The sequence below is a fragment of the Anaerospora hongkongensis genome (assembly GCF_004339805.1).
Classification (GTDB): domain Bacteria; phylum Bacillota; class Negativicutes; order Sporomusales; family DSM-15969; genus Anaerospora; species Anaerospora hongkongensis.
Genome location: NZ_SLUI01000004.1, coordinates 173,015 through 335,749, shown reverse-complemented (window position 1 = coordinate 335,749; position 162,735 = coordinate 173,015). Strand labels below are relative to the sequence as shown.

The following is a 162,735-nucleotide window of genomic DNA, read 5'->3' as shown; positions in this document are numbered from 1 at the left end:
CCCAATAATTCCGGACAACGCTCGCCACCTACGTATTACCGCGGCTGCTGGCACGTAGTTAGCCGTGGCTTCCTTCTCTAGTACCGTCATTATGACTCATTATTCACAAATCACACATTCGTCCTAGTTGACAGAGCTTTACAATCCGAAGACCTTCTTCACTCACGCGGCGTTGCTCCGTCAGACTTTCGTCCATTGCGGAAGATTCCCCACTGCTGCCTCCCGTAGGAGTCTGGGCCGTGTCTCAGTCCCAGTGTGGCCGTTCATCCTCTCAGACCGGCTACTGATCGTCGCCTTGGTGAGCTTTTACCTCTCCAACTAGCTAATCAGACGCAGACTCATCTCAAAGCGATAGCATATTCAGAGGCCATCTTTTTTATCTCATGTATGCACACAAGATACCACATTCGGTATTAGCACTCGTTTCCAAGTGTTGTCCCCATCTTTGAGGCAGATTATCTACGCGTTACTCACCCGTTCGCCACTAAGTATCCATTGCTGAATACTCCGTTCGACTTGCATGTGTTAGGCACGCCGCCAGCGTTCGTCCTGAGCCAGGATCAAACTCTCCATTAAAGTTTTATCTTTATGGAGCCTTGATGGCTCTTAAAGTTACTTGTTTTGTGTTTCGAAGCTTGCGCTTCAAAACGTTGTGGTGTTTCAGTGAAACACCTAACATCTGGCGTTTATTTCATCTTACATTGTTCAGTTTTCAAGGAACACTTTGTTTTCGTTGTCATCGCTTGTCGCGGTGACAGCTTATTTATGTTAACATAACCATTTTGTTTTGTCAACATATTTTTTCGGCATTTTCTGTTACTGTTTTCACAGCGACTTGTATATGTTATCATAGCAGTTAAGCTGTGTCAACATTATTTTTCATTGCCTTATCGCCCACAAGCGACTTTTACATAATACCACTATGACAAATAGATGTCAAGTAAACTAACCATATTTTTTACAATAGTAATCTATTGCATGAGTATCGTAGCATTTTTTCACCTTTACTGTCAAGCTCACCGCATCCCAATTTTCATAAAATTTGCATAATAACAATATAACACCGGGCTGTTTGACCAACCCGGTGTTATATGTGGTCCGTATTCTACTAACTTATTCTTTGTGCCGCATGTGAGGAAATAAAATAACATCGCGTATCGAAGCGGTATCGGTAAGAAACATCACTAATCTGTCTATACCAATTCCCAGTCCGCCTGTGGGTGGCAACCCATACTCCAATGCGTTAACATAGTCCTCATCCATCATGTGAGCTTCGTCGTCTCCAGAGTCACGCTGTGCAACCTGACCGAGGAATCTCTCCTTTTGATCAATCGGGTCATTCAATTCAGAAAAGCCGTTCGCAATTTCACGGCCAAAGATAAATGCCTCAAAGCGATCCGTAATAGCAGGGTTCTCTTTATTCTTTTTGGCTAACGGTGAAATTTCCAGCGGATGTCCGATGATAAAGGTTGGTTGAATTAAATGCTGCTCGGCAACACCTTCAAACACATGATTCAAGATATTGCCAATCCCGTCTTTCTTTTCATAATGTACGCCAACTCGGTCTGCAATCGCTCTCGCTTCTTCAACCGTTGTTACAGCAGAAAAATCCTCCCCCGAATACTTTTTAATCGCTTCGGGCATAGTTAACCGGTTCCACGGAGGCGTCAGGTCAATATCCTGCCCTTGATATGTTATCTGGGTAGTGCCTAATACTTCTAACGCAACATGAGAGACTAAATCTTCCGTCAATCTCATGACATCTTCATAATCAGCATAAGCCTGATACAACTCTACTAGAGTAAACTCCGGATTATGCCGAATCGAAATTCCTTCATTCCTGAAAACGCGGTTAACCTCGTATACTTTTTCAAAACCGCCTACGATCAGGCGTTTTAGATAAAGTTCAGGAGCAATACGCATATATAATTTCATGTCCAGAGCATTATGATGCGTAACAAACGGCCTCGCTGCCGCTCCACCTGCAATCGGATGCATCATAGGAGTCTCAACTTCCAGGAAATCACGATTGTCTAAATAGCTCCGCAGCGTCTTAATAATTTTACTGCGCAGCACAAATGTATTGCGAACTTCCGGATTAACAATAAGATCAAGATAACGTTGACGGTAACGGGTTTCGACATCTTTTAGTCCATGCCATTTTGCCGGTAGAGGACGCAGTGACTTAGCGAGTATTTCAAAGGAAGTTACTTTAACGCTGATTTCTCCCTTTTGTGTTCTAAATACTTCACCCTCAATGCCGATTATATCACCGATATCGAGCAGGCGAAAATTCTCATACAAATCATCGCCAAGCACATCTTGACGGAAATACAGCTGTATCCGGCCTGACATGTCCATTAAATGAGCAAAACTGGCCTTGCCATGTCCTCGTACAGCCATAAGACGACCGGCCAGACGGGCAGTTTGGCCGTCCAGCTCTTCAAATTGGTTCAAAATATCGTGGGCATGATAAGTAACGTGATATTTACGGCCAAAAGGTTCAATATCCTTTGCCGCAATAGCAGTCATTTTTTCACGCCTTACACGCATTAATTCATTTAAATCCTCTGTCGATTCCGGTAAATGTTCCTGGTCTTTCATGAAAGTCTCCCCCATAACGTAACGCTAGTTGTGGCGCTTAATATCCATTACTTCGTATTTTAACACACCTGCTGGAACATTAACCTCAATAACACTACCAACAGGCTGGCCGAGAATTGCTTCTCCAACCGGTGATTCATTCGAAATCTTCCATTCCATCGGATCCGCTTCCGCTGAACCTACAATTGTATATTCAAAAATTTCACTATCTTCGAGATCTTTTAACGTAACAGTAGAGCCCAGTGTCACGACATCAGTGCTAATTTCACCTTCATCGATAACTTTTGCGGTTCTGAGCATTTTTTCTAAGGTAATAATTTCGCCTTCAATAAATGCCTGTTCATTTTTTGCATCTTCATATTCCGAGTTCTCGCTGATATCGCCATATTCAATGGCTTGTTTGATCCGCTCAGCTACTTCCCGGCGACGTACGGATTTCAAAAAATCTAGTTTTTGTTCTATCTTCTTTAACCCGTCAGAAGTAAGAATTGTCTGCTTTTCCGCCATTATTTTGCTCCCCTTTATTGCTTAAAAGTAATCTTTACTATCTAATTCAGTACCTCTTTGTTTGTGTCAATTTAACGTAACAGGCAATATAAATAGTGTCAAGTAGAACTTGACACTTTTATCGGCATCTGACTCACGCCAGATATATGGCATTATTATAGGCGCTAAATAAGCGTTTGTCAATATTTTCTAGCCTACTTCTTCTTTTACTTCCCCCCTAGCTGTAGCATTGAGCTTTATCAATGTTATTTCCTCTACGGTAAGTGCCCGTTCAAAACTCCGGAACCCAGCTAACTTAAATCCGTGCTTTTTAGCTAATTGATCAATGGTCTCCACCTGCTTTACCGTCAAATCACGGCCTAATGTAAAATGTTCATAACGCTTTTCTAATGCTAGTATCATGGTTTCAGCCATGCAGGCATAAGCAGTTTTGGGAGGAAAACCAAAGTTAAGGCCAAAATTGACATCTCCGGGTATTTCAACGACACCGCCTTCAATCACCAATACGTCTTTACGCATTTCAGCAACGCGGCGTGATACATTGCGGGGACGGGCAACATCGCAGACAATTGCGCCGGGCTTTAAATCCTCAGGCTCAATAATGCTGTCTACCGCACTTGTAACGGCAATAACAATATCTGCCGCTCTTAGAGTGGCTTTAGTATTTGCTGTAATCCGCACGGCTAATCCTGTAGATTTTAAAATTTGTTCGGCAATTCTTTCCAATTTAGCTTCATTTCTGGCAACCAAGGTTAGATAACGTACTTCTCTGGCTAATATCTGTGCACAAGCAGCACCAATAGAACCTGTAGCCCCTAAAATAACAACATTGGTTCTGTCCATGCTTTTCCCCATGACTTTTGCAGCCTGCCGTACGCCCTCAAGGGCAGTAGCTACAGTATAGCTGTTACCAGTTGTCACAGCAATCTTTAAGTTTTGTGCTATCGTAATACCTGCATCACCGACTATTGAAGTAAAAGCTCCCAGGCCCACTACTTTAGCGCCCAGCTTCTCAGCTACTTTGCCTGCTTTAATAATCTTGTTGACAACATAAGCTTCCGGCATCTCCACCATTTGACGAGATGTCAGCGGGCAACCGACAAACCAGCCTTGCGCTGCAGCTTTGGGTGACTCTATTCCAGTAATATTGGATACTTTAAAGGGTGGTATATACTTCATGATGCCTTCAACAAAGCCGTCAGACCAATTCTTTGCAACCGGAAACTTCCGGCTGAAATCCTTGGCCGTAAGTGGGTGAACGATAAACGCAAACTTTTCCATGGAAATGCCTCCTTAAGAAAACCGTGTTATCCTTGGGTATATCTTTAACTGATCTAACAACGCTTCATAAGCCAATGGCGTTAACGGCCTGGACTCTGGTCCGGCAAGAGCAATTAATACCGCCTCTAAAACATTGGTTCCAAATGAACGGCCTCCCATATCAGGAGTAGTCGTTACTAATGCAGCAACCCCCCGCTCTTTCAACAACATCTGATCTTCCGCAGTGACGGTATTGGTAATTAGCGTCTTTCCGGCAAGCGACGGCGGCATATAACGGCGAATAAAATGAAAATCACCGGCAATTACCTCTGCCTGATGAAAGTAATTGCTAAAGCGGGGTGTATTGTTGACTTGCTTATCGCCTGTAGGATAGAAAAAACGAACAGGTAATTTTGTCACAACAGGTGCTACAATCTGTGCCAAACGGGCTAAGCCTGATAAGGTCCGAATCGGGAGCGGAACTCCCAGCCCAAACAACAAATCACCAAACACCACCTTGCTCTTAACTCCGACAAGAGCCTCGGCTAAACCGAACCGGTCAACAGCACACACCATTAGCACAGGCCTATTCTCAAACAGGAATCCCTGTTGTTTCACTAAATAGTCGACTACGCGCCTTTCAAGGGTATTTTTCAAACCGCTGCCGTCAACGATGGGAGTTGTACGGGCAGCCGCCACAATACGCTTAGATTCCAAAAATGTGTAGCGGTGTCCACCGGCATAAATATACAAATCGGTGCCACCCAGTCCAAAAGCGTCTACGTGCCCATCCAGCTCTTTAATAAGCCGGATTGCCTTCTCTTTATCACCATCTGTACCTAATCGCTCGATTGTAACAGGTTGACCACCAAAATCTTGAACGACTTTATGATTGCGCCTCGATGAGCCGAGACTTATGCTAACTACGTGCTTCATACTGCCTCCTAGAACTGGAGCTGGCGGATAATTGACTGTACTTCTTCGGCATTGACATACTTATCATCAGCAATCGGCGATTCGCCAATTTGAACACCAATTACTTCTTTATCAAGCAGGGTTTCTACTAATTTTATTCTCATATTCGAACCAATGATGATTACAATATCATATTGGCGCAGCTTTGCAACAATCTCCATGATCGTATTAAATAGCTCTACACCACTCTTACTTTGTACAAAATTCCATCGCTGCTGCTCTGATAGGATGAGACAATACTCCACTCCTTCTTGTCTGGCAACATTCTGCAGATCCTCATAATTTTTGATAGGAAAACCGATCAGCGCAATTCGCCCTCCCTTACGGATTTCACCAGCCGTTTCCAGCCGTGAGATAAAGGTTCGGTCTACGCCAATGGTGTTAGCTACTTCTTGCTGCGAAAAACCATGACTGCGCATTTCCAGGATCTGCTCGACAGTCTGGTGAATTTTTTGCTTGTTGACAATTTTTTCACCAATTCTTAGCAGCATACTATCAACTCCTATCTAGTATATGTGCACAAAGTTGTTCACATACACATTTTAACAAATTTTTCAATTACTCTCAATATATTATTGTCATTTTTTTCCAATCGCATACTAAGAAGGCTGTTTCTCCGCTGGTGTTAGCGTCGAAACAGCCTTCTTCTTATTCCCATGGACTTATCGGGAAACGTCGAATTACTTTTTTATAGATTTCCAAACGTAATCGTGTATCATCATGGCTCATCCCTTTTTTTAAACCTTGCAGGACCCGCAGGCCGCTTTGCATGGTTAGACCCAAATCCTGAGTGAGTTGAGACATTGTTGTTTTCCGTGCTTTCGCCAGTGAATCATTGAGGCTTTTTCCAGCTTCTAAATTCTGCACAAAATCATGCGCTAAATAAATCTGCGCCATATTCGTCATCGCATTGCCGCAGGCACCGCTGGCTGTCAGACCAAGCGTTTCAGGCATACTGTAACGGATACTGAAATCAAGACTTTTTTTCAGCTCATCCGTTTCCTGTACAATACTGTCTGCTAAAGTCCGCGGTGTACACAGGCAATAAGTCCGCAGAGAGCGAATCATTGCGTGTTCAATCGTATGGGCCTGTTCTTGCGTTACTAGCCCTCCCAAGTTAGCCGTAATGCTAACTTCTTGTCCTGTCTGCAAATCCTTGCCATATACAGTGACTGGAATGTCCATACTATCCCTGAATTCCGTATACCCGCCTTCCGGCATCCATCCTGCACCAGAAACCACCGGGTATTCTTTGCGCATAAACCGCCAATCCAGTTCTTCTAGCTCATCAGTATACACATTGTGACCTGCTTGTTTGAGATTATGCCAGCGTACATGTTCGCGCCCTTCCAGTACCGCGATCAATACGGGTATATCCGCACCTGCCGCATCGGTTATCCTGTTTTCAGCTAAATCTGCTATACGGCTTACTATTCCCACCGGGTAGAGCGCCTGCTCATCTACAACCCACGGGCAGGCTACAATATCATTGCCAACGCCGATATCAGCCAGCATCTGCCCGCCTTGCTCAACCACAAACATACCGGTAATACGGCCGCCCTGAGGACGAGGCAATACTCCATTAGCAACAGGGAAAACCAACATCCTATCACCGCCATCCAATTAGTCGCTTATCGAAATTCATTTAAAATCGCAGTAAAATCTTCCCTTGTTTCCGCTTGATTAAACCTCAGGCGCAGTTCTGCAGAATGAGGCAAGCCCTTCGTATACCATGCAGCATGGCGACGCATTTCCCGAATCCCAATATGTTCGCCTTTATAGGCAACCAGCATTTCTAAGTGACGCAGCGTCATTTCAAAACGCTCGGCCATAGTCGGGCCGGGCAGCAGCTTACCTGTGGACAAATAATGCGTGACTTGGCGAAAAAGCCAAGGATTGCCTTGTGCCGCCCGGCCTATCATAATACCGTCACAACCGGTCTCACTTCTCAGACGCACGGCATCTTCAGGAGTTCGGACATCACCGTTGCCATTAACCGGAATCGCAACATTTTCTTTAACCGCTTTAATAATGCTCCAGTCGGCTTCTCCGGAATAAAACTGTTCTCTGGTCCGCCCATGAACACTGACAGCGGCAGCGCCGGCTTTTTCCGCAAGCATTGCCATCTCTACGGCATTGACGGAGCTGTCATCCCAGCCTTTGCGTATTTTAACCGTTACCGGTATGTTTACAGCCTCAACAACACTGGCAATGATCGAATACGCCAGCTCAGGCGTGCGCATCAAAGCGGAGCCTTCGCCATTTTTAACAATTTTTAGAGTAGGACACCCCATGTTAATGTCAATAATATCTGCACCGGCTTTTTCGACTATTTTTGCAGCCTTTGCCATAGGATCCGGTTCCGATCCGAAAATCTGCAGCGCCACCGGCCGTTCACGCTCGTCAATTTTCAGCATTTCCAGCGTATGCTCGTTTTGATATATAAGACCTTTATCACTAACCATTTCCGTATAAACCAGCCCGCAGCCCATTTCTTTAACCAGCAAGCGAAACGGCAAATCAGTAACTCCCGCCATGGGAGCTAAAATAACGGGATTTGCCAGCTTAACCGTACCAATTTGCATCATGATCACCTCTGCCACTATTATATCCCGAACTATTCATTTCCCAGTATGCCGCAACAACTGACAAGCATTCGAATGAAAAATATGCCGATACACCGCTTCAGCTAAGCAAAGAGTATATCGACATATCTTTTCCGCTTTTCAGAGTTATTTATTGCGTTCGTATATCATGCGCAAGCCCTCTAAAGTTAGGAAGGACTCAACAACGTTAATCGTCTTTGACTCTTTGGCAATAAGGTTAGCCAATCCTCCGGTAGCAACTACATAAGCTTCCTGACCCAATTCGTCTTTCATCCGGCGCACGATTTCATCAACCTGGCCGACAAAGCCGAAAATAATCCCCGATTGCATACTGGTAATTGTATTGCGGCAAATAACTGACTTCGGTTTGATCAGCTCGATACGCGGCAATTTAGCAGCCCGCTGGAACAGCGCTTCGGTTGAAATACCAATTCCCGGAGCAATCGCTCCCCCCAGATAATCCCCGTTCTGACCAATTGCACAAAAGGTAGTTGCTGTGCCAAAATCTACAATAATTAGCGGACCACCGTACTTTTCGTAAGCTGAAATAGCATTGACAATCCGGTCCGCACCTACTTCGCGGGGATTCTCGTATTTTATGGCAATTCCCGTTTTAATTCCCGGGCCTACGATCAGCGGCTCCACGCCAAAATAGCGCTGAGCCATACGGGAAAGCGGTGCCATCAGCGGTGGTACAACAGAAGAAATAATAACAGCGTCGATATCTTGCGGATTAAGCTGATGATACGCAAAAAGATTATGAATCAGCATACCATACTCATCAGCTGTTTTTTGCCGATCCGTTGATACACGCCAATTGACCAGCAATTTTTCACCCTCATAAACACCGAGTACGATATTGGTATTCCCTACATCAAACACCAGAAGCATGAAAGAAATTCCTCCTAAATTAGAAATAAATGGAATGCCTTTACTGACCGATCCGTAAACCAGCTCGATCCAGCACGTTTCGTATACGGACACCTAAATAGGCGGCACAAACAGCCTTCACAATATCAAAAGGCATAAAAGGCAATACGGACAAAGCGGCAGCCTTTTCCCACGTCATGGGTTTGTGCAGGAAATAAGTAAAGCTTGCCATAAATCCGGCTAGCCCGATTAGATATACAAGCGCTAAGCTTCCCAGCATAATAAAAAGGGTACGAATATACCTTATTTGTTTCCCTTCCGTTAAGCGCCCCACTAACCAGGCACAAATCATAAATCCAACAAGAAATCCGCCAGTAGGACCAAAGAGCACCGCCGCTCCTGCTTTGCCCTGAGCAAAAACAGGCAGACCGAAAACGCCCAATGATATCCAGACAGCAACACTGGCACTCCCCCATCGGCTGCCGAGCATAATACCTGCCAGCAGCACGAAGATGAGTTGCAGCGTATGGGGTACCGGGCCTATGGGGATATAGATTTGCGAGCTGATCGATAACAAGGCAGCAAACAAACCTGTTAGCACCATATTGCGAATCGGCATGATTTTAACTCCTTATCCCTGTGCTTGTCAACTGTTATTTGCTGACTGCTGGTTACCGGCAGCTTGCGGGCGGATGGAAACATCACCGGCAATTACCTTGCGCAGCCCCATATCCGTCTCAACCAGTAAGGCACCGTCCTCGTCAATCGTTACGGCTGTTCCACTATATTGCTCATCCGGGCCAATTACATTAACAGCTTGTCCCAGCGTTACCGACAAAGTCTTCCATTCTTCCAGAACAGGAGCAAAGCCTTCCCGAATTACCTGCTGATAAATAAGTTCCAGTTCCGCCAATATCCGGCACAACAGCTGCAGGCGGGAAACAGGTTCATTTTTTACAGCTAAGATAGACGTTGCGATTTCAGCCAGTTCTGGCGGAAATTCTTCAGCAGAAGTATTAACATTAACTCCCATGCCAATAACGATATAATTAATTGCATCCATTTCAGCACTCATTTCTGTTAGAATGCCGACTAGCTTTTTCCCCTCATATAAAATATCATTGGGCCATTTGATACCGCAGGGCACATCACAAAAACTGCGAATTGCCTTGGTAACGGCAACTGCCGCCATTAAGGTACACTTGGGTGCTTGCTGCGGCTGAAAAGGCGGTCGCAACACCACTGAGAGCCATATACCTTTACCGTATGGGGAAAACCAGCCCCGGGATAATCTGCCCCGCCCTACCGTTTGCGCCTCAGCTACAACAATAGTTCCCTCTGGGCAGCCATCGGCTGCTATTTTTTTCGCTTCATTATTTGTAGAGCCAACATCTGAAAAATAGTGAATTTGCCTTCCTAAACTATGCGAATGCAGGCAAGATTCAATTTCTTTGGGGGATAGCAAATCGGGTGCCTGCCGCAACGTATATCCCAGGCGCGGATGGGCCTCAATTGCATATCCCTCATTTTTGAGTGACTGAATGTGCTTCCAAATAGCAGTGCGCGATACTGCAAGCATCCGGGATAAATCTTCGCCTGATATGTATTGACCGCTATGCGCTCTAAGCAACTGGAGGATCTGGGTACGCATAAGCTGCGTCCCTCCTTTCTCGGGATCAATTGTCATCATCATTTTAATAATAAGTTAACCATATGTCAATGTCCGACAGGAAACCTCACCCACAATAGCAAAAAACGGCAGGGTACTCCCTGCCGTTCTTTTTATATTTTTGGCACTTTAATTGTCGATACCATCAGCCCCGATAAGATAAGCACAACCAAGCTATGCACCGCTACCGGTATGCCCTGACCAATAACGGAAAAAATCGCTAGCAAGGATCCGGCACCGGTAATCGGCAATCCTACAAAGTAGCTGCGAATGGCAGCCAGATTAAACCGGGCTAATCGCAATGCTCCACATACCGGAAATAATGCGGCCAGCATATAACCGCTCCAGCCAAAATCGGTAAAATACATTAAATAGACAATCGTAGCAGGGGCAACCCCAAACGAAATCAAATCTGCCAGAGAATCCAATTCCCTGCCGAATTCGCTGGTTGCATTCATACGGCGCGCAATCCTGCCATCCAGACTATCAAACAGAGCCGCTCCCATAATTAACCCTGCGGCAATCAGCCATTTGCCTCCAAAAGCAAGCAAGATTGCTATAACTCCCGCAAAAAGATTAATAACAGTGAGCAAATTCGGAATCCACTTTTTTGTCATCGCTCTCCCTCCTTATCCGATGTCACATATCGTTTATGACAGGGCAGGCATCAGGACGACAAAGCTACTTACGGGAAATATAAACGATCTTAGGGCCCGATCCGTCATCAGTACCTGGCGGTATAACAGCGGACTCATCTGCAAGCTGCTCATCAGAAGGTGCTTTCGGAGAAATTTTCCCCTCTTTCAGCAGTTGTTCCAATTCATTTGCCTCAAGTGTTTCTTTTTCCATTAAAGCATTAGCAATAAGATGTAATTTATCCATATTGGTTTGCAGCATTTCTTCTGTTTTTGCGTAAGCATCTTCAATGAGCATTCGGACTTCCTTATCTATCGCGCAAGCAACTTCTTCACTGTAATTACGGTCTTGAGCAATATCTCGTCCTAAGAATACTTGCTCCTGCTTGCGGCCAAACGTAATTGGCCCCAAGTTTTCGCTCATACCCCATTGTGTAATCATTTTACGCACTAAATCAGTGGCCCGTTCCAGGTCATTTTGAGCACCGGTACTAATTTCTTTCAACACTAATGCTTCGGCAACACGGCCGCCTAAGAATGTCTTCAACTGATCACGCAGCTCGGAGCGGGTTGCGTAATAACGGTCTTCCTTAGGAAGCATCAGCGTATAACCACCGGCACGCCCCCTGGGAATAATCGAGACTTTATGCACAGGGTCCGCATCAGGAAGCAACATACCCACTAGAGCATGACCTGCTTCATGAAAGGCAGTCAGCCTGCGTTCTTTATCACTGATCACTTTACTCTTTCGCTCCGGCCCGGCAACGACGCGTTCGCTGGCCTCTTCCAATTCAGGCATTTCAATGCGCTTTTTACTCCGGCGAGCCGCCAGCAGTGCAGCCTCATTGACAAGATTACTTAAATCGGCACCGGTAAATCCGGGAGTACGACGGGCCAATATCTCCAGATCAACATCTTTCGCTACCGGTTTACCGCGCGTATGTACCTTTAAGATTTCCAGACGCCCTTTCACATCCGGCCGGTCTACCGTAATCTGCCGGTCAAAACGGCCTGGGCGCAATAATGCCGGGTCTAGAATATCCGGTCTGTTAGTAGCTGCAATAATGATGATGCCCTCGTTGACGCCAAAACCATCCATCTCAACCAACAGTTGATTTAATGTCTGCTCCCGCTCGTCATGACCGCCGCCCAAGCCTGCGCCCCGCTGGCGGCCGACTGCATCAATTTCATCAATAAATACGATACATGGTGCGCTCTTTTTAGCCTGTTCAAACAAATCCCGGACACGGGATGCACCTACACCCACGAACATTTCCACAAAATCAGAACCACTGATGCTGAAAAACGGTACTCCCGCTTCACCGGCTACAGCCCGGGCCAGCAAGGTTTTACCTGTACCAGGAGGTCCAAAAAGCAAAACGCCTTTCGGAATGCGTGCACCTAAATCATTAAACTTTTTCGGATGCTTCAGGAATTCAACGACTTCCTCTAATTCCTGCTTAGCTTCATCAGCACCGGCTACATCCTTGAAGGTGACTTTAATTTTGTCCTCACTATGTAACTTTGCCCGGCTTTTGCCGAAAGACATGACACGATTACCGCCGCCCTGAGTCTGTTGCATAATAAAGAACCATACACCAATCAGCAGCAGCATTGGCAGAATCGAGGAGAAAATCGTCGTCCACCATGGCGGTGTCGGCGGCTGTTCTGCCTTAATATCTACACCTTTTTCCCGCAGGGTGTTAATGAGCGTCGGGTCATTGGGGACAACAGTCGTAAATTCGGTACCATCCTTGAGCTTACCGCGAACGGTATTATCCACAATAGTAACCTTATCCACCTTTTGTTCTTCAACCTGATGCAGAAATTGCGTATAACTGATTTCTTGCTTATTCGTCGTGCGGGATGAGTAATAGTCGATTATCGATATAGCTATAATGATAATCAACAAATAGAAACTAACATTTCGGAAAAATTTGTTCAACCACTAGCCCTCCTCTCGCTGGAGCAACAAGGATATCTCGTGTACCCATAGGTTATTATCATACCATAAAAATGGAATTTTACCAACTAGTACCTATCCTGTGCATATCAATATATTCACCAATTTATGAAAGTAATTCCTACTTTATTATCGACCTTATTCTTATTTTTAATCTTTTTATTTTCCTTCATACGCTTCGGGCTTTAAAATACCGATAAATGGCAGGTTGCGGTATTTTTCCGCATAATCAAGCCCATAGCCAACAACAAAATGATCGGGAATGGTAAATCCGTTATAATCTACATGTACTTCTTTTTTGCGCCGCTCCGGCTTATTCAGCAAAGTAACCAGCCGGATGCTCGCCGGTTTGCGGGAATGTAGATTATCCAGCAAATAATTGAGGGTTAACCCGGAATCAATAATATCCTCGACCACTAGTATATGACGTCCGGCAACTTCTTCATCAAGGTCTTTTAAAATCCGGACAATCCCACTTGATGTAGTTGAAGCACCATAGCTGGAAACCGCCATAAAATCAATCGCAACCGGAATGCTGATGGAACGCGCCAGGTCGCTCATAAAAATAACAGCACCTCGCAGCACCCCGATCATGAGTATTTCTTCGCCTGCATAGTCGGCACTAATCTGCTCTCCAATTTCTTTCACCCGAGCAGCAATTTGGTCTGCTGATAATAATACTTCTTGAATGTCGTTAATCACTGTAATCCTCCTGTTTCCTTAAAGTAAGCTGCAAAAAACGGCTTGTTTTGGCTGTCACTTTTCCCCGCTCGGACTGACGATAACCGGCAGCCCATATTATACCGTGCCGGTCGCAGATCAATGGAATATGATCCCGTTGACATCGCGGAATTTTGCTGTCAATAAAAAAATCCTTCAATTTTTTACTGCCTTTAATTCCGAGAGGATTAAAACGGTCTCCCTCCCGGCGGGTACGTATAACTAGCGGCTCCTGTAATTCACTCCAGTCAAATACAGCCTTCCCTGGTACCGGAGCTCCAACAGAATCGCCACTTAGTTCAGCAATGACCGTAATACCTAACTGTGGTACTACCGTACTGCCAGGAATGTTCAGCATGAATTCAGGCAAAGCAGCATTTGGTTTTGATTCACACTCACGGCCAAAGGCCAGTTCGATACTGGAATAACCTTTTTGCGCTATCAAACCTCCTGGTAAAGGAAGGGTGCTTCCAACAGATCCTTTCATTGCCATTTCTATCAAATTTTCCACATGCAAGAAACTTATTCCTTTTAAATGCCCTTGTTTTTTTTCAATTGCCAAACGAAATATTTCCCGTTGAATGCTAATATGGCATTTTGCCAGTTCGTTATGTTTAAGGCAAACCTTTTCAGGCTGTTCCTCGCCAATTGACAAAAAGGCCGTTTGAGCGCATTGCAGAATAAAATCATGTTCATCGCCGACAATTTCTGCAGTACGGCATAAGCTGCTGCGTAAAGCAGGGTTATAGCGCTCTTCCAAGTGAGGAATAAGCTCCAAACGAACTCGGTTGCGCAGAAAATTCAAGTTCTGATTGGACTGATCCTCACAAGGCTGTAAATTAAGCAACCGGCAATAAGCCTCGATTTCCTGTCTGCTGACTGCCAGCAGCGGCCGGATCAGCATGCCGCTGACACGCTTCATAGCTCCAAGCCCTTTACCGCCGCTGCCTCTTAATAAATGTAAAAGCACGGTTTCCGCTTGATCGTCCCGGTGATGTCCGACAGCAATTTTATTTGCCTGCCACTCTTCAGCTACCTGATATAAAAACCGGTACCGGACAATCCGGGCCGCCTCCTCGGCAGATAAGCCGGTTTGCCGGATATATTCAGGAACATTAACTTCCGTTTGATAATACCCTGTTCCTAACCGGCGGGCAACCTCCCCGACAAAAAGAGCTTCTTCTTTTGATTCCTGTCTGAACATGTGATTAACATGCGCAACGGCTAATTCGATCTGATAATAAGAGCGCAATTCACTAAGAGCATAGAGCAACGCCAGCGAGTCCGGTCCACCCGAACAGGCCACAACGACTTTGTCGCCCTTGTTCAGTATTTTATAACGCTGAATATAGGCTTTAATTTTTTCCAGCATGGCTCACCCCGCCTTCCAGCCGGTAGTTTATCACCAACCGGTAAATGGTGGCGCTAAGAAAAATTCCAAAAGCTATTGCTCCGGCAATTAATAAAGTCTGCATGCCTAATGCCACACCTTCTATGTATTCGCCTCTTACCATATGCAGCATAGTCGTATAGGCTTCCCTTCCGGGAACCAGCGGGATAAAGCCCGGTGTTGTAAAGACTGTGGCAGGCTTTCTCAGTCGCCGGGCAAGCAGTTCCGCTATAAACCCGACGGTAAGGCTGGCTAGAAAGCTGCCGAAGATAATATTCATCTTGTTGGAGACAGCAAAGTAAAAAACCAGCCAGGCCGCTACCCCTACCAGACTGGCAGCAAATAACAGCTGCCGGGGAATTCGATACATAACCCCTACTGCCATCCCCATACCGAATACTGCCGCGATTTTGAGTAATACCATCCCGTCACCTCACCAAAGTTGCAGTGCCAGTACAATCACCACACCCATAGCTACGGCTACTGATGTCAGTGCTGCCTCCAGCCCGCGTGAAATACCACTCAATAAATCGCCGGCGATTGTGTCGCTAATGGCATTTGTTATCGCCACTCCCGGCACCAGCGGTAAAATACCGCCAACAATAATAATATCTCGGCTCAAATGAGGCCATATGTAGCAAGCGGCTACCCCAATGAGGCCTGCCGTTATGGAGCCAAGAAATTCATAGGTAAACCTGACACCATGCAGCCGGGAAACGACATGGGCAATATAGCGTACAACTGCTGCTGCAAAAAAGGCCAGCAGCAGTTCCGGCAGACTGCCGTTTTGCAGTACGGCAAAGCCTGCGCCTACCGTCCCTGAGGCGAGCATGGACGGCAATAAAGAAAACCCCGTTCTTTCTTTGGCAATGCGCTTTAATATGGCATAAGCATCCTGGTAGTTCATCCGGCTGTCTGCTAATCGTCTTGATAACTCATTGATTTTTGCTATGCGGTCCAGATTGATTGTCCTGTCCCGCACGCGCCGCATTGTTGTTAAAGAACGTCCATTCTTATCCGTTACAGTGACAAATACTCCTGTAGGAATAACAAAACTTTCTGCATAACGGGCGCCGCAGGCACGGGCTATGTGATCCATTGTTTGTTCCACTCGCGAAGTCTCTGCCCCGTTTTTCAGCATGGTTTCTCCTGCAAGTATAACAAGATCAACTATTTCTTCCGGTGAACTAGGGCTCATCGGCGAACGCCTCCTAAAACTGGCTTAATCGTTGACCGATTTGTATTCTCCTGCCAGCGGTCATTCTCCTGCTAGGGCCTTGCTTTTCCCCTTATTGTATCCTTATCCATTTTTTTTAATCTTTATCCAGGCATAAGAAAGGTCCGGCAAGTCTGCCGGACCTTTCTTACGTGTACTGTACCAGAGGCGGCTTGCCAACAAGCCGGGCTACCAATACCGTCATATCATCCCGCCGATTTGTTCCTGCCAGCTCGTGAGCCTGACTTAGGAGCTTATCCGCTATATCCTGCGGGTTTGTACTGTTTGTCCTCCTAAGGAAATTTGCCACCCAGTTTTCCTTTTCAAGCCCCCGGGAAAACGCATCGGCAATGCCGTCACTCACCATGACAATGATGTCGCCGTTTACCAAAGTGGCCCTTACTGGCTCAATTTCGATTTGATGCAAAATACCTATTGGCAGGGAAGCGGACTGGACAGTGGTTACTTCCCTGACGCGTTTAATAAAGCTGGGTGCTGAACCTATTTTCAAAAATTCAGCTTCACCCGAATACGTATCAATAATAGCCATATCCACCGTCGCAAACGTCTCATCCGGCGTACGCAGCATCAACATGGAATTGACTGTCTTAACTGCCACATCTACGTCATAGCCGGCCGACAGCAGCCGTTCAAGAAATTTGATCGTCATGGCACTTTCTTTAGCGGCCTGCTCGCCGCTGCCCATACCATCGCTCAGCATTAGGGCGACCTTTTCTTTATTTACCGGCGCTACCGAGCACGAATCCCCGCACTGTTCCTGGCCTTTAGCTGCATAAGCAATTCCTGTTTCAATGCGAAACCTTTGAATGGCCTGCATACTTAAACGGCACGGCTTATTCTTTACGCTATTTCCACACTGGGATTCCAGCGTTAATTTCTCTTGAACAAGATCGGCAACAAGCGGTAATACCGTATTGATACACTCCCGGGAATGATTGCAGGGCTTTTTCGTTAGCTCTACTGTCGTTGCCCCGCGTCTGCCGCTTACCTGTACATTACTGACATCACATTCTACCAGAGCGCAGCGCTTCTGAACCGACCTGGCAAGTTCGGTATCAGAGCGGGGTTCCTTGTTCATTTGATGAGTTAGGTTATGCAAAATAAGACCGGTTGCTTTTAACTGTTCCGTTACCATCTGCCTGGTATCGGTCAGCTTCTTTTGCCAGTATAGATTGCTTCTGCTTTTCTCCGCCATCCAATCCATGATTTCAACAAGATGCTCCTTATTTGAACACGATTCTTGCAGCACTTTTGCCAAACTGCGGACATTTAAGCTGCCCGCTTCGGCTAAGGCAAAACTGTCCAGCATTGCCTGATACGTTTTATAAAAATCGTTTTCCCAGCATTGGGTTCTGCGCTGGCATTCACCGCAAACCTGCTTCCCTACGGCAGCCATTAGATGATTAACCTGATCCTCTTTCATTTTTTCCCTGGCGCCTGTGGATATTTCACCAAAAGCATTTGCCAAATCATAAAACATATCAGAAAGATGCTTTAATTTATCTAACGCCGGTGCGATGAGCTGTTCGGCCGAAACAGGCGATTCTGCAGCTACTGCAGCAGCTTCCTGCCCTAAGAATAACCGGCGGGTCGGCAGCAGCATTGCTGCTACTGAGGCTAAAGCAGTTTCAGCAAGGACTCGGAGCAGTTCGGGCGACTGGCCCAGATACATAACCCCAATAGCATTTCCCAGTACAAAGCCAACAGCCACCGCATATTTGCCAAGCGGTTGAAAAACCCCTGCCAGTACGCCGGCAAGTGCATAAACAGCAATAGCCATCGTCGCATTGCCGTCACTTAAGCCGATGACAAGTCCCACGGCCACCCCGGCAGAAGCCCCCATCCCGGCGCCGCCGCTTAACGCTAATGTAATGATCAGCAGGCTGCCGGCCATATTACGTACACTGTAATCCCATACAGCAAAATCTCCGATACCTGCGATCGCCACCGCTAATATTACCATTACACAACTATATGCTTCGCTGGAAAGTTCTATTTGTTCCGTACTTTTCGCCAAAAGCGGGGTGCCATAAAGAAAAAGGCTGGCTAGAACGAAACACAATGTACTGTCAAACAAAACCAGCAGCAAATTATACAAGGCACCTTGCTGCCAGAGGGCGATCACCGTGCCGCTCAAGGTCACCACTCCGAACAAAAACAACGGCACGGCCATTACCTTACTATGAAAGCGGGAAAGCCGTTCACGATAACGAAAATAGAGCATAATGGCAACACTGTATAATAACGCCTCACTGTACCTGCCGGTTGATAATACACCGGCTATTGCCCAAAAAGCGGCAGGTATCGCTTTTCTGCCTGAAACTTGGGCTACAGCAGCAAAAAAAGCCAAGCCAAAAGGTGATAACTCACCCATTATCGACACCCGGCTCAGTAAAAAAGACAGTCCGTTCGTTAACAACATTTCGCGGCCAAACAAGGTAATCATACCGTCTCTTAGGAGATAAAGCAGCGGCCTGATATTGAAGGACCGCTTAACAGCCGGGCGTTGGATAGACTGTATACTTTCCGAAGCAGGCAACGCTTCTGCCGGCAGTGTCACTACTGAAACTTTTGGCATATTTTCCACCCCTAGCGCATATGTGTATTCCCATTTTACATATTTTGGTAATCAAATATTGTCCAATCAAGTCGGATCTGTCATAAAAAAAACCGACAAAAAGAGCTTGTAAAACAGTAAAAACCGCCTGACAATTGTTTTTGTCAGGCGGTTGCGCGCTTTCGTGTGCTGTTTTTTTGTCGAAAATCAGATAATCTGTTTCGCAGATAACTGCTCCAATATTCCTTCCAGGATATCCCGCTCGCTTACTGTTAACCCATTTGAGCCAAGTTCATCGAGCAGGGCAGCTAAAATTGCGATACCGTAAACAATGATATCGGCTCGTTCGGGCTGAAGCCCGGCAGTTTTTTTCCTCTCAGCAAGCGGCAAAGCCGCTAAAGCAGCTAATAGTCGGTTTACACATGCGGTATCAAGATAATAACCATGAACCTTCTCACTATCATAAGCAGTCAGCTGCTGGGCAATGGCGGCCAGTGACGTTATCGTACCGCCGACACCTGTTATCGCATCGGGCAGCACCAGTGGGGGCAGCGCCTTAATTGCTGCAGTGACATAACGCCGGATCTCTGGAATATTCGTTACCACTCCATCGGCATCAGCCGGAAAAATATCTTTTAACCGTACGGCACCAACATTCAGACTGTGAACATACAATAATTCTTTTTGTCCGCCAAAAGCCAGTTCCGTACTGCCGCCGCCAATATCAATAACCAATTGCCGGCTGCCCGCAATCCGCCCCTGAAGAGCACCATTAAAACTAAGCCGGGCTTCTTCTATACCGGACAAAATCTGAACAGTTACTCCGGTCCTGGCCCGGCATAACTGAATGAACTCGGGACCGTTGACCGCATCCCGGACGGCACTGGTCGCAACGGCAATTATTTCATCTGCCTGCCGTTGTTTAGCTATCGCTGCCAGTGCATCGATTGCCGCAAGCGTTCGCTCTACAGCGTCCGGCTGCAGGCGGCCCGAGTGATGAACTCCCTGACCAAGCCGGGTTGTCCTAAGTTCTTTCACCAGCGGCACAATCCGCCCTGCCTGACAGTCTGCAACCAGCAGCCGTACAGAATTTGTACCAATATCAATTGCCGCTTTTACACTCATATAAGCCTCCGAATAACAAAGAGCACTCCATTAGGAATGCTCTGTAGTAGCTACTATTATTCAGCACGTCTGGCGCCGCCACGGCCGCCACGTTTTGAATCAGTATTGCGCTTTAAGTCTGTCAGGCGTTCATCACTATCTTTAAGGAACTTGCTTAGCTTATCCTCAAATGACAAGCTATTGAAGCGATTGGGGCGCCGGTTGTCGTTGGTGTGAGGTTTTCTGGGTCCGGGGTTTACTGGAGCGGTCAGTTGCTTGATAGACAACCCGATTTTTCCGCGTTCATCAACCGATAAGACCTTCACCTTGACGCGATCTTGTTCTTTCAGGAAGTCCTTTACGTCACGAACATATACATCAGCAACCTCTGAAATATGAACGAGACCGACCTTTCCTCCCGGGAGTTCTACGAATGCACCGAAGTTTGTGATGCCAGTCACAACTCCCTCTACCACACTGCCAACTTCAATGGACATACTGCTCAAATTTCCTCCTTAAAAAACGCTTTTAGTTTCTGCAACCATATTATACTCCTGACAATGAAAAGGTGTCAAGGAATGTTGCCTGTAACAAAATTTTTAGCGGACGTACGGCACTTCTCCTGGCTTAACCAGCCCCAGTTCTTCACGGGCCAGCTTTTCAATATGGTTCGGGGTTGTTAACTTTTGCTTCTCCTGCAGCATAGCTTCATTCGTTTGCTGCAATTGTTCAAGCTGCGTCTTTGTCGCTTCCGTTTCACGGCTAATAGCAGCATATTGTAATTGCTGATTAACACAAACATAACCCGTGTATAAAATGATAGCGAACAAAAGCAGCCGGAACCAATTTAAGCGGTATTTGCGTTTAACCAACTTTTCTTCCACCACCGTATTAAGATTACATAAAAATTATTGGCTTTATTGCTAGTTAGTGTATTCTGCGATGGTGGAATAATTCCTCTTTGTGGAAATAAAATATATTGGCGCTTCCCCTTCATGCAGGAGGAGGCTGATCTTTCGGCTTCATAGCACTTATTTTGCGCCACACCCGTCCTAGCTGCCGCCGGGTAGAATGAAGCGGCCAGGCTAGGATCCGCAGAACAAAGCTCAATGGCACAATAACAATACATACAAAGGCTTTTTTTCCCCAGCGGAGAAGCCAGCCCACAAACCGCATCATGCGGATCATGAGATAAATGGCATAGCGGCTGAACAACCGGTAATAGCCGGCAGCGCCCCCCAGCAAACCAAGAAAGACATATAAGCGAAGTTCCAGCCAGTTGTACAGCAAAAGCGATACAAGGACAGTAGCAGTGGCAACAATCCAGTAGACCAAATCAGCCATGGTCGTCGCTATAAAACGCGGTCGGAAAACGCCTCTGAGAACGCGGTAAAAATCAAAAATAATGCCCAATAACGCCCCTGTTAGCAAGGTCCCCAAGAATATTTGTATCTGTCCGTACAACTCCATCCTTTCACCTCCATCGCCAGGAGCGATGTCGTTTATTCATTTGTCTCACCAGTAATGCCAGACAAATGACAATGCTTACAAAAGCCCACCAGGCTGCCTGATGCACAAATTCCCACTTTTTCGCCGGAACTGCGTATACGGGAACCAGCTTATTCTGACTCTGATACCAATAGCCCACTATTCGTTCCACATATTCCTGCGTTTCCTGATACGGAGGCACCCCCCCATACCGTTCAACCGCACCAGGACCGGCATTATATGCTGCTAACGCTAAGATCATATTTCCGTTAAAGCGCTGCACCAGCTCGCTTAAATATGCCGTACCGATGCCAATATTTAATTCCGGATTAAAGTAGCACTCCGTGGTGCATTCCCCGGCATGCCGTCCCTTACAAATATTCACCCGCTTATTCACCTGTTTCCAGGTATCGGGAATGATCTGCATTAAACCATTGGCGCCTGCCCGGGAAACTGCCCGGGGCTGAAAGGAGCTTTCAGCCTGGATTACCGCAGCTGTAACCTCCGGATTAAGCTGATAAACCTTACCATAATGGTTGATAAAATCTGCATACGGAACCTTCTTCACTTCCTGCCACTTACCCGCACTGGAGTTAAACTCATCGAATACAGCCTGACGATAGCCCTCCGCCAGGTAACGGGCAATGGTAATAACAGCTGCGTCAATCACCAACAGCACCAGCAAAGCATACCAAATAACCAGCAGGCGGCTTTTTCCTATCCTTCTCACAGTTCGGCCTTATTTCAGCAGCCTGTTTAGCAGCCCTTTTTTCTGCTTCGGTTCATCATCATATACGATTGCCTTAATCAAGCCTTCCACGACAATATTACCTTTATCCAGATTCAGCTGTTGAATATTAAGACCTTCCCCTTTAATGACCAGTGGTCCCCGTTCGGTATCCATCACCACTTCTTTTTCATCAGCACTTCCCAGAGAAATAACGCCTTCCACAGTCATTTCCTCACGATCTATCAAGGTAAACTGATGGCGCCATTTAGGACTTTTATCGTCGATGGGCATAAAAATCCCTCCTATATACTTACTCAATTTACTATATGTCGGCTTTCTTCACCTTAGTACACAATAGAAAAAAAGAACGGTAATAAGTCCGCTCTTTTTCGGTCATGATAAAGTTGGGTGATGCTATGAATGTTCACGTTGATCTGAACCAAACCTGGCAGACAGCCAAGTTTATTATCTTGCATATGATTCAGACGGAATTACTGGTTGCTTTTGTAATTGCCGCCATTTGTTCATGGCATTTGGCTAATCTGCTGGCTAAGCATAACAATCGTCTGAGCGATGCAATTTTTTCCCGGCGCATCAGCTACGCCTGCATGCTGCTTCTGGTTATCTGTATTGTATTGCGTCAGATTTTGAAATAATTATTTATGTTCACCGGTATTTTGTATTGATATTTTCACGTTTATGATCAGCGGGATTGTTGGAAAAACTTCATCCCACCGGTCTTTTACCTTATCCCAGGTTTTCGGTTCATAAGCCTTTAAACGCCGTGCAAAACCGGCATCATCCACCCCTGATTTTTGCATGACTTTCAGGGCATATTCAATATTGTGCTGTACCTCCTGGGCAAACAAAGCTTCCGCTTTATCCATAAAGGCTTTATCGGTCGCATCATGGTCGCTGCTGCAGCTGATTTCTCCAATATTGCCCCGCATAGCAATATCAATTTTAAAGCTGATTTGCTCTCCATCAATCTGCGGGGTTACAGTCGTTTCCTGCTGAAACATCTCAAAAACAACCGTTTCCTCCGGGTGAATCGGGCAGGAAAAAGCAATTAATGCCGCCTTCTCTATCCCTAATAAAAACTTTGCTCCCTTGATCGTATATTCATCCCAGTATTCAACAAATTTATCCTTTTTAAATACTGCCATGCCTTTAACCTTGACCTGCTTATCGCTCATTAGAATGGCTGGAAGCACAACATCCACTTTATTGTCCAGACGGACTGAAGTGGCGCCCAAATCAGTATTCGATCCCGCGATATGAAGATTTTTTATAGAGCGGCTGATATTACCGATAAATATACCGCCTGCTTCACCGGTGGGGGGTACAAAGTCAAGAAATGGTCTGGCATCTTGCGGAGTAATATATATTTTCGTCCGCCACCGTACTTCCGCATCACGACGGAAAAGATCAATCAGCGGCGTAAGGCCGAACTTACGGACGGCGGCCTCACTGATGATAATGCTTTGAATATGTTCAAACCAAAGCGGTTTACTGTTCTGACCATTTGCATCGCGCAGCATTTCGTGGATAGAACGGCCTGTATTGGAAATAACATAGGTTTTACTGGGACTGTTTTCGCCTCTTTTCTGAGGGGAGAGAGAGAGTACCTGCAGGCTTAAGCGCAAAGGTTTCTGACCGCTTCCCTCGGCAAAGGTTTCCAAAGGCGTGCTGTGCTCGTCACCCTGGTCAGCGAGATCAATGGCAACGGCTAAAACAAAGCTGCGGTCCTGAATTTCATGACGGTCCCAGCAGCCTGTCAGAAAAAGGGTACTAGTGATTACCAGCAGGAGGTAAACAACGGCAAGGCGCCTTTTGGACTTACCCATCGCTACACCTGCCTCTCCGCCACTTCACGACCACATAGACAATTGGTATAATGATCACAGAGAAACCAAACCCCAGTGTGCGGCTTACTAAGACCATATTTAAGTAGCGGCTGTAGTCATGCAGCGCCATACTGGCAATAAAAATAACCAGACTGAAAGCGATAGTAAAAGGACGATGGTCACGAAACCCAAAATATTGACTCCAGATAAGGCTTGCCATGTACAGCCAGATCACAATTGTGATATAGCCAAAGGGAATCCAGCTTAATAAGAGATAATTATCAAGGCGTTCGATAAAAGTTCCGGGAAGATTAATCCCCCGTACTGCAAGTAATGTGGGGTAAATAATATTGTTTACTCCCGCTACCGTCATGCTGCCTACAGTAGAAATAAAGGCCAGCAGCATTAGCACGATCTTAAAGACAAAGCTGCCGGCTACAGCAGTTAACAGACTGGTTTGCTGCCGGTCAATAGCCGGCAGCAGCATAAGCAGGACCTCGTACCCCCAATAATAAGGCCAGCTGAAAATGGCCCCCTTCAGTATTCCCATCCCATTAATTGGCCAAAGCGGATAAAAATTAATGGCCTGAACATTGATTAAACTGAGCAATAGTAAGCCCAGCAAGGGAAAAGCGCTGATAAAGAGCAGGGCTTGCGAGAGGCGGACAATTGTGCCCAAATCCTGTACCGCACCGTAAGCGCATACGATTAAAAAAGGCAGGATCACGATCTCAATTGGGGTCCGGTCAAACATAAAAAAGACAATTTCCCGGCCAAACGATTGGACTCTTACCGAGCTTTGAACAAGCAGTACCGCCGTAAAGAGTACAAATGTTGCCACTGCTAATACTGAACCACAGACACGGGGTAGATACTCAATAATTGACTCACCAGGAAAACAATCTCCGAGCTTAATCATGATTATGCTGACCAGAAAGTACAAACCGGCACCAAGCAGTACACTTACCCAGGTATGCTGAGCGGCAACCGGCACCAGTGTCGCCGGCATAACAAGTACAGCCGTGCCGGTACCGATTACGGCAAACATAAAGGCAAACTGCGTGGGTGTCATGGCTGTGCGTTTTTCCAGATTTCCCATATTAGCTGTCCTTCTTTCCCATCCGATTCTCATCCTGACTGCCCATTTGCTTCGGCCTATTCCTCAGTAAGGTATTGGGAAACCGGAAGAACGTGTCTTTCCAGTCCCGCAGCAACGTAATATTAAACAAGTTTCCTCCGTAAGACTCACCAAAACTGCGCAACGAACACAAATGCGTGACGATAACCATTAAACTGAGGGCGATCCCATACAACCCTAGCACAGAAGCCATAATAATAGTGGGGACGCGCAGAACGCGCAGGGAAGTGCTGAAGCTGTATGTGGGCATCGTAAAAGAAGCAATTGCAGTAAGGGATGTGATGACCACCAAAAGCGCATTTACCAGTCCTGCCTCAACAACGGTTGTGCCGATAACCAAAGCGCCGACCACCCCGGCGGCGCCGGAAATTTTCTGCGGCAGCCGGATAACAGCCTCCTGGAACAGCTCAATTAAAACCTCCATAAATAAGGCCTCCATAAAGGCGGGAAAGGGGGAGCGCAGCCGCTGTTCCGCTAATGAAATGGCTAAGGCAGTGGGAATCATGCCCGGATGGTAAGATACCAGCGCAATATAAAAGGCCGGCAGAAAAATGGCAACAGCAGTGGAAAAAAAGCGGGTAACCCTGGTTAAGCTTGTTACAAGTGCCGGTGTCGAATAATCTTCTGCTGCCTGCAGGATCTGCGCATAGGTAGTCGGCACCAGCAGCGCGTCACTAATATTATCCAGGAAAATGGCAACTCGCCCTTCATAGAGGGAAGCCACTACTTTGTCAGGCCGCTCTGTTGATTGCGTCTGCGGGAAAGGTGACCAGGGATGATCAATGATCTGTTCTTCCACATTAGAGGTAGATGTTATCCGATCGATTTTGATCCGCTTGAGTCGCTGTTCCACCTCTTCCAACAAGCCCGGCTTTACCAAATTAGCAGCATAAATAAGCGCCACAGCCGTTTTGCTTCTTTCACCGATTTGCAGCATGCGGACTTTAATGTTATTATCACGGCAGCGGCGGCGGATAAGCGCAATGCTATCAGATAAATCCTCATTAAAGGCCTCGTGGGAACCAAGAATAACCGTTTCGTTTTGGGTTATATTGATGGGACGCTTGCGGTACTGCCGTGCTTCAATTAACAGACAGTCTGCAATGCCGTCAATGAACAAGGCCGCAAATCCACTCATCACATCAGTAATGATTCCTGCGGCACTTGTACTGTTTTTTAATGAAACAACCGGCAAAAGTCCATGCAAGACCTGTAAGCTGGTAATGCTGTCGGTTTGGGGAAACTTGAGCAGCGGGGCCAGTACGAACTCATCCAGCCGCTCATTGCCAGCCATGCCATCGACATATACCAGTAAAGCGTTTTGCTCCCCAAGCATAAAATCACGATATTTTACGTCGCTGCAATCGCGAAAGACTACTTCCAGCAGCCGCTTGTTTTGCGATAGGTCTGGCATAAACATAAAAGGTTCATTTTGAGGAGCTGCCACTTGTCGCAAATGGCTGGCAAGCGCGCTCAAGGCTTCCCCTACTTCCGCACCGCCATTAATCAGCCTGCGCAAAACTCGCAGATTCTCACTGGTTGTTGCTGTTGCAGCTGGAGCAAAAACAGCAGAAAGTTTGTGTACCCGTTGTCTTTTCCCGTTCGCCATTTTGCACCCTCGCTCCACTGCTACGTTTTCTCGCTTGCCTTCCTCCATTATGTTATTTTTTTGTAAACAGCCCTATTTTATACATCCTTTCCATTACAAGGAAATGAAATAGTAGATAAAAAAACAAGAGCCGCATTCCGGCTCTTGTTTTTTATCTAATTCCAGCGCTTTTCAATAGTAACACCGGGGTAATAGTAGCCAATAATTTCTTCCGGCTTCTTGCCGTCCTTCGCCATCTTATTGGCTCCCCACTGCGACATGCCAACACCGTGCCCATAGCCTTTACCCGTAAAAGTTACTTTATTGCCTTCCACAGCCACTTTATCAAGTAACGTGGACTTTAGCTCCGTACTGCCGATTGCCACCCGGAATTCGGGTGCAGGAACTTGTACATTGCCGTTGACGACAAAAATCGTTGCCCGCTGGGATTGTCCTTTTTCCTGTATAGCGAACTTTTCAATCTTGTCTACTTTTTGTCCGGCCTTTTCTACAGCAGCCATAACTTTATCCATAGGGAAGCTCACGGTCCAGTTCTGAACATCCTTTGGAGCAAGCTCGTCGGGAGACTGAACAGGCTTGATATAGGGCGGTTCCGCTTCTTTATAGTGAAGGCCTTCCTTGGCAGAAGCCGTCATACCGCCGGCGGAAGCATGGAACCAGGTCTTAGCTAATTTCCCCTGGTACACAATCACTTGCCCCCGTGTCATTTCAACCGCTTTTCTTACATTATCATTCACATCTTTGGCATTATAGGCTTGAAACTCTTTAATATCCGTCGATGCCTGGGTACCCCGCTCCGGTACGCCGCCTTTGCTTTCCATCGCTTCGAGCGTAAACGTGCGGGCAATGATCGCTTGGGCAGCCAACGCTTCTACAGGCCAGTCGCTCTTCATCTCACCGGCTACCACACCGGCAATATACTCTTCCATCTTCATCGTCTTTTTCTCATTTGTTTCATGCATGAAAACCGTGATTTCCGGTTCACTGCCCTGAACGTTCTGTGACTGCGGAGCTGGTGAGGGTTGGGCCGGAGTAGGTTTTTTCTGTGGGCTGCAGCCCGACAATACAACTAAAAATGCCACTATTAATACAGGAAGGATCCATTTGCAATAAGGTCTGTTCATGTATAACCAAGCCTCCTTTGTCTTTAGTATGGCAGGAGGCAAAAAAAATCATGCAGGATGATCAATCAGGAAAGAACTGTGCCAGACTAATTTGCATTTTTTCTTCAATAGGGCAGCAGCCTCGGCAATATCGCCCGTATTACGACAGCAGCCGCTGCTGCTGGTTACGACGGCAATTGATATGGAAATAAGCGGAAAGGTTTCTTCCGTCCCATGACGGTTGCGCGAGATAATATAACCTTGGGTACGGTCTGCATCATTATAGAAATTCCGTATCCGGCAGTCAAAGCGGCTGATAAGCTCCTGACAAAGTACGGCAACATTGTCTGTACAGACGATCCCCACAAAATCATCACCGCCAATATGTCCCAAAAAAGATTCTTCATAGCCTAATTCGTAAAGAGTGTTTTGGATAACTTGCGCAGTCATAGCCAAAACCCGGTCGCCGTTCTCAAAGCCGTAAGCATCGTTATATGCTTTAAAATTATCCAGATCAAAATACAATACGGCAAAAGGCTGATCAGACTGGACGATCCGTTCCAGTTCCCGCTCGATAATGACATTTCCCGGCAGTCCGGTCAGCGGATTGGCATGCTTGGCTCTTGTTATTTCAATTTGCGTTGTCGCTTCCAGCAAATGCTTAACTGTTGTCATTCCATAATAGCGGTTGTCTTTGGTAATAATGATGTAATCATAAATACTATCGTCTTCTCGAGCAACTGCTGATTTGGCAACTTGTTCCAGAGAAGTATGGTAATCAACAATCAAGGGATGCTTATCCATTAATAACGAGATAGGCCGGTTCATGTAAACTGCAACTCCATATTGAGTTGCCAGCCGTCCCAGAAACTTGCTCTTCATCATCAGCCCCACCGGTCGGCCTTCTTGCACAATCGGTACAGCCAGTAAGCTTGGCTGGTTATTGAAATACTCCAGCAGCCTGCCACCATGGATAGTGGGGGCAAAAGGCTTATCATCACGGGCCAGCTCACCAATCGGTATGTTTAAGGTGGTTTGAAAATGCTGCCGCTTGCGCTGTTCATATTTCGCTTTTACGTGCTGCTGAACTTCCGTCGAAACTGTTGTAAAGTCCGGCGACGGCTCACCGAGAAAAAAGCCTTGCCCATAAGGAATTCCTAAACTGATAAGAGTCGTCAGCTCATTTACTGTTTCAATGCCTTCGGCAATAATCTGCGAATTGGTCACCAGCGAAAAATCATGCAGCGCCTTCAGCATGGCCTGCTTAACATTATCTTTATCAATATCGCGGATTAACTCCATATCGACCTTAATAAAATGCGGATAAGACTGGGCCAGCAACCGCAGCCCGGAATAGCCGGAGCCCGTATCGTCGATCGCAATCTTATACCCTTGACTCTTATAGTTTTCCAGAGCCTTCCGGAAATTTGTATAATCCTCTATCGCGGTTTTTTCCGTAATCTCAAAAATTACATTGCTTACATCGGCACTAAGCTGAGCAATTAATTCCTTCGTATAGCCTTTCTGAAAGCGGCTGTCATAAAAAATTTTCGGATCAACATTAATAAAAATTAGATTGCGGGAAATAACCTGCTGCGCTCTTTCTAACGCTTTTGTCCGGCAAAGGTACTCCAGCTCCCATACCAGATTGAATTCGGCAGCAGCCTGAAATAAACGGTCCGGCCGGTGCAGAGCAGAGGTTTTCGGTCCCCTGCTCAGTGCTTCATAGCCGAGCACCGACCCGTCGGTAAGGCTGACGATTGGCTGGAATACAGCCTCAATCTGCTTATGTTCAATAATATTCTGCAGTTCCAGTAGAAGGGGATTAGCCGGCTCTGTTGCCCCCTGTTCTGCATCATTTGCTAAAAATACATTTGTCATTTCTGCCCATAAGGAAAACATCGCGATTCCCCCTGTGATAGTTGCCAGGCCGCGGGCTAGGCTTTAAATTGCGTTACCAGTTCTTCCAAATTATGAGCCAGGGCCTTAAGCGTATCAATCGAATGGGTAATATCCTGCGAGGCGGCGGCCTGTTCCTGACTGACCGCCGCAATCTCCTGGATATTTTGCGTATTCGCTTCAGCCATTTCATGAATATTGGCTACAGCTGCCAGGGCACTTTGGCATAAATCCGTTTGCTTGGCAGCTTCGGTCGTAATGATCGTAGTCTGGGATTGAGCATGCCCTATTGCCTGCATAATATCTGCAAAAGAGATTCCCAGTGTTCCTGCAATAGCTACGCCTTTATCAACCTGCACAAAGCTGGCCCCTATTGCCTCAATTGCCTGATCAGTCTCAACCTGTATTTTCTTAACTAATGCCGCAATATTTTTAGTAGCCCCTGCCGATTGTTCTGCTAAGCGCCGGACCTCGCTGGCAACAACTGCAAATCCCCGTCCAGAATCACCAGCTCTTGCTGCCTCTATTGCCGCATTTAATGCCAAGAGATTGGTCTGCTGGGTAATAGCGGTAATAATTTCCGTAATTTGTCCTATTTCTCTCGCGCTCGAGCCTAATACCTGAACGGTCTGCGATGTCTGCTCTACGAGCTCTTTTAAGCTTTGAATAGCGGCTACCGTTTGCTCGACTACCTGCTGTCCCTGCACTGCTGTAGTTGAACAAGCATTAGTGGCCTGCGCAACAAGTGCAGCATTCCCGGAAACAGTTGAACTGATGGCTACCAGTTCCGTAATCAGCGTTTCGGTCTTGCCCGTCTCCTGGCTCTGACTGGTAACTTTCTGAGCAATATTTTGAATTGACTGCGTAACCTGCTGACTGGCAATATTCGATTGGCCAGAGGCAGCCACCACATAGTTGGAGGATTCCACGATCGACATGGAGGACTGCTGCACAGCCTGAACAATTTCGCGTAAATTTCCGGTCATTGTACAAAACGCCTGCGCCACATGCGCGATTTCATCCTTACCCTTAACGGTTAAATCGCACGTAAGATCGCCTTCTGCCACACGTTCAACCTGCTTCACAAGCGCCTTAAGCGGCCTGAGCGCTAAACGCGTCACAGCAACACCGCAGACGACGAACCCCAGAATAAGACCAATAGCAACTTTAGCGCTTAAATCGACCGTATCATATGCCGCCTGCAAAGCTTGCTGCTTAGGGTACGCACTTACCACTACCCAGTCGGTATTTTGTATCGGCCTGTAGGATACTAAATAATCCTGCCCCCGAAAGCTGCCTATGCTGTTGCCGCTTTTGTTGGCCACCGCTTGCACATAATACTCTTCATTCAGGCTTTTTCTTTCTGTTACGGCCGAGGAGTCAGCCTGATAAAACAGCGGGATTCTATTCCCGTCAATAACGGTTAATATGTACCCAGGATTTTGTGATAAAATATTTTCGATCATGGTTTGGATATTGGCAATCGAAATATTAGCACCTAACACGCCTGCCACACGGTTCCCTTCGGCATAAATGGGTGCAGAGCCGATAATTGTCAGTTGATTAGTGACTTTACTCACCACAGGATCGGAAAAAGAGCTGGTGCCTTGCAAAGCCCGCTGAAAATAATCCCGGTCCGCAACGCTGACAAGTGCCGCTCCATCCGTACGCGCCAGCTGGCCGCCTGTGGTATCAGCCACAAATAAGGCGTCACTGCCGCCATAAAAGGGTCGCACCTGCTGCAAATATTGCTGTGCCGTCTCTTTGTTTAATACCCTGAGCGCCTCACTGCCGCTTGCCACCGTAAGAAAGTTTTTCTTATTGATCATATAATAGCCGATATCACTGGCTACCCGTTCGGCAACCTTGCTGTTTTTATCGATAGCTGAATCCGTTAAATTATTCATAGTCTGGTGTGTGGTGAACCATCCAAAAATGAGCAATGGTATCGTACAGGTAATAATAATGAAAACCGTAGCCCGTGTGACCAGAGATACCAAACCGGCACCGGACTTAAGGCTTGCTAATTGCTTCGTAATGTCCGTGCTGCGCTTGGCAGCTGATTGAACAGAAAAACGATTGAAAAAACTTGTCCATTTTTGCCGCCGAGGCAAAAGACTGGAAACAGAAACAGTTCGTATTTTTTGTAATAAGCTCATTAGCAGGTTCATAGCAGCCTCCCACACTTAATGATGTCCTCATACTAGCATATATACTATTTTCGCGAAATATCATACGGCAATAATTAACATTTCCTTAACATAATATTAACATTTAAGCAATTAACTTTATTTTATATATCAGAAGAGACTTGGCATGCTGCCAAGTCTCTGTAAGGAATCAGTGACATCTGTTAATGAGATGAGCCCGTCATTTTTCTTTGCCATATTTTAGCCGGTATTGTAAACATCAGGTTGAAAATCAGAATAGTAATAATCAACAAGGCACCTATGCCGTTTGCTATATCCAGGCGGTCAGGCACAAGGCCTACTGCCATAACATACCACATATGAACTGCAAGCGTCTCACCGGCAGCCGTTACATCAAAATCAGGTACGGTACGGGAAACTGTCGTCCCTGCCGTAAAAATCAGAATGGCTGTTTCGCCCATAGCCCGGCCTGCAGTTAACGTTATTCCAGTGATAATACCCGGCAGTGCATTCGGTAAAATTACCCGCCAGATCGTTTGCCATTTTGTTGCACCTAACGCCAGGCTTGCTTCCCGGTATTGATTTGGCACGGTACGGAGCGCTTCTTCCGTTACCCGGACTAATACGGGAATATTGAGCAGCATCAGCGTTAATGCACCGCCAATAATACTAAACCCCATTCCAAGGGTATTGACAAAAATGATCATACCAAACAGCCCCAACACAATTGACGGAACAGTAGCCAGACTTTCTGTACTCAAGCGTATTAAATCCGTCAGCCGATTATTGCTCGCATATTCAGCAAGATAAATTCCTGCACCAAGAGCAAGTGGAATAGCAAAAGCCATCGACAGGGCCAGAATGTAAAAGGAATTGAAAAACTGCGGGCCTACACCGCCGCCAGCTCTAATATCGCTAGGCATGCCGGTTATAAAGTGATAGGATAAAGCCGGCAAGCCTTTTATCAGCATATAGGACAGGAACGTCACCAGAATTCCGAGTATGAGAATTCCCGCTGCCCACATAAGCAGTGTGGCAATCCGGTCACTTAGCCGGACTCCCCGTAATTGATAAAGCATCAAGTCGGTTCGGACAGGCTTCACCAGTCTTTTCCCCTGCTGCAGAACCTCTTTAGACAGCGCATCTTCCGTCATGTTAAGCACTCCTTCGTGCGGCAATTTGCCGGATAATCATAATCATGGCCATCGATAAGAGCAACAGGACTAGCGCCATTAAAAACAGCGAATTCCCCCACGTCGAACCAAAAGGAGTATTACCCATTTCAATGACGATTTCACTGGTTAAGGTTGCGGTTGGCATAAACAGGGAAGTGGCAAGCTGAGGAGTATTACCGATAACCATTTGCACTGCCATTGTTTCACCAACTGCCCGGGCCATCGCCAAAATAACTGCCGTCAAAATTCCCGGCAAAGCGGCTGGCAGCAGCACGCGCCAGATCGTTTGCCATCTGGTAGCGCCTAAAGCCAAAGATGCCTCTTCCAACGGCTTTGGCACAGCTCGTATCGCATCTTCGGAAATACTGATAATCGTTGGTAGAATCATTACAGCAAGAATAACACTTGCTGCCATTAGGCCAAATCCGTTGCTTGCGCCAAAATGAACACGAATAAACGGAACGAGTATTGTCATCCCGACAAAGCCGTATACAACAGAGGGAATCGCTACATACAAATCCGTTGCCGGCCTCATAAATTCTCTTAATCGGGGCGGGGCAATCTTTGCCATAAACACTGCACAGGCAAGCCCCAAAGGAGCTCCAATGGCAATGGCCAGCAATGTTGTTAAAATTGTTCCGGCAATAAAGCTGAATGCACCATACCGGCCTTCCATTGGGTCCCATTTATTGTTCAGAAAAAATTCGATTACACTAACATCCCGGAACGTTTGCAATCCCTGCTGACCGACAAATACAATGATTGACGCAATAATAATCGTCATCAGAAACGCACTGACAATAAACAGGTATCGCATATACCGGTCTGTCATAATTCGCAGTGCATGACTGCTCGTACCAGTACCCATTGACATAGCTGCACACTCCTACTCTCGCCGGCAGTATGATATGCCTGCATGTCTATTATACGATGCTGGGAAACGAGCTTTGTTAATATCATGTTAAATTTAAGTTAAGTTTTATTATGCAAAAAGAGCCGTGCAGAAGCACGGCTCTTTAGTTATTCAATTATTTTTTCACCTTGGTAATGGGCAGGAAACCATTCTTTTCTACATAGGATTCCTGGAACTCTTTGCTCATTACGTAGTCAATGAACGCTTTTACAGCACCGGTGGCTTCGCCTTTGGTATACATGTGTTCATAAGCATACACAGGATATTTGCCATCAATTAAAGCCTGGGGATTATACTGTACACCGTTGTAGGCCAGCTTCTTAACTGTATTGTCAGCATAAGGAGCATCTACATAGCCGATAGCACCGGGAGTGCTGGCAATAGCGGCACGCAAAGCACCATTGGAATCCTGAATAACTGCATTATCGGTAAATGGAGTATCCTTCATCACGATATCAGCAATAGTCGCGCGCGAACCGGAAGATTTAGCGCGATGAATCAACGTGATTTTTTGATCCTTGCCGCCAACTTCCTTCCAGTTTGTAATTTTGCCTGACATGACATCAACATATTGCTGCTGTGTCAGATTGTCAACTGTAACGTCGGTATTCGTAATGAATACGAATGGTGCAACTGCTACTTTATGATCAACCAATCCTTTGTCTTTATACTCAGCAGGCAAATCTACGTCGGAATTTCCGATATTTACAGCACCCGAAGCAACTTGGTTCATACCGGTAAACGATCCGCCGCCGGCAATGTTAACAGTAACTTTCGCATGTTTCTTTTGGAATTCTTCCTGGGCCGGTTTCAATAATGGAAGCAATGCAGTAGAACCGGAAGCAGTAACGGTACCTTGCAATTCAGCAGCGGCTTTTGGTGCTTCAGCATCTTTACCGGAACCACCACAGCCGGCAAACAGGCTTGCACCTACCATCAAGGCAACTGCAGTTGTAATTAATCTGGATTTACGGAAAAAACTCATTAGTCCAACCTCCTGTTTTTTACCTTTAGGATCAGATTGTCTTTCTAGTGCAATTATACGACTTATCCCATTCCGATTTGTTAAGGCCATGTTAACTTTTCGTTAACTTCCTCACAGTTTATCATGCTATGTGCACTATCCAGCACGATTTAATCAGCTTGACTCCGGCGTACCGATGCACCAGGTCTTATCCTGCTGAATATTATGTAAGAGGAGTCGCTTTGTTGTAAAGTACCTTCAGGAGGTGTATCTATGTCGGACTATTTCAGACCCTGGGAAGAGGATTATCCTGAGTTCGAAGACTGGGATGAAGATAATCGTGACGAATTTGACCGCCCAATAGTAGCTGTTGGCTGCAGTCCTAATAACTGCTCTCCCAAACAGAACTGTTTCCCCAGGCAGAACTGTTTCCCCAGGCAGAACTGCTTCCCCAGGCAGAACTGCTTCCCCAGACAGAACTGCTTCCCCAAACAGAACTGCTTCCCCAGGCAGAACTGCTTCCCCAGGCAGAACTGCTTCCCCAGGCAGAACTGTTTCCCCAGGCAGAACTGCTTCCCCAGACAAAACTGTAGCCCCAAACAAAACTGTAGCCCTCACAGCTGCAGTCCCCGTAATTGCTACCCAAGATAATATGCGGATAAAGGAAAGGCCACTTTTCAAAGTGGTCTTTCCTTTATCCGCAATAAAAAATTGCTCAGGCACTTATCGTAAGCGGCTGAGCAACTATCTGTGGATAAAGTTTAGCTAACAAAACTGCGGCGTGTTGAAGTAGTCCGGCGGTAGAGCGCTGCGCCAAAGGAAGCGTAATTTCGGTAGCGCGGTGATAAGCCTGCACAGAGCTGTCTGCTTTTACCCAGTCAAACAAATCAACTGCAACCAGGGCATTAGCGTGAAACAATTCCTGCAACGAACCATCGCTTACATAACAACCATTGCTTTCAACAGCATATTGAAAACGATGTTCCTGCGCCCATGCTTCATATTGCTTGTGACCATCCAAAACCTTACCGCAAACGTGATGAGGAACGCACATATCCTGTAGAAGGTGCGCTGCCGCCCCCAGATAAAAACAGGCTTTTCCTACATTACGTTTTTGAGCATGCTCCATCATCAAGCCATAATACTCTTGAAACTCTTCCCAGGCGTTTGTGAAGCGCCATAAGCCCTTCCGGCTGACCGGCTGGTAATAATGGTTCACGTTCTTCCAGCCCTGATCAGCCCAAAGTACGCCTGCATTGAGCTCAGGCAAATAGGTTTCCAGAAATACAGCAGTTCTTTCAAACCCGTCATTACGCAAAATAGTGATCGCCTGGCGGTTGCAGAATTCATGCGTTATACCAGGCCTGTCCAGCAGGCTCTGCAGCGGGCTGGTAGTAGCCAGCACCAGTTTTGCACCGGCAACTAAAGGCAAGGATTCAACAAACATCAGTATATTCATTGCCTTATCCCCTTCTTTTTCGAATTACCGTAGTTTTTCTGCCTCCCATGAGTTGTCTGACAATCTGCCGGGCCGCATCAGGACGTCCCATTCGCTGCGCCTGCTGCCGCATCGCTTGCAAAAGCGGAGGATTTGCCAGCAGCTGCTGAACAGTTCTATTCAGTTGAGTTTGCTCCTCTACCCAGACCGCTGCTCCGATTTGCTCTAAATACCGGGCATTCTCTTCTTCCTGGCCGGGAATGGCATTTACCAGCACCATCGGTAAACCAGCAGCCAGAGCCTCACTGCAGGTAAGCGCACCCGGTTTTGTAACAAGCAGATCGGCATCAGCCATTAGTTCCGGTATCCGCCGCGTATAACCAATGACCTGCACCGGATGAAGCAGTGACCGGCTAAGCAGCTGTAAATCTTTACGCAATCCGGCATTGCGGCCTGCCACAACCACAAAGCGATGCTGTCCTTCGATTTTGTCCAGCTCTGTTAAAACCTCCGCCACTGCCCCCAGTCCCTGGCCTCCGCCCATAATAAGGACTGTTGAGGGTCCGCCGTCTGTTTTAACCGTCCTGGGAGCTGTCCCTACTTCTCCGAAGCTGCTGCTGATGGGAATGCCGGTAACATGAATCTTATCTGCTGCAATTCCTTGCTGAATAAGATTTTCTTTCAGATTCGGCACCGCTACGAAATAAGAATCCACCTCATTATAAAGCCAGAGACGATGGATGGCATAATCGGTAATGACACCTGCCAGCGGTATAGTTAGCATATCCTTGCGCTTCAGGTGACACGCCGCACCGCACGGAAACGGATGGGTAAATACAATTAAATCCGGACGATACCGGTCAACCAAACGCAGCATGCGCTTTTTTAATACCCAGGACATCAGATTGCGCACTGTGGTTCCGTTCTGCGAAGCCTGGGACCAGCGGTATAACAAGTCATACATATCAGGAAAGACATCAATCATTTTCAGATACGTTTCTTTAATAAACGTATTGAGGGAAAAATTATCCCCTTCCAGGAAATCTACAACGGCGACTCTTACATCCGGGTGCTGCCGTTCCAGTTCGGCTTTTACAGCATTTGCGGCCTGTGTATGGCCGGAACCGATAGAAGCGGATACAATCAATACATGATTCACGCATGAAAGCATCTCGTCACCCTCTCCTTATTTTCAGCTCATCTTCATTGTAGCAAAAGCAAAACGAGCATTTGTTAAGTAGTTGTTAATCAGTTGTTAAAGTTTTTCAGCTTTCTTTTTTTGTACCATAGCTGTAAGATAGGAGCATATGAGGTATTAAAGGGGGTTGCCATGTTTAGTTCAGGTATACGCACAAGGCTGATTGCCTCATTCTTAGTATTAATTTTACTGACCTTGCTCACTTTCGGTTCTTATGTCTTATGGCACTTCTACCAGTATACCATAGAAAGCTTAACGGCACATCTTGTTCAGCAGGCGCTGGTAGTCGAAGAGCTGGTAGAAACACAGGTAAGCAACTCCAATACCACCGCAGCTATTGACAGTAAAATTAAAGCAGTAAGCGCCCAGATTGAATTGCGGATTACCATCATTAATACCAGCGGCACAGTTTTAGCCGACTCCTGGGAAAACCCAGCACTAATGGATAATCATTTTGACCGTCCGGAAGTACACGCAGCGTTATATGGCACAACCGGACAAGCCATGCGCTACAGTGCCACCTTAAGCAAAAATATGCTGTACATCGCGATTCCGATGAAACAGGATGGTGTCGCTACCGGCGTCGTGCGTGTCTCAACTACCCTAGCACCGATTGAAGAAGCCTTTAACCGTTTGCGCAATGTGCTGATCGCCGCATTTGTCCTGACATCGGCTATTGCCGTGCTTGTCAGCCTCCGCCTCGCCCGTAAATTTACCGCTCCTATTGAAGAAATTACTACCGTAGCCCATCAAATGAGTGAAGGACAGCTGGCGGCGCGGGTATATCTGAAAACAGGGGATGAAGTTGAAATCCTGGCACATACCCTCAATACCTTAGCAGCGAATCTGGATGATAAGGTCAAGGAAATCCTAACAGAAAAAACAAAATTTGAATTAATTCTGTCCCACATGGATAATGCCGTTATTCTTATGGACCGTTATGGGCGGGTAACAACGACTAATAAGCAAGCTAATGACTTTTTCGGCTTAACTGCCGTTATGCTAGGTCAGCATAACCTGCAAGTTATCGGCTCCAGTTTGCTGGATACGGCAGCAAAAGAAGCGGTAACTGCCGGTGAATCACGTTTGATTACGCTAAAAACCAGCCGGTATGGGAAAAAGCGAATTTTTCAGGTATTCCTGGCCCCGATTATTGCTTTAAATAGTGAGAACTCGGGAGTACTGGCAGTATTTCATGATATTACAGCCTTGCAGGAATTGCGCGAAAAACAGGCAGAGTTTGTCGCTAATGCCTCTCATGAATTAGGTACACCGTTAACCTCTATTAAGGGCTTTGCCGAAACACTCTTATGCGGTGCCCTCCAGGACCCGGTTACAAGCGAAAAGTTTGTCACCATTATTCTTACCGAAGCCGACCGCATGCATCGGCTGGTACAGGATCTATTGCAGTTAGCACGCTTAGAGTCGAGTGAAGACCGCCAGCTGCAATTAGAGCCGATTGACATCAAGCAGGTATTGGAGTCAGTGATCCGCCGCCTTACCCCTCAATTAGAAGAAAAACAGCACACTTTACAAATCAATCCGCCTGACACCGCTGCCATTGCTATCGCCAATGCCGATTACCTCCGCCAAGTGTGTATCAATCTTTTGGATAATGCGATTAAGTATACCCCGCCGGGTGGCCAAATTACGGTTAACTGGTGGTTGGAGGGAAAACAGGTGCTCATTGTCATCAAAGACAGCGGCCCCGGTATTCCTGATCAGGATTTACCCCGTATCTTTGAGCGTTTTTACCGTGTTGACCGCACCAGAGCACGGGCGGCAGGCGGAACCGGTCTAGGCTTGTCAATCGTTAAGCATTTGGTAAACAGCATGAACGGTTTGGTAAGTGTGAAAAGTGAAATTGATAAAGGGACTACTTTTATTGTGACGCTGCCTGCTGAATAAGTGTCAGTCAGCCTGCTTACAACTATTGCCCCAGCTTCCACGCAAGCCATATACAGGCAATATTAAGAATTCCCAGCACTGGAATGCCGATAACAAATGACAAATGTTTCGTCTTATGACGAAACATATACATACCGGCCAGCACTCCTGCTGCTCCCAGGCAAAGCGCCCACAGGAACAGCGTTCTCTCGCGGATGCGCCGTTCTTTTTTCCTGGCCCGTTTTTTATCAAGAGCTACCAGACAAAAGGCAGCTATATTCCAAATGAATAGTATGCTGAGACTGATCATGGCGATTCTCCTGCTCCAAATCAGATTAAAAGCCTCAGGCCGTTAGGCCTGAGGCTTAGCTTGTCCTAATATAAATTATTTGTTAACTGCGTCTTTGAAGCCTTTGCCGGCTTTAAAAACAGGGTTTTTAGAAGCGGGAATCGTGATTTCGTTGCCGGTTTGTGGGTTACGGCCTTTTCTTTCTTCACGTGTTTTCACTTCAAAGGTACCAAAGCCAATAATTTGTACTTTGTCATCATTCGACAAAGCATCCTCAATGCTGGCAAAAATGGCATTAACCGCTTTTTCAGCGTCTTTCTTAGTCATATCGGCTTTTTCAGCAACACTGGTCACCAGTTCAGTTTTATTCACAAATATATCCTCCTTGTCAGAAACATTACGAATAGCATATTCGCTATTCATAATTTTATTCCTTCTGCCTTTACCAAAAATTACTGTTTTTTTCTTTCCAAAGCCTTGGCTTCATCCCAGAATTCATCAAGCTTAGCAAGGTCCAGGTCTTTCCAGGCTAATCCAAGCTGCTTCACTTTGCCTTCAATATAGGAAAAACGATTGATAAATTTATTATTAGTTCGGTTAAGCGCTGTCTCAGGTTCAATTTGGAGAAAACGGGCCAAATTGACAGCAGCGAAAAGGAAATCACCAAATTCACCTTCTGTCGCTTCTTTATCACCTACCGTAACCGCTTCTTTTAATTCTTGCCACTCTTCTACTAGTTTGTCCCAAACCGGTCCGATATTATTCCAGTCAAAACCAACTTTAGCGGCTTTTGCCTGAATTTTAAAAGAGCGCATTAAACTGGGCAGTCCAGGCGAAACCCCATCAAGCACCGATTTGCGTGCTGCTCCTTTTTCCTTCTGTTTTATTTGATCCCAGTTGAGTACAACCTCCGCCGCATCCTGTACAGTTATACTGCCAAAAACATGCGGGTGCCGGCGAATCATCTTGCCGGTCACCTCATCAACTACATCCTGCATGGTAAAAGCGCCGCACTCTTCGGCGATCCGGGCATGAAAAACCAGCTGCAGCAATACGTCCCCCAGTTCTTCGCACAAGGCCTCTGCATCTTCGTTATCAATAGCCTCTAATACTTCATACACTTCTTCCACGATATAGCGCCTGAGCGAGGCATGGGTCTGCTTCAAATCCCACACGCAGCCATCAGGGCTGCGGAGTTGTGCCATAACCCCGATTAACGGGTCAAGGGAAAATTCAGCAGCCCGATGTTCCCGCGCCGGTACGTACAAACTGGTAAGATGGTCAATATCACTTTGCCGGTCCAGTTCGTATAAGGCAATCGGCCTTATTTCCTCATCTTCGAGACTCAGATTGCGAATCAGCAGCACCTCATAATCATCAGGCAGCAGTTCCATTAAAGCCAGCTTTGCCTCGGATGCCACCTGCCCGCTGTATACCTGCGTAACAATTAGCGCCGTGTTGATGCCTCGCGGCAGCTGATCAATATCGGCACTGTCCAGCACGGTGATACCGCTGATTGGATCGATTTCCAGCCTGGCGTACAATACCTCCAGAAAACTCATCCCGGGAATAATCCGCACTGGTACCTGCCGTACAGCAGCCATTTGCCGAACAAGACCTACCGTTCTTTCTGCTACCAGAGGGCTGCCCGGAACAGCATAAACCACTTGCTCGCCCTTTGCAGCCCGCTCGATAACGTCAACGGCTATTGAGTGATACACTTCCTCAAAATCAGCTTTTTCTTCATATAAATAATCATAACTGGAAAATAATACTTCCCGGCGGCGCAGTTCCTCTACGGTAGGATGCTTTGCTGTACGCAAAAAAACAGACTTGCTTGCACGCAGAATATCCCAGGTCTCGACAGTAAGCAGGTTGAAGGAGCCCGGTCCCAGACCAACAATGGTGACCGCTCCCGTTATTGCATTTGTTTGCAGCATTTCTGACATTTTACTTTCTCCTCAACAGACCGACTTTTTGCAGCACTGCAACCACTTTGCCGCCAATGCGAGGCATCCGTTCAATGTCCCGCTCGCTAATGCCGCCAACCATCAGCAATACAATACCGTAAACACTGCCGCCGACAACGATCGCGATCAGGGTGGACAGCGTATTGTGGAAAGTGTGGGTCATCACGGTATCATAAGTCAGCAATACGGCGGCCCCCATCGTTATAGTCGCAATAACAGTCTTCACCGTGTCTTTTATATTAATACTAAAACCGATATAGCGGTAAACAAAATACATATTTAAGAGTGCGGCCACGCCAAAGTCGGCATTGGTAGCCCATGCTGCGCCTTTTATGCCTAAGCTGGGGATAGCGGTCAGCCACCAGCTTAGTATTACTTTAACAACAGCAGATACTACCATATTAATCAATGGAATAGCCGTATGCCCAAGCCCTTGCAGAACGCCGGTAGTGACTTGGTGAATGCCAAGCAGCACAATCCCCACGGAAAGGATGGCAATCGATACACCGGCATTGGGTGTTCCATAGAGCATTTGCGAAATTGGTGTTGCCAATAGGCACATTCCGGCAAAAGCCGGGATGGTAATAAAGTTCGATATCCGCATAGCCGTAGCAGTCCGCTGAAAAATGCGCTGCCTGTCACCAAGGGTAAATGCTTCCGAAACTGCCGGCACCAGGCTGGCGGCAAGGGAGGCTGTTAAGATTGTCGGCAGGTTAATTAAAGCTACTGCCATCCCGGTAAGATAACCGAATAATTCCGTAGCCTGTTCTACCGTGTAGCCCGCCGCTTCCAGCCGGGCAGGAACAATCAGCAGGTCGATATTCGAAACAACAGGCAGCATAATATTGGCTAAGGAAACCGGCAGGGCCAGTTTCACAATACGCGAAACAATACTGTAACTGGATTCCTGCTTCAAATCAGGCTGCGTATCAATCTGGTACTGCCTTACGTGGCGCTGTTTCCAGTAGTAATACAAGAGCACCAGCAGTCCCGCGGCAGCACCCGGACCGGCACCAAAGCTCGCCCCGGCCGCAGCATATTCTAATCCGTACGGCAGCAGCATATACGCAAACACAATCATCGTAATAACGCGCAGCAATTGTTCAAAGATCTGCGAAACTGCTGTTGGCGTCATCATCTGCAGCCCCTGGAAATAGCCGCGGTAGCTCGACAGTACGGTCACGAAAAAAATCGCGGGGGAAAGAGCAGCAATCGCGTAATAGGCACGCGAATCGCGTACAAAGTGGTGTTCAATCAGCCACCCGGCACCGAAATAAAGAAGAAAAGTGAACAGAATACCGGTAATCGCCAGAACAAACAGGGAAATGCGAAATACGCGGTTCGCTCCCCGATAATCACTACGGGCAATTTTCTCGGCAACAATAATGGATATCGCGACAGGAATACCGGCGGAAGACACGCTAAGAGCCAGTAAATAGATAGGATAAGCCATTTGATACAGGCCTATTCCCTCACCGCCCAGCAGGCGGGATAATAAGATACGGTTAACCGAACCAATGACTTTGACGATGATCCCAGCCGCCGTCAGAATGAACGCACCTCTTAAAAATGTATCTTTACTCAAAGTCAGTCCTCTCCCTCTAAGTTCAACCCGCCTTAGATAAATGCTAAAAAAGGCATTTAATATTATAGCAAAAATTACCTGTTCGGTACAGTGAAATATAGCACGAACCATATCGGAAAAGATAAATAGAAAAGTAGCGAACGTTGTCCGCTACTTAACTAACCATTGTCTCGTGAATTATTGTGACATTTGCTTGGCTAAAAATCCTGCTGCAGTTTCGGCTAGTTTGACTTCCATATCAGCCATTTGAACACCAGACTGTTTTGAGCAAATAATAACTGCTCCGATGGCATCGCCTTCTACAATAATCGGAGATATTACTTCAGCGGTAAACTTGCAAACCTCGTCTTCTTCACACTCAGTTACACAAGCCTTACCGTGCTTGTATTCGCCCGGGTTGTTTATGAGCACTGACTTGCGGTCTTCCATTACCTTCTCAACAGCTGCACCAAGCGGCTTATTCAGGAATTCTTTTTTCGATGCACCAGCTACAGCAACCACATTATCACGATCAGCAATCATGACAATATGACCGATAGCTTCATAAAGTGAATCACAGTACTCTTTTGCAAAGTCTCCTAATTCGCCAACAGGCGAGTACTTCTTTAATATTACCTCACCTTCGCGGTCAACATATATTTCTAATGGATCACCTTCGCGAATCCGTAATGTTCTTCTAATTTCCTTTGGTATAACAACTCTGCCAAGATCATCAATTCTTCTGACTATCCCAGTCGCTTTCACCAGTATCCCCCCTTTTCTACAGTTTTTGACAATTGAGTTCAATGATAGTATATATCTCCATCCGTCAATTTATTCATTAACTGTAGCAGGGACAAATTATTGTTTCTCCGCCAAATTCGCGGGTTTTCCGGCAAGGCCGGAAAATATTTTTATTACCCACTCCAAAAGTGGAGTTGTTAATCTGGCTTTTTTCAGCCGCAAAGCAGGCGGTGGTCCCGGCAGGACAGATACTCTGCCAGCATACAGCAACGGCAGTTCCATCACCCGCTGGCCATCTACAGCCGGATTATCAGCAAACTGAACCTCAACATAATCAGAGCGCTCCAGTACCGTTCGCATCCCCAGCAGCCGGGCAAAATTCTTGATCCGGGCTACTGCCAGCAAGTTAAGGACAGGCTCAGGCGGCTCGCCAAAACGATCAATCAGTTCATCCGTCAAATCGGCCACATGCTCCTCTGTCCGCACTGCAGCGATACGTTGATAAATTTCAATTTTCTGCATAGCATCAGTAATGTACTCACCGCTAAGATAGGCATCAATATTAAATTCCAGTATCGGCTCCGGCTGCGGCACATATGCCTCGCCGGTCCGGGTTTCGTGGATTGCCTCATCCAGCAGGCGGCAGTACATTTCAAAACCAACACTGACAATATGTCCGCTCTGCTGGGCACCCAATATATTGCCTGCTCCCCGTATTTCCAAATCGCGCATAGCAATTTTGAAACCTGCACCCAGTTCGGTAAACTCTTTGATAGCATGGAGGCGCTTCTCAGCAACCTCTGTCAATACTTTATCCCGCCTATAGGTAAAATACGCGAAAGCCAGCCGGTGAGAACGTCCGACCCGGCCGCGCATTTGATATAGCTGCGACAAGCCGAAATGATCGGCATCATAGACAATCATTGTATTGGCGTTCGCTACATCCAGACCATTTTCAATCAAACTGGTACAAACCAAAATATCATAATGACCCTCATAAAAATCCAGCATTACCTGTTCCAGCAATTCGTCCGGCATTTGTCCATGCGCAACACCAATGCGGGCATCAGGCAGCATCTCACTGAGACGGGCGGAAATTTTATCAATCGATTGTACCCGGTTATAAACAAAATAAATTTGTCCTCCCCGCTTCATCTCGCGCCGAATAGCATCACGGATAATGGCTTCACTATATTCTACTACATAAGTTTGGACAGGAAATCTGTCTTCCGGCGGTGTTTCAATGATGCTCATATCCCGCGCCCCCACCAGCGACATGTGAAGCGTTCGGGGAATCGGGGTAGCGCTCAGGGTTAATACATCAATATTCGTGCGCCAGCGCTTTAATTTTTCTTTTTGGGCAACACCAAATCGCTGCTCTTCATCGACGATGAGCAGCCCCAAATCCTTAAACGTCACATCCTGATTCAGTAAGCGGTGCGTGCCAATTAAGACATCACATTGCCCCATGGCTACCTTGCTTAAGGTTGCTTTTTGCTCTTTGGTGCTGCGGAAGCGACTGACAACATCGACGGCAGGTCCAAAGCCGTTGAACCGGCTGCTGAAGGTCTGGTAATGCTGCTGAGCCAGTACCGTTGTCGGAACCAGAACCGCAACCTGTTTACCTCCCATAACAGCTTTAAATGCCGCCCGGATGGCAACCTCGGTTTTCCCGAAGCCAACATCGCCGCAAAGCAGCCGGTCCATAGGCCGGGCCTGTTCCATATCCTTTTTAATCTGACCTATAGCAGTCAGTTGATCCGGTGTCTCCTCAAACGGAAAAGCTTCTTCGAATTCACGCTGCCAGGGTGTATCCTGCTCAAATGCATAACCAGGCAGTACTTGCCGCTCGGCATAAAGCGCAATTAATTCCTTCGCCAAATCGGCAACAGCTGCTTTTGCTTTCGTCTTTGCTTTTATCCATTCAGTACCGCCCATTTTGTGCAGCCGCGGTACATCTCCCTCGGCCCCGATATATTTCTGCAGCAGATTCACCTGGTCGGTAGGTACATACAGCTTATCTTCACCGGCATAACGAATATGCAGGTAATCTTTATGAATACCTGCTACTTCCAACGTCTCAACGCCGACATACTTACCGATGCCATGGCTGACATGAACAACATAATCTCCTACGTTAAGATCACGAAAATAAGTGATTTGCTGATCTTTTGCCACACGCTGGCGCATGCGCTTTTTCTGGCGGCCAAAAATATCTTTTTCGGTAATCACAACTAATTTGGCTTGAGGCAATTCAAAGCCGCCCGAAAGGGTCCGAACCGTCAATACAGTCATCCCTGGAATGATCGTGTCCAGTTTTTCCGACACGGTAGCCGAAATGCCTTGCTGGATAAGATTTTGCTGCAGTGTCTGGGCTCGCTCCTGGCTGGACATCATAATGACGGTGGCAAAGTGATGGTCATGCCAGCTCTTCAGCTCATCCACTACTAATTCCATCTGCCGGTGAAAGGGCGCTATCCCTTTAGCCGTAATACTAATAACTTCTGCAGGTTCGGTATACGGAGTCTTTTGCAGAAGCAGCGAAAAATACAATACATTATAAGGGTACGAAGCAGTGATTAAGTTCTGCCAGTTATACACCTTATTTTTAATTTCCGGATTTTCTTTAATTACCTTGGTTATCGTTTCACGTAGGCGAGCCGGCTCGTCGAGCAGAACTGTTCCCTGCTCAGAAAGATAGGACAAAAATACTGCTAAACTGCCGCTATGTTCCGGTTCGGTTACCGGTAAAATATCCACTTGCTGTACGGTATCAACCGATCGCTGCGTAACCGTTTCAAATTCACGCATACTGTCAATTTCATCGCCAAACAATTCAATACGAACAGGCAGTGCACGGTTAACAGGGAAAACGTCGATTATGCCGCCGCGGACGCTGAACTGCCCCTTGCTGTCCACCTGGTCTACCCGCTCATAGCCGATTTTAACCAAAGACTCCAATATTTCCGTCCGGTCAATCTCTCCAGTGGCGGATAAGGTAACCTGGCTATTCAAGAATTCCTGTTTCGGCAATACTTTTTGCGCAGCACCTTCGGCCGTTGTTAAAACAATAATCCGTTCGCCGCGGGCCATCCTTCCCAGGACATCCATCCGCCGCGCCGTCAACTCCAGACTTTTCGCCGCTGCGGTAAATGTTACAATATCAGCTGCCGGCAGATCAACAACCGGCAAATCCGGTAACATGGTCGTCAAATCCGTACGCCATTGCTCAAGATTATCATTAGTTGCTGTAATAATTACCAGAGGCCGCTTGGACGCCCGCATACCGGCTGCGGCAATCACACTTTTTTGTGAACCTGTGATACCATAAACCAAGCTCTGTCTTCCTCGGGCTTGAAAGCAGGCCAAAGCCTGCTTAATCGTTTTATCTGTCTGTAAAGATTCGAATAAATGCTGCATATCGCACCTCTATATAAAATGCCTAAAAGGGCTTCAGCTTCGGCTAAAGCCCTGCAGGCATTGAAAGCCGGTACACAACTGCCCGCCGCTTTGCAATGCCTATATATCATGTGGTTATATTTTACCAACAAACCTTTTTTATTGTAGCACGTAACGACTGCTTCGTCTATCCTCAGCCGGTCCTGCTTTTGCCGTCAATCTGCCGGTAAAATGTTCCGGTAATGTATTGTTTACAAGAGGGAATTCTACTAGTAAATGTATATGGAGGTGATAGTATGGCAAAGGAAACTAAGACTTACAGCTTCTGGAACGGGAAAAATATTGAGGGAAAATCCTATGTCGGCAGCCCTGATTTATTAGAAGAAGCCCGGTCTGCAGAGCAAACGGAAATGAAGTACGAAGTAGGCAGCGAGACCGTATCAGCAGATGATCTGCAGCACGGCATTACGTATGAATAAAAACTCGAGGCAGGTTGAAAAACCTGCCTCTTGTTCTTTAAACGCTGCACTCACCTTAGTGAAGCACCGGTGTTGCCGGCACCAAGGCCCGAAAGCCCTCATCTGCTACCCCAAGCGACTCGATGCAGGCATCGCACAAGGACTGTACATACATAGCATTCATTAGAGGATCTACTGTTATCAGTTGACTTCGCTCTTCAGCGGTAAGGATATCAAAGCCAAACCGCACTTCATCAATTTTATCCACTTCAATGACATCAATGGCTTCCCCGCAATGCTCGCAGGTATAGTGAATCTTCATTCCTTTGCATCCCCTTTTGCACATAGCCGGATAATAACCGTATTCCAGACAACATGAGCTACAATAGCACCGGCAACTGCCAGCCAAACAGATCCGGTAAACCCGATCATCACTATTGTAATTACACCAAACAATGTATGTCCTGCTACGCTGCTTGCTGCTGCCTTCAGGCCGTTTCCACTAACGGTCAGCCAGTCATAAAAACCCTCAAGCAGTCCAAAAATAATATGAGTGGCCAGAATGTCCGCCCCTAAATACCAGGCCAGCAACGTCTTGGCTGCTTCTTCCACTGCCGGTCCATAGGTAAATATCACTTTAGGGCCAACATATTTAAGCAAGGTCTTGTTAATCAAAAAACTCAACGCCGCCATCAGACAAGCAATCGTATAGGTCATAGGCTCCTCATGTAGGGAATAATATCTTTATTGTTACCCGATGCCGGTCAGGCCTATACAGCTAAAATAAAAAAGCTCTCAGATACAGAAAAATGACTTTTCCTGTATCTGAGAGTCTTTGCATTCTCATCCCACTCTATTCTCATTCTGCCATATTTACATTGTTTACATGATCTTGGTAGTCACCGCCGCGAATTCCGGTAGCCTTCACGCTGAACTGACCAAGTGACCCTGCAGTATTCCCTGGCAGATCCGCAAGGGGAATGGAATAATATTTCCAGTATCCGCTAACAAATCCATCCGTGGTTATGTACGTGGTTTTGTAATTTACCAGCTTATTTTTATTAATTAATGATCCGTTCTGGTAAAAGAAAACCAGGTTCCAGTTAGGATAGCCAACAAACTGTACACACAAATACAGTGTGTCTCCGCTCAGCTTGTTGGGATAAATACTATGATTAACAGGTTTAATCCAATTTCCGGCGGAATCTGTCCCAATTCCGGCAATCTGAACACTAGACAGGTTAGGTGCCGGGCCGGCAGCAACGCTGGCGGCACAAGCAACTGCCAGAACCAGCATAACAAGTAAGATCACCGTTTTTTTCATGTAACCACCTCTGCTTAAGACGGTAAATTACGGATCTCTTCCTATTTTACCATAGTAACAGCGCAGCTGACAGCCCTATCGATTAGCATTCACCATTACTTCAAGTACAGCATCGGATTAACCGGTATACCTCCTAAGCGAACCTCAAAATGCAAATGGGGGCCGGTAGAATTGCCTGTATCACCCATATAGCCGATAGTTTGTCCGGCTTGCACATACTGCCCCTGGCTTACGGCAAAGCTGTCCAAATGGCCATAAAGTGTACTATATTCATTGCCATGCTCCATTACAATCGTGTAGCCATAGCCTCCCTGCCAGCCGGTAAATACCACACGCCCGCTTCTTGCTGCGCCAACGGGAGTCCCGACATCATTCGCAATATCAATGCCTGTGTGCGCCCTGCCCCAGCGATAGCCGAAGGGCGAAGAAAGCTCTCCTGCCGTCGGCCAGGCAAAGCGGGCAGCACCGGCTCTGGAGGCAGACTCTGCAGATCGGTAACGTCCGCCGGGAACAAAAATTTTCTCACCAAGTGACAGAATTTCACTCTTCTTGTTATTTGCCGCCATGATCTGCTCCACTGTCACACCATACAAATTGGCCAGTCTCCAAAATGTATCTTCAGCCTCGACAACATGCAATATGCCCCGTCCAGGCAATACAGTTAATTCCTCACCAGGGTAAATGGCATCTTCCATCTGTGGATTTGCGCTGATCAGCGTTTCTACATCAATATCGTATGTAGCAGCAATACCGCTTAAGGTCTCTCCTTCAGTCACAGTGTGAACACGGACCTCTTTAGCCGGAGCAGCCTGGGGCAAGGCAGGTTCGCGAACAGGCTGGGAAACCTCATTTTTTGTTTGCTCGCTAACCGGTGGTGCAGGCACTGTTAGTATAACGGCTGCTCCTGCAAACAGCCCCGCCGCTACCGCAACTATCATCAGCTGTGGCAGCGCACCGGAAACACCGGGTAAACCATAGCTCCATTTCAAGGTTAAACCACCTCGATTTTAAAAACTTAACTAGCTACTCTCTATAGCTTAATCGGGCTTGTCTCACTTTATGCATAAAGTGGCCAAATTTACCTGAATTGGAGTGTTCTTCCTATAACGTAAGAAACCGCCTGCAAAAATTTTGCAGGCGGCCGGGTTAGTGCTTCATTTAAATTTTATGAACGACTGTTCCCAAAACATGATTAAGCGGTATTGGGCCGATAATCCGGCTGTCACTGCTGTTATTGCGGTTATCTCCCATAACGTAAACATGATTGGCCGGTACGATCACTTTCTTTTCAGGGTAAAAACGCATATCTTCTTTTGTATACGTCTCATTCAGCACTTGTCCGTTGCGGACAACTTTACCATCCTGAAAAGTAATACTATCACCCGGTTTGCCGATAACACGTTTTACCCAGACATCATGGCTTAAAGAAGCCTGCCCTTTAAAAATACTCAGGTAATTGTTGACCGGCTCGGCAACATCGTCCTTCCAATCCCTGTCGCGGTTCACCCGGCTGTCAATAATGACAATATCACCGTACTCCGGCAGACGTTTGAACGTATGCGACAATTTGGAAACCACCAGATAATCAGCTTCCTGCAAGGTGGGCTCCATCGACTGCCCCACCACCTTGGTTGGTTGGAAAATAAAAATATGGACGAACAGCGCAATTGCCAGCGATATCGTTATTGAGTAAACCCACTCATATACTTCCTTAACAATCCTATTCATATAAATTGCCTCCCCTATAATCAGCAATTCCATTCTAGCAGAATATTTCTGGATAGGCAATTTGAAAGTCTTACCGTAACGCTGCATTCAGCTTGAGACAAAACCAGGTTGCCCGGAGAATGCGCCTGCCATTGCAGAAACTTTCTCCAGACTGCTTGATCAAACGGCTGGACAGCTTGTGATTTTGAACGACCATTTTGATGCTCGAACCCGGGCTGACAGCCGCAAAAAACCGAACCTTCTCCAATGCGGCCAAGCCCCACAGTTCTCTGCCCGTAATCCCCAGTTTGTTCACTCCTGCCCCGCCGCACTGTACCAATGCTTCAATCAACAGCGTTGGCGGGACAGTCTTCTTACCCGGCACATACTCCTGATAAAAAGGAAAAGCCGTATCATAGGTCATGACACCGGTAATTTCGCGGCTATCAGCCGAAATCAGCTCATCAACAAATAAAAAAGGGTCTCGCTGCGGCAGCAGCAGTTCCATTTCACGGCTGCGCATACAACCTCCTTATGCTTTCTATGGATAAGTCCATAACGATTTTTTAATCTGCCGTATATTCTTGCAAGCGCTTCCTGTCAACCTTACCGCTGGCCGTAAGCGGCATAGCATCAATAAAAATGATTTTCCGGGGACAGCAATGGGGAAACATTCTTTCCCGGCAAAAAGCGAGAACATCACGGTTTTTCAGTTCAGGCCGGTTCTTTACCAGCCAGGCGCATACCAGCTGCCCCCTAATCGGATCGTCAATTCCGCCCACTGCCGCTTCGGCAATCCCGGGACATTGCAGCAATACAGCTTCTACCTGTTCCGGTACTACCTTAACCCCGCCGCTGTTAATTATGCCTTGCATTCTGCCGTGCAACGATAAATATCCCTGGTCGTCCAGCTGTCCTAAATCACCAATCGATGCTTTAGGCCGGTACTGTGGCGCCAAATAAGGGCTCTCTACCCAGATAATCCCATCTTCAACGGTTATCGTTACACCCGGAAAAGCTTTGCCGACCGAACCGGGGTGCTCAATGAGCTCTGCCGCCGTTTGGTAAGTGATATGGCCCAGTTCACTTGCCCCGTAATATTCAATAATACGGGCCTTAGGAAATAACAGCAGCATTTGGCTTGCCGTATGGGGATCCAGTTTAGCACCTGCACTGCTAACTGCTGTAATATGAGAAAGCGGCCTATCCATTGCCTGCAGCAGCAGCCGGTAGTTGGCAGGCACCATGTAGATTGCGGTTGCCTGACAGCTAATCAGCTCATGCACCCAGCGGCGCGGCATGCGTCCGGCTGCAATTGTGACCGTACCGCCTGCTGCCAGCATTTGCAGGCAGATGTTGAGATTGCCCGTATAGACAAGCGAGCCGGTGATGTAAAGAGTATCCCTGCCGCTTAAGCCGAAGATTCTGTTCTGGGACGGAAATGCCCTGCACCAGCTCTGGTGGTCACGCCAAATCAACTTTGGACTGCCGGTGCTGCCTGAGCTGAAAGCACCAAGAAAAATATCCTCCTGATGAATCTCCGGCAAAGCGGAATCGTTAGCAGGAAGAGGAAATGCCTCATCAATAAAATGCGGTAACTGATGACGCTCCCTTACCGCCGCCGCCACATCAGCCCCTGCAGATGAATCGATAAGAACGCAGGCACCGCCTGCTTTGATTATTGCAAAAAAATACAGCAGCTGCTCCACCGGATCAGCCAGTTGGACCAATACGGCTTCGCCTTGTGCAATTCCCCCGGCTAGACGGCGGGCCAAGTGGTCGGTCCGATTTCTTAGTTCTCCATAAGTAAGCTGCCTTTCACCATGAATTAGACAGATCTTATCCCATTGGTCGCTATTGGCTGCGGTAAGAAAGTCATGAATAAGCACAATGTCAACACCTTTCAATCAAGCTGGCAACACCCATACCGCCGACTGCACCGATGGCGGCAATGCCCAGCTGCCCTTTGCCCTGCTGCAAAGCTTTAATCAGGTGCAGCAGGATAATGGCTCCGGAAGCACCATAGGGGTGCCCGTAAGCGAGGGCTCCCCCCAGCGTATTCGTCTGTTCCAGGCTATAGTCAAGCTCACGGCAGCAGGCCAGAATCTTCACCGCAAAAGCCTCATTGATCTCCAGCCGGTCAACTGCCGCCAGGGGCAAATCGGCCTGACGCAGCAGCTTGTGAATCGCCCCGACCGGACTTAGCGGAAACGTATTCGGATCCCGGCCGCAGGCTGCCGAGCCAAGCATAACCGCCAGGGGCTGCAGACCGTACTTTACCAGCGCCTTCTCGGAGGAGAGTAATACTACTGCCGCACCATCATGCTTCAGACAGGCATTGCCGGCTGTGATCCTGCCGCCACTCAAGAAAGCCGCCGGCATCCGTTCCAGTAATTTTAGCCGCATATTCTCACGAATACATTCATCAGCGTTAATCTGTTTTTCTTCAGTACCCAGCGGAAGAATCATATCATTTACTATACCTTGCTTTTTTGCCAGTGCAGCTCTCCGGTGGCTCTCCAGTGCCAGCTCGTCCATTTCCTGCCGGGAAATATCCAGTAGCCTGGCCAGATTTTCAGCAGCCTCACCGGTATCCGGATTGCCAATAGCAGCTGGCGAAAACGGTGCTTGTTCATAAAATACCGTTTCTCCCTGAAAGCGCGGATCAGCAGCGTGAAACTGCCGTCGTGGTGCCAGACTGGTACTTTCAACACCTCCGGCGATTACCAGATCCGCCTGACCGGACTGAATCAAAGCAGCTGCCAGATTAATCGCGCTTAAGCCCGAACCGCACTGTAAATCCACTGTCAAGGCAGGAATATGATAAGGCCACCCTGCTTCCAGCACAGAAACCCTGGCGATATTACCGCCAGGGCCCACGACATTCCCCAATATAACTTGATCCACCGCATTTGGGCTTAAGCCATTTCTGGTAATAACTGCATTCAGAACAGCAGCTGCCAGCTGTTCAGGCAAGAAATCCTTTAGAATGCCGCCAGTTTTACCGATAGGTGTTCTGACACCACCAGCAATATATACCTTACTCACAATGCCGCCTCCCGATTGCCTAACCGTTTATTCACCGCCGTACCAATAAAGGCTGTAGCAAAAACTTTAAGCAAATCACCAGGAATAAAAGGCAGTGCACCAGCCATAACCGCTTTTTCCAGTCCCATGCCGGTAACGGCACTAAGCCAAGTGACACCAAACAAATAAACAATCAGGATTCCGCCAACCAGATTAGCTGCAATTAGCCGCCAGAAACTGCTATTTTGCCTAACTAGCAGCGCAATGACTATGGCCCCCACTAAGTACCCCAGTAAATAGCCGCCTCTTGGCCCGAGCACAATCCCCAGTCCGCCGGTCATACCTGCAAATACCGGTACCCCAACCGCACCAAGCAGAATAAAGGTCAATACACTGGCGCCTGCCTGTCGGACAGTCAAGCTGCTTCCTGCCAGCATGACTCCCAAACTCTGCCCTGTAACGGGAACCGGACTGAAAGGCAGCGGTATCGAAATCAGCCCCAACACTGATATTAATGCGGCAAACATGGCCGGATAAACGAAATTGACGACTTTATTTTTTTCTCCCACTATAAACCCCTGCCGTTTCTTCTCAATATTCAGCACTACACTGTAAGCTGTAACTGAATTTGATTATAAAATGGCTCGTCCCTATTGTCAACCAAAAATTATTAAACGGTTAACGTCAGTTGTTAACGGATTTTCCTTCAAGGGAAACCACCCGGTTTATCGAGGTATTTCTTCATTTTGCTCTTCACAAAATAACCGAATAGCTTTCTGTTTTAAAATAACTGTGATAATCTAATAAGAGATAATCACCTGGAAATGCTAATCATATATAGAGAAAAGGAGCCGTCAAACACATGGAAACATTTAAAGATTTGCACAAGAAAATCCAGGAAGCATCTGCGTCAGCCAACGAAAGCGGCGCACCCGTAAAAGATCTATTCGATGATTTTGATAAAAGCCAGTTAAATTGTCTCTTCACTCCCGATATTCATCCGGTATTCTGGAATTTGGAAGCCTGCGTCACCAAAGCAACTGAGAATAGTGTAAAAATTTCCAAAGATGTACAGGCCTGTATGGAATCGCTGCATGGCAAAAAGAAATTGGCGTATGCATTAATTGCTCCAGCATTTATTGGTCAGTTCAGCGATGAAGTTACTCCTGGCATGCTGCGCAACGCCTTTAAGCAAATGGGATTTGACGGCATGGTGGAAGTTGCCGTTTTTGCCGATATTTTGACGTTGAAAGAAGCGCTGGAATTTGATCAGAACATTAATTCCGAAAGCGACTATCAGCTAACAAGCTGCTGCTGCCCCATGTGGATTGCCATGATTCGCAAAATTTACAGCGACCTCATGCCCCATGTACCGGCAACCGTATCACCGATGATCGCGGCAGGGCGTACGGTAAAAATCCTTCACCCTGATGCCCTCACCGTTTTTATTGGTCCCTGCGTCGCCAAAAAAGCGGAAGCCAAAGAGCCTGACATCAAAGGCGCCATCGACCATGTACTGACGTTTCAGGAGACCAAAGAGCTGTTTGATTTGCTGAACGTAGATTTAACCCTTTTTGCCGCCAATGAGAAAGAAAACTCCTCCAAAGCAGGACGAATCTACGCCCGCGTAGGCGGTGTCAGTGAAGCCGTAAAAAATACAGTCGAGCGCCTCAATCCTAACCGGAAGATTGCCATTAAAACGCGGCAGGCTGATGGTGTAGTAAACTGCAAAGCCATGGTCAACGAATTAGTATCCGGTCAGGTAAACGCCAACTTCTTTGAAGGCATGGGCTGCGTAGGTGGCTGCGTCGGCGGACCCAAATCAATTCTGGACAAAGATATTGCCAAAGATAACGTCAACACCTATGGCGAAAAAGCCATCTACCCAACTCCCATCGATAATCCCTACGTAATCGAACTGCTGCACCGGTTGGGCTTTGACACACCGGAAAGCCTGATCGAGGACAATAAATTCTTCACCCGAAAATTTTAAAGTTAGCGAACCATAAAGACCACTGCCAAAAGCAGTGGTCTTTATGATGATACAAGGGGACGGTTCTCCTGTATCATTATGCTCTTGCTACAATATTAACAGTCAACCCAGTTATTCTGGCAATCTGCCTTATGGATAACTGATTCTCTTGTTTTAGCTTTTTTAATATTTCATTCCGCCTACTCTTTTCTGCATTTCGTAATTCACTAAGCGACATATTACCAATTGCCTTCTCTATAATTTGTTTGACATCTTCATTCAGAAGCTTGCTTGATTCTGTAACATCTAATATGGAACCTTCACTCACTTCGGTATCTTCAGCTAAATAGTGCATTAGTCTTTGCTGGTCATTACAGAACATTCCTAATACAAAGTCACTATCGACAATCATAGGATTTCCCTTATATTCGTGATAACTACTCCAGCTATAGTCACCTACTTGAGAGACCAGCCCTGCTTTCAACGGATTCAGATGAATGTATTTCAATACCATCAATAAGTATCCATCATCCTCAACAGGCTCACTTTTGTAGCGATCTTGAAATAGATGCCCTGACCGCTTATATTTCAAGTTATACCAGTACACATAGCTAACTCCGATACGCTTCATTGCTACTTCCAGCACTTCTTTTCCTTCTTGGATCAGGAGATGAACATGATTATCCATCAAGCAATATCCCAATATCTTGTATCCGCTTTTTTCCTTGTACTGTTTGATTTTTTCGAAAAATTTCTGTTTATCTTCATCATCTTCAAATAAAATTTGTCGATTAATTCCTCGCAGCATTACATGGTAAATCCCGCTCTTACTCCTCTTACGTTCGTGACGTGGCATATTCACTCACCTCACTACCATTTTGTCTATTCCTTCTATTCCTTACGAATGATACAGCAGAACCGTCCCCTTGTATCACAGCAGAACCGTCCCCTTGTATCATTTCTTCTGTAAAAACAGCCTGCATCACAGGTTCTGTGATACAGGCTGGCTTATACTCTGTTACCGTTTAATCAGCATCGGTTTCTTTTCGTATTTGTGAATCGCGTCAACAAAACGGACCGTACCGGTTTTATAGCGCATGACGATGGAGTGCGTACGGGCGCCGCCGCCAAAGTAGCGCACACCATTAAGAAGATCACCCTGGGTAATGGCGGTTGCAGCGAAAATCGCATCATCACCGCTGACCAAATCATCAATCGTCAGTACTTTATTGATGTCCGTAATTCCCATGGAGCGGGCCCGTTCGATGTCGGCATCACTTTCCGGCACCAGTCTGCCCTGCATATCTCCACCAAGGCATTTCATTGCCGCAGCGGCAATTACGCCTTCCGGTGCGCCGCCTGTTCCCAGCAGCATGTGTACGCCTGTTCCTTCAATAGCCGCATTGATAGCCGGTGATACGTCACCGTCGGCGATCAGTTTGATACGGGCTCCGGCATCGCGGACTTGCTTAATGATGTCGGCATGACGGGGACGATCGAGAATAACTACCGTTAAATCCTCAATAGACCTCTCCAGAGCACCGGCAACAGCTGTCAGATTGTCAATAACAGGGGCATTAATGTTAATTTTTCCGGCAGCCTTGGGGCCAACCGCGATTTTATCCATATACATATCCGGGGCATGCAGCAAGCCGCCTCTGGGAGCGATAGCCAAAACGGCAATGGCTCCAGGCAGGCCTTTGGCAACCAGATTGGTGCCTTCCAGCGGGTCAACTGCTATATCCACTTTTACACCGCCGGCGCCAACCACTTCGCCAATGTACAGCATTGGGGCCTCGTCCATTTCCCCTTCGCCAATAACAACCTTGCCACTGATACATACATCATCAAAGGCTTGTCTCATTGCATCTACTGCCGCCTGATCGGCCGCAATCTTATCACCTTTACCCATCCAGCGTCCGCTGGCAATTGCAGCAGCCTCGGTAACCCGAACAAATTCCATCGCTAATTCGCGATCCATAACAATTCAGCTCCTCAACATTTGAAATAAATATATACAGCCTTGCGGCTTAAGCTAAAGAACAGCACTGGCAAAACAAGCAAAGGCGCAGCCCCCTGCATATTGGTGCAGAAAACTGCGATACTGCCTCCCTTACGGGATATGCCTGCCGAGCTTCCAGCAGCGGCTATAAATTAGCGTTTTTCCAATCTTCCAGGAATCGTTTAATTCCTGCGTCAGTCAGCGGATGATTCAGTGACTGGAGCAATACCTTGTAAGGCACCGTCGCAATATGCGATCCAGCCAGCGCAGCTTGGTGGATATGCATCGGATGACGGATGCTGGCTGCAATAATCTCGGTAGTAATACCATGTATCGCAAAAATATCGGCAATATCTTTGATCAAGGCTATTCCATCATAGCTGATATCATCGAGGCGTCCAACAAAGGGGCTGACATAAGTCGCTCCGGCCCGGGCGGCCAGCAGCGCCTGATTAGCTGAGAAAATCAGCGTCACATTCGTCTTGATGCCTTCAGCAGACAAGATATGAACCGTCTTTAAGCCTTCAGCATTAAGCGGAACCTTAATGACTACGTTTTCACCTAGTTTTACCAGTTCCCTGGCTTCGGGAACCATATCGGCAACGGTAGTGCTGATGACTTCCGCACTAACCGGACCGGGCACAGCTTCCGCAATTTCTTTGATAACCGCTTTAATCTCCAATTTTTCTTTCGCAATCAATGAAGGGTTGGTGGTAACCCCGGCTATAAAACCTAATGCGGCAGCTTCCTTGATTTCAGCTACATTGGCTGTGTCTATAAAAAATTTCATAACAAAAACCTCCTGCGGTTTATTTCCCACATGTTGTTTTGCGTAAGTCCAGTACTACTGTTTATGCCTTGACCGGCGCTGCGGGATCAATTGGATAAATTCCCACGATTTCACCTGTTCAAGATCAGAATCTGTCAATGCCGGAACAACACGCCTGCTGCCACATTGGCGGCAGGTCAATTCAATACAGTTAGGCAAAACTTCAGCATCAATTGCGAATTGTCCACACCGGCAGGAAATATCCCCTTGTTCAGCCATATCGTGAATGCGGTTAAAAATGCCGAACATCACTTGAGGATTGTCAATATGTTCGTCATCATATTCTGCTTCCCGCGGTAATTGATCCAATTCGTTTTTATGATCAGCAAATGTTTTTTCAATTATACGGCTGCGGCCAAACAGACCTAACTCAATATTTTCTTCCGCACAGTATAATTTATCAGCTTCAGCGCGCCAAAAACGCCGGGCATCTATACATACTTTATGAGTAGTTTCGCATAGTACACAGGGGATATCCAAGAGATATTGGCGACGACCCACACTGGAAATGGCAGCCTGAATCTGACCGCAGCTGCACACCAGTTCCCGTTTGGCCGCACCTGGCAGGTTAAACCGGTTAAAAGAGTGCATATGCAATTTGCCGCAATGAGGACAATACAAGGCCAGCGTTGCTTCTGTCCGGATAACCATCCATATCCCTCCTCGTAACAAAGACTTCGCCAGCGTTTTAGAAAATTCCTTCCTCTGCGCTCAATAAGAAACACCCAGCAAATGTGGGTGTTTCTAACGTACATGTACAGTTTGCAAAAAAAAGAAGCCTTTTATCCAATCATTAGTTGACGTATTTCAGTTTCATTCGACGCTTCATCAATCATATGACACAGAGAGATAATGTCGAAAGGCTTCGTAATGTAGCCATACGCCCCCATCTCACGAGCTTGATTCACCAAATCAAGTTCCCCATAAGCAGTCATCATGATGACCCGGTCACCCTGTCCTAACCGCTTAATTTCCCGCAGTGTTTCAATTCCATCCATACCAGGCATTTTCATATCCATCAGAATTAAAGCAGGTTTAACTTCCTTGGTCTTGGTAACACCGTCAATTCCGTTGATGGCCGTAACAACCGTGTACCCTTCCTCCGTTAGCACTTCGGTCAATAGCCTTCTAATACCTGGCTGATCATCAATAACCAGTACTGTCGACTTGGCTTTAGCCATGTGCGGTCCCTCGCTCTGTCTAATAATTTTGTATAATTGCTTATAACATGTCTATTCGCACATCTTGACAAATATCCTCCTAGAAGCTGGAAATTAAATTACTTTTTTTATAAAACTTCAGTTAATTCTTCGATATTTTGTTTTTTATTGCTGTAATGTATCGCGTAATAGTGGCAAGAACATTATTATGGTAAACTTTTAGGCTATATTTTGCTTCCTTGTTATCCACAATAAATTGCACATCATTATACGGTGTAGGCAAGCCCCAGGTAGAAAAAACGGGCTCCCCGTTTTTTAAGATAACTGCCCGGTATGCACTGTCCCGTAAATAGAGAGGGATTTTTACTGTAACCTGATGTGGATGAGCGAGATCAATAGGAATATCGCTGCCTAAAATTTCGACAGCATATTCGGTAATCCCCAGCCTGCTCTGCGATAATCGCTGGCCATACAAGGCAACCGGTTCGGGAGTATAATAATCGAGATAGGCTTTCACCATCTCACTTGCGGTAGCAAAAATAAGCTTGTTTTGATTCACATACCGGTCCTTCAGGTACGCCAAATGACTGTCAATAGCAGCGAACTGGCCCTGCTCCAGGCTTTTCCAGTCCGGCTCGCCCATCACAAACATGGCATGCGTAAAGCCGACAATGCCATGTATTCCCGGCTGAATTGCTCCTTGTCCGGAAGAAAAGTAGGCAATGCCTTGATCAACAGCTTCATTCATGACAGCAGCCGATTGGCTTTCATAGGCAATACTGCTGCGCGGAGTAGGTCGAAATTCAACCAGCCCTGTTTGCGTAATATCCACTGCTGCCGAATTAATGTCGTCCGGCTTGGCAAAATATATTTCTCGGCCATAAGGACCTGAGGTAATGCCACCTTCGTTGCCGTCGGCATCACTGGTGCCCCACAACCCGACCTTCCGGTAAGCCCGAGTACTGATTGCCTCGCTCTCCGGTCCGGCACCAAAGTCAAAAGATCCTACCCGTGTAGTTACCAGCTGCCCCTGAGGCGAAGACGAAGCCAGTTCGTCCATAATTCGCTGATAGGCATACAAGATACCGGTCCGGCTCGCGTAATCGTAAAAGCTGCCCTCGCTGGCGATGGAATGGGACCAGCCGTGTCTTAGGTGGTTTGCCCAGATTCCGTCAAGTTCTTTATTGTACGATAATACATTGCCCGGCAGGTACGGATCATAATCAGAGTGCATATGAATCCCGTATTCATGCCCCTTGTCCGCCTCAGCACGTACCGACTGCTCAATAGCAGCGGCAGCTTTTTTCCATTCACCGGTGCCGGATTGACGGTCAGCCCATTCGGCGGCTTTCACCAGAGGCCATGCGATATAATGCGTCCACTTCGCGCCATATGTATCGGCTATCGCGTTTAACCGCTCCGCTTTCTCAACCATCTGCACCGTCAGTTCCTTCGGTTCCAGCCAGCCATTTTGGTTACCCCAGGCTTTGGCGTAGCCGGCTCCGTCAATTGCTTCCAGGTCTTCCGTCATCACGTAAAAAATCTTGCCCGGCCGGTTATCCGCAATGGCCAATTCTATTGCCGCTGCTGCAGCCTGTCCGTTGACGGTAAATCCCACCTGCCAGGGCTTATTCATATTTACGCTGTGCGGGCGCAGTGCCTTGACTTCCCATACTAAGCGCTGCTGGGCGCCAGGAGCCAAATTGGCAATCGTTTTTGTCTTTTCTGCAACCGACAAACCATAACCGAAGGGTTCGGTCAACTCAACTTCTGCCTGTTCAATTACCCGCGATGTCCGGTTGACAATATCCGCCTCCAGGCGAACAGTATCGCCGACGATAACCGACTTTTGAGCGGCAACAGGTATGATTTGCAAGGCTTGTGCAAGATTATTGTCTAAAGAAAACTTCGTAATAATGACATGTTGGCCTTGCCCGGCTTCAGCCGTTAAACGGTAATAAGCCACTTTTTGCCCGCCCAGATAGGGCGCGAGCAATTCTGACGGACGGTACTCTCCTGCCAGCCAATCCCCTTTATAGTTAGCCATAGTGCGATTGTCCGTCCAATGACTATTGGCGGTGTTGGCAGGAAGCTGTCCGGTAGCTGCCCAGCCAACGACTGCTACCTGTTGTTTCGACTGATCCAACGCAGCTAATTGGATTCTTCCGGTGCCTTGTGTAGATAAAAATTGCAGACGAACCACAGCCGTCACATCGGGATCTGCCGGAATATCGACCGAATACCGCAGCCAGCCTTTACCGCCTGCTGCCAGCTCCAAGCCTTGCGGAGCATTCAGTGACCCACCGGTTATCAGCCGAAAAATATTGCCTTCGCCCTCTTGACTGATTGCTGCCGGCAGCTGCCAGCTTTGTTCGCTGCCTGCAGAATCAACCGTCAGTCCTGCCTGCGGCAGCAGGGGACGATTGCTGCCACAGCCCGCCCCTGCCACTAATAAACAAAACAGAATGACTAGCAGCATTCCTCTCTGTATCATATCTCATCACCTATCTTTTAACTCCATTGTGGCCACTGCATGAATTGAACACTGACAAAAGTGACAACAGCCACTACTAATAAGGCGGCAGCCAAAAAAGGCATAATGAGCACAAGCGTCGCCTTAATACCGCCTATGCCATACGCACCTTTCAGCGCGGACACATGAAGTGCCAGTACCCAGAACAGAATAGCCAAAACCGAAATTCCCATGACAAACGGGCGGATTCCTTCCGGAAGCAATGCGGCAATTACCCACAGCGGCACCATAAAGATACGGGGAAACTGGGCAAATCCCAGAGCAGCAAACAAGCCCATTGCACTGCCGCGGCCCCCCAGGAATTCAGCAATTAAATGCAGTAATGCCGCTCCGGAAAACCATAATAGCAAGCTGCCGAGCATGTGCATGACGATGATCCCGTTAATCGCATAACCAAGACTGGTTGATTTAAGACCAAACCACATCGCCCAGCTGGGCAGCAAAATGCTGACAATAAAAACTACCAGACTTTTTCCTACCAACTGCCGGGCAGCAATCTGGTTCATAGCAGTCGCAGGATGAAACAACACATCGTAGAGAATTTCCAGCAAATATCCCATATTCCACCTACCACCGTTCCGGCATCGCCAGTGGCGCTGTTAACGGCAAATCATTTTTTATCTGTTGTGTAAGGATTTGTTGTAAATTGATTTTGCCTTCAGCGCCAAACAGCACATCCCAAGGATTCATTTTGCCAAACTCTTTCAATTGAGGCTTGCCGCTAATACCGGCAATTTGTGCTGCACCGTCAATCGCGTCATAAAAATTTCCCAGTTCGTCTATCAAACCCAGTTCCTTAGCCTGTTTTCCTGTATAGATACGGCCATCGGCAATTTGACGAACCCTTTGCTGGTCCATTTTGCGACCTTCGGCAACTACCTCAACAAACTGGCTATACATATCATCAACCATTGTTTGAATAATCGCCCGTTCTTCAGCGGTAATCTGCCGCTCTGGCGATAAAATATCCTTATGGGGGCCACTCTTGATTTTTTCCTGCCGTACTCCGATTTTTTGATACAGCTCTTCCCAGTTCGTGTAGGGCATATATACCCCTATACTGCCGGTAAGCGTCGACGGATTGGCATAGACTTTGTCAGCCAGTGCAGCCAGCCAGTAGCCTCCCGATGCCGCAACATCTCCCATGGATACAATAACAGGCAGGCCGCCGGCACGTATTTTTTTGATTTCTTCTCCCAGTTCCTGCGTTGCCGGCACGCTGCCGCCAGGACTATTAATACGCAGCACAATCGCTTTAATGGATTGATCATCACGGGCCTCATGCAATTGACGGATAACCTGATCAATACCACCAATTTCACTAAACAGGCTGCTTTGTCCCCGACCGCCCATGATCACCCCTTCCACATGGATCACAGCCAGCCTGGCAGGAGCAGCTTTATCCTTCTTGCTGCTGAATGAAGGTGTGAAAAGCAGCATTATCCCGACAGATACTAACACAACACCGGCAATAACCAGCATAACCGAACGTTTAAACATACCACCACATCCTTTAGCAACTTTGTGTACTACCTACATAGTATTAAAAATAAAACTGTTGGATTATCCAACAGTTTTATTGTATCTACCTGTAATTTTATCACAGCTTCAATTTTATCGGGTTTTGTTTTGTAAGGAAGCCTTGACAAAATCCCTGAACAGGGGATGCGGATTCGTCGGACGGGATTTAAACTCAGGATGGAATTGCGTTGCCAAAAACCAGGGATGATCTTTCAGTTCCACAATTTCCACTAATCTGCCATTAGGCAGCGTTCCGCCGATTACCAATCCCGCATCAGTAAGCTGCTGGCGGTAGGCATTATTAAATTCATAGCGGTGACGATGACGTTCATAAATAATTTCATCTTGATAAGCGTTACAGGTCAGCGTGTTTTCCATAACCTTGCAGGGATATACGCCTAGGCGCATGGTGCCGCCTTTATCCTCTACCGCTACCTGCTCCGGCATTAAATCAATAACCGGATAAGAGGTTGCCCCATTGAACTCGGTAGAATGAGCGCCAGGCATACTGCACACATTGCGGGCAAATTCAATTACTGCACATTGCATTCCAAGGCATAATCCAAAGAAAGGAATCTTGTTTTCCCTGGCGTACTGAATCGTGCGGATTTTTCCTTCCACACCCCTGTCGCCAAAGCCGCCGGGAACCAGAATTCCGTCAACATCACTAAAGTGGCCTTTTAGATCAACAGCAGGATCTTCCAGTTCTTCTGCATTTACCCATTTAATATCGATATCCGCTTCATTGGCAATACCGGCATGTCTGAGTGATTCCGATACACTCATATAAGCATCATGCAAGGCAACATATTTGCCGACAATCGCAATTCGCACCGACTTAGAGGGCTTATAAATTTTATCTACCATGCGGGTCCACTCGGTCATATCGGCCATTCCCGCCTGGATATTTAATTTTTCCATGACAATTCGGTCAAGTCCCTCTTCCTGAAGCATCAGTGGAACCTGATAAATGCTGGAAGCAGTCTTATTCTGGATCACGGCATTCACATCGATATCGCAGAACAGTGCCAGCTTTTCTTTCATATCCTGGGAGATCTCTTGTTCCGTACGGCAAACGATGATATCGGGATGAATCCCGATACTGCGGAGTTCTTTAACGCTATGCTGTGTTGGTTTCGTTTTGAGTTCACCAGCTGCAGCAATATAAGGTACGAGAGTCACATGTAAATACAAGACATCGTGACGGCCAACTTCTTTTTTCACCTGGCGGATCGCTTCAAGGAAAGGCAGGCTTTCAATATCACCTACGGTACCGCCAATTTCCGTGATGACAATATCAGCATTATCCTCTTTAGCTACCCGGTAAATGCGGTCTTTAATTTCATTGGTAATATGAGGAATAACTTGGACGGTACTGCCCAGATAATCCCCTTTACGTTCCTTATTAATTACCGACCAGTAGATCTTACCGGCAGTTACGTTCGAGCTCTTACTCAAATTAATATCGATAAACCGTTCATAGTGACCTAAATCTAAATCCGTTTCGCCGCCATCTTCCGTTACAAATACTTCACCATGCTGGTAAGGGCTCATCGTTCCCGGATCTATGTTTATGTAAGGATCAAACTTTTGAATGGTAACATTCAGGCCACGGCTTTTTAATAGCCGGCCCAATGATGCCGCCGTGATACCCTTTCCGAGAGATGATACCACCCCGCCGGTTACAAAAATATATTTAGCCATGAAAAAAATCCTCCTGTAATATAAGCGCCTCTCGCAGTATTATCCCAAACACGCCCAATATTCTATACTTTTATTATAAGGGCTGTCAAGTGTTATTCGGTATCTTCCCGTCCCACAGGAACATTGTCGTAATCTTCCTGAATTTCTTCCAGAAGCCGTTCACGCCGCTGGCTCACACCGGAAACAGCCTTTGTTGTTTCCTCCGCCTGGCGGGCCTCTCTTTGCGGCGTCCACTCATTCAGTCCCCACATACCTTTGCCGACATGCTGGAAGCGGCTGTCAAGGTTGATTTGCGTGTGAATTTCCGACATTGCCTGTGCCGGTGAATGAACACGGCCAGCCTTAGTCTCTAATACCTTGCTGATCAGCTCGCGAAAATACATGGGCTGGTTTGCTTCCTGGAGAATTTGAAAAGCCACTTCAATATCAGGCATTTGTTTTTGATCTTTCATCTATTGAATCGACCTCCGCTCCGCTTTACATTCTTTCCGGTGCCGAAACACCTAATATGGTTAATCCGTGTTTTATGGTCCGCTGCACTGCCATTACTAAGCCAAGACGGGCAAGCTGCACTTCAGGTTCTACACCAATAATGCGGCATTGATTATAAAAAGTATGAAACAAGGCAGCCAAATCATGCGTATACCGTGCGATGCGATGTGGCGCCCGCTCCCGGGCAGCGGCAGCAATTTCTTCCGGGTATTGACCAATCTTTTTAATTAAATCAGTTTCTGCGTCTACCGTCAATACCGAAAAATTGGCAGTTGACCAGTCACCAAAACTTATACCCGCTTCGGCAGCCTGACGATAAATGCTGTTGATCCGGGCATGGGCATACTGAATGTAGTACACCGGGTTCTCGTTAGAACGTGATTTCGCAAGGTCAAGATCAAAATCAAGCTGACTGTCGATAGAACGCATGATGAAGAAATAGCGGGCAGCATCACTGCCAACTTCTTCGATCAGTTCGGTAAGCGTAACCCCTTGACCAGTCCGTTTGGACATTTTCACCGGCTGTCCATCCTGCAGTAAGTTAACCATTTGCAGAATCAGCACTTCCAGCTGCTCCTGCTGATAACCAAGCGATGCAATAGCTGCTTTAACCCGGCAGATATAGCCATGATGATCGGCGCCCCAGATATTAATCAGTTTCGCAAACCCGCGTTCCAGTTTGTTCTGATGGTAGGCGATATCAGCAGCCAAATAGGTCGGAACTCCATTATCACGAATAACGACCCTGTCCTTATCATCGCCGTAAGCTGTCGATTTCAACCAGAGAGCTCCGTCTTTTTCGTACATAAAGCCATTAGCCTTTAACGTCTCACAGGCTTTGGCAATAGCCCCGCCCCTGTGCAGCGTCCGCTCGCTGAACCATACGTCAAAGGTAACACCAAAGGACGCAAGGTCCTCCTTGAGGGCGTTTAACTTCTCCTGCAAAGCAAGCTCTTTAAATACGGCCAGACGCTCTTCCAAAGGGATCAGCAGGTAGCGGGAGCCTTCCTGCTCAACAATCCGCTTGGCCGTTTCGATAATATCTTTACCATGATAGCCGTCTTCCGGAAAATCAACTGCCTGATCAAGCAGCTCCAGATAACGGGCATTGACGGAAGCTGCCAGATTATCAATTTGATTACCGGCATCATTAATGTAAAACTCAGCCTGTACATCATACCCTGCGGCCCGCAAAAGGTTCACCAGCGCACTGCCAAAAGCCGCCCCCCGGCCATGACCGACGTGAAGCGGTCCGGTGGGATTGGCACTGACATATTCTACTTGTATGCGCTCACCTTTACCGGCATCCGAACACCCGTAGCTGTCACCTGCAGCCAGCACTTGTCCCAATAATTCATACATCCAGTCCGGCTTTAAATAAAAATTAATAAATCCCGGGCCGGCAATTTCGCATTTTTCCAGCCAGGACGCTTGCAGCCGCTCGACCAGCGCCTGAGCAATCATCCGCGGATTAGCTTTGGCAGCCCTCGCGGTCTGCATGGCAAAATTGGTGGCATAATCGCCAAATTCCTTTTGCGGAGGCACCTCCAGAACAATAGCTGGCAATTGAGCGGCTGAAATGACGCCATCTGCTATCGCCTGATTTGCTGCAGCTAAAATACTTTCTTGAAGCAGTTGTTTAATGTCCATTTGTCCTTTTTTCCTCCCGTATCGTGATGGCAAGCCGATTTGAACTCTGCCAACGTCCTTCTATTTCCAGCTCATAATCAATGGCAACCTGTCCGCTGCCATTGGAAAAAGCCACGGCAACATCGCTGGTGGCAACACTCATTTCCATTGCACCATAAGGTGTTATATACGTGCAAGCGCTGCGTTCTCCCTTGCGGAATTCCTGACGCTGTTCAATGTTTCCCATCCGAACAAGCACGACATAGCTGTCATAAAGCTTCAGTAATGTAGTCGTCCCTTCCAAACCGGTGAGCTTACTTTCATCGTATGTAATATAATCAACACCGTTTTTCTGATAGTGCCGGCCAGCGGTGACCAATTCAATACTCTGCTTATCACCTGATTCGTCACACTGAGTGCCGCTAACAGTGACAACCACATTCGTCATTTCTGCCACCCTCTGTCAATTAATAACTCAATATCATATTATAGCCTATTTACTAGCGCTTAATAAAGCTCATTTTAAACAAAAACCATAAAAAAAATCCAGACCCGTCCCATCAGCCTGAAATGAATAAGCAGCCCGTGAGTCATTCCCGCTCACGTGGCCGCTGGCACTTTATGTAAGACGACTGCTCAACTGCTACAAATACCGTAGCGCCGTCCCCTTTCGCCCGGGAAACGGCGCCTCTTTACGAGAAGCCCTGCCATTACATTGCCTCTCTGTATTACTATATGCATAGCATAGGAAAAACTGCACTCTCAATAGCCAATAAGTAATAAACTGTCTATCAAACTAAATACTTTTTCTATATGGCACAATCGTTTGATCGTGTTTTTATAAAATTCACTTTGCACCTGCTGCCCCTGACGAATAACAGGCACTAGTAACACCCCATGCCGAATAACCGGCGATTCGGCAAACTTACAGATGTTTTTCCAGATGTTGTTAATTTCTCCTTTTTCGACCTCAACCGCAATTTGATGCTGAGGATGAAAAAAATCTACCTCAAAATTCAGACCTGCTTTAAAAAGCGAGCTATGCTTCCGGTTGGTAACGGAATGCAGAAAGCCTAAGTCTTTCATATCTTTGGCAATTACTTTTTCTGCTTCCACACTTTTCCGAAAAGGAGTATTGCGGATATTAATCAGTTCCATTTGATGATTAACAACTACCTGCCGCAATAATTCTTCAGCCGGGTTGCCGCCGGTCTGATACAGATAATGGTGCGGCGGATAAAGCACCTGTTGGTTCATTGTCATCCAACCTCCCTGCGCCAGTAAAAAAGCATTCATTTCTGAATGCTTTTTTGTCTACCGGATGTAGTGCCCTTATTGCCATAGTTTGGTAATATCGGCACCCACATAATAATGCTTCAGGATTTCTTCGGCTTTAGCACCGTTTTTAGCATAGGCATAAGCACCCCACTGGGACATACCAACGCCATTTCCCCAGCCGAGACCTTTAAAGGTAAAGCTGGAACCGTCATAGGTCATTTCCGTAATTAAGGTCGACTTCAGCCGGTCGTAACCGACGGCCTTGCGAAAATCGGAACCATATACCTTTTTATTGCCGGCACCAATAAAGAGAATTCGTCCTGAAGGCCCTTTTTGAAGTATCGTTATGTCCCCCGGTTTGCCGCTGTAGCCGACGGCACGGGCAACCTCTGAGCCGGGAATTTTTACCGACCAGGAAGAAATATTCTGAGGGGCATATTGGTTACTATTATCGGTAACCGGTTGAAAATAAGGGGTTGCGTGTTCAATTTCCTTGGGAAAGCTCTCTTCCTTTGTAGCAGCAATTTGCCCATTATGAGAACTGTAAATGGAATTTACCAGACCGCCTGCATACAAGAGAATTTGCCCTCGTGTCGAGCGTACAGCTTCCCTGACCGTATCATTCACTTTCTGTGGTGCAAAGGCTTGCAATTCTTCTTTTGAAGTACTGACATCAGCATTATGCAGCCGGCGAATTGTCCCCGCTTCAATAGCACTCATCGTCAGTGTCCGTGAAGCCACCGCCTGGGCTCTAAGGGCCTCCAGCGGCCAGTCAGGCTGCATTTCCTGGGCAATTACCCCTTCTACGTAGGTTTCCAGTTTCATTGACTCAATGACACCTTTATCTGCCCGCCACACTTTAATCGTAGGTTCACTTGTGTACTTGCTTTTGTTAAACTGAGGTACACCGGCGATGGGTTCAGGCTGGGCCGGAGTCGGTGTCTGGGGCTCTGTCGGCGCCGGCACAGGTGCTGGCATTGGTTTTGGGGCGGGAGAACGCAGTAGTAAATAAGCTCCCGCTGCAATTGCTACGACTAGAACGACGATAATTGCGATTGTTGATTGTGATTTGTTGCGCATAATATTACCTCCCACCTTGATTATAGTATGAAGCCACTGTTTGCTATTTATGCACGCACGATCCCGGTTTAATCGGCAAAATTAATTAATTTACGTAAGATCTTTCCCCCTCCAAGCCATTCCACCTATTTTCAGATAAAAAAGCCGGTTTTCGACCTTATTTTGGCAGGAATAGCCTAACGTAAAGCGAATACACTCTACAATACATAGTGGAGGCTAAATATGCGCATTCTGCATCTCTCTTTATCGCTGCAAACCAAGCTGTTTTTGGCCTTTGTAAGTTTGGCAATTCTAACAGCTTTTCTCGCTGCCGCAAGTATCTACTTAGTCCCCCACTGGTCATTGCTACTGTTATTTGCACTCATACTGCTGCCTTCAGTAATTGCCTATTTTGCGGCAGCATACTTTCATAAACACATTGACCAATTAGCGAAAAATAGTATTGCCCAAAAGAGTACCGATGAAATGATCAATCGTTTGGCTTCTCCAGTACACAACTTCACTCTTACAGGAGATTACGAACGTGAATTTATGCTCATTCCGGCAATTGAAGCATTGACTAATGCGTTAGAGGCCAAAGACAATTATACCTTCGGCCATTCGTCGGAAGTGGCAACAATTAGTATGGATGTAGCCAGAGAGCTCAAGCTGCCTCAGGATGAATTATTCAAGCTAAATGTAGCTTCTATTTTGCACGATGTCGGAAAAATCGGCATTCCTGACCAAGTCCTGAACAAACCGGACAAATTAACATCCGATGAGTATGATCTCATTAAGCTTCATCCCTCAATAGGCGCAAAGATCATTGCCAGTATTCCTTCGCCTACGGAAATTGCCACCATTATCCGGCATCATCATGCCCGCTGGGACGGTGCCGGCTACCCGGATAACTTGGCCGGAACTGGGATTCCTTTAGGTTCCCGTATTATTGCAGTAGCTGACTGCTACCAGGCAATCATTTCGGACCGCCCTTACCGCAAGGGACGTTCGCACGAAGAAGCAGTTGAAGAAATCCGCCGCTGCTCAGGCAGCCAGTTTGATCCCTCCGTGGTTGAGGCATTTCTCAGAGTTTACAGTAAAGTTGCAGCAGAAAAACAAGCGGCCCCGGCTTAGAGTGTTAGCCGGGACCGCTTATTTTATTTAGAAGGCCTTCTTCTTTATCTATTTAACATAAGGTATGGTTAACGGACCTAATGGTAAAATTGCAATCCTTGTATTTTCTCCATATTGATTCATCAGCTGCTGAAGAGTACTCTCCACATCTTTTATCGGTGTAAGCTTCGCCTGGCGGATTGTTTCTTCATCAATGGAAGAATACAGGTAGCAGTCTGCCTTAAGCTGAATCATCGCCTGAACTTGCGCTTCCCATTGATCAAACATGGAAAAGCTCTCATCATTAATCATGTCCAGCAGTTCTTGCGGTGTCTCCCGCATTTTTAAAATTTTAGCGTAGTTGCCATGATTGGGAAGTCCGTCCGAACACTCGGAAACAGCAATAATTGCCCCTTTCGGTTTAACTACCTGAGCTGCCGCGCTCATTCCCTTTACCGTCTGGTATAAATTCTGATCTAAGGGATACCCCGAGTTGGTGGTGATAACAATATCAAAAGGAGCGTCCACCTCATACATGGCATGCTCTTTTACAAAGCTGCAGCCCTGGCGATGAGCGGCAATAACATCCCCTGCAAAAACCCCTGTAATAGCTTTATCGCCGTTAAGTGTCACGTTAAGCATAAAATCGGGCTTAGCCATCAGACAATTTTCAGTGGCCGCTCCCTGAAGAATATTACCGTCAATAATCCCCCAGGTACTCAGTGGATGTCCCACCATTTTCGCATTATGAAAGTCCAGAATTGTTTCAATGCCCGCCACTCCCGGGCAGATGCCTTTGGGCCCGCCTGAGAAGCCTGCAAAAAAGTGGGGTTCAATAAAACCGGTTACAATCTTAAAATCGGCATTGACATACTCTTTATGAAAGTACACATTCGATCCATGGCTGTTTACGCCGACTTTTACCAGCTGTTCTTTAGTAAAAGCATCATGATTAATTATCCGGATAGTATCAACTACTTTGCGCCCTAACATTTGAACCAGCTCATCCTGGGTATTGGCCCTGTGGCTTCCCAGACCATTTAGAATTGTAATGTTGTCTGACGGTACATGGGCCAATTCTTCCAACAGCCAGGGTACAAGCTTGTGATTAGGCGTTGGCCGGGTAATATCAGAAATAACAATAACAACCTTTTGATTCTGCTGCACCATTTCTTTTAACGGCAGTGTTCCCACAGGCTGCCTCAGAGCAGCGGTAACCGCTGCTTTTTCATCCGGCAGTGCAGCCAGATGCCGCGGCTCAATGACTACTGCCTGATCGGGCACCGTCACCTCTATGCCTGTTTTTCCATAAGCAAGTTTGACTTTTTTCATGTATCTTCCCTCCTGCCTTTCCTACTAATGTACCGGTTTTCCAGTCGATTATGCAGGCTTCGTTCTGCTACTATTACCTTCTCCTCTGATAACCGTTTCCCTGCAATTAGATTTTCAAATAAAACGAAGGTCAGTCTGCCCTTTCGGCAGCCTGACCTTCCGTTCTTTGTTGAATTAATATCAGTTTTTCCCGGCGGCTGAGAAGCTTAATACGCGCCTCCCTGCTTTGCGCCGCTATCTTGTCTTGCAGTTCTTCCCACCAGACCAGCTTGACTGGCAGGCGGCTGCGGGTATAACGGGCGCCTTTTCCGGCATTGTGTACCGCCACCCGCTGTTCGAGATTCGTTGTCCAGCCGGTATACAGGCTCCCGTCAGCACATTCTACGATATACGTGAAAGCCTGACTCATAAACTAGCGCTTTTCAATTGTAATCTTTTTAACAACCACATCTTCAACCGGTTTGTCATTCGCTCCGGTTTTTACTTTGCCAATTTTCTGCACAACATCAAGGCCCTCAATTACCTTGCCGAAAATAGCATGCTTATTATCCAGCCAGGGAGTTGGTGCAAGCGTAATAAAAAACTGAGATCCCCCTGTATTAGGCCCCCGGTTGGCCATTGACAGCAGTCCCGGACCGGTGTGCTTGAGAGAAGGATGAAACTCATCCGGTATCGTATAGCCTGGTCCGCCTGTGCCGTTACCTTGCGGATCGCCACCCTGAATCATAAAATTATCAATTACACGGTGAAAAAGCGTGCCGTTGTAAAAACCTTTATTAGCCAGATCAATGAAATTTTTGGCGGTAACCGGGGTTTTGTCTTCAAATAACTCCACCGTAAAGTTGCCTTTTGTGGTTTCAAATTTAGCAATACTGTTCGCCTGAGCGGGTGTTTGCTTGGCCGGCTCTGCTGCTGGCGCATTGTTTTGCACAGGCGGATTGGCCGCCGGTGGAGCAGACTGAGCGCCGCCACAGGCCGTTAATAATAGCGTGGCCGCTACGAATAGCATCATCATAATTGTACGTTTACCCATGAAAAAAGCCTCCTGTTTGTAAAAATGACGCATTAATAGTATTCGTTTATATAGTTATCGCATTTCGGAAAGAGCTGAGTGAGCAGGCTGACTTTACCTGAACAGCTGGCGGCCAAAGTGCCGCGGGCAATTAATTCCTGTACGCTCAAACGGCCGAATACCAATTGGGAGAGGGCGCCGATGGTACAGGAAAAATCCGCATCGCTGCTGTCTGCAACCTGAACATTTGCCTGCCCCTGCTTTACACTTACGGCAAATGTATGCTCATTCCACTCTGCTAATGGATCGGACACGGCAATTGTAAATTCTCCCTGGACATGGTCCGCATAGCCGAGAGACTGCAGTCCTGCGGCTACATCAACCACGCGTCCGGCCATAAACGGGTAAACCGCGACGCCTACTTTTGGATTGGCTAAGCTTAAATGCAGATGATCATGAAAAGGAGTATTAAATTCGACACTGCTCACCTGTGATCGATGATTATAGAAAAAGTTAAGCATACACCGCTGTGCCTGAACACTCCTATAGCTCATGTCCCCGACGATCATTTTGCCGTCCCGCAATTGATAAAAGGCATAAGCAGCCGGAACGCCATCCAGATTCAGAACACTGATATAGCCTTTTTCAGCTAAATGCGCTGCCACCAGTTTGCGCCACTGTGCTTCCTCCCGGACAGCGAAGCCATGCTGCCCGTCCGTAAATTTTTCGTATACAGGCTGCAGCAAGTCCCATTGGTCTTCACTTGTTACCATAATAAACCGGCCAGCGCCGGAGGTTATGCCTCTCAGATCATCCAGGTTCAAAGAGTATTTAAGCTGATGATAGCATAGTTCCCAGCCAAACGGATAATAAAAGCCTGCCCGCGAGGGCATGAGAATGTTAAAGTAGTGCTTACGCCGCCGCATTTCGTCAAGGGCAGCCGTCAGCAATTGTCCGGCAACGCCGCCCCGTCTTGCCTCGGGGCTGGTTGCCAGTCCGACAATGTACGAAACAGGTATTCTGCGTTCCCGCAAGTATAACTGATAGGGATTTAGATGAACACAGGCAGCCAAATTGTTATTATCATAGCCGACCAGCGTGTTTTCCGACCGAAAACAGTTGGCAAAATACCATTGAAAAAAGGGATGCTCTGCCGGCTCAAAACAATAGGCCCACAAATCCTCAATGTGGCTGCGGCCCCGCTCACTGGCAATATGAAAATCCATAACACCCTCCCTATTTAGCCAGAGTTACTTCATATTTAGCCATTAGTTTAATTGGATTATACGATTTCTTAGCCCGTCGCAAACCTTCTATTCCCATGTCCTCTTCCCTGTTGATGTAGGTCATCTGCGACCAGGCATGGCGGCAAAACTCACGGTTTATCATTTGATAAAGGCCGCGAATATCAGTATTGCCTTTTTCGATATGGATAACAGCCGTATCCTCGTTAAGCGCTTCCCCACAAGTAAATGCTTCAATCTTACCATAAACTTCAATAATTCCGCCCTGAAAGCCCAGCTGAGTAAAATTTCCCAGCGCCTCGGACAAAGCAAACTTCTCATGCTCCAACCCGGTATGGTCATCGGGCCGTTTGTCATACCATTCCTGCGCGCTTGCCAGACAGGCCGGGATTAATTCTTCCGTCATTGGCAGATAGCGGTAATCTGCATAGTGAGTTGTAAAATAATTGATGTGATTTTTCTTAGAGCTAAATTTTCGACCCGCCAGTTCGCTTAAATCCTGCTGTAAATAAACATAGTCAAAATTATTGCGGTCCTCTAGAAATTCATAAACGCCTGGACGGACCTTTTGCAGCATCTCCATCATTTCTGCCGATATACCCTTGAGCAAAAATGGTTTATTCTGCTGAGCAAACCATTCGGCCATTTTGTCCAAAGCACCCGGAAGGTGGCTTTCATCAGCGCCAAAAGGCTGCAGCATAAAAGGAGTCTCATCACTGCCGGCCTTGATAAATAAAATATCATCTTCATGTGCCCATTTGATGTTGTAACCTTTCCGCCAAATATACAAATTAGTAAATGTGCATTCTGATATATCATAGCGATGCTGCCGGAAATAGCGGTCAAATACCGGTTTATCGCCTAGTTCGATATCCCTGAAATTAATAAGAAAAACCCCCTTTAGAAGAAACAAGGCAACCTCGCTCCCACCTTGGGCGAGGTCGCCAGTTGCTACCATTACTTATTTTATTCTACTATAACTGACCAACTACGGGCAAGGATTTGCCCGTACAATTTTATAGCCTATTTTCACCGTATCGCTGCCGCCAACCGGCTATAGACTTCGCACAAATTGAAGCTCAATAGTCAATTGCAGCCTCTTGCACCATCTCTCTTCCTATATACACTGGCAAGCATTAAACACTACTTATTTAGTGCAGTATTCAATAGTCATTATATTTTCCCTTTATTTTTTTAAAATATTTTACTTATAGTTCAAAAATAAAAATATTTTCGGTGATTGGCTGTCAGACATACCTCACCACCTTGCAAGCAAACGTAAGACCCCCGCCTTTCGTGGCAGGGGCCCCGGTGTACACTATATCAAACCGCAGCAGTCTGCTCTATCGCCTTGCACAGCTGTGCACAAGCTTGCCGGAACAGTGATTCATCTGCAATAAAAAAAGAATCCTCCCGGCCAAACTCCCGGTAAATTACTTCGATAATGCCACCACCGCCCTCAGGCTTTTCTAGGATCTCGGCAATTTGAGAATAAGGAGTAATATTCCACCTGACCTTGCCCGCTTTAGCCTGAGTGGCAACAAAGCAAAGGTTCTTGCCGGTGATCACCAGCAGACCTCTCTCATTTTCTAATTCGACATCCGGAATTATTACCTTGAATTCCTCACCCAGCCATAAGGCTGACGGAGTAGCCTGGAGAAGAAGCTGTGTTTCCCGGTCCAGCTGATGAAAACCGGCTACCAGCTGGCTTACAGGCGTAGCAGGTTCAAGATCACCGGAGATAACGGTATATGCGCTGCCTTCTTCCTCAAAAATTGACACGGCAGTTTGAACATCTTCCGCCTTGCTTTTGTATAAAATCAGGCATGGAGCCAGCTCGACGGCCATCCGGGTAGCATTTGCCGTCCGTTTTAACACCTGACTTAGCCTATTGGCCAGCCGCTCTTTATTGCTGCTGGATTTTAATACAACACTAAACAGCTCCTGGTTAGGCAAAAAAGCAGGCTGTTCTACTGCTTCTCCCGGGAAGCTGGAGCATAGCGGGGGCGCCGGCTCAGGCTGCTGAGGAAGTGTGCCGTACTGCTCCAGCGCAGGTAAGCCTTGACCGCAATGGGGGCAAAACCTGCAAATACCATTTTGGGGTAACTTGCCGCCACAGGCAGGACAAAATTTAAACACTACAACGCTCTCCTTCACCTGGCATTAATAAAAGTTATTGAACTATTCCCCATAAATGGCAAAATTCCTCTTTTTAGGGATAATTATCCTTTTATTTCCAGAGGCTTGCCCTTAGCAAAGCGTACTGCAGAAAGGCCGCATTGCTCTGCGATTGCCATACCGACATCCAGCCGCCGCCCTACTTCACTTTCCCGGTGAGCATCAGAACCGATGGTTACCATTTTACCGCCTAATTCGGCATAACGCCGGTAAATCGGCAGGATGGTATCAATTCGCTCCCGGCTGTCCAACCGGCGTGTATTAATTTCCAGTGCAATATTTCGCCTAGCTGCCAAAGTCAATACTTCATCGATCCGCTCCTTAAACTCGTGGTAGTATATCTCAGTGTCCGGATACTTGGCATAGCGGCAAATATAGTCTATGTGTCCTAATGCATGAATAAAATCATACTCCCTGAGGCAGGCAATCATTGCGTCAAAGTATAGATTATACGTTTCCTGCTTACTGCGCTGATGATAAAATTCACTGCAATATATATCGACATTATCAACAACATGAATCGAGCCAATAATATAATCAAAGGTATTTTCCTGAGCTATTCTGCAGTTATCAGCTAAACAATCGCTGCGCATGCCTAATTCGATACCGAGTAATACCGAATCACTTCTGTAGCGGTCATAGGCAGAGAAATAGCTGTCTATATCAAACGTAAAGGCTTCGGCTTCGCCAGGATACGCTAGATCCATATGTTCCGTTACGGTAATGCCAATGCCAAGCTTTTGCGCTCTGGCAAGTGCATCTTCCAGCAGCATGTCAGAGTCAGTAGAGAAACGGGTATGCATATGTGTATCAAACAGCAAATTATCCATCCTCCTCATTTTTAGTACTATCTATATTCTTTCCCGGTTCACCTATTATCCTGCTTAGCTGACGGTATGATCATTTAAGATAAAAGCCCGGCAAACGATTTGCCGGGCCTTTTGTTAGAAATCAGTCTTCTTTCAGCTTATTGACGGCCAAAACCTGTAAGGTAAGCGGTGATTCTGCCAGTGCCGTACGAATATCCGGTACAGCCTGCGAAAAAGATTCCACTGCCTGGCAGTCGCCCAGCCCCACACGAACATCTACTTTTTCTCCGTCATAAAGGCGAAAACTGGCATCCACCATTCCTATATTTTGTGTATCAAGAGCAATCCGCAGCCAAGTTTCATATTCTCCCTGCTCCCGGTCAGTTTGTTCCCGCTGATGATAGATATGAATATAAGCCGGATAGGGATGAGGATTGTCTCCAAAATATAAGGGCATAGAATAGCTCAATACCGTATGGGTACTGACATTCTCACCCTGCGGGGCAGTTTCTTTGGCAAATAGCTGTGCCAGGCGTTTCAAGTCCGCTCCGGCTTTCGCCCGTTCACTGCGGTCGATATTCTTCCACTGATTAAGCTCAACTATTTTTAGTAAGGCCCACAGGGTAGGCAGATCAGCTAATCCGTGCTGTGCGGCCGCCTGTCTCAAGACCTGTGGTATTAAAGTTTCTACCGGTTTTGCTGCTGTCTGTAATTGATCCTTTGTTATATCTGTTGTCAAGTTCGCCAGCAATTGCTTAATGTCATGCAGGACCGTTCCACCGGCCTGCAGACCGGGCAGTGTCATACCGGACTGACCGGGTTGCACCATTCCCGGCTGACCTGGCTGTACCATTGCAGGCTGTCCAGGTTGTGCGAACCTCGGCTGACTAAGTTGGGCAGTCCCCTGTTGGCTTGGCGCTGCCGCACTCCCTTGACCGGGCTGTGCTGCAGCTGGCTGGCCAGGCTGTGTGGTTGGCTGGCCAGGCTGTGTGGTTGGCTGCCCGGGCAAAGACGCTCCTGGTTGACTGGACTGGACTGTACCGGGCTGCCCAGGTAATGCCAATCCCGGCCGTCCGGGCTGTATTACACCAGTCTGCCCGGTCACTGCCGTACCAGACTGTCCGGACTGTACTGCATCTGGCTGCCCGGCCACTGCCATCCCAGGCTGACTCGTCTGTGAGGTACCAGACTGTCCAGGTAATGCCCCGCCGGGCTGACCGGACTGTGCCGCTGCCGTCGGCCCGGGCTGTACTGTACCCGGCTGTGCCGTTTCCGGCTGACCAGGCTGTGCAGTACCGGACTGTATTGTACCAGACTGACTTGGCTGTGCTGCCTGCTGCTCAGGAAGTCCCATATTCAGCAGTCCTGGCAAATTCTTGCCTGCTTGGCCAGCCGGAGCGAAGCTGTTCTTATTCATTACATTGGGCTGACCTGTCTTCGCTAAATCCTGAGAATCGGCTGATCCCCCTGTTTCTGGCAGCACACTCTGCTGTTCGTTAAGATTGGCGGAATCACGGGAGATGGCCGGATCGACCAACTGGCGCGCCAGAGCAACCAATTGCTTAGCATGTTGACCGGCGTTACCTGCCCCCAGTTTTTGCGTGATGCTTCCCAATAAAGCCTCACAATCTCCCGCAGGCTCTGGAACACTTGCTGCCGTTTCCAGCGAAAAAGCCATATCCAGCAGATTCTGTGCTGACTGCTTTTGGAGACTGACAGCAGCAAATAAGCCCTGTGACAGTAGGTTTTGCGAAGCGGCTGCCTTTAGCAGCAGCGCCTGAACCTGCTCTTTTACATCAGCCGGCAGTGTGTTTAATATCTGACTGCGCTTATCTATCGACTGCGTCAATTCTTTGAGGGTCTTTTGTATAGCTTCGCCAATTCCACTTGTATCACTGGCGGCCGTCGGCGGCAGCTTCGTTGCACCAGATTGCTCGCCGCTGACCTCGGTTTTGCTTGTATTTACCGTCTCTTCAGCCTGCAAAGCAGCTGCAGGGGGAGTTGAAACACTATTGATAACAGTCATAACCTCCACCTATCCCATTCAATTTCTATTTGCAATTCGCTTAACAAGCAGGATTTCATTTCCCTTACGATTATAGCGTATCTGATCAAAAATAGCTTTCATCAGCATAATTCCCCGGCCCGATTCGTGCATACCGGCTTCACTGAATAGTTCTTCGCCCGTTTGTTCCATGTCCTTTAGGGCTTCGTTGCCGCCAAAGCCCGCGCCGCTGTCTTTGACTCGAATTAGTAATAACCGTCCAAAACAATTCAGGCTTACGTGAACAAAAAACTGTTCACTTTTCTCGGCTGAATAGATAGCATTATTTACTGCTTCATTAACCGCCACTTCCAAAAGTCCTGCTTTTTCACCACCAAGCTGCCCTAGCAGCAGCCGAATACGATTGCGGAAATGACAAATTTCTCCCCTGTCACGAATAGCAAAGCGCAGCGGCCAGCTCGATTTGGCTTTAATCTCAATCCCCAAAGCGGTTGCATCATCCCAGCGTCTACTGCTTGTTGCCTTATCGGAGAGTGCTTTCATTGTGCCGCTGAAGCTGCTCACATTAGCGATGACCTCATTATCCATCAAGTCAAATATGCCATCCGTAACAAAGTAATACGCATCGCCTTGTCTCATTGGAACGGTGTGGCTTTCGAATTCCGCAGTAGCGGTAATGCCCAGGAAAGACCCCGGAACTGTAACCACGCCTTGCAATACGCGGCTGCTGGCCAGAAAAAAATTAATCCCGGCCGCAACATAAGTTAGTGTCATACTGGTAAAATCCAGTTCAAAACAAATTGCCCCTGCAAACGAATCTTCCGCGAAATAGGCGATTGCCGCACGATTAATCCAATCCATTTTTTCCCTTAATGAAAGATCTTTCTCCGCAGCCTGGCGGAAGAGGACGCGCAAGGCACTTGTCTGCAGGGCCGTAGCCAGCCCATGTCCCATAACATCAATAACGTAGCCAAATAAATGACCTTCTTTTACCCAGATGTAATCACACAAATCACCACTGACATGATTATAAGGTTCATAGACAGGCTGGATTATTATCTGTTCATTGGCTACCGGCAGAGGAATAAATTCACGTTGAATTTTAGAACCCAGCAGGAAATCCTTGCGCATCGCTTCTTCCGCCCGCCGTCGTTCCGTCATATCCTTGAAGTTCTCTATAATGCCAATAAGCTTTCCTGCCGGGCGGTACGGAATCGCCGTAAACAGACAGGGAATTTTGCGATTTTGTCCATTTTTCAACTCAATGTCAGTCTCAATTCGTTCTTCCCCTGCCATAATGCGTCGCAAAGGACAACGTGGCGTATGGCACAGATCATTTTGAAAAAAATCATAGCACTTCCGGCCGAGAGCGGCTTCCTTATTCAACCCCAGCAGCCTGCCTAAGGTGTTATTTACCAGAATAATGGTATACTCGCTGTTAATAACACTCATGGCATCCGGTGCGGAATTAAATAATTCTATCATTTGCGCATGAGCAAATTTCAGTTCATCCTGTGCCTTTTTCCATTCGGTAATATCATCCTTGATTGCCAGGAAGCTGGTAATCGTACCAGCTGAATCACGAATGGGAGAGATCGCTGCCGATTCCCAAAACAGACTGCCGTCTTTGCGTTTATTATGAAATTCGCCGCGCCATTCCCGTCCGGCAGTTATCGTATCCCATAAGTCGCGATAGACTTCCGGTCCCTGCTCGCCTGACTTTAAGATGCGGGGATTCTGGCCTTTTGCTTCGGCACTGGAGTAGCCTGTCATTTCTACAAATTTGCGATTAACATATTCAATATTCCCTTTTGCATCGGTAATAACAACTCCTGAGGTACTCTGCTCAACAGCTATCATCAGCTTGTGCAGTTGTTCCTGTGCGGCTCTATGCTTATCACATTCAGCAGCTTGGTTAAGATTGGCCTGATGCTTCCTCTTTAACAGTTCCTCCAAGTCGGCTACCCGTTGCTGCAAAGCACTTATCCTGTCATCCATACCAATTTCACTCCTTGAACCGCCTACTATTGCTTCCATATTATCACTCTTTTGGCAAATACGGAATTGTCCGGGGAAATTTAATAGGACAAACAGGAAAAGCGCTGCCTGTCGGCAGCGCTTTTATTATTGAAAATAACGGACCCCGGCTTTAAACAACGCTTGTTCCTTGGTGCCGGGAACATTTTTCGCGATATAACTGCCAACCCGTTCGGAATGAGCCATTTTTCCTAAGACACGGCCATCCGGACTGGTCAATGCCTCCACTGCGTAGAAAGACTGGTTGGGATTGCTGTTATTGGTATACGTGGCATTGCCCTCAAAATCAACATATTGAGCGGCAACCTGCCCATGAGTAATCAGCTTTTCCATAATCTCCGGCGGTGCTGTAAAACGTCCTTCGCCATGCGAAACAGGAACGGTATGAATATCGCCGACTTCCATAGCGGCAAACCAGGGGGACAAAGTTGATACGATTTTCGTCTGAACCATCGTCGACACATGGCGCCCAATCGCATTATACGTCAAGGTGGGGCTGGTTTCTGTCATTTCGCAAATCCGGCCGTACGGCACAAGTCCCAGCTTAATCAGGGCCTGAAAACCGTTGCAAATCCCCAGCATTAACCCATCCCGCTGTTCCAGCAAGCTGGCAACGGCCTCTTTTATTTGAGGGTTGCGGAATACGGCAGCGATGAACTTCCCTGAGCCTTCAGGCTCATCTCCGGCACTAAAGCCGCCGGGAAGCATAACAATCTGGCTTTGCCCAATCTGCCGGGCTAATTCATTGATGGATTGCTGGACGGCACTGGCAGTTAAATTGCGAAAAACCAGCAACTCCGTCTCTGCTCCAGCTGCTGCAAAAGCCCTGGCTGAATCATATTCACAATTTGTTCCGGGGAATACCGGAATGAGCACCCGCGGTTTAGCCACGCGAGTAAGAGGCTTACGGGAGCTGCGCCCGGAATGCCCTGCTATGCAAGGGGAATGCAGTGTCGCCGGACAATTCACCGGAAACACTTCTTCCAGCGGCTGCTGCCATGCAGCGGTTGCTTCGTCCAGCGGTATTTCCCGGTCCGCAACGATAATAGCGGGCTGTGAAGTTGTTTTGCCTAGCAATTGGTAGTTTACGTCAACAAAGATTTCTGCTATATCAGTATCGCCCGCCAATTCCAGGATGATTGAGCCATGCTCCGGACAAAACAGCTCTTTGCCTGCATAATCAGCCTGAAATACAAAGCCAATCCGATTACCGAATGTCATTTTACTAATTGCAGCAGCAATTCCACCGGTCCGCACCGTCTGAACAGCCAACAGTTTCCCCTTCTCGGCTAACTGACTGACTTTTGCCAGATTTTTGTGCAGTGTAGCAAAACACGGCATTTCTTCACTGTCACGCGGTAAGGCCAACAGAACAACAAGACTGCCACTGTTCTTAAATTCCGGGGAAAGGATCTGCCCGGCCTTAGCGGGAGCAAGGGCAAAGGAAACCAGCGTCGGCGGCACGTTAAGCTCCATAAAAGTACCGGACATGCTGTCTTTACCGCCAATTGCAGCAACTCCCAGCTGCTGCCCCGCATATAAAGCTCCCAGCAACGCACTCAGTGGTTTTCCCCACTTAGTGCGGTCTGTGCCCAGCTTCTCAAAATACTCTTGCAGTGTTAACCGTATACGGCGGTAATCCGCCCCCATTGCCGCAGTTTTAACGACCGACTCTACCACAGCATAAAGTGCGCCATGAAAAGGACTCCATTTAGCGAGACGGGGACTATAACCATAAGCCATGGTGGTAACAGTTGTTGTTTCTCCACTTAAAACCGGTATTTTTGCTGCCATTCCTTCAGCAGGGGTTAGCTGATGCTTGCCGCCAAACGGCATTATGACAGTTCCCGCACCAATCGTGCTGTCAAAACGTTCCACCAATCCTTTTTGACTGCACACATTCAAATCCCGCAGATTAGCCAGCCAGGCCGCTTTCAGATCAGCCCGGTCAAATTCTGCCTGCAGGGCAAAGTAGTTTTCGGCCTCATTCGGAGCGGCAATTACCGCCTGAGCCGTCTGCTTTACGCCATTGGTGTTTAAGAAATCACGGCTGAGATTAACGATACTCGCTTCCCGCCACAGCATAACCAGCCGATTGGTGTCGGTTACAGTTGCGACATTAGTCACTTCCAAATTCTCTTTATCAGCCAGTGCACAAAAACGGTCAGCATCTGCCGCCGCTACGACAACAGCCATGCGCTCCTGTGATTCGGAAATAGCCAGTTCCGTTCCGTCAAGGCCCTCATATTTTTTAGGGACCGCATCAAGACATATTTCCAAACCGTCGGTTAGCTCACCAATTGCGACAGCCACTCCGCCTGCACCAAAATCATTGCAGCGCTTGATTAAGCGCGCTGCTTCCGGCTGGCGGAACAAGCGTTGAATTTTGCGTTCTGTCGGGGCATTGCCTTTTTGTACTTCGGCACCGCACGAAGCCAGTGAATCGACTGTGTGCTCTTTGGAAGAGCCGGTTGCTCCACCACAGCCATCCCGCCCGGTCCGCCCCCCTACCAATAACACAACGTCACCGGCGACAGGGCTTGTTCTTCTTACATTATTCCGTGGAGCGGCAGCAACAACGGCGCCAATCTCCATTCTCTTGGCAATAAAACCTTCATCATATATTTCAGCAACCTGGCCGGTAGCCAAACCAATTTGATTGCCGTACGAACTGTAACCCTGAGCGGCACCAACCGTAATTTTCCGCTGCGGCAGCTTGCCCGGCAATGTATCTTCAATTTTCGTCCGGGGATCTCCGCTGCCGGTTACCCGCATAGCTTGGTAAACATAGGACCTTCCGGATAAGGGATCACGGATTGCCCCGCCCAGACAGGTTGCCGCTCCGCCAAAAGGTTCAATTTCGGTAGGATGATTATGCGTTTCATTTTTAAACATAACCAGCCATTCCTCTGTGCGGCCATCTATATCTACAGGTACGACAATACTGGCAGCATTGACTTCTTCCGATTCATCAAGGTCTGCCAGCAGTCCTTGTTTCTTCAACTGTTTCATGCCGATGGTAGCAATATCCATCAGACTTATATCACGATCAGTTTTCCCGTAAACATACTCACGGGCTTCCTGATAATGGCGGTAGGCCTGTTCCACAGGTTTGGTATAACGCCCCTGCTGAATTTCCACGCCTGTCAGCTTCGTGTGAAAAGTAGTATGCCGGCAATGATCGGACCAATACGTATCGATGACCCGGATTTCTGTGATCGTAGGATCCCGCTTCTCATCACACTTAAAATACTGCTGACAAAAAGCTAAATCAGCTTCGCTCATGGCTAGACCCAGCTGCTCTTTCAGATCACTTAGTTCTGCTTCCGTAAGTGCAATAAAACCCGTCAGTGTTTTCACTGCAGCCGGTTTTTCCCATTCCAAATCAAGCGAAGCAGGAATGTCCATTGCCGCTTCCCGCGCTTCAACTGGGTTAATGCAGTATTCCTTAATTGCGGTAAAGTGCTTTTCCTCTAATCGTCCTTCAAGAACAATTACTTTGGCTGAGCGGATAACCGGCGGTTGTGCCTGCGTAAGCAGCTGAATGCACTGCATAGCAGAATCTGCCCGCTGATCATATTGGCCGGGTAAAAATTCAACAGCAAAACTCCTGTCACCCGGCTTAAGGTCAAACGTCTGATCATACACGAAATCAACCGGCGGCTCAGCAAATATGGTTTGTTTAGCCTGGTTGTACACAGCATCACTGATTCCCGCCATATCATAGCGGTGGATCAGGCGAACATTTTCCAGGGCAGTTATGCCAAGGTTATGTTGTAAATCACGACAAAGACTTTGAGCTTCCACATCAAATCCCGGTTTTTTTTCCACCAGAATCCGTCTCACCTGTTGCGGCATAAACTGGCATCCCCCTCTTGATTTTCCGTGGCTTTGCCACATTTTCTTTTTGACAAACCCATTATACCCAGAATATACTTATTAGTAAAGTTAATGTTACTTAAATTCCGATTAGGAGAGCTAATATGGAGACTAACTTTGAACTGTATAAGGTTTTCTATTATGTTGCAAAACATCTCAGCTTTTCAGAAGCTTCTATTGAGTTGCGCATATCCCAGTCAGCAGTCAGTCAATCGATTAAATCCCTGGAAGAAACATTGCACTGCCGTTTGTTTATTCGCAGTACTAAACAAGTTCGCCTTTCCCAGGAAGGGGAACTATTGTTTCAACATATTGAACAGGCTTTCAATCTGATCGGTTCCGGTGAGCGCAGTCTAAAAGAGCTTCAAGCGTTAAAGCAAGGTGAAATGCATATCGGAGCAAGTGATACGATTTGTAAATATCATTTATTACCTTATTTTCAGCAATTCAACCAGCTTTATCCTGAAATCAAAATTAAAGTATCCAATCGCACTTCACCGGTATGTATTGATCTGGTAAAAAAAGGAGCTGTCGATCTCAGTGTTGTTAACCTGCCCAGGGAAGGCCATGAATGGAATAAAAATCTGCAGGTAACCTCCCTGCAGACCATTCAGGATGTGTTTGTTGCCGGCCCGGCCTTTTCCGCCTTGTCAGGGCGTAAAGTATCGCTTACAGAATTAGAAGCCTATCCGCTGCTCCTATTGGAACGCAATTCCGTTACACGCGACTACTTCGAAGAGTTCGTACACAAAAACAAAGTAAAATTAAACCCGGAATTTGAAGTAGGAAGTATTGATTTATTAGTAGATTTAGTTAAAATCGGTTTAGGCATCTCTTTTATCGCCAAAGAATATGTAAGCAGCCAGCTGGCAACAGGACAACTTTTCATCGTTGATGTCTCAGCCGCAATTCCCAGCCGTGAATTAGGCATCGTAACTTCCGCCAATATTCCGGTTCCACGGGCAGCAAAAAAATTTATTGAACTACTACAACAATGAGCTATGGAGGACAACATTATGGAACTATTAAAACAGCGCATTGCCAAAGAAGGCATTGTATTAAATAACGCAGTTTTGAAGGTGGATTCTTTTTTAAACCACCAGCTTGATCCCCAACTGATGATGCAAATTGGCGAAGAGTTTGCCGGCCGCTTTAAGAATGAAGGCATTACCAAGGTGGTAACAATTGAATCTTCCGGTATTGCCGTGGCACTAACCACTGCCTTGTTTCTCAAAGTGCCTGTTGTTTTTGCCCGCAAGAAAAAATCGATTTTAATGACGGATGACGTCTTCCATACACAAGTCTTCTCTTATACAAAAAAAGAGAGCAATGATATCACCATTTCCAAAAAATTTCTTGGCAGCAAGGAAAAAATTCTGATCGTTGACGATTTCCTGGCCAGCGGTGAAGCGGCCTTAGGTATGGCTGCCCTTGTCCGGGAAGCAGGCAGCCAGGTTGCCGGAATCGGTATCGTTATCGAAAAGAGCTTTCAACAGGGGCGGCAGCGGTTGCTCGATGCCGGTTACCGGGTAGAGTCACTTGTACGGATTGAATCTTTCGTCAATAACCAGGTTGTCTTCTTATAAGCAGGATTATTCCTGCCTTCCAGCGAAATCGTGTGTTACGTCAGGGCAAATATATGAGGTGATACTTGTGTCTAATGAAACACACGCAAAAAACGTTCCCCATGTCGTCATCGTCGGCGCCGGCTTTGCCGGTCTGCAGGCCGCCCGTGATTTAGATAATGCCCCGGTCCAGGTAACTTTACTGGATAAGCAGAATTACCACTTATTCCAGCCCCTGTTGTATCAGGTGGCTACGGCCGGGCTGTCACCGGAGGATATTGCCCATCCCGTCCGGGCAATACTGCGCGGCCAGGATAACCTGAATTTCCGCAATACCGAGGTGCTTGACATCAATCTTACCACCCGGCGGCTTGTTACAAAAACAGGCGAGCTGCAATATGATTATTTGGTAGTAGCAGCCGGCGGCACCCATAACTTTTTTGGCCTCCAATCCGTAGCTGCTCACAGTTTTGGGTTAAAGACAATAGAAGAAGCTGTTTCTATTCGCAATCACGTTTTGGAAAGATTTGAACTCGCTAATCAGGAAACCGATGCCGACAAACGGCGCGCCTTGCTTACTTTTGTAGTCGTCGGCGGTGGTCCAACCGGAGTTGAATCTGCCGGAGCTTTATCGGAATTATTTTATAAAGTACTCATAAAAGACTATCCGCGCCTTAGTTTTAAAGAAGTTCGTATCCTGCTGCTCGAGGCTGGTCAAAGTCTGCTGCCCGCACTGCCATCGGACCTGCAGGACATTACTGCCGAAACACTATGGAAAAAGCATGTTGAGGTGCGCTTTGGCGCGATGGTTACAGACTTCGATGGTGAACGTGTTACCTTAAAAGGCGGCGAAGTCATTCCGGCCGAGACGCTCATCTGGGCTGCAGGAGTCCGTGCTGCCGGGCTGATTGACCGGCTCGGTGTAAGTCAGGGCAGTCTGTCGCGGGCCATTGTAACCCCTACGCTTCAATTGGCCGATCATCCGGAAGTATTTGTCGTTGGTGATGCTGCGCATTGTGAGGAAAACGGCAGACCGCTCCCGATGAATGCTCTCGTGGCATTACAGCAAGGCTCCACAGCAGCCTCCAATATCTGGCGGCTTCTGCATGATGATCAATGCGAGCCATTTGTGTTTCATGATCTGGGATCAATGGCCACCATTGGACGAAATTCAGCAGTTGCTAAGATTGGCAGCCTCAAAATCCAGGGGCTGTTGGCCTGGCTGCTCTGGACGGGTGTTCATATTGTCCGGCTGGCCGGCTTTCGCAACCGTCTTTTTGTTTTCTGGAAATGGTTTTGGGATTACCTGTTTTACGAAAGAGCTGTCCGGTTAATCACGAAAGAGTAAATCACCCCCTAGAATAAAAAAGGCAGATTGCAGTCTTAACGACATGCAATCTGCCTTTTTATCATGGTCTTATGCTTTCTTCTGAAAAGAATCATAAATCTCCTGATATTCAGGTGTAGCAGGAATCGATTTGTAAATATACAAGTGAACACCATTCGGGTCATCCACCACAAAACTGCGTTCGCCCCACGGCTTGTTCTGCATTTCCTGTAAGATAGGTACGCCTTCAGCCTTCAGGCGGGCATACTCAGCATCTACATCGGCAACTTCGAAAGAGAGAATTAAGCCTTTTCCATTAAAATATTCCCCTGCTTCCCGTTGAGGCAAGGTAAAGCTGATGCCGGCAGGAATCTCCGTACCAACCAATTCAATATACCAGTCGCTTTCATAAACTAACTGAAACCCAAAATGTTGCATATAAAACTCTTTGGATTCAATTAACTTATTTGTACTGATGGTAGCATCTAATCGCGTAAATTTCATGGTCAATATACCTCCGAAAGACTTACCTCTTTCTAGTTTCACCAAAAATTTCTAAAATCCTGCTGCTACAAACGGATATCAACACCAAGAACGCCAATGACGGTTTCCTGGAAATTGCGAATTGGTACAGCAAGCGTAATACAAGGCTGCCGGGAAATGGCCGAGACATAAACTTCTGAAATATAGTTTTTCCCTGTCAGTGCTTCCCTAAACCACTCCCGCGAAGAGGCATTTGCAATACCGGCTGGAGGCAGGGAAACAATAAACCGTCCATCCGTCTGATTGGTCCAGGCTGCTTCCAATCCATATCCTGCGCCCATTAATTCGCTGAGAAGCTGCTTATGTCCCGTTACAGTTAGCTCAATCATTTTTTTATCTTTGACTACCCGCTGTATTACAGCTTCCAGTTCGCTGATTTTTTCTTGCAAAGCCTGCTGTTCATTGTCCTGCATAGCAACAAGTGTGATTGCGCCGGTTGCTTTTACCAGATCATCGGCTACACCGGCCATAATTTTCCCCATGCTGCGCGTTTCATTGAAATGCTCAGCCTGGCGTCCCAGCGCTTCTGTCATACTGTCAACATGTCTGGCCGCCTTTGCGCAAAGCGCCGTCATACTTGCCAGCATTTGGCTTGCTTCACCCGTGGCGTGCAGTTGTTTGTGCCGGGCGGCACTTGCTTCAGCCAATTGAGCTTCTACATGGCTGGTGGCAGCAACAATATCCAGCAGACTTTTTTCGGCCTCAGACATCGCCTGCATGCCGCGTTCAACTGATCCTGCCCCCTGTTCTGCTGCAGAGGCAGCCTCCATAATGCCTTTATCAATTTGCACTAAAAGGCCATTAGCGGAGTTTGCGGCCTGATTACTAGCATCCGATAACTTCTGTATTTCCTGGGCAACTACGGCAAAACCGCGGCCGTGCTCACCTGCCCGGGCCGCTTCAATGCTGGCATTTAAGGCCAGCAGATTCGTTTGGGAAGAAATTCCTTGAATGGTACTCAAAAAGGCATCGATTTGACGCGCAACCTGCATTAGGGAACGAATCCTCTCTTCCAGTGCAGACGAGGCCTGTTGAATATCAGCCATTGCTTTTGCTACTTCCCCGACTTGGGCGAAGCCCTGCTCAGCGCTTAGCTTAGTTTTTCCGCTATCGTGATAAATACTACCGGCAATTGCAGAAATAGCCTGAGCAGCCTCCATAACTTCACTGATCTGCTGATTAGCATCCTCAGCCTCTTTAGTTAACACAGTCGATAAATCCCGCGTGCGGACAGCTTCATGACGAATATCCTCAGCCAGCAGTCCGGCATTGGTAATTGCTTCGTTCACTTGGTTAACTGCTGACGCTACTTGACCGGACGAAGCTTGTGTATCCTGGGTAAACCGGCGCAGCATCCCGGCCAGCTGCCCAATGTTCTTCACCACTGGCTGCAACTCTTGGGGATAGTCGCTTTCTTTTAGCTTCCCCGCCAGCCTGCCTGCGGCATATTCAGCCGTACTCACTGTCAGTTTCTGAATAGCTTTTTCCCTGCCAAACCAAAACATAATGTGCGCCCCCCAGTTATGCTTATGTCGTTCTTAATGCACGCAATCAGAAAGTTATACTTTCTGATAAGATAAAAAAAAGCCGCTTCATTTTCTGAAGCGACCTCATTGTCATCTCACGATCTATTATGATTGTAGGCAATAATGGTTATTTTTGTCAAGAGGCCGCACCTTAAAATTCTTTTAATTTCATATTAAGAACTTGTAATAGCTCGTTAAAATTCGCAACCTGTAAATTCTCTGCCGCTTTTATTGCCAGGAAAGCACAAACTTTAGCATCATGCAGGGCATGATGATGGGCGAAGGATACACCAAAGTTATCAGCTAATGCCGATAACCTGTAGCTAGACTGATCAGGCCAGACCCGTTTGGCCACGTCAACCGTACAGACGTGATGAAACCGGGGAACAGGCAAGTCATACGCCTTAATAACACTGCGCAGTACGCTCATATCAAAAGCTGCATTATGAGCAATAACAATCTTATCCTCCAAATGGGGTCTGATTTTTTCCCATAATTCAGCAAAGGTCGGTTTATCTGCCACATCCTCAGCCTTAATTCCATGAATTCTGGTATTCCAATAATCGAATTTCAGCTCCGGCGGCCGAATAAGAGAATAAGCACTTTTACTGATCTTTCCATTTTCTACTGTTACTGCTGCAATACTGCATGCACTGGTACGATAACGGTTAGCGGTTTCAAAGTCAATTGCAACGAAATTCATAGCTTCTGCCTCTTTCTTCGGATTGCCAAGTATTTCGACACAGTTGCTCTGAAATCCCGCTATGCATTCTATTTAATATTTTTGCTGCCCCGTTTTGTCATTGGTATCTGCTCCTGGCATAGGGGGCAGTCATCCTGCGAATAGGTTTGAACCTGTAATTGAAGTAAGGACTTGGCTGGTATGCCAAAATCTACTGTTCCACCACTCCGGTCTACCAAGAGACCAACACCAACCGCTATTCCTCCGTGCTCACGCACTACCTCGAGCACTTCTTTGACTGAGCCGCCTGTAGTAACAATATCTTCGACAATCAGCACACGTTCTCCCGGTTTAATTGTAAACCCGCGGCGCAATGTCATCCTGCCGTTTTCCCGCTCGGTAAATATAGCCCGTGTTTTTAAATTTTTACCTACTTCGTGCGCTAATAGAATGCCTCCGGTCACCGGGCCAATAACCAGTTCCACCTGGTCGCCAGCGAATTTTTCAGCTAAAGCTGCACACATGCTGGCCGTATGCTCCGGATATTGCAGAACCTGGAACTTTTCAACATACAATGGGCTATGCAAACCGGAAGTCAGCAGAAAATGGCCTTCCAAAATTGCTCCTGTATCAATTAATAGTTGTTTTACGTCGTTTTCCGTCATCATTCTTCCCCCCGTATTGCTTTTACAATTTGTTCAACAGCCTGTACTGGCGAAGGGGCTGCTGTAATCGGACGGCCTACAACCAAGCGACTTGCACCTGCTTTTATAGCATCGGCCGGCGTTGCAACCCGTTTTTGATCATTGGCAGCGGCTGACCGAGGCCTTATTCCCGGTGTAATTACCAGAAATTCAGGACCACATTTTTCCCGGATAAGCGGCGCTTCCTGGGGAGAGGCTACAACGCCATCGATACCTGCCGACTGAGCAAGACAGGCCAGTTTCACCACTTGCTCACTGATTGGCAGCTGACCGCCAATTTCCCGCCACTCCACTTCATCAAGGCTTGTCAGAGCTGTTATTGCCACTAATTGGGGGCGGGGAACACCATAGCTGGCGGAGGCCTCCGTAGCGGCTTGCGCCGCCGCCGCCAGCATGGAGCGGCCACCGGCCGCATGCAGACTGATAACAGAAGCGCCTAGACGGGTCAGCGCAGCTACGCTGCATGCTACCGTATTCGGTATATCGTGCAGCTTTAGGTCGAGAAAGACTTCTTTATCGCATGCACGTAAGAAGTCGACCGTTTGCTCGCCGGCACTATAGAACAATTCCATGCCCACTTTGTAAAAGTTTACACTTGGTCCCAGCTCATTCACCATTTGTTTCATTTTATCAAGTGAATTAACATCTAAAGCAACGATTAATCGTTTATCGGCTGTAATCATATTTTTGTCCTCCTAAACAAGTTCTGTATCTTTTGTTTCCGGTACCAGGAAGTATACATTAACTGCAGCCGCGATATAGATAAAGGCCAGCAGCGCCAATGCGCCGCTCAAACTGTATTGCGCAGCCAGAGCGCCAATTACCAGAGGCGCAAAGCCGCCTACCGCGCGTCCTGTATTAAAGATAAAATTCTCTGCCGTTGAACGGGCGTCAGTGCTGTAATTCTCAGAGAGCAGGGCCCCGTATCCAGCCATCATACCATTACAGAAAAATCCCAGAACGGCACCACCGACCAAGAGATGCATGGGGTCTGACAAATTGGCGTATCCCCACACTGCGGCTGCCGATGCCAGCTGAAAGGATATATACGCAGGCCGGCGTCCGATTTTATCGGCGATATAGCCGAACACCCCTATTCCAGCGATCATACCAATAACAGTTACAATCATCCATACACTTGTTTTGTTGAGTGACAAGCCATGCTTTTGCATTAAGATCGTCGGCAGCCAGATCATAATTCCATAATAACCGGTATTCTGTACACTGGTCATAACAGTGAGGCCGAATGTAGTTGTCGTGGTTTTCCGGTCTGCAAATAAGTGCCACAGTGGAAACGTCGTACTGCTCTTATACTCAGCCGCTTCTTCGGCTGTAAGAGTGTGACCGTTCTTCAGTTTCTCCTTGAGCATTTTTTTCTGTTGCTGCTTATCCTGCCAAATTTGCGGTTCCGCCAGGCCATAACGCGACCAGGCGGCAAACACTGCCGGTAAGGCTCCTACCAGGAAAACTGCCCGCCAGCCGTAATTAGGCAGCACATAGGCACTTACCACTGCCGCAAGCACAACCCCCAGCTGCCACCCCACAGCCACAGCACCGGTTGCGCGTGCCCGCTTGGCTTTAGGCCAGGTCTCTGTCACCAATGTCATGCCGATGCCAAACTCACCGCCTAAGCCTAGTCCGGCCAGAAAGCGGTAAATATTCAGTTCAGTAAAACTCGTGGCAAAAGCCGTCAAACCAGTGAAAACGGAGAAGATCAGAATCGTCCAGGAGAAGACTTTAACGCGCCCGCAGTAATCTGCCAGGATGCCAAATAGATATCCCCCCAAAACTGCACCAATCAGCGTAATGGTCGCCACCAGCCCCCCTTCTGCCAATGTTAGACCAAAAGCTCCCATTACTGCCGTCATGACAAAAGAGAGAATCAGCATGTCCAGCCCATCCATCGCATAACCTGCCACAGAAGCACCAAGTATTTTCCAGCGATACGCCTCTGTTTGCTGAATGCCGGTCAATTGCTGTGCTTGCTCTGTCACTTTAGTTGTTGTTTCCATGTTGCCTCTCTCCTTCTTATTGATATGCAGGCACCAGGGTAACAAAAAAAGGCTTTCTGCAGTTTCCTGGCAGAAAGCCTCCGGCGTTTGTTCAATAAGTATGCGCATGCGCATACCAGAGCCGTTCCCTTGCCAGCCTCGCAGGACTGTCTTAAAGGTACCTGTTTAATTGTATATTATTATGGCATGACCACCGCGTGGTGTCAATGCTGTTTTTCTATTTTATTGGTTTTGCTTGTTTGGCCGGTTTAGCCGGTACAGCAGAAAGTACCACTTTCGTTCCTTCGCGATTTACTTTTAAGTCAAAGTCAACAATGCCTTCTTTAAACAATTGCATTTTAATTTCTAAAAGTGCTTTGCCTACTTTTTCCTGTAAGTCCGGTGTAAAAAAAGAACTATGAAAGTCAGGTTGTTTTTTTGCAGCTGCTTTAACAGGTTTGACCGCTTCCTCTTCTACCGGATTATTCTCAAAAGTAATAACCTCTTTATGACCGACAAACATGTCGGAATCGCTGAGATTCTTTTTAATGGTAATCTTGGCCATTATTTGTCACCTGCTTCTTTATACTTTACCACTATTATAAACTTCACAGCAGTTTATCACAAGCGGCCGCGCTTTACATTACCCGTGCGCTATTCTCTGAACTGCCCGCCAGGCAGCTGCACTCATCACTACTGGTTTCGCCAAATAATGCTCCAATTAAGGCCAGCGTTGCAGCAACAGTCTGCTCTTCGCTGTCTAATAAAGGATTAAGTTCCACAAATTCAGCCGAAGTAATGCTCTGGGAGTCCAACAGCAACTTTACCGCCAGCAAGCTGTCAGCAAAACTCACGCCACCCCGGACTGGAGTGCCCACCCCCGGCGCTTCCCGTGGATCAATGCCGTCAAGATCAAAACTAAGATGAATCCCGTCACAACGTGTATTTAGATATTTCAGTGTCTCAGCGATAACCCGCTTCATGCCGAGCCGCTTTACATCATGAGCTGTGAACAACTTAATCCGCTGCTCGGCAATCAGCTGTTTTTCACCCTCATCCAAATCACGAACACCAATTAATACAAGATTCTCCGCTTTTATTTTTTCAGCATAGCCGCCCGCATTTACCAGTAAAGGATGCCCCAGACCCAGACTGGCAGCCAGAGGCATACCGTGTATATTGCCACTAGGCGTTGTATCGACTGTATTCAAGTCACCATGAGCGTCGTACCAGATAACGCCGAGATTGGCATAATGCCGTGCTAAACCAGCAATTGTACCAATTGCTATGCTATGGTCTCCTCCCAGGATAAGCGGCATTCGCTTACTGTCAACAATCTGAGACACCGCACTGGCAATTTTATCACTGGCGGCAGCAATTAACCGTCCATTCCGGAAAGAGCCGGATTGCTGGCCTTCGTGCCCATTTGTAATCATAGCCACATCACCGGCATCTTTTATGTCTATCGCTAAAGCCTGCAGACGATTGATTAGACCTGCCCGACGTAAAGCATCCGGTGCCAGGTTGGGGCCAAATCGAGTCTGACCAAGCCATTGTCCAATACCAAGCAAAGTTACAGGTACTGTCATTGCAATCATTCCTTCCTAAAGTACACTTGTGAATTCTGTCATCGCTTTATTTTATATTCTATCGGAAATAAGCGCAATAGCGATTTTAAGAGAGCTAATCTCTCCTAAATCGAGTTTATGCATGTTTATGCAGAAATTCAGATGTTTATCGTATTTTCAGGCAATTTAGACTAACCATAAACGGGTATTATACCTTGTATCCAGCAAATGGCCGCCCCTGTCGCCAATCGTTTTTCATGAGTAAAATCACATAAAAATTTTTAACTATAAATGCAAATAAAAAAATGCTTACCGCTTTTGTTAAGCGCTAAGCATTTTGGCAGTTATTGAATGATGGTCAGGATGTCTTCTACCGGTTTGCGCGGCGGATACGACCACTTGCCTTCGTCAGGGATACCCAAAGGCGACATGGCAGCAAGGAAATATCCTTCCTTGGCAAAACCAATATACTCGCTGATTTCCTTGGCAGCATATGTTGGCCCGGTCATCCAGCACGTTCCATAGCCAAGATTAGCAGCCGCTAATTGCAGGTTTTCCAATGCAGCTGCAATGTTTTGTATAGCCGGGTTCGGCTTGGCATACTCCAGTGCCTCACTTGCCGGCATTATGCCTGCAGCCAGCAGGTCATCTGCAATCGTTGGATAAGGGCCTGCATAAACGAGTATCAGTACAGGTGCGGCCTTAAAAACAGTGTGATAATGTACCATTGCCCGCACCGCCTTCGCTTTGGCCTCATCTTTTATATATCCTGCCAGATTCTCATTCTTTTTTGTCACTAATTCAGCAATACCAGCTATTTTTTCTTGATTTGTGATAACAACGAAATGCCAATTCTGCAGATTTTTCCCTGATGGCGCATAAGTTGCCGCTTTAATCATCTCCTGCAGGTGAGCAGGTTCCACCGGTTGTTCTTTAAATTTACGGACACTATGACGCTGATAGATAAACTCCAATGTTGACATACAAAAAACACTCCTTTTACTATCATAATCTACTTTTCATAAAAGCCAAACTGGTCCCGAATAAAGTCGGTAAACTGCCGGCATAATTCGGGATCAAACTGTCCTCCGGCACAAGCTGTTATCTCTGCCAAACGGGCTTTCAGACAAACCGGGCTCCGTTACGAAAATTCCCGGCAATGACCGGGAGTTTCAGTTGTTACAGTGAAGTATAGGTCCTAACACTAAGTCGTCTACATCAACATCAGGATAGCCTAAGCGCCGTTCAGGTAAAAATATCCCATGACAGTCAGAACCGCCGGTAATCAGCTTACTGTGGCGGCGGCTCCAGTCAGCAGCGGCCCGTACTGTTCCCGTGCTATGGCTGGGATGATAACATTCTACACCGGCAATATCCATTTTACCGAAATAATTTAACGTTTCTTCCAGGTCATTGCCATGAAAGGCACTTCCCGGATGGGCCAGGACCGGGATTCCGTCCGCCAGGCGAATTGCTTCAATCGCCCGCGCAGGCGACGGAAATTCAGGAAACGTAATACCCCTAAGAGGCGTAAAAAAATTAGTAAAAAAATCCGGTGCACCTGTACACAGACCTTTATCAATTAAAAAGCTTAGTGATTTCCAGCCTCCTCTGGCAGGATTATGCTGGTAATCGATATATTCCTGATAATCAAGCTTAAGGCCTGCAGCAATTAATTTCTTAATACTTTCATGGTCGGCTTCTTCCATTAAGTCAACATTATGTTTCAACAATTGCTGGAGCTCTACCGACTGCGGGTCAACATGATAACCTAAAATATGAAAGGATTGTCCTGCTAAGGTAGAAGATATCTCTACGCCTCTACAAAAAACAAGTCCTGCTTCCTTTGCCAGAACTTCTGCCTCCATCACATTAGCCGTCGAGTCGTGATCTGTCACTGCAAAAAAACCAACACCTGCCAGGCGGCTATTCTCGACTACTTGTCCTGGTGTCCATGAACCATCTGAGGCAGTAGTATGAATATGTAAATCGACTTTCACGAAAAACCTCCTGCTCTTATCAGTGCAAATAAGGCTCGAGAGCATGTAATACCTGTTGAGGCAGAACATCTTTCATGCAGCGCTGATGCTTAAAGCGGCACTTGGCTTTATGGCAGGTTCTGCAAGCAAGCTTAGCTTCTATCACCGCATGACCTGCCTCGAGCGGACCAAAACGCTTAGGATTTGTGGGCCCGAAGATGCTAACCGTCGGTATGCCCATAGCAATCGCCATATGCAAAGGGCCCGTATCACCTGTTACAACTACAGTGGCTTTTTTTAATAAGGCAGCTAACTGAGTCAGATTCGTCTCGCCTACAGCATTAAGAACAGCGGCATTTGTCTGCTGCAGTACCTGTTGTGCCAAATCACGATCTCCAGGAGCACCGCATAACATCACCGCAGCGTGCTGATCCAAAGCTGTAGCAAGCTCGGCAAAATATCCGGGCGGCCAGTTCTTCGCCGTCCACGTTGTCGCCGGTATAAGTGCAATAAGCTTTTGCCCAGGTTTAATACCTGACTTGGCAAGAAAACGATCGGCAAAGTCGGAATCGGCTTGCGTCAGTTCCAGTGTCATGTGATAACTGGCTGGCTTAATACCAAAAGGCTGTAAAATACTCAGATACCGCTGAATAACATGAGTCTCGCCTTTAACCCGGGATGCTGTTTCCGTCATGAATAAGCTGTTTAACTCTCGTGTATGGGCAAGGCCGATACGTCTTGGTGCTCCGCTGGCAAGTGCCACCATGCCGCTTAAAAAAAGTCCGTGCACATCAAGAGCGATGTCAAAATTGCGAGCCCGCAAATCGGAGCGGAGCTGCTGCCATAGTTTCCAGGCCTCGGCAAAGCGTCCCTTGCGCATATGCTCTTCCCACTTTTCGCGAGGCCATACGTAGACCTCATCAATATAAGGATTCGCCTCCAGCAAGCCTGCTGGTCCCCGGCCAACAACCCAGGTAATATGTGAATTCGGGCAGGCTCGCTTTAATTCCCGGACAACCGGTGTGCAATGCAATACGTCACCAATCGAGCTAAGCCGAATAACTAAAAAGCGCTTGGCAGTCACTATTATCTCCTTTAATTGGGACAGCGTATCTTCTGTTGTAATCAGTATTCTTTCTCATTCTGTCCTTCTTTATTTTTCACTATTCCAGTTTTTCTATCGACAAGTTTACTCTGTAGTTGCCAAAGCGCAGCAGCAAATTTAAGAAACGGGTTAAATCAGCATTTGCCGGAAAACAAGCCTTCAACCAATAACAGCCTTCCCCGCTGATGCGATGTACTTCCTCAACTTCCGTCCGGCTTTTCAGAAACTGCCGCAGTTCATCATGCAGGCTTGTCTTCATAAATATCGTAATCAAAGCAATAACCGGCTTCCCCAGCTTGCTTTCGTCCATTATAGCGGTATACCGTTCAATAATCCCCAAATCTTCCAGACGGTGAACCCGGTCTGCAACAGCCTGTCCGGTGAGATGAATTTGACGGCCAATCTCTTTCCATTGAGCCCTGCCGTTGCGTTTTAAGTATTCAATAATTTCGTAATCGATATAATCAAGCATATGTACTCATTTCCTTTCCTGACGTAAGCAACAGCCCGCTACAACTTACGCGTCTATTAGCAGATACGGTCAATATAGGCTATGCTTAAAAGAATACTATTAGTAGGAGGTAGATTTTTTGAAAATCCGTTTAATTCGTCATGCCACGCTGCTGCTCTCCCTGGGAACGAAAAAAATACTCATTGATCCGATGCTAAGTTCCGCAGGTACCATGACTGCCGTTGACAATGCTCCGAATCCTAAGCAAAATCCACTGGTTGAACTGCCGATTCCGCTCCCTCAGTTACTAACGGCGGATGCAGCCTGCATCACCCACTTACATCGGGATCATTTTGATGAAGCGGCTAAGACTCTACTGCAAAAAAATCTCCCGCTATTTTGTCAGCCTGATGATGAAACTACGCTGCGGGATTTGTGCTTTACCACGGTCTATCCCGTCATTACCCCTCTAGTTTGGGAGGAAATCACGATTCACCGGACGGGAGGACGACACGGGACCGGAATAATAGGCGATAAAATGGGGCCTGTTTCAGGCTTTGTGTTCAAGCAGCAGGACGAATCCCTGTATATAACCGGTGATACCATCTGGTGTCAGGAAACCATCAATGCTCTCGACTGCCACCAACCAAAGATTGTAGTCACTAATACCGGTGCAGCTCAATTTCTGACAGGCGATCCAATTGTGATGGATGGGAAAGATATCATAGCATTATGCCGTTATATGCCTGAAACGAAAGTAATTGCCGTCCATATGGAAGCATTTAATCATTGCCTGCTATCCCGCGCAGAGCTTAGAGCTATGGCTAAAGAACAGCAAATTGACAATCTCTTTATTCCTGAAGATGGGGAAGAGATTTGCTTTGCGTCTCTTTAGTATCTGACGGCATTACTGCTAAGTATACTCCCGAGATAATGATTAGGGCACTAATCAGTTTAACCAGTGTAACCGGCTCGTGAAGAAAATACCAGGCCTGCCCGATAGTGAAAACCGGCACCAGGTTAATAAAAATTGACGACCGGGATGCACCGATTTTCTGAATGGCAATCAGCTGAAACAGATAGCCAAGTACCGAGGCAAAGACCGCCATATACACTACTGCCAGCCAGCCTCCTGTGGTGGTGTAGGGAAGATATGACATTGGCTGCTCCCAGATAACAAACGGAATAGCTGCAATTGTGCACACTAAAAAAGTATACGCGGTAATCATCAAAGGTGACAAGTCATATTTTTGCATAATCTTTCGGCTGAGAATGGAATAGCCCGCCCAGCTCCAGACTGCGGCAAACATCAAAATATCGCCTGTATTCATGCTTAACTGCTGTATAACCTGCCAGTCTCCTCCGGTAATGACTAAAAAAACACCAAAAAAAGACAATAAAAAACCAGCCAGGCGTGTCCGGTTTACCTTATCACCTAAAAAAACTGCTGCCAGCAGCGCCGTCACCATTGGATTTGTTGAGCCAATCAGGGAAGAGTTAATAGCAGTTGTATACTGGAGGCAGGCAAAAAATAAGGCATGATATAGAAATGTCCCGGCGAACCCCAGGGCTAGCAGCGGCAGCCACTCCTTCTGCCTAGGCAGCCAGCGGCCTTGCCTTCGGGAATATAAAATCAGGAAAATGAACGGCAGCGCAAATAAAAAGCGAAAAAAAGTCAGTGCAAAAGGCGGGAACTCGCGGACAGCAAATTTCCCGGTAATAAAAGCGCCAGACCAAAACAGCGCTGTCAAGACCATCATACTATACACTCGCAGATTTGACATTCGGCACCTCCCCTGGATTGTTTACTAATCTTCACCACGAAAAGACGGATGTCCTGCCTAGCATTTATAAAAAGAAGACTTGGAACAAGCTGTTCCAAGTCTTCCGCTATTTCTTCGCTGGTGCTTCTACACCATCCATAGTCAAAAACCGTACATCAGTCGGCTTGGTTAATGTCCGGTCAAGCTCAAAGCCCACTTTCAGCTTACCTTTCAGGACGGTTTCCGCCAAGCCCTGGGTATTCACTTTTGCCAGATAAATATTATTCTTACCATCTACACCAACCAGATTATATTTGGCGCCATAAGGCGAGATTACACGCCAGCTTCCATCACCATTGCGTACATACACAATACCCTCTGCCAGATTATCATAAATGAGCGAATCGTGATCAAAGAGAACCCCGATCCGGCCAATTCGCGAGCCCGAAAGATAAACGCGGGTTAAATCCTGATTGGCATCCGTGCGGTAAACACGGTATTGGTCGGGACCACTAGCAACCAAAACCTGCATGTAAATAACATTAGTGGCCGTAGAATAAGCGACATCTGTAATTTTACTACCCGCAGGCAATTTGTCGACGGTAGTAGACAGCTGATGTCCATCGGCATGTGGATTAATCTGAGTAAGAACGACTTTGGCAGCATCTTTAGCTGTGTCATTGTAAACAGCCATAAGCGCCAAATCACGGTCTTCCAGCCATTTAAAGTAGGATACCTTTTGCTGATTAAGCGGGATAGAACGAAGCAGGGATTTGGGGGAAGTTGCATAAATCTCCACAGCCGCATCTTTAACAACAGCCATGTAGCGCTTATTGCGGGAATAATAAGTTTGCCCGTCGATAACGGCATGTGCTTCTGTAACTGCACTGACTTGAAAGGAGGTAGCAGGAGCAAAGAGTACCCGGTCCAGATAAAAATAGATGCCTGTCTGAAACAAAAGGCCTGCCAACAGCCATATTGCAAGTTTATAACTTGATTTCACCAGCTGCCCTCCTCATTATTTTACAATGAAAGCGGTGGGAATCATCCGCTCACCAAGCATATCGCAAGGTTTATTTACTACTTTTCCGTTAAAATACAGCGTGGTGCTTGATCCGCCATCTAAATTGGCTGCCACATAGGCGCCTTGTTCATAAAGAATATTTTGTACATCCAATAAGGTTGCTCCCAGCGAATAGCCCGGCTGTCTGCCATCTATGACCAGAAACAAGATAGTGCCGTCCTTGCGCTGTCCAATAGCTGTCCGCGGTGCAACACCCCATCCGCCGTCGCCATCTGTTATCAGTTTCTTGCCGTTGATAATCAGCGGTGGCCCGAAAGAAACCCCTTCGGCAACATTCATCTCCCTCATTTCCTTGGGAGAATAGTTACCGGCCACCAGACCACCGGCTTTAGTAACACCAATCAGTTGTACCTGTTCTTTTATATCGCCGCCGATGAGAAATTTGCCCTCATTAATGATCACACCGTAGGGAAGCCTGCCGGTGCCAGTTCCGTTTGGATCATAAAAGCCACCGGCATTGATGGCTGCTACCGCATTATTGGCAATCGCAATAGAGCTGGTAGTATCGCCTTTTTCCTGAATATCCTGTGCGGTAGCTGCTTTAATACGGGTAGGGTCAGGAATCTCCAGCATATAGCCGGTAAAGCGGGTGGCATTAATGTTCACTAATCGGAGTGAACTGGTCTCCCGCTTGGTAAATTGAAACAAATCCTGTTTAGGCTGATTTGTCGGATTGAAATCTCCTACAATCTCCTTAATTTCTTTTTCCGAAAAGATCCAGGTAACATACTGCGGATGACGGGAAGTCAAAACCGCTCCCACCACACTGCGCTTGATATTATCGAATGGTCCGAAAAGAACGATAAACGGTGCCGTGCATAATAAAAATACAAGATTAATGACAATAAAGCGAAAGTATATATTTGAGGCAATGGCCAGTTTCGTCATCGCTCGCCCTCTTCTTCGTTTTTTGGTAATAGCTAAAGCATCGAATAATCTTCTTTAGTCAGACGTTCTTCAAAATGCTTAAGATCAACAGAGTTTCCTATCCAGATACGGTTTAACACCAGGGGATTATCGCCTGTTTTTCCCCATCCGGGATTCATCGTCACAGCAAATTTCAGGCCTTTTTCCTGCAGCAGCTTTAGTGTTGCAGCATCATAACTGCCGTAGGGGTAACAAAACCAAAGTGTATCCTGGCTCAAGCTGCGGTCGAGAACTTCTTTGGACTTGGCAATTTCTTCAGCCTGCTCCGCAGGTGAAAGTTTGGTCAATTCCTTGTGGTGATAGCTATGAGAACCGATCTGCATCCCTGAGGATTTCATTTTCTTAAGCTGCTCCCAGCTAAGATTTGTGCCAACCTCACCGGCAGGAATAAAGACGATACTGGGAAATCCATACTGTTTTAATATAGGCATTGCTACATCATACGTATCGCGATAACCATCATCGAATGTAAGCAGGACTGGTTTCACCGGCAAAGGCTTACCCAGACTGATATAATCTGCCAGCATCTCCGGTGTAAGCGGGTTATAGTGGTTTTTATGCAAAAAATCCATTTGCTCGGCAAAACGTTCTTTAGAAATCACGGCATCATTATCTTTTTCATCACCGATGCTGTGATACATGAGGATCGGCACTCCCTTGGGTACGGCGTATGATACTGGAGAAGAAGCCTGCTGCGTCTTGTCAGCAGCCTGTTCTATTCGGGGTGTATCAGTAGGTGGCGCTGCTTGCCTGGTTATACCACCGCAGGCAGTAAGAGAAAAAACGACGAATAGCAGCAGTAACAACATTACGAAACGGAAATTTCTATTCATTATATCACCAAATCATGCTTTTTTACATCAAAATTCTACAAACATAAGAAAAGTCCTGCAATAAATGAACTGTGATTTTCCTGGAGCTGAAGAGGAGAGGGGGGCGCCTTGGCGCTTAAGCCTTACTTATTTTTGGCACTCAAATGCTATCGGCTTGTCCACATCTTCCTGATCCAGCAGTCGTACAGTATGATGCATCGTCATCAGTACAATTTCTGTTGCATCTCGGGTTGCAGCCTCCCGCTGACTGGGATTCATATATTTGGTCAATGTCAACGCTTCAATTGTGTTTTCCACTATTTGGGCTGTTAATTTAAACAACCCTGATTCCATTCTCCTGTCCACTGTCCTCTCATCTCCATTACGCCTTAGCCCTTGACGCCCCCCTTATCACTATAGTTGATTATCACTGCGAACCAAGACTAACGGTGTCATCATCCCTTGGATTTCTCTTACAAATAAACGCAAAAACCTTCGATACAGTATCGAAGGTTTTGCATAGACTATTCGGTTTTATTTTCGTCCCGCCTTGCACGCTGCTGCCGCTGCTTTGCTAGCTTTGCATTATTGACCGGTTCGATCTTTGTGCCAAATTTAGCAGAAAGCAGCTTTTCGATTTCTTCCGGCGTCATCTTGTAAGTCTTTACATCAGGTCTTTCCATACTCATTGTAACTCCTCCGTCGCTGCTAGTTTTAGATTGCCCAGGCTACGGGGAAAACGTACTTATCCTCATAAAACTAAAAAAAAGCTTCTGCCTTTATTTTAGAAGCCCTAGTTGCTATGATGGTGCGGTTGGTGAGATTTGAACTCACACGGATCTCTCCGCCACCCCCTCAAGATGGTGCGTCTGCCGTTCCGCCACAACCGCCTATGAAATTACTCTATTAATAGTATCATTTTATGTCCGCTTTGTCAATGCCTTAAGCCTGACAAAATAAGCTAGTACCTTGTCAGGTCTAAACCAGACGGGCAGTATTCACTGGAGTAGATCTGATGAGGTACCAGCTATGTTGCCAGGCCGTCTTCAGCATGAATAAAGCGGGTAACCTGCTGGATAACATCGGCATTACCAACCACTACCAGACGGTCATCCACTCGGATATCAGCGAGCGGCCCCGGAGATATAATCACTTCTGTTCCCCGCCGGATGGCAACCAGCGTAGCACCTGTCCGCTGCCACAGCTTCACATCTGCAATTGTTTTCCCCGGCAAATGGGAATGCTCGGGAACCCTGATTTCAACCGGATTGTAAGGCGTCAAGTTTCTGAGACGGTCAGAATAGCCAATGATGTTCGTAAAAATCTCTTCCAGCCGCTGATCAATCTCTTGCTTACGTTCTAAAAGCAATTCTAATTCCTGTTTAAGAGAGTATACGGATTCAACATTTTTATAATGTTCAATGAATCGCTGTGCCTGATCAACAGAAAGGACTACCACTTCTTTGCCTTGCGCCACCGTTACGACATTACCGTCTTTAAGCAGCGCTACCGCCTTGCGGATTGTCTCGGACGATACATTATAATGGCTTGCCAAAAGTGTCCTGCCGGATATTTTGGCACCAATAGGAAATTCTTCATTACTAATTCGCTGTGCCAGGTCCAAGGCAATAGAATGATACATCGACATTGGCGCTGTCAAAACTCCCACCCCGCATACATAAATACCTCTATTATATAGAAACTTCTGCCAAATTTCAAATAAAAGGCCTGTACAGCAGCTATTCCTGCCACACAGGCCTTTTGCCATTACTTAGACCATTTGACGATGCTTGCCGCCCATGTCAGCCCGCCGCCAAATCCAACCATAGCAATTGTATCGCCTTTTTTTATTTTGCCGGTTTTAACAGCCTCGTCCAGCACAATAGGAATAGACGCAGCCGAAGTATTGCCATATTTATCTACATTGACCACAACTTTATCCATCGGCATACCCACGCGTTTGGCAGCCGACTGTATGATCCGGATGTTGGCCTGATGAGGGACCAGATAGGTGATATCGTCAGAAGTCAGATTAGCCATTTCCAGTGCTTGCTTTACGGCTTCTCCCATAACTTTTACGGCAAATTTAAACACTTCGTTTCCATCCATACGGGTATAGTGAAGGCGCTGCGCTACGGTATCCGCTGATGCAGGCAGCCTGGATCCACCGGCAGGCATTTTGAGCAGATCACCGCCAGCACCTTCAGCTCCCAGATGCACACCTAGAACACCAAAGCCTTCCGGAACCTCTGCCAAAACCGCAGCACCGGCTCCATCACCAAACAAAATAGCCGTATTGCGATCTGTCCAATCGGTAATTGTCGACAATGCTTCAGCACCAATGATTAGTATTTTTTTATACATCCCCGTTTGAATAAAGGTAGTGCCTGTCACCAGTGCATACATAAATCCCGAACAAACCGCCGTTAGGTCAAAAGCAGCTGCATTTACAGCCTTCAAGTTATTTTGTACAAGACAGGCAACTGAAGGAAATACCATATCAGGAGTCACAGTGGCAACAATAATCAGGTCAAGCTCCTCAGCACTAACTCCGGCATCAGCCAATGCCCGTTCTGCCGCTATTGTAGCCAAGTCAGACGTCGCCTGCCCTTCGGCCACAACGCGCCTCTCGCGAATTCCGGTACGTTCCACTATCCAGCTGTCAGATGTATCTATTGTCTTTTCTAAATCAGCATTCGTAATTACTTTTTCCGGTACATAAGACCCAATACCAATAATACCTGCATATTTTTTTTCCAACTACGAACAATCCCCCTTGTCAGCACTTGTTATTTTAGCCATACCCTTTTTATTATAAACTACTAGGACCTACTAAAACTATTTGCTAAATAAAATATTTTTAGAAAAAGCAATATTATTGTATTATCATCAGTACCACTATTTTGTTATACAAAATAAATGAATATTACTTCTATAATTCAAAAAGGAACTAGCCTGGTAACCGGCTAATTCCTTTTCATTGTATTTTTTTGGTGCGGCCGAGTGGATTTGAACCACCACGAGATTGCTCCCACTAGTTCCTGAGACTAGCGCGTCTGCCGTTCCGCCACGGCCGCATAAACATATATTGGAGCGGGTGATGGGAATCGAACCCACGCAGCTAGCTTGGAAGGCTAGGACTCTACCATTGAGCTACACCCGCATAAAAACCTAAATAGAATGGTGGAGGGAGAAGGATTCGAACCTTCGAAGGTGAAAACCGGCAGATTTACAGTCTGCTCCCTTTAGCCACTCGGGAATCCCTCCAGAGTAACATGGTGCCTCAGGGCAGAATCGAACTGCCGACACGAGGATTTTCAGTCCTCTGCTCTACCGACTGAGCTACCGAGGCAAAAATGGCGACCCTGAACGGATTTGAACCGTCGATCTCCGCCGTGACAGGGCGGCATGTTAGACCGCTACACCACAGGGCCGCGTAAAAAGCGACTGTCTACAAACGCCCATCTGCGTTGTTATCCTTAGCATCTGAGCATTTCTAGCCAATCGCTAGCTGAATGGTGGGCGATGACGGGATCGAACCGCCGACATCCTGCTTGTAAGGCAGGCGCTCTCCCGGCTGAGCTAATCGCCCGAAAATGGTGACCCGTAAGGGAATCGAACCCTTGATACCGCCGTGAAAGGGCGGTGTCTTAACCGCTTGACCAACGGGCCAGAAAAATGGTGACCCACGATGGACTCGAACCATCGACACCCTGATTAAAAGTCAGGTGCTCTACCAACTGAGCTAGTAGGTCTGGCAGGGGCGGCTGGACTCGAACCAACGCATAACGGAGTCAAAGTCCGTTGCCTTACCAACTTGGCGACGCCCCTATGGCTCCTCGAGTAGGACTCGAACCTACGACCGATCGGTTAACAGCCGATTGCTCTACCAACTGAGCTATCGAGGAATAAAAACCAGGATTACCTGGTATAACCAGCGACTTCCTATCCTCCCAGGCCGTTTCCAGCCAAGTACTTTCGGCGTTTGTAGGCTTAACTACTGTGTTCGGGATGGGAACAGGTGGATCCCTACAGCTATCGCCACTGGATTATGGAGCGGAAAACGAGATTCGAACTCGCGACCCTCGCCTTGGCAAGGCGATGCTCTACCACTGAGCTACTTCCGCATCATACAAGACATTATGTTAACATACCTGCCCTGTTCTGTCAACTGCAACTTTCATAGTCAAGCGTCTTTTTTCCGACAGCTTGTCACACATTTCGTGCGGCGACTTATATAGATTAGCAGATTACACAAACTATGTCAACTGTAATTTTATAGAAAATATTTTTTTACAACACCAGCATTTTTAAACACCGTATCACAGGGGCTTTTTTCGCTATTTTCATTTCCTGTGTACATAAGTCAACAAAACCCCGGCCTTCACTTGGCCGGGGTTTTGCTCAGGGCTCTAGGATAATTTGAGCGATGGCAGACAGAACAATTTGTTCCGGTATATCATTTCGTACAACAACTGAGCCGATTCCGGTCAGCAGCACCCAGTTGATTTTACCGTTAATCGCTTTTTTATCGCGCAAAAGATACGCTGCCAGCTGTCCGGCTGTGCAGCCTCGGACTTGCAGCGGCAGCCGGTATTTCTGTAGTATGCCGCACACCTGCTCTACTGTTTGCTGCGAACATAACCCGACATCTCGGCTGATCAGTGCCGCCCCATACATGCCGATCGCTACCGCCTCTCCATGACTATAAGCAAAATTAGTTGCTTTTTCAACCGCATGACCAATTGTATGTCCGAAGTTCAGAATCATCCTTACATCCGTTTCCTTTTCATCCTGCTGTACTACATCCGCCTTAATGCGGCAGGATCGGCTGATAAGCCGGGTAAACAACGCCTTGTCTTTTTGCCAAACGGCAGCATAATCCTGCTCTAATTCAGCAAACAGCCGGCTATCTCTAATAAGGCCATGTTTAATTAACTCGGCAAGACCGGTAGCCAATTCACGCTCCGGCAGGCTGTCCAGCATCGCAGGGTCAATCAATACCATTTTGGGCTGATAAAAAGCACCAATCATGTTTTTGCCCAGCGGATGATTCACGGCAACCTTTCCGCCTACACTGGAATCTACCTGGGCCAATAAACTGGTAGGAATCTGAATAAAAGGCACTCCCCGCATATAGGTGGCAGCTACAAAACCAGCTAAATCACCTACTACGCCACCGCCTAAGGCCACAATCGGTGATAAGCGGTCAAGTCTCATCGCAATGGCTTTAGTATAAATTTCTTCCGCTGCTGATAAGGATTTGGACTCTTCCCCCGGAACAATCGTCTTTATTTGCACCTGAAAGCCAGCTTGCTCAAGCATTTGGACAACCTGCTCACCATATAAGGCCCCCACCGTTTCATCGGTTATCAGGAGGGCAGTAGAACTCAGCCGCATACTGGTTTTGAGTTCATTTAGCAGCAGCAAGCTGCCTGATCCAACATAAATTGTGTAACTATCGCATCCCAGTTCCACTTTAACCTGTACCATACAAAGCTCCTTACGCCTGAGATAAGCGGTTTTGATACTGTTCTATCGCTGCCAGTAAATCAGTCATGCAATCACTGCTAAACTTCTCCAGCAAAGCCTGCCCTAATACGATTGCGGTCATTGCTTCACCAACGACTGCAGCGGCCGGAACTGCACAAACATCACTGCGTTCCGTACTGGCTGAAATTGGCTGATGATTCGCAATGTCAACGGATTGAAGAGGCTTCATTAGAGTTGGAATAGGCTTCATAACAGCCCTTATTACAATAGTTTCACCATTGCTCATGCCACCTTCAATGCCGCCGGCAAGATTGGTAGACCGGCAGTAGCCGCTGCCCGGGTCATGGTATATTTCATCATGGGCCTTGCTGCCTGGCAGTGCCGCATAAGCAAAGCCTGCACCAAATTCAACACCTTTAATCGCTGGAATGGACATCATTGCTGCCGCAAGCCGGGTGTCCAGGCGCCGGTCCCAGTGAACATGGCTTCCTAGCCCCGGGATAACTGCATCAGCTAATACTTCTATTGTTCCACCCAGACTATCACCTTGCTCTTTCGCAGCATCAATGGCGGCTTTCATGTCTTGTTCCGCTTTCGCATCAATACATCCCACAACTGATTTTTCCCGGCGCTTAGCGATGCTGGCAAAATCGGGCCGGGTATTTTGAATCCCTACACCACCGATGTTAACCACATGGGACGTAACTTGACTGCCAATTGCTGCAAGCAATTGCTTGGCTACTGCACCAACTGCCACCCGGGCGGCAGTTTCCCGTGCGCTGGCCCTCTCCAAAATATCCCGCACATCTTCCCGGTCATATTTCAGCACTCCGGTTAGATCGGCATGACCCGGCCGGGGGGCAGTAACCGGTATTCCCCGGGGTGGTCCGCTGACAGCCATTCGTTCCGTCCAATTCTCCCAGTCGCGGTTTGTAATCGCAAGTGTAACCGGACTGCCGAGAGTCATCCCAAAACGAACACCTGATAGAATTTCTACTTTGTCTTTCTCAATCTGCATTCGTCCGCCACGGCCATATCCCTGTTGGCGCCGGGCCATTTCTTCATTAATCCGGTCAATATCAAGGATTAATCCAGCCGGCAGGCCTTCGATTATCGCCGTAAGACACTGACCATGCGATTCACCTGCTGTAAGAAAACGCACAACCGTCACTCTCCATCCATTTGCACATTTGCCCCTAGTTGCCTGAGTATCTCCGCAAACCCAGGAAATGATACCGGAATACAGTCTTCATTGCCAATATTGGTCTCACCACAGGCGGCCATGCCGGCAACTGCGAACGCCATGGCAATGCGATGATCGCCCCGGCTCTCTATGGCAGCTCCGTGCAAGGCTTTTCCTCCACGGATAACTAAGCCATCGTCCAGTTCACTGACATCGCCCCCCATAGCCATCAACCCCTGCACCATGGCAGCAATGCGATTTGACTCTTTTACCTTCAGTTCCGCAGCATCACGAATAATGGTTGTTCCTTTGGCAAAAGCCGCAGCAACAGCAATAGCCGGGATTTCATCAATCAACCGGGGAATAATGTCACCCTCAACTGTCACGCCTCGTAATTCGCTGGAACGCACCAGGATATCGGCTACCGGCTCAGCCAAATTGCTGGTAAGCTGCTGCACTTCGATATTGCCGCCCATCGCCCGCAGCACGTCAATGATCCCGGAACGGGTAGGGTTGATGCCTACCTGACGGATTACAACCTCTGAGTCTGGAATAATTAAAGCCGCCACCAGTAAAAATGCCGCTGATGAGATGTCTCCCGGTACGGCAATCTCTCTGCCTTGTAAAACAACAGGCCCTTCCACAGAAGCCGTTAATCCCTGCCGCTTGATAGCAACGCCAAATGACGCGAGCATAATTTCCGTATGATCCCGCGACGGCGCAGGCTCGGTTACACTCGTCACTCCCTTGGCATACATTCCCGCAAGGAGCAGGGCTGACTTCACTTGAGCACTGGCAACAGGCAGCAGGTAATCAATCCCTGTTAAAGTACCTGCAGGACTGATGGTAAGCGGTGCTAAATCACCTTCACCGGTAATACGGGCCCCCATTAAGCGCAAAGGGTTAGCTACTCTTGCCATTGGTCGCTTTTGGATAGAAGCATCGCCGTTAATAACAGAAGGAAATACCTGCCCTGACAGGATTCCTAGCAGCAAGCGTATGGTGGTTCCCGAATTCCCGACATACAAAGGCTGCTCAGGCTGCTGGAGTCCATGCAGCCCCGCTCCCTGAATTTGCACCCGATTATCTTGCCGCCGTATATCGACTCCCATATCGCGGAAGCAAGCAATAGTCGCCAGGCAGTCCTCACCCGCCAAAAAACCGGTTATTACTGTCTCGCCTTGTGCTAAAGCGCCCAGCATCACTGCCCGGTGCGATATTGATTTATCGCCGGGTACCTGTGTTGTACCTTGAAGCCCGGAGCTGACACCTCTAATTCTCATTGCTCGCACCTTCCATTCATTTACGATTTTGACAGGCATCCCTTAATTGCTTAGCCTGCTGAAAAAACTCCCTTAAACCTGCCCGATTTCCGTCAGCTAACTGAGTATCCACAGTGTCTAACAATTCTTTTAACCGTCCAATCGTCTGGCGGATTTGAGCGCTGTTCGTCAAACAAATATCTGCCCATAAATCCGGATTTGAAGAGGCAATCCGGGTCATATCACGGAAACCACCGGCAGCCAGAGCTAAGTGAAGCCCTCCGTATTCTCCCTGACCGGCTAATACCGTCAGAGCTGCAGCTGTCACGTAGGGCGTATGGCTAATATGAGCAACTGCCGGGTCATGCTGTTCTCCTTCCAGCACTACCGGCAATGCTCCCAGCTGACCCGCAATAGCGGTAAGAAACGCTACTGCTTCTTGTGCTATACCCGGGTGCCTGGTGATAATATAAGGCCGTCCGCAGAACAGCTGTGCATTTGCTGCGGCAAATCCGGTCCTTTCCGAGCCTGCCATTGGATGGCCGCCAACATAGTGGACACCTGGCGGCAGCAGCGGCGGTACTGCCAGTAGCAGTTCTCCTTTTGTGCTGGCCACATCAGTGACAACAGCACCTGTCTTTAGGTATGCGGCAGCTTGCTGAACACTCCGGACAACTGCCCCCGGCGGTACTGCAAAAAAAATGATATCCGCCGCAGTGACACAACCCTCCAGGCTATCAGCAACACGGTCTATTTCTCCGCTTTGCTCAACCAGCCGGCGAGTCTGGCAGCAGTCGTCATAGCCGATTACCGAAAACTCTGTGTACTGCTTGAGCGCCAATGCTAAGGACCCGCCGATCAGTCCGAGTCCGATTACTGCTGCTATCTGACTCATCCTTCTTCCCCCCGTCTGAGGAAAGCGGCCAACTCCTGAACTTCCTTCATCAACAAAGCATAATTCGCCGGATTTAGGGATTGCGGTCCATCACATTGTGCTTCAGCCGGGTTAGGATGAACTTCAATCATCAGTCCATCAGCACCTGCCGCTATACCGGCCATTGCCATCGGCTTAACCAGTCTCCATTTACCGGTACCATGACTGGGATCAACAATGATTGGCAGATGACTAAGATGCTTAATTGCTCCGACCGCACTTAGATCCAATGTATTGCGGGTGTAGTCCTCGAAAGTACGGATGCCGCGTTCGCATAAAATAACGTTAAAATTGCCTTCAGCCATAATATACTCGGCTGCCAATAACCATTCGGTGATGGTCGCAGCAATACCTCTCTTTAATAAGATAGGCTTTCCCGACCGTCCTACAGCCCGGAGCAAATGGAAATTCTGCATGTTTCGGGCACCAATTTGCAGAACATCAGCGTAACCAGCAACTAAATCAACACTCTCAACATCCATTACCTCTGTAACAATCTTAAGGCCGGTTCTAGCTCTTGCTTCGGCAAGATATTGGAGACCGATTTTCTCCAGACCCTGAAAGGCATACGGTGAACTGCGGGGTTTAAATGCACCTCCCCGTAAAAACTGTGCGCCCGCCGCTTTGACAATTTCTGCAGCCTCAAATAACTGTTCCCGGCTTTCCACCGCGCACGGTCCGGCCATAACCGTTATTGCCCTGCCGCCAATGGGCACCCCGTCAACATCAATAACAGTAGGCTCCGGATGAAATTCCCTGCTGACCAACTTATAACTGGCCGTAATCGGCACAGCCTGCTCCACCCCGGCAAAAGCTTCAATCGGCAAGGCGGCAATAATCTTCTTATCACCAATAATACCGATTATCGTCCGGAACTGTCCTTCTGAGAGATGCGTTTTTAAACCTGCTCCATGAATTTTCTCTACTACTACACGCACCTGCTCCTTTGTAGCTTCTGATGACATAACAATTACCATACTACCATCCTCCTCATTTTTGGGAAATTAAAAAACTCGCCCCTAATATAATAGGGGCGAGTTGATAACCCGCGGTACCACCCTGCTTGCAAAAGCCGCTTGTTTCAGATGCGGGACGAAAATGTCCGATATCTTAGCCTGGTAACGGTGGCAACCGGCTCAGCCTACACCGTTTACCCGGTTCAGCCTGCAACTCAGCGGCGTACTTCACTGCTTAACCCCACCGGTTCGCACCACCCACCGGCTCTCTGAACGGCATTATGACAGCTACTCTTCCTCATCATTGTTTTTACTGTATTGGCTTTATCATAACAATACTGTTAACTCTTGTCAATACCATAAACACAAAAGTGCACAATTGTTTTTTTGTACAAAAAAAGCTAACCGCAACAGTTAGCTCTTCAAATTCTTTATTCTGCTCCCAAACGTTAAGCGCCCCAGATAAAATGAACCACATAATAAATTGCGGCACCCGTTATAGCACTCAGCGGTATAGTCAAGACCCAGGCCATCAGCATACTTTGCGCCACTGACCAGCGAACAGCCGTTACCCGTTTTGCCGATCCAACCCCCATAATTGACCCTGATACGACGTGAGTGGTACTTACCGGCAAATGAAAATGAGTAGCGGCAAAAATAACTAAAGCGGAATTCAGATCGGCGGCAAAGCCATTGATCGGCTCCATCCGGAAAATCTTTGTCCCCATGGTCTTAATAATTTTCCAGCCGCCCACAGCCGTACCGAACCCCATAGCGGTCGCACAGGATAGTTTCACCCACGTAGGAACTTCCAACGCCTCAATCTGTCCTGCGCTTAAAAGCGCTAGAGTAATAATCCCCATTGCTTTTTGGGCGTCATTCGAACCATGAGAAAAAGACATTAGGCTGGCCGAAACAAGCTGCATTCTCCGAAAACCGGTATTCAGCACATTCGGAGCATTGCGTCCGAAAATCCACAGCAGTAGAATCATAATTAAATATCCAAAAATTAGTGCAACAAGCGGAGACAAAATCAGGGACAATACAATTTTCTGCAAGCCCGCCATTTTGAGAGCATAAAAGCCTTTGCTGGCTATTACCGCCCCCATAACTCCGCCAATAATAGCATGAGAAGAACTGCTGGGTATTCCGTACCACCAGGTTAACAGATTCCAGGCAATAGCCCCAATTAGTGCGGCCACAATAACCTGTTCATTAACCATTGCTGCGGATGTAACAATGTCGCCGCCAATTGTCTTAGCAACGCCGGTGCTGTATAATGCGCCTAAAAAGTTCAGTATTGCTGCCAGATAAACTGCCTGCTGAGGTTCGAGTGCCCGGGTTGAGACGGATGTCGCAATTGCATTAGCCGTATCATGAAAGCCGTTAATATAGTCAAAAGCCAAAGCCAGAAAAACAACTACCCACAACAATGTTAAATCAGGCATATTTTAGCACAACTCTCTTTAGAGATTCAGCCAAATCCTCACAGAGATCAAGCACTTCTTCCATATGAGTAAGGATCTCTTTCCATTTTATAATTTCCACCGGGTCTTTACATTCACGAAACAGCTTGGCCATTTCACGGCGGTATAATTCATCACCCTCGGCTTCCAGGGCTACTATCCGGTTACAGCGGGCTTCCAGTTTCAAGTGGTTTTTCTTAATATTACTTAAATACGATACTGCCTTGTCCAATTGTTTTACACACTTCACTACTACGACCGTCAATTCTTTTGTTCCTTCAGTTGCAGGACCGGCATTATACATATGCATTCTTTCAACAATGCCCTTGATACAGTCAACTACATCATCCTGTTTTTCAACCAGAATATGAATATCTTCCCGGTCAAGAGGCGTAATGAAGGTCTTGTGCAATTTGTGCATCGTCTCATCAACAATTTTATCAGCCTGTTTTTCCAGTTTATCGATTTCAAAAACTACATCAGCAAGATTATTGCCGTTTTGTATTGCCTGATCCATAAATTCAGCTGACTGTCGAGCGATTTTTGCATGGTCCGCCAAGAATTCAAAGAACTTTTCTTCTTTCGGCTTCAAGCGAAAGGCCATAGTGACACTCCCCCTATATGACTAAATCATACTGATTATAACATAGAACGACACAATGTTAAATTACCGTAAAATAATGTTATAATTCGGTTAAATTACAGTAGTATCACCTAAACCGTCAAAAACCGGCGTAAGCTGCCCATCTAGTATATCCTTTCCCTAAGCAGGCAAAAAAAATCGTAACCATCTGATCACGCTTTGTATAAACTATAGCAAAACTTTCCTGCCAGGGAGGTGCAGCAATGTCCATATTCGACAAAACCAACCTATCAGTAAATTTACGTCCAGGCATAACTGCCTGCCAGCCGATCATCCCCCGCCGTTACACCCTCACTCATTCTGACCAGACGGGTCAATTGTTCCTGTCGGTAGCCCTGCAATATGCCACAGATGAGATTACTCCGAGCCGGGACGAAGTGCTGGCCGAATGGCGCTGTCTGGGACCACGAAATTTTCAGCTTCATGCTTATGTCTGTGTAGACAATCATAGCGGTAAAAAAGAAGCGGCTTTGCGCAACAAGCATTTCATCCGCCGTCTCCCACTGGCTCTTGGTGCAATTTTTTGCGGTGACAGATATTTTTTTTACAACCGTCCTGAATTACATATGGCACCTGTCTGGATTCATTTTCAGTCCTGCTATCCAGAGTTTTGCCGCGATGAATACTGGGGTGTTATGGCTGAGTATGCGAATAGTTACAGCCGGAAAATCTGAACGGGTTTGTTCAGATTTTCCGGCTGCAACGTGCTTAACGATTATCAACTTTTTCCGGATTCATATCATGATAAAAAAGGCGCTTTTGAGCTGCCTCTTCCCAGCGGGTTCCCGGTTTGCCATAGTTGCAAAAAGGGTCAATAGAAATACCACCGCGCGGCGTAAATTTCCCCCACACTTCGATATACTTAGGATCTAGCAAAGCAATTAAATCTTTCATGATAATATTGACACAATCCTCGTGAAAATCGCCATGGTTGCGAAAACTAAACAAATAGAGCTTTAAGGATTTGCTTTCCACCAGGCGTTGATCAGGTACGAGAGAAATGTAAATAGTGGCAAAATCAGGCTGTCCTGTCATTGGACAAAGACTGGTGAATTCTGGACAGTTAAATTTTACAAAATAATCATTACCGGGATGCTTATTCACAAAAGACTCGAGGACACCCGGATCATACTGATAGGAATAGCCGGTCCCTTGATTGCCCAGTAAGGTAACACCCTGCAGTTCTTCTGCCTTTCTACCTGACATCATAGTCCTCCTCTAATGGTTAAGAATTTAATTTCGTATTCAACTGCTTAACCAGCAGTACTCCAACAACACCGGGGATAATCTGCCCGATCGTAATGCTCACAGCCAATATACTATAAGGCACATGAATCAAATAGGACAGCCATATTGGGACCAACAGTCCAGGACACAGGATAATTGGCAATGCAATCAGCCAGTCATTCCAGCGGTAACGGCGCACTAGATAAACCAGTGAAGAAGTTGTGATACCTACAATCGTCCCGCCGATAATATCAGGCAGCCCCAGCCCTCCCATGAGCAAATTGCTAAGCAAGTTGCTCAGTCCCATGGGTACGATAAGAAAGGGAAAAATAGCACTAAGCGCATATAAGGATGTAGCCAGACGAATTTGATATTGCCCAAAGGCAAAACTTTGCGTCATATACATGACAACAATGTACATGGCTATGACCAACCCTGATAAAGTAAGTTTTTGCAGCGAAGTTGAAATAACCGGACGCTTGGCAACTGCGTTTTTCATAAAAGCCTCCTAATTTTGGGCAAACAAAAAAGGGCATACGCGCCCTGTTTTAAACCACTGTTCAAGTAGTCCGGCCCGTAGTTTTGTTTTAAGACAGGATGGTTACGAACTGTCTGTTATATGTTTACGAGTTATTATACCATAATGCAGACCTTACCTGCAACTGTTCGGTGCCGTTTATTCAAGTCCGCTTTCCCGATACCAGGCTAAGGAGCTAACATGTAAAATAGGCAGCCTTGCTTTTTCTATATTGAGCTTAGCCGCACAGGCAAACACCATCTGCCAATTGCCTTGTTCATATGCCAGACTAAGCTGATAAATATCCTGAAACAAACCTGCCGATCCAAGCAAGGCGGCACGAACATCGGCTACAACCGGCAATTCTCTTAAAACCTCTGCCAATGGCCGGTCAAGCAAGGCATCAATCAAGGAAAGCAAACCCAATAAAAAGGCATCTGAACCGCGGTCCCTATAACCGGCTTCATTTGCCAGTAACTCACAAAATCGTGCCCGCATGACGGAAATGACCACTAACTCCTGCGGTTTATCCGCAGCAAGCCCCCGGGTCGCAATCAGCACTGCCCATTTGGCTGCTTCTTTGAGCCCCAGCAGTGCTAAAGCCTGGCGTATGGAACGTATAGAAGCCTGAAAGCCAAAACCAGCGGAATTAATGTATTTTAACAGCATATAGGTTAAAAAAACATCTTTTTCTACAATCTTTTCAAGCTTTTCCAAATCCAGCAAAGAACTGCTTACTTGCTGAAGCAGTCTAAAGTTAAGCGCTTTCGTATTGGGAATACCCTGCCCGGCTATAATAATCGGCTTACTGAAGAAATAACCCTGAAAATAACTGTAGCCAAGCTTCATCGCCTGCCGGAACTCTTCCGGCGTTTCTACTTTCTCGGCAAGAAAACGGACATTCTTCCCTTTGCACATTTCTATTAGTTTCATTTGTTCCGTAAGTCCGGTTAACTGAAAATCAACCTTAATAATATCTGCTAATTCCATCAATGGTTCGAAGCGCGGCTCAAAAACAAAATCATCCAGAACAATTAAAAAGCCCATTTTTCGAATTTTACGGCATGCTTCAATAATGTCAGCAGAGGGATTTACAGTCTCAAGAATTTCTACAGCAATTTGGTCTGCCGGCAGCATCGTGACAATTTCATTCTTTAGCAGATTGGCCGTAAAGTTAATAAAAGCGCGTTTTCCACCAGTCAGAGTTGGCAATCCAATCAGCCAGATACTGTTAATAATTACCTGCGAAGTTGCCTGATCACCATCAGCAGCACTATAATAATTATCCTGCCCTTGCCTGAAGAGCAGTTCATACGCGAAAATATGCTGACGTCTGTCAAAGATAGGCTGACGAGCTACAAAAACCTGCATGGTTACGCCTCCCGCTGCACATCCTACGCATACTTCATTATATGATATTATTCGGCCTGGAACCAGTTTATATCTCAAAACCGCACCAGACGCTTATACCGGTACGGAGCCGGTGTTATTCACAATATATGCGCACATTATTGCGCCCTGCCGCTTTTGCCTGATACAATGCGCGGTCCGCTTTTTTGAGCAATTCTGCTGAATTGTCGCCTTGCTGCGGAAGGCCTGCTGCCACTCCCAGACTAATACTCAGCAGTTGCGAAGATGAGCCGCAATGGGCCAATGCCAGTCTGTTGACCGCCGATCGCAGGGCCTCGGCAACAACAACCGCTCCCACACTATCTGTATTCGGCAGCAAAACTACAAATTCTTCGCCGCCGCAGCGAGCAACTAAGTCCCCGGCCCTGCTAATCGTTTCCGACAATACTTGCGCAACTTGCTTAAGACAGTTGTCACCAGCGATATGACCGTAAAAATCATTGTATTTCTTAAAATAATCAATATCAATCATAATCACTGCCAGCGGAATCCCATCCCGCACTGCACGGCGCCATTCTTCCTTATACCGTTCTTCGAAATGACGTCGGTTAGGAATTCCCGTCAAACCATCGATTGCCACCATCCGGTGGAGCTCCTGGTTGGCTTGAATCAATTCATCGGTGAGACAGGACAGGGTATATTGATACTCCAGCATCCGTCGGCCAACCTGCAGCCGGCTCTTCAGTTCCTCGGCATAAAAAGGTTTACTGATGTAATCATCCGCCCCCGAATTAAGCGCCAGAACAAGGCCTTCTTTATCACTGCGTACCGTGAGCATAATAACATAAATCAGGTTCCCTTGGGCACGGTCTCTAATGCGCCGGCACAATTCAATGCCATCCATACCAGGCATTACCCAGTCTACAACCGCCAATACAGGTTCCTGTTCATTTTCCAGCAATCCCCATGCCTGCCGGCCATCAGAAGCAGTGATTACTTCATATCCCCATGGCTTAACTACTTCCTTCAGATAGGCCATGCTAAGCTCTTCATCATCAACCAGCAAGAGTTTCATTGTTTTTGCTCCCTTTCTGTCCGCCAGACTTATCAACGACTGCCGTTATCTGATTTTTCGCTGAAAATAGCCAAAATCCTGTTTTCTTTACCAGTAAAAAAAGCTCCGTACCCGCGGTACGGAGCTTTTAGCTAGATAATATGCTTGTTCTTGAGTCCGGCAATGCGCTCGGCCGAATAGCCCAATTGCTGCAAAACTTCTTCCGAATGCTGGCCAAGCACCGGAGCAGGCCTTTGAACCTTGTCCACAGAATCACTGAGTTTTATCGGATTACCAGGAATGCGGATTTTACCGGCAACGGGATGATCCACTTCAATCAGCATATTACGCGCCAATATGTGCGGATCGACAGCCAAATCGGCGATCGTCAGAATCGGCGCTCCCGGAACGGCATGACGCTGAAGTACCTGCAAAATTTCCTGCATTGTAAATTGTCCTGTCCAGCCATTAATAATAGTACTTAATTCCGTAATATTTGTTGACCGGTTGTCATTTAACAAAAAGCGTGTATCTTCGATTAGTTCCGGTTTCCCCATCGCTTTACACAAGCGCTGCCATGTAGCTTCATTGGCACAGGCAATAATCACATAACCATCGCTAGCCTGAAATACATCATACGGCGCTACACTGGCATGACGGCTGCCAATCCTCACCGGATTTTGACCTGTCATCGTATAACGAACAACCGCGTTTTCCAAAATGGAGAAAATACAATCCTGCATAGAAATATCGATTCGCTGGCCCAAGCCGGTACGGCCCCGCTGGACAAGCGCTGCCAATATACCAATGCTCATGAAGTTGCCGGCATTAATATCGCCCAGCGAGGTACCTACACGAGTTGGAGTATCAGGAGTTCCGGTAATACTCATTAACCCGCCCATCGCCTGGGCAATCGCGTCAAAAGCTACACGCTCGGCATAAGGCCCGTATTGCCCGAATCCAGTTATAGAGGCATAAATAAGCCGGGAGTTGACTTTTCGCAATTCTTCATAACCGAGTCCCCACTTATCCATTGTGCCGATAGTGAAATTTTCCAGCACAACATCGGCATCTTTTATTAAATCCCGCAAGACTTCCTGGCCTTCGGCAGCACGTAAATCCAGTGTTATGCTCCGTTTATTGCGATTTAGGGTCATAAAGTAACCACTCTCACCATTAGAAAAAGGCCCAAACAGCCGGGCATCATCGCCACGGCCGGGCACCTCTACTTTAATTACATCTGCCCCTAGGTCAGCCAGCGTCATGGTGCAGTAAGGTCCGGTTAACAACCTGGATAAGTCAATAATCTTAATACCCGCCAGAGCTTTGTCCATTGCCATCCCCCTCTTTTTACTCCCCTTGCTGTTTATGCCAGGGGCGGTATAATCGCACTGCCCGGTCATCACCCATTTCCTGGCGGCATTGTTCGAGGCTTTTTCCATTCAGAGCCACGTCCGGTGCGATTTCCAGCAGCGGTATGAGCACAAAGAGCCGCTCCATTAGGCGCGGATGGGGAACGGTCAGATCCTGAGTACAGATATGACGATCACCATACAGCAGAATATCCAGATCAATCGTCCTCGGCCCCCAACGCAAATCCCGTTTTCGCGCCAGCGACTGCTCAACTTTCATGCATGCCGCAAGCAGCTGCTCTGCCGTCAAAGTTGTCCGAACAGCCGCAACCGCATTCAAAAAGGCAGGTTGCTCCGTATAACCAACAGGCTCTGTTACATAAATTGAGGAAACCTGGCTGATGCATATCCCGTCTAGCTCAGCAAGACGGGCGACGGCTTGCCGCAAATACCATTCCCGGTCTCCCATATTAGACCCTAAACCTATGTAGCAGTTGATCATTGTCTTTTTTCTCTCACAATAGAGATCTCCACATAATCAAAAATACCGGCTACCGGAGCTGAAGGCTTGCGAACCGTTATCTTGACTTTTTTTATAGAAAATTGCGTCAATATGGCTTGTGCAATTGCTTCTGCCAATCCTTCAAGCAAATTGTAGCGCCTTTTCTCTACGTGTTCTTTAATTATTGCATAAACTTCAGCATAATTTACTGTATCCCGTAAATCATCGGACTGTCCGGCAGGCTGGAGGTCACGGCATAAAACAGCATCCAGCATAAACCGCTGGCCAATGAGCTGCTCCGCCTCCAGCACACCATGATATCCAAAAAAAATCATATTATGCAAACGAATGCTGTCCAAATCTGCCATTATCCTAACTCCTCCCGGATCAAGGCATCGGTCATGCGTGCAACCCGTGCCATTTCCTTCACATCATGGACGCGAACGATGTCGGCACCGTTCGCAATTCCCACCGCTACCGTAGCCGCTGTTCCTTCCACACGTTCACCAGGCAAAAGTCCTCCCAGCGTCGTGCCAATAAAGGCTTTCCGGGAGGTGCCCAGTAAAATTGGGCACTCCAGAGCTTTCAACTGCTCCAGGTGGCGAATCAAGCGTAAATTATCAGTCCGGGTTTTACCAAAACCGATTCCCGGATCGATAATAATATTTTTTTTATCAATTCCGGCCTGACCGGCAATCTGAATACTCTTGAGTAAAAAGGCGCTTACTTCTGCGAGTAAATCCTGATAGCCAGGCTGAGCCTGATTATGCATAACAATGACTGGCACCTGATATTTAGCAACGATGGCTGCCATCGCCGGATCTTTTTGCAAGCCCCAGACATCATTGATCATATGAACACCCAGTTTAAGCGCCGCCTCTGCTGTTTCAGGCTTATAAGTATCGAGAGATATTGGTACAGCCACTTCCCGAAGAAGCCGCTCCAGCACAGGTAAAACCCGCTCCATTTCCTCTTCAGCAGAAACAGGTTGATTATTCCCATAAGGGCGGGTTGATTCACCGCCAATATCAAGTATATCCGCCCCATCAGCAATCAGCTGATGGGCATGACGGACAGCCGCCTCCACTTGCCGGAAGCAGCCTCCATCAGAAAAAGAATCGGGCGTAACGTTCACAATGCCCATAACCAGCGTACGTCGACCAACTTCCAGCTCACGGTCAGCCCAGTGATACGTTCTCGTACTTTTCATTTTCGTTTGTCACCTCTTAATCAGCGCCAGTACTTCAGCCCGGGCAGCCTGGTCGTCAGCAAATACACCCCGTACCGCCAGGGTAGTCGTAAGTGCTCCCGGCTTCAACACTCCCCGCATGGACATGCATAAATGCTCTGCTTCGACAACAACCATTACACCGGCAGGTTTCAGTTTGTTTTCCATTGCATCCGCTACTTGTGCCGTCAGGCGTTCCTGCAGCTGCGGCCGGTGGGCAAAAATATCCACAACTTTTGCCAGCCGGCCCAAGCCGGTAATCCTGCCAGCTTGAGGTATATAGGCAATATGTGCCTTGCCAAAGAAGGGTATTAAGTGATGCTCACACATCGAATAAAAGGAAATATCTTTTACCAATACCATGCCGTCATATTCATCAGAGGAAAAACACTCCAGTTCCTGTTCCGCATCCTGCTCCAAGCCGCTAAACAGCTCAGCATACATCTGAGCGACACGCCGGGGGGTATCCTCCAGACCTTCGCGAGCAGCCTTATCTCCTAGGGCTTCCAGCAGCAGTGCAATTGCCTGCCGGGCCTTTTGTTCATCGACCATCTATTATCCCTCACTTTACTTCGCAGACTGAAATACGCCGAACAGCAGCCCGCCTTTCAGCTGATTTGCCGAATCTGTTCCTCCAGTATGCTGCAAATTACCGTATTGGCCGCAATAATAGATACTCCCCGGTCCTGCCTGAAGTGAACCACTTGCCCGCCCGCTTCTTTTACGAGCAGAATACCGGCTGCCGCATCCCACGGAGCCAGTTGCATTTCCCAATAACCGTCAAAGAGTCCGGCTGCCACACAAGCCAGATCGTAGGCTGCAGCTCCCAGCCGCCGGACGGCCCGGGCCTGAACCACAATATGGCTGAAATACGGGATATTATTAGCCGGATGGGTAGCAATGTCGTACGGAAAGCCTGTAGCTAAAACGCAGTCGATCAATTCCGTTTTTGTGGAAACAGTAATTCTTCGGCCATTAAGATAAGCCCCCTGACCTTTAATTGCTGTAAACAGCTGATCAATTACCGGGGCATATACAAGTGCCAGTACTGTCTCCTGCCTGTATTGAAGGGCAACAGAAATTGCAAAAACAGGTAAACCCTGAGCATAGTTCGTAGTGCCGTCAAGCGGATCAATAATCCAGGTATAATCGGAAACGTGCGCAGTCAATCCCGACTCTTCCGCCAGAATGCTGTGATCCGGATAATGTTCCTGCAAAAAAGCAATAATCGTCTGTTCCGATTGCCGGTCAATTTCTGTCACTAAATCAATCCCCGTCGACTTAGTGGCTATCGTTAGATTTTGCCTCCCCAAATTTGCTTTTTGCATTGCCCCAACGGCCATAACAACTTGCTTTAGCCGCGCCAAAACCTGAGTCAAATCAAGTTTAGACTGCATGATAACCGCCTCCTGCATGCGCGCTTGCGGCACGCTTATACAATTTTGGTTGTCCAGTCCTCTACATTCCAGATGGCCGTAACCCAGTCTTCATAAAAATCAGGTTCATGCGACACCAAAAGTACGGTTCCTTTAAATTCCCGCAAAGCTCTTTTCAATTCCTCTTTGGCATCCACATCCAAGTGATTCGTCGGTTCGTCCAGTACCAGCCAGTTAAAGTCCTGCTGCATAAGCTTGCACAGGCGGACTTTGGCATTCTCACCGCCGCTTAACACCATCATTTGACTGGTAATATGCTCATTGGTTAAACCGCAGCGGGCTAATGCCGCCCGGACTTCAAAATTTGTCATACCGGGATATTCATTCCATACTTCTTCCAAGGCAGTATTGCTGTTGTTACGGCTGGATTCCTGCTCGAAATATCCGGGAGACAAATAATCCCCCAATATTACTTTCCCCGATAAAGGCGAAATTTTTCCTAATAAAGTTTTAAGCAAGGTTGACTTTCCTAACCCGTTGACACCCCGGATGGCAATCTTTTGTCCCCTTTCCAGTGTTACATTCACCGGTCGGGTCAGGGCCTCGTCATAGCCCAGCACCAAATCAATACCTTCGACAATAAAACGGCTTGGTGTCCGGGCCTCCCGGAACTGGAAGGTGGGCTTTAGTTTTTCACGCGGTTTTTCCAGCATCTCCATCTTCTCTAAGCGCTTTTGCCGGCTGTTAGCCATACCACGGGTTGCCACCCGCGCCTTATTGCGGGCAATAAAATCCTCCAGCCGCTCCACTTCCTGCTGCTGCCGTTCATATGCCCTCAGCTCCTGGCTTTTGCGGGTTGCATACATTTGCTGGAACTGCTCATAATCGCCGGTATAGCGGGTCAATATCGTATTCTCCACATGATAAATAACGTTAATGACCGCATTTAAGAAGCCTATGTCATGAGATACAAGAATAAAGCTGTTCTCATAGTTAATTAAATATCGTTTCAGCCATTCAATATGTTCAAAATCTAGATAATTCGTTGGTTCGTCCAGGATAAGAATGGTTGGGTTCTGCAGCAGCAGCTTGGTGAGCAGGACTTTCGTACGCTGACCACCGCTTAAGTCCGTAACATCTTTATCCAGCCCAATGTCGCCTAAGCCCAAACCATTGGCAACCTCTTCGATTTTAGCATCAAGTGTATAAAATCCGCTGGTTTCCAGCATGTCCTGGATCTCACCAACATCGGCCAGCATGCTTTCCATTGCCTCTGGGTCAGCATCCGCCATTTTATCGTAAATTCCCAGCATTTCCGCTTCTAAGTCAAACATGTGCTGAAAGGCTTCCCGCAGTACATCACGAATACTTTTCCCTTTTGTTAATATCGCATGCTGATCCAGATACCCTACCGTTACCCGGTTGGACCATTCTACTTTTCCCTCGTCCGGCGCCAGCTGCCCGGTGATAATATTTAAAAACGTTGATTTCCCCTCACCATTAGCGCCGATCAGCCCTACGTGCTCGCCTTTGAGCAGTCGGAAAGAAGCATTCTCTAATATCTGGCGGGCACCAAAGCCATGTGTAACATTTTCAACCGTTAATACACTCATATATCCTACTCCTGCTTTTCTTTTGATTAAAGATTTACTCTCATCCTAAACTCTTTTCATTCTAGCTTAGACTTGCCCTAACTGTCAAAAAGAACTTCCCCGCTATGGCCCGCTATCCGCTTTCCTGGCAAAAACTCCCTGAATTGACAGTGCGTATCCTGCCGACAATATAATAATCAACTGTGCGAAAGGAGAACAACAATGAGACAAAATACTCGCCGTAAGGCACTGAAAAAGAAATATAAACGCATTGTCGCGGCTATGGCAGGTGCTGCGGTTATGTCCAGCGCTATGCTTCCCATGGTATCTGCTGCTTCGGTCCAAAATGCCCTCACTCCAGCTGCGGGCGAAAATACGACTGCAACTACTGAGGCTCAGCAAACCACTGCCAAGGCACCTGTTACGGATACAAGCACTACCAAGAAACCGGATAGAGAGAAACGGCCTGATCCAAAAGAAGAAGCACCTAAGCCTAAACCTGCTACCTCACCTGTCAAAGCAGCCAGAGAACAGGCTGCCGCCCGTGGTTACGATACCCATGGTGCTGATTTTTCCTTACAGTCAAGTACTAAGACGGAAGCAACAGTCATTATGCGTACCGACGACGGTAAGGAATACCGCATTAAATTAAACGCCGATTCTTCCGGCGAATGGAAAGTCCAACAAATTACCAAGATCAGCGACAGAGGCGACCGGGATCACACAACGGCCAATCCGGTAACCATTGTAAAAGCTAACGCCGCCCGCTATGGTTTTGATGTCTACCGGGATTCCTTTACGTTGTTGTCAAAAACAACGAACAAAGCAACCGTTCAAGTCCATCATGCAGGCGGACAAACCTTTAAAGTAGATTTGGAACGGAATGGCTCCAGCTGGGTAATTACCACTATTCGCGGTATTGGCAATATGAATTATCCGGCTACCTATATTCCAGCCAGCATGTTTACTCAAAAGACGGTCATTGCCGCCCCGGTAGTCGACCCGTCTAATCAAAAAGTCCTTTTCCAGACCAAAGACTTCAGCGGCTGGAAGTGGAATGAAAGAGATTATCCTACCAATATGCACTTCGGAATTTTCACCCGCGACCCGCGCCTGGGTGATTCCGTAACATTGCCCGATGAAGTACTGCGTTCGCTATCCAGCATTAACTATAACCGCCAAATGGTATTTTACGCCAATCTCGGTACAGTAGCCTATAATGGTTACGGCATTGGAATTGAAAAAGTAAGCCAGTCAGGCAACTCCCTGTTTATTACGGTACGAACAAAAAGTCCCACCTTAACAGGAGCATCGCTTACCGCCAGCAAGCTGTATGATTATGTTCCGATTAACAAAAATGCCGTTGACTTTACGAAGCCTGTTCATGTCAGCTTTATCACGCCAGAAGGAACAGCACTCAGCTGGTATACGTTTATGCCGCAAAGCTAAACGTAAAAAGGGGGCCGCGTTGCGCCCCCCCTTTTTCTCACTGAATATGACTATATACAACTTGTGCCGTTTTTCCTTCAATCACTTGTGGCCGCAGGCGCTCTAAATCTTCCCGCCGCCAGCCGCTGTCTTTTAGCAGCAGCAAGTCAATTGCCGCTTGTTCCGATTCTGCAACAACGACTGCCGCCGCCCGGCTGTACATGGCTTCATGCAGAGACGGCTCATTCATCATACTCCAGCTGTGAAATGTACGGTCATGAACCCAGATAAAAAGTTTCACGTAATTCCCTCCGAATTCTCCCGCTGCTGATTATTCCAACGGCATATCGGGGTCTCTGCTTCGTTCAGGAGCCTCAGCAACTAATTTATCAATAATTAATATGCCATTCAGATGATCGTTTTCATGCTGAACAATAAATGCTTCCAGGTCCTCAAGATGCAAAGTTTGGCGCAGCCAGTCCTCATCATGATATTCAACTGCAACCGCAGAATTCCTTGTTACATACCGAAAAGTGCTGGGTATGCTGAGACATCCTTCCAAACTGGGTACTTCCTCACCGGTCAGCACAATAGTGGGATTGATCATGATAACCGCTTCATCATCAATCATTGCAACAAAACCGCGTTTCGCAACAGCTACCTGCGGCAAGGAAATACCGCCTTTCGGCAAAACACCGTCTTCCAAATATTCAGCCATTTCTTGCAGCAGCTGTAGCGTTTCTTCATCGTCGGCCCGAATCGGCACGGCCTGTTGACGCAATACTGGATGAGGGACGGTTACGATCCTGTCTTCAATGCTTGATTGGGATAAGCTGACAGCAGTCCAGAGCATTACCATCGCCACTGCACTAACCATGCCGAGGCCATATCGCCGCATTGTTTGTTTGTTCATCAAACTGTACTCCGTTTCAGGCATTCTTGCGTTTTGATCATTATACCATAGATCAGTATCTCGGGAATGCAAGTTTTTCCTAGTTAGTCACAAACTATTGTCAGGAGGTGAAAGATGAGCAAAAAAGGCAAACCAGCGTCCTATGCAAGCGAATATGCTATGAGTGCCGGTGATAATGCCGTTTCACGCGAACAAATCAACCAATCTATTGTCTCACCGGAAACAGCTAATGAGAGCACATATGCCAAAGCGCTTGAAAAAGGCCTGGATGAAATGCTATAACCGAACAAAACAGAGCTTAGTCCGGATCAGGTTGACACCGGCCTAAGCTCTGTTTTCTCTTATGCTTCGTAGCTGCAGCAATAATCGGCTGTTTGCTTTACTTTTAAGGCAAAGCGGGATTTTGCGGGAACAGCAAACGACTGTCCGCCTTGAAACGTTTGCCAGACTGTTGCGCCCGGCAGGAGGACATCCAGAACACCATCCAGGATTTCCATGATTTCAGCAGCATCAGTGCCAAACTCATAATCCCCCGGCAGCATAATCCCCAGCGTCTTTTTGCTGCCATCAGCAAAAAGCACCGTCCGGCTGGTAACCTTTCCATCGAAGTACACATTTGCTTTTTTGACAACAGCCACATTTTCAAAGATATCCATTGCTTCAGCCCCTTTTTTTCACGCTGCTACTAGTTTCTCTGCCTTCAGTCCAGTTCCTTCATCTAAAAAAGATTTTTATTTTCAAAACAGAATTCTCTGTGCGGCAGCATTTGCCAGTTCCTGATCTTCCTGTGAAGGCCGTCCGCTTATCCCGACAGAACCCACTAGCTTGCCGCTAGGCGCGTATATAGGAGCACCACCAGGCAATGCTGCCAGTTTAGGATCACAGAAGTATTGAATATCCAGTTGTTCCCGCTGCAGCCTGGCTAAAAAAGCATCTGTGGCAGTCTGCATCCGGGCAGCCGTATAGGCTTTATGCTGAGCAAAATGAACACTTTTGGTAGGAACCTCATCCATTTTAACTAAAGAAAGTAAAAATCCTTCACCGTCACAGATAGCAATGGCCACCGGCTGCCCGCCGTCCTTACCAGTCGTATCGATTATCCAGTCTGTGATTTCGCGGCATTGCTTCATTGTAAGGGCAGTCATGGTTTCTCCTCCTGCTTGTTTACCATATTGAATAACGCTTTGCGATTATGACTGTATTGGATTTCCAAATGAACAATCGCCGCTTCCGTACGGGCAAGTTTTGCAGACGTTCCGGATACTTCCTGCTGTGCCGCTGCAGTATACTGACAGGCCAGCTGCAGCAAGCGCACCATGCTTTTTAGTCCATATAAAAACCCTACCTTTTTGAAAACCAGGTTCACTAAAAAATGCTCCAGCAGAATATCGGCGGCAGTCTCTTCCGGCTTGCCTGATTGCTCAGCCTGCTGCAAAGCCGTTTTCTCATCCAGAAATTGATAGTTGCGGAAAAAGATTTGCTGCAGCAGCCGGTCAAGCTCATCCGACTTGGCAGCTTCGAGTATTTCGCCAACCACTGTTTGTAAAAAGAGTAACCGTTCTTGGATTGTCAAACAACGGCTTTGCAAAATGTCAATAACATGCTGCTCCAATTCAAAATAATACCGGAGCGGACTGCGCTTGGGCTGCTGACGAGGAAAAACCTGCGCCGCATACGTATCAAACGCCATATTCTTGGGAGGCTGTTCGGACCGGGTAATGGTGAGCGGTGCATTGTTTTGAACCATTAATTTCAAAACAGCCGGGCAGCTGTAGCTGAGAGTCAGTTCCATGCCGCGCGATGTATGAATAGGGTAGCGGGGATATATTTGGCAAACACTGTCTAAATGCTCATGGCCAGCTTCCCGGTGAAGCCGGCAATAATTGGTGCTGTCTAAAAACCAGCAGCCCCCTTCGCCTTGTTGTTTCGCAATAAAGGCATATTCATCCCGGCAGCCGTTGCTTAGCCGGATAAAGGCCTGCTCAAACTCTTGACTCCTGCCGCTAACAGTAAACAACTGTTTGTTGCGGTAATAGCTGTCTTCATTCAAAGTTACCAGCCATTCATTACGACAGCAGGTGCCGCACATTTCACAGGAAAATCGGTCATATAACGCTGGCTCAAGATATATGTACGTATGTACCACCTAATTCAATGAATTTTTCAGCTATCCTCTTCACTAAGTACATTATACCGTTTTTGCTGCTAATGGGCAGCACTATTTATTTCTCTGCCATTAATATATCGGGCCGCAATATTTCCACTGTCACCGGTATAAATGAACTGTTGCAGCCTTTCCAGGGAAGTCAAACCTGCTCCCGGAGCCATGCCGGTATGAATAACCAGCGCATCGCAGGCATATCCCGGTTCAAAGCTGCCTACTTTGCCAAAAAACTGTCCTCCCCCTTTAGTGGCCATATAAAAAACCTCTGCAAGCGTCAACGGCCTTGTATATGCCGGATTTTGGATTACTTTCGATAGTTGAATGGCTTTTACAATTGTTTGCGGCATCGACAGACTGTGCCCGGCCCCGATATCCGTCCCCAGGCCTACTTGCACACCGGCATCAAGCAATTTACGGGCAGACATTATGCCGCTTGCCAAATTTAAGTTCGAGTCCGGACAATGGACTGCGGTAACGTGATGCTTATGTATATCGTTGATGCAGCTATCAGTAACATGAACACAATGAGCCATCAACGTAGGAGTCTGCCCAAATAACTGGTAATGTGCATAAACCCGGTGATACTCGCGCTGCTCTGGAAACAATTCTGCGACCCACTCAATTTCATTTTTATTTTCCGACAGATGCGTCTGAACAGGCAGCATGTACTTTACAGCCAGCTTGCCTAGCTCTGCTAAGAGCCGCTTGCTGCTGGTAGGCGCAAAGCGGGGTGTAATAATTGGTTTAACCAGCGGATTATCACCCCAATTTTGAATCAGCTCCTCCGTATCTTTTATCGACTGCTCCGTATCTTCCTTCAAAACATCAGGACAATTACTGTCCATATTAACTTTGCCGACATAAGCACCAATCCCTTTTTGGGTAAGAATATCAATTAACAGCCGGCAGCTTTCCTTGTGAATGGTAGCGAATACTACCACCCTGGTAGTGCCCTGCCTTATCAACTCCTCGGCAAACGCCGCGTAAACGGCTGCAGCATAGCTAAGATCACAGAAGCGGCTTTCCTCTCTAAATGTATATTCCTCCAACCACTCCAGCAATTGTAAATCCAGCCCCAGCCCTCGCTGATTAAACTGCGAGGCATGAGTATGCAAGTCCACGAAACCAGGAATAATCAAGTCACTCCCATAATTTTTCACTTCACAGTTTTTATACTCGTCCGGTATGGTTGAGCTGATCTGCTCAATAACCCCATTACAACAAATGAGACAGCCATTTTCGTAAACATCAAACCGGTCCGGCTGCTGTGTAAATACTATATTGCCCTTCAGGATGAGAATTTCCCGTTTCATCACACTATGCCTCCCTTAACTGCCTTATGTGCCAAAATTGATCTGTTCTATAGTATGCCACTGAAAAACTCACAGTACAGATTTAAGCTGTCGTAGCAGCGTTTGTAGTGTTAATTCATTAGTACAGCTAATCAATGCCTATTTCTGTAAGTGGTTGTTTTTTCCTCTTGGCAGTAAATAAAAAAGTTGTATCCGACGTAAGCCGATTACAACTTTTTTAGCCAAAGTGCAAAAAGTTACTCCTTCAAGGTTGAATCCAGCTGCCATACAGCAGGATAACGCAGCAAATGAGAGAAAGAATAGTAACAAATTGATTTCATTTATTGGAGAGGCATATGGGATTCGAAGACAAAAATACCGTCGACCAAAACGACACAGCAAACATCCTGTCCACATCGTCAGATCCTGATCAAATCATCGAACTGATTCTCGCCGACATCGGTTTGCTGCTGACCGAAAAATATCAAACTAACTTGGAAAATACACGCTATTTTAATATAGGCCGGTTGCAATTTTTGCTGGGCGGCCAATTCCGGATTGCTAAAATGGCCCGCGATGCAGGTTACATTATCGAAGATTGTGAAATGTGCAGTTACTTTGACCGGGACTTATCTTACTGCCAGCACTATAACGTTATGTTAACTTACGAAAAGGAGCGCCATTATTATTATGCCGCCTTATGCCCGGCCTTATTGGCAGACTGCTGAAACTTACGCCTGAAAAGTCGGCGCTGATGTTTGCTGGGGATTATCTTTCAAGACATAAACTTTCACTCTTTTTATCCCGAATTTTTCCGCTTCCTTTACGGTCCACTTTGCCACATCGATCCGGTTTCCTTTTATAGCACCGCCTGTATCTTCCGCCACAGCATATTCTTTGGTACCATCGGGATATTTAATCATTACATTCGAGCCAATAGGAATGACATTCGGATCTACGGCAATGACTCCCGGACGGACTTGCGTTCCTAAAAATGTTTTATTTCCCCACTGATCATTATCGTGCGGTCCGGGTGCATAAGCTGTCGCCTTAACATCAAGTACTTGCTTGGCATTTGCCTCCGGCGAGGAATTTGCTGCTGCAATCGGGGAAAGCTGCGGCGATGAATTCAGATGTGCCACGTGCGGTGCCGCTGTATCCGGTGTTGGATTCGGATCTGCCGCTGCCTGGATGTGTCCGGTAAGACCGGGAATAGCAGCAGTCACCAAAACAGCTGCACTCGCCAAAGCAGCCGCCAATTTTTTGTAACGCCTTTTTGTATGCCTGTACAATTTATTTTTCATTGCCCACTCCTCCTTATCGTCTAGTATTTGCGAAAAAACTATTTGTATTGCAAAAATGATAAATTTATTACCAAAGCAGGCGAAATGCGAATGTACTACCTGGGACTAACATAGTATTAGTCTCAGGTACTGTTATTTTATGCACAAAAGGAGAAGTGGCCTGTTATGAAAGAGGAACGCAGCGACCATTCTCATGCCAAATCGCCCTATTCCCTCGCCGAGCCTTATCCGGAAGTTCGTGTGACCTGCGAAAACGCACGCTATGCAGCTTTGCTTTTGCAGGATTATGCCGGTTTTTCAGGTGAATTAACAGCCATCAATCAATATATTTATCATTACATTTCCCTGCAGCCCAGCTATCCTGCCATTGCTGATGCCGCCCGGCACATCGCCATAGTCGAAATGCATCATTTTGAAATGCTGGGAAAAACAATCCAGCTTCTGGGAAAGGCACCCGTCGTCCATTTCCCTGATTGTGGCGCCATGCACTTCTGGAGTTCTAAGTATGTCTATTATGGCGGTACTATTTATGATAAGCTGGCCTGTAATATTCAGCACGAAGCCGATGCTATCCGCAATTACCGCAGCCGCCTGCGCCAAATCAACGATCCCTGCATTCGTCCGGTGCTGGAGAGGATTATTCTCGATGAAGAGCACCACCTGCGTATCTACTCCCAGCTTAGAGAAGATTTGTAGTGAAACCAAAGAGGGTGTTGAAGACCGGTTTTAAACCGTCCTCAACACCCTCTTTGGTAGTTGGTTACTGGAGAAGCATTATATGTCAGTTTTTAATTTCCCGGCAATAATCTTATACAGCCGTTGGCTCCAAATAAAATTTTAAACCTGGCAGTGTTTCGGCGAGTATCCATACATTTTCTTAAATGCCCTGGCAAAATTAGCATAATCATGAAAACCGCTTTCCAGGCAGGCATTCATGACAGGTGTTCCCTTTTTCAGCAATTGATGTGCTGCCAACAGCCTTTTATATAATACATACCGATGTATGCTGTAGCCGGTGTAGTATTTAAATTTTCGCATTAGATAATATTTGCTCAGGTAAAACTGGGAAGCCAATTTTTCTATCGTTAATTCTTCGGTCAAGTTAGCATCAATATGTGCAATCACCCTGTCGATCATCTCATCATATTCCCTGTCAATATACGTCATACTGGCCGGCAGCTGCTCCGTTACGCGATTCAGATAAACAAGAATTTGCAGGAGTAGAGACGTACAGAGAACGGCATTACCAAAGTTCCATTTCTCACAGCTGTCAGCAAGCTCGCCAAAAAGTCCTTGTAATTTTTGCTGCAGCGGAAAAGAAAAGCGCAGCAAATTGCATTTATGCCGGGAAGCAAGCGCAAAGCATTGCAGCAGGTTGCAGTCCGGTTGGTTAAATTTATCGAGATATTCCGGACGAAACCACATAATCATCCGCTTATAAGGTACGTTGCCTTCAATAACCGTTTTATGAATTGCAAATTGGTTAATCAGCAGGATATCCCCCGGTTTTAAGGTATACCCTGTTCCCTCAATAAAATAAGTTACATTGCCGGAAAGAAATAAGACTATTTTACAGAAATCATGAAAATGAGGCTCAAATTTCATAGTCTGTGTATCTTGCAAGTTAAAAAAATGAAAATCACGGTTCAAACAGCCTCTTTGTTCTGCATCAATATTTTCTTGCTCCATTTCATCATTCCCCGTCAATAGCATCTTTTGCAATCTTTTGTGCAGATTATGCAATGAAAATCTGCCTCATAAGGCACATACTGAATGTATCCTTTTATGCGGGAGGCGGTATCCATGTATGCAGATTATTATAAATATCATGCTTTAGGCAATGATTATCTTGTCATTGATCCTAATAAAAGCAATATAACCTTAACAGAAAAAAACATCCGGCTCATTTGTCACCGGAACTTCGGCATTGGCTCGGATGGGATTTTATACGGACCTTTTTTTCAGAATGACTCCATGAGTCAGCGTATGAGTCTGCGTATTTTTAATCCCGATGGCAGCGAGGCCGAAAAAAGCGGCAATGGTCTTAGGATATTTGCTCGCTATCTCCTTGACCAGCGCTATATTTCTGAAAAAGAATTCACGTTAAAAACAGCGGGGGGCACTGTTCAAGTTGAACTGCTGGATAACAAAGGCCGACAGATAAAGATAGATATGGGCACGATAAGCTTTTTTGCCGTAAACGAACAGCTCGTGATCAATAACCAGCCACTGCAAATTACCAGTTTATCGATCGGCAACCCGCACTGCGTAGTCCTTTGCGATGCATTATCGACAGAAACAGTCTTAGAACTGGGTCCGGTCATTGAACAACACAGTCGATTCCCTAACCGGACAAATGTACAATTTTTAAACATCATTGACCGTCGTACCATTCAGATCGAAATCTGGGAACGCGGTGCCGGTTATACACTGGCCTCCGGCAGCAGCAGCTGCGCAGCTGCCGGTGCAGCCTATAGGCTTGGCTTAGTGGATCAGGAAGTCAATGTGCTCATGCCTGGTGGAGTTATCCAGGTAAAAATCAGGCACGATGGACATATCTTCATGACCGGTCCGGTTTGTGCAGTACAAAGCGGACTATTTGCTGCCGATCTCAAGGAAATACTGGATAGTTAATCCAGTATTTCCTGCACCCGCCCGACAATCCCGCTGTCAAGGCGAACCTTAATCCCCCGGTGATGAACAGCGCTATTGGTAAGCAGATCTTTTACAATCCCTTCGGTCAATTGTCCGGTTCGCTGGTGTTCTTTCCGGACAATCCTCACTCTGCTGCCGGGTCTTATATTTTTTCGTTCCGTCCCGTTCAAACCCTTCACTCCTTTTGCTGCCACTCTTGCCAGACAGCCGGACAATAGCCTATGGTAGCCTTAGCGCCGTTGCGCACGATCGGTGTTTTTAGCAGCGCAGGATATGCCAGCAGCTGTTCTTCTACGTTATGCACCAGATATTGCAGATTACGCTTGGCATATTCTTTCCCGGTTTTGTCCATCAGACTCTCTAAGCCTACTGCACTTTTTACTTTGTCCAGCTCACCTTTGCTTAAGCCGCGAAGCGTTAAATCAACAAACTGGTACGGAATTTTCCGTTCTTTAAAGTAACGTTCTGTTTTGCGGGTTTCCTGGCATTTTTTGGTTCCAATAACCTGTACATTCAAGGCTGCTCCCCACTCTCCTGCTGTTTGACAAACCATGCCGTCCTGTCATCACTCATGCTGCGGGCACTGTGCAGCAGTGCTTCCAGCGGCGTCAAATTATTCGTGCTTGCTGAAAAAGCAGCTAACCGCGCCAGCTCACCCGTAGAAAGATCGATCATTCTTTCACTTAAGGTCAGATAATACAGCCCTTGTGCATTCGGCACCTGATAGGCGCTTACTTCAGGAAAAATCAGCCATCTGGCACCGGAAGCAGCTGCTTGGGCCTGCAGCTGTGCTTCCTCCGGCTCAACCTCCGGCAGGCAGCCGGGCAGAATCCGCTCGTATTCATCCAATAAGGCCTGTTCCATATACCACTGCTCTTTGCCGAACTTCTCAGGCAAAAAGTATTTTACCGGGGCAATGTAGGCTTTAGGCAAGAAAGCCGGTATTCCCCTTTGCGGCTGATTAGCAGATTCCTTCCGGGCCAAGTGGCGCTTATCATAATAATTTTTCATTGCCAAATCCAAGTATTCGGTAACACCATGAGGGCCTTTATTTGTCCAGTCCGGCGATTCCCAGCAAATTTCACGGCCAAATTGAGCATAACCGCCAGCAACTGATTGCAAGAGCCCTGTGACAACATCACCAGAAATTACCACTCGCGTAAGATCAATAACCGGTTCAAATTGACGGTTAAACGCATCATTTCCGACAGCAGGCGCACCAAACGTAATCACCTCGATCTGCCCCGGCTTAACACCCATGCTGATTAATCTGGCAGCCGTTACAGTTGCCACTGCCCCGCCCAGACTGTGACCGGTCAAATACACTTTGTGGCTTGTATCCGCCAGCAGCCATTCACTTAATAACTGCGGCTGGGTACTGGTAGTTATTACTTTCGTCGTTAATGCTGCTTGAACATATTCATGAAAACCACGGTGAATTTTAGGCTCCGATGCTGCAATTTTCTTCTTGGCCGCATTTGCCGCAAATTCTTCAACAGTCTGCCCGGCAAAATAAACCCGATTAGCCAGTATATCGGTTTTAATATCCTTTACCGTCTCAGTTCCGGTAAAAGCAATTAAAAAGGATTCTTCCAACGAAGAAGTATTCATATTTTTGATAACTAAAAACCGGGCATCCGCATTTTTATTGCTTTGCTCATAGGGCTGAATTTGCCAGCCTTGCTGAGTAAGATACTGCTTAGCCAAGGCCCCTGGTCTGTCACTGTAAGCTGCCACGCAGGCACTTGCTGCCAGATAAATCGTATAGGCCTCATCGTCTTCCGATGCAGCCTGTGCAGCAACGGTACCGGCGTTTATGCTGCATACAATCAGCAGCAATATTACAATCCACCGTCTTATGTTTTTCATTATTCACCTCAATAGCTGGCCAAGGTTCTGCAAGCCAGCCGGGCACCCTGACTACACAGTCAGGGCATTAGGCGTTGGCGGCAGAAATCAGCCATTTTTTGGGAAGCCTGCAATAGTTTTGCAGCGTCAATTTTGCGCAGCCCCTCAACGAGCGAAGGATGAAGGGCATAATTACCAATTTCATGAGCCTCAATCCAACGGTAATCAATGTGTTCATGCGACAAACGGACTTGATCGTCCTGTGTCTCGCATAAACATATGAGTCCTGTGAGATAATCATTCGCTGTTTTTTGGTAGCGCCAGGTTTGCAACGGACAGATAAATTCCATCGTCAAACCAGTTTCTTCCTCTATCTCACGTGCCAATGCCACCTGAGGATCTTCGCCGAATTCCACGCCTCCCCCTGGCAATTCCCAGGGTTTTGCTCCCAGGCGGTCCTGCTTTTGGAGAATAAGCAGCTTATTTTGAAAAAAGAGCAGCGCCTTCATGGAGAAGTACATTCTCTTATCACTTTGCATTGTAGTAATTACCCCGTTTCGTGCTAAATACCTAATCCGTTTCTTACTACTTATTGTTATACACAGGCAGGGAAAAATCCTGTTGAACTTTCAAGACCGGCATAAAAACAATGCCGGTCTTGTTCTATGTTGGAAAATTATAGGAGTTCAGCAATACAGACCCCAATTGTCTCAGCAAGTACAGTAGGCGTAACGGGATCATCGGCAAGCGAAAAACAAAACTGGATCATGACAACAGCCGCAGGAACAGCAGTAAGTTCTGCAACCCGCAGCGGATAGATATTAATCTCGGTAACCCCGGGAAGCCCGGCAATCCGCTTGCAAATTTCCTGCCTTACCGCCGCGCCTTTCGCATTACTGGCCAGACGGCAAAAAAAACGCTTTTCCCCACCAGCTCCGTTGTGGTCAGGTGCGGCGTAAAGGCCGATAAAAAAATCCCCCTGTCTTGCCGCAACACAATCAGCGGTGTACAGTTCGCCAGTGTCCTTGGTTACTCTGCTGTGAGTCATCAGCACTTCATGCCCTCGGCGGTGCAGTTTATCATACAAATTCTCCGCAATAGAAAGCACAGTATCCTGTTTATTCCAAGTATCATTCCAAATGCCCGGATCAATTATAATTCTCACAGCATTATCCCTAATCCTTTCCGGATACGCCTATATTAAAAAGGAAAAAGCGCAAAACCGTTGAAGATATAACAGTTAAGTTCTGCATTTGAGAGCATAACAATACTTCTCTAACTACAAGCGTAAGAGATACTTAATGATACTATCCTTTATAGTATCATTATAGTCATCTATAGGTAACCAGTCAAGTGTTTTTAATTCCTTTTTCTTCCTTAGTCACCATATAGTAACGCAAGGAGTATCGATTATGGCATTGGATTATAAAGAAGTTGGAAAACGCCTGAAGCTTGTCCGAGGCCGCCTGACCCAGGAAGCTTTTGCCAGCACTCTCGGGGTTTCAGCTTCCTACGTGAAAAAGACAGAGCTTGGCGGCAAGCCAAGTCTGAAATATTTAACCAATATCGCGGCAGACTATGTTGTGTCCCTTGACTGGTTACTCCTTGGTAACGTCGCAATTGAAACAACTAATGCAGCAGCTATTCAGCCGAAAAGTATATTAGAAAACAGCGCAGCCTATCAGACTGAGGCCAAACAGCAAAGTCCAGTTACTGCAGAAGACTCCGAATTGGCGGAGATGGTGAAAACATTGACAGACATTATGAGCAGCGGTGATCCCAATTTGCGTGCCTGGGGAAAAATTCAATTTCGCCACGCCTTTGATGCTTATACAGCGAGAAAAAATGCACTTCCACCCCGCTAGAGCCGCTGCATGTACAATCCTAAATATAGAAAAGACCTGCGCTTTCGCACAGGTCTTTGAATGTTACTTGCTATATGCAGCTACAAAATTTGAGCCAAGCTGCTCGTATTTTTCCAAATGCGCTTTCACTCGTTTGAGTTGGGTGTAACTCATCTCATCCAGGCATTCGCTGCCTGCTGCATACCGAAAAATACTCTTAATCTCAAAAGAACCATAACCTAAAAAGGCCAGGCGATTAAGCAGTTTTTTAATCTGCTGCTCCATGTGTAAATCCTCCGTATTTCTAAAATTGGTAATCATAACATTATGCAATGTCATCAGCCGCAATTACCTTCGACTATACCAATAACGCATTAGAACTAAGAGATAATATGGGGCAGTATTTACTCTTACTAATGATAGGCTTATAAAGCTTAAATGGCATATGATCCTCCTTATTATAATTTTTTTCATAAAAAAAGTCAAGTTTTCGCCTTTTAATGAAAAAAATACCAAGAAATATATATTAAATTTTCATATAAGGTGATACTATATAATAGTTGTTATACAAGGAGGACAGAATCATTTGGAAAAGTTTAAAGCATTAGGAATTGGTGACGCCATTTTACGGTCGCTTAACGATATGGGTTTCGAAGAACCTACACCAATTCAAGAGCAAGCCATTCCCTCAGCACTGGCTGGAAAAGATTTAGTAGGACAGGCTCAAACAGGAACAGGTAAGACTGCAGCTTTTGGTATTCCGCTGCTGAATAAAGTACGGGTCTCTGCGGATGGTCCCCAGGGAATTGTATTGACGCCTACCCGTGAACTTGCCATTCAGGTAGCAGAAGAATTAAATAAAATTGCTCAATACACCAACCTACAGGCTCTGCCTATTTATGGCGGTCAGGACATTCAGCGTCAGATAAAAGGTCTGCGCAAAAATCCACAAATTATTGTGGCCACTCCAGGACGCTTGATGGATCATATGGAACGCCGCACCATTCGCTTGGCCGGTATCAAGATGGTTGTGCTGGATGAAGCCGATGAAATGCTGAATATGGGTTTTATTGAGGATATTGAAAAAATTCTCAGCACAACTCCGGAAAGCCGCCAAACGTTACTATTTTCAGCTACTATGCCAAAGCCAATTCAGAATCTCGCCCAGCGCTTTTTAAAGGACCCTGCCTTTATCAGCGTAAAATCAAAAGAAGTTACCGTTTCCTTAATTGAACAGCATTATATTGAGCTGCAAGACCGGCAAAAATTTGATGTATTATGCCGTCTGCTTGATATTCAGTCACCTGAGCTGGCAATTGTGTTCGTCCGGACAAAACGGCGCGTTGACGAAGTCTCGGAAGCGCTTAAAAAGCGCGGCTATTCAAGCGAAGGAATTCATGGCGATTTGTCACAAGCGAAACGCGATTCCGTAATCCGTCAATTCCGGGAGAATACCATCGACATTCTGGTCGCTACCGATGTGGCGGCTCGCGGGCTTGATGTCAGCGGTGTAACGCATGTCTATAACTATGATATGCCGCAAGATCCGGAAAGCTATGTTCACCGGGTGGGCCGTACCGGCCGTGCCGGCCAGAGCGGATTAGCGACAACATTTGTTATTCCCCGCGAAATTGAGCATCTGCGCATCATTGAACGGTTAACTAACCGTAAGATTCTCCGCATGTCGGTCCCTTCTGTCACAGAAGTAATCGAAGGCCAGCAACGCCTCGCCGTAGACAATCTGCTGATGGCCGTAGAGGAAGGCAACTTAGAGTATTACCGCGGCAGAGCAGAGGAATTATTAACAGACACTGATTCGGTTACCCTTTTGTCAGCAGCTTTAAAGCTGTTAACCAAAGAGCCTGACACTACACCGGTTAAGATTACCGAAGAAGCGCCGCTCCGAGTAAGACGCAACCATAACCGCCCCAACAACAATAACAGACCCTTTGACCAAAGACGTCCGCCTGGAACCAGACCGGCGTTTTCGAAAAGCAATAAACCGCCCCGCCGTCCGTAAACGGTAAAAAAAGGCAAGAACACTGCAACAGCAGGTTCTTGCCTTTTTTATAAAATAGTACCTGCTGATTACAAAATAAGTTCCTGACTGACAGGGTTCGCGGCTGCTCATCATGTATACTACACTCTATAAGGAATTTTTCAGCAAGGAGGAACGCCTATTCATGTCTGCTGTACAACAATGCCTGCGGCAATTGCAGGCGGATTTTGCCCTTTCTGCGGCCCAGCTTGCTGCTATTGTTGACGCCTTTCTTCACGACATGGAGGAGGGTATCAATGGCCGCCCCAGTTCCCTGGCCATGCTGCCGTCCTTTTTAACAAAACCAGACGGCAGCGAGAAAGGAGTTTTTTTAGCACTTGACTTTGGCGGTACCAACGTGCGGGTCTTGCTTGCCGAACTTACCGGAAAGGGAAAGTACACCATTCTGGCACGACACAACGTATTATTAGCCGATCGGCGTAAAGGCTACGATTATACCAGCAGCTCAGCGACTGCAGCAGATCTGTTCGGTTTTCTTGCCGATCAGCTTGCGCTGATTGCCAGCCCGGACAAAACCTATTTGTTAGGGCATACATTTTCTTTTCCTTGCCGGCAAACAGGCATCAATGAATCGTTCTTACTGTATTGGACAAAAGAAATACAGACAGCCGGTGTCGAGGGGCAAAACATTGCAGAACTATTGCGGCAGGCGTTATCCAGCCGCAGCTTATTCCATATCCATCCCGTCGCGATTGCCAATGATACCGTGAGCGCGCTTATGGCTGCTGCCTATCAGGATGTTTGTGCGGACATCGGCTCCATCTGCGGCACCGGGCACAACACCTGTTATCTCGATGCTTTTGCTCACACCCAGCCAATGTATATCAATATCGAGGCGGGCAACTTTGATAAGCTCCCCGGAAACCGCTACGATACTTTGCTTGATAAAGCCAGCTCCCGCCCCGGTGCAGCAATACTGGAAAAGTGTTGTTCAGGACGGTATATCGGGGAATTGCTGAGGCTTGTTTTAGTGGATATGATTCGGCAAGAAGTCTTGTTTAGCGGCAGCTGTCCCCTTTTTTTGCAAAACGAACATCGCTTAACCGGCAAGGATGTGGCCGTATTGCAGTATGCGGCTGATAAACCTGACCAAACGGCGGCATGGCTTGCCAGTCACAACTGCCAGCTTATCTCTACTGCTGCCGATCAGCAGCTTCTGCAATCGGCAGCGAAACTGATAGCCGGACGTTCGGCCCGCCTGGCGGCAGCAACTTATGCAGCTGTTCTCAAACGTATCGACCCGTCCTTAGACTATCGTCATACCATTGCCATCGACGGCTCGCTCTACGAAAAGCTGCCCGGCTATGCCGATGCGGTTGCCGCGACTTTACAGGAACTGCTTGGCAGTAAGTCGGAACAGGTAAAGTGCATCCTCGCCAAGGATGGTTCCGGTATCGGAGCCGCAATTGCCGCCGCTACCACACAAGCCATCACCCACTCCTGTGTCAGGAGCACGGTTCCAGTGGCACACATGTAATAGTAAAACCGCTATTCTCATCAAAGTACTTGAGAATAGCGGTTTACTTATTTCATTGACTTTTCGATTGCATGTAACATTGCCTGCAGATCTTCAATTGGAATTTGTCCAGGGGCGGAAGAGCTGCTGCCCACGGCAAAAGTCAGGGCTGAACCAAAAATTCCGCCCGCAATGCGGGTAATCACCCCATATTTGCCCATAGCAATGATAACAATCGGTATTCGAAGCTGCCGGTTAGCCTCTAAACTAACAGACAGTAAGGTTATGACGTCTTCCATACTACAAGGCATTACTGCTATTTTAGCGATATCCAGCCCCATTGCCTGCGCTTCAGCCAGCTTTTCCAGGAGAACCTCTTTCGCCGGCGTGTACTGATGCTGATGAAAGGAAGCAATAATCTTTTTCCCGTTTTGATGTGCTATATCGCGCAGATACTGTATTTGCTCCGGGTCATTGCTCAGTTCACAGTCCACATAGCGAATAGCCGTATGAACGCAGACAGCCGCACACAAGGAAATTGCTTCCCTATCGGACAAATGGATGGCTTGGCCGCCTTCCCGCTCGGAACGAATCGTAAAAATAACGGGCATATCCGGGGCTGCTCCGGTGATAAATGCGACCATGGCCAATACTGCTTGTTGATCACCAATGCCCCGGAAGAAGTCCGCCCGCCACTCAAGCATATCCGGCTTTTTGTTAAGAACCTCTGCCAGCTCATCAGCAATTTCTTCTTTGGTCGTACCCACCAAAGGAACACATATGGCTGGCGGAGCACCTTCACCTGCATTTTTTTGTCTCATTTTTCATAACCTCCTACCATCTTACTATCCTACACAATAGAATGAAAAAAACTCACCCCTAATTATCTTAGGGGCGAGTCAACTACCCGCGGTACCACCCTGCTTGCTTGCGCCTCTTATCAGATACAGGAACAACGTCCGATATCATAGCCGTATAACGACGGCAGCCGGCTCAGCCTACCCCGGACAGGCAACGTCCGGCTCAGCCTGCAATTCAAGAGTGTATTTCACTATCGGACTGACCGGTTCACACCCGCCACCGGCTCTCTGGATCAGTATCCAATACCTACTTATCTCCATCATCATTTTTACCTATATTAGCAATATCATAGCAATACTGTTAATCATTGTCAACATTATACACACAAAAGTACTCAAATCTTTATTGCACTTTAACTAAAATTTCAAAAAGACAAGGGCCGCCAGCCATTGAAAAACTCAATAGCAGGCGGCCTTACACTGTTGTACTTTTTAGTTAGAACGCTAAATTAGAACCACGATTGGTCATCAGTGCGTACGCTCCGTTTTTCGCCTGAGCATCCGATTTTGCCGCCTGAGTCTGTAAGTAGGTTTGGGCCCTTTGCAGGCAGCGCCAGGCATGCTCGGCATAGCCCAGCTCCTTCACCCTCGCCAAATGAGGCAACTCAATCGAATAGGGAACAGGAGGCAGTCGTTTCAAAATAGCGGCAATATCAATTCCTCCTTCGCCCGCATACAAGCGTTCTTCCCGCCCGGTATGAATCAGTTCTTCTTTCGTACCCGGTATGTCGGCCGGTGCATCGCAAAGATGGGCAAAATGAACCCATTCGCGCGGCAAGCTATCCAGTTCTTCCAGCTTCACGCGGGAACGATGAAAGTGCAAGGTATCTACTATCACTCCGCAATTATCGCTCTTAGCATCCCTGAGGACATTAATTGCCTCTTGCAGGGTTGCTACGCTTGCCCAGGTAACAAACTCCAGATCAACCGTCAATCCAAAGCCTTTGGCCAGTTCGCACAGCTGGGCAAATTGTTCTACAGCAAAGCCGCGATCTTCCGTCCAGATGCTGCTCAACACATGACGTCCGCCAAGTTCGGCGGCAGCTTCTAAGGCAGGCAGATATTTTTTGGGGTCAACGCCGTCATAAATCCTTGCCAGCTCAATATCCAGCAGCTTGATTCCCGTATCGGCAAGCGCGGTTTTGGTCTGCCTGAGAAGCTCCTTATTTTCTCCCAAGGCGTAATTCGGCTCACCTGGCAGACCGAAGAAGATTGGCCTAAAGCTGACAAAGTCATAGCCAGCCCGGGCTGCTATATAGGTCATCTCCGGCGGCGCACACCCCAATACCGTGAGATGAGCCAGTGAAAACTGGTGTGTCATGATTTTCCCCCTTCCCGGATTTTCTTTTTTTACTCCGGTACGGTCGGTTCAGCTGGTACTTACGTGATGCACTTTTTTGCCGGGTGAGTAAATGTCCATGATATTCCAGTGCCCGGCTGTCGGTACCGGATTGTTAATCATCGACACATCCAGTACATAAGGTTTGTTCGCTTCAATTGCTTTTTTAAGTGCGGGCTTGAACTCTTCGGCCGAGCTGATTTTTACGCCCTCAATGCCATAAGCCCGGGCGATTGCGGCATAATCCGGTGAGTAGGGTTCTCCATCCCGGAGGAAGAGCGTGCCAAACGTGGTGTCATAATGCGCTTTTTCCAGTCCGGCAATGGTCCCGAAGGCATAGTTATTCATAATCACGAAGATAGCCGGAATATTTTCAATTGCCGCAGTAGCCAGCACTGCAGGGTTTTGGCCGAAACCGCCATCACCGATCAGCGAGATAACAACTCGGTCAGGAGCGGCGACCTTAGCCCCCAAAGCTGCCGGTGAACCAAATCCCATGGTGGCCAGACCACCAGGCGTAAGAATGGAACCAGGCTCATAAATCGGGAATTGCTGGCCCACACCATTTTTATTCCAGCCCACATCAGTGGTAATGATACCGTTGCGCGGCAGGACTTCCCTCACATCCGCCAGAATACGCTGCGGACTCATCGGGAAGGCCGCACTTTCCTGCAGGTCTTTATTACCTGCCTGGAACTCACTGCGATAAGCACTGATTTGCGCTTTAAGAGCTTGATTTTCCCTGGCGGCAGGGTACAACTTTTTCGCTACACGGTTTAATACAGTCAGGGCTTGCTTCAGATCAGCAACAGCGCCAATTTCCACTGGATAGTTTCTGCCAATTTCGCTTGCGTCAATATCAATATGAATAAGGCGGGTAGTGGAGAAATCAAAGGTATATTCGGGATACCAGGAACTGCAGTCCGCTTCTTTAAAGCTGGTGCCCAGGCCCAGGATGTAGTCGGCCTCACGACATTTATCATTGATAAACTTTGTCCCCCAAAAACCGGTCATTCCCAGGGTAAGCGGATGATCGTCCGGCAGAACCCCCTTGCCCATAAGGCTGTGGGCAACAGGGATACCCAAATGATCAACGAACTCCTTGAGTTCTTGGGCAGCATCTGCCAGAATAACACCACCACCCGCATAAATCACCGGATTTTTTGCATCAGCCAAAGTTTTGACAATAGCACAGGCAGCGTCTTCATCCAGAGAGGGTTTTTGAATGATTTTGGCATTGCGATCCAGACAGGTAAACAGTGAAGTTTCAATTTCCATCGAGAAGATATCCATCGGCACATCAACAAGTACAGGACCAGGACGTCCGGACTCAGCCAGAGCAAAGGCCTTTTCCAGGATTTGCGGAAAAAGGTCCGGCCGTTCAACCCGCCAAGCCCGCTTAACGAAGGGACGGTAGATTTCCCATTGCGTTGCATCAGCATGAAGGTTGACTTCCTGGTGAGGATGCTTGCCGTAGTAATGCGAGGGAACATCGCCGGCAATGACTACCATGGGAATGGAATCAAGGGCGGCATTGGCAACTCCGGTAGCGGCATTAGTCAGGCCTGGCCCCAGATGACTGAGCACTACAGCAGCCTTTTTCGTCACCCGGGCATAGCCATCGGCTGCATGGGCAGCAATCTGTTCATGACGCACATTAATAAAACGGATAGTTTTACTTTGGGACAATGCTGCCAGGACAGCGATATTCGTATGGCCGCATAAGCCAAAGATATGTTTAATTCCTCTTCTCTCCAGATATTTGATCAACTGATTGGACACCAGATCTCTCATGTTGGTTCCTCCCCCATTCTATTTCCTGCTAAAGTACGCTGAATTACCTGTAAAAGCTTCATTAGATCGATCTAATTTTTGACTACTACATCGCTAAGTAACCAGTGTGCCATATACCGGCATTTTGCCCGAATACTAGATTCTATTACCCCAGCAGCCAGCGCATAGGTACAAGAACAAGCTCTGGGAATAAAATTGCCAGAATAAGAACGACTGTTTCAATAATCAGGAAAGGCATAATATCTTTCATTAAATCATCCATCAGCACTTTTCCTGCACCGCAGGCTGCATTCAATACCGTGCCAACCGGCGGCGTCAGTAGGCCAATTGCATTATTTAAAATAAAGATTACCCCGAAATACACCGGATCAATGCCCGCCTTCAGAACAATCGGCATTAACACCGGCGTAAGAATAAGCACGGTAGGCGTCAAATCCATCGCTGTGCCAACAACAAAAACCAGAATATTAATGGCAATCATTAATAGCAGCGGACTGTCCATGTAAGCGGAAAGCCAGCCGGTAATGGCTGCGGGAATATTGGCAATGGCAATAAGCCAGGATGATACCATCGCTGCGGCAATCAAAAACAGAATAACACTCGTCGTCTTTGCGGCAGAAATGAGAATATGGTACAGCTGGCTGACCGTTAAAGCCCGGTAAACGACAAAACAGAGAAACAATGTATAAAATACCGCCGCAACAGCTGCTTCCGTAGGAGTAACAACGCCGCCTTTAATGCCGACCATGATGAGAATAGGCAGGATCAGTGCCCAGATGGCATCCTTAAAAGCGATTACAATTTCTTTAAACGATTTGCGTTCAAATACTTTTACACTTTTCTTTCTTGCCATATACCACCAGGTAGCTGCCAGGCTTAAAGCAATCACCAAGCCGGGAAAAAGGCCGGCCATAAAAAGTTTCATGATGGACACACCACTAAGCGAGCCAAAAATAATAAACGGGATGCTGGGCGGCAAGATTGGAGCAACAATAGACCCTGCGCCAATCAAAGCAGCGGAACGGCTTTTATCATAGCCTGCGTCAGCCATCATGGGAACCATAATTGCCGCAAGGGCAGCCGTATCAGCCACTGCCGAACCCGACAAGCCGGCAAAGATAAACGCCGTCATGATCGCTACATAGCCTAAACCGCCGCGAATATGGCCAACAAGCGCCAAGCCAAAGCCGATAATTCGCTTGGATATCCCGCCTGCATTCATCAATTCACCAACAAGAATAAAGAAAGGTATTGCCATTAAAGCAAAGCTGTCTGCGCCTACTATTAGATTCTGGGCTAGAATCCGCGTATCAAACATGCCAAGATGAAGCATCAGCGCCCCACCACAAACCAGCAGCGCAAATGCAATAGGCATCCCCAGTGCCATAGCACCACACAGCGAGAAGACAAATACCGCTACCGTCATTGGGTGATTTCTCCTTTTATAGTATTCTCCATGCTGACTTCCTCTTCTGACTCTTTTAATACGACCAGCCGTTCAATAGCACCTTTCACAAAAATGGCCCGGTAGATATTACAGCAGACAACCAGGAACATCCCCACACTGGAAATAATGCCAATGACATACATATAGGACAAGGGTAACCCGGTAGCTGGTGAAAGCGTATGCGATGTCATCAGCGTCAGCTTCAGACTGCCTTGAAAAAGAACCCAGAGAGTGCCCAGTACAAGTACATTACTCACGATAAAACAGACTTTCTTACCAATTGGCGATAGTTTTTGCACCAGCGAAGTAAATCCTAAATGGTTGTTGTCCTTCAAAGCGCCAATAGCTCCCAGAAACACTGTCCAGACAAACAGGAATCGTGATAATTCTTCTGCCCAGGTCAAGCCGGAATTAAAAAGATAACGCAAAGCTACATTCGTAAAAATTAAAAGACCCATAAGTGCTAAAAACAGGGCCATTATTCCATTAAAGGTAGATTCCATTCTCGCTAATTTTTTCATTCGCATTTCCTCCATTGCTCTTGATTGATCCTAATTAGGAGGTGCTAATAAAGGAGAATTCTCCCAGAAAGAATGTCTTTGAAGAACCCTCCCATTTTCCCATTATTACTCCGGCTATTTTGCCGCTTTCACCAGCCTGTCAACCAAGTCCCCACCAATAGCCGTGCTCACTTGTTTATAAATAGGCTCAAGCATCTGCATAATTTTATCCTTTTCACCAGCATTCAGATCATTGATTTTCATACCTTTTTCCGTAAGGTATTTCACGCTCGACTGATCTTCTTCTTCATTCAGCTTTCTTTGATAAGTCTTTGATTCTTCTGCAGCCTTTTTCACTGCCTCTCTTTCCTTATCGGTGAGAGAATCCCAAAAAACCTTACTAACGATAAATACATTGGCATTATAAACATGACCGGTATTCGTCAGGTATTTTTGCACTTCATTGAATTTGCTCGTTACTACGTTGCCGTAAGGGTTTTCCTGACCGTCAACAACGCCTTGCTCCAAAGCAGTATAGAGTTGAGAAAAAGACATCGGAGTCGGATTAGCGCCAAGTGTTTTCCAGGTTTCCACATGAACTTTACTTTCCAGCGTCCGGATTTTAAGGCCCTTGATATCTTCTGCCGTTCTCACTTCACGCTTATTATTCGTCAAATGCCGAAAGCCGTTTTCCCAGTAAGCCAAGCCAATTAACCCTGATTTGGGCAGATCCTGCAGTACTTCCTGCCCGATTGGACCATCGAACACCTTATAGGCCGTCGCCTTATCCTTAAATAAGAAAGGCAGATCAAAAGCATCAAAGCGTGGCGCAAATGCAGCAACAACACCTGTGGAGACGGCAGTTCCGTGGACCGTTCCCATCTGCAAAGCCTCCAGAACCTGGCGGTCTCCGCCTAACACACCATCAGAAAATACTTCGCCTTTAATCGTTCCGCCCGATTCTTTTTCTACTAATTCGGCGAACTTTTGTAGTCCTTTGGTAAGCGACCGGTCTTTATTCGTTACAATTCCAAGCTTCATCACTTTGGTGCCGTCTTTTTTTTCCCCCGATTGCGTCTGCGAAGAACAACCGGTGACCAGCAGCAAACAGGCTATGATTGCTAAACTTATCAGTGTAAGATACTTTTTCATTCCTTATACGCCCCTCTTTTTATTAGTAACTTACTTCTCAACTGGTTGGCACCGTTATACGCTTATTAGGTAATCATGACCAGCCCCCCTTACGCCATTTTCAATCAAACTTTACTATGATCTTGGCATAATCGCCTGATAATGCGTCATCAAAAGCTTCCTGGTAACGATCACACGCCCAAATCTTAGAAATGATTGGTTCTACAAACAAAGCAGGATCTTGAAGATGCGCAATCGCATCTGCGAAGTCTTCAACAGTATAGATAATTGAGCCTAAAATTGATATCTCGTTGCGAACAATATGAATAGGAGATAAATGAACTGTATCCATGGTTATGCCTAACGGCACCATAACCCCGCCAGGCTTTACAACAGCCATAGCCTGCTGAATGGCATCTTTCACCCCCGCGGCTTCAATCACCACATCAAATACTTCATCCTTTACTTCTGCCGGCAGGCGGGTCTGTACATTCCCCAGCTTGCTGGCCAGTGCCAGTTTGACGGGGTTAATATCAACGACCGTAACATCCGCGCCCTGGTAAAGTGCCAGAGCAATCGACAGCAGACCTTCCGTACCACAGCCGATTACCGCCACGGTGGTTCCCTTAGTGATATTCGCCTTTTTCAAAGCGTGAACCGTTACGGCAAACGGCTCAATCAGGATTGCTCTTTCATCAGGCAGCTCCTCAGGTACTGGCATGATATATTTTGCGTCCAGAACAACTTCCTGCGCAAAAACACCGTCTACCGCTACTCCTAACGGTTTTTTATGAATACAGATATTTGTTTTGCCGCCTGCGCAAAATTCACATTCACCGCAATAGGTATTAGGGTAGACAACCACTTTAGTGCCAACTTTTAGCTGCACATTCTCACCGGCCTCAACAACAGTGCCAATCACTTCATGCCCTGGCCGGAGCGGATACTGGGCATAGCTGATCGTGCCCTTATAAACACGCACATCAGACCCGCATATGCCACCATAGCTAACCTTAATTCTCACATCATTTGCGGCAAGTGCATGCCGTTGTGCCGCTTCACGTATTTTGATCATCCCAGGTTTCTCTAAATATAATTCGAACGTGCTACTCACCTTCTTAGTCTATTATAGTTTGTCTGGCTTACGAAATGTATGGTATTTTGGCAATTCAGGCGAAGCAACTTTGTATAAAAAATAGGGTAAGATAACTTTCATTAGATCGATCTAATGAAAGTATAGTATCCGCCCTCGCCCATTGTCAATAACTATTTGCAGACTATTTTTAAAATATAGTATAATCAGACTATATGTGAATTACTTCACATTTTTACCTCAGAATATTATGGTACTCTGGATTAAAATCGCCTTCATTGACAGTCCCCTGTCCTTATCTTATACTGGATTTAGCGTTATTTAGGCTTACCCGTCCCCGTGATTTCATTATTTATGGTAACTTTGTAGTATCAGGTGATCATATGAAATTAGAGAAAAAAACACATATTACATTACAGGATGTCGCGAAACATGCCGGCGTATCCCGGGCTACCGCCTCACTGGTACTGCGCGGCAGCAAGCATATTACGGAATCTACCCGCGAAAAAGTTCTTACCTCTATGCAGCAATTAGGTTATGTATACGACCGCGTTGCTGCTAATTTGCGTTCCAAGGTTTCCACAACCGTGGGATTAATCATTATGGAGCTCGCCAATCCTTTTTACTCGGAATTACTTGTGGGCATTCATCAGGAGCTGGATAAATTCGGGCAAACGGTTATTTTAGGAACGACCTTCGATTCCGAGTCCATCCAGGAGCGTCTGCTCTCTACTATGCTGGAACACCGGGTAGGAGGCATCATCCTGTCCGCAGTACCCGGCAGTCCCAGCGAACCGATTAATCGCATTGAACAGCTAGGGATTCCTGTCGTTCTGGTGGGCCGCAGACTCCCTGAGGCCAAATGTGATTATGTCGGTGTAGATAACATAATGGGCGGCCGGATTGCGGTTGACTATCTCATTCACAAGGGGCATCGCCGTATTGCTTTCATCGGCGGTTATTCCCAGCTTTCATCGTGGCAGGGGCGTAAACAGGGTTATGACAAGGCTTTCGAACAAGCCGGGCTCCCCATTGATCCTGCCATGATTATTGAAAGCCCCGCTACCCGTCAGGGGGGTATTGATGCAATTGAGAAACTCCTCCGGCTGCCTAACCGTCCTACCGCTATTTTTTGTTATAACGATACAATTGCAATTGGAGCGATGATGAAGCTGCAGGATGCAGGTATTTGTCCAGGCCAGGACATGGCGATAGTAGGCTTTGATGATATTCCGGAGGCCGCAATCCTCAGTCCCAAGTTAACGACGGTCTCTTCCTTCCCCCGCATGATGGGCGCCCACGCCGCGCGTTTATTGTATTCACGAATTGAGGGTTCTACCCTTGATCCTACTGCAGTCATTCTTGAACCACAGCTCATTATTCGGGATTCCTGTAAGTTTTCCGGCAGCAGCTAAAAAACCGGTGTTCCAGCAATGTGGAACACCGGTTTTAACTTTTACCCCAGTTGATGCTGACGGATAACGTTTAAAAACTCTGCACCGTATTTTTTAAGTTTTACTTCACCAATTCCTTTGATCAGCCTTAATTGCGGTTCATCAACGGGGCACTGCTCGCTCAGCTCTTTAAGAGTACTATCGGCAAACACCACATAGGGGGGTACATTATCCCGTTCGGCTATTTGCCGCCTTAACTGGCGCAATGACTCGAATAAGCTATCGTCAGCCTGCCGCTGCTGCTGAACGACGACCTTCTGCCATACTTTAGACTGATTTTTGAGAACGGCGATAGCGGGCGGTGCCAGCTTCACCACCGGATATTCACTTTCCGTCAGCGCGAGATAATCTGTTGCAACCAGCCGCTGAATCAGGGTTTTAATATCCTGCAGGGTCCGTTCAGCGAACAGACCATACGTAGGCAGCTGATCAAACCCAAACTGCAGGACCTTTTTATTTTTCGACCCTTTTAGCACTTCAGCGACAAGCGCGATGCCAAAACGTTCCCTCATCCGGTAAACACAGGAAAAGACCTTCTGAGCATCAATCGTAATATCCACACGTTCACTGTCATCATTGCAATTGCCGCAGTTACCGCAGTCATCATCCGTTACCCGCTCGCCGAAATAACGCAGAATATAATAGCGCAGACACTCAGGAGTATGACAGTAATCAACCATATCCTGCAATTTTCCCAGTTCATGCTGTTTGCGCTGCGGTGCTTCGACCGACTTATCAATTAAAAACTTTTGCAGCATCACGTCCTGGGCACCATAAAGCAGGATGCATTCCCCCGGCAAGCCGTCACGGCCGCTGCGGCCCGCCTCCTGATAATACGACTCCATATTGCGCGGCATGTTATAATGCAGGACATACCGGACATTGGATTTATCGATCCCCATGCCGAAGGCGTTGGTAGCAACCATAACCTGAACATCATCATAAATGAACTTTTCCTGCTCGTTCTTGCGTTCATTATCGCTGAGACCTGCATGATATCTTCCGGCAGCAAACCCTTTTTTGCGGAGCAGATCATAAATGCTATCAACTTCACGCCGGGTAGCGGCGTAAATAATGCCAGTTTGTTTACTGTTAGCCTTGACATAATTAATAATAAAATCTTGTTTATTTTCACCTCGAAGCACTGCAAAAGACAAGTTTTTCCGATCAAAGCCGGTTACATGAACATCAGGCTGTTCCAGCGAAAGCAGCTGACAAATATCCGCCTTTACTTCCGGTGTTGCCGTTGCGGTAAAAGCACCAATCACAGGCCTGACAGGCAGGCCGGCAATAAAAGTGCTGACCGAACGATAGCTTGGCCGAAAATCATGTCCCCACTGGGAAACACAATGAGCTTCGTCAATGGCAACCATACTGATTGGCAGTTCCTGCAGCGCCGACTGAAAGAATTCCGTTTCCAGGCGCTCAGGGGCAACATAAATAAGCTTATACCTGCCTGCCCGTACATTATAGAGCCGCCGGTTCACTTCCGAGAGGGCCAGCGAGCTGTTAATAAATGTTGCCGGTATCTCCTGATTGTTAAGACTGTCAACCTGATCCTTCATCAAAGATATAAGCGGGGAGATAACAACCGTCACTCCCGGAAGCAGCAAGGCAGGCAGTTGAAAGCACAGCGATTTCCCTGCGCCCGTCGGCATGATCGCTACCGTATCTTTTTGTTCAAGCAAACTGGTAATCACTTTGGCCTGACCGGGCCGAAACTGATCATAACCATAATATTGCTTTAGTAATTGTTGCGCTCTTTCCATCATACCTTCGCTCTGCCTACTTTCTTCTTGCACTAGTTTTATATTACGTTGATATTCGGTTTTTACCGAAGTAAATCCTGCCGTAAAATGTCTACCGGCACCGAGTTTATCATTTGACAAAATACGGTGTTTTTACATAAACGATGTACAATTTAACATTTTTTCGTTTTTTGTTACATTTAGTCCTTGCCAAAAACATATTTTTTCTTTACAATGTGTACATACAAGTTAAAATTGATGAATGAGCAATGCCGCTCAAATACACTGTCTTGTGCAGTGCGTTTGAGCGGCATTGTGTATTATTCGGAAAGGAGATGATCAATTGATTCATCTGGAAGGCGTAAACAAGCATTTTGGCCACCTGCATGTCTTAAAAGACATTGATCTCACAGTAAAATCAGGTGAAAAACTGGTCATCATCGGTCCCAGCGGCTCCGGCAAGAGCACCATGATCCGCTGCATGAATTTATTGGAGCGTCCGAGCAGCGGTAAAGTGATTGTCGACGGCACCGATATTATGGCAGCCAATGCCGCCGTTAATGAAATCCGTCAATCTGCCGCTATGGTTTTCCAGCAGTTTAATCTGTATCCTCACAAAACGGTACTGGAAAATCTCACGCTGGCCCCCGTACTCGTTAAAGGAGTTGCCAAAAAAACGGCTGAAGAGACGGGAATGGCTTTTCTGGAACGGGTTGGTCTGAAAGAAAAAGCCAATGCCTATCCCTCGCAGCTATCCGGCGGTCAGCAGCAGCGGGTCGCGATTGCCAGAGCACTCAATATGCACCCGAAAATTATGCTGTTCGATGAACCCACTTCCGCCCTCGACCCCGAGATGATTAATGAAGTTCTGGACGTCATGGTTGATTTGGCAAATGAAGGTATCACCATGGTTGTTGTAACCCACGAAATGGGCTTTGCCCGCCGTGTGGCTGACCGGGTTATTTTTATGGACGGCGGCCAAATTATCGAACAAGGTACTCCCGAGCATTTCTTTGTAAATGCAGAACACGAGAGAACCAAGCTTTTCCTGAGTCGGATATTGCATTAATTAAAAACACGTATAACGGGGAGGATTTTACATGAAAAAGACTGGCCTATTGGCACTTATTGCGGTACTGGCATTTACCTTGATCACTGCCGGCTGCGGCGGCAGCACGCAGAAAGCGGAGGCACCCAAAGACGCGGTTGCCGCCGATATTAAGGCAATTAAAGACAGAGGTGTATTAAAAGCAGGCGTAAAAGTCGATGTTCCCAAATTCGGTTACAAAGATCCGCAAAGCGGCAAAGTAGAAGGCTTTGAAATTGATCTGACAAAAGTAATTGCCAAAAAAATTCTTGGCGATGAAACTAAAATTGATGTGCAAGGCGTAACTGCTAAAACCCGTGGTCCTTTGCTGGATAACGGTGAGGTCGATATGGTTATTGCTACATTTACCATTACGGAAGAGCGCAAGCAGACTTACAACTTCTCTGACCCCTATTTCATCGACGGTGTAGGCCTTCTTGTAAAAAAAGCTTCCGGCATAACAAATCTTAAAGGTTTAGATGGCAAAAAGATTGGTGTTGCCCAAAGCGCAACAAGTAAAAAAGCCGTTCAAGAAGAAGCGGATAAAGTAGGCGCTAAAGTTACTTTCCTGGAATTCGGCACTTATCCCGAGATTAAGGCTGCTCTCGATTCAGGCCGCGTTGATGCCTTCAGTGTTGATACTGCCATTCTCTTTGGCTATTTGGATGACTCTACTACCATCCTATCTGAACGCTTCAGCCCTCAGCAATACGGCGTGGCAACCAAAAAATCCAATACCGCTTTAGCGAAGCTGGTAAACGACACACTCAGCGACATGAAGAAATCCGGTGAACTCGACAAACTCATTCAAAAGTGGGGTCTGAAATAGTGTCCGGTCCTTTTGCCGGCTTTAAATGGCTGGCGTTAGCCCAAGACTGGTCGGTATTCGCTGAGGGATTTCTCACCACTATTATTGTGTCGATCCTCGGGCTGGCATTAGCGCTGGCCCTGGGGGTTATCTTTGGAGTTATCGGTTCGGCGCCCTCGAAAATATGCCAACTGGTTAACCGGTGCTATGTCGAATTTATTCAAAACACCCCCTTAGTTATTCAAGTTTTCTTCTTATATCACGGCTTACCTCATTTAGGCATTATGTTACCAGTTTTCTCAGTTGGTGTTCTAGGCGTGGGCTTTTATCACGGAGCTTACATTGCCGAAATTATTAGAGCAGGCATACAGGCAGTCCCGAGAGGGCAGATGGATGCCGCTCAATCACAGGGCTTTACCTTTTGGAGTTCTATGCGGTACGTTATTGTGCCACAGGCCAAACGGGTTGTCTTTCCACCTATGACCAACCAGGCAGTAAGTCTCATCAAAAATACTTCTGTTATGGCCATGGTTGCGGGTGGTGATCTGATGTATCACGCTGATTCATGGGCAAGCACCAATTTGCACTATGGTCCGGCTTATGTCGTTACCGGACTGCTGTATCTTGCTATATGTTATCCGCTGGCAGCTTATGCTAGGCGCTTGGAGCGCCGCATGGAGGTGTCGCTGTGATACAGGAACTTTTGAAGCCGGAGCTCGCCTTGTTCTTATTCGATGGCTTACTGGTAACGTTAGAAATTGCCTTCTTCTCTATCATTCTCAGCATCTTCTTCGGTACTATACTGGGAGTAGCCCGGTTTTCGAACCATGCTGTGTTCAGTAAAATAGCAGCGCTGTATATTGAAGTAGTCCGGAATATTCCAACCCTGCTATTTATACTGGCTGCGCGCTTTATGACCAACCTTCAGCCTTCTAACGCCGGGATACTGGCAATGACGGTATTCACCTCTGCTATTGTCGCGGAAATCGTCCGTGGTGGCTTGAATTCGGTTAATAAGGGACAATGGGAAGCCGCTCGTTCACAAGGGCTAACCTATATACAAACACTGCTTTACGTTATTCTGCCGCAGGCCTTTCGCAACATGATTCCCCCCTTAATGTCACAAACAACTACCGTTATTAAAGACACTTCCTTTGTCTGGGCTGTCGGTATTGAAGAACTTACCGGCAAAGGGATGATTATCATGGGCAAGTATGGTACCACCGCTCAGGTATTTGCCATCTTCGCTGCGATCGCTGCCACATACTTTGTGATTAATTATGTATTATCGGTCTTTGCCCGCGCCCAACAGCGGCGGCTGGCAGCTAGAAGCTATTAATATAAAAAACGGTATTCCCAGGCGCAGCCTGAGAATACCGTTTTTTATAGCGCACTATTTAAGAATGCCTGCGTTCTCGGATGCTGGGGGGAGTTGAATAATAATTGGGGCGCTCCTTCCTCAACGATCTCACCTTTATCCATAAAGATAACACGGTGAGCAACTTCACGAGCAAAGGCCATTTCATGAGTAACTACTACCATCGTCATATGCTCTTCAGCCAGCTGCCGCATGGCTTTTAACACTTCGCCCGTTAATTCAGGATCAAGTGCTGAGGTTGGCTCATCAAACAGCATAATATCCGGTTTCATAGCTAATGCCCGGGCTATCGCCACTCGCTGTTTCTGACCACCCGATAAACGCGACGGGTAAGCGTCTTTCTTTTCCAGCAAGCCCACTTTACGAAGCAGCAGCTCTGCTTCCGGTGTAATTGCTTCCCGGCTGAGACCTTGCACTACTTGCGGCGCTTCGATCACATTCTCCAAAACAGTTAAATGAGGAAATAAATTAAAATGCTGAAATACCATGCCCATTTTACGGCAAATCCGCCGTGCCTCATTCTCGGCTGCATACTGGCTCTTTCCCCCGGGACTATCGGCTGCCAGTACTTCTCCCCCGACGCTAATACTCCCACGGTCAATTACTTCCAAGCGGCTTAAGCAGCGCAGCAATGTACTTTTCCCGGAGCCGGAAGGTCCAATTACAGCAACAACCTCACCCTTTTGCACAGACAGAGAAACATTGTGTAAAACTTCTGTTTGTGCAAAACTTTTGTATATCTTCTTCATTTGTATCATCGTTATGATTCTCCTATTCATCATACACGGCATACCGGTTCTCCAGCCTTTGGAATATCCAGGTAAGCACGAACGTCATTGCCAGATAGAAAACGGCAGCCACCAGAAAGGGAGTTGTATCAAAGTCACGCTGCACAATAGACCGTGTAGTGCGCAGCAAATCATTCATTGCTAAAACGTAAATGAGCGATGTATCTTTTACCAGCGTAATTGTCTCATTGCTGATGGGCGGCAGGACCCGTTTAATCACCTGAGGCAGAATAATGCGCCGCATAGTCTGGACATACGACATCCCCAGCACTTTTGCACCTTCATATTGGCCTCTCTCAATAGATTGGATACCTGCCCGGAATATTTCGGCAAAATATGCGGCGTAATTTAAGGTAAAAGCCACTAATGCCGCCGGAAAATCAGGCAGTTTTATTCCGATATAAGGAATAAACGGCAAGCCATAGTACACAAATAATAGCTGCAGCATCAGCGGTGTACCACGCATGAGCCAAATATAAACACCTACAGTACCACTGACCGCTTTAAAGCGCGAAATCCGGGCTAATGCCAGCAATAAGCCGAGCGGCAGAGAAAGCACCAGCGTTATAAAAAACATTTGCAGGGTTACTACCGTTCCTTCCAGCATGGGACCTATAATTACTTGTATGTACTCCATTTTATACTCCCGTGATTCCTGGTTTTATTTTACAATATCGGCATCAAACCATTTCTTCGAAATGTTGGCAGATGTTCCGTCTTTTTTCATGTCGTCCAGCGCTTTCTGCAGTTTTGTCTGCAGCTCTTTATCTTCTTTTCTAAGTCCTACACCATATTCCTCTGAACCGAAATGCTCTGTGAGGATAGCATATTCCCCTGATTTTTTACTTGTATAATAGCGGCCGACAATTTCATCGACAACTACCGCATCTAACCGTCCTGTTTTTAAGTCCATCAATGCAGCTACATTGTCCGGAAATTTCTTAAATTCTTTAAATGACTTTAAAGTGTCAGCATCCTTTTCAACAGCTTCCACGCTGCTGCTGCCATCTTGAGCCCCCACTACCTTACCTGCCAGATCGGCTTTGGACTTAATGGCAGAACCGGCAGCTACAATAATAATTTGACGGTTTTCCATATAAGGACTGCTGAATAAAATATTTTGTTTCCGTTTTTCCGTAATCGTCAGTCCATTCCAGAGCATATCAATGCGCTTGCTGCTCAGTTCAGCCTCTTTGCTGTTCCAGTCAATCGGCTTAAATTCGACTTCCATACCCAGCCGTTTTGCCGCTTCTTTCGCCATATCAACATCAAAACCAACTATCGTATTTTTATCATCGCGAAAGCCCATTGGCGGAAAATTATCATCCAGACCAACAACCAGTTTCTTTTTTTCAGTCCCTCCGCAGCCTGCCAGCAACGTCATTGCCAACAACCCAATCAATATAAACGACATAACTTTTCTCATGTCTTTATCACTCCCACCGCAAAATATAACTTCATTTCCTATTTTACTTTAATATGTTAAAGTAAAGAACCTTTAAAACGGCAGATTATTAAAAAGCAGGCTTCATTTGGATTGGTTTTCGCTTATTTACACGCCTATTCGCAGTATTTTAGATTTCGTTAGTAAGAGTAGGTAGGTTGCTTATTCTTAGCAAGAATACACTTCATCGCTACATTGTATTTTACAAGCCTAAAACTTCCTTTCTTATACTCAAAGTATTCTATACAGCAGAAGGAGCACTATATATGCTTATTTCTTGCACTCATTCTATCCTGTCTGCAATAGGCAGAGAAATTATCCTATCAGGGTTGATCCCACGACAGATTTGACTTGGCAATAACGCTACGCCTAAACCCGCAGCTACAGTCTTTGTCATAAGCTCACGCTGCGAGGTTGCTGCTCTATAAAAACTTTTATACCTTGAACTTCTACGAATATTCTAGTTGTCCAATATCCATTATACTTTTAAGCTCTTTTCAATTGCGTACAAAAAGTATGTCACAGCCAGCAGGTCAGCTGAACCACCAGGGCTGATTCTACGCATAGCGTAGCTTTGATCTAATAGCGCAATTTCTCGCCTTCCTGCCTCGGTAACCATCCCGCCTAATTTCATCAAATGCTTTGCATCAAGCTGAACTGATTTTAGAACAGCGTAATCATGCCTATTCAATATTGTCGTATCTTCAGTTTCAGCCATTAATGAAAGTAACGTTTGGATGAGAGCATCATTTAAGGAGTGTCCTTTGCTTAGCGCATCATGTAAGGTCGGTAGTCCAACGGCTGCTACAGAAGGTAAGCCTTTTTCAACCTCTCCTCTTATCCCCAAAGTACCATAAGAGAGATAGAGTCTTTCGCCTGCCGATAACTGGCGGGAAGGCAACTGAATTTTCAAGATTTCCAGATCACTTGCTACGATTCCGCTGCATATACCCGCAACGTTTGCCAGAATATTCTCCACTGACAAATTGCCTCGATGTTCCTTAACTGCTAATGCAGCTGCCGCAACAACTATCCCTAGCAAGAACAAAAGTCCTTTTTGCGTGTTTATGCCTTCCGTTGCTACAAACATTGCCTTTTCCGCTCCTGTGCCTATATAGCGCAGGATAGGAAGCAATTCTTCCCTTGGGCCGCTGTGATTCCATGCAGCAATCGCACATCGCTCCATTGCAGGAACCAGCGCACGGCTGCTTCTGATAAACGTAAAAATATCCATATCATCATGCGCACCCGAATTAAAGCGATCCACCAATCCGGGAGCAGGCGCACAGGCTGCTTCAAACAGCATAGCCTCTAATGCAGCACCGGCAATGATCTCAACTTCTTTTGGCAAACTGCCTGCTTGTTCAGCCCGATGCTGCAATATCATTTCCCTTACGACTTTCAGTACTTCTTCCGGCGAATGCCTTTGTGCCCGCATGCAGTTCACGGCCGTCTCAGCGCAAACTAAACATCTACGGGACGGCAGGCCCTGATTCTTGCGATTAATCTGTTGACCGCTTTCATCAAAAACATCAATGTCCAGCAAACGGCTATATGCGTGTTCCTCTTCGATCGATACTGCAGCTGATTTTAATTTGCTTGCATCGCCGCTAACGGCTATAAGTGCAACAGGGCCGGTAAAGCAGTAATAAATCCGCTCCTCCAGCAATATAAATCCACTATTTTTAATACTAGTCCTCACAGCATCCAGTGCCTTATATACAAGAGTTACCGTATCATCATTATATTTTACATTTCCAGGCATATTTACTGTAATGCTGACAACGGAGGCTCTATAACAGGAACGTAATTCCGCTTGCATGTGAGCCCGTCTTTCTTTAGCATCGAGAATATGTTGAAGGCTCACACGCTGTGACTGTAGTTGTTGCATAGTCCTTGCTCCTAACTCTTTTAATGACGTGAATGGGAGTGGCGTATTTTTTCTAAAACTAATTTCGTTTCAGGTGCCACTAAATAGCTATACGTAGTATCAGGAACTATTTTTTTAATTTCCTCCCATTTATTCAACCTAATCAAATCACGTACTTTCGAGGCGCTAATTACTTCACCGTCGATTTCAATACGTTTTATCACACTAATCTCAATACCGTATTGAGGGAGGATATCGAGCATTGCTTTGTTATATGCATTGGTAACCGGACACTCAGGCTCTTCCCCGATATATCGCTTGGTAATGCCAATACGGCGGGCAATCTGAGTTGCAAACAGGTTCACATCCAGCCGTGTCTGCGCTATTACCTGCTCTTCTTCCCGTGTGAAATAGGTTGGGAAGGTCGCGGAAGATACCATATACTTTCCTGAAGGAACTACTACAACATTCGTTAAATCGGCAACCCCTTCCCGGACTAGCTTTATTCTATCTGCAAAGGGGAACAGCGACTGATCTTCACTCACAACGAACACAACCACTCCGTCGTTTTCTCCGGCGGCTTTTCGGATTAGGGCCTGATGCCCTTTGGTAAAGGGATTGCAATTGACGATGACTGCCGCCCGTTTGCCCCGAATAGAAGAAGCCTGCTGCACAACAGCTGAGCAGTACTTTTCAATTGAACCTAACCCTGTTTCCAGGAGAGAGGTATAAAGCTCATCCCGGGCTATTTCGGTAAAGCCAAGATTAGTAAATAAATGTGCTTTCGCTGGCTTAGTAAAAATAAAGTAATGCATTCGGCCCCGTCTTGCCTGCTCTTGCATCAGACTGGACAAAATTAACGAAGTAAGTCCTGCACCTTGTTCTTTCTCACTAACCGCAATATTGCGCAAAATCTCTCCGGAAAACGATCCGGTACCGACAATTTCTTCACTTCGGCGTACT

162 protein-coding genes, 12 tRNA genes, 2 rRNA genes and 2 other annotated features (1 of these 178 running past the window's edge) are annotated in these 162,735 nt (G+C 47.0%); of the genes, 23 read left to right on the top strand and 153 right to left on the bottom strand.

The window, feature by feature from the left end:
- The 24 genes from EV210_RS08105 to EV210_RS07990 form a co-directional block, all read right to left on the bottom strand.
- Positions 1-576, bottom strand: a 16S ribosomal RNA gene (locus EV210_RS08105); the annotation flags it as partial.
- Positions 577-1,113: 537 nt separating this feature from the next.
- Positions 1,114-2,604 (bottom strand): lysine--tRNA ligase, encoded by a 1,491-nt coding sequence (lysS, locus tag EV210_RS08100; RefSeq protein WP_165898834.1) that lies wholly within the window; start codon positions 2,602-2,604, stop codon positions 1,114-1,116.
- Between the two features lie 24 nt (positions 2,605-2,628).
- On the bottom strand, positions 2,629-3,111 hold the full coding sequence (greA, locus tag EV210_RS08095) for a transcription elongation factor GreA (RefSeq protein ID WP_132078247.1): 483 nt from the start codon (positions 3,109-3,111) through the stop codon (positions 2,629-2,631).
- A 189-nt stretch (positions 3,112-3,300) separates the two neighbouring features.
- Positions 3,301-4,392, bottom strand: a complete 1,092-nt coding sequence (locus EV210_RS08090; RefSeq protein ID WP_132078244.1) for a saccharopine dehydrogenase NADP-binding domain-containing protein — start codon at positions 4,390-4,392, stop codon at positions 3,301-3,303.
- 12 nt (positions 4,393-4,404) lie between these two features.
- Positions 4,405-5,307, bottom strand: coding sequence for a quinate 5-dehydrogenase (locus EV210_RS08085; protein ID WP_132078241.1), 903 nt, complete (start codon positions 5,305-5,307; stop codon positions 4,405-4,407).
- Positions 5,308-5,315: 8 nt separating this feature from the next.
- Positions 5,316-5,837: a transcriptional regulator gene (locus EV210_RS08080; RefSeq protein WP_132078238.1), complete on the bottom strand. Its 522-nt coding sequence runs from the start codon at positions 5,835-5,837 to the stop codon at positions 5,316-5,318.
- Positions 5,838-5,994: 157 nt separating this feature from the next.
- Entirely contained in the window at positions 5,995-6,951 is a 957-nt protein-coding gene (locus EV210_RS08075) for a hypothetical protein (protein WP_132078235.1), read from the bottom strand.
- A gap of 26 nt (positions 6,952-6,977) precedes the next feature.
- Entirely contained in the window at positions 6,978-7,931 is a 954-nt protein-coding gene (gene dusB, locus EV210_RS08070) for a tRNA dihydrouridine synthase DusB (protein ID WP_132078323.1), read from the bottom strand.
- 147 nt (positions 7,932-8,078) lie between these two features.
- Positions 8,079-8,843: a type III pantothenate kinase gene (locus EV210_RS08065; RefSeq protein WP_132078232.1), complete on the bottom strand. Its 765-nt coding sequence runs from the start codon at positions 8,841-8,843 to the stop codon at positions 8,079-8,081.
- A gap of 40 nt (positions 8,844-8,883) precedes the next feature.
- Positions 8,884-9,441: a biotin transporter BioY gene (locus EV210_RS08060; protein ID WP_132078229.1), complete on the bottom strand. Its 558-nt coding sequence runs from the start codon at positions 9,439-9,441 to the stop codon at positions 8,884-8,886.
- Positions 9,442-9,468: 27 nt separating this feature from the next.
- On the bottom strand, positions 9,469-10,473 hold the full coding sequence (locus EV210_RS08055; RefSeq protein WP_132078226.1) for a biotin--[acetyl-CoA-carboxylase] ligase: 1,005 nt from the start codon (positions 10,471-10,473) through the stop codon (positions 9,469-9,471).
- A gap of 131 nt (positions 10,474-10,604) precedes the next feature.
- On the bottom strand, positions 10,605-11,108 hold the full coding sequence (gene pssA, locus EV210_RS08050) for a CDP-diacylglycerol--serine O-phosphatidyltransferase (protein ID WP_132078223.1): 504 nt from the start codon (positions 11,106-11,108) through the stop codon (positions 10,605-10,607).
- A 64-nt stretch (positions 11,109-11,172) separates the two neighbouring features.
- Positions 11,173-13,071 (bottom strand): ATP-dependent zinc metalloprotease FtsH, encoded by a 1,899-nt coding sequence (gene ftsH / locus EV210_RS08045; protein ID WP_132078220.1) that lies wholly within the window; start codon positions 13,069-13,071, stop codon positions 11,173-11,175.
- A gap of 177 nt (positions 13,072-13,248) precedes the next feature.
- Positions 13,249-13,791: a hypoxanthine phosphoribosyltransferase gene (gene hpt / locus EV210_RS08040; RefSeq protein WP_132078217.1), complete on the bottom strand. Its 543-nt coding sequence runs from the start codon at positions 13,789-13,791 to the stop codon at positions 13,249-13,251.
- Entirely contained in the window at positions 13,784-15,181 is a 1,398-nt protein-coding gene (gene tilS / locus EV210_RS08035) for a tRNA lysidine(34) synthetase TilS (RefSeq protein WP_132078215.1), read from the bottom strand. The genes hpt and tilS overlap by 8 nt, the downstream gene beginning before the upstream one ends.
- Positions 15,165-15,623: a threonine/serine exporter family protein gene (locus EV210_RS08030; protein ID WP_132078212.1), complete on the bottom strand. Its 459-nt coding sequence runs from the start codon at positions 15,621-15,623 to the stop codon at positions 15,165-15,167. The genes tilS and EV210_RS08030 overlap by 17 nt, the downstream gene beginning before the upstream one ends.
- Positions 15,624-15,632: 9 nt before the next feature.
- Complete coding sequence (locus EV210_RS08025) at positions 15,633-16,397, bottom strand: threonine/serine exporter family protein (RefSeq protein ID WP_132078209.1); 765 nt, start codon at positions 16,395-16,397, stop codon at positions 15,633-15,635.
- Positions 16,398-16,563: 166 nt separating this feature from the next.
- Entirely contained in the window at positions 16,564-19,014 is a 2,451-nt protein-coding gene (gene spoIIE, locus EV210_RS08020) for a stage II sporulation protein E (RefSeq protein ID WP_132078206.1), read from the bottom strand.
- A 186-nt stretch (positions 19,015-19,200) separates the two neighbouring features.
- Positions 19,201-20,118, bottom strand: coding sequence for a Ppx/GppA phosphatase family protein (locus EV210_RS08015; RefSeq protein ID WP_132078203.1), 918 nt, complete (start codon positions 20,116-20,118; stop codon positions 19,201-19,203).
- A 56-nt stretch (positions 20,119-20,174) separates the two neighbouring features.
- A complete protein-coding gene (locus EV210_RS08010; protein ID WP_132078200.1) occupies positions 20,175-20,594 on the bottom strand; it encodes a S1 domain-containing RNA-binding protein in 420 nt (139 codons plus the stop codon).
- A 102-nt stretch (positions 20,595-20,696) separates the two neighbouring features.
- Positions 20,697-20,969, bottom strand: coding sequence for a cell division protein FtsL (gene ftsL, locus EV210_RS08005; protein WP_243650472.1), 273 nt, complete (start codon positions 20,967-20,969; stop codon positions 20,697-20,699).
- Positions 20,970-21,090: 121 nt separating this feature from the next.
- Positions 21,091-21,567, bottom strand: coding sequence for a spore cortex biosynthesis protein YabQ (yabQ, locus tag EV210_RS08000; protein WP_132078194.1), 477 nt, complete (start codon positions 21,565-21,567; stop codon positions 21,091-21,093).
- 4 nt (positions 21,568-21,571) lie between these two features.
- Positions 21,572-22,315, bottom strand: a complete 744-nt coding sequence (locus tag EV210_RS07995) for a lytic transglycosylase domain-containing protein (protein ID WP_132078191.1) — start codon at positions 22,313-22,315, stop codon at positions 21,572-21,574.
- Positions 22,316-22,324: 9 nt separating this feature from the next.
- Entirely contained in the window at positions 22,325-22,606 is a 282-nt protein-coding gene (locus EV210_RS07990) for a YabP/YqfC family sporulation protein (RefSeq protein WP_132078188.1), read from the bottom strand.
- A 125-nt stretch (positions 22,607-22,731) separates the two neighbouring features.
- On the opposite strand from EV210_RS07990, the gene EV210_RS07985 reads away from it, so the two are divergent.
- The gene (locus EV210_RS07985; RefSeq protein WP_132078185.1) at positions 22,732-22,971 is read left to right on the top strand and encodes a hypothetical protein; all 240 of its coding nucleotides are present in this window, start codon (positions 22,732-22,734) and stop codon (positions 22,969-22,971) included.
- Here the strand turns inward: EV210_RS07985 and EV210_RS07980 are convergent, their stop codons facing one another.
- From EV210_RS07980 to EV210_RS07925, 12 genes are all read right to left on the bottom strand, one after another.
- Positions 22,972-24,162 carry a Ger(x)C family spore germination protein gene (locus EV210_RS07980; protein ID WP_132078182.1) on the bottom strand — a complete coding sequence of 397 codons (1,191 nt, stop codon included), beginning with the start codon at positions 24,160-24,162 and terminating at the stop codon, positions 22,972-22,974.
- Complete coding sequence (locus EV210_RS07975; protein WP_165898833.1) at positions 24,155-25,261, bottom strand: GerAB/ArcD/ProY family transporter; 1,107 nt, start codon at positions 25,259-25,261, stop codon at positions 24,155-24,157. The genes EV210_RS07980 and EV210_RS07975 overlap by 8 nt, the downstream gene beginning before the upstream one ends.
- Position 25,262: 1 nt before the next feature.
- Positions 25,263-26,909 (bottom strand): spore germination protein, encoded by a 1,647-nt coding sequence (locus EV210_RS07970; RefSeq protein WP_132078176.1) that lies wholly within the window; start codon positions 26,907-26,909, stop codon positions 25,263-25,265.
- A 155-nt stretch (positions 26,910-27,064) separates the two neighbouring features.
- Positions 27,065-28,033, bottom strand: a complete 969-nt coding sequence (locus tag EV210_RS07965; protein ID WP_132078173.1) for a SpoIID/LytB domain-containing protein — start codon at positions 28,031-28,033, stop codon at positions 27,065-27,067.
- 48 nt (positions 28,034-28,081) lie between these two features.
- A complete protein-coding gene (locus EV210_RS07960; protein ID WP_243650471.1) occupies positions 28,082-29,914 on the bottom strand; it encodes a GGDEF domain-containing protein in 1,833 nt (610 codons plus the stop codon).
- 35 nt (positions 29,915-29,949) lie between these two features.
- Positions 29,950-32,082 (bottom strand): methyl-accepting chemotaxis protein, encoded by a 2,133-nt coding sequence (locus tag EV210_RS07955; RefSeq protein WP_132078170.1) that lies wholly within the window; start codon positions 32,080-32,082, stop codon positions 29,950-29,952.
- 182 nt (positions 32,083-32,264) lie between these two features.
- Positions 32,265-33,140 (bottom strand): phosphate ABC transporter permease PstA, encoded by an 876-nt coding sequence (pstA, locus tag EV210_RS07950; RefSeq protein ID WP_132078317.1) that lies wholly within the window; start codon positions 33,138-33,140, stop codon positions 32,265-32,267.
- Positions 33,141-33,216: 76 nt separating this feature from the next.
- On the bottom strand, positions 33,217-34,104 hold the full coding sequence (pstC, locus tag EV210_RS07945; protein WP_132078314.1) for a phosphate ABC transporter permease subunit PstC: 888 nt from the start codon (positions 34,102-34,104) through the stop codon (positions 33,217-33,219).
- 160 nt (positions 34,105-34,264) lie between these two features.
- A complete protein-coding gene (locus tag EV210_RS07940) occupies positions 34,265-35,134 on the bottom strand; it encodes a phosphate ABC transporter substrate-binding protein (protein ID WP_132078167.1) in 870 nt (289 codons plus the stop codon).
- A 284-nt stretch (positions 35,135-35,418) separates the two neighbouring features.
- Positions 35,419-35,712 carry a hypothetical protein gene (locus tag EV210_RS22575; protein ID WP_165898832.1) on the bottom strand — a complete coding sequence of 98 codons (294 nt, stop codon included), beginning with the start codon at positions 35,710-35,712 and terminating at the stop codon, positions 35,419-35,421.
- Between the two features lie 116 nt (positions 35,713-35,828).
- Positions 35,829-36,572: a zinc dependent phospholipase C family protein gene (locus EV210_RS07930; protein WP_132078161.1), complete on the bottom strand. Its 744-nt coding sequence runs from the start codon at positions 36,570-36,572 to the stop codon at positions 35,829-35,831.
- 4 nt (positions 36,573-36,576) lie between these two features.
- On the bottom strand, positions 36,577-37,722 hold the full coding sequence (locus EV210_RS07925) for an MGDG synthase family glycosyltransferase (protein ID WP_132078158.1): 1,146 nt from the start codon (positions 37,720-37,722) through the stop codon (positions 36,577-36,579).
- 159 nt (positions 37,723-37,881) lie between these two features.
- Here EV210_RS07925 and pnpS point away from each other — a divergent pair, with 159 nt between their 5' ends.
- The gene (gene pnpS, locus EV210_RS07920) at positions 37,882-39,657 is read left to right on the top strand and encodes a two-component system histidine kinase PnpS (protein ID WP_132078156.1); all 1,776 of its coding nucleotides are present in this window, start codon (positions 37,882-37,884) and stop codon (positions 39,655-39,657) included.
- A gap of 22 nt (positions 39,658-39,679) precedes the next feature.
- On the opposite strand, the gene EV210_RS07915 is transcribed toward pnpS, so the two are convergent.
- The 6 genes from EV210_RS07915 to mfd form a co-directional block, all read right to left on the bottom strand.
- Positions 39,680-39,946, bottom strand: coding sequence for a DUF1294 domain-containing protein (locus tag EV210_RS07915; RefSeq protein WP_132078153.1), 267 nt, complete (start codon positions 39,944-39,946; stop codon positions 39,680-39,682).
- A 75-nt stretch (positions 39,947-40,021) separates the two neighbouring features.
- Positions 40,022-40,297: an HU family DNA-binding protein gene (locus tag EV210_RS07910; RefSeq protein ID WP_165898831.1), complete on the bottom strand. Its 276-nt coding sequence runs from the start codon at positions 40,295-40,297 to the stop codon at positions 40,022-40,024.
- A gap of 80 nt (positions 40,298-40,377) precedes the next feature.
- Positions 40,378-41,874 (bottom strand): bifunctional methyltransferase/pyrophosphohydrolase YabN, encoded by a 1,497-nt coding sequence (gene yabN / locus EV210_RS07905; protein WP_243650470.1) that lies wholly within the window; start codon positions 41,872-41,874, stop codon positions 40,378-40,380.
- Between the two features lies 1 nt (position 41,875).
- Positions 41,876-43,480, bottom strand: a complete 1,605-nt coding sequence (locus EV210_RS07900; protein WP_132078147.1) for a putative polysaccharide biosynthesis protein — start codon at positions 43,478-43,480, stop codon at positions 41,876-41,878.
- Between the two features lie 177 nt (positions 43,481-43,657).
- Entirely contained in the window at positions 43,658-44,224 is a 567-nt protein-coding gene (gene spoVT / locus EV210_RS07895) for a stage V sporulation protein T (RefSeq protein ID WP_132078145.1), read from the bottom strand.
- Positions 44,225-44,320: 96 nt separating this feature from the next.
- Positions 44,321-47,623 carry a transcription-repair coupling factor gene (mfd, locus tag EV210_RS07890; RefSeq protein ID WP_132078142.1) on the bottom strand — a complete coding sequence of 1,101 codons (3,303 nt, stop codon included), beginning with the start codon at positions 47,621-47,623 and terminating at the stop codon, positions 44,321-44,323.
- Positions 47,624-47,898: 275 nt separating this feature from the next.
- On the opposite strand from mfd, the gene EV210_RS07885 reads away from it, so the two are divergent.
- Positions 47,899-48,081, top strand: a complete 183-nt coding sequence (locus EV210_RS07885) for a hypothetical protein (protein ID WP_132078139.1) — start codon at positions 47,899-47,901, stop codon at positions 48,079-48,081.
- Between the two features lie 55 nt (positions 48,082-48,136).
- Here the strand turns inward: EV210_RS07885 and EV210_RS07880 are convergent, their stop codons facing one another.
- From EV210_RS07880 to EV210_RS07840, 9 genes are all read right to left on the bottom strand, one after another.
- A complete protein-coding gene (locus EV210_RS07880; protein ID WP_132078136.1) occupies positions 48,137-48,382 on the bottom strand; it encodes an anti-sigma-F factor Fin in 246 nt (81 codons plus the stop codon).
- Positions 48,379-48,777, bottom strand: a complete 399-nt coding sequence (locus EV210_RS07875) for a hypothetical protein (RefSeq protein WP_132078134.1) — start codon at positions 48,775-48,777, stop codon at positions 48,379-48,381. The genes EV210_RS07880 and EV210_RS07875 overlap by 4 nt, the downstream gene beginning before the upstream one ends.
- 142 nt (positions 48,778-48,919) lie before the next feature.
- Entirely contained in the window at positions 48,920-49,384 is a 465-nt protein-coding gene (locus EV210_RS07870; protein WP_132078132.1) for a DUF4879 domain-containing protein, read from the bottom strand.
- A gap of 95 nt (positions 49,385-49,479) precedes the next feature.
- Complete coding sequence (locus EV210_RS07865) at positions 49,480-50,373, bottom strand: peptidoglycan DD-metalloendopeptidase family protein (RefSeq protein WP_243650469.1); 894 nt, start codon at positions 50,371-50,373, stop codon at positions 49,480-49,482.
- 169 nt (positions 50,374-50,542) lie between these two features.
- Entirely contained in the window at positions 50,543-51,112 is a 570-nt protein-coding gene (lepB, locus tag EV210_RS07860) for a signal peptidase I (protein ID WP_132078130.1), read from the bottom strand.
- 70 nt (positions 51,113-51,182) lie between these two features.
- Entirely contained in the window at positions 51,183-51,614 is a 432-nt protein-coding gene (locus tag EV210_RS07855; RefSeq protein WP_132078128.1) for a 3-hydroxyacyl-ACP dehydratase FabZ family protein, read from the bottom strand.
- A 43-nt stretch (positions 51,615-51,657) separates the two neighbouring features.
- A complete protein-coding gene (locus EV210_RS07850) occupies positions 51,658-52,980 on the bottom strand; it encodes a class I adenylate-forming enzyme family protein (RefSeq protein ID WP_243650468.1) in 1,323 nt (440 codons plus the stop codon).
- Positions 52,981-52,984: 4 nt separating this feature from the next.
- The gene (locus tag EV210_RS07845) at positions 52,985-54,139 is read right to left on the bottom strand and encodes a thiolase family protein (protein ID WP_132078121.1); all 1,155 of its coding nucleotides are present in this window, start codon (positions 54,137-54,139) and stop codon (positions 52,985-52,987) included.
- A complete protein-coding gene (locus EV210_RS07840) occupies positions 54,136-54,687 on the bottom strand; it encodes a biotin transporter BioY (RefSeq protein ID WP_132078118.1) in 552 nt (183 codons plus the stop codon). Before EV210_RS07840 ends, EV210_RS07845 begins: the two co-directional genes overlap by 4 nt.
- A gap of 293 nt (positions 54,688-54,980) precedes the next feature.
- Between EV210_RS07840 and EV210_RS07835 the strand changes: the two genes are divergently transcribed.
- Positions 54,981-56,111: a [Fe-Fe] hydrogenase large subunit C-terminal domain-containing protein gene (locus EV210_RS07835; protein WP_132078115.1), complete on the top strand. Its 1,131-nt coding sequence runs from the start codon at positions 54,981-54,983 to the stop codon at positions 56,109-56,111.
- A gap of 76 nt (positions 56,112-56,187) precedes the next feature.
- Here EV210_RS07835 and EV210_RS07830 read toward each other — a convergent pair whose 3' ends face one another.
- The 14 genes from EV210_RS07830 to EV210_RS07765 all read right to left on the bottom strand — a co-directional run bounded on the left by EV210_RS07830 (position 56,188) and on the right by EV210_RS07765 (position 70,318).
- Positions 56,188-56,946, bottom strand: coding sequence for a transposase (locus EV210_RS07830; RefSeq protein WP_132078112.1), 759 nt, complete (start codon positions 56,944-56,946; stop codon positions 56,188-56,190).
- A gap of 162 nt (positions 56,947-57,108) precedes the next feature.
- Entirely contained in the window at positions 57,109-58,071 is a 963-nt protein-coding gene (gene glpX / locus EV210_RS07825; RefSeq protein ID WP_132078109.1) for a class II fructose-bisphosphatase, read from the bottom strand.
- Between the two features lie 166 nt (positions 58,072-58,237).
- Positions 58,238-58,882 carry a fructose-6-phosphate aldolase gene (fsa, locus tag EV210_RS07820; protein WP_132078106.1) on the bottom strand — a complete coding sequence of 215 codons (645 nt, stop codon included), beginning with the start codon at positions 58,880-58,882 and terminating at the stop codon, positions 58,238-58,240.
- Between the two features lie 54 nt (positions 58,883-58,936).
- The gene (locus EV210_RS07815) at positions 58,937-59,572 is read right to left on the bottom strand and encodes a hypothetical protein (RefSeq protein ID WP_132078103.1); all 636 of its coding nucleotides are present in this window, start codon (positions 59,570-59,572) and stop codon (positions 58,937-58,939) included.
- Positions 59,573-59,703: 131 nt separating this feature from the next.
- Entirely contained in the window at positions 59,704-60,102 is a 399-nt protein-coding gene (locus tag EV210_RS07810) for a response regulator (RefSeq protein ID WP_132078100.1), read from the bottom strand.
- Between the two features lie 121 nt (positions 60,103-60,223).
- Positions 60,224-62,575: a hypothetical protein gene (locus EV210_RS07805; protein WP_132078098.1), complete on the bottom strand. Its 2,352-nt coding sequence runs from the start codon at positions 62,573-62,575 to the stop codon at positions 60,224-60,226.
- A 17-nt stretch (positions 62,576-62,592) separates the two neighbouring features.
- Positions 62,593-63,174 carry a Yip1 family protein gene (locus tag EV210_RS07800; RefSeq protein WP_132078095.1) on the bottom strand — a complete coding sequence of 194 codons (582 nt, stop codon included), beginning with the start codon at positions 63,172-63,174 and terminating at the stop codon, positions 62,593-62,595.
- Between the two features lie 7 nt (positions 63,175-63,181).
- A complete protein-coding gene (gene sppA, locus EV210_RS07795) occupies positions 63,182-64,114 on the bottom strand; it encodes a signal peptide peptidase SppA (protein WP_132078092.1) in 933 nt (310 codons plus the stop codon).
- A gap of 114 nt (positions 64,115-64,228) precedes the next feature.
- Positions 64,229-65,839: a CTP synthase gene (locus EV210_RS07790; RefSeq protein ID WP_132078089.1), complete on the bottom strand. Its 1,611-nt coding sequence runs from the start codon at positions 65,837-65,839 to the stop codon at positions 64,229-64,231.
- Between the two features lie 92 nt (positions 65,840-65,931).
- Positions 65,932-66,291: a DNA-directed RNA polymerase subunit delta gene (rpoE, locus tag EV210_RS07785; protein ID WP_132078086.1), complete on the bottom strand. Its 360-nt coding sequence runs from the start codon at positions 66,289-66,291 to the stop codon at positions 65,932-65,934.
- Between the two features lie 25 nt (positions 66,292-66,316).
- On the bottom strand, positions 66,317-67,981 hold the full coding sequence (argS, locus tag EV210_RS07780) for an arginine--tRNA ligase (protein WP_132078083.1): 1,665 nt from the start codon (positions 67,979-67,981) through the stop codon (positions 66,317-66,319).
- The gene (locus EV210_RS07775; RefSeq protein ID WP_132078080.1) at positions 67,971-68,408 is read right to left on the bottom strand and encodes a YwiB family protein; all 438 of its coding nucleotides are present in this window, start codon (positions 68,406-68,408) and stop codon (positions 67,971-67,973) included. Before EV210_RS07775 ends, argS begins: the two co-directional genes overlap by 11 nt.
- 314 nt (positions 68,409-68,722) lie before the next feature.
- The gene (locus EV210_RS07770; RefSeq protein ID WP_132078077.1) at positions 68,723-69,223 is read right to left on the bottom strand and encodes a hypothetical protein; all 501 of its coding nucleotides are present in this window, start codon (positions 69,221-69,223) and stop codon (positions 68,723-68,725) included.
- 69 nt (positions 69,224-69,292) lie between these two features.
- Entirely contained in the window at positions 69,293-70,318 is a 1,026-nt protein-coding gene (locus EV210_RS07765) for a SpoIID/LytB domain-containing protein (RefSeq protein ID WP_132078074.1), read from the bottom strand.
- Between the two features lie 222 nt (positions 70,319-70,540).
- Between EV210_RS07765 and EV210_RS07760 the strand changes: the two genes are divergently transcribed.
- Positions 70,541-71,431, top strand: a complete 891-nt coding sequence (locus tag EV210_RS07760) for an HD-GYP domain-containing protein (protein WP_132078071.1) — start codon at positions 70,541-70,543, stop codon at positions 71,429-71,431.
- A 48-nt stretch (positions 71,432-71,479) separates the two neighbouring features.
- On the opposite strand, the gene larA is transcribed toward EV210_RS07760, so the two are convergent.
- The 10 genes from larA to EV210_RS07710 all read right to left on the bottom strand — a co-directional run bounded on the left by larA (position 71,480) and on the right by EV210_RS07710 (position 85,885).
- A complete protein-coding gene (gene larA, locus EV210_RS07755; RefSeq protein ID WP_132078068.1) occupies positions 71,480-72,742 on the bottom strand; it encodes a nickel-dependent lactate racemase in 1,263 nt (420 codons plus the stop codon).
- 130 nt (positions 72,743-72,872) lie between these two features.
- Positions 72,873-73,151, bottom strand: a complete 279-nt coding sequence (locus EV210_RS07750; protein WP_132078065.1) for a GIY-YIG nuclease family protein — start codon at positions 73,149-73,151, stop codon at positions 72,873-72,875.
- A gap of 3 nt (positions 73,152-73,154) precedes the next feature.
- Positions 73,155-73,775, bottom strand: a complete 621-nt coding sequence (locus EV210_RS07745; RefSeq protein ID WP_132078062.1) for a peptidylprolyl isomerase — start codon at positions 73,773-73,775, stop codon at positions 73,155-73,157.
- Positions 73,776-73,807: 32 nt separating this feature from the next.
- Positions 73,808-74,980, bottom strand: coding sequence for a GNAT family N-acetyltransferase (locus EV210_RS07740; RefSeq protein ID WP_132078059.1), 1,173 nt, complete (start codon positions 74,978-74,980; stop codon positions 73,808-73,810).
- Between the two features lie 10 nt (positions 74,981-74,990).
- Positions 74,991-75,911, bottom strand: coding sequence for a DUF2156 domain-containing protein (locus tag EV210_RS07735; RefSeq protein ID WP_243650467.1), 921 nt, complete (start codon positions 75,909-75,911; stop codon positions 74,991-74,993).
- A gap of 410 nt (positions 75,912-76,321) precedes the next feature.
- Positions 76,322-77,137, bottom strand: a complete 816-nt coding sequence (locus EV210_RS07730; RefSeq protein WP_132078053.1) for a zinc ribbon domain-containing protein — start codon at positions 77,135-77,137, stop codon at positions 76,322-76,324.
- 83 nt (positions 77,138-77,220) lie between these two features.
- Positions 77,221-77,997 (bottom strand): histidinol phosphate phosphatase, encoded by a 777-nt coding sequence (locus EV210_RS07725; protein WP_132078050.1) that lies wholly within the window; start codon positions 77,995-77,997, stop codon positions 77,221-77,223.
- A 130-nt stretch (positions 77,998-78,127) separates the two neighbouring features.
- Entirely contained in the window at positions 78,128-80,011 is a 1,884-nt protein-coding gene (locus EV210_RS07720) for a hypothetical protein (RefSeq protein WP_132078046.1), read from the bottom strand.
- A gap of 18 nt (positions 80,012-80,029) precedes the next feature.
- Positions 80,030-82,027 (bottom strand): SpoIIE family protein phosphatase, encoded by a 1,998-nt coding sequence (locus tag EV210_RS07715; RefSeq protein ID WP_132078043.1) that lies wholly within the window; start codon positions 82,025-82,027, stop codon positions 80,030-80,032.
- An 87-nt stretch (positions 82,028-82,114) separates the two neighbouring features.
- A complete protein-coding gene (locus tag EV210_RS07710) occupies positions 82,115-85,885 on the bottom strand; it encodes a phosphoribosylformylglycinamidine synthase (RefSeq protein WP_132078040.1) in 3,771 nt (1,256 codons plus the stop codon).
- Between the two features lie 125 nt (positions 85,886-86,010).
- Here EV210_RS07710 and EV210_RS07705 point away from each other — a divergent pair, with 125 nt between their 5' ends.
- The 3 genes from EV210_RS07705 (at position 86,011) to EV210_RS07695 (ending at position 88,819) form a co-directional block, all read left to right on the top strand.
- On the top strand, positions 86,011-86,904 hold the full coding sequence (locus tag EV210_RS07705) for a LysR family transcriptional regulator (RefSeq protein ID WP_132078037.1): 894 nt from the start codon (positions 86,011-86,013) through the stop codon (positions 86,902-86,904).
- Positions 86,905-86,922: 18 nt separating this feature from the next.
- A complete protein-coding gene (locus EV210_RS07700; protein ID WP_132078034.1) occupies positions 86,923-87,492 on the top strand; it encodes a xanthine phosphoribosyltransferase in 570 nt (189 codons plus the stop codon).
- Between the two features lie 67 nt (positions 87,493-87,559).
- Positions 87,560-88,819 carry an NAD(P)/FAD-dependent oxidoreductase gene (locus EV210_RS07695; RefSeq protein WP_132078031.1) on the top strand — a complete coding sequence of 420 codons (1,260 nt, stop codon included), beginning with the start codon at positions 87,560-87,562 and terminating at the stop codon, positions 88,817-88,819.
- 69 nt (positions 88,820-88,888) lie between these two features.
- Here EV210_RS07695 and EV210_RS07690 read toward each other — a convergent pair whose 3' ends face one another.
- From EV210_RS07690 to EV210_RS07635, 12 genes are all read right to left on the bottom strand, one after another.
- Complete coding sequence (locus EV210_RS07690) at positions 88,889-89,302, bottom strand: VOC family protein (RefSeq protein WP_132078028.1); 414 nt, start codon at positions 89,300-89,302, stop codon at positions 88,889-88,891.
- Between the two features lie 65 nt (positions 89,303-89,367).
- Positions 89,368-90,846 carry a methyl-accepting chemotaxis protein gene (locus EV210_RS07685; RefSeq protein ID WP_132078025.1) on the bottom strand — a complete coding sequence of 493 codons (1,479 nt, stop codon included), beginning with the start codon at positions 90,844-90,846 and terminating at the stop codon, positions 89,368-89,370.
- A gap of 172 nt (positions 90,847-91,018) precedes the next feature.
- Positions 91,019-91,570 carry a 3'-5' exonuclease gene (locus EV210_RS07680; RefSeq protein WP_132078022.1) on the bottom strand — a complete coding sequence of 184 codons (552 nt, stop codon included), beginning with the start codon at positions 91,568-91,570 and terminating at the stop codon, positions 91,019-91,021.
- 68 nt (positions 91,571-91,638) lie between these two features.
- Positions 91,639-92,214: an orotate phosphoribosyltransferase gene (gene pyrE / locus EV210_RS07675; protein ID WP_207900686.1), complete on the bottom strand. Its 576-nt coding sequence runs from the start codon at positions 92,212-92,214 to the stop codon at positions 91,639-91,641.
- A complete protein-coding gene (gene pyrF, locus EV210_RS07670; RefSeq protein ID WP_132078016.1) occupies positions 92,214-92,936 on the bottom strand; it encodes an orotidine-5'-phosphate decarboxylase in 723 nt (240 codons plus the stop codon). The genes pyrE and pyrF overlap by 1 nt, the downstream gene beginning before the upstream one ends.
- 12 nt (positions 92,937-92,948) lie before the next feature.
- Positions 92,949-94,265: an MFS transporter gene (locus EV210_RS07665; RefSeq protein WP_132078013.1), complete on the bottom strand. Its 1,317-nt coding sequence runs from the start codon at positions 94,263-94,265 to the stop codon at positions 92,949-92,951.
- Positions 94,266-94,482: 217 nt separating this feature from the next.
- On the bottom strand, positions 94,483-94,809 hold the full coding sequence (locus EV210_RS07660) for a hypothetical protein (protein ID WP_132078010.1): 327 nt from the start codon (positions 94,807-94,809) through the stop codon (positions 94,483-94,485).
- A gap of 73 nt (positions 94,810-94,882) precedes the next feature.
- Entirely contained in the window at positions 94,883-95,833 is a 951-nt protein-coding gene (gene rocF / locus EV210_RS07655; RefSeq protein ID WP_132078007.1) for an arginase, read from the bottom strand.
- Between the two features lie 323 nt (positions 95,834-96,156).
- On the bottom strand, positions 96,157-96,795 hold the full coding sequence (locus EV210_RS07650) for a nitroreductase family protein (protein WP_132078004.1): 639 nt from the start codon (positions 96,793-96,795) through the stop codon (positions 96,157-96,159).
- 189 nt (positions 96,796-96,984) lie between these two features.
- Entirely contained in the window at positions 96,985-97,812 is an 828-nt protein-coding gene (locus tag EV210_RS07645) for a PHP domain-containing protein (RefSeq protein ID WP_132078001.1), read from the bottom strand.
- 19 nt (positions 97,813-97,831) lie between these two features.
- Entirely contained in the window at positions 97,832-98,875 is a 1,044-nt protein-coding gene (gene waaF / locus EV210_RS07640) for a lipopolysaccharide heptosyltransferase II (RefSeq protein ID WP_165898830.1), read from the bottom strand.
- A 79-nt stretch (positions 98,876-98,954) separates the two neighbouring features.
- A complete protein-coding gene (locus EV210_RS07635) occupies positions 98,955-99,368 on the bottom strand; it encodes an Lrp/AsnC family transcriptional regulator (protein ID WP_132077995.1) in 414 nt (137 codons plus the stop codon).
- Positions 99,369-99,486: 118 nt separating this feature from the next.
- Here EV210_RS07635 and EV210_RS07630 point away from each other — a divergent pair, with 118 nt between their 5' ends.
- Entirely contained in the window at positions 99,487-100,242 is a 756-nt protein-coding gene (locus EV210_RS07630) for an MBL fold metallo-hydrolase (RefSeq protein WP_132077992.1), read from the top strand.
- On the opposite strand, the gene EV210_RS07625 is transcribed toward EV210_RS07630, so the two are convergent.
- The 28 genes from EV210_RS07625 to EV210_RS07495 form a co-directional block, all read right to left on the bottom strand.
- Complete coding sequence (locus EV210_RS07625) at positions 100,199-101,131, bottom strand: DMT family transporter (RefSeq protein WP_132077989.1); 933 nt, start codon at positions 101,129-101,131, stop codon at positions 100,199-100,201. The two genes, EV210_RS07630 and EV210_RS07625, sit on opposite strands and share 44 nt — an antisense overlap.
- A 106-nt stretch (positions 101,132-101,237) precedes the next feature.
- Entirely contained in the window at positions 101,238-102,113 is an 876-nt protein-coding gene (locus EV210_RS07620) for a hypothetical protein (protein ID WP_132077987.1), read from the bottom strand.
- 15 nt (positions 102,114-102,128) lie between these two features.
- Positions 102,129-103,082 (bottom strand): phosphodiester glycosidase family protein, encoded by a 954-nt coding sequence (locus tag EV210_RS07615; protein WP_132077984.1) that lies wholly within the window; start codon positions 103,080-103,082, stop codon positions 102,129-102,131.
- A 32-nt stretch (positions 103,083-103,114) separates the two neighbouring features.
- Complete coding sequence (locus EV210_RS07610; protein WP_132077981.1) at positions 103,115-103,954, bottom strand: polysaccharide deacetylase family protein; 840 nt, start codon at positions 103,952-103,954, stop codon at positions 103,115-103,117.
- Between the two features lie 126 nt (positions 103,955-104,080).
- The gene (locus EV210_RS07605; protein WP_132077978.1) at positions 104,081-104,299 is read right to left on the bottom strand and encodes a hypothetical protein; all 219 of its coding nucleotides are present in this window, start codon (positions 104,297-104,299) and stop codon (positions 104,081-104,083) included.
- Between the two features lie 158 nt (positions 104,300-104,457).
- The gene (locus tag EV210_RS22570; protein ID WP_165898829.1) at positions 104,458-104,622 is read right to left on the bottom strand and encodes a hypothetical protein; all 165 of its coding nucleotides are present in this window, start codon (positions 104,620-104,622) and stop codon (positions 104,458-104,460) included.
- A gap of 117 nt (positions 104,623-104,739) precedes the next feature.
- Positions 104,740-104,823: transfer RNA gene (locus EV210_RS07600), tRNA-Leu, on the bottom strand.
- A gap of 137 nt (positions 104,824-104,960) precedes the next feature.
- The gene (locus tag EV210_RS07595) at positions 104,961-105,593 is read right to left on the bottom strand and encodes a GntR family transcriptional regulator (RefSeq protein ID WP_376749337.1); all 633 of its coding nucleotides are present in this window, start codon (positions 105,591-105,593) and stop codon (positions 104,961-104,963) included.
- 107 nt (positions 105,594-105,700) lie between these two features.
- Entirely contained in the window at positions 105,701-106,693 is a 993-nt protein-coding gene (locus EV210_RS07590) for a beta-ketoacyl-ACP synthase III (protein ID WP_132077975.1), read from the bottom strand.
- Positions 106,694-106,924: 231 nt separating this feature from the next.
- A tRNA-Leu gene (locus EV210_RS07585) sits at positions 106,925-107,010 on the bottom strand.
- A gap of 12 nt (positions 107,011-107,022) precedes the next feature.
- Positions 107,023-107,096, bottom strand: a tRNA-Gly gene (locus EV210_RS07580).
- 18 nt (positions 107,097-107,114) lie between these two features.
- Positions 107,115-107,200: transfer RNA gene (locus tag EV210_RS07575), tRNA-Tyr, on the bottom strand.
- A 9-nt stretch (positions 107,201-107,209) separates the two neighbouring features.
- Positions 107,210-107,285: transfer RNA gene (locus EV210_RS07570), tRNA-Phe, on the bottom strand.
- A gap of 5 nt (positions 107,286-107,290) precedes the next feature.
- A tRNA-Asp gene (locus EV210_RS07565) sits at positions 107,291-107,367 on the bottom strand.
- 82 nt (positions 107,368-107,449) lie between these two features.
- Positions 107,450-107,525: transfer RNA gene (locus EV210_RS07560), tRNA-Val, on the bottom strand.
- 5 nt (positions 107,526-107,530) lie between these two features.
- A tRNA-Glu gene (locus tag EV210_RS07555) sits at positions 107,531-107,605 on the bottom strand.
- Between the two features lie 7 nt (positions 107,606-107,612).
- Positions 107,613-107,688: transfer RNA gene (locus EV210_RS07550), tRNA-Lys, on the bottom strand.
- Positions 107,689-107,764: transfer RNA gene (locus EV210_RS07545), tRNA-Gln, on the bottom strand.
- A 1-nt stretch (position 107,765) separates the two neighbouring features.
- A tRNA-Asn gene (locus EV210_RS07540) sits at positions 107,766-107,841 on the bottom strand.
- Positions 107,842-107,865: 24 nt separating this feature from the next.
- Positions 107,866-107,982: ribosomal RNA gene (rrf, locus tag EV210_RS07535) — 5S ribosomal RNA — on the bottom strand.
- A 3-nt stretch (positions 107,983-107,985) separates the two neighbouring features.
- Positions 107,986-108,060: transfer RNA gene (locus tag EV210_RS07530), tRNA-Gly, on the bottom strand.
- Positions 108,061-108,337: 277 nt separating this feature from the next.
- Complete coding sequence (aroB, locus tag EV210_RS07525) at positions 108,338-109,426, bottom strand: 3-dehydroquinate synthase (RefSeq protein ID WP_132077972.1); 1,089 nt, start codon at positions 109,424-109,426, stop codon at positions 108,338-108,340.
- A gap of 10 nt (positions 109,427-109,436) precedes the next feature.
- The gene (gene aroC / locus EV210_RS07520) at positions 109,437-110,597 is read right to left on the bottom strand and encodes a chorismate synthase (RefSeq protein WP_132077969.1); all 1,161 of its coding nucleotides are present in this window, start codon (positions 110,595-110,597) and stop codon (positions 109,437-109,439) included.
- Positions 110,594-111,892 (bottom strand): 3-phosphoshikimate 1-carboxyvinyltransferase, encoded by a 1,299-nt coding sequence (aroA, locus tag EV210_RS07515; protein WP_132077967.1) that lies wholly within the window; start codon positions 111,890-111,892, stop codon positions 110,594-110,596. Before aroA ends, aroC begins: the two co-directional genes overlap by 4 nt.
- A 16-nt stretch (positions 111,893-111,908) precedes the next feature.
- Positions 111,909-112,766 (bottom strand): prephenate dehydrogenase, encoded by an 858-nt coding sequence (locus EV210_RS07510; protein ID WP_132077964.1) that lies wholly within the window; start codon positions 112,764-112,766, stop codon positions 111,909-111,911.
- On the bottom strand, positions 112,763-113,782 hold the full coding sequence (gene aroF / locus EV210_RS07505) for a 3-deoxy-7-phosphoheptulonate synthase (RefSeq protein ID WP_132077961.1): 1,020 nt from the start codon (positions 113,780-113,782) through the stop codon (positions 112,763-112,765). The genes EV210_RS07510 and aroF overlap by 4 nt, the downstream gene beginning before the upstream one ends.
- 49 nt (positions 113,783-113,831) lie before the next feature.
- Positions 113,832-114,075, bottom strand: a binding site (T-box leader).
- 135 nt (positions 114,076-114,210) lie between these two features.
- Entirely contained in the window at positions 114,211-115,209 is a 999-nt protein-coding gene (locus tag EV210_RS07500; RefSeq protein WP_132077956.1) for an inorganic phosphate transporter, read from the bottom strand.
- Positions 115,202-115,831 carry a DUF47 domain-containing protein gene (locus EV210_RS07495; protein WP_132077954.1) on the bottom strand — a complete coding sequence of 210 codons (630 nt, stop codon included), beginning with the start codon at positions 115,829-115,831 and terminating at the stop codon, positions 115,202-115,204. Before EV210_RS07495 ends, EV210_RS07500 begins: the two co-directional genes overlap by 8 nt.
- Positions 115,832-116,073: 242 nt before the next feature.
- Here EV210_RS07495 and EV210_RS07490 point away from each other — a divergent pair, with 242 nt between their 5' ends.
- Complete coding sequence (locus tag EV210_RS07490; RefSeq protein ID WP_132077951.1) at positions 116,074-116,544, top strand: staygreen family protein; 471 nt, start codon at positions 116,074-116,076, stop codon at positions 116,542-116,544.
- Positions 116,545-116,578: 34 nt separating this feature from the next.
- On the opposite strand, the gene queF is transcribed toward EV210_RS07490, so the two are convergent.
- The 11 genes from queF to EV210_RS07435 all read right to left on the bottom strand — a co-directional run bounded on the left by queF (position 116,579) and on the right by EV210_RS07435 (position 126,089).
- Positions 116,579-117,076: a preQ(1) synthase gene (gene queF, locus EV210_RS07485; protein ID WP_132077948.1), complete on the bottom strand. Its 498-nt coding sequence runs from the start codon at positions 117,074-117,076 to the stop codon at positions 116,579-116,581.
- Between the two features lie 19 nt (positions 117,077-117,095).
- Positions 117,096-117,596 carry a QueT transporter family protein gene (locus EV210_RS07480; protein ID WP_132077945.1) on the bottom strand — a complete coding sequence of 167 codons (501 nt, stop codon included), beginning with the start codon at positions 117,594-117,596 and terminating at the stop codon, positions 117,096-117,098.
- 177 nt (positions 117,597-117,773) lie between these two features.
- Positions 117,774-118,985: an EAL and HDOD domain-containing protein gene (locus tag EV210_RS07475; protein ID WP_132077943.1), complete on the bottom strand. Its 1,212-nt coding sequence runs from the start codon at positions 118,983-118,985 to the stop codon at positions 117,774-117,776.
- A gap of 115 nt (positions 118,986-119,100) precedes the next feature.
- Entirely contained in the window at positions 119,101-120,039 is a 939-nt protein-coding gene (locus tag EV210_RS07470) for a GGDEF domain-containing response regulator (protein ID WP_132077940.1), read from the bottom strand.
- 131 nt (positions 120,040-120,170) lie between these two features.
- Positions 120,171-121,352, bottom strand: coding sequence for a CaiB/BaiF CoA transferase family protein (locus tag EV210_RS07465; RefSeq protein WP_132077937.1), 1,182 nt, complete (start codon positions 121,350-121,352; stop codon positions 120,171-120,173).
- A gap of 16 nt (positions 121,353-121,368) precedes the next feature.
- Positions 121,369-121,872 carry a 2-amino-4-hydroxy-6-hydroxymethyldihydropteridine diphosphokinase gene (folK, locus tag EV210_RS07460; RefSeq protein ID WP_132077934.1) on the bottom strand — a complete coding sequence of 168 codons (504 nt, stop codon included), beginning with the start codon at positions 121,870-121,872 and terminating at the stop codon, positions 121,369-121,371.
- Entirely contained in the window at positions 121,869-122,240 is a 372-nt protein-coding gene (folB, locus tag EV210_RS07455) for a dihydroneopterin aldolase (RefSeq protein ID WP_132077931.1), read from the bottom strand. The genes folK and folB overlap by 4 nt, the downstream gene beginning before the upstream one ends.
- Positions 122,240-123,082, bottom strand: a complete 843-nt coding sequence (gene folP, locus EV210_RS07450) for a dihydropteroate synthase (protein ID WP_132077928.1) — start codon at positions 123,080-123,082, stop codon at positions 122,240-122,242. Before folP ends, folB begins: the two co-directional genes overlap by 1 nt.
- A 9-nt stretch (positions 123,083-123,091) precedes the next feature.
- Positions 123,092-123,652 (bottom strand): GTP cyclohydrolase I FolE, encoded by a 561-nt coding sequence (gene folE / locus EV210_RS07445; protein ID WP_132077925.1) that lies wholly within the window; start codon positions 123,650-123,652, stop codon positions 123,092-123,094.
- A gap of 56 nt (positions 123,653-123,708) precedes the next feature.
- A complete protein-coding gene (locus tag EV210_RS07440) occupies positions 123,709-124,497 on the bottom strand; it encodes an inositol monophosphatase family protein (RefSeq protein WP_132077922.1) in 789 nt (262 codons plus the stop codon).
- Between the two features lie 35 nt (positions 124,498-124,532).
- The gene (locus EV210_RS07435; protein ID WP_132077919.1) at positions 124,533-126,089 is read right to left on the bottom strand and encodes an ABC-F family ATP-binding cassette domain-containing protein; all 1,557 of its coding nucleotides are present in this window, start codon (positions 126,087-126,089) and stop codon (positions 124,533-124,535) included.
- 201 nt (positions 126,090-126,290) lie between these two features.
- Here EV210_RS07435 and EV210_RS07430 point away from each other — a divergent pair, with 201 nt between their 5' ends.
- A complete protein-coding gene (locus tag EV210_RS07430) occupies positions 126,291-127,517 on the top strand; it encodes a hypothetical protein (protein ID WP_132077916.1) in 1,227 nt (408 codons plus the stop codon).
- Positions 127,518-127,554: 37 nt separating this feature from the next.
- Here EV210_RS07430 and EV210_RS07425 read toward each other — a convergent pair whose 3' ends face one another.
- Together EV210_RS07425 and EV210_RS07420 are read right to left on the bottom strand one after the other, a co-directional pair.
- On the bottom strand, positions 127,555-127,797 hold the full coding sequence (locus EV210_RS07425; protein WP_132077913.1) for a hypothetical protein: 243 nt from the start codon (positions 127,795-127,797) through the stop codon (positions 127,555-127,557).
- A 30-nt stretch (positions 127,798-127,827) separates the two neighbouring features.
- The gene (locus EV210_RS07420) at positions 127,828-128,409 is read right to left on the bottom strand and encodes a peptide deformylase (protein WP_165898828.1); all 582 of its coding nucleotides are present in this window, start codon (positions 128,407-128,409) and stop codon (positions 127,828-127,830) included.
- A 114-nt stretch (positions 128,410-128,523) separates the two neighbouring features.
- Between EV210_RS07420 and EV210_RS22565 the strand changes: the two genes are divergently transcribed.
- Positions 128,524-128,691 (top strand): hypothetical protein, encoded by a 168-nt coding sequence (locus EV210_RS22565; protein ID WP_165898827.1) that lies wholly within the window; start codon positions 128,524-128,526, stop codon positions 128,689-128,691.
- Positions 128,692-128,750: 59 nt separating this feature from the next.
- On the opposite strand, the gene ppnP is transcribed toward EV210_RS22565, so the two are convergent.
- The 4 genes from ppnP to guaD all read right to left on the bottom strand — a co-directional run bounded on the left by ppnP (position 128,751) and on the right by guaD (position 131,886).
- Positions 128,751-129,065 (bottom strand): pyrimidine/purine nucleoside phosphorylase, encoded by a 315-nt coding sequence (gene ppnP, locus EV210_RS07415; protein ID WP_132077908.1) that lies wholly within the window; start codon positions 129,063-129,065, stop codon positions 128,751-128,753.
- An 81-nt stretch (positions 129,066-129,146) separates the two neighbouring features.
- Complete coding sequence (locus tag EV210_RS07410) at positions 129,147-129,554, bottom strand: GlcG/HbpS family heme-binding protein (protein WP_132077905.1); 408 nt, start codon at positions 129,552-129,554, stop codon at positions 129,147-129,149.
- Positions 129,551-130,555, bottom strand: coding sequence for a flagellin lysine-N-methylase (gene fliB, locus EV210_RS07405; protein ID WP_279388496.1), 1,005 nt, complete (start codon positions 130,553-130,555; stop codon positions 129,551-129,553). Before fliB ends, EV210_RS07410 begins: the two co-directional genes overlap by 4 nt.
- Before the next feature lie 59 nt (positions 130,556-130,614).
- Positions 130,615-131,886, bottom strand: coding sequence for a guanine deaminase (guaD, locus tag EV210_RS07400; RefSeq protein WP_132078295.1), 1,272 nt, complete (start codon positions 131,884-131,886; stop codon positions 130,615-130,617).
- A 335-nt stretch (positions 131,887-132,221) separates the two neighbouring features.
- Here guaD and EV210_RS07395 point away from each other — a divergent pair, with 335 nt between their 5' ends.
- The gene (locus tag EV210_RS07395) at positions 132,222-132,593 is read left to right on the top strand and encodes a hypothetical protein (RefSeq protein ID WP_132077902.1); all 372 of its coding nucleotides are present in this window, start codon (positions 132,222-132,224) and stop codon (positions 132,591-132,593) included.
- 3 nt (positions 132,594-132,596) lie between these two features.
- Here the strand turns inward: EV210_RS07395 and EV210_RS07390 are convergent, their stop codons facing one another.
- The gene (locus EV210_RS07390; protein WP_132077899.1) at positions 132,597-133,169 is read right to left on the bottom strand and encodes a 3D domain-containing protein; all 573 of its coding nucleotides are present in this window, start codon (positions 133,167-133,169) and stop codon (positions 132,597-132,599) included.
- 165 nt (positions 133,170-133,334) lie between these two features.
- Between EV210_RS07390 and EV210_RS07385 the strand changes: the two genes are divergently transcribed.
- Positions 133,335-133,865 (top strand): ferritin-like domain-containing protein, encoded by a 531-nt coding sequence (locus EV210_RS07385; RefSeq protein WP_132077896.1) that lies wholly within the window; start codon positions 133,335-133,337, stop codon positions 133,863-133,865.
- 141 nt (positions 133,866-134,006) lie between these two features.
- On the opposite strand, the gene EV210_RS07380 is transcribed toward EV210_RS07385, so the two are convergent.
- Positions 134,007-134,858 carry an AraC family transcriptional regulator gene (locus EV210_RS07380; RefSeq protein ID WP_165898826.1) on the bottom strand — a complete coding sequence of 284 codons (852 nt, stop codon included), beginning with the start codon at positions 134,856-134,858 and terminating at the stop codon, positions 134,007-134,009.
- Positions 134,859-134,972: 114 nt separating this feature from the next.
- Here EV210_RS07380 and dapF point away from each other — a divergent pair, with 114 nt between their 5' ends.
- Entirely contained in the window at positions 134,973-135,803 is an 831-nt protein-coding gene (gene dapF / locus EV210_RS07375) for a diaminopimelate epimerase (RefSeq protein ID WP_132077889.1), read from the top strand.
- Here dapF and EV210_RS07370 read toward each other — a convergent pair.
- The 5 genes from EV210_RS07370 to EV210_RS07350 form a co-directional block, all read right to left on the bottom strand.
- Positions 135,800-135,994, bottom strand: coding sequence for a YwbE family protein (locus tag EV210_RS07370; RefSeq protein ID WP_132077886.1), 195 nt, complete (start codon positions 135,992-135,994; stop codon positions 135,800-135,802). The genes dapF and EV210_RS07370 overlap by 4 nt on opposite strands.
- 5 nt (positions 135,995-135,999) lie before the next feature.
- On the bottom strand, positions 136,000-136,341 hold the full coding sequence (locus EV210_RS07365) for an arsenate reductase family protein (protein ID WP_132077883.1): 342 nt from the start codon (positions 136,339-136,341) through the stop codon (positions 136,000-136,002).
- A complete protein-coding gene (locus tag EV210_RS07360) occupies positions 136,338-137,693 on the bottom strand; it encodes a lipase family protein (protein WP_132077880.1) in 1,356 nt (451 codons plus the stop codon). Before EV210_RS07360 ends, EV210_RS07365 begins: the two co-directional genes overlap by 4 nt.
- A 59-nt stretch (positions 137,694-137,752) precedes the next feature.
- Complete coding sequence (locus EV210_RS07355) at positions 137,753-138,211, bottom strand: NUDIX domain-containing protein (RefSeq protein WP_132077877.1); 459 nt, start codon at positions 138,209-138,211, stop codon at positions 137,753-137,755.
- A 137-nt stretch (positions 138,212-138,348) separates the two neighbouring features.
- Complete coding sequence (locus tag EV210_RS07350) at positions 138,349-138,837, bottom strand: N-acetylmuramoyl-L-alanine amidase CwlD (RefSeq protein WP_132077874.1); 489 nt, start codon at positions 138,835-138,837, stop codon at positions 138,349-138,351.
- A gap of 247 nt (positions 138,838-139,084) precedes the next feature.
- Here EV210_RS07350 and EV210_RS07345 point away from each other — a divergent pair, with 247 nt between their 5' ends.
- Entirely contained in the window at positions 139,085-139,537 is a 453-nt protein-coding gene (locus EV210_RS07345) for a helix-turn-helix domain-containing protein (RefSeq protein WP_132077871.1), read from the top strand.
- A 63-nt stretch (positions 139,538-139,600) separates the two neighbouring features.
- Here the strand turns inward: EV210_RS07345 and EV210_RS07340 are convergent, their stop codons facing one another.
- The gene (locus EV210_RS07340) at positions 139,601-139,801 is read right to left on the bottom strand and encodes a hypothetical protein (protein ID WP_132077868.1); all 201 of its coding nucleotides are present in this window, start codon (positions 139,799-139,801) and stop codon (positions 139,601-139,603) included.
- A gap of 301 nt (positions 139,802-140,102) precedes the next feature.
- On the opposite strand from EV210_RS07340, the gene cshA reads away from it, so the two are divergent.
- Positions 140,103-141,536 (top strand): degradosome RNA helicase CshA, encoded by a 1,434-nt coding sequence (gene cshA, locus EV210_RS07335; RefSeq protein ID WP_279388495.1) that lies wholly within the window; start codon positions 140,103-140,105, stop codon positions 141,534-141,536.
- 163 nt (positions 141,537-141,699) lie between these two features.
- Positions 141,700-143,052, top strand: a complete 1,353-nt coding sequence (locus EV210_RS07330) for a hexokinase family protein (protein ID WP_165898825.1) — start codon at positions 141,700-141,702, stop codon at positions 143,050-143,052.
- Between the two features lie 47 nt (positions 143,053-143,099).
- Here the strand turns inward: EV210_RS07330 and aroD are convergent, their stop codons facing one another.
- The 7 genes from aroD to EV210_RS07295 all read right to left on the bottom strand — a co-directional run bounded on the left by aroD (position 143,100) and on the right by EV210_RS07295 (position 151,177).
- Positions 143,100-143,852, bottom strand: a complete 753-nt coding sequence (aroD, locus tag EV210_RS07325) for a type I 3-dehydroquinate dehydratase (protein WP_132077862.1) — start codon at positions 143,850-143,852, stop codon at positions 143,100-143,102.
- Between the two features lie 66 nt (positions 143,853-143,918).
- Positions 143,919-144,164: a binding site (T-box leader), on the bottom strand.
- 163 nt (positions 144,165-144,327) lie between these two features.
- The gene (locus EV210_RS07320) at positions 144,328-145,212 is read right to left on the bottom strand and encodes a sugar phosphate isomerase/epimerase family protein (protein WP_132077859.1); all 885 of its coding nucleotides are present in this window, start codon (positions 145,210-145,212) and stop codon (positions 144,328-144,330) included.
- A gap of 48 nt (positions 145,213-145,260) precedes the next feature.
- Positions 145,261-147,024 carry a thiamine pyrophosphate-binding protein gene (locus tag EV210_RS07315; RefSeq protein WP_132077855.1) on the bottom strand — a complete coding sequence of 588 codons (1,764 nt, stop codon included), beginning with the start codon at positions 147,022-147,024 and terminating at the stop codon, positions 145,261-145,263.
- A 145-nt stretch (positions 147,025-147,169) separates the two neighbouring features.
- A complete protein-coding gene (locus tag EV210_RS07310) occupies positions 147,170-148,450 on the bottom strand; it encodes a TRAP transporter large permease (protein WP_132077851.1) in 1,281 nt (426 codons plus the stop codon).
- Positions 148,447-148,992, bottom strand: a complete 546-nt coding sequence (locus EV210_RS07305; RefSeq protein ID WP_132077848.1) for a TRAP transporter small permease — start codon at positions 148,990-148,992, stop codon at positions 148,447-148,449. The genes EV210_RS07310 and EV210_RS07305 overlap by 4 nt, the downstream gene beginning before the upstream one ends.
- 114 nt (positions 148,993-149,106) lie before the next feature.
- A complete protein-coding gene (locus EV210_RS07300; RefSeq protein ID WP_132077845.1) occupies positions 149,107-150,123 on the bottom strand; it encodes a TRAP transporter substrate-binding protein in 1,017 nt (338 codons plus the stop codon).
- Positions 150,124-150,223: 100 nt separating this feature from the next.
- Complete coding sequence (locus EV210_RS07295; protein WP_132077842.1) at positions 150,224-151,177, bottom strand: zinc-dependent alcohol dehydrogenase; 954 nt, start codon at positions 151,175-151,177, stop codon at positions 150,224-150,226.
- Positions 151,178-151,578: 401 nt separating this feature from the next.
- Here EV210_RS07295 and EV210_RS07290 point away from each other — a divergent pair, with 401 nt between their 5' ends.
- Positions 151,579-152,610 (top strand): LacI family DNA-binding transcriptional regulator, encoded by a 1,032-nt coding sequence (locus EV210_RS07290; protein ID WP_132077838.1) that lies wholly within the window; start codon positions 151,579-151,581, stop codon positions 152,608-152,610.
- Between the two features lie 41 nt (positions 152,611-152,651).
- Here EV210_RS07290 and recQ read toward each other — a convergent pair whose 3' ends face one another.
- A complete protein-coding gene (gene recQ, locus EV210_RS07285) occupies positions 152,652-154,421 on the bottom strand; it encodes a DNA helicase RecQ (RefSeq protein ID WP_132077835.1) in 1,770 nt (589 codons plus the stop codon).
- A gap of 319 nt (positions 154,422-154,740) precedes the next feature.
- On the opposite strand from recQ, the gene EV210_RS07280 reads away from it, so the two are divergent.
- The 4 genes from EV210_RS07280 to EV210_RS07265 are packed head-to-tail and all read left to right on the top strand — an operon-like array spanning position 154,741 to position 157,631.
- Positions 154,741-155,466, top strand: coding sequence for an amino acid ABC transporter ATP-binding protein (locus EV210_RS07280; protein ID WP_132077832.1), 726 nt, complete (start codon positions 154,741-154,743; stop codon positions 155,464-155,466).
- A 31-nt stretch (positions 155,467-155,497) separates the two neighbouring features.
- Positions 155,498-156,313, top strand: coding sequence for a transporter substrate-binding domain-containing protein (locus EV210_RS07275; RefSeq protein ID WP_132077829.1), 816 nt, complete (start codon positions 155,498-155,500; stop codon positions 156,311-156,313).
- On the top strand, positions 156,313-156,984 hold the full coding sequence (locus EV210_RS07270; RefSeq protein ID WP_132077826.1) for an amino acid ABC transporter permease: 672 nt from the start codon (positions 156,313-156,315) through the stop codon (positions 156,982-156,984). Before EV210_RS07275 ends, EV210_RS07270 begins: the two co-directional genes overlap by 1 nt.
- A complete protein-coding gene (locus tag EV210_RS07265) occupies positions 156,981-157,631 on the top strand; it encodes an amino acid ABC transporter permease (RefSeq protein WP_132077823.1) in 651 nt (216 codons plus the stop codon). Before EV210_RS07270 ends, EV210_RS07265 begins: the two co-directional genes overlap by 4 nt.
- Positions 157,632-157,675: 44 nt before the next feature.
- Here EV210_RS07265 and EV210_RS07260 read toward each other — a convergent pair whose 3' ends face one another.
- The 5 genes from EV210_RS07260 to citC all read right to left on the bottom strand — a co-directional run.
- Positions 157,676-158,434, bottom strand: a complete 759-nt coding sequence (locus EV210_RS07260; RefSeq protein ID WP_279388498.1) for an amino acid ABC transporter ATP-binding protein — start codon at positions 158,432-158,434, stop codon at positions 157,676-157,678.
- Positions 158,435-158,441: 7 nt separating this feature from the next.
- Positions 158,442-159,095 carry an amino acid ABC transporter permease gene (locus EV210_RS07255; RefSeq protein ID WP_132077817.1) on the bottom strand — a complete coding sequence of 218 codons (654 nt, stop codon included), beginning with the start codon at positions 159,093-159,095 and terminating at the stop codon, positions 158,442-158,444.
- A gap of 24 nt (positions 159,096-159,119) precedes the next feature.
- Positions 159,120-159,884 carry an amino acid ABC transporter substrate-binding protein gene (locus tag EV210_RS07250; RefSeq protein ID WP_132077814.1) on the bottom strand — a complete coding sequence of 255 codons (765 nt, stop codon included), beginning with the start codon at positions 159,882-159,884 and terminating at the stop codon, positions 159,120-159,122.
- A 496-nt stretch (positions 159,885-160,380) separates the two neighbouring features.
- Positions 160,381-161,793, bottom strand: a complete 1,413-nt coding sequence (gene citX / locus EV210_RS07240; protein ID WP_132077811.1) for a citrate lyase holo-[acyl-carrier protein] synthase — start codon at positions 161,791-161,793, stop codon at positions 160,381-160,383.
- A gap of 20 nt (positions 161,794-161,813) precedes the next feature.
- Positions 161,814-162,735 carry the 3' portion of a [citrate (pro-3S)-lyase] ligase gene (citC, locus tag EV210_RS07235; RefSeq protein WP_243650465.1) on the bottom strand. Its footprint extends 125 nt past the window's final position, so the window shows 922 of its 1,047 coding nt (coding positions 126-1,047); the start codon falls outside the window, past its right edge — the gene reads right to left on this strand; it ends in the stop codon at positions 161,814-161,816.

Excerpts from the sequence above, each read along its gene's own strand:
- EV210_RS07300 (WP_132077845.1), bottom strand. The coding sequence starts at position 150,123 with ATGAAAAAGTATCTTACACTGATAAGTTTAGCAATCATAGCCTGTTTG.
- dusB (WP_132078323.1), bottom strand. The coding sequence starts at position 7,931 with ATGCAAATTGGTACGGTTAAGCTGGCAAATCCCGTTATTTTAGCTCCC.
- recQ (WP_132077835.1), bottom strand. The coding sequence starts at position 154,421 with ATGATGGAAAGAGCGCAACAATTACTAAAGCAATATTATGGTTATGAT.
- EV210_RS07990 (WP_132078188.1), bottom strand. The coding sequence starts at position 22,606 with ATGCCCATCGACGATAAAAGTCCTAAATGGCGCCATCAGTTTACCTTG.
- EV210_RS07875 (WP_132078134.1), bottom strand. The coding sequence starts at position 48,777 with ATGACCTATACGATTGCTTGTCTGATGGCGGCGTTGAGTTTTTTGATT.
- EV210_RS07975 (WP_165898833.1), bottom strand. The coding sequence starts at position 25,261 with ATGGGAAATCTGGAAAAACGCACAGCCATGACACCCACGCAGTTTGCC.
- EV210_RS07930 (WP_132078161.1), bottom strand. The coding sequence starts at position 36,572 with ATGAATATACTGATGTTTGTTGAATCCTTGCCTTTAGTTGCCGGTGCA.
- folK (WP_132077934.1), bottom strand. The coding sequence starts at position 121,872 with ATGATCAACTGCTACATAGGTTTAGGGTCTAATATGGGAGACCGGGAA.
- EV210_RS07855 (WP_132078128.1), bottom strand. The coding sequence starts at position 51,614 with ATGCGCAGCCGTGAAATGGAACTGCTGCTGCCGCAGCGAGACCCTTTT.
- EV210_RS07665 (WP_132078013.1), bottom strand. The coding sequence starts at position 94,265 with ATGGAAACAACAACTAAAGTGACAGAGCAAGCACAGCAATTGACCGGC.
- tilS (WP_132078215.1), bottom strand. The coding sequence starts at position 15,181 with ATGCTGGAAAAAATTAAAGCCTATATTCAGCGTTATAAAATACTGAAC.
- EV210_RS07805 (WP_132078098.1), bottom strand. The coding sequence starts at position 62,575 with ATGATACAGAGAGGAATGCTGCTAGTCATTCTGTTTTGTTTATTAGTG.
- EV210_RS07295 (WP_132077842.1), bottom strand. The coding sequence starts at position 151,177 with ATGATCAAAATACGTGAAGCGGCACAACGGCATGCACTTGCCGCAAAT.
- EV210_RS07410 (WP_132077905.1), bottom strand. The coding sequence starts at position 129,554 with ATGACTGCCCTTACAATGAAGCAATGCCGCGAAATCACAGACTGGATA.
- yabQ (WP_132078194.1), bottom strand. The coding sequence starts at position 21,567 with ATGGAGTTGTACGGACAGATACAAATATTCTTGGGGACCTTGCTAACA.
- aroF (WP_132077961.1), bottom strand. The coding sequence starts at position 113,782 with ATGGTAATTGTTATGTCATCAGAAGCTACAAAGGAGCAGGTGCGTGTA.
- EV210_RS07390 (WP_132077899.1), bottom strand. The coding sequence starts at position 133,169 with ATGAAAAATAAATTGTACAGGCATACAAAAAGGCGTTACAAAAAATTG.
- EV210_RS07955 (WP_132078170.1), bottom strand. The coding sequence starts at position 32,082 with ATGAACCTGCTAATGAGCTTATTACAAAAAATACGAACTGTTTCTGTT.
- EV210_RS07915 (WP_132078153.1), bottom strand. The coding sequence starts at position 39,946 with ATGATCAGTCTCAGCATACTATTCATTTGGAATATAGCTGCCTTTTGT.
- EV210_RS07715 (WP_132078043.1), bottom strand. The coding sequence starts at position 82,027 with ATGGAAGCAATAGTAGGCGGTTCAAGGAGTGAAATTGGTATGGATGAC.
- EV210_RS07500 (WP_132077956.1), bottom strand. The coding sequence starts at position 115,209 with ATGCCTGATTTAACATTGTTGTGGGTAGTTGTTTTTCTGGCTTTGGCT.
- EV210_RS07420 (WP_165898828.1), bottom strand. The coding sequence starts at position 128,409 with ATGAACAAACAAACAATGCGGCGATATGGCCTCGGCATGGTTAGTGCA.
- ppnP (WP_132077908.1), bottom strand. The coding sequence starts at position 129,065 with ATGGATATCTTTGAAAATGTGGCTGTTGTCAAAAAAGCAAATGTGTAC.
- EV210_RS07625 (WP_132077989.1), bottom strand. The coding sequence starts at position 101,131 with ATGTCAAATCTGCGAGTGTATAGTATGATGGTCTTGACAGCGCTGTTT.
- yabN (WP_243650470.1), bottom strand. The coding sequence starts at position 41,874 with ATGTCAGAAATGCTGCAAACAAATGCAATAACGGGAGCGGTCACCATT.
- rpoE (WP_132078086.1), bottom strand. The coding sequence starts at position 66,291 with ATGAAAGATCAAAAACAAATGCCTGATATTGAAGTGGCTTTTCAAATT.
- EV210_RS07465 (WP_132077937.1), bottom strand. The coding sequence starts at position 121,352 with ATGGACAAAGCTCTGGCGGGTATTAAGATTATTGACTTATCCAGGTTG.
- citX (WP_132077811.1), bottom strand. The coding sequence starts at position 161,793 with ATGCAACAACTACAGTCACAGCGTGTGAGCCTTCAACATATTCTCGAT.
- pnpS (WP_132078156.1), top strand. The coding sequence starts at position 37,882 with ATGTTTAGTTCAGGTATACGCACAAGGCTGATTGCCTCATTCTTAGTA.
- EV210_RS07870 (WP_132078132.1), bottom strand. The coding sequence starts at position 49,384 with ATGAAAAAAACGGTGATCTTACTTGTTATGCTGGTTCTGGCAGTTGCT.
- EV210_RS07970 (WP_132078176.1), bottom strand. The coding sequence starts at position 26,909 with ATGGCGAACGGGAAAAGACAACGGGTACACAAACTTTCTGCTGTTTTT.
- EV210_RS08030 (WP_132078212.1), bottom strand. The coding sequence starts at position 15,623 with ATGGTATTACTCAAAATCGCGGCAGTATTCGGTATGGGGATGGCAGTA.
- EV210_RS08085 (WP_132078241.1), bottom strand. The coding sequence starts at position 5,307 with ATGAAGCACGTAGTTAGCATAAGTCTCGGCTCATCGAGGCGCAATCAT.
- EV210_RS07775 (WP_132078080.1), bottom strand. The coding sequence starts at position 68,408 with ATGACGAATGTGGTTGTCACTGTTAGCGGCACTCAGTGTGACGAATCA.
- EV210_RS07345 (WP_132077871.1), top strand. The coding sequence starts at position 139,085 with ATGGCATTGGATTATAAAGAAGTTGGAAAACGCCTGAAGCTTGTCCGA.
- sppA (WP_132078092.1), bottom strand. The coding sequence starts at position 64,114 with ATGTTTAAACGTTCGGTTATGCTGGTTATTGCCGGTGTTGTGTTAGTA.
- EV210_RS08075 (WP_132078235.1), bottom strand. The coding sequence starts at position 6,951 with ATGTTGGTTTTCCCTGTTGCTAATGGAGTATTGCCTCGTCCTCAGGGC.
- rocF (WP_132078007.1), bottom strand. The coding sequence starts at position 95,833 with ATGACAGTACCTGTAACTTTGCTTGGTATTGGACAATGGCTTGGTCAG.
- EV210_RS08015 (WP_132078203.1), bottom strand. The coding sequence starts at position 20,118 with ATGAGTGTAAAAGCGGCAATTGATATTGGTACAAATTCTGTACGGCTG.
- EV210_RS07960 (WP_243650471.1), bottom strand. The coding sequence starts at position 29,914 with ATGTTTTCCTTATGGGCAGAAATGACAAATGTATTTTTAGCAAATGAT.
- EV210_RS07880 (WP_132078136.1), bottom strand. The coding sequence starts at position 48,382 with ATGAAGATTCACTATACCTGCGAGCATTGCGGGGAAGCCATTGATGTC.
- EV210_RS07385 (WP_132077896.1), top strand. The coding sequence starts at position 133,335 with ATGAAAGAGGAACGCAGCGACCATTCTCATGCCAAATCGCCCTATTCC.
- folP (WP_132077928.1), bottom strand. The coding sequence starts at position 123,082 with ATGAAAAGTACGAGAACGTATCACTGGGCTGACCGTGAGCTGGAAGTT.
- pstC (WP_132078314.1), bottom strand. The coding sequence starts at position 34,104 with ATGGGTACTGGTACGAGCAGTCATGCACTGCGAATTATGACAGACCGG.
- EV210_RS07830 (WP_132078112.1), bottom strand. The coding sequence starts at position 56,946 with ATGCCACGTCACGAACGTAAGAGGAGTAAGAGCGGGATTTACCATGTA.
- EV210_RS08055 (WP_132078226.1), bottom strand. The coding sequence starts at position 10,473 with ATGCGTACCCAGATCCTCCAGTTGCTTAGAGCGCATAGCGGTCAATAC.
- EV210_RS07800 (WP_132078095.1), bottom strand. The coding sequence starts at position 63,174 with ATGGGATATTTGCTGGAAATTCTCTACGATGTGTTGTTTCATCCTGCG.
- EV210_RS07690 (WP_132078028.1), bottom strand. The coding sequence starts at position 89,302 with ATGAAATTTACGCGATTAGATGCTACCATCAGTACAAATAAGTTAATT.
- EV210_RS07770 (WP_132078077.1), bottom strand. The coding sequence starts at position 69,223 with ATGACAATGAACCAACAGGTGCTTTATCCGCCGCACCATTATCTGTAT.
- EV210_RS07740 (WP_132078059.1), bottom strand. The coding sequence starts at position 74,980 with ATGGATTTTCATATTGCCAGTGAGCGGGGCCGCAGCCACATTGAGGAT.
- aroB (WP_132077972.1), bottom strand. The coding sequence starts at position 109,426 with ATGGTACAGGTTAAAGTGGAACTGGGATGCGATAGTTACACAATTTAT.
- pyrF (WP_132078016.1), bottom strand. The coding sequence starts at position 92,936 with ATGATTACAGCCGATAAACGATTAATCGTTGCTTTAGATGTTAATTCA.
- EV210_RS07685 (WP_132078025.1), bottom strand. The coding sequence starts at position 90,846 with ATGTTTTGGTTTGGCAGGGAAAAAGCTATTCAGAAACTGACAGTGAGT.
- EV210_RS07810 (WP_132078100.1), bottom strand. The coding sequence starts at position 60,102 with ATGGCTAAAGCCAAGTCGACAGTACTGGTTATTGATGATCAGCCAGGT.
- lysS (WP_165898834.1), bottom strand. The coding sequence starts at position 2,604 with ATGAAAGACCAGGAACATTTACCGGAATCGACAGAGGATTTAAATGAA.
- EV210_RS07355 (WP_132077877.1), bottom strand. The coding sequence starts at position 138,211 with ATGCAAAGTGATAAGAGAATGTACTTCTCCATGAAGGCGCTGCTCTTT.
- EV210_RS07965 (WP_132078173.1), bottom strand. The coding sequence starts at position 28,033 with ATGAACAGACCTTATTGCAAATGGATCCTTCCTGTATTAATAGTGGCA.
- EV210_RS07745 (WP_132078062.1), bottom strand. The coding sequence starts at position 73,775 with ATGGGTAAACGTACAATTATGATGATGCTATTCGTAGCGGCCACGCTA.
- EV210_RS08025 (WP_132078209.1), bottom strand. The coding sequence starts at position 16,397 with ATGAGCCCTAGTTCACCGGAAGAAATAGTTGATCTTGTTATACTTGCA.
- queF (WP_132077948.1), bottom strand. The coding sequence starts at position 117,076 with ATGTCAGGTAGAAAGGCAGAAGAACTGCAGGGTGTTACCTTACTGGGC.
- EV210_RS07925 (WP_132078158.1), bottom strand. The coding sequence starts at position 37,722 with ATGCTTTCATGCGTGAATCATGTATTGATTGTATCCGCTTCTATCGGT.
- EV210_RS07440 (WP_132077922.1), bottom strand. The coding sequence starts at position 124,497 with ATGCAGTCTAAACTTGATTTGACTCAGGTTTTGGCGCGGCTAAAGCAA.
- EV210_RS07305 (WP_132077848.1), bottom strand. The coding sequence starts at position 148,992 with ATGAAAAAATTAGCGAGAATGGAATCTACCTTTAATGGAATAATGGCC.
- EV210_RS07380 (WP_165898826.1), bottom strand. The coding sequence starts at position 134,858 with ATGGAGCAAGAAAATATTGATGCAGAACAAAGAGGCTGTTTGAACCGT.
- EV210_RS07255 (WP_132077817.1), bottom strand. The coding sequence starts at position 159,095 with ATGGAGTACATACAAGTAATTATAGGTCCCATGCTGGAAGGAACGGTA.
- lepB (WP_132078130.1), bottom strand. The coding sequence starts at position 51,112 with ATGAATAGGATTGTTAAGGAAGTATATGAGTGGGTTTACTCAATAACG.
- EV210_RS07680 (WP_132078022.1), bottom strand. The coding sequence starts at position 91,570 with ATGAATTTCGTTGCAATTGACTTTGAAACCGCTAACCGTTATCGTACC.
- EV210_RS07765 (WP_132078074.1), bottom strand. The coding sequence starts at position 70,318 with ATGCGCAACAAATCACAATCAACAATCGCAATTATCGTCGTTCTAGTC.
- EV210_RS07275 (WP_132077829.1), top strand. The coding sequence starts at position 155,498 with ATGAAAAAGACTGGCCTATTGGCACTTATTGCGGTACTGGCATTTACC.
- larA (WP_132078068.1), bottom strand. The coding sequence starts at position 72,742 with ATGAAAAAAGTCAAACTTGCTTATGGAAAAACAGGCATAGAGGTGACG.
- EV210_RS07615 (WP_132077984.1), bottom strand. The coding sequence starts at position 103,082 with ATGACGAAACTGGCCATTGCCTCAAATATATACTTTCGCTTTATTGTC.
- EV210_RS07395 (WP_132077902.1), top strand. The coding sequence starts at position 132,222 with ATGGGATTCGAAGACAAAAATACCGTCGACCAAAACGACACAGCAAAC.
- EV210_RS07340 (WP_132077868.1), bottom strand. The coding sequence starts at position 139,801 with ATGGAGCAGCAGATTAAAAAACTGCTTAATCGCCTGGCCTTTTTAGGT.
- EV210_RS07835 (WP_132078115.1), top strand. The coding sequence starts at position 54,981 with ATGGAAACATTTAAAGATTTGCACAAGAAAATCCAGGAAGCATCTGCG.
- EV210_RS07475 (WP_132077943.1), bottom strand. The coding sequence starts at position 118,985 with ATGCAGGTTTTTGTAGCTCGTCAGCCTATCTTTGACAGACGTCAGCAT.
- pyrE (WP_207900686.1), bottom strand. The coding sequence starts at position 92,214 with ATGACGGAAAACGACGTAAAACAACTATTAATTGATACAGGAGCAATT.
- mfd (WP_132078142.1), bottom strand. The coding sequence starts at position 47,623 with ATGCAGCATTTATTCGAATCTTTACAGACAGATAAAACGATTAAGCAG.
- EV210_RS07720 (WP_132078046.1), bottom strand. The coding sequence starts at position 80,011 with ATGACTGTTATCAATAGTGTTTCAACTCCCCCTGCAGCTGCTTTGCAG.
- greA (WP_132078247.1), bottom strand. The coding sequence starts at position 3,111 with ATGGCGGAAAAGCAGACAATTCTTACTTCTGACGGGTTAAAGAAGATA.
- EV210_RS08090 (WP_132078244.1), bottom strand. The coding sequence starts at position 4,392 with ATGGAAAAGTTTGCGTTTATCGTTCACCCACTTACGGCCAAGGATTTC.
- EV210_RS07885 (WP_132078139.1), top strand. The coding sequence starts at position 47,899 with ATGGCAAAGGAAACTAAGACTTACAGCTTCTGGAACGGGAAAAATATT.
- EV210_RS07330 (WP_165898825.1), top strand. The coding sequence starts at position 141,700 with ATGTCTGCTGTACAACAATGCCTGCGGCAATTGCAGGCGGATTTTGCC.
- EV210_RS07815 (WP_132078103.1), bottom strand. The coding sequence starts at position 59,572 with ATGGTTATCCGGACAGAAGCAACGCTGGCCTTGTATTGTCCTCATTGC.
- EV210_RS07790 (WP_132078089.1), bottom strand. The coding sequence starts at position 65,839 with ATGGCTAAATATATTTTTGTAACCGGCGGGGTGGTATCATCTCTCGGA.
- EV210_RS07315 (WP_132077855.1), bottom strand. The coding sequence starts at position 147,024 with ATGAGAGATCTGGTGTCCAATCAGTTGATCAAATATCTGGAGAGAAGA.
- EV210_RS07290 (WP_132077838.1), top strand. The coding sequence starts at position 151,579 with ATGAAATTAGAGAAAAAAACACATATTACATTACAGGATGTCGCGAAA.
- pstA (WP_132078317.1), bottom strand. The coding sequence starts at position 33,140 with ATGCTTTATCAATTACGGGGAGTCCGGCTAAGTGACCGGATTGCCACA.
- spoIIE (WP_132078206.1), bottom strand. The coding sequence starts at position 19,014 with ATGCCAAAAGTTTCAGTAGTGACACTGCCGGCAGAAGCGTTGCCTGCT.
- EV210_RS07320 (WP_132077859.1), bottom strand. The coding sequence starts at position 145,212 with ATGACACACCAGTTTTCACTGGCTCATCTCACGGTATTGGGGTGTGCG.
- guaD (WP_132078295.1), bottom strand. The coding sequence starts at position 131,886 with ATGAAACGGGAAATTCTCATCCTGAAGGGCAATATAGTATTTACACAG.
- EV210_RS07940 (WP_132078167.1), bottom strand. The coding sequence starts at position 35,134 with ATGAGTTTTTTCCGTAAATCCAGATTAATTACAACTGCAGTTGCCTTG.
- EV210_RS07430 (WP_132077916.1), top strand. The coding sequence starts at position 126,291 with ATGAGACAAAATACTCGCCGTAAGGCACTGAAAAAGAAATATAAACGC.
- EV210_RS07495 (WP_132077954.1), bottom strand. The coding sequence starts at position 115,831 with ATGGCCTTTCGCTTGAAGCCGAAAGAAGAAAAGTTCTTTGAATTCTTG.
- EV210_RS07760 (WP_132078071.1), top strand. The coding sequence starts at position 70,541 with ATGCGCATTCTGCATCTCTCTTTATCGCTGCAAACCAAGCTGTTTTTG.
- EV210_RS07250 (WP_132077814.1), bottom strand. The coding sequence starts at position 159,884 with ATGAGAAAAGTTATGTCGTTTATATTGATTGGGTTGTTGGCAATGACG.
- EV210_RS07660 (WP_132078010.1), bottom strand. The coding sequence starts at position 94,809 with ATGGCCAAGATTACCATTAAAAAGAATCTCAGCGATTCCGACATGTTT.
- EV210_RS07700 (WP_132078034.1), top strand. The coding sequence starts at position 86,923 with ATGGAACTATTAAAACAGCGCATTGCCAAAGAAGGCATTGTATTAAAT.
- folB (WP_132077931.1), bottom strand. The coding sequence starts at position 122,240 with ATGGCAGATTTGGACAGCATTCGTTTGCATAATATGATTTTTTTTGGA.
- aroA (WP_132077967.1), bottom strand. The coding sequence starts at position 111,892 with ATGAGAATTAGAGGTGTCAGCTCCGGGCTTCAAGGTACAACACAGGTA.
- EV210_RS07985 (WP_132078185.1), top strand. The coding sequence starts at position 22,732 with ATGAATGTTCACGTTGATCTGAACCAAACCTGGCAGACAGCCAAGTTT.
- EV210_RS22565 (WP_165898827.1), top strand. The coding sequence starts at position 128,524 with ATGAGCAAAAAAGGCAAACCAGCGTCCTATGCAAGCGAATATGCTATG.
- EV210_RS08065 (WP_132078232.1), bottom strand. The coding sequence starts at position 8,843 with ATGCTTCTGGTGTTTGATGTAGGGAATACCAATATCGTACTCGGTGTT.
- EV210_RS07610 (WP_132077981.1), bottom strand. The coding sequence starts at position 103,954 with ATGAATAGAAATTTCCGTTTCGTAATGTTGTTACTGCTGCTATTCGTC.
- fsa (WP_132078106.1), bottom strand. The coding sequence starts at position 58,882 with ATGAAATTTTTTATAGACACAGCCAATGTAGCTGAAATCAAGGAAGCT.
- EV210_RS07705 (WP_132078037.1), top strand. The coding sequence starts at position 86,011 with ATGGAGACTAACTTTGAACTGTATAAGGTTTTCTATTATGTTGCAAAA.
- EV210_RS22570 (WP_165898829.1), bottom strand. The coding sequence starts at position 104,622 with ATGAGTATGGAAAGACCTGATGTAAAGACTTACAAGATGACGCCGGAA.
- dapF (WP_132077889.1), top strand. The coding sequence starts at position 134,973 with ATGTATGCAGATTATTATAAATATCATGCTTTAGGCAATGATTATCTT.
- EV210_RS07360 (WP_132077880.1), bottom strand. The coding sequence starts at position 137,693 with ATGAAAAACATAAGACGGTGGATTGTAATATTGCTGCTGATTGTATGC.
- EV210_RS07435 (WP_132077919.1), bottom strand. The coding sequence starts at position 126,089 with ATGAGTGTATTAACGGTTGAAAATGTTACACATGGCTTTGGTGCCCGC.
- argS (WP_132078083.1), bottom strand. The coding sequence starts at position 67,981 with ATGGACATTAAACAACTGCTTCAAGAAAGTATTTTAGCTGCAGCAAAT.
- EV210_RS07510 (WP_132077964.1), bottom strand. The coding sequence starts at position 112,766 with ATGAGTCAGATAGCAGCAGTAATCGGACTCGGACTGATCGGCGGGTCC.
- EV210_RS07635 (WP_132077995.1), bottom strand. The coding sequence starts at position 99,368 with ATGCTTGATTATATCGATTACGAAATTATTGAATACTTAAAACGCAAC.
- EV210_RS07980 (WP_132078182.1), bottom strand. The coding sequence starts at position 24,162 with ATGGGTAAGTCCAAAAGGCGCCTTGCCGTTGTTTACCTCCTGCTGGTA.
- EV210_RS08010 (WP_132078200.1), bottom strand. The coding sequence starts at position 20,594 with ATGTCCATTGAAGTTGGCAGTGTGGTAGAGGGAGTTGTGACTGGCATC.
- pssA (WP_132078223.1), bottom strand. The coding sequence starts at position 11,108 with ATGACAAAAAAGTGGATTCCGAATTTGCTCACTGTTATTAATCTTTTT.
- EV210_RS07710 (WP_132078040.1), bottom strand. The coding sequence starts at position 85,885 with ATGCCGCAACAGGTGAGACGGATTCTGGTGGAAAAAAAACCGGGATTT.
- EV210_RS07480 (WP_132077945.1), bottom strand. The coding sequence starts at position 117,596 with ATGAAAAACGCAGTTGCCAAGCGTCCGGTTATTTCAACTTCGCTGCAA.
- EV210_RS07490 (WP_132077951.1), top strand. The coding sequence starts at position 116,074 with ATGTCCATATTCGACAAAACCAACCTATCAGTAAATTTACGTCCAGGC.
- EV210_RS08060 (WP_132078229.1), bottom strand. The coding sequence starts at position 9,441 with ATGCCGATTCGCAATATGGTGCTAACAGGTTTGTTTGCTGCCTTGTTA.
- EV210_RS07750 (WP_132078065.1), bottom strand. The coding sequence starts at position 73,151 with ATGAGTCAGGCTTTCACGTATATCGTAGAATGTGCTGACGGGAGCCTG.
- aroD (WP_132077862.1), bottom strand. The coding sequence starts at position 143,852 with ATGAGACAAAAAAATGCAGGTGAAGGTGCTCCGCCAGCCATATGTGTT.
- folE (WP_132077925.1), bottom strand. The coding sequence starts at position 123,652 with ATGGTCGATGAACAAAAGGCCCGGCAGGCAATTGCACTGCTGCTGGAA.
- EV210_RS07310 (WP_132077851.1), bottom strand. The coding sequence starts at position 148,450 with ATGACGGTAGCGGTATTTGTCTTCTCGCTGTGTGGTGCTATGGCACTG.
- EV210_RS07470 (WP_132077940.1), bottom strand. The coding sequence starts at position 120,039 with ATGAAACTCTTGCTGGTTGATGATGAAGAGCTTAGCATGGCCTATCTG.
- EV210_RS07650 (WP_132078004.1), bottom strand. The coding sequence starts at position 96,795 with ATGTCAACATTGGAGTTTATCTATCAGCGTCATAGTGTCCGTAAATTT.
- glpX (WP_132078109.1), bottom strand. The coding sequence starts at position 58,071 with ATGGATCGCGAATTAGCGATGGAATTTGTTCGGGTTACCGAGGCTGCT.
- EV210_RS08080 (WP_132078238.1), bottom strand. The coding sequence starts at position 5,837 with ATGCTGCTAAGAATTGGTGAAAAAATTGTCAACAAGCAAAAAATTCAC.